The organism is Citrobacter sp. Cpo032 (assembly GCF_030332975.1).
In the GTDB taxonomy this organism is placed as follows: domain Bacteria; phylum Pseudomonadota; class Gammaproteobacteria; order Enterobacterales; family Enterobacteriaceae; genus Citrobacter; species Citrobacter portucalensis.
The window spans coordinates 229,079-459,764 of sequence record NZ_JAOWGU010000036.1 but is presented as its reverse complement, the minus strand read 5'-3'; the positions used below and the strand labels follow the sequence as shown (position 1 = coordinate 459,764).

The window sequence follows — 230,686 nt, the reverse complement described above, 5'->3', positions numbered from 1 at the left end:
CGACGTACCCTAATCGCGTTTTTGGCGCATCTCCGTTCAAAATTGTGTCACTGGTTTACACTTAACAATCAGACACCTTTTGGACGGAGGTCTTATGAAGCGTTTGAGTTTGGCCATTATCACTCTACTTGTCTGTGCAGGTGCGCAGGCTGCCAGTGAAGAAAAAGTGACGATGAATCTGGTCACGTCGCAAGGCGTCGGCCAGGCGATTGGTACGGTCACTATTGCTGAAACCGCAAAGGGGCTGGAGTTTACGCCCGATCTGAAAGCGTTGCCGCCAGGTGAACATGGCTTCCATGTGCATATGAACGGCAGCTGCCAACCCGCGATTAAAGAAGGGAAAGCCTCAGCCGCAGAATCGGCTGGTGGCCATTATGATCCGCATCAAACCGGCAAACATGAAGGCCCGGAAGGTGCAGGTCATATGGGCGACCTGCCGCTATTGGTGGTGAATAACGACGGTAACGCCACAACGCCGGTCGTTGCGCCGCGGCTTAAAACGCTCGATGAGGTTAAAGGTAAGGCGCTGATGATCCATGTGGGCGGCGATAATATGTCCGATCAACCGAAACCGCTTGGCGGTGGCGGAGCGCGCTACGCCTGTGGTGTTATCAAATAATCAACGACTGAGAGTGCCCGGCGGCGGCGCCTGTTCGAGTTGTGAAAGCGAGCAGTGTAGCCGCCAGACCAGTGCCGACAGTTCCTGCGCAGCGGGTTGATGATGGTGGGCAAGCGTATCGCAGATGCGCTGTAGCTCATTCAGCGTGGCATTCAGTGGTCGTTGCTGGACGCCACGTTCGCTCATTACATCGCGTAGCAGCGAGATACACACGTCCCTGACGCGAGCCAGCGGATCGGAACGCGCCTCCCAGGTGCGCAGTTGCCACACCACATGCGAGCAGTTCAGTAAAACGACCCCCCAACGTAATAACCAGCGTCGCGCCAGCGCATCCTGACTGTTGCTGAGCTGGCTGACGTGATGATAGGTCAGCGATTCAAATTCGTTTTCACTGAGTGATGGATGTCGGCTGAGCTGATCGACAAAATCCCGGCGCAGGGCGCGAATATGGCGGCGACTTTTCCGTGCATCCGATCCGGGGCGCAGAATGGCGAAGGCCAGCCATGACAGCGCCACGCCGGTGATTTTCGCCATATTGTCATTCAGGAAATCAGCAAAATCATATACCGGCGGATTGGTCACCGCGATAAACGAACCCATAAATACAATCAGCTGCCCCCAAAGACCTGCCAGGGCAGGCATTTGTAGCTTCAACAGTTGCATGGTGGCGAGTAGTGGGAAGAGAAAGAGAATAAACTGCCAGAGGTCGGAAATTTGCACCATCAGGCCAAACTTAACCACAAAGCTAAATAGCGACAGTAGAACCAGCGTACGCATCAGCAAAGAAAGCGACTTGAACGGTGTGGCAACGGCGGAATACAGCACACTGCTGATCGCGGCGAGCGTGAGTGCGCCAGAGCCTGATTCCCATTGTGCACCAATGCTCCATGCGCCGATAAGCATCAAAGTGCAGAACGTACGCAACCCGCTCCAGATAGCTTCCGCATTATCGGTATGACGGGCAAGTCCCGGCGTGCGGGCGATATTAATACGCTCGGCGGTAACACCATTTTCCAGTAAATGCAGATAATGACTGCTGCGCAGGTAGAGCCGGCAAAAATAACGCAGTCGTTGCCAGAAGGCGACGTGTCGATAGTCGCGGGCATCGACGGGCCGCAGCGGGGCAATAATACATGCGACGGTGTAGCTATTCGCATTGGATTTTATTAGTTCACTGAGCAACTGCTCGATGATTTCCCGGGTGTTGGACGGGGGATTAGGCCAGTTCAGCAGCATCCTGCGCAGGCTGGAAATCACGCTGGTCATCCGTAACTGCTGGTGCAACAGCGAATTGAGCAAAGCATTCTGGCGACGAAAGCGGTAATGACTCCAGAATGCCTGAATACGCAGCAGGTTCATGGTCAGAATCTGCCCGATAACACCTTCATGGGCTGTGCGAATGGCATCCGTGGTTTCTGGTTGCCAGAGTAGACTGGCATGTTCCAGTAAACGTGAATGCATGTTTTTCAATGCAGTCAGTAACGTGGTGCCATCGGAGGTGCTGGGCAGGATCATCATCATCACGCCGCCACACAGGATACCGACGATGACTTCACACACGCGTGCCTGCGCGATATCCCATAACTGCGTAATTTCCACGGTATTGACCATGGGAAACGCAATGATCGCCGCCGTATAACCCGCCAGTTGAAAGGCGTAGGCAACGTTATTGGTGAAGTGCGCGCATGCCCAGGTACAAAAACCGATCCACACTGACATGCTCAGCAAAAACAGCCACGGCTCATTGAGAGTATGACCGGCAATAATCAATGCGGCGGTGGCTCCCAGTAGGCTACCCGCCACGCGACCCAGACTTTTGCTGATAACCCCGCCAACGGTGGGAAAACTAACCACCGCCGCCGAGGTCATCGCCCAGTAGGGCTCGTCCAGATTCAGATAATAAGCAAAAGTTAACGCCAGACACATCGCAATGGTGTTACGCAGCGCATAACGCCACTGTGCCGCTGTGGCTTTAAACCACGGCAAATTGCCTGGTGTCAGGCGGGGCAGTTTCATTTACGCTGGCCGATGGATACGCTGCAGGTTGTACCTGACACAAGCGTGACCTCCCGCGGCAAGGCGTCGAATTCGATGCGTACCGGGACACGCTGCGCCAGACGCACCCACGGCACGTTAGGTTTGATGTCGGGAATCAGGCCGGAATCACTTTCCACACTTTGATCGTAGATGGCACGGCCAATGCTGGATACGTGACCCTGTAACTTTATATTGCCGCTGTAGAGCGTAATCGTCGCCGGTGCGCCTTCTCGAATATGGCGCAATTTGGTTTCTTCAAAATACCCCATCACATAAAAAGAGTGACTGTCGACAAGGGCAAACAGGGGCTTACCGGTTGAAGCGTAATCACCGGTACGGGTAGACAGGTTTGTGACCCAGCCCGCCACGGGGGATTTGACCACCGTTTGCGTCAGTTGCCACTGGACCTGACGCAGACTGGCTTCTGCTGCTTCAACGCTTGCCTGCATGGCTTTCACGTTGAGATTTGCGGTATCCAGATCCTCGGCTGAGATGTAATTTTGCGATAAATGACGGCGGCGGTTGGCTTCGTTATTGGCTTTCGCCAGGTCAGACTGCGCTTTTGCCAGTTGCGCTTGCGCATTCAGTTCAGCAATGTGAAATGGCGTCTTGTCGATAATAAAAAGGACATCGCCTTTATTCACAAACTGGTTATCTTTTACATAGAGTTCGCTAATGCTGCCTGACACCTGCGGCGTGATGCTGACCTGCTCAGCGCGTACTTTGCCATCACGTGTCCAGGGCGACTGCATATAGTAATTCCACATCCACCATCCGGCGAAAACTGCGATTGCAGCGACTATAATAGTGGAGAAGTATTTAACGGTTTTAAGCGACATAATCACCACGCTATCAGCATAACAAAGGCCAGACATACGCAAAGCGTAAAGAGTGACAGATCCATTAGCAGGGGATGCCAGATTTCGCCGGAGTAAATCCAGTCGCGCAGCAGGCGATGAACAACCAGCCAGAGAATAAATCCTGCTACAATCGCCTTGAAAACAGGAGGAAAGTAGACAGATGCGCCGATCATTAAATCTTGTAGGGGCAATCCTGTTGCATTAAACATAAACTTCACGGGCAAAATCCTTGGCGGAAGAGAGCATTGCTATAGGTTTAGCAAAAAAGGGACAATGAGTCTCCGTAACGCATAATGTCTGAAAAAATGTCAGCCGGTAAGCAAATTTGGCAATACATTTGTTTTGGGAATACAAATGCTGCACACTATTCTAAAATCAGCACAATAACTTAGCAAGCTAATTATAAGGAGATGAAATTGGAATCGCCATTAGGTTCTGATCTGGCACGGTTGGTGCGCATTTGGCGTGCTCTGATTGACCATCGCCTGAAACCTCTGGAGTTGACGCAGACGCATTGGGTTACGCTGCACAACATTCATCAGTTGCCGCCGGATCAATCGCAGATTCAGTTGGCTAAAGCGATTGGCATCGAGCAGCCTTCGTTGGTACGTACGCTTGACCAGTTGGAAGAAAAGGGACTCATTTCACGACAGACTTGCGCCAGCGATCGTCGAGCTAAGAGAATTAAACTGACAGAGAAGGCTGAGCCGCTGATCGCTGATATGGAAGCGGTGATCAACAAAACACGTGGAGAAATTCTGGAAGGGATTTCAGCTGAGGAAATTGATCTGCTGATTAAGCTGGTTGCCAAACTCGAACACAATATTATTGAACTGCAGTCACAGGGTTGAAACGATAAGTTACGTGTGGCCAGAGCCTGACCACACGTGAATTCGATTAGCGTGGAGACACGGTAACCTGGCTGCCGTTGTTAGCCATAACAACGCGCTGGCCGGCTGAAAACTTGGTCGCACCCTGTTTCTGAACCACCATGATGGTATTACCATCATCCTTACGGATTTCCAGTTCCACACCCTGGGTTTTATTCATCGCACCTTGTACGCCCTGACCCGCTACGCCACCGGCAACTGCGCCTGCAGCCGTCGCTAATGAACGACCAGTACCGCCGCCGACGGTGTTACCAAGGAACCCGCCGAGTACCGCACCACCAATAGCACCAATCACGTTTGCGTCATCGCCACCCTGGATTTGCACCGGACGAACATGAACAATCGTACCGTAGGTAACGTTCTGAACTTGTTTCGCTTCGGATGCGGTATATACGTCGCCTGAAAGGCTGTCATTGTTAACGCAACCCGCTAAAGATACGCCCATTAATGAAACAATCAGCACACGTTTAATCATTTACAAATCTCCTTTGTCACCACGAAACGCTAATAAAGCACCCTTCATGGCTAAATTATATGGCATTTGTGAGCCTGAGGTCACATGTTCTACTGGAACAATATGAAAATCTTAACCGAAATCGGATCAACCGAGTATAAACGAATCATTCATGTAATTGATGTAATTAAACGATCATTGTAATGATTAGCCACCAAAAATCATTAAGGAAGCATGGCATTAGTCGACACTTTATGGTTGAGTGTCAAGGCTAATTTGCTTAAAAGGATGACCTATGAAATCGGGCCGTTTTATCGGTGTAATGTCTGGAACCAGCCTTGATGGCGTCGATGTTGTGCTGGCGACAATAGATGAAACGATGGTTGCGCAGCAGGCGAGTCTGACCTGGCCCATCCCCATTCATGTTAAACAAGCGATTCTGGATATCTGTCAGGGGCAGCAGCTTACACTTTCTCAGTTTGGTCAGTTAGATGCACAGCTCGGTTATCTATTTGCTGAGGCGGTGAATGCGCTGTTGGCGCAAGAAAAATTGAAACCGCAGGATATCGTTGCGATTGGTTGCCACGGGCAAACCGTGTGGCATGAACCGAACGGTGCTGCGCCGCACACGCTGCAAATTGGTGATAACAACCAGATTGTCGCGCGTACCGGGATAACCGTAGTCGGCGATTTTCGTCGACGTGATATCGCCCTTGGCGGGCAGGGTGCACCGCTCGTTCCCGCGTTTCATCAGGCACTGCTGGCACATCCAACGGAACGGCGAATGGTGTTAAACATCGGCGGGATTGCCAATCTGTCTCTGCTTATTCCGCAACAACCCGTTCGCGGATACGACACCGGGCCGGGCAATATGCTGATGGATGCATGGATCTGGCGGCAATGTGGCCAGCCCTACGACAAAGATGCGCAGTGGGCTATTTCAGGCACGGTGATCCTGCCGTTGCTGCAGAATATGCTTAACGATCCTTATTTTTCCGCGTCTGCGCCGAAAAGCACCGGCCGTGAGTATTTTAATTACGGCTGGATAGAGCGTCATCTGGCGCAGTTTCCGGGAATTAGCCCACGAGATGTGCAGGCGACGCTTGCCGAACTGACGGCAGTAACCATTTCAGAGCAGGTCTTATTAAGCGGCGGCTGTGATCGACTCATGGTATGTGGTGGTGGCAGTCGTAATCCGCTGCTGATGATGCGTCTGGCGGCATTATTACCGGGTACAGAGGTTACCTCTACCGATGAAGCCGGGATCAGCGGTGATGATATGGAGGCGTTAGCCTTTGCCTGGCTGGCGTGGCGAACGCTGGCCGGATTACCGGGAAATTTACCTTCTGTGACGGGGGCGTCAGAGCCGAGTGTTTTAGGGGCAATTTATCCTGCCAATCCACGAACTCAGAGTTAACTGAAATTATTCAGCGCGGTATGCCGGTAAACTAAGGATATTAGGGAGGGTGCCATTACCCTCCAGGACCAGGAAAGTCTTCAGGATATGGCTATGAAAAAACTGTTGTTAGTGTGTCTGCCCGTACTGCTTAGCGGTTGTAGTGTGTACAACCAATTTGTCGAGCGTATGCAAACGGATACGCTTGAATACCGCTGCGACGAAAAACCGCTGACCGTGAAGCTGAACAATACCCGCCAGACGGCAAGCTTTGTTTATGATAATCAGCTATTGAACCTCAAACAGGGCGTGTCGGCATCAGGTGCACGTTATACCGATGGTATCTACGTATTTTGGTCTAAAGGCGACGAGGCAACGGTCTATAAACGAGACAGAATTGTGCTAAATAACTGTCAGTTACAGAACCCGAAGCGTTGAGATTTTCACCTGGGCGGCGCACAATAGCGTCACCCACTGACAATCCGTAGCCCAACATCATGTCTGATAACGACGAATTGCAGCAAATCGCGCATCTGCGCCGTGAATACACGAAAGGCGGTCTTCGCCGCCGCGATCTTCCCGCCGAACCCCTTGCGCTGTTTGAGCGCTGGCTGGGGCAAGCCTGTGATGCCAAACTGGCCGATCCCACCGCAATGGTCGTTGCGACCGTCGATGAAAATGGTCAGCCGTATCAGCGTATCGTGTTACTCAAGCATTATGATGACAAAGGGCTGGTGTTCTATACCAACCTTGGTAGCCGTAAGGCGCATCAGATCGAGAAAAATCCACGCATCAGCCTTTTATTTCCCTGGCATACGCTGGAACGGCAGGTGATGGTGATCGGCAAGGCAGAGCGTCTTTCCACACTCGAAGTGGTGAAATACTTCCACAGTCGCCCACGCGATAGTCAGATTGGCGCCTGGGTCTCAAAACAATCCAGTCGAATCTCCGCGCGCGGTATTCTCGAAAGCAAATTCCTCGAACTGAAGCAGAAGTTTCAGCAAGGGGAAGTTCCTCTGCCCAGTTTCTGGGGCGGCTTTCGCGTGAGTATTGAACAAATGGAGTTCTGGCAGGGCGGTGAAAACCGTCTGCACGATCGTTTTTTATACCAACGCGAAGATAACGCGTGGAAAATTGATCGCCTGGCCCCCTAAAGATGCAAATTTCTTGTTTTAAGCGCTGGTGCTGATCAATCCGGCGCTTTATTCTATGTTTCTTTCGCATCAGGCGAAAAGTCGTGTACCGGCAAAGGTGCAGTCGTTTTATACATGGAGATTTTGATGGCAAGCAGTAACTTGATTAAACAATTGCAAGAGCGGGGGCTGGTGGCCCAGGTGACGGACGAGGAAGCGTTAGCAGAGCGACTGGCGCAAGGCCCGATCGCGCTCTATTGCGGCTTCGATCCTACCGCTGACAGCTTGCATTTGGGGCATCTGGTTCCATTGTTATGCCTGAAACGCTTCCAGCAGGCAGGCCATAAGCCTGTTGCACTGGTAGGTGGCGCAACCGGTCTGATTGGTGACCCGAGCTTTAAAGCCGCCGAGCGTAAACTGAATACCGAAGACACCGTGCAGGAGTGGGTGGATAAAATCCGCAAACAGGTTGCACCGTTCCTCGATTTCGACTGTGGCGACAACTCGGCGATTGCTGCGAACAACTACGACTGGTTTGGCGGTATGAACGTACTGACTTTCCTGCGTGATATCGGCAAACACTTCTCCGTTAACCAGATGATCAACAAAGAAGCGGTTAAGCAGCGTCTGAACCGTGACGATCAGGGGATCTCCTTTACCGAGTTTTCTTACAACCTGCTGCAGGGTTATGACTTTGCCTGCCTGAACAAACTGCACGGCGTGGCACTGCAGATTGGTGGTTCTGACCAGTGGGGTAACATTACTTCGGGTATCGATTTAACCCGTCGTTTGCACCAGAATCAGGTGTTTGGTCTGACCGTTCCGCTGATCACTAAAGCTGATGGCACCAAATTCGGTAAGACGGAAGGCGGCGCAGTGTGGCTGGATCCGAAGAAAACCAGTCCGTACAAATTCTACCAGTTCTGGATCAACACCGCCGATGCGGACGTTTATCGCTTCCTGAAATTCTTCACTTTCATGGACATTGAAGAAATCAATGCGCTGGAAGAAGAAGATAAAAACAGCGGTAAAGCGCCGCGTGCCCAGTATGTTCTGGCCGAACAGGTTACGCGTCTGGTTCACGGTGAAGAAGGTCTGGTCGCGGCAAAACGCATTACCGAAAGCTTGTTCAACGGCAATCTCAGCGATTTGAGTGAAGCAGATTTCGAACAGCTGGCGCAGGATGGTGTGCCGATGATCGAGATGGACAAAGGTGCCGATTTGATGCAGGCGCTGGTGGACTCCGAGCTGCAACCTTCTCGCGGTCAGGCACGTAAGACCATTGCGTCAAACGCGGTAACCATCAACGGTGAGAAGCAGTCTGATCCGGAATATTTCTTCCAGGATAGTGATATCCTGTTCGGACGCTATACCTTACTGCGTCGTGGCAAGAAGAACTATTGTCTGATTTGCTGGAAGTAAGATTGAGTTAGCAGGGGCGTGGGAAACTACGCCCCTTTATTTTTTCAGGGTTGTGGTAAGTAAAATGAAGAATATCCTCGCCATCCAGTCCCACGTTGTTTTTGGTCATGCGGGCAACAGTGCAGCAGAATTTCCGATGCGTCGTCTTGGCGCAAATGTCTGGCCGCTGAATACCGTTCAGTTTTCAAACCACACGCAGTATGGCAAATGGACCGGTTGCGTTATGCCGCCGAGCCACCTGACTGAAATTGTTCAGGGCATTGCCGATATTGATAAACTCCAGACCTGTGACGCAGTACTGAGCGGCTATCTTGGCTCAGCAGAACAGGGCGAGCATATTTTGGGTATTGTTCGCAAAGTAAAAGCGGCAAACCCGCAGGCAAAATACTTTTGTGATCCGGTGATGGGACACCCTGAAAAGGGGTGTATTGTCGCACCCGGAGTGGCGGAATTTCATGTACGCCATGCGCTCCCGGCTAGTGACATTATTGCCCCGAATCTGGTTGAGCTCGAAATTCTGTGCGAGCATGCGGTGAACAATGTCGACGAGGCTGTTGCAGCAGCGCGTGAACTGATCGCTCAGGGACCTGACATTGTACTGGTGAAGCATCTGGCACGCGCAGGTATCAGCACCGACCGTTTCGAGATGCTGCTGGTCACCGCTGAACAGGCGTGGCATATCAGTCGTCCGTTAGTCGATTTTGGCGCACGTCAACCGGTTGGTGTGGGTGATGTGACGAGTGGCTTGTTGCTGGTAAAACTGCTGCAGGGCGCATCTTTACAGCAGGCGCTTGAGCATGTGACTGCGGCGGTGTACGAAGTGATGATTGCCACTAAAAATATGCACGAGTATGAGCTGCAGGTTGTGGCCGCACAGGATCGTATCGCCAAGCCTGAACACTACTTTAGTGCAACTCAGCTGTAATTAATGCCCGATGGCGCTCACGCTTATCGGGCATATTTTAGCTGTAGGCCGGGTAAGTGCCACCCGGCAACAACACCCGGCAACAACTATTAATTTAACCCTTCTGCTTTCAGCGCTGCGGCAACCGCCGGGCGTTCAGCCATTCGCGCCATATAGGCGTCAATATTACTTAATCCTGCCATATTCAGCTTAACCGCATAGGCCCAACGCAGTACGGTAAACAGATATGCGTCGGCGATGCTGAAGCGCGGGCCGCAGATCCATTGGTTATCTTTCAGCGAGTCGTTCACATACTGCATTTTTTTCTCCAGCAGCGCGCGAACGGTTGGCTTGAAGTCTTCCGGCGTATCGGGACGGAACAGTGGCGTAAAGCCTTTATGCAGTTCAGTCGCAATGTAGTTAAGCCATTCGATGGTTTTGTAACGGGAGAGGCTGCTGGTAGGGGCAAGGAGCTGGCGGTCTGGCACACTGTCCGCCAGGTATTGCATGATGGCAACACCTTCGGTAAGTAGCGTACCGTCATCCAGCAGCAGTGCGGGAACTTGCCCTTTTGGGTTTACCGCGAAAAAATCATCGCCATTTTCCAGACGTTTCTTCATCAGATCAACACCATCCAGCGTGAAATCTTTACCGCTCTCACGAAGTGTGATGTGGGAAGCGAGAGAACAAGCGCCCGGTTTGTAGAACAGTTTCATCGGTAACTCCTTTTGGCTGAGGTATATCGTATGGTAGTGCTACCTCAGGCAAAAAAAAAGCCGCTAACAACAGTTAGCGGCCTGAAAATGAGTTTCCCTGAGAATTACGCTGTCGCGGCCTTAGAGGCTTTCTCATTGACGTCATCGTCCTGAGTCATACGGTTCAGTTTCGGAGCCGTCAGCAGCATCAGAACAGCGATAACAGCCGTCGCAACACCAATCTGCAGGAACACACGACCGTAGACTTCAAGGGACATCAGCGGGTCAGTCACGTTCTCTGGTACAGCCATCATGTTAGCGACGTAGCCACCGATGATGTTTGCACCGGCAGTGGTCAGGAACCAGCTACCCATGATGAAGCCCATCAGGCGCTGCGGAACCAACTGTGCCACCATTGCCAGACCCAGACCGGAGATCATCAGCTCACCGATACTTTGCAGACCGTAGCAGATAATCAACCAGTTAACGGAAACGATGCCCGCATCGGTAGCGAATTTCGCGCCCAGCGGCAGGATCAGGAATGCACCGGAACACAGCACCATACCAATCGCAAACTTGGTCGGCATCGGCAGGGTATCGCCCATTTTGTTATAGATAGCGGCGAGGATTGGGCTACCAATGATGATCCAGAACGGGTTCAGTGCCTGGTACTGTTCAGGTTCGAAAGCAATGCCAAGAATAGAGTGCTCAACGTTACGAATCGCAAAGAAGTTCAGTGAGGTCGGCATCTGGCTGTACAGCACGAAGAAGATAATCGCTTCCAGCATCAGGATGAAGGCGACGATCATTTTACGACGCGCAGCACCGTGCATGGTGAAGGCTTCTTTACCGAAGATGAACACGATACCCAGCGCAATGACGCCCAGAACCATACGAGCGATCTGCTGGTTGTGCAGCAACCAGGTTGCAATCGCGATCAGTACCACAACACCAGCAATGGTCAGCAGCAGGTTACGGAAGTTGATCGGTTCAAAGTCCGGTTTAGAACCGTACTGTTTAACCCAACGCTGGCAGAATGCGAAGTTAACAACGGTAATCAGCATACCCACGACGCTCAGAGCGAACGCGGTGCTCCAGCCGTAACGCGCAGCCAACCACGGTGTTGCCAGCATAGAGAAGAATGAACCGATGTTGACGGACATGTAGTACATGGTAAATGCACCATCAAGACGCGGGTCATCTTTGGCATAGCAGGTAGAGAGCAGGGAGGATGGGTTTGCTTTAAACAGGCCGTTACCGACCGCGATGGCCGCCATGCCCATATAAACGATACCCGCATCGTGACCGGACCATGCTACCAACGCATAACCGATGGCCAGCACAACGGCACCCAGCATAATGACACGTTTTGTTCCCAGAACTTTATCACCTAACCAGCCGCCAATGGCAACCAGACCGTACACCAGGGCGCTAAAGGACGAGAAAAGGGTGATGGAATCCGCTTCTGACATACCCAGCTGTTTAACCAGGTAGACGGCCATAATCCCTTGCAGGCCGTAATAACCAAAACGTTCCCACAGCTCAATAGAGAAAATGAGATAGAACGCTTTTGGTTGTTTGAAGGCGTTTAAACTTACGCTTTCTGTTGGTTTATTGTTTGCAGTAGACACTTTTACCTCTTTTTTTACATCCCATATCAACGGGGGTGTTCAGGTACGTGATGAGTCAAGTTCATCCGTCCGATTGTTATAGTGGGAGGGGAAACGGCAAGTAATGTTCACTATCTTGACCATTCAGACAAGTGGTTTGTAATAATCTGTTACATATATCATGACTGGTTAAATCGTCGGGGCTGTGAAATGTTATCTAGCGTTAAATTTCTTCATTTCTAAAATGGCAGATTTTTACACTGTTTAATCACCGCCAGAACCGCAATGTGGCGATATGTTCTGCTATTTAAGGTTGAATCCAGTGATATAGGCCATTATCTGAAAAATAGGCAGTGTAATGTTTTGTTTAGAAACTGTGCAGTTGGGGCATCTAATTGTCACCTTAACTAAAAAATAAAAATTTATTAACATTGTGTTGGCTGGATGATCTGGATCACGTATAGATAGAAATTTCTTTTGCTAAAAAAACGATTAACCTGCTCAGGTGTTAATTAACAAGAATATTGCATTAGATATGAGCAATTGGATGGCATCATTGTCGGGAAAATAAACGCTGGGGAGTGCATAACTAATCGTTATGTATGTAAGGGGCGAGGAGGATGCCCCGGCAGCATTAGATATCGACTTTCTCTTTGAATTCGCAGAGATCTTCAATAATACAGGAACCACAGCGCGGCTTTCTGGCGATGCAGGTGTAGCGGCCATGAAGAATTAACCAGTGATGGCAATCGACTTTAAATTCACTGAGTACGACTTTCAGCAGCTTCTCTTCAACCTGCTCGACGTTTTTACCCGGGGCGAATTGCGTGCGATTACAGACGCGAAAAATGTGGGTATCTACGGCGATAGTGGGCCAGCCAAAGGCGGTATTTAACACTACATTAGCCGTCTTTCGCCCAACTCCAGGGAGAGCTTCTAACGCAGCACGGTCTTCAGGCACTTCACCATTATGTTGTTCCAGCAGAATGCGGCAGGTTTTAATTACGTTTTCCGCTTTGCTGTTAAACAAACCGATTGTCTTGATGTAGGACTTAACACCTTCAACACCGAGCTCCAGCATCGCAGCAGGCGTATTGGCGACGGGGTATAGCTTAGCCGTCGCTTTATTGACGCTGACATCGGTCGCTTGTGCGGAGAGCAAGACCGAAATCAACAGTTCAAACGGCGATGTAAAATTAAGCTCGGTTGTTGGATGCGGGTTGTTATCCCGCAGGCGCGTCAGTATTTCCAGACGTTTTGCTTTGTTCATTACGCATTCCCTGTTTCACCCGCGGGACTGTCCACGACAGCCGCCTCGGCACGACGTTTCTTCATTTTCTCATCAATCAGATACTTCACTGCCAGCATCAGACCCAGGCCAATAAACGCGCCCGGTGGTAGCATGGCCAGCAGAAACGGTGTATCAGTATGGAAGATCTCAACGCGCAAGACTTTGGCCCAGCTACCCAATAAACCGTCTGCACCATCAAACAGTGTACCGTTACCAATTATTTCACGCAGCGAGCCCAGAACAAACATGGCACCTGTTGCGCCCATGCCGATGGAGAAACCATCAAGTGCGGATAGTGCAGGGCCCTTTTTGGCGGCGAAGGCTTCTGCACGGCCAACAACAATACAGTTGGTTACAATCAGCGGGATGAAGATGCCCAGAGACTGATACAGGCCGAAGGCGTAGGCATTGATCAACATCTGTACCGCACTCACCACGGAGGCGATAATCATGACATAAATCGGGATACGGATTTCAGGTGGTGTCCAGCGGCGAAGGGCTGAAATTGTCAGGTTGGTCAGCGTCAGGACGAGCGTAGTCGCAAGTCCAAGACCCAGCGCGTTAGTGGCGGTAGAGGTGACGGCCAACAGCGGACACATCCCGAGTAGTTGCACAAGCGCGGAGTTATTTTTCCATAACCCCTGGACAATCACGTCTTTAATTTCGCTCATGGTTATTCTCCACAGGCGCTAAGTTGAGGGAGTTGCGCAGGCAGCGTCTGCGCATACAGGCCGGCACGTTTAACCGCGTTAACCACCGCACGAGGTGTAATGGTTGCGCCAGTAAACTGGTCAAAGTCGCCGCCATCTTTTTTCACTGCCCAGTGAGAGGTGTTATCCGCAGAAATTGTTTTACCGCTAAAATGGGTGATCCAGTCGGACAGTCGCAGTTCGATTTTATCGCCCAGCCCAGGCGTTTCATGGTGTTCGGTAACCCGCGTACCCAACACGGTACCCGTGAAATCGACACCCACCAGCAGTTGAATCGCCCCGGAATAACCATCTGGCGCCGTAGCTTCAAGAATCGCAGCAACAGGACGATCGTCCTGGCGGGCAATATATACACGGTGCGTACCTTTGCCTAACGCCGGCGCATTGACCAGATAACAACTTTCAGACAAGTTATTATTGTAGCGATCGCCAGGCAGAACCTGATCGAACAGCGTTTTTTGCTGTATCGCGGCCTGTTCATCAATGGTTGACTTGGTTAATTGATTGATTGCTGCGGTTAACCCCGTTGAGCCCGCAGCAAACAGCGCCAGTGTAATACCGTGTTTACGAATCGTTTTCAGCATATCTAGTCCTTAGCGATGTCCGTACACGCGAGGGCGGGTGTAATAATCAATCAGGGGAACCGTGATATTTGCCAGCAACACGGCAAAAGCCACGCCATCAGGATAACCACCAAAACTGCGTATCAACCACACTAACAGGCCCGCAAGCGCGCCAAAAATCAGACGACCACGGTTGGTTGTTGATGCTGTAACGGGATCGGTAAGAATAAAGAACGCACCTAACATCGTCGCGCCGGAAAGCAAGTGCAACTGAGGCGATGCCAGTGAGTCTGGCGAAAAAATCCAACCTAAAGTGGCACAAACAGCGAGCGACAGCAGGAAGCTAACCGGGATATGCCAGCGAATCGCTTTTTGCCATAACAGCACGATACCACCAACCAGCCAGGCAAGGTTCACCCACTGCCAGCCAGCGCCTGCCAGCATGCCGCTGTAGATCGGGTATTGCATCACCTGCTCAACGGTACGTCCGGCATGCAGGGATGTCTTAAAGGTATCAAGAGGTGTTGCCTGACTGATACCATCGATACCCATACGCAGCGAATTCATATCCCCGCCGCTGGCGGTATGTCCGTTAAAAATAACGTTCAGGGCGTCAAAGAAACCAGGCACCGTGGCCGCAATTTCATGCGGCGGCAGCCAACTGGTCATCTGTACCGGAAATGAGATGAGCAGCACGACATAGCCAATCATGGCAGGGTTAAACGGGTTCTGCCCGAGTCCGCCATACAGCTGTTTCGCAATGATAACCGCAAATACCGTGCCTAATACCACCATCCACCATGGCGCGAGGGGCGGAATACTGACGGCCAAAAGCAACCCAGTGAGTAACGCAGAGTTGTCTTTTAAAATTGCCACAATGGGTTGTTTACGCAGTTTAAGCACACCCGCTTCGGCAGCAATAGCGCTGATGGCAGCGAGAACGATCTGGAACAACGTGCCCCAGCCGAAGAACCACAGCTGAGCGGCAATCCCCGGCAATGCAGCAAGTAATACCAGCATCATGATACGCGATGTCTGGCGCTGGTTATGGGTATAAGGGGAGCTTGCTATTCTGAATACCATTTATTCCTCGTTTACAACCTGCTGCTGTGCGGCTTTCTTTGCCTGAGCGCGTGCGATGGCGGCCGCGACGGCGGCTTTACGTGGATCAACCGGCTCGGCTGTTTCGGCTACCGCCTGCTGCTCTAGCTTGCGGGCTTTGGCGCGGGCGATTGCCGCTTCGACGGCAGCTTTACGCGGATCAATCGGTTCGACTGTTTCTGTTACCGCTTCTTGTTTAAGTTTGCGGGCTTTGGCGCGAGCGATTGCCGCTTCCACGGCAGCTTTACGCGGATCAACGGGCTCGGTTGTTTCTGTTACCGCCTGCTGCTCGAGCTTGCGAGCTTTAGTGCGGGCGATTGCCGCTTCCACGGCAGCCTTACGCGGATCAACCGGTTCGGCCGTTTCTGTTACCGCTTCTTGCTCAAGCTTGCGGGCTTTGGCGCGGGCAATTGCCGCTTCCACGGCAGCTTTACGCGGGTCTGTACCCGTGCTGCTGCCTTCACTTTGCGGCGGGTTTTCCTTACGGGAAGCACGAGCTTGCGCCTTACGCGCCTCGCGTGCGGCAATCACGGCGCTATTGTCAGGTTTTTCACCTGCCTGAATGACCACCGGTTGCAGCGCCTGAGCCTGCTTTTCTTTTACGCGAGCCAGCGCGGCGGCAATGGCATCATGATCTTTGGCCGCCGGCTGAGCAGCGGCGCTCTTATGGCGTTCAAGACGTGCTGCTTTTTCACGTTCAAGGCGCGCCTGTCGGGCTTCAAACCGAGCTTTTGCTTCTGCGGCGCGCTTTTCTTCCTGACTAATGGCGTAAATCTCGGCTTTTTCCTGACGGAAATACTGTACCAGTGGAATATTGCTTGGGCATACCCAGGCGCAGGCACCGCATTCAATACAGTCGGCGATATTGTGGGCCGTCGCTTTGTCGTGCTGTTGCCCTTTACTGAACCAGTAAAGCTGTTGTGGCAGGAGATCGGCCGGACAGGCATCGGCGCATGCGCTACAGCGAATGCAGCCTTTCTCTTCTGGCGTTTCACCCATTTCACTGGCAGAGGGGGCCAGAAGACAGTTGGTTATCTTCACCACCGGGACATCCAGCCACGGCAGCGTAAAGCCCATCAGCGGCCCGCCCATAATCACCATCTGGTCGGCGGAAGGGCAGAAGCCCGCATCGTTGAGCAGATGACGAACCGGCGTACCTAAACGCGCCCAGACGTTGCCCGGACGACTGACTGCTTCACCTGTTAGCGTCACGACACGTTCGGTGATCGGCTCTCCGTCGATTACTGCACGTTTAATTGCGTAGGCGGTTCCGACGTTTTGCATCAATACGCCGATATCAGAGGAGCGTCCGCCGTGGGGAACCTGCTTGCCGGTCAGGATTTGTGTTAACTGCTTGGCCCCGCCGGACGGGTACTTGGTGGGGATCACGCGTAGGCTAATGTCGTGTGAATCAGCCAGCACCGCGCGCAGCATAGATATTGCCTGCGGTTTGTTATCTTCGATACCCAGGAGGATCTCGCGTGGCTGAAGAATGTGCGCCAGGATGCGGATACCTTCGACGACCTGAGCGGCACAGTCCTGCATCAGGCGGTCATCTGCCGTAATGTACGGCTCGCATTCGGCGGCGTTAATGATCAGCGTTTCAATTTTATCTCCGCCGCCCTGCAGTTTAACGCCGGTGGGAAAACCTGCGCCACCCAGCCCGGCGACGCCGTACTGATGAATACGCGCAATCAGCTCTTCCCGGCTGTGGGAGCGATAATCGGTCCAGCCGTCTCGCTCAATCCAGCGATCTTCGCCATCGGCGTCTATGATGACGCTCAACTCAGCCAGTGCCGAAGGATGCGCGGTGGAGTGCGGGGCAATGGCAACAACGGTGCCTGATGTTGGCGCATGGACTGGAAGCATTTTGCCTCGTCCGCGGGTTAAGGGCTGACCACGCAGCACGGTGTCACCCACGTTTACGCACAGTTCACCCTCCGCACCAATATGTTGTTTCAGCGGAATAACGAAACGCGGCGCCAGCGGAACCTGTCGCAACGGCGTTCCGTTTGACTGGGTTTTCATTTCTGGTGGATGAATGCCGCCATCAAAGTCCCAGATTTTATTTTTTCTGAATGCAGAGAATAACTTAAACATGTTGTTCCACGGGAATGATGCGCACAGGGATGGTGTTTAAATCCCATTTCCAGCTATCGGGTGTCTCGGCTACCGGGCGTAATTCAATACATTGCGTCGGGCACGGGTCAACGCACAGGTTGCATCCAGTGCAGAGATCGCTCATTACCGTGTGCATGGCGCGGGTCGCGCCCACGATGGCATCGACCGGGCAGGCCTGAATACACTTAGTGCACCCAATACAGTTGTTTTCATCAATGACCGCCAGCATTCGCACCGGCGTAACGTCTTGTTCATCGCCATCAATAGGCTGCGGATCGACATTCAGCAGGGCGGCAATTTTTAACATCACCGCTTCGCCGCCGGGGGCGCAACGGTTAATTTTTTCACCCTGAGAGCCGATCGCCTCAGCATAAGGATGACAGCCCGGATAGCCGCACTGGCCACACTGGCTTTGCGGGAGAATTTCATCAATTTTCTCCACGACCGGATCATCTTCAACGGCAAAACGTCGTGAGGCGTACCCCAAAATAGCGCCGAACGCCAGACCCAGTAGACTCACTGCGGCAACGGCAATCCAGATAGCATTCATTACAACTTCACCAAACCACTAAAGCCCATAAAGGCCAATGACATTAAACCAGCGGTAATCAGCGCAATCGCATTGCCGCGAAACGGCGCTGGGACGTCCGCCACGGCGAGGCGTTCGCGGATCGCGGCGAACAGTACCATCACCAGCGAGAAGCCGACGGCGGCGGAAAAACCGTATAGCGCCGACTGTAAAAAGTTATGGCCGAGGTTGATGTTCAGTAGCGCCACACCTAACACTGCGCAGTTAGTGGTGATCAGCGGTAGGAAGATCCCCAGCAGGCGGTACAGCGCAGGGCTGGTTTTGCGCACAACCATTTCGGTAAACTGCACGACGACGGCGATAACCAGAATAAAAGCCAGCGTGCGCAGATAGATGAGATTGAGCGGAATTAGGATCCAGTTATCAATCAGCCAAGCGCAGATGGATGCCAGTGTCATGACAAACGTCGTGGCAAGGCCCATACCCATTGCGGTTTCCAGTTTTTTGGAAACGCCCATAAACGGGCAAAGGCCCAGAAACTTCACCAGTACAAAGTTATTGACCAGTACAGTTCCGACAAACAGCAGCAGGTAATCAGTCATTTTTCGGCCTGAAATAAAAAGCCGCCTATTATCTGACAATCTTCAACAGGCGACAACAGGTTAACTGTAGGGTTATTACGGGTTCACAAACGTCGATTTAACGCGCTGCGATCGTTTGAAGTAGGGCACCAACAGTGCTGCAGCCAGTAATGGGAACAGCAGTTGGCGCACGGCAAAAGCGTCTGGGACGGGTGAAAACGCAAACGCTTTAATCGCCAGCAACACGGAGATCAGCAGCCACAGAATGTAATGCTTAGGCACACAGGCTCTGCGTTTGAAAAACGCAATCGTCAGCCACAGTGTGTAATACCACATGGCGATCGCGGTAATAAAGGAGACGCCCCATAACAGCAAATTGGCCGTACTTTGCTCACCCAGCGTTTTGAAGGTTTGCGGTGTAGCCAGCGCAGTGACATAAAGTAATAACGCCAGCGAAGCGCTCAACAACGCGACTAACAGCCAGGCCAGTGGCCCAAGTAGCCAGCCTCCGATACGTTGTGCCGGTGTTGTAGTCATCTCTTCTCCAGGTTTACGCGCGCAATCAATCATGCCATTCATTTTGGGGCAATTATTATAAAGCTTTTAACGTTGAGCGCTACTTTCTTCTTTATTGCACGTAATGCCAGACTGATTTAGGTACCTGACCAACATCAAACAGACGACCTCCGGAGATAAGCTCCGCACGGCGATGGTCTGCGGCACGGTACATATTGATAATGTCGTTATCGTCGGTGAGCGTGTAGTTAAGATGGTCGAACAGTTTTTCCAGACTTTCGAGCGAACTGATTTTGCGGAATTTTAATAAGTAATCCTGAACGGTCATAAATGCAGATCCATATTAATAAAATAATACCAACGGAGTAGAAAATATAAAAATAAACAACGAGCACAGGTAAAAGCGCATTTACGTGCAAATGTAAGAAGAGTGTTCATACCTGTGAAAAATCAGGCGCTATGCGCGTCTTGAGCAAGGGTAACGCGCTTAGCGATCGCTGGCAATATGCAGCGGAGCGGGACGCGGCGTAATTCGCTTTTTTTGACAGAAAGCGATCTTTTACCGGCAGACCCTGCAACTACCAATGTTAATTGCCGGGCAATAAAAGGCTGCTGATGCTTATTTCTTCTGCACTGCCGCAACGGGCTCTGGTGGCTGGTAATTGTCAATATGATTGGCAACACCCAGCAGGATCACGGAGACGGCGAGAACAATCCAACCTGTTAATTCAATAAGACGATTCATTACTGATGACATTTGCTTTGATTTATCCATAAACACAGGCTGCAAATGTTACTAATCTCTCATTAATACAGCAAGATGATTGGGAACGATTTCTACCTCTTTTTCGCTGCAAGTTAAGCATAAGTGGCATATGTTTGACTTAAGTTAAAAAACAACCTTTGTAGCGCAAAGGTTATTAAACTATTGAGACGTTGCAAGGTATGGTGTGAAATAGGTCAGTCCTGAATTGAGAGGCAATAACATGAGTGACAACATCCGCGTTGGGCTAATTGGCTACGGTTATGCCAGCAAAACCTTCCATGCCCCACTGATTGTGGGCACGCCGGGTCTGGAACTGGCTGCAGTGTCCAGTAGTGATGAAGAAAAAGTGAAAGCAGACTGGCCTACGGTGGCGGTTGTTGCTGAGCCTAAGCATCTTTTTAACGATCCAAATATCGACCTGATTGTGATCCCCACGCCAAACGACACGCACTTTCCGTTAGCGAAAGCAGCGTTGGAAGCGGGCAAGCATGTGGTTGTTGATAAGCCCTTTACCGTGACACTGTCACAAGCACGTGAGTTGGATGCGCTGGCACGTAGCCTGGGGCGTGTGTTGTCTGTATTCCATAACCGTCGCTGGGACAGTGATTTTCTGACGCTGAAAGCTCTGCTGGCGGATGGTGTTTTGGGTGAGGTAGCGTATTTCGAATCCCATTTCGATCGTTTCCGCCCACAGGTTCGTGACCGTTGGCGTGAACAGGGCGGTCCGGGAAGCGGTATCTGGTACGATTTAGCACCGCATCTTTTGGATCAGGCGATTAACCTGTTTGGTTTACCTGTCAGCCTGACGGTAGACCTGGCCCAGTTGCGTCCGGGCGCGCAGGCGACGGATTACTTCCATGCCATCCTGACGTATCCGCAGCGTCGTGTGATCCTGCATGGCACCATGCTTGCTGCTGCAGAATCGGCCCGTTATATTGTGCACGGATCGCGTGGTAGCTATGTGAAGTATGGCCTTGACCCACAGGAAGAGCGTCTGAAAAATGGCGAGCGCCTGCCTCAGGAAGACTGGGGATATGATATGCGCGATGGCATATTGACCCGAGTAGAAGGCGAAGAGCAGGTTGAAGAAACCTGGCTGACCGTACCGGGCAACTATCCGGCGTATTATGCTGGCATTCGTGATGCGCTAAACGGCAACGGTGAAAACCCGGTACCGGCGAGACAGGCTATCCAAATTATGGAGCTGATTGAGCTGGGTATAGAATCTGCGAAACATCGTTCGACGCTGTGCCTTGCCTGATTAGGTAAATGGCGCAAGGCGATACCTTCCTGGCATCGTATCCGGCCTACAATGAAAACCAACGTAGGCCGGATAAGCGTTAGCGCCATCCGGCACTTTACCTGTTACGCTGCGGCGACTTTCTCGCGCAAGGCTCGTTTTTCCTCGTTACTCAGGAATGCCATTTCCAGACCGTTGATTTGCGCCTGGCGGATCTGTTCGCGCGTTAGGCCTGCAGCTGGTGCGGCAATGGTGTACTCGTGAATAATATCCACACCCTGAACAGCCGGGTCGTCCGTATTCAAACTGGCGATAACGCCATGTTCAAGGAACGTTTTCAGCGGATGGTTCGCTAGTGAGGCAACGGTGCTGGTCTGAATGTTTGATGTCAGGCAGGATTCGATGCCGATACGGTGCTCGGCGAGGTAATCCATCAACGCACGATCTTCAACGGCTTTAACGCCGTGGCCAATACGCTCAGCGCCTAGCTCTTTAATGGCCTGCCAGATGCTTTCTGGTCCCGCGGCTTCGCCCGCATGCACGGTAATACGCCAGCCGGCGTCGCGTGCCTGGTTGAAGTGAGACAGGAACAGGCTGCCCGGGAACCCCAGTTCGTCACCGGCCAGATCCAGTGCCGTAATATGGTCTCGGTGGGCTAACAGCGCATCCAGTTCCTGCAGACAGGCGGCTTCGCCGAAAGTACGACTCATAATGCCAATTAAGCGAGCTTCGACGCCAAAGGTCTTGCAGCCCTCGCGTACGCCTGCGATGACGGCTTCAACCACACCTGCAACCGGGAGCTGATGCGCCATCGCCATGTAGCCAGGGGAAAAACGCAGTTCAACATAGTGCAGACCGTTACGTGCTGCATCCTCAATATTCTCAAACGCCACGCGACGACACGCATCCAGCGAGGCCAGTACCTTCACGCCCCAGTCGAGCTTGGATAAAAAGCTCACTAAATCTGGCTCAGTTGATGTGACTTGCACATGAGGGATCAGCGTTTCCAACGTTTGTGCCGGAAGCGTTAAGTTGAACTGACGACCCAGATCCAGGATCGTTTGTGCACGGATGTTACCATCAAGGTGGCGATGGACGTCGGTCAGGGGGAGAGAAGTATCAATCATGGTCGCACTCGTGTATTTAGGTAAAGTGCAGGCCATTATACAACAGAAAAATGTTCCTCTAAAAACTTTAAAAAAAGCAGTGCAGAGTTCGGGGTTATGGGGAAGCAAGTATCGCCAAATTGTTGACCATGCTGTTAGCGCACCAACAGAGTAGTGTTCCGACTCCCTGATCCTTGAGACCGTATCACGATGCTTATGCCTTGCGGTGGTAAGACGGGCGTAAAATAAGCAATAACGCATTTCCTGCAACATGTGTGTAATGAAGGGATTTTATTTTAAGATTATTTACCTCGTTTTTATTTAATTCCTGCCTGTCAGTGTTATTTTATTCAGACATTTATTGAATAACATTGCTAATAGCGAAAAATGGACACTTTCCAGTTTATGAATGTGCTGCGAGGTATGTTATAAAAACACAATAACGACTGAGGGTATTAATAAAGTGAAAAGTGTAAAGCTAATTGTCAGTACAATGTTCTGTGGAAGTTTCCTGCTGGCAACTGCGCCTGCGCATGCGGCGTATAAAGCGGATGAAACGCATGTAATCCAGTTTAAGAAAGGTACAAGTGGTGCAGATATCAAGGGGACAATTACGGGTGATAAAACAAAAGATTATACGTTTGTCGCCAAAAAAGGGCAGACCATGCAAGCAGTTCTGAAAAGCGCCTGGCCTCATCCTTTCATGAGTATTATTGCACCGGGCGAACAATTCATTTTTGATGGCATGATGAGTGGTGATACTTATAAAAATACGCTGCCTGCCAGCGGTAAGTATACCATCAGAATATATCAAAAAGGCGCGGCGAAGGATGAGGGGAAAACCAACGCATTCCAGCTGCACATGAAAATTACCAACTGATCATGAGGAAAAGATCGCCCAGGTGGTGATCTTTTCCTTTGCTATTAAACTTCTTCGCCAGAATAAGCCACAACGCAATTACGGCCTCGGTTTTTTGCCATATACAGGGCGCGGTCTGCGCAATCAGCTAGTTGTTCGGGGGCTGAACGGTTGTCAACCGAGGTTACGATACCCAGGCTGATGGTGATGATGCGTGGAAAATCACCTTTAGTCGTGGCCTGAGTTTGTTGTTCTACGTGTTTTCTGATTCGCTCTGCGATGTTAAATGCTGCATCAGCGTTAGTTTCAGGTAGCAAAATAGCAAACTCTTCTCCGCCAATACGCGCCACGATGTCGTTACGCCGACTCAGTCGCTGCATAATTTCTGACAGTTTAATTATCACTCTGTCACCCTGCAAATGTCCCCAGGTGTCATTGACCGACTTAAAGAAATCAATGTCGCAAAAGATAATGCTCAGGGGGTTATGGGTCGCTGTCATTTTAATCTCATTGCTGAGTGCGTTATAAAAATAGCCACGGTTGAAAAGTCGAGTCATCGGGTCGCGGACTGAATTTTCATAGGATAATTCATAGGCCTGACGTGAGGCTTTGTAGCGCTTGAAAATATCAGACATGAGCACGATCATCACGGCCATTGCGCTAAGGCACTCCAGGCCTCTGGCGAGATACCATCCAGCGGAGTCTATATGCGTGTACTTCAGCATAATGATGACACTTAACAGATTGCTCAGGGCAACCAGTGACATACTTACCCAAAACTGTGTTTTTAGCCGGGTTAATTTTGCCCCTAATAAAACGATACAGGTCCACAAGATAATGAGGACATAAATAAAACTCCCACGCCAGGGTCTAAGCCATTCAAACGTTTCTGTGTCGACCAACTGAAACGATATTGGCGTAATACGGATGGAGTAGAGGATAGCCATTACCAGATGCAACATGCACCATAAATAAGTGGCGTAAATGACTGTTTTACCATGCTTTTCTTTTTTATTTTTAAACGTATATAAATAGTATGTTGCAAAAAACAACCCCGTAATTAACATGTTCCTCATAAAGTATAAAACAGCAATGTCATTGTAGATGACACCAGGAAGGCCGTTTTTATAAAAATAAATATAGAGCGCAAGAAATAAGAAAACCCCCGAGAAATAAAATGCGCAGGCCAGGGGTAAAAGATATTTTTTGCGCCGATAACTCATGTAATTCATCGTCATAAAGCACCCCGTCTGAATGTGCAATACACCAGCAAAGGTTGCAATAACCGGGTAAAAAGAGAGGCTATAACGCTGATTACTAAAAGGGATATACCAAAGAAAAATGGATGTCGTTAGGGACAGGAGTAAAAAAAAAGTTAAATTCTTTCTGTGAATGTTTATTTGTGTTGTATTCATGATTTTTATGTATATAAAACAGCGCTATATTTCGGCTATCTTCTCAGCTTTGTATTTTGTCTTTTTGATTTTTATTGCTGTTGATTTTGACTGGCAGGAAAAGTCAGGGAGGAATTGGTATTAAAAAAACGATAAAAAACAGATTTGTTTTTTATATAAGGAGTTGCGCAATGAGTTCTTCATTGCGCAAGACTATTTAACGTATTGTGCGGATGGCGTTAATCAACCCCTTAACGCCTTTTTCAAGTTTGGAACGTGGACATCCGGCATTGAGGCGCACAAAACCGCGTCCTTCTTCTCCGTATGTGTATCCGGGCATGATGGCGACTTTCTGCTGATGGATGAGTGCTTCCTGCAGTGCGTGGTCATCAAGGTTGAGTGGACGCAAGTCAATCCATGCCAGATAGGTGGATTGCGGAACCTGCCAGTTCAGTTCGGGGAATGCGTCATTCAGTTCGTGCGCGATGTAATGCAGGTTACTGGCAAGATAATCCCGCAGCGCATCAAGCCAGCTAGCGCCCTGTTGGTAGGCTGCGATATGTGCGCTAAGCGCGAGCACTGCAGGTGAGGAAAGACCATCCCGACCCTTTAACGCACTGAGGTAATCGTTGCGACTTTGCTCATCCTCAATAATCCCGTAAGCCCCGGTTAATGCCGGAATATTGAAGCTCTTTGAACCGGAGGTGAACAGCGCCCAACTGTCGCGTGCGACGTTACTCCACGGGATGTGCGGCTGGTCTGCCCATACCATATCCATATGGATCTCATCAGAAATGACTTTTACACCGTGGCGCTGACACAGTTCCGCCATGGTTTCCAGTTCATCGCGCGTCCATACCTTACCGGTTGGGTTGTGCGGGCTGCAAAGCAGGAGAATTTTGCTTTCAGGCCGGGACAGGGCTTTCTCTAGTGCAACCATGTCGCAAAACCAGCCGTCAGCGCGTTTTTCAAGTCCGACAGCGCATACCTGGCGCTGATTACCTTTAATCGCTTTGTAAAACGCGTCGTAAGCTGGCGTATGAATGACCACCGCATCCCCTGCTGAGGACCACTGGCGGATCAGCTCCGACACCATATAGATGACCGAGGGGCCATAAACCAGCGATTGAGGATCAATTTGGGTATTATGACGCGAGAGAAACCAGTGGCTAATCGCCGCCAGAAATTCATCATTTTTCCAGCGACTGTAACCTAACACGCCATGTGACAGGCGCTGAGTCAGCGCCTCCAGAATGCAGGGGGCGGTGGCAAAATCCATATCGGAGATGGTGAACGGCAGCAGGTCGGCTGAACCAAAACGGTCGGCAACGTAATCCCACTGGGTACACCAGGTACCATGCCTGTCCACAACTTTTGAAAAATCAAACATATTATTGTCCTTAAGCCTGTACGGTGTTCATCAGAACTGCGATCTCGTCTTTCACTGACTGGACCTGCGGACCAATAACAACCTGAAGATTATGCTGATTGAGTTGCACTACGCCAATGGCGCGATTGTCCTTCAGTGCCTGTACGTTCACAAGCGACATATCCTTCACTGACAAGCGCAGACGGGTAATGCAGTTATCAAGGCTGACAATGTTTTCCGCACCGCCCAGCGCCGCCAGAATGGCAGGGACGTTGTAACCGGATTTACTCGGTGCTCCCGCCATGACTTTTTCGATATTGCTGGCAATTTCGACGTCCCGACCCGGGGTCTTGAGATTGAAGCGTGTGATGGCGAAACGGAAGATCACGTAGTACACCGCGAACCAGATCGCAGCTACGACAGGGACCAGATACCACTTGGTAGAGAGTCCGTGCAGGATGCCGAATACCACAAAGTCAATCAGGTTACCGTCCGTGTTACCGATGGTGACGCCTAGCACAGCCATCACGGTGAAACCAAGACCGGTCAGCAGGGCGTGGATTACATACAAAACAGGGGCAACGAACAGGAATAAGAACTCGAGTGGTTCGGTTGTACCGCCGATCACGCAGGCAATGAGACCAGAAATTAACAGCCCTTTAATTTTATGACGATTTTCAGGGCGAGCACAGTGGTACATAGCGAGCGCTGCCCCCGGCAAACCCCCGAGGAACGCCGGCATTTTACCCTGCGACAGGAAGCGGGTTGCGCTTTCAGAGAAACCTTGTGTTGTCGGGCAGCTCAGTTGAGCCTGGAAAATAGTCAGTGCGCCGCTCACGCTGTGACCGCAGACTTCCTGCGTGCCGCCAGCTTCGGTGAAGCGAATGAGCGCCACCAGAATATGATGCAGACCAAACGGCAGCAGCAGACGTTCACCGGTACCAAACAGCATTGGACCAAATTCGCCCGCGCTGTTGATGATGTGGCCGAGCCCGTTAATGCCCATGGCGAAAACCGGCCAAACCAGGGGAATGACCAGGCCGACCAGTCCCATCACCACCGAAGAGATAATTGGTACAAAGCGGGTACCGCCGAAGAACGCCAGTGCATCCGGCAGGCGAATGTTGTGGAAACGTTCATGCAGCATCCAGACGATGATCCCGGCAATAACAGCGCCGAGGATCCCTGTGTCGATCGACTGGATCCCCAGGATATTCTGCACGTTGTTGGCCTTCAGGATCGCGGCATCGGTGGTAGGCAAGATACCTTTCGCGGTTAACCAGAAGTTGACGGCAAGGTTCATCACCGCATAACCAACAAAACCGGCAAATGCCGCTACGCCTTTGTTCTCGCGGGCCAGGCCGAGAGGTATGGCAATACAGAACATCACCGGTAAGAAGCTAAACGCAAATGAGCCTACTTTGCTCATCCAGGTAAAAATAGCCTGCAGTACCGGATTACCCAATGCCGGAATCAGCGTTAAGACATCATGACTACTTAACGAGCTGCCGATCCCTAACATGATCCCGCAGAATGAGAGCAGAGCCACGGGCAGCATAAAGGTTTTGCCCAACTGCTGGAAAAATTCCCATAACGTAATTTTTGGTGTGGTTCTCGTCGTCATCAAACGACTCCTCGTAAAAGCTAGCTGACTAATGATGGCGAGAAGATAAAACGTTTTACCTAATTTTAGTGCGGTATAAATCACATTATCGAACGATAATAGGGCGTATAAATATAAGTGATTGATAAAACGTTTTATCCGTCACGTTATCAGGGAGTTTTCCGTTTTTATGGCTATAGCCAAAAAAATAACCATCCATGATGTTGCGCTGGCCGCGGGCGTTTCGGTTAGTACCGTCTCATTGGTGCTCAGTGGAAAAGGCCGTATTTCATCCGCGACCGGCGAACGGGTGAATGCCGCTATTGAGCAACTGGGGTTTGTGCGTAATCGCCAGGCATCAGCGCTGCGTGGCGGCCAGAGCGGGGTAATTGGTTTGATCGTGCGCGACCTTTCCACCCCGTTTTACGCCGAGTTGACAGCGGGTCTGACGGAAGCATTAGAAGCGCAGGGGCGCATGGTTTTTTTATTACATGGTGGCAGAGATGGCGAACAGCTGGCGCAGCGTTTCGCTATGCTGCTTAATCAAGGGGTTGATGGTGTGGTGATCGCCGGGGCAGCCGGCAGTAGCGACGACCTTCAACAACTGGCCGCCGATAAGGGGATTCCGGTAGTGTTTGCGTCTCGGGCCAGCTACCTGGATGACGTTGACACCGTCAGGCCTGACAACATGCAGGCAGCGCAATTGCTGGTTGAACATCTGATAAGCCATGGGCATCAGCGCATCGCGTGGTTGGGGGGGCAGAGTTCTTCATTGACCCGCGCAGAGCGTGTCGGCGGCTATTGTACGACGTTGCTAAAGTATGGTTTACCGTTTCATAGCGACTGGGTGCTGGAGTGCTCATCCAGCCAAAAGCAGGCCGCAGAGGTGGTGACTGCGCTGTTACGTCGTAACCCAACGATCAGCGCAGTGGTGTGCTACAACGAAACCATAGCCGTTGGCGCCTGGTTTGGCCTGATGAGAGCAGGGCGTCAGAGTGGTGAAATTGGCGTAGATCGCTACTTCGAACAGCAGATCTCGTTAGCCGGGTTTGCCGATGTAGCGGAAAATGCACTGGACGATATCCCCATTATTTGGGCCTGCACGCCCGCGCGTGAAATGGGTTATACCCTTGCTGAGCGCATGCTACAGCGCATTGGGCACGATGATGGTCATTCACGTAACTTAACGCTTTCCGCCCGGCTGGTGGTGGCAAAATAAAAAAGGCCCGATAAACACACGGTTATCGGGCCGGTTGTCACGCGTATTTACTGTTGCGGAATAGCCGGGACATCCGGCTCGCCGAGAGAAGGCATACCGAACATACCAACAAACTCATCCAGCGACATTTTTTGTCCGTTTAACGTAACCTGGCCGTTTGCATATTGCAGGCTGGAGCCGATGACGTTGTCCTGCATCGTTGTAATACGGAACATCTGACCCATTGCCGCCAGGCCATTCACCTGTTGCTTCGCCAGATCGGCCGCTTGCTCCTGCTGATAGCCTTCAATTTTGGCAATCTGCGTCATGAACTCAGTCGCCATATCAACCGGAATCGTCAGCTTAGCATCCAGTGATTTGACCGAACGATCCACTTCCTGAGCCAGCGTTTGTGGTTCCTCAGTATTTGCTGTCGGATCTTTTAGCAGCAGTGACAGATTAAATGCGGTTTCACCTTTTGCATTTTTCCAGCTCAGCGGGGCAATGGTGATAGCCGGCTCGCCTTTCATCAGAATCGGCAGCGCATTGAAGAAGGCTTCAGTGACTTTTTGCTGATAAAGCTCAGGATTTTGTACCACATCAATCTGCGCCATCAGTGCCTTGGTTTGGGCACTATATTGCTGACTGAACTGGTGTAGTGCTTCACCGTCAATCTGGCCAACTTTCAGCGTCAGTTTACCGCTACCCATATCCTGACCCTGCAATTTCAGACTGTTCAGCGTGTAATCCAACTGGCTGTTGACAGTTTTACCGTCGTTGATCAGATCGGATTTACCATCAATACCCATGCCTTCCAGAACCGCCAACTCTTTACCTTCGACGGAAATCGACAGTTTATCGAGTGACAATTTCTGGTCGCCGATGCGCTCACCAAAGCTGGCAATACTGCTGGAACCCTCAGTTTTCAGGTTATTGAAAGTCATTTGTACTTTCTGGTCATACTCGTTGACCGCATTGACCACACCGCTTTGCGCATTGCCTGTCAGCGAGACAGCATTACCTTCTTTGTCTGCTGTAAACTGGAATTCCCCGCCGCTGAAGGCTACTTTTTCGTCGCCTTTCTCATAGTTCAGTGGTTTGAGGGAGAGATCGGAACGGGTATCGCCGCTGTAGCTGATACGGGAGTTAATGACAAATGGCGACTCACCTTTGGCAATATCAAACAGCGGTTTGGTAACGTCGTTATTGACCAGCGTCGTTTTCACGGAGGCCATAGCCGGGACCAGATTCAGTGATTTCAGTTGCGCCAGCGGGAATGGACCGTGATCGACGGTTTCATTCAGGACGATACTTTGCCCCGGTTTTAGCCAGGAATCTGCCTGCCCGGCGATTGGTTTCACCACCAATTGCAGTTGGCTATTGAACACCCCGCGCTGGTAGTTTTGATAACTCAGTTCAATGCCCGCCTCAGGGGAGAAACGTTTTAACTGATCGTTTGCCTGTGTCACCATCTCGGCGAGATGCGTTTCAAGTTTCTTACCTGTGTACCAGGCGCCGCCCGTCCAGACGATACCCAGCGCAACCACCACACCCGCAGCTACCAGCGATTTTTTCATTTCGATATCCATAAAATAAAACCAGGCGTTTGAAGACGCCTGGAGGAGTGACATGTCTTTAACTCACTACAGCTTAGCAAGAGTTGTTAAAAATATCAGTATCTTGCTATAGCTTGTTATAAACCCGGGCTAAACGACCTGCGCCACTGATGTTAACTGGCGATTCATTCGCGCCAATAAAGGCCGATTCACCCGGTCGCAGAACCAGACGTTGCTCGCCTTTGCTCAGCACGGCTTCACCCTCGATGCAGAACAAAATGGCCGCACTTTGCTGGCTGATATCTGCGCCACTGGTAGTAAGCTCATGCAGGGAGAACGCAAAATCGTCAACCGGGATCGGGAAGTCCAGTTCGCCATCAGATTCAACCGGCGTGGTCAGTAACTGGTTTGCTGGCTTGGCGACAAACTTCACGTTGGCGACCAGTTCCGGGATATCAATATATTTTGGCGTCAGTCCGGCGCGCAGCACGTTGTCCGAGTTAGCCATCACCTCAAGCGCCACACCTTGCAGGTAAGCGTGCGGGGTTTCGGCAAATAAGAACATAGCCTCGCCTGGATTGAGTTTCACCACATTGAGCAGCAGCGGGGAGAAAAGCCCACTGTCGTTCGGGTAGACGTCAGCGATCAGACGGATGGTTTGCCAGGGTTCACCCTGCTGGCTGTTCAGCGCCGATTTCAGGATCGCTAACGCATGGGATTTCTCCTCATCCTGCATATTCAACAAGCTGGCGAAAAGATAGCTCAGACGTTCCGCACTCGGTTCTTCCAGGAAATGTGCAATAGCTGGATGTGCGGCGGAAACGGGTTGTAACAATGCAACAATGTCAGAGAACTCGCGGAATGCGTTCATCGCCAGGAAAGGCGTCAAAGCAAATACCAGTTCTGGTTTGTGGTTAGGATCTTTGTAGTTGCGCTCGGCGGCATCCATCGGGATCCCCGCGGCGTTTTCTTTGGCAAATCCAATTTCAGAATTGTGCTTTTTAGGATGAACCTGAATCGAAAGTGGTTGAGCAGCGCAGAGTACTTTAAACAGGAAGGGCAGTTCACCAAAACGTTGCGCTACGGCTTCGCCTAGCAGTGCGGATTTATCGTGCTCGATAACGTCGCGCAGAGCAACCGTCTGACCGTCAGCGCCCAGAACATGCGAACTGCTTTTCGGATGCGCGCCCATCCACAACTCAGCCATCGGTTGCTGAGTGGGGTTGGCAATGCCATAGAGTTCCGTTAACGCCGTTTTACTTCCCCAGGCGTAGTTCTGCACTGAGTTGATGAGTTTTTGCATTATCAAGCCCTGTTTCAATGTTGAATTTTCTACGGCTATTAAACCAAGAAACCCTGAGGGAAGTAACCTGCACATGTAAAAAGTCGTACTTGTCTCAGTTTTTGTTAAAAAAATGTGTAGGATATGGTGACTCGCTTTTAATACCCTGAGTAATTCCGGTTGCAGAAAGCTCTTCCTTCTACAACCGGATCTGCGGCAGGGAAGCAGGGCAATGGAACATCTGCCCAGAGAATAACCAGACCGAGCAGTAAGTGAGAGCACAATGTCAAACAAACCCTTTCATTATCAGCATCCTTTCCCCCTCAAAAAGGATGATACCGAATACTATCTGCTGACCAGCGACTATGTCTCTGTTGCCGAATTTGAAGGGCAGGAGATTGTTAAAGTTGCACCGCAAGCCTTAACCCTGCTGGCTCGTCAGGCCTTTCATGATGCGTCGTTTATGCTGCGTCCCGCACATCAACAGCAGGTAGCTGATATTCTGCGCGACCCGGAGGCCAGCGAAAACGACAAATATGTGGCCCTGCAATTCCTGCGTAACTCTGACATCGCGGCAAAAGGCATTTTGCCGACCTGTCAGGACACAGGAACTGCGATTATCGTGGGTAAAAAAGGTCAGCGTGTCTGGACCGGTGGGGGTGATGAGGAGGCGCTGGCACGAGGCGTCTATAACACCTACATCGAAGACAACCTGCGCTATTCACAAAACGCCGCGCTGGATATGTATAAAGAGGTGAACACCGGTACCAACCTGCCAGCACAAATCGATTTGTATACCGTCGACGGAGATGAATACAAATTCCTGTGTATTGCCAAAGGTGGTGGTTCGGCGAATAAAACCTATCTGTACCAGGAAACCAAAGCGCTGCTAACACCGGGCAAATTAAAAGATTACCTGGTTGAGAAAATGCGTACGTTGGGCACTGCGGCCTGTCCGCCGTATCACATCGCGTTCGTAATCGGTGGAACATCGGCAGAAGCCACGCTGAAAACGGTCAAACTGGCTTCTGCAAAATACTACGACGAATTGCCGACAGAAGGTAACGAACATGGTCAGGCATTCCGCGATGTAGAGCTGGAAAAAGAGCTGCTGATTGAGGCGCAGAATTTGGGGCTTGGCGCGCAGTTTGGTGGGAAGTACTTCGCGCATGATATCCGCGTGATCCGCCTGCCGCGTCACGGCGCGTCGTGTCCGGTTGGCATGGGTGTTTCTTGCTCAGCCGATCGAAATATCAAAGCCAAGATCAACCGTGAAGGTATCTGGATCGAAAAACTGGAACATAATCCTGGCAAATTTATACCGGAAGAGCTGCGCCAGGCGGGAGAGGGCGAAGCGGTACGTGTTGACCTCAATCGTCCGATGAAAGAGATTCTGGCTCAGCTTTCCCAGTATCCGGTTTCCACACGTCTGTCGCTCAACGGTACAATTATCGTTGGCCGTGATATTGCGCATGCGAAACTGAAAGAACGTCTGGATAACGGCGAAAGTTTGCCGCAGTATGTTAAAGATCACCCGATCTATTACGCAGGTCCGGCAAAAACGCCGGAAGGTTATGCCTCTGGTTCGCTGGGTCCAACCACTGCCGGACGTATGGACTCGTATGTTGACCAGCTTCAGGCCGCTGGTGGGAGCATGATTATGCTGGCGAAAGGCAATCGCAGCCAGCAGGTGACCGATGCTTGCCATAAACATGGCGGCTTCTATTTGGGTAGTATTGGCGGCCCCGCCGCGGTACTGGCTCAGGGCAGTATCAAGAGCCTGGAGTGCGTGGAATACCCGGAACTCGGGATGGAAGCCATCTGGAAAATTGAAGTAGAAGATTTCCCGGCATTTATTCTGGTAGATGACAAAGGCAACGATTTCTTCAAGCAAATTCAGACGTCGCAGTGCGCACGCTGCGTTAAGTAACGTCAGCCGCCCTTCGGGGCGGTTTTTTTTACCGCACGAACCACCAAACGACAGTTTTATCCTCGTTAATACTCATAAGACCAATGCAAATGGGCAATGTCGAAACATAACCTAATCAACTGTTAATGTAAGGAGCAGGTAATGGTAACGGTACGCCGCGAGAATGATTCAATGGGGGCGATTGATGTTCCTGCCGATAAGCTTTGGGGCGCGCAAACCCAACGTTCGCTGGAGCATTTTCGTATCTCTACGGAGAAAATGCCGGTCTCGCTGATCCATGCGCTGGCGCTGACGAAACGCGCCGCGGCAAAGGTTAACCAGGATCTGGGCCTGCTGGCGGAGGATAAAGCCAGGGCTATTATGCAGGCTGCAGATGAGGTGTTGGCAGATAAACACCGCGATGAGTTTCCACTGGCCATCTGGCAAACCGGCTCAGGCACGCAAAGCAATATGAACATGAACGAGGTGCTGGCAAACCGGGCCAGCGAATTGCTGGGCGGCGTGCGGGGGATGGAGCGAAAAGTACACCCCAACGATGATGTCAATAAAAGCCAAAGCTCGAACGATGTCTTCCCGACCGCAATGCACGTTGCCGCACTGCTGGCGCTGCGTAAATCTTTGATCCCAAAATTAAATGTGTTGACTAAAACGCTCAGTGATAAGTCCCACGCTTTCGCCGATATCGTTAAAATTGGTCGTACACATCTGCAAGATGCAACTCCACTTACGCTTGGCCAGGAGATTTCCGGCTGGGTAGCAATGCTTGAACATAACCTCAGACACATTGAAAACAGTTTACCGCATGTAGCAGAACTGGCGTTGGGGGGAACCGCGGTAGGTACCGGACTGAACACTCATCCCGAATACGCCCGCCGGGTCGCGGATGAATTGCGGGTCATTACCTGCGCGCCGTTCGTTACCGCTCCGAATAAATTTGAAGCGCTGGCCACCTGCGATGCCCTGGTTCATGCCCACGGAGCGCTAAAAGGACTGGCAGCGTCGCTGATGAAAATCGCCAACGATGTACGCTGGCTGGCATCTGGCCCGCGCTGTGGTATTGGCGAAATTTCAATTCCGGAAAATGAACCGGGCAGCTCGATCATGCCGGGTAAAGTCAATCCTACCCAGTGTGAAGCGCTGACCATGCTTTGCTGCCAGGTGATGGGTAACGATGTCGCCATCAATATGGGCGGGGCGTCAGGTAACTTTGAGCTCAACGTCTATCGACCGATGGTCATCCACAACTTCCTGCAGTCGGTACGCCTGCTGGCGGACGGTATGGAAAGCTTCAATGAACATTGCGCGATGGGAATCGAGCCCAACCGTGAACGAATAGATCAACTGCTCAATGAGTCGCTGATGCTGGTGACCGCGCTCAACACCCATATCGGTTACGATAAAGCGGCTGAAATTGCCAAAAAAGCGCATAAAGAAGGGCTGACGCTAAAAGCCTCCGCTCTGGCGCTGGGATATCTAACCGAAGCGGAGTTCGACAGCTGGGTACGTCCGGAACTGATGGTTGGCAGCATGCGGCCAGGCAGTTAATCCGCAACGTACAGGTGCAGCCGGGGAATAATCAATCTCAACGGCTGCGCCTGAGGTTTAAAACGATGTTGAACGTTATCGGCATCGTAATTCAGTAACTCGCCGATATCCGGTACGGTCATACCGTTGTCGTTATTAAGCAGTGCAATTAGTGGCGTTGGGCAGGCATATTGCACCTGTTTTTGCTCTCCTTTGTACCAGACTCGGGCAATAGGCTGCACTTTTACCGGTCTTTTAATTTTCAGGCGGGCCTGCTGCGGTAAGGCGGCGATATCCTGATATTCGCGTTCAAGCTTCGCCTGCCATTCTTCACGTGTCCAGGGATGTACGCTGCGCGGTGAGGTCAGGCTTTTTTCCAGTTGCTGCAGTACTTCATCGCGTTTCAGGTTTTTAATAATGTGCTTGTTAGCCCAGCCGAATCGGAGGGTGGCAGGATCTCTGACAACGGTGAGCGTGCGATAGGCATTCAGTGTAATCAGCCCCGGCAGGTGGCGATGCACCCATTCGAAACGTGCTGCCGGCGCCAGCCCTGATTCTACTGTAACAATGCGCTCGAAGGTGGTTTTCAACTGGTTTATACGCTGGACTTGTTCTTCCAGAGCACATTGCCCCGCATTATCAACCTGGTAGCACAATACACCCGGTAGGCGGACGGCCGCTTTGCTGCTGCGGTTTTCGGACTGCTGTTGAATAAACAGGTGACGGTAATGACGCAGTGCCAGCGCTTCAGCCTCTTTGCCTAAATGCTGCTTAACATCAATGTTTTGCAGAGGGGCATGCTCTGCCTCTTTGACCACTTCCGGTAACGAGAATACGCGGGCAATAAGCAGCGTCTGCTGCAACAGGTTTTCGTTCAGAAGCGCCAGTTCTTGTTCCATCTGGCGAAAGGTGCCGTTCAGGCGGTCAACGAGATCGTAACGGGCCATAGATTTACCATTTTAGTTACAACATACTTTTTTTATAACACAACATCCACCACGTGGCCACCGAGCAGAATAGGTCAGGCAGCCGAAATTTCAGGAATGTTATGCCAGACGGGCCAACGGAAAGTAAACCGGGCACCGCCAAGTTCACTTTTATCACAGACGACCGTCCCTCCCATAGCCAACGCTATTGAGTGGACGATGGCTAACCCAAGCCCACAACCCCCGGTCGCCCGATCACGGCTGGGGTCAAGGCGTACAAACGGTTCAAAAATCTGTTCGCGAGCGTCTGGTGCAATGCCGGGGCCGTCGTCTTCCACTACCAGCGTGGCTTGATTGCCGTTCAGCAGCAGACTGGCTTGCACTGTAGACTGGCAATAGCGCAGGGCATTGTTCAGCAAATTATCCAGGACCCGCTCCATCAGGCGCATATCCAACGCGCCGTAGTCGCCAGTTTCGAGATGACGTAAGTGCACCTCACGGTCAGGATTCACGCTTTGCACATCCTCCAGATGGGTGGTTAACCAAGCAGGCAAGTCCGGTACACTGAGCTTCAGTTCATTTTGCGGGCGATCCAGGCGGGCGTAGGTCAGTAACTCTTCGATCAACGCTTCCAGTTGGCCAATATCACGATTCAGAGCCTGAGATTCCTGCTCGGTGAGGTTATCACTCATTTCCAGCCGGTAACGTAAACGTACCAGCGGGGTACGAAGCTCATGGGCAATACCATCGATGAGCTGTTTTTTACTGGCGATCAGCGCATTGATATTGTCGGCCATTTGGTTAAACGCTACGCCCAGGCGCTCAAAGCTGGAACCGCTGTCAAAATGAAGGCGTTCACTCAGATGACCTTCACCAAAACGTTGTGCGGCGGATTCGAGTCTGAGCATTTCCTGCCAGTGCGGGCGCATCCAGATCAGTACCGGGAAGGCCAGTGAGATAGCAATAAACGCCATCAGCGCGATGTCCAGCAAGCGCATTTGATGGAGAAAATAGAGGTAGGGAACCGGACCGACGGCCAGCACATAATGGCTGCGAGGAATGCGTTGAATAAAGGTGTATTGATCGTCAAGTGCCACAATATCGCCTTCGCGCAAACGCTGCATGGTTGGGGCATCCAGTGTGTACTTATTCAGCGGTTCAACGCGCAGGTCAAATGAGAGGTTTAAATCCATCTCCTTCAGCGTCTTACCCCAGTCGCGTGGCGGGATTTCACGTAGTTCACTGCGCATCAGGTACAACGAGCTTTTCATCAAATCGTCGAGCGACTGTCTGCCTGCGCGTTCTGCGGTGAATTTGTATACCAAACCGACCAACAGGGTCATCACCAAAAAGCAGACAAACAGCAGGAGGTAAAACTGCACAAACAGTTTCTTCATAAAAAATCACCGAACGCTCAATAAGTTAGCGAGTGCACGTGTCCCTCAGGGGAAAAAAGTGGGCACAGCGGTAACCGCCGATGCGTGGGTTCAGAAAGGTTCTCCGATCACCATCCGGCGTGCTTGTCCACGCAGAGTACACTGTATATCTCTTTTCTGCATTCTTATGGCTCCTACGGGCGCGGAATGACCTTTCGCTGGATCACGCATTGCTTTCTACGCTGTAAGTTAATCAAAATCGGGATGGGGTTGTTCTGGCGTATGTCACGACCGCACCTAAAAGGTTACTTCGTTTCTCAACGTAGATGGTGTTGTTATATTCGTAGTTCCCTTCGGGATAGCAAATTCTGATGTTAGTCCCGAGATCCGGATCGTCAACATCAGCCCCCGAACAGCTTTTAGAACTTCCTGTAGCATAGACGTATGTGGCGGTATAGGACGAGGGGACACCCGGAATGAACCAGGTTATCGCCATAACCATGATCACTGAAAACAGCACCATGGCAATGCTGATGCCACCAAATAATTTCAGATAGGTTTGGAAGGGACTTTTTTTCATTATCCCATTACCTACCAGAAATAAGGTAATTAACAATGACACTGCCAGAGAAATAAGCATGAGGTATTTGGATGTGAGCGGGTAGAGAAATGTCACTCTGTATATCGTTACCTTCCACCAATAAAAGAGAAAAATTGCGCCGAGAGATGAGACGGTAACAAAAAACAAATATGGATATGAGTATTTTCTCATCCTTGTGGCTCCAGAACAATTTCTCCATTTGGGTTTAATAAATTACCATTTGTTTTGAATAATGAAAACGGTTCTCTTGTTTGAATTGTTAGGTACGCCGCAGACCAGAGAATTTGCGCTATCTTTGGGGATATAGGCATAATAAAAAAATGGATATTCTCACCCGTGGCAGGGATGACTGACCTTGCGTATAATGCGTGCCTATACTTCCTGAAAAGTGCTGTGACTGAAAATATGAATCTCAATCGCTGCTGTTATTCGCTACTCATTTTCGCAGCGGTCGGCTGCATTTTCACCGCTTATCCTCTTGTTATATGGTTTCTACTCGCCAACGTTTTGACGTTGCTGTTATACGGCGTGGACAAAATGGCGGCACGCAAGGACTGGCGCAGAGTGCCGGAATCCACATTGCTGGTGTTTGGCGTTGTGGGCGGGTGGGGCGGCGCGATAGCGGGTCAACAAATCTTTCGCCATAAAACACAAAAGCAGCCTTTCAAAACCTACTTCATTATCAGTGTGATAGTCAGTATTTCTGTGATGGGCGTGATTTATAAGCTATATCCATTTTTACTCTCCTGAGCATGGTTGGTGAATAAACTGCCGGTTTATTGGAGGCAGGAAATATATTTTTCACCTGAACGGCGCACAATTTCATCGGCATTTTGCGTAATATCTTTTCCTTCAAATGCGCCGTAAAGTTGCTTAAATTTCACTGTTCTCAGGCGTTGGATGATGTCGCTGACGGTGGCGGCTGGCAACGGTAGCATATTGGGGTAGCTCCACATAAATGAGACTGCATGGGCACCTGGTGTAACTTGAACGATGTCGCCAGAAAGCACGACGCCTTCGTCACGCGCCCAGTGCAGGACGCAGCCGCCAGCAAAGTGCCCGCCGAGACGTATCATCGTGACGTCACGGGTTAACTCAATGGTGTCGCCATCCCAGAATCTAATCCACGGGCTGTCACGCATTACCCACCTTCTGTCGCTGGTATGAAGGTAAATCGGCGCGTTAAATTCCGCAGCCCAGTCCTGCATGGTGGTGTAGTAATGAGGATGCGAAATCGCGATAGCCTTAAGGCCGCCAAGGGACGTTATTAGCGTTTTTGTGGCATCGTCGAGCGTGGCAATGCAGTCCCACAGAATATTTCCTTCTGGGGTACGCACAAGAAACGCGCGCTGATCAATTGCAAAATCAGGAACGGTGCGGATGCTGAGGAGAGTACTGTCGTGTTGCTTCCACTTATTTGTATGCGATGCACACAGGGTGTCAAAATCGATCCATTTCTGCCCGCTTGTGGGGACATATTGACGTTCATCCAGGCAGATATCGCAATGTTCCGGATGGGCGCCAGTTACCTCATAGGATGTTCCACAGGTTTTGCATAACGTGATCATCGTGTCCTCCTCATATACCGAACACAGTCAGCATGGCACACAGATACACAAGGATGTGCCTGTTAGTGCTCTACCCGATAAGTCAGTGATGATGGAAGTGGGGGTTGTGGCTCAACCAAAAGAAAACAGGAATAATGCCGACACGGATCCTTTTGATTACCATCTTCCAGAGAAAAATGAGGATATTGTTTGGAAAATCGTCTGTTCAACACCTGGCTCAACCGTTGGGGGCTCACTCCAGATGGTGAACCGTTTGAAACTCACACATCGCAGCTTTTGCCTGTGGTGGTGGTCAAGAACGGTCAGAAAGCCATACTAAAGATCACCGACGATGACAGTGAACGGATCGGCTGTGAACTCATGGTCTGGTGGAACGGAAATGGCGCAGCGAAAGTACTTGCTCATGCAGTAGGGGCGATTCTGCTGGAACGTGCGACAGGGACAGGGTCTTTAGCGGACATGTCCTGGACTGGCAACGATGCGCAGGCCTGTCGCATTATTTGCCATGCTGCCAGTAGACTCCATCTCTCCCGAAATGCGTCTACGCCTGCGTTAACACCTCTGCACCATTGGTTTCGCGATCTGGCGCCTGCCGCGAAAAAGCATGGCGGTATCCTGACGCGTTGTGATTCGGTGGCAAACGTACTGCTATCTTCACCCCATGATGAAGTCGTATTACATGGCGATCTACACCACGGCAATATTCTTGATTTCGGAACGAGAGGATGGCTGGCTATCGATCCCAAAGGGCTGGTGGGCGAGCGTGGCTTTGATTATGCCAATATCTTTACTAACCCCGATCTTGCCGAACCTACCAGACCTGTCGCCATTGAGCCGGAAAGATTCACGCAACGAGTCAACATTGTGTCTGAAATCGCCAGAATTGAACGGCAGCGTTTACTGATGTGGATTGTTGCCTGGTGTGGGTTGTCGTCCGTCTGGTTTCTGCAAGAGGGTGACAGCGCAACGGTACCTCTGCGTATTGCGGAGCTAGCGATGGCAGAACTTGCTTCAGGTGGTAATCAATTTTGATCTACGACACTGGGTTAGTAATTCTTAAGAGTTATCATTAGCCTGGTAAACGTTGTATTAATCAATCAATGAACGGCGGTGTGGTGTGTTGTTGAGCGAAAATTTGACAGGCCGGAAACAATGAACGCATTGTTTTCATTATTAAAAAAACGCCCGAATATTCTTTTGTTGATGGTCTTACTCATCGGGGCAAACATCGTAGCGTGGCTGTGGGCTTTCACCGCGTTTCGCAACAACACTTCCTTACTGGCACTGAGTCTGATTGCGTGGTGCTATGGTTTGCGCCATGCCGTTGATGCCGATCATATCGCCGCGATAGACAGCGCGACGCGTAAACTCATGCAGCAAAAAAAACGTGCTCTGACAACGGGGGCCTGGTTTTCTCTGGGACACTCTACCATTGTGGTGCTGGCCAGCATTGGCATTGCGTTAACTACCAGCGTGTTTAAGCAACATATGGCATGGTTTCAGAATGTCGGTGGTCTGATAGGAACTACGGTCTCTGCCGCATTTTTGCTGATTCTGGCTACCATCAATCTCATTATTTTCTGCCAGGTCTGGAAGGCATTCCGCCATCTTAAACGCACCGGTACTTACGATGGCACCACGGAAGACATTACAGTTTCAGGCCCTCTGAACTGGCTTTTCCGCTCAGCGTTTCGGCTGGTAGGTAAAGACTGGCATATGTATTTTGTCGGCTTTCTGTTTGGTCTGGGTTTTGATACCGCCACTGAAATTTCTCTGCTGGGAATTTCTGCTTCAAGCGCGTCCAGCGGCATGTCAGTTTGGTCAATTCTCGTATTCCCGGCACTGTTTACCTGCGGTATGGCGTTAATTGATTGTCTCGACAGTATTCTGATGGTTGAGGCCTACGGATGGGCGTTCAATAAGCCGCAACGTAAGCTCTATTACAATATGACTATTACCGGGACTTCCGTGATTGTTGCGCTATTTATTGGCGGGCTGGAGGCGCTGGGACTTCTCTCTGACGCGTTTTCGCTTCAGGGGGGGGTGTGGGATACCGTCAGCAATTTGAGTGACCATATGGGGAATGTCGGTTTTGCGATTATTGGCGTCTTTATCGGCTGCTGGATTATCTCCGCCGTAAACTACCGTTGGAAAAAATACGACGGACTGACGTCTAGTTAGTTGGCTATCAATAATAGGGTTAAATAATATTAAGTGACAGTGTAACGCCAGATAATTAATAGGGCCGAACAAAGTGACCGACCCGGTTGGATTACTTCTGCGGCTCGTCGTCCCAGGCGTGAGGTGCGAACAGATAACCTTTGTTGCGTACCGTTTTGATTCGATAGGGTTCAGTCGCGTTATCGAGCAGTTTTTTGCGTAACCGGGAAATCGCGACATCGACGCTGCGATCCATACCGTCATAACTTACGCCGCGCAGGTTCTTTAGCAACGCATCACGGTCCATAATCTGCCCGGCATGGGTTGCCAACTCCCACAGTAATTCAAAATCAGCGGTGGAAAGAGAGATTTGCTCGCCGCCGAGCAGCACGGAGCGGTTGGTGGGATCGATAGTGAGTGTGCCAAAGCGCAGCGTTGTGTGCGGTGTGATGGTTGCCGCTTGAATGCCTTTAGACAGTGCTGAGTGTTCATTCTGGCGCAGGTGCAGGCGCAGACGAGCCAGCAGCACAGCTGGCGGCGTTGTCTTCAGAATGTAGTCACAGGCGCCCATTTCCAGCGCCAGGATATGGTTCATGTCGCTGTCCAGCGAGGTGAGCAGGACAATCGGGCCTTGCCAGCGTCCGCGTAAATCGCGGCAGATAGTCATCCCGTCTTTGCCCGGCAGCATGATATCTAATAACACCAGATCGGGTTGAACATGCAGGATTTTCTCCTCGGCCAAATCACCACGAGGCTCAAGGATAACCTCAATATCATGCCGGGCCAGATAGGCTGCAATCAGTGAGCCAACTTCGGGATCATCTTCAACAAATACGATGGTGTTCATATCATTCATTTTGAATATAAAACGCCAACATACACCGCCCCGGTTTTTCCTTCCATTAATCTTTTCTAAACAAGAACGCTTCCGTTATGCTAGAGGCTGATGTTATTGATGTGTTAAGGCAGAGTGATGGGACTCGTTATAAAAGCGGCGCTCGGTGCGCTGGTGGTGGTGTTGATTGGTTTGCTGGCGAAAACAAAGAATTACTATATTGCAGGATTAATTCCACTGTTCCCGACGTTTGCGTTGATTGCCCACTACATCGTGGCCAGTGAGCGTGGGATCGAGGCGTTACGAACAACCATTGTATTCAGTATGTGGTCGATTATTCCCTATTTTGTCTACCTTGTTTCACTGTGGTATTTCACCGGGTTTATGCGCTTACCCATCGCGCTCGGCGGTGCAGTAGTGTGCTGGAGCCTGAGCGCGTGGTTGCTGATCTTTTGTTGGATCAAACTGCACTAACGCAGATGACGCCCGCCATCAAGGGCAAAACTACGTCCGGTGACAAAACAACTGGTTAGTAGGTAGTCAATTAAATCAATGACCTCTTTTTCACCAGGCGCGGTTTTCATCAGTGATTTGTTTAGTGCCTGCTGGCGATACTCTGCATCGTCGCCCTCGTTAAACAGGATAAGTGAGGGGGCAATCGCGTTCACTTTCACTTCCGGTGCCAGTTTGCGCGCGAACGAGCGGGTCATATTATCCAGCGCCGCTTTGCTGGCAGCATAAGCAATGTGTTTGTCGCTGCCACGCTCCACAACATAATCCGTAAAATGGATGATGTCGCTGGCTGCGTGCCCATGACCGCGTAGCAATCCTTCCAGCGCGTGGTTGAGCAGGTAGGGCGTATTGACGTGGATCTGCATCATGCGTGACAGTACTTCGCTGAGCGGAGTGCCGGGTTTTTCGGCGACCCAGGCGCTGGCATTGTGCACAATGGCGCGCAAGCCATACGTCTGTGCTTTGACCTCATCAGCAAAGGCCAGCACGCCTTCATCCGTGGAAAAGTCAGCCGGGATACAAATCGCGCCCGCTTCTCGCAGGCCGTCAATGGCAGGATAGTGAGTTCGGTAGCTGACGATAACTGGCTGTTTTTGGTTCAGAAAGTGCCATGCGACGGCGAGGCCGATACGACGACCACCTCCGGTGATAAGAATTGGCAAAGGAGGTTTTTTACCCATTGTTATACTCAGGCTCCATTAAAAACAGCATTTTACAAGAGAAAGGGTGTAAGTGGTGTATGAAACATTGGTGAGCAGTGCAAACTCATTTGTACACAGTAGCACACAGGAATAAAGTTGTTGGGGTTTGTTACAGCATCCTGATTTAGCGGTGAGCACATTTTAGTCGGGCTATAGTTGAAGGAGTAATAGAGAGAGGGGGATTAACGTAATAGAATGATTAGTCATTAAAAAAGGGAACCAGAAAACAGGCTCCCCATTGTAGCTACGTTTTCCTAAGCTCTCTCAGTTTATCCATTATTTTATTGAATTCTTCTGTGAACTTTCTGCGATCTCTTTCTTCTGCTTCTTGTAGAATACGTTCTGCTTCAATCCTTCTTGCTTCAATCAATCTTTGTTCTCGTTCTTTAATCTGAATCTTCAATCTCTGTTCAAATTCTGATATGTCGATAGAAGCAACAATCACCGGATTCTCTAGGAGTTGGTAGAGTGGGGAAAATAAATCTGAATACTGATCTACAGCGTCTTCTGGCGGTGGTGAACGATAGAAGGTTAAACCTTTTCTCCATCGTGATAGTTGTGCATAGTTCAGCTTAGGTTTCTTGCCTGTGTCTTCATACGCCTCTTTCACAGCATCTAACACAGCGGCAGGTTTTACGTCCTTGCTTATCTTTAACGCTTCTTTCATTCGGCGTTCTTGTGGCTGTGTGCTGTCTCCGAGTAAGATCAGATTTACGTTCTTCATTGTCTACCCTTAAATGATTAAGGAAGCATGATAATACACACAGCCTCTTGTGTTCAATCTGATGGCTTCCAATTAGGAAAGATAGCTATCATCATCTCTATTGCTTTCTGTTTTGCCCGTGTTGCGGCCTTCTCTGCAAAAGCTTTTAGTTCAGCTTGTGATTCTTCTTCGATACGTTCGACGATACCCGCAAAAATGGCTTTCTGATTGTCCTCAGAAGCGATAGAAGCAATAACCTGATTTTGTTGCTGTGACGCTCTCAGTTCCGCTGTGAGACGGGCAACTTCTTCCTTTAGCTTTTCTTCTGTGCTCTTACTGGGGGACTGCTGAAATCGTGCGGGAATTTCTCCGAGATCATCGGCGAAAAACTTGTTTAACCATCGCTCTTGTAAACGGCAGCCAGCAGATGCATTTAACCATTTGAGGAAAAAACGGAGATTTACATGACCTTCTTTTACAGCAAGGCGTAGCTTTTCTAATTCAATACCACGCTGAACAGAGACACCTGCTTCATTGTTTGGCTTCTTGAATGGTTCAAGATCAATAAGTTTTAGAAAATCTGCTGCTGTTAAAACTGACATAATTATTTCCTCTAAAAAGGCTGGATTGCTCCAGCCTCATTTAGTTTAGATATTCCAATACAAGATGACACTATCACCGAGTTTATCGTTATACACGGTAGTCGCTGGAGTGGCTGGGGTAATCGTTGATGCTGGAACAACGTGAACCACGACAGGAGGATTTACAGGCGTCGCAGGAGTCAGAGGAGTTACGGGTACAACGTGTACGACAACAGGAGTTGGTTGTGGCGGAGTGATATCGGTGATTGTTTTCACTTCACCCGTTTTCAGATTTTCTGCCTTCTCTGCATAGTGACTAGGGCCATATGCCCCAACAGTTGCTATGCCAAGTGAGTTGACTGAAGTTTCGATTGCATAACCATCTTCTTTAGCTACGCCCTTAGAGAAACCATACCCAACAGTCTCATTTCCAACATAACCACGAAGGTGAGTGATTGTGAGATCACCTTCTTTCACCATAACGTTATGAGTACGCATGGTTGGTGCAATCACTGTTGATGCTACACGAGTCAGGTCAGCATTTTTGAGCGCGTGGGTAGTTTTCACTGCGTTGGATACATCGTTGTATGCAGTGACTGTACCAATAGCCTCATCACCTTCTTTAGTGCCGTGAATCGACAGGCCGCCAACGCCTTCAACATAGCTATGATCGGAGGAATGCGTTACATCACCGTTCGTCACGTCAACGGTGTGGGAACGCATTTCAGGCGACACAACAGTTGATGCTGTTTTGGTCACACCATCACGAGTAACTGTTGAGGTACGAACCACACCTGTTTCTTGACTGATTGTGGTTGTCGCAGAATATTGTTCATTAACACCGTTGTAGGCAATGTTTTTAGTGACGACACCATCTTTCACACTGATGGAACGAGTCGTGTTATCTGCAATGGGGTGATCGCTCATATTGATGGAGCCTTTAGAGAATCCTGTGAAGCCACCACCTGCATTCATGCGCTCCGCAAAGTGACCACCAAACGAATGACCACTAAAAGCATGACCAATGTTACCACCATGGCCATGGCCACCAAAATTGTGACCGCCCATACCTCCATGGCCACCGTGACCATGAGCAAAAGCAGACATAGGAAGAACGATTAATACTGCAACCACTGATTTCTTAAACATTTTAAAACTCCATTTAGGATTAATAGGGGGTGTCATCATTAATTCTTTGTTTATCATTTTGTTTGTCCCTCAATGACTAAATACTGCCGATTACATAATTAATCGATGCAGTAACAGCTATTAATAAACCTTTTTTATTTCCGACATAATTGACGAGGGGAGTGTAGCTGGTGGGACCAGCGCACGGGTTGCATTATCATCAAACACAAATATCAACACAACTGCATGATAAACTCAACACAACATAAAGCACAAATAGTTAATTGTGTGATGATTAATTGTTCTTTTGTTTGTCCATGTATTATGATGTATGTGTGTTCGTGAGGTATTTCTTTTTTATCTTTTATCAATATGAAAAGTGAACAAAAAATTGAGAAGGTTATGATGTGTTTCTGTATGTTATGTTGTGATTCATAAGAAGATAAAGCAGGTGATTGTGACTGACTGTTGCGCCGTAAAGCAGTTTGCGATTGTGAAGTGTAGAAAGAATAACTCGAACTCAATAGGGGGGGATCACACCTTGTGATGAATCATCATCTGGAGAGCCGTGATAAGCGCTTCACACGCAACAACAAATAGTGTGGGGGCAAGCATGAAGGGAGAGCGAGAGCGATTATTTTCGATTAATCAGCGTTAACCATGATATCCCGATAATCCTTTATCAGGATATTCATAGTCTGATATTTTCCGAAGCCAGCGATGGGTATAACGTTAGCCTATCAGCATCCAGGTAGCTGGCACAGCAGCAACAAGCAACAGGCCGATCAGCGCCATCTCCTGGCGTTTTAATACGTTTTCATGCGTGTGCGTTTTACGGGCATAAAGGAAAACCAGCAGCCCTGGCGCATACAACACTACAGACAGCAGCAGATGCATCGGACCTGACGCATACAATAACCAGATGCCATAAATACTCGCGCCGATACCGACAGCCTTATGAATCGGACGGGTGGCAATTTTTAACAGAAATGCGCCGACCAGCAAATAGGGCACCAGAATCATCTCTGAGGCGATTGTCAGTAACGTATTGTAGTCGGAGCCTGTGAGCCAGATTAGCACAAGGCAGATTTGTACACAGATGTTGGTTAGCCACAGCGATGCCGATGGCGCACCCTGTGTATTCTGTCGTGCAAAAATACGCGGAAACGCTTTGTGCGTGGAGGCGAGGAACGGCACTTCTGCAGCCATAATCGTCCAGCTTAAATAGGCACCGCACACGGAAACAATCAGACCCGCGGCAATAATAATTTCGCCCCATGGCCCCATCATTTTAACCATCAGACCGGCCATTGATGGATTGCGGATCTCTGCCAGTTCTGGCCGCGCGACAACGCCGAGGGATAGCAGGGTGACTAACAGGTAAACGCCCAGTGCGGCGAGTACAGCTAACAGCGTGGCGCGCCCAACATCGCGTTTATTTCTGGCGCGGGCAGATACCACCACCGCGCCTTCCACACCAATGAAAACCCACAGGGTGATGAGCATGGTGTTTTTGACCTGCTCCCAGACAGGCACGCCCAACGCGACGCCGGTAAAATCGAGAGTAAAGGTGTCGAGCTTAAACAGCATGAACGCCAGCACGATAAAGAGGCCTAGCGGCAGTAGTTTTGCCAGAGTAGCGACCAGGTTAATGCTGGCCGCGGTTTGTACTCCCCGCAACACCAGAAAATGGACTATCCATAACAGTACCGATGCGCCGACAATCGACTGCCAGGTATTACCGTCGCCGAACAGACGTAATTCCGGTGTGTCGGTAAAGAAACTGAGCGCAGAGAAGACGATGACCAGATACGAAACGTTAGCGATAACAGCGCACAGCCAGTATCCCCACGCAGAGCAGAAGCCAATCAACTCGCCGAAACCTTCACGTGCATAGGTGAAGATACCGCCGTCCAGTTCAGGACGGATACGCGTCAGGATCAGCATGGCAAAGGCGAGCAAAAGAATACCCGCACCGGTAATCGCCCAACCAATCAGTAATGCAGCCGGGCTGGCTACTGCCGCCATATTTTGTGGCAGGCTGAAAACGCCAGCGCCGAGCATTGAGCTTAAAACCAGCGCGGTCAGTGCGCTCAGACCCAATTTCTTTTCCATTTGTATCCAGTTACAAAAACGAGAGTGAGAGAATAATTATTTTGGCAAACCGCATAAAAATGGTGAAAGCCACTAAGGCGCGGGATTTTACGGAGAGAAGAGAACGCATGCAATGGGGATAGAGAGATTTGTGACTAATAGTGTGAAAAGTTGTCTTAATACTGCTGTTTTTGTTTTGTCTGGAAACAGAACTGCGCGAAATTATCAGGTCTACAAGGACTGTAGACCTGATAAGGCATTGGGTATTACTTATACAGATCGGCGCTGATCGTCACGTTGTTACCACGTTCTGACCACTGGCGGGTAATGTGATAGTACTTCGCGCCTTTCTTCGCTGCGCGTTTTGCTACCTGATAAGAGACTTCCGTCATGTTGCCGTAGTTACCGGTGAACTTGATGCTGTCGAACGGTACCATCATGGCGGCGGTCGCTTTGTTCAGCTCTTCAACCTTGGTTCCGTCCGGCAACGTGACAGTGTAACGTCCGCCTTTGGTGGATTGCGTTTCGAAGAAGCGGCCAACTTCAGCACTCGGAGAAGCGGTAGTTGCTACGCCCGGGATCTCAACTTTCTTCGCGGCTTCGCCACCTGCTGCTAATGCGGCACGACCAGCATCTGAATCTGCTGGGATCGCATCAGGGCTTTGTACAATGCGTTTTTTAGCATCAGCTTTATAGATGAATGCAGTAATACGCTGGTTGCCGCCCTGGTTGGCATCGACCTGACGCACGATATAGAAGGAGTAAGCACCTTTCTCTTTCGCTGCTTTGGTGATGGCATCGTTTACTTCAGGCTGGCTACGGTAGAAACCTTGCACTGTAACGGTGTCGTAAGGTTCTATCAGAACGGCCTGATCTTTTGGCAATTCCATAACGCCGTTAATGACACGGTTTTTTGACGCTTCCGCTTTTTCAGCGTCGGCTTTATAGACGTCGGCAACAACGCGCCAGTTACCGCCGCTGCCAAAATCTGAGGTATCAACAACATAAAAGGAGGCTGCACCGTCTTTATCTGCACGGCGCGAAACGGCAGCAACCGCATCACCGATAGCATTAAAACGACCGGTGACCACAATGCGGTCATAGGGTTTCAGGGCAGCCGCTTGCTCCGGCGTCAATTCTGTCGCTGCATTTACAGAAAAAGCAGTCGCAGAAATTAGTGCGGACGCCAGGAGAGTGTTCTTAAGCTTCATAAAAATAATCCTTCGCCTTGCGCAAACCAGGTACTGGTATTGTTATTGACTAGAAACGTCGCTGATTATTGCATTTAAATTGTGTCAGTGTCTGCGTCATTTTTCACTCATCGTGTCACGTTAGGTAACAACAGCGATAACATTTTGTGATATGCCGAAAATTTCGGCGTTTGGTGACTAAAACTGATAAAGCAGTTGAATTTCATAAGTTAATTTAATGTTAATCAATTGTTTTTGGCAGGTAGGTAATCATGTTTTGCCGCTTCGCTTGAGCGAATTATCAGCCTTTGCGGGTTATTTTTAGGGCATTTTATCTGTCTGAGGTTCGATTCATCTCTATTTTGCGAATTTCATAATAAATACTGTTTTTTGGCGCTAGATCACAGGCGTCATTTTCAGTAGGTTATACAGAGTTTGTTACTGTTTTATTTTATTGAGGTAACACTGACCTCTCTCGAGAGTGCGCGCATGCCTCGTGCGAACATTGATAAACCATCATCATAATTACAGATGGAAGGGAACATTATGCGAATTGGCATACCAAGAGAACGGTTAACCAATGAAACCCGCGTTGCAGCCACGCCGAAGACGGTTGAGCAGCTGCTGAAGCTGGGTTTTAGCGTCGCGGTTGAAAGCGGCGCAGGTCAACTGGCGAGTTTTGACGATAAGGCGTTTGTACAAGCAGGCGCAGAAATTGTGGACGGGAATGATGTCTGGCAGTCAGAGATTATTCTGAAGGTCAATGCGCCGGAAGAGGCGGAAATTCCGTTACTCAATCCGGGCACGACGCTGGTGAGTTTTCTTTGGCCCGCGCAAAACCCTGAGCTGCTGCAAAAACTTGCAGAGCGTAACGTGACCGTTATGGCGATGGACTCCGTGCCGCGTATTTCGCGCGCACAGTCGCTGGATGCCTTAAGCTCGATGGCGAACATCGCCGGGTATCGCGCTATTGTTGAAGCTGCACATGAATTCGGTCGCTTCTTCACCGGCCAGATCACCGCCGCAGGCAAGGTTCCACCTGCCAAGGTCATGGTGATTGGTGCGGGTGTGGCAGGTCTTGCGGCGATCGGTGCGGCAAACAGCCTGGGTGCTATTGTGCGCGCTTTTGATACCCGTCCGGAAGTGAAGGAACAAGTGCAGAGTATGGGCGCAGAGTTCCTTGAACTGGACTTTAAAGAAGAAGCGGGCAGCGGCGATGGCTATGCCAAAGTGATGTCCGAAGCGTTCATCAAAGCCGAAATGGAACTCTTCGCTGCGCAGGCGAAAGACGTCGACATTATCGTTACCACAGCGCTGATTCCGGGCAAACCGGCCCCGAAACTGATCACCCGTGAAATGGTCGATTCGATGAAAGCGGGCAGCGTAATTGTCGATCTTGCCGCGCAAAACGGCGGAAACTGCGAATATACCGTGCCTAATCAGGTGACCACCACCGAGAACGGGGTGAAGGTTATCGGCTATACCGATCTGCCTGGCCGTTTGCCAACGCAATCTTCCCAGCTGTACGGCACGAACCTCGTCAACCTGCTCAAACTGTTGTGCAAAGAGAAAGACGGCAATATCACTGTCGATTTTGACGACGTGGTTGTGCGTGGTGTCACGGTGGTTCGCGAGGGTGAAATCACCTGGCCTGCGCCGCCGATCCAGGTTTCTGCTCAGCCGCAGGCTGCGCCAAAAGCTGCACCTGCGCCGAAAGAAGAGAAAAAGCCTGTCTCTCCGTGGCGCAAATATGCGCTGATGGCGCTGGTAGTGATTTTGTTTGGCTGGCTCGCCGACGTCGCGCCGAAAGAGTTCCTTGGTCACTTTACGGTGTTCGCGCTTTCCTGCGTGGTGGGTTACTACGTGGTCTGGAATGTGTCACATGCGTTGCATACTCCGCTGATGTCTGTGACTAACGCCATCTCGGGGATTATCGTGGTTGGGGCGTTATTGCAAATTGGCCAGGGTGGCTGGGTGAGTTTCCTGAGCTTTATCGCGGTGCTTATTGCCAGCATTAATATTTTCGGTGGCTTCACCGTGACTCAGCGAATGCTGAAAATGTTCCGGAAAAACTAAGGGGTAACATATGTCTGGAGGATTAGTTACAGCTGCATACATTGTTGCCGCGATCCTGTTTATTTTTAGTCTGGCGGGGCTTTCGAAACACGAAACCTCTCAGCAGGGTAACAACTACGGCATCGCCGGGATGGCGATTGCGCTGATTGCTACGATTTTTGGCCCGGATACCGGCAACGTTGCGTGGATCCTGGTAGCGATGATCATCGGCGGCGCGATTGGTATTCGTCTGGCGAAGAAAGTCGAAATGACCGAGATGCCGGAGCTGGTGGCGATTCTGCACAGCTTCGTCGGTCTGGCTGCGGTACTGGTGGGTTTCAACAGCTACCTGTATCACGATACGGGCCTGGAGCCGATTCTGGTGAACATTCACCTGACGGAAGTGTTCCTGGGTATCTTCATCGGTGCGGTGACCTTTACCGGTTCTGTGGTGGCTTTTGGCAAACTGCGCGGCAAGATCTCCTCTAAACCGCTGATGCTGCCGAATCGTCACAAAATGAACCTGGCGGCGCTGGTTGTTTCTTTCCTGCTGCTGGTGGTGTTTGTTCGTACCGAAAGCGTGGGCCTGCAGGTTCTGGCGCTGCTGGTGATGACCATTATTGCACTGGCTTTTGGCTGGCATCTGGTGGCGTCCATCGGCGGTGCGGATATGCCGGTTGTCGTTTCAATGCTTAACTCCTATTCAGGTTGGGCGGCGGCAGCGGCGGGCTTTATGCTGAGCAACGATCTGCTGATCGTTACCGGTGCGCTGGTAGGTTCGAGCGGTGCGATCCTGTCTTACATTATGTGTAAGGCAATGAACCGTTCGTTCATCAGCGTTATTGCGGGCGGCTTCGGTTCTGACGGTTCTTCTACCGGGTCTGATGAAGAAGTTGGCGAACATCGTGAGATTACTGCGGAAGACACAGCAGAAATGCTGAAGAACTCGCACTCCGTGATCATCACCCCAGGCTACGGCATGGCAGTGGCTCAGGCACAGTATCCGGTCGCGGAAATCACTGAGAAACTGCGCGCGCGCGGCATCAAAGTGCGTTTTGGTATTCACCCGGTAGCAGGGCGCTTGCCAGGTCATATGAACGTGCTGCTGGCGGAAGCCAAAGTCCCTTATGACATCGTGCTGGAAATGGATGAGATCAACGATGATTTCGCCGATACTGATACCGTGCTGGTCATTGGTGCCAACGACACGGTAAACCCAGCAGCGCAGGATGACCCGCGCAGCCCGATCGCCGGCATGCCGGTGCTGGAAGTGTGGAAAGCGCAGAACGTAATTGTGTTCAAACGTTCAATGAACACCGGCTATGCAGGTGTGCAGAACCCGCTGTTCTTTAAAGATAACACCCATATGCTGTTTGGCGATGCCAAAGCCAGCGTGGATGCGATCCTGAAAGCGTTGTAATTGCCAGTAAAAGTAAGACGGCCTCTGCGGAGGCCGTTTTTTTAAACATCCAGTTTACGCTGGGTGATCCATTCCACACGAGCCGGATCGCGATGCGAGAAGAACGCACTGGTTCCGCTGTCCATCGCGGCAATTTGCGTCATATCTTCCGCCGTTAGGGCAAAGTCCAGCACCTGAATATTCTCGGCCATCCGCGTTTTACGCACGGTTTTCGCCAGCGAAATAATCCCACGTTGATAAATCCAACGCAGCACGACTTGACCAACGCTTTTGCCATATTTTTCACCAATAGCCGCTAAGACTGGGTTCTGAAACAGGTCATTGCGTCCTTCTGCGAACGGTGCCCAGGCTTGCGGTTGAATATTCCGGCTCTGCATCCAGGCCACGGCATGCGGCTGCTGATGAAAAGGATTCACCTCAATCTGGTTAACGGCTGGAATAATGCGATTGAAAGCGATTAAATCCGCCAGACGATCCGGATGAAAGTTACTCACGCCAATCGCGCGGATTTTCCCTTCTTCATATAATTCTTCCATCGCGCGCCAGGCACCGTGTACATCGCCATAGGGCTGATGAATCAAATAAAGGTCAATATAATCCAGTTGAAGCCGTTGCAGAGAACGTGCGAATTGCGCCTTTGCGCCTGCATAGTTGGTATCCTGTAACCACAGTTTGGTAGTCACAAAAAGCGCCTCGCGGGGGACTCCGCTTTGCTTAAGAGCATTGCCGACCTGAGTTTCATTCTGGTAGGAGGCAGCGGTATCAATCAGGCGATATCCTGTATCAATGGCATCCCGTACGGCTTGCTCACATTCGCTGGCATCAGTCATTTGATAAACGCCAAATCCGAGCAGGGGCATCTCAACACCGTTATTCAGAACTGTTGTATTCATTGGGTTCTCCTGAGCATCATCGTTGCATTGGCTGCAGATTAGCAAATCTGTGTTGATACGATTAGTCTGTGAAATTCGCATGGACCTATGAGTAGAATTCATTTCTGAAAGGTAATTGTTGGAACTCAGTCACAAAATATGACGCATATGATTTCACCATTCATGATCTCAGTTCATAAACTCAAGCGGTTTTAACCGTCTAATCACGGCAATACGTTGTCTATATACTGCGACCTGACTTTTTAGAACATGACAGGGCACTATGCGTACACGTGAACATGCCTCACCGGTAACTACCGCAAGCCAGACCGGTCTTACTTTTATTCTGATCCTCAGTGGCCTGATGGCCTTTACATCGCTTTCTACCGATATTTATCTTCCAGCAATGCCGACGATGGCCAAGGATTTACATGGCAATGTTGAGCTGACGATTACTGGTTTCTTAATTGGTTTTACTATCGCACAGTTGATTTGGGGGCCGATTAGCGATCATATGGGGCGGCGTAAGCCGCTGTTTATCGGCATGGTGCTATTTATCATTGGTTCCGCAGGGTGTGCGCTGTCTACAAGTATCACGCAAATTGTTTTCTGGCGGGTATTTCAGGCGCTTGGAGCCTGTACCGGACCTATGCTGGCGCGAGCGATGATCCGCGATCTCTTTGCACGTACTCGTGCGGCGCAAATGCTCTCGACCCTGGTGTTGGTGATGGCGATTGCGCCAATCGCCGGACCGTTGATTGGCGGACAAATTATTCGCCTGAGCACCTGGCACTCAATTTTTTGGCTGCTGGTGGTGATTGGTGCGCTGATGTTTATCTCCCTAAACTGGCTGCCCGAAACATTGCCGGAAGATAAACGGGTGAAAGCCTCTTTGGCTGGCGCATTTCGTAATTACCGCTCGTTGTTAACGAATGGGCGTTTTATGCGCTATACCCTGAGCCTGACGTTTTATTACGTCGGTGCGTACGCGTTTATTACCGGGTCACCGTTTGTTTATATTAGCTATTACCATGTTGATCCACAGCATTACGGCTGGTTGTTTGCGCTAAACATTATCGGTGTTATGGCGATGAGCGTGGTTAACCGTCGTCTGGTTCAACGACATGCTCTGGAACAACTGCTGAAATATGCGACGATGCTGGCGGCGCTGGCCGCAGTGGCGCTTGCACTGCTGGTTAAACTGGAGTCAGGCGGAATTGTTGCCATTATCGTTTCCATTTTTCTGCTGTTCTCGATGAATGGCATTATTGCCGCGACGTCGACTGCCGCGGCGTTGGACGCGGTACCGAACATTGCGGGTTCAGCTTCGGCGCTGATTGGCGCGTTGCAATATGGCAGCGGTATTATCTCATCGTTGCTGCTGGCCGCCTTCAGTGATGGCACGCCCTGGACCATGGCGTGGATAATAGCGCTATTTACGCTGTTAAGCGCCGTTTTGGCTTTCCGCGTGAAACGATAAAGGAAATGCCCCGTAATGGCGGGGCGAAAACTCATTCTTTGTTCAGATCGCTAAGCAGCACGGCAATGCTTTGACCGCCGTTGGTTTGCTCAAGCGCGATTTTCACGATGATGGTCAGCGGCACAGAAAGCAGCATCCCCACGGGACCGAGCAACCAGCCCCAGAAGATTAACGACAGAAATACTACCAACGTGGACAGCCCCAGCCCGCGGCCCATGATCCGCGGCTCGAGGATATTCCCGAATACCAGGTTGATGACCAGATAGCCTGCCAGAACCACCAGCGCATCGTAAAGACCGCTGAATGCCAGCACCTGAGCGATAGGGGGAATGGCTGCCAATACAGAACCGATATTAGGGATGTAGTTCAGGGCGAAGGCCAGTAATCCCCAGACAAAGGCAAAGCGCACATCCAATGCAGCAAGCATGCCCCAGGCGACCAACCCGGTCACAATGCTGATTGCCGTTTTAAGCACCAGATAGTGGGAGACGCTGTCGATGGCGCGTTGAATCGCCGCCATACCTTCAATGGGGCGACTCATCATTTGTTTGAGTTTGTTGGGCAGTTGCGGTACTTCCAGCAGCATAAAAACTACCGTCAGTAGCAGTAAAAATATCGATGACATAGCATTTGAAAGCTGCGTCAGTAAATTGGTCACCAGCGTCATTGCCGCGTTCGGATCGATATATTTGACGAGCTCGTCCACGGAAACGCCGATCCCTGCGCGTTGTAACCATGGTTCAAGATTTTTCAGTGGGATAACCAGTGAAGAGCGATATTGCGGTAGCGTTCGCGCAAGTTCATTTAAGGATGTACCTAAATACGCCAACAGCAGCACCATTAACATTACAATAATAACGATAAGCAATGACACCGCAATTACGCGCGGTATGCGAAGCTTGACCATCCGCTGCACCACGGGATTGAGCACAACGGCTATAAATAACGCCAGAATAAAGGGGACGATGATATCTGCGGCAAAGCGAATACCGCTCAGGATGATAACCAGCATGCCCAGCATAATGACTATTTTTAGACCGTTAAGCGTGATGATCGGTTTCGCCATGTGTATTCCCGCATTTTTCATTTTTGAATCTGCATAATAATGTGATTTGCGTCGAGCCGTTATAACAAAAATCAAACGGGGCAGGTAAAGAAGTGAAAAGACTTTGAGTTCGTCTTGAAGCTATGATACAAATCATCTGTGTTTAACTACCGAGGACAATTATCATCCGCGATGATGAGAAGCAACACTGCGGATAATTGTAATATTATGGACAATATGTTCAGGATGTTTTTGCGTTTACCTACACTTCTTCGTACCTCCTCCACTTTATTGCTTGCGGGTGAGCAACACTGGCGCAACGCGCTTTAGTCCCTTCTTCTGCCTGAGCTGGCGCTGTGCGCTGAGCTAACTAATTTTATTTTTTGGTTTACTGCATGCAGTAGGCCTAAAGGACTATATTCTCAAGCAGGAGAAGTATCATGTTTTACTGGATATTATTAGGTCTGGCCATCGCGGCTGAAATTACTGGTACGCTGTCAATGAAATGGGCAAGCGTTGGCCATGGTAATTCAGGCTTTATTTTAATGCTGGTAATGATCGCCTTATCATATATTTTTCTTAGTTTTGCTGTTAAAAAAATTGCCCTTGGTGTGGCCTATGCCTTGTGGGAAGGTATCGGTATTTTATTTATTACGCTGTTTAGTGTGTTGTTATTTGACGAAACCTTGTCCACGATGAAAGTGGCTGGACTGGTCTCGCTGGTATTAGGCATTGTGCTGATCAAGTCTGGTACTCGAAAACCTGCCAAAACGAGCAAAGAGGTGACCCATGCAGCAGTTTGAGTGGGGTCATGGTGCCTGGCTTGGCATGGCCATCGTGCTGGAAATTGTCGCTAACGTCTTTTTGAAGTTTTCTGATGGATTTCGCCGCAAGATTTATGGCGTGCTGTCGCTGGCTGCCGTGTTAGCGGCCTTTAGTGCGCTGTCGCAGGCGGTAAAAGGTATTGACCTTTCTGTTGCCTACGCCTTGTGGGGCGGGTTTGGGATTGCCGCGACGTTAGCGGCTGGTTGGGTGTTGTTTGGTCAGCGCCTGAATAATAAAGGCTGGATTGGCGTGGCGCTGCTGCTGGCCGGAATGGTGATGATTAAACTTGCCTGATATCCGTGCTGCCCGTTAATGCGGGCAGCATATGTTACTCCTGCGCCAACTCTTCCAGCTTATCGCGAAAACCGGTCACGGATATGGCGCGATTATCGGCTCGCCAGCGATCTTTTGCCGCCGGAGCGGAGCTTTGTACGCCAATCAACTGCCAGCCTGAATCTGTCTTAAGCATCAATGGTGAACCGCTGTCGCCCGGTAGCGTGTCGCACTGGTGCGACAAGACGGTATTCTGCGCCCAGCCGGTCACCACGCAATCCTGATGGGTGTACAAATCGTCCAGATGATCTTCCGGATAGCCCGACTGTGTGACTTTACGATCGGCGGTTTTCAACGCCGCGGTTAACGCCGCTTTATCACCTTCAAATAATGGTAGGGGCGTGATTCCGGAAGGCGGGTAACGCAGCACCACCAGACCAAAATCCCACGGGGCTGCTGATGGCGGCACAATCCAGCCATCGCCATCGGCTTTCAAACGCTTACCGAGTGAGGGATCAACCCGTCCTTCGATTCCATGGATTTCATAGCGCCAGACACCCTTTCTCGACACAAAGCGTAACGCGACGGCTTTATCCGGTTTGCCTTTCGGTGGAGCGAGCAAGCAGTGTCCGGCAGTCAGGGCCAGATGCGGTGAAATGAGCGTGGCGGTACACAGATTACCACTGGCGGTTTCCAGTTGTCCGATAGCGTCCCACGGTGATTGCGTTGGGTCCGTTACTTTCGTGCGATCGTCATGACCAAAAAACAGCGTTTTTATGTTTTCTGCTTCAGCGGTGGTCGTTGCTGGCTGATCCGCATGCGCAACAACAGGAAAAAAACAAATTGAGCCCAGTAATACAGCAATGGTTTTATGCATATCACACTCTGGTAGGGAATTATGATTATAAACAGCAAACCCTCAGTTAATACTATAGACGGGACGGCGAGAAAGTGGGAGTAAAATCAGATAACTACACTCAGGAAAGATAAAAATGCATGGCAATGAGGGCGCAAATTATCAGAGTAATAAGAATGAACTCAAAGCGGTAATGTGACACCATTTTACCCTCCGAAAGGCGGCGCTACATCAGGTTGATCTAGCGCCGTATGCTATGGCGTGGGGGACGCCATAGTGACTACAAATGCATTATGCTGCAGGTTGAGCTGCTGGTTTAGCGGTGTCGTGTTTTACGGCTTTTTTGGTGTGTTTTTTAGCGGCCTGAGCTTTCTGCTCTGGTGCTTTTTGTTCTGCTGCTGGCTTGGTTGCTGCTTTTTTGGTGTGTTTTTTAGCAGCCTGAGCTTTCTGCTCTGGCGCTTTTTGTTCTACAGCCGGTTTAGTGGTGGATTTTTTAGCGTGTTTCTTGGCAGCCTGCGCTTTCTGCGGCGCTGCTTTGTGCTGTTTTTTATGATGCGTGGTTTTTGCCGGCGCTGCTTTGGTGGTTGCAGCAGCAGTCGGAGCGGTAGTAGCAGTTGTTTCAGCAGCAAAAGCAGCAGAAGACAGACCCATAGCAGCGGCAACAACCAGAGCTAATACTTTTTTCATTCTCATACCCTCGATTTGGTTTTTCATTCAACCCCACTGCGGGGCCGTTGAAATAACTATATCGCTGTAAACACAGGGCTTCCGTGAGTCATTGGTTTCGGCGTGTAACGATATGTACAATGACTCACGGTATGAGATTACAAATAGCGGGATTCCAGATGAGAACGGAAATAACGGCTGCTGAGCGGCTCCCCGGTCGCCTGGGTAATAAGCTGTTCAGTAGTAAAGCGGCTGCCATGCTGCCAGATGTTCTGACGTAACCACTCAAACAGAGCACCGAACTCACCTTGGGCAATAGACTGATTCAAATCAGGCAATGCGCGGTTAGCGGCACTGAACAACTGCGCTGCATACATGGCGCCTAATGTATAGGAAGGGAAGTAGCCAAAGCCGCCGTCAGTCCAGTGAATATCCTGCATACAACCGTTACGGTAGTTTCCGATCGTTGACAGCCCCAACCAGGCCTGCATTTTCTCGTTCCACAATGCCGGGATATCATCCACTTCAATATCGCCATTAATAAGCGCACGTTCGATTTCATAACGCAGGATCACGTGAGCGGGATAGCTTACCTCGTCGGCATCAACACGGATAAACCCGGGTTTGACCTGCTGGTTCCAGGCGATGAAATTGCTTTCTTCAAACGCTGCCTGATCGCCAAAGTGGCGCGTTACAGCCGGAATCAACCGCATCAGAAAGGCTTTACTGCGTCCCAGTTGCATCTCAAAGAACAGACTCTGGGACTCATGAATGGCGGTTGAGCGTGCCAGAGCAATAGGTTGCCCAGACCAGCTGCGTGGCAGGTTTTGCTCATAGCGCGCATGACCGGTTTCATGGATCACGCCAAACAGCGCGCTGAGTAATTCGTTTTCATCATAGCGGGTGGTAATGCGAACATCTTCTGGTACGCCGCCACAGAAAGGATGTGCACTGATATCCAGCCGACCAGCGGTAAAGTCGAAACCTAGCTGTGCCATTGTTTCAAGACCCAGCTCTCGCTGTACAGCTGTTGGGAAGGGACCTACCGGGGCGATGAGCGATTGCTGAGACTGCTTTGCCACCACCTTGTTTAGCAGATCGGGCAGCCAGCTTTTAACGTCTGCGAAAAGGACATCCAACTGAGCGCTGGTCATTCCTGGTTCAAAGATGTCCAGTAGCGCGTCATACGGCGAACAACCTTTAGCTTCTGCGCGCAGAAGGGCTTCTTCGCGGCTGTACTTCACAACTTCTTTCAGGTTATCGGAAAATCCTTCCCAGTCATTAGCTGGTCGCTGGCTACGCCAGGCATGCTCACAGCGGCTTCCCGCAAGAGATTTTGCTTCTACCAACGATTCGGGCAACAAGGATGCCTGGTGATGCAATCGCGACATTTCGCGCAGGTTCGCCTGTTCTACATCGTTGAGATCTTCCTGTTGCGCTGCGGCGATCCACATTGCCACTTTCGGATCGGTTAACAGTTGGTGCTCAAGCACGCTCAGCTCGGCCAGCGCTTCGCCTCGGGCTTTACTGCCTCCTGGCGGCATCATGGTAAACATGTCCCAACTGGCGATTGCCGAGAGGTGGGAGAAGCGAGAGAGCCGCTGGAACGTGCGGGTGAGCTGATGGTAATTATCATTGTTACTCATTTTTTGTTCTCGTTCTGTTTAGGTGTGGTTAAGAAGTTTACCGTGATTCACTCACTTTTCATAAACACACCTTTGTACCCGGTTTTCCGTAACAGCTTTTTATAGCGAAAAGCCAGCAGAACCACAAAACAGATGGCGTAGATAATAGGGAGCGGTGATAACACTTTTACCGACCACAGATAATGCAGCGGTAGCAAAATGGCGGCCAGGTAGACGTAGTTGTGCAATGTTTGCCAGCGTTTGCCCATTTTACGCTGAGCGGCTTGTGTCGAGGTCAACGTCAACAGGAATAAGATAATCCAACCGGCCATACCCAGCATTAGCCATGGGCGTGAAACCAGTTCACGACCCAACAATCCCAGGTTTTGTATACCCAGTTCCAGCAGAGCATAGCTGGTTATATGCAGTGTGGCCCATGCAAAGCACCATAAACCTAACAACCGCCGGGTACGAAGCAACAAAGGCTGCTTTGCATAGCGCGCAAGCGGCGATACCAGCAGGGTAGCCAGCAAAAACTTCAGCGCGGTAATGCCCGTAAAGTGCTGGATATCTTTTCCCGGGTCGGCACCCAACCCGCCATGCTGCGCGGCCCAGAAGAGCCATAGCAGGGGTAAAAAACCGGCGAGATGCAGCAGCACTTTCAGGCCGGTTATCTGTTTTGCAGTCAACCTCACTTAAAAATACTCCCGAAGATCCATGCCCTGATATAACGATGCCACCTCATCGGCATAACCATTAAAAGGTAACGTGGGCTGTCGCTGTACATCGAGAATGCCACCCGAACCGATAAAACGCTCAGTAGCCTGAGACCAGCGAGGGTGATCAACCTGCGGATTTACGTTGGCGTAAAATCCGTATTCATTCGGTGCTGACATATTCCAGGTCGTCGGCGGCTGCTCGCGCGTCAGCTTGATACTGACTATCGATTTAATGCCCTTGAAGCCGTATTTCCAGGGCACGGTCAGGCGTATCGGCGCCCCGTTTTGCGGCGGCAATGCTTTGCCATATACGCCTACGGTGAGAAGTGTGAGCGGGTGCATAGCCTCATCCAAACGAAGACCTTCGACATAGGGATATTTCAACCCACCGCCAATAAAGCGGTCTTTCTGACCCGGCATTTCATCAGGGGCGTAGCGTGTTTCAAAAGCGACGTATCTGGCGTGACTAGTTGGCTCAACCAGCGCCAGTAATTTATGCAACGGAAAACCCACCCACGGCACAACCATCGACCAGGCCTCAACGCAACGCATCCGATAAATACGTTCTTCTAATAGAAAGCGTGTGGTCAGCGCATCATGATCCAAGGTTAAAGGTTTGTTGACCTCACCGCTGATGGTTAACGTCCAAGGATCGGTTTTCAGGCTACCGGCATTGGCGGCAGGATCGGCTTTATCCAGACCAAATTCGTAGAAATTGTTGTAGCCCGTCACCTTGTCTTCTGGCGTCAGTGACAGGCTGTTTTGCCAGCGTTCGGGCTTTGTGAACTCAAGCGCTTTGCCTGCGGGTGCGGGTGGACGATCGTTGCCTTTAAACCAATCCAGCAAATTAGCCTGTGTAGGGGAGGACAGCGTGGCCGCAGCAGCACCTATCCCAAGTGCTTTGAGGATCTGTCGTCGTTGCATAAAAAATACTGACTCGGCTGTAACATCTGCTTCCCGAAGTGGACGTTTTTTTAGCATGACTTTTCCTTCTTATTTTCATGTTAAGGAAAACAAAGCGACGTTTCCCTGTTGATGTCTGACGTGTCTGTAACGACATACTGCTCGCATGCGTATCCCTGGATCCTCACGAAAAGTTAAAAATTTTGTGATAACTTCCGCCCCTTGCCTGAGGTAAGCTTTCAGCACGACGAGAGGGGGATGACACTGATGGCAGGCGCGAAAAAGATATTTTTGGTTGAAGATGACAGCGATATTGCCTCACTTTTGCAGCTTAGCCTAAAGGATGAGGGTTACGAGATTGTTCATGAGGCAGATGGAGCTCGTGCGCTTGAACAACTGGAGAAACACGTTTGGGATGCCGTTATCCTCGATCTGATGCTGCCGGGTGTCGACGGGCTGGAGATTTGTCGTCGCATTCGCCAAATGAGTTTTTATTTGCCCGTCATTATCATCAGCGCCCGCACCAGCGAAACGCACCGTGTATTGGGGCTGGAAATGGGTGCCGATGATTATCTGGCCAAACCTTTCTCGGTGCTGGAGTTGATGGCCCGGGTAAAGGCATTGTTTCGTCGTCAGGAAGCGATGAGTCAGAACCTACGTATGGAGGCGGGGATTATCACCGTTCATGGCGTAGAGATTGACCCATTAGCCCGGGAAGTCCGGCTGCATGGTAAATCCCTCGATTTAACGCCGCGCGAATTCGATCTGCTCTATTTTTTCGCCCGTCATCCAGGCGAGGTCTTTTCGCGTCAGGCGCTGTTAGATCAGGTGTGGGGCTACCAGCATGAAGGGTATGAGCATACGGTGAACAGTCATATTAATCGCCTGCGGACCAAAATTGAAAAGGATGCTGCCGAGCCGGAAATTATTCTCACGGTTTGGGGACGAGGCTATAAGCTTGCTGCGGTTAACGCGGAGCATCAGCCATGATTTATCGCCTGTCGCTGAGCCAGCGTCTGACCCTCGTCTTTACCGCCATTATGCTGATTTGTGCGGTTACCGTCAGTGTTGTCCAGATCCGCAGCAGTAAACAGTATGGCGACGCCATGGTGCAAAGGCTCTCGCTGGAGCTGGCGAGCAAGATTGTCAAAAGTGAGTCGCTTATTGATACCAGCGGGCAGATTAATCGCCAGGCGTTAAAAGGATTGTTTAATCACCTGATGACGCTTAACCCCAGCGTGGAGCTGTATCTGATTTCACCGTCAGGTGAAATACTTGCTGATGCCGCACCGCCGGGGCATATCCAGCGGCAGAAAATTAGCGTACAGCCGATACAGGATTTCCTTAACTCAGCTGCGTTGCCCGTCTATGGCAACGATCCGCGTAGCAGCCAGCAAAAGGTATTGAGCGCCGCGCCAGTTTTATATAACGGTGAGCTACATGGCTATTTGTACATTATTCTGCAGGGCGAAGATCTGAATATGCTGGCGAATACCGCCTGGCAAAAAACGCTCTGGAATACCGTTGCCTGGACGTTAATACTGGTTTTATTAGCCGGTGGAATTGCAGGTTTTCTGGTGTGGCGATGGGTGACTAATCCAGTAAAAAGGCTAACCGAACAGGTGGTAAAACTGGAGAAGGACAGCATTGCCGTCATCAAACAATTGGCACAAAAAAATCCCGAACCGGCACCGGAGAATGAAATAGCGCTGCTGAACAATGCGTTTATCGAGTTGGCGCAGAAAATTGCCCAGCAGTGGGATTTATTAGCAGACAGCGATCGTCAGCGCAGAGAGTTTATTGCCAATATTTCGCACGACCTACGCACGCCGTTGACTTCGCTGTTGGGGTATCTGGAAATGCTGTCGCTGAAAGCCGATACGATGACGCCTGAGGAAAACCGGCATTATCTTAGCATCGCGCTGCGCCAGGGGCATAGAGTTCGCCATCTGTCACAACAGCTGTTTGAGCTGGCAAGGCTGGAGCATGGCGGTATAAAACCGCAGCGTGAACGTTTTGCTATTGGTGAATTGATCCAGGACGTGGCACAGAAATTTGATCTCCCTGTTGCCACGCGTCATTTGCAGTTGCACCTTGACGTAACGGGGCCGTTACCGCTGGTGAATGCCGATTTATCGATGATAGAAAGAGTCGTGACGAATTTGCTGGATAACGCTATCCGTCATACGCCTGACGGAGGCGAAGTGCGGCTAAAAGTCTGGCGTGATGAAGACCGTTTGTTAGCCGAAGTGCAGGACAGCGGGCCAGGGGTAGAAGAAGCTGTGCGAGAAGTATTGTTTCAGCGCCCGACCGCGTTAATTCCCCGTGAGCAGCGGGCCGAGCGCGGCGGTCTGGGCTTACTGATCGTGCGTAGAATGCTCGAACTGCATGGAGGAGATATACATCTGGTTAGCTCAACTGCAGGGGCCTGCTTCCGTTTCTCGTTGCCGCTGGCGGATTCTCCTCTGTGTAGTTGACGGTGAAGTTCCGGAGTAAAGAGGGTTTTGGTATTGTACTCATGGGCATTGCGTAAAAGTTGGTAGGTTGTCAGTGATAATGAGAATTTTTATCATGCATAGGTAATTCATCAACTTATCTTCGATGAGCGCAAGGAGATCGTATGTCACAGGATGCCGACAACCTGTATATCGCCAGGACTAAAGCAGTTGCTGGCTGCTTTTCAATGTTTTTACTGATGTTTGGCCTCACGTTTACCCCGTTGTTTTTCCCCGCGAGTCAGGACCTGCTTGCCAAAGGGTTACTTTTTCCGCTGCTGTTTGCGCTGGAATTTATTGTGCTGGTTCCGCTGTATTATTTCTTCTTTAGAAAAAGAGAGGGACTGGGCAAAGGCATTTTCAACGCCAGGTGGTTTGCCATTTTGTTCGCGGCGCTGCTGTTTATTCAGCTTAACCTGCCATTGATTTTGGGTCTCAGACAAACCGAAGCGTGGGTGACCAGCCAAATATCCTTAAGTAGTTATGCGTTGTGGTTATCTACGTTGACCCTGATATTTATCGCGCCAGTTTATGAAGAAATTGTTTTCAGAGGCTGTTTATTCAACGCGTTCCAGTACTGGTTCAATAATAAAACCTGGCTGTCGTCAGTGGTGGTATCGGTCATTTTTGCCATCATGCATACGCAGTATGTGGATCTACGTACGTTGCTGATGTTGTTTCTTGTGTCGCAGGTGTTGATCCTGGCCAGACTGAAAAGCAACGGTCTGTTGATGCCAATTTTGCTGCATATAGTGATGAACGGGACGGTTATTGCTCTGCAGATGGCGGCTCAGACGTTACAGCCAGGGTGATGAAGGTGATGCCCGGAACCCGGGCATCGTGGATTATACGTGCAGTCGATGGTGCAAACGCGCACCGACCAGCAACGCCAACACCAGCATCAGGGCGATAAATCCGCCCACGCCGTTCCAGCCATAGCTGTGCCAGAACACACCGCCCAGCGTACCGGCAATACTGGATCCCAGATAATAGCTGAACAGATACAGAGAAGAAGCCTGGCCTTTAGCGCGTTTTGCTCGTGGTCCAATCCAACTGCTTGCTACGGAGTGCGCGGCAAAGAACCCGGCTGAAAAGAGCAGCATCCCGGCGAAGATCAGCCATAGCGATGTGAACAGAGTCATCAAAAGTCCAACCAACATCACGCCTGTTGAAAAGAGCATTACCGGGCCACGGCCATAACGAGTGGTCATAGAACCCGCCTTTGGCGAACTCCAGGTCCCGGTCAGATACGCCACAGATAACAAACCTACAACCGCCTGGCTGAGCTCCCACGGGGAGAGCATCAGGCGGTAGCCGATGTAATTAAACAGCGTGACAAACGATCCCATCAGTAAAAAACCTTCCGCAAACAGCAGCGGCAAACCTTTGTCGCGCCAGTGCAAGCGGAAGTTGATAAACAACGTTTTCGGGCGCAGCGACGTAGGTCTGAAATGACGGGATTCCGGTAAGATTTTCCAGAACATCAGTGCAGAGGCAAGGGCAAAACAGCCGATCGCCGCCAGCGCGATACGCCAGTTAAAAAAGTCGGTAAACACACCGCTGATCAAGCGACCACTCATACCGCCAATCGAGTTACCGCTGATATACAAGCCCATTGAGAAGGCGACGAAACTGGGATGAATTTCTTCACTCAGATAGGTCATCCCTACCGCCGCGACGCCGCTCAGTGAAAGTCCTATCAGAGCACGCATGATTAAAATACCGTGCCAGCTGGTCATCATCGTTGAAAGCAGCGTACAACAAGAGGCGAGCAGCAGCGCGGTAACCATCACCGGCTTGCGGCCAATAGCATCTGAAAGTGGGCCGGTAAACAGTAACCCTATCGCCAGCATCGCCGTCGAGATGGAAAGCGAGATACTGCTGCTTGCGGGAGAGACCCCAAACTCGTGCGAGAGCACTGGTAGTATGGGTTGTACGCAATAGAGGAGGGCAAAAGTCGCCAGTCCGGCGGAAAACAGCGCCAGCGTGACGCGCATAAATGGGGATGTTCCGCGTTTGATAAATCCATCCGGCGGGGTAACTATCTGTTCATCAACATCGCTTGTTGGCGCGGTATCGACAGTTGTTGTACGGCTCACTTGAAATCCTTGCTCATTCAATTACGTCTACAGGACCAGCCTTAAGAGTATGAAAATCACAATATTCTGTCTAATATATTAATAATCTCAAATAATATTTTAAAAATATGAATATCGAACTGCGTCATTTACGTTACTTTGTGGCCGTTGCCGAAGAGTTGCATTTTGGTCGGGCGGCGGCGCGGTTAAACATTTCGCAACCGCCGCTAAGTCAGCAGATCCAGATCCTTGAACAGCAGGTTGGCGCCCGGTTACTTGCCCGAACTAACCGTAGCGTGGCGCTGACCTCTGCCGGAAAGCAGTTTCTGGCGGACAGTCGGCAGATCCTCGGGCTGGTTAATGAAGCCGCCGCCAGGGCTGAGCGTTTGCATCTGGGAGAAGCAGGGGAATTGCGTATCGGCTTTACGTCGTCCGCGCCGTTTATCAAAGCGGTTTCAGATACGTTATCGCTGTTTCGCCAAAGCTACCCGGCAGTGCATATGCAAACCCGTGAAATGAACACGCGTGAGCAAATTGCCCCGCTCAATGAAGGAACGCTGGATTTGGGACTTCTGCGTAATACGCAGCTTCCGGAAACGCTGGAGCGTGAAATCATTCTGCATGAACCACTGATGGCGATGATCCCACGCGCGCATCCGTTGGCGCAAAAACCCGTGGTCACGTTGGCCGAGCTGGCGAATGAGCCATTTGTCTTTTTTGACCCCCATGTGGGGACAGGGTTGTATGACGATATTCTGGGCCTGATGCGTCGCTATGGACTGAAGCCGACGATTGCGCAGGAGGTTGGCGAGGCGATGACTATCATCGGGCTGGTGGCCGCAGGATTAGGGGTTTCTATACTTCCTGCTTCTTTTAAACGGGTGCAGCTGTATGAAATGTGTTGGATCCCGATAGCGGAAGAAGATGCTGTCTCGGAAATGTGGTTAGTGTGGCCAAAGCATCATGAGCAAAGTCACGCCGCGCAACGCTTTCGCGAGCAGCTTCTGGCGGCCGTTCAGAGCGGTTAATTTAGTTTAAAAATGGGCGAAAATGTGCAGTAAATCACAAGGCTAAGTAAAAAGTTGACGGAAGCCATTGAAGTGCTTCACCATAGCCCGCAGATTATTTCGGAGCGCGAAAATAAAGGGAGTAAGTGGTGGTTGCTGATAGTCAGCCTGGGCATATCGATCAAATTAAGCAGACCAATGCGGGTGCGGTTTATCGCCTGATTGATCAGCTGGGTCCGGTATCGCGTATTGATCTCTCCCGCCTGGCACAATTGGCGCCTGCCAGCATTACCAAAATTGTCCGCGAAATGCTCGAAGCGCATCTGGTGCAAGAGCTGGAAATTAAGGAAGCGGGTAGCCGTGGTCGTCCGGCCGTTGGGCTGGTTGTCGAAACGGAGGCCTGGCACTACTTATCCATTCGTATCAGTCGTGGCGAGATTTTTCTGGCGCTACGCGATCTGAGCAGCAAGCTGGTGGTTGAAGATTGTCTTGAAATGGCGCTGGTCAGCGAAACACCGTTGCTGGATCGTGTGATAACCCAGGTCGATCAGTTTTTCATCCGCCACCAGCAAAAGCTGGAGCGCTTAACCTCCATCGCCATCACCTTACCCGGTATTATCGATACTGAAAACGGTATCGTTCATCGCATGCCATTTTACGAAGATGTCAAAGAGATGCCGTTGGGCGAAGCGCTTGAGAACCATACCGGCGTGCCGGTGTATATTCAGCACGATATCAGCGCCTGGACGATGGCCGAGGCGCTTTTTGGCGCATCGCGCGGTGCGCGCGACGTCATTCAGGTGGTGATCGATCATAACGTGGGTGCAGGGGTGATCACTGACGGCCATTTGCTGCATGCAGGCAGCAGTAGCCTGGTGGAGATTGGTCATACGCAGGTCGATCCCTACGGTAAACGCTGCTATTGCGGCAACCATGGTTGTCTGGAAACAATCGCCAGCGTCGATAGCGTGCTCGAATTGGCGCAGGTGCGCCTGAAGCAGTCAATGAGTTCTTCTCTACATGGGCAACCGTTAACGGTAGACGCGCTGTGTCTGGCGGCCATGCAGGGTGATTTATTGGCGAAAGATATCATTAGCGGCGTTGGGACCCACGTCGGTCGAATTCTTGCCATCATGGTGAATTTGTTCAATCCGCAAAAGATATTGATTGGGTCTCCGCTCAGTAAAGCGGCAGATATCTTGTTCCCAACCATCGCTGACAGCATGCGTCAGCAGGCGCTTCCGGCTTACAGTCAGCATATTGTCGTTGAAAGTACGCAGTTTACCAATCAGGGGACGATGGCGGGTGCGGCACTCGTGAAGGACGCGATGTATAACGGTTCTTTGTTGATTCGTCTATTACAGGGTTAACATTTTTTAACTGTTGTACGAAAAATTGCGCTATCTCAAGCTGATCCTGGTCGTCATACCTTAGACTTTCTCCACTGTTTTATTTTCCTGACTTATATTTTCAAAGCATAACGGTGGAGTTAGTGATGCTGAAGCGTTTCTTTATTACAGGTACAGACACTTCTGTTGGGAAGACCGTAGTTTCCCGCGCATTACTACAAGCGTTAGCGTCAGGGGGTAAAAGCGTTGCGGGTTACAAACCTGTAGCCAAAGGCAGCAAAGAGACGCCTGAAGGTCTGCGCAACAAAGATGCACTGGTACTGCAAAGTGTGTCATCTATCGAGCTGCCCTATGAGGCGATTAACCCAATTGCGTTGAGCGAAGATGAAAGTAGCGTGGCGCATAGTGGTCCGGTCAATTACACCCTGTTATCCAACGGTCTCGCAAGCCTCAGCGAAAAAGTCGATCACGTTGTCGTGGAAGGCACCGGAGGCTGGCGGAGCTTGATGAACGATCTGCGTCCGTTATCGGAGTGGGTGGTGCAGGAACAACTGCCGGTGCTGATGGTAGTGGGTATCCAGGAAGGCTGTATTAATCATGCGATCCTCACCGCGCAGGCGATAGCCAGCGACGGACTGCCGTTGATTGGCTGGGTTGCGAATCGCATTAACCCGGGGCTGGCGCATTATGCGGAAATCATTGATGTGCTGGGTAAAAAATTACCTGCACCGCTGATCGGTGAACTGCCTTATCTGCCTCGTGCAGAGCAGCGTGAGTTGTCGCAGTACATCCGCCTGTCAATGCTCGGCAGCGTGCTGTCGGTAGATAGAGTCGTGGCGTAACGTACGCGAGAGCACCGACGCCAGGACACAGGCGATCAGTAATCCGGGGAGCAGGCGATACTCCCCGGTCATTTCACAAACCATCAACGTCGACATTATTGGTGCATGCGTGGTAGCCGCCAGCAGCGTGGCCATCCCCGTTAATCCCAGCAAAATGGCAATTTCATCCGAGCCCGGAAGCCATAATCCCCATACCTGACCCAGCAACATGCCCACCGACAAGCCGACAAACAGCGTTGGCGTAAACACGCCACCCGGGGCACCGGATCCACTGCTGGCAAGCACCGCCAGTAATTTGCAGATAAAAATCCCGCTAACCACGGCCAGCAGCGGTGGTGAAAGTAAATATGACTGCACCACGCTGTAGCCATTACCCCAGACCGTAGGCGTGAGCAATGAAAGCAGGCCAACGATCAACCCGCCAAGCGCCAGTTGCCACGGTGGCGAGAGTTTTAAGCGCAAAAAAACAGTATGGCTGGCGGTCATCAACCACATGAAGAGCGGTCCGCAGATGCCAGCAGCCAGACCGGTGCTGACAATCATAACGTATTCCAGAGCATGTAATTCCCGCGACAGGTGCACGGTATACAGCAGCGCATTGCTGTCGCTAAGCAGATTGGTGGTGAGTAATGCGACTACGGCGGACACCACTACCGGTCCCAGTGAGGCGAGGATCAGCGTGCCAAACAATACTTCGGCAATAAATAAACTGCCCGCCAGCGGGGCATGATAGGCTCCAGCCATACCTGCAGCGGCGCCGCAGGCAATCCATAACTTCCATTCTGTACGCGGGGTAAAGCGTTGAGCAAAGCAGGAGGCCGCCAGCGCCGCCAGTAAAATCATGGCACCTTCACGTCCGATGGCACTCCCGCTGGCGACGACCAGTAACGAGGCCAGCGATTTCACCAGGCTTGCACTGACGTCAAATTGTCCGTCGGTTTGCAGGGCTTCCATATAATCAGTGGGAGCCTGCGGACGTAAACGGTTAAATTTTTGCCAACCCCACAGTAGTAATCCAGCCGCCAGGCCGCCGAGTGCAGGTGTCAGCATACGCCTTAAAGGCGAAAGGTTTGTCGCTGCGTTGACCAGACTTCCCGTGTTGTTGCTCAGAAACAACCATTCGAGAAGCAGCATGGCATGACGAAATCCTGCGACGGCCAGCGCAGCAAGGACGCCAATCAACGCGGCGATCAGCAGGCGGCGGAACATGGCACGCAGGTCAGGGTAAGCATGTAAATGATGCATGAGTGGCCAGACTGGAAAATTCAGACGCTCTATTTTGCGGCTATTAGGCAACAGAAGCAAAAGCTCAGCGTGCGCAACAGGATGCACCACAGGCAGGACAATTCCTGCCTGTGACGAAATTAACGGAACAAAGGCTTATCGGCTACCGGGATCAGTAACTGTGATTGCCACTGTGCCAGCGTCAGACGCGCCAGCTCACCCAGCGCCTGGTAGAACGGATGGTCGGCTTTTTCGATAAACACATTAAGGAAGCGCGATGACCATGGGAACAGATGCCAGGCCAGCAGTTGCTCGCACTCGGTGTGGCGTTCGTTCTCGGCAAGCCAGGCCGTCAGCAACAGCAGCGAACCAAAGTGATCTTCTGGCTCATTTTGCTGCATGGCAAACTGGATGCCGTTGTCCCGCATCCACTGGCGTAATGCCAGCGTGGAGTCGCCAAACAACACGTTTTCACGATCCAGCCAGACGGATCCCCATGGCGGAGAAGGGAGCGCATAAGGCCCAACAAACAGACGTTGCCAGGCCTGCGGGAGAGACTCATCGGCATCAGCCTGAAACTGATCGACTAACGGCGAAAGCGTTGTCTTTTCAAGCGGCCACTGCGACTGCCAGCCATCGGTTCTTAATGCACTGACCAGTGCCGAAGCTTCCGCACTGTCTGGGGCATAATAAAACAGCGCGCCGAGCACACGCGCTGCAGTAGAAAAGTTGTCTCGTTGTGAAAAATGGGTCATGCAAACAATCCTGAACAGTGCGGGTTGCCCCGCACCCGAAAGTTAACCTGCAACAGCCATTCCGACTGTCATATGTAAACCGTAAAACAATCCGCGGCCAATGATTTCACCGACAAGCACCAGAATTAACCCGAGCGCCAACCCGCCAACGGACGGTCGTTTGCGACGGATCAACGGACATATCCAGCAACCCAGACCCGCAGCCAACAGCAGGACTCGCCAGACCTGTAAACTGCCGTAGTCGGGAACCAGCGCGCTGGCGGATTGTACCGAACTGTGGATCTCGCCGAGTGACAGTCCCTGCAGCACAATAACGGCCACCGTAACCAGCAGAGCCAATACGCTGATACCGGCGAATCTGACGACGTTAAAAGAAACACCTGCAGCACGCAGCAGCAGAGCGGCAAATAGCGGTCCACTGAGCAGCATCGTCATGAAAAACGCCAGTGTAGTATAGCCGTTATACCAGGTTGGGACGGTGTCTATCTGGTAGACGTTGGTCATCGCAAAGACAAATACCAGGCCCAGCAACATGCTCAATAGCATCCAGATTTTACCTAACGCTGCGGGCATTTTACCGAGAAACGCCACCAGCCACCACAAGCCCCCGACGGCGAAAAACAGTGAACCACCGGCGATTTCGTTACTCAGCGCCGATGCGCCAATTCTGTTCAGTGAGTTAAACGCGCGCAGCGGCGAACCTAAATGCATGACCGAGGCGAGAAAGGCGATGCCCATCACCAGCCAGAGAAAAAACATACTGCGAACGAAACGTCGTTTTACCTGCCCATCCTTAGCGGTCAGCCAGCCGTAACCACTTACGATCAGCGCCCCGGCTACGCACTGTCCCAGCACCGTGAACAGTACCAGCGGCCATTCATGCCATCCATTTCCCATTTTACACCTCTTTTGGATTAGCCAGAAAACCCGTGGTATCCCCGGTCGGGCGGCAATTGGCGTTTGGTTTGATCACAATACTCGGTTTGGTGAAGTGCGCACCCGGTAGCGGGGCGACGGCAGCCAGTTCACCATGTTTTTTGCGCAGTTCGTCGATGGGGCCAAAATCCAGCGCACGCAGCGGACAGGACTCGACGCAGATGGGCTTTTTGCCGTCTGCCGCGCGTTCATGGCAGCCATCACACTTGGTCATATGTCCTTTCGCAGCATTGTACTGTGGCGCACCGTACGGGCAGGCCATATGACAGTAGCGACAGCCAATGCACACGTCTTCATCGACCACCACAAAACCATCCTCACGCTTATGCATCGCACCACTTGGACAAACCTTGGTGCAGGCCGGATCCTCGCAGTGGTTACATGAGATGGAGAGATAGTAGGCAAAAACGTTCTGGTGCCAGACGCCGTTGTCTTCCTGCCAGTCACCACCTGCGTATTCGTAAATCCGCCGGAAACTGACGTCAGGAGTGAGGTCTTTGTAGTCTTTGCAGGCCAGCTCGCAGGTTTTGCACCCGGTGCAACGACTGGAATCAATAAAAAATCCATACTGAGTTGTCATGGGTTAGTCCTTAAACCTTCTCGATCTCGACCAGATTAGTATGCTGTGGGTTGCCTTTTGCCAGCGGTGAAGGGCGCTGTGTTGTCAGCGTATTGACGCAGGCGCCATGGTCAATCTTGTCGCCGGCCATATCTGCATCGTGCCATGCACCCTGGCCCATTGCGCTGACGCCAGGCAGGATCCGTGGCGTCACTTTGGCCGGAATACGTACTTCCCCGCGATCGTTAAAGACCCGCACCATATCGCCATTTGCAATACCACGCTTTTGGGCATCGACGGGATTGATCCACACTTCCTGACGACAGGACGCCTGCAGAACATCGATATTGCCGTAGCTGGAGTGCGTACGGGATTTGTAATGAAAGCCAAACAACTGCAGCGGAAATGCGCTGCGTTTGGGATCGTCCCACCCTTCAAACGTGGAGGCGTAGACGGGAAGCGGGCTAATTACTTCATCCTTCTGCAACTCCCAGGTGTTGGCAATTTTCGCCAGTCGGCTGGAGTAAATTTCAATCTTTCCAGACGGTGTTTTGAGTGGATTGGCCTGCGGATCGTCGCGGAATTTTTTATAAGCGACAAAATGCCCGTTAGGATCTTTGCGTTTATAGATCCCCATTTTTTTCAGCTCGTCATAAGAAGGGAGCGCGGGGTCCTTGGCCAGCATTTTTGCATACAGATACTGGAGCCACTGTTCCTGAGTACGGCCTTCCGTAAACCGTTGATAGATATCATTGCCAAGGCGTTTGGCGACTTCGCTCATTATCCAGTAGATCGGTTTGCGTTCGAACTTCGGTGACGTCGCGGGTTGAATAAAAATGAGGTATCCCATGTTGCCTGCATAGTCGTTAGGAATGATGTCTTCCTGTTCGACGGTCATTAGGTCCGGCAGCGGCATGCGTTCAATCGTGATGGTGTAGGTTGATTCTCGTGCACCGCTATTGCCGCCGTTGATGCCAACGTTGCCGGTCAGGATTGGCAGCATCGCGATCGCGCGCGAAGTCAGTTCGCCGTTAGCCTGACGTTGTGGACCCCAACCCTGACAAATATACACCGGTTTTGTACTACCGATTTCCCGTGCCAGTTTAATGATGCGCTCGGCCGGGATCCCTGTGACATGCGAGGCCCATTGGGGCGTTTTAGCGACACCGTCATCGCCATTGCCAAGTATATAGGCCTTGTAATGTCCGTTAGCGGGGGCGTCAGCGGGTAGGGTTTTCTCGTCATAACCGACGCAATATGTGTCGAGGAACGCCTGGTCGACCAGATCTTCGTTAATCAGGACCCAGGCGATTCCCGCCACCAGTGCGGCATCGGTTCCCGGACGAATAGGGATCCACTCATCTTCACGACCCGCAGCGGTATCGGTATAACGCGGGTCGATGACGATCATGCGGGCGTTAGAACGCTCCCGGGCCTGCTCAAGGAAGTATGTTATGCCACCGCCGCTCATGCGCGTTTCGGCAGGGTTATTGCCGAACATCACCACCAGCTTCGTGTTTTCAATGTCGGAGGTACTGTTGCCGTCATTTGAGCCGTAGGTGTAAGGCATTGCCGCCGCGATTTGTGCGGTACTGTATGTGCCGTAATGGCTCAGGAATCCGCCATAGCAGTTCATCAATCGAGCGACCAGCGAGGCATAAGGGGAGGATCGAGTAATATTGCCGCCGACAATGCCAGAGGTGTAGTTGATATACACGGCCTCATTACCGTATTTCTGTACGGTATTTTTTAAACTGGTGCTGATGGTATCCAGCGCTTCCTGCCAGGTTATGCGTTCGAATTTGCCCTCACCGCGTTTGCCCACGCGCTTCATAGGATAATTGAGGCGGTCCGGATGATTGATCCGTCGACGGATTGAGCGTCCACGCAAACAAGCACGCACCTGGTGCTGACCATAAATATCGTCTCCGGTCGTATCAGACTCCACCCATACGACCTCGTCATCTTTGACGTGGAGTTGCAGGGCACAACGACTGCCGCAGTTCACGGAACAAGCGCCCCAAACCACTTTCTCTTCAGCCGGTTGCATTGCCTGTTGTACCGCAGCAGCTGCGGTGCGCATCCCAAAAGGTAACGATAACCCGCCAGCGGCAAGCGCCAACGAACCTATAGCCGAGGATTTCACTAACATCCTGCGGCTAATGCCTCCATATTGCTCAGTATCAGACATAACTCACTCCATTATAGTTATCGCTATATATTAATCTCTACAGCGAAATTAATAGCATGCTAATAATAGAGTGAGTTTACCCATTTATGAGTATGGCATCTTAATGCATATCAAACTGGAGTAACCCTCCGCGTACGGAGGGTATGATTTATTGCGGTTCCGCGACGTGCCCGTCCTGTGCAGGCGAGCTGTTGGCAGGGGCGTTTCCACTGTTAGTCCGGGTGTAGAGAATTTTGTGCGTATCGTTTGCACAATGTCCTACCACCAGTGAATCAGGTTGATCGGCCTGATCGTTGGGGACAATGTTCAGCGTAAAGCTGGACTCTGCGACGCCATTATTGATGATGCGCTGCTCGATATCGCTTTTCACGCGTTCACATGACGCAGGTGCCGCCAGAACCTGTGGGGATGCAACTGCCAGTAAGATCGCGGCAATTCCTGTTACGTATTTCATCATCAGCTCCTTTATGATCGACATAGACTAAGATTAGCATTTCTGGTGTAAATAACTGTATTTGCTAATATGATTGAGAATTATCTTCTTATCCCGGTGAAAAATGTGAAGAAACAGACCCTGTTAGGTTTCCTGTGTGTCGTGCTGGTTGGGTGTGATAACGCCAAAGGGCTGGTTTCCTTTACGCCGGAAATGGCCAGTTTTTCCAATGAATTTGATTTCGATCCGCTGCGCGGGCCGGTGAAAGATTTCAGTCAGACGCTGCTCAACGACAAAGGTGAGGTCACTAAGCGCGTTGCTGGTACCCTGTCACAGGAAGGGTGTTTCGATACACTTGAACTGCACGATATCGAAAACAATACCGGTATGGCGCTGGTCCTGGATGCTAACTACTATCGGGATGCCGAAACGCTGGAAAAAAAGATCCGCTTACAAGGTAAATGCCAGCTAGCGGAACTGCCTGCTGCCGGTGTGGTGTGGGATACCGACGATAACGGCTTTGTCGTTTCCGCCACGGGGAAAGAGATGAAGGTGCAGTATCGATATGATGCCGAAGGCTACCCGCTGGGCAAAACAACCGTCAGTAAGGACAGCACTTTGCAGGTTGATGCTAAACCGTCGGTTGACCCATTGAAGAAGTTAGATTACACCGCGGTGAGCATGCTCAACAATCATCCGTTAGGCAATGTCAAACAAACGTGCAAATACGATGAATACGCAAATCCGATCAACTGCCAGCTTGTTATCGTTGATGAGAGCGTGAAGCCGGCAGTTGAACATCATTACTCGATTGAAAACACGATCGACTACTACTAGTCGTGTTTACTGAGCGGTAGGCGGCAGCAGATTAGGGCCTGCCGTTTTGTGCTCTGCCAGATACTGCTGCTGGAAGATACACATACGAATCGTGTTGCGGTATTGACCGTTGATAAAGAACTCATGGATCAGCTCGCCTTCCACCATAAAACCGAGTTTACGGTAGATGTGGATAGCCTTTTCGTTCTCTTTATCGACGATCAGATACAGCTTATAGAGGTTGAGCACGGTAAAGCCATAGTCCATTGCCAGCTTTGCTGCCCGTGAGGCCAGACCCTTCCCCTGATATTCCGGCGAAATAATAATCTGGAACTCGGCCCGGCGGTGTACATGGTTAATTTCAACCAATTCCACCAGCCCGGCTTTTTCACCGTCGCACTCCACCACGAAGCGGCGTTCGCTTTGGTCGTGGATGTGTTTGTCATACAGGTCTGACAGCTCAACAAACGCTTCGTAAGGCTCTTCGAACCAGTAGCGCATTACGCTGGCATTATTATCAAGCTGATGGACGAATCGTAAATCTTCACGCTCCAGCGGGCGCAACTTAACACTGAGGGCGCTAGTCATATCGTATCCTTTCAATATCCTTCAAAGTGCAATGATTATGGGGCAACGGTGCGGCCAGTACGGCGGTCGAGGCAGCGCAGGGTGTTAGGTTCCCAGTACGCATTAATATTAGCGCTCTGCTCGCACTTATCACGGCTATCAAAGGCCGTATCGGCTTTGTCCCACTCTTTCTCTGCACGTTTATTGACTTTCTGGCGAAGCTGACGCGTATCGTTCCATTGTTCCTTTTCCATTGCGGCTTGTTGACGACTTTGCGCACTATCTCCGGATTCAATGACCAGTTTACTGGTTTCAGCAAATGCGGAAGAGGTGTACACAGCCGCAGCCAGCGTCAGCATAGCCGTCAGGCACAGGCGTTTGGTCAGTGTAATTTTCATGGTGAATTCCTTTTATGGGAAAGGGTAAAAACGATAAAACAGGGTTAAATTCTACACTATTCCAGTTTGCGGGCATACCCACCCGGTGGATATGGATACGCTAACGAGATTCTGTCGTATCATGGTTAAACCGAAGGTAACTGAATAACATCAATGCTTAAGACCACATTTCTTTTTTTCATCACCGCGTTATGCGAAATTATTGGCTGCTTTTTACCCTGGCTTTGGCTTAAGCGAGGAGCTACAGCCTGGTTGCTGATACCCGCCGGGGTGTCACTGGCTTTATTCGTCTGGTTGCTGACACTGCATCCGGCAGCCAGCGGGCGTGTATACGCAGCCTATGGCGGTGTTTACGTGGTGACCGCGCTGCTATGGCTACGTATTGTCGATGGTGTAAAACTCAGTTTATATGACTGGTCTGGCGCGCTGGTGGCGTTGTGCGGCATGCTGATCATTGTGGCTGGATGGGGGCGCGCATAGCGCCTTTTTTGTGATCAAACAGCGTTTTTTTGATCTTTATACTTGTATGGTAGTAGCTCAGTTGAGTAAATTTCCTGCATCACAAGAACAGATGTAGGGAATAAGAAATGAAGATTGTTGGGGCTGAAGTGTTTGTCACCTGTCCTGGGCGTAATTTTGTAACGTTGAAAATTACGACAGAAGATGGGATCACCGGGCTGGGAGATGCCACGTTAAATGGACGCGAGCTGTCCGTGGCGTCCTATCTGAAAGATCACGTGTGTCCGCAGCTTATTGGTCGCGATGCGCATCGTATTGAGGACATCTGGCAGTTTTTTTACAAAGGCGCGTACTGGCGTCGTGGGCCGGTCACCATGTCGGCGATTTCCGCCGTGGATATGGCTCTCTGGGACATCAAAGCGAAAGCGGCGAATATGCCGTTGTACCAGTTGCTCGGCGGTGCTTCTCGTGAAGGGGTTATGGTCTACTGCCACACCACAGGCCATACCGTTGATGATGTACTCGAAGATTATGCGCGTCATAAAGAGATGGGCTTTAAAGCGATTCGCGTGCAGTGCGGCGTGCCAGGCATGAAAACCACTTACGGTATGTCTAAGGGCAAAGGACTGGCCTACGAACCCGCCACCAAAGGGCAATGGCCGGAAGAACAGTTGTGGTCAACGGAGAAATACCTGGATTTCACGCCAAAACTGTTTGCCGCCGTGCGTGACAAGTTTGGTTTCAACGAACATCTTTTACACGATATGCACCACCGTCTGACGCCAATTGAAGCGGCCCGTTTCGGCAAAAGCATTGAACAGTACCGTTTGTTCTGGATGGAAGATCCAACACCAGCTGAAAACCAGGAGTGCTTCCGCCTGATCCGCCAGCATACCGTCACGCCGATTGCGGTAGGGGAAGTGTTCAACAGCATCTGGGACTGTAAACAGCTTATTGAAGAACAACTGATCGACTATATCCGCACCACCATCACCCATGCGGGTGGTATCACCGGTATGCGCCGGATTGCTGATTTCGCGTCGCTGTATCAGGTTCGTACCGGTTCACATGGACCTTCCGATCTGTCGCCTGTGTGCATGGCCGCCGCGCTGCATTTTGATCTGTGGGTGCCGAACTTCGGCGTACAGGAATATATGGGCTATTCCGAGCAAATGCTGGAAGTGTTCCCACATAACTGGACCTTTGATAACGGCTATATGCATCCAGGAGACAAACCTGGTCTTGGGATCGAGTTTGACGAAAAACTGGCGGCGAAATATCCGTATGACCCTGCATATCTGCCCGTTGCTCGCCTGGAAGATGGCACGCTGTGGAACTGGTAAGGAGTGATTTGCTATGAAAAGTATCGTGATTGAAAAACCGAATACGCTGGTTATCGCCGAACGACCGGTGCCAGAACCCTTAGCAGGTGAGGTGAGGGTAAAAGTGAAACTGGCGGGGATTTGTGGTTCCGACAGTCATATTTATCGCGGTCATAATCCATTTGCACAATACCCGCGCGTGATTGGCCATGAGTTTTATGGCGTGATCGAGGCGGTAGGTGACGGTGTTGACCATTCGAGAATAGGTGAACGGGTGTCCGTTGATCCGGTCATCAGCTGCGGACATTGTTATCCCTGTTCAATTGGTAAACCTAACGTTTGTACATCGCTGGTGGTGCTGGGCGTGCATCGCGATGGCGGTTTCAGCGAGTACGCTGTTGTGCCAGCGAAAAATGCCTGGACGATCCCCGATACAGTGCCTGATGAGCATGCCGTTATGGTGGAACCTTTCACTATCGCCGCAAACGTGACCGGGCAAATTAAACCAACAGAAAACGATATTGCGCTAATTTATGGCGCAGGGCCTATGGGATTGACCACTGTACAGGCGCTTAAGCGTGTCTATAAGGTCAAAACTGTAGTGATTGCTGACAGAATCGATGAGCGCCTGGCCATGGCGAAGCAGTGCGGTGCAGACTGGGCAATCAATAATAGTCAGCACTCGTTGCAAGAGTTCCTTGCGGAAAACGGACTAAAACCGACCATTATCGTGGATGCAGCTTGCCATCCATCCATTTTACAGGAGGCAATCACGCTGGCATCGCCGGCCGCGCGAATTGTTCTGATGGGCTTCTCCAGCGATCCTTGTCAGATTATTCAACAAGGCATTACCGGGAAAGAACTGTCCATTTATTCCTCAAGATTAAATGCGAACAAATTCCCGATTGTGATTGATTGGTTGGTCAACGGACTTATCGATCCTAATCAACTTATTACTCACACTTTTGACTATCACCACGTTACCGACGCAATTGAATTGTTTGAGAAAGATCAGCAGCACTGCTGCAAAGTCTTACTTACATTCAGTGAATAATATAAATAACTGCGAGTAAGTGGTACGCATCTTACCTCTTAGAGATAGCCAATATGAATCAAGAAAAACACGAAAGATCCACGAAAGATCTGGTTAGAGCTGCCGTATCCGGATGGTTGGGTACTGCGCTCGAATTTATGGATTTTCAGTTATATTCTTTGGGTGCCGCACTGGTATTCCATGAAATATTTTTCCCGGAACAGTCTGCCGCCATGGCGCTTATTTTAGCGATGGGTACATACGGTGCAGGATATATTGCTCGTATTGTTGGGGCATTTATATTTGGCAAAATGGGAGACAGCATCGGCCGTAAAAAAGTACTGTTTATTACCATTACGATGATGGGAATTTGTACGACCTTAATTGGCGTGCTGCCAACATATGCACAAATTGGTATCTTTGCGCCTGTGCTGCTGGTGACGCTGCGTATCGTGCAAGGGCTTGGTGCGGGGGCTGAAATTTCGGGTGCGGGCACGATGCTTGCCGAGTACGCGCCAAAAGGTAAACGTGGCATTATTTCCTCACTTGTTGCCATGGGGACCAACTGTGGAACCCTTAGCGCAACGGCCATCTGGGCGGTGATGTTCTTTGCGCTCGACCGTGAGGAGTTATTAGCCTGGGGTTGGCGCATTCCGTTCCTGGCGAGTGTCGTGGTGATGATCTTTGCCATCTGGTTGCGTATGAATCTCAAAGAAAGCCCGGTATTTGAGAAAGTGAATGATGAAGAAAACGCTCCGGCATTAAATAATTCGTCAGAAAATACGCTGGGGGCGATGTTTACCAGTAAATCTTTCTGGCTGGCAACCGGCCTACGTTTTGGACAGGCGGGTAATTCAGGATTAATCCAAACCTTCCTTGCCGGTTATTTAGTGCAGACGCTGTTATTTGATAAATCTATACCCACTGATGCCTTAATGATCAGTTCGGTGTTGGGCTTTATTACAATACCGTTGCTTGGCTGGTTGTCTGATAAGTTTGGTCGTCGTTTGCCTTATATTATCCTGAATATTTCGGCAATTATTTTGGCTTACCCGATGCTGTCAATTGTAGTGGATAAAACGTATAGCCCGGGTGTCATCATGACGGCACTGATTGTTATTCATAATTTTGCTGTATTGGGGTTATTTGCTCTCGAAAATATTACCATGGCGGAAATGTTCGGTGCGCGTAACCGGTTTACGCGAATGGCGATTTCAAAAGAAGCAGGCGGGTTGGTTGCTGTTGGTTTTGGTCCGGTTCTGGCGGGTATTTTCTGCAACATGACTAATTCCTGGTGGCCAATTCTGGTGATGGTCATCGCTTACTCACTGATTGGTTTGATTTCCGCGTTGCTGATGCCAGAAGTGAAAGATCGCGACCTGAGCGTACTTGAGGATGCTGCCGAGGTGAATAAAGCCGCGAAGGTTCGTTGCTCGGTGACTCAGACAAGCTGATACCAGACAGTAGCATGGGCGGATGTACTCGTACGCTGCCCATGCTATTACACAGCTTTACATGATGTCATACCAATCCAAAAAAGCTTAATGCAAATCAAAACATACAACCATACAGGCGTTACTCTGGAACAGTCCTGATTTCATTTATAAGTAGGCCATACCATGCAAAACAAGCTTTTAGCGGCAAAGGCTGCACTTCCTGACTACGATCGTACAAAACTGGTTCCGCGTATTGTTCATCTGGGGTTTGGCGCGTTTCACCGCGCACATCAGGGTGTTTACGCTGACATTCTGGCCGCCGATCACGGCAGTGACTGGGGCTACTGCGAAGTGAACCTGATTGGCGGCGAGCAGCAGATTTTCGATCTGAAACAGCAAGATAATCTGTATACCGTTGCAGAGATGTCTGCTGATGCCTGGACTGCGAGAGTCGTGGGCGTGGTGAAAAATGCATTGCATGCGCAGGTTGATGGTCTGGAAAGCGTACTGGCAGCGATGTGTGAACCGCAGGTTGCGATCGTTTCCCTGACCATCACCGAGAAAGGATACTGCCATTCTCCGGCGACCGGCCAACTGATGTTAGACAACCCGATGATTGCAGCCGATCTGCAAAACCCTAAACAACCAAAAACTGCGCCGGGCGTGGTGGTTGAAGCCCTGGCGCGTCGCAAAGCTGCGGGTTTAGTCGCCTTTACCGTGATGTCCTGCGATAACATGCCAGAAAACGGTCATGTGATGCGCAATGTTGTCACTGCATATGCCCGAGCGGTGGATATGGAACTGGCCGCGTGGATTGAACAACATGTTACATTCCCATCAACAATGGTTGACCGCATTGTCCCGGCGGTTACGCAGGAGACACTAGACAAAATTGAACATATCACCGGTGTACGCGACCCGGCAGGCGTGGCATGCGAACCGTTCCGCCAGTGGGTAATTGAAGATAACTTTGTTGCCGGCCGTCCTGAATGGGAAAAGGCCGGGGCGGAACTGGTGGCTGATGTCATTCCGTTTGAAGAGATGAAACTGCGTATGCTCAACGGCAGCCACTCTTTCCTTGCGTATCTTGGATATCTGGCGGGATATCAACACATTAACGATTGCATGGGCGATGAAAACTATCGTCTTGCTGCACGTGCGCTGATGTTGCAGGAACAAGCACCTACGCTGAAAGTAAAAGGTGTTGACCTACAGCGTTACGCCGATCTGTTAATTGAACGCTACAGCAATCCGGCGCTGCGTCATCGTACCTGGCAGATCGCCATGGACGGTAGCCAAAAACTGCCGCAGCGTATGCTTGATCCCATTCGTTGGCACATTGTGCACGGTAGTGACTTTGCGCTGCTGGCACTGGGTGTCGCTGGTTGGATGCGTTACGTCGGTGGTGTGGATGAACAGGGCCAGGCGATTGAAATTAGCGATCCACTGTTGCCGGTGATCCAGAATGCAGTGCGTAGCAGTAACGAGGGCGAAGAGCGCGTTCAGGCGCTGCTGGCAATCGATGCTATTTTTGGTCACGAACTGCCACAGGTTGAACTGTTCAACCGTCAGGTCACACAAGCGTATCTTACTTTACTGGCTGAAGGGGCGAAGGCGACGGTTGCGAAGTATGCAGCAAAACTGAAATAACGAAGATTATGCTCTATGTCGCCATCTGGCTTGCAACGGCCAGATGGCGCTGTGTTTTCTGGCATTCACACCAATTAGTTCATGCCTAAACGAATCAGCTCGAGGGGGGCGTATTTGCCTTCACATCCTTCGATTTCCACTGTTTTCCCGCGGCGAATCTGCTCAGCGGTCAGGCCATCGGTATCTATCGCTGTAATGCGGCCTGTGAGTCCGGTGTCGCTGATCATGACGCGGCTGCCAGTGGTGATTGCGTTACGGTTACGATCGTATGTTTTCATGGTGTTTTCTCCTTTCCAACTTACCGTCAAAGCCCGTGGGCTTTTAGTCCCACGTAACGGGCGCAATATAAATACGCTTCTCGTTAATGATTTTTTTTGTTTTCGATCAAAATCACAGCTTTTTTTATGCAGTTATGCGGGAGAGGGGAAAACGCAGGAGAAACTCACCCCGGAGTGAGGTGAGCGTAGTGTTAATCTTCGCTGAACCAGTCGCTATTTTCCTGACGAATAAGCTGAACGGACTCACCAATTTCCTGAAGATGGAGCATCATTGCGCGCTCGACCGCATCGCCATCATGCTTCTCAAGGGCGGCAAAGATATCGTGATGCTGGCGTAGCAGCATTTCAGGCGGGGAAATATGATCCAGGCTCATATAACGAACGCGGTCAATTGTAGCCTTTATATTCTCAACGGTATCCCAGGCGAGTTGGCACTCGGCGATTAAAGCCAGTTTCTGATGAAACTCATCATCAAGCTGGAAGAAATCATTAATCTGTTTTCGGTCAATTGCGATGCGCTGCTGATGCAAATTCTGTTCAAGCTGATAGCACTGTTGATCGTTGATCAGCGATGCGGCACGGCGTACCACGGCACATTCAATTGCCTGGCGAACAAAACAGCCGTTTTGCACCTGCGACAGCGAAATTTTATTCACGTAGCTGCCACGCTGCGGGCGGATCTGAATCAGACCGTTCTCGGCCAGTTTGATGAATGCTTCTCGTACCGGCTGGCGTGACACATTAAAACGTACGGAAACCTCTTTCTCCGACAGCGGTGTACCGGGTGCAATCAGACAATGCACGATATCACGGCGAAGAATACGGTAAATCTGTTGATTTACTGGCTGTGTAGGGTTGAGCTGCGTTTCTACGGTCATTCATTCTTACTTTTTAGAGAGTTAACCCGGATATTTTATCACTTCTTTCAGGCTATCTATACCCGGCGCAAGGCCGGGCAGAGAAATTAGCTCCGGTGGATACTCAGCCCGGCAAAAGACTGTGTGACAGGCATCATTTCAAGGGTGTTGATATTGACATGAGCCGGTAAAGAAGCCACCCACCATACCGCTTCTGTAACATCTTGCGGAGTCAGCGCCGTGGTATTTTCGTAGGCTTTTTCAGCTTTGGCGTCATCACCTTTAAAACGGACATTAGAGAACTCCGTACCGCCAACCAGACCCGGCTCGATGTCGGTAACGCGAATTGCAGTGCCGTGTAAATCAGTACGTAAATTCAAGCTAAACTGGCGAACAAACGCTTTGGTCGCACCGTAGACGTTACCGCCAGCGTATGGCCAACTGCCCGCGGTAGAACCGATATTGATAATATGACCGCGGTTGCGTTCAACCATGCCTGGCAGAACGGCACGGGTCATATAAACCAGCCCTTTGTTGTTGGTGTCGATCATATTCTCCCAGTCTTCAATGCTGGCCTTGTGAGCAGGTTCAAGGCCCAGCGCCAGACCCGCGTTGTTGACCAGAACATCAATACTGCGCCATTCAGCAGGAAGGGCGTCCAGCATCTCTTCAATCGATGCACGATTACGTACGTCCAGCTGCGCGGTATAGAGGCGGTCACCCAATTCCTCTTTCAGTTCCTGCAGGCGCTCCTGGCGGCGTCCGGTGGCAATAACTTTATGCCCATTCTCAATAAAACGACGCGTAATACACTCACCAAAACCTGCGGTTGCTCCGGTTACTAAAACGATCATCTCACTGTTCCTCAACGCTTTTTATGTAGTACTACCATAGCACGTCATTTCCGTTCAGAGCTATTCCTGCGTAACGCGATTGCGGTTGATTCCTGGGAAGTCTACTCTGGTAAACAAATCGTTTTCAGGAGTGAAAGATGTCGTTAACGAATCCTTTTTTACGTCACAGCACGTTGCCGTACCAGGCACCGCAGTTTGATCAGATAGAGGTGCAGCACTATCGCCCAGCGTTCGATGAAGGCGTGCGGCAAAAACGTGCAGAGATCGAGGCGATTGTGCAAAACCCGCAGGCCCCTGATTTTGCCAATACGTTGCTGGCGCTTGAACAAAGCGGCACGCTGCTCACACGTGTAACCAGCGTTTTCTTCGCGATGACGGCGGCACACACCAACGATGAACTACAGCGCCTTGACGAAGAATTTTCCGCTGAACTGGCGAGCCTTGCCAATGATATTTATCTCAATGGCGCGCTTTTTTCGCGCGTTGAAGCGGTCTGGCAACAGCGAGGTTCGCTGGGGCTGGATAACGAATCATTACGCTTGCTGGAGGTCATCCACCAGCGTTTTGTATTAGCCGGCGCGCGTCTGAATGAGGTCGATAAAGCGAACCTTAAAGCGCTCAATACAGAGTCCGCCACGTTGACCAGCCAGTTTAATCAACGGCTGCTGGCGGCGAACAAGTCCGGTGCTCTGGTGGTGGATGATGCACATTACCTGGACGGACTTAGCGCAGAGGAAATTGCTGTTGCCGCCGAAGCTGCAAAGGAGAAAGGGCTTGAAGCGCGTTGGGTTATCCCGCTCTTGAATACGACTCAGCAACCGGCGCTTGCGGCGTTACGCGATCGCCAGACCCGTGAGAATCTGTTCAACCGCGCATGGACGAGAGCAGAAAACAATGACGCTAACGATACTCGGGCGATTATTCAGCGACTGGTCGAGATCCGGATGCAGCAGGCGAAACTACTCGGTTTTGCCAATTACGCTGCATGGAAAATTGCCGATCAGATGGCAAAAACACCGGAAGTGGCACTGAATTTCATGCGGGCTATTGTTCCTGCTGCGCGAGCCAGGGCATTGGATGAACAGGCCGAAATCCAGAATGTTATCAATAACGAACAGGGGAAATTTAACGTCGAGGCCTGGGACTGGGCATTTTATGCCGAGCAGGTTCGTCGTGAGAAATATGCTCTTGATGAGGCGCAGCTCAAACCTTACTTTGCCCTTGATACGGTGCTGAACGAGGGCGTTTTCTGGACAGCTAATCAACTCTTTGGCATAAAATTTATAGAACGGTTCGACATTCCTGTTTATCACCCGGATGTTCGGGTATGGGAAATATTCGATCAAGATGGCGTAGGGCTGGCGTTATTTTACGGCGATTTCTTTGCCCGGGAATCGAAAAGCGGTGGTGCCTGGATGGGCAATTTTGTTGAGCAATCGCAACTCAATGAAACCCGGCCGGTTATTTACAACGTGTGTAATTATCAAAAACCGGCAAAGGGTCAGCCTGCATTGTTATTGTGGGATGATGTTATTACGTTATTTCATGAGTTTGGGCACACGTTGCACGGCCTGTTCGCCACTCAGCGTTATGCCACGCTTTCAGGGACCAACACTCCGCGTGATTTTGTTGAATTTCCTTCGCAGATCAACGAACACTGGGCGAGTCATCCGCAGGTCTTTGCTCATTTTGCTCGTCATGTTGATACCGGGGAGCAAATGCCGCAGGCGTTGCAGGATAAGATGCAGCGGGCCAGCCTGTTCAACAAAGGTTACGACATGACCGAACTGCTCAGTGCCGCATTGTTGGATATGCGTTGGCACAGTCTGGAAAAGAGCGCGTTATCTCTTTCGGTCGATCAATTTGAACAGCAGGCGCTGGCAGCTGAAGGTTTGGATCTCAAGGCCGTGCCGCCTCGTTATCGCAGCAGCTATTTTGCCCATATCTTCGGCGGCGGCTATGCCGCAGGGTATTACGCCTATTTATGGACGCAAATGCTGGCCGATGACGGCTATCAGTGGTTTGTAGAGCAGGGCGGATTAACTCGTGAAAACGGGCAAAAGTTCCGTGAAGCTATTTTGTCCCGCGGTAACAGTACTGATTTAACTGAACTTTACCGCCTGTGGAGTGGGCGCGATCCCCGAATGGAGCCGATGCTGGAGCATCGAGGTTTGAGCGTCTAAGAGATTATTAGCCAGAATATTGAGCCGGGCGTGATGCCCGGTTTTTTATTATTTTAAAAGATGGCAATTTTTATGGTTTTATATGAAAGCTGACAATAATAGTTATCAACAAATGATGATGAAATATATTCAGGAATGCTGGTTTAATAATGATGATGCCTTTGAATGTTTGATAAGATTAGCGTTCATGTACGGGCAGGTTTCTCAGGTAATTGTTAATGAAAATAGGGGTTCTAATAGCTGTGCTTGTTATGTCCGGATGTGCAGATAGTACAATTGTGCAATCCAGCGTCACTCCGTTTACGCCACATGTTTCACGCTCAAATGCTGAAATCATCGTACGGTATAAAGAAGCGCGTGAATCCGGGTTTTCCCATGGTTCTGCGTATCAATATGCCAGAGGCGACAAAACCTACACATCCGATCAATTAGAGGTGATTGGGCTTAATGAAATGCTGAATGAACCGTTATTGGTTTGACCGCTTTAGTGACAACGCTATGCCACAACAGATGGTATAGCGTAATATCCTGTTAATTATGATTTATTAATTACTATTAAAAAATTTACATAAATTTTCTTTTTTATCGTTAAGATAATTCCATCAGAAACGCTCGAACAGGGAGGGAGAACGTGATGATGAGAAATACGAAGGAAATAGATGCAATTTTGATTGAGTTGAACAAGTCCATTGATGCCCACTACAAATGGTTAGTGACAATGTTCCGCTGCGTGGTGTCTTCAGATGTTACACAGCCGGATATTATGGGTGAAAACTCGCATTTTGTTTGTCGATTTGGACAGTGGCTTAATAATCAATCACGGTACAATGAGGATGATTGTAGTTACGTAAGCAAGATAAGCGCCACCCACGAAAAGATGCATTTATCAGGCAAGAAATTGCTAATGGCTATCGTGGAGAATCGTAGCCATTCATGGCATTTCGACAGCTTCCAGGATGCGCTGCTGGCATTTACCTCATCTGTAATGGACTACAAAATATATTTATTGAGTATCCGCAGTAATATCGACGCATTAACAGGTTTACCTGGCAGAAGAATGCTTGATGAGTCTTTTGATCGGCAGTTGCTCGACGCCGAACCGCTTAATCTTTATATATTGTTGTTAGATATTGATCGTTTTAAATACGTTAACGATACCTACGGCCATTTGGTTGGTGACGTGGTATTGCGGGCTCTGGCATCAAATTTATTGTCATGGACGCGATATGATGAGGCGGCGTACCGCTACGGTGGAGAAGAGTTCATTATCATCATCAGAACAAAAACGGACGAGCAGGCATGCCAGGCGGGTTTGCGACTTTGTCGTCTGATTGGTCAGAAAAAAATTCCCTACACTGAGGGAGAGATCGGTATCACGGTGACGGCAGGCATAACCCGGGTTCAACAGGGTGAAACGCTGGATACCGCGCTTGGTCGGGCCGACAGGGCGATGTATCAGGGGAAACAGACCGGCAGGAATCGCTGCATGTTTATAGATGAAAATGAGCAAATTGCGTTGGTGGACACCAATGACGGAACCTCGTATCCCCTCAGTGCGTGAGTTTTCGAAAAACGCTTTGAGGTAGTTGCGTTTCGTTTAACTTTCATTGGGGTTGTCGGTGATAGGTTAGCTGACTATCCGTTATCTTCGCAGGGAATTGCCAGATAGCGTATAAAAGCAAAACACAAATCTATCCATGCAAGCATTTACCGCTGGTTTATCCGGCGGTTTTTTTTATCTGTAAATCAGGAAAAAGGCACAGCGAGTGCGATTCAGGTAAAAAAATGGCCCCTTGTGCAGTTACGCTAGCAAGGGGCCGGGTCGGTGCAGGACTATCTCCGTTCATCAATCATCCCATCTGTGGCTAAAATACGCGGCCAAGAAACCGGAAAATAAAATAATTCCCAGAACAGCCATAAAAATATTCATATTACCCAGCATAGTAAATGCTCCTTTATCTGTGAGTTTCCTCTCTTACCTTAAGTTCACCTCGCTTATGACTATAGTAGCAATTCAATCTTAAACAAAGGCTGAACTGTGTGATTATTTCGACTGAAAAGTAAATTTTTGACATGATCACGTCGAATAAAATAAATAATAGTGACGAGACACATTTATCTGCGCACAAATAACCCTGTTTTTAAACCCTGAGACGCTGTTATGACGGTGTGCTGCTGATACAGATTGTTGCACGTTTATAATGCAGAGTTGTCTCATGGTGGTTCAATTTTTCGTGTGATTAATCCTTTTTGCGGGAAAATGTAATACTGATCTATGTGCGCGAGATGCTAATTTGTTGATTTTATATGAGGTTTTAATATCTGGCATCGTTTTTGCCTTATCACTTCTGAACACCCTTAATTTGCACCGTTTTGTCTGCCCGGCTGCACCGGAGCTTTCAGCAAGTCTAATTTCAGGAGTGAAACTATGCAGCGTCGTACATTTTTAAAAGCTTTTGCACTTTCTGCCTCTGTTGTCGCAATGGGCGTGAGTTTTAGCGTTCAGGCAGCCGACACCATTAAGGTTGGCATTATGCATTCGTTATCCGGCACGATGGCCATATCCGAAACGCCGCTAAAAGATGTGGCGTTGATGACCATCGATGAAATAAATGCTCAGGGCGGTGTGTTGGGTAAAAAGCTGGAACCGGTGGTGGTTGACCCGGCCTCGAACTGGCCGTTATTTGCTGAAAAAGCAAGACAACTGCTGAGTCAGGACAAGGTGGCGGCAGTTTTCGGCTGCTGGACATCGGTGTCGCGTAAATCGGTTCTACCGGTATTTGAAGAGTTAAACGGTCTGCTGTTTTACCCGGTGCAATACGAAGGTGAGGAGATGTCGCCTAACGTCTTCTATACCGGCGCAGCTCCCAATCAGCAGGCGATCCCTGCGGTTGAGTATCTGATGAGTGAGGACGGCGGTAGCGCGAAACGCTTCTTCCTGCTGGGCACGGATTATGTTTATCCGCGCACGACCAACAAAATTTTACGCGCCTTTTTGCACTCAAAAGGGGTCGCCGATAAAGACATCGAAGAGGTGTACACCCCATTCGGACACAGCGATTACCAGACCATTGTCGCCAGTATTAAAAAATTCGCCGCAGGGGGAAAAACGGCGGTGGTATCAACCATCAATGGGGATTCTAACGTACCGTTCTATAAAGAGTTAGCGAATCAGGGGCTGAAAGCCACCGATGTGCCGGTGGTGGCTTTTTCCGTGGGTGAGGAGGAGCTACGCGGTATTGATACCAAACCGCTGGTGGGCAACCTTGCCGCCTGGAACTACTTTGAGTCCGTCGATAATGCGGCCAACAAAAAGTTTGTCGCTGATTACCGGGCGTATGCCAAAGCGCACAAATTACCGAATGCTGATTCGGTGGTGACGAACGACCCAATGGAAGCCACATATGTTGGCCTGCATATGTGGGCGCAGGCGGTAGAAAAAGCCGGAACCACCGATGTGGATAAAGTTCGTGCTGCTATGGCCGGGCAATCCTTCGCTGCGCCATCAGGTTTTACCCTGACCATGGATGCGACCAACCATCACCTGCATAAACCCGTCATGATTGGCGAGATTGAAGGCAACGGCCAGTTTAACGTGGTGTGGCAAACCGACGAGCCAGTCCGCGCCCAGCCGTGGAGTCCGTACATCGCTGGTAATGATAAAAAATCTGAACAGCCTGTGAAAACCGCCAGCAACTGATCTAACGCCCTCCTGCGGGAGGGTAATGCTTTGGAGAACGCTCATGAAAGCTATGCGCTTTATTCGTGGTGTGTTGTTGCTGATGTGGTTTTTGCCGTGGATAGCCCAGGCCGCAGATGCTGATACCTTTACCGCCGCCAACCGTGCTCAGCAGGCCGCCTTGCTTGAACAATGGGCGGTGAATCCCGACGTTCAGCGCATCCCGCTGCTCAGCGCGCTGCGAGATGAGAACCTGCTGACCGATAACACGAAAAATGCCTTCATCATGAACGGCTCGCACGTACAGCCGTTAGGAACAGCGACAGCCCCAAACGGCGAGCTAAAAAAAATTCGCCTGACTAACCGCCTGCGTAATCTGGTAGCCGGAGCGTTGGCTGTCCATCAGCTTTTAAGTGACAGTGTCACGGCAAGGCTAAAGGCAGCTCGTACATTACAGCGTGAGGCGCAGCCGGGCATGCTGCCGTTTTTACAGCAACGACTGGCTCAGGAGTCAGATGGTGATGTGAAATCCGCACTCGCTATTGCACTGGCAAATCTGCAACTGAGCAGCACCTCGCCGGAGGTCAGGCTTCAGGCAATCGAACTATTAGGGGCGTCAAATGATCCTGAAACTCAGGCGCGCCTGCAGCCATTCACCCGAGCTGAACATGAACCTGATGCCCGCGTGCGTGCTGCCGCTGACGAAAGTCTCAATTCCATCTCGCATCGTATGAAGGTTGGGGATCTTCTTGGGCAGGCTTTCATGGGACTGTCACTGGGTTCTATTTTGCTGCTGGCGGCATTGGGTCTGGCGATAACCTATGGATTACTCGGCGTCATCAATATGGCGCATGGCGAAATGTTAATGCTCGGGGCGTACTGTACCTGGATGGTGCAACAGCTGATGGGCCAGTTTTTTCCGCAATGGTTGGTCTGGTATCCGGTTATTGCTCTCCCTGTTGCCTTTTTGCTGACTGCGGCAGTAGGAATGCTTCTGGAGCGTGGGGTGATACGCCATTTATACGGCCGCCCGCTCGAAACGCTGCTGGCGACCTGGGGTATCAGCCTGATGCTCATCCAACTGGTGCGTATGGCTTTCGGCGCGCAAAACCTGGAAGTCGCCAATCCCGCATGGCTTTCCGGCGGCATTCAGGTTTATGCCAATCTGATATTGCCGTGGAACCGAATAGTGGTGCTTGGCTTTGCCATGCTGGTGCTGTTCTTCACCTGGCTGCTGTTGAATAAAACGCGCCTCGGGCTGCGCGTGCGTGCCGTGACGCAAAATCGCAATATGGCGGCCTGCTGCGGCGTACCTACCGGACGAGTCGATATGCTGGCCTTTGGCCTTGGTTCAGGAATTGCCGGACTGGGAGGCGTGGCGCTCTCGCAACTAGGTAACGTAGGACCGGAGCTGGGGCAAAGCTACATTATCGATTCGTTTTTGGTGGTGGTACTGGGCGGTGTTGGACAGCTTGCCGGGAGCGTGGCTGCGGCATTTGGGCTGGGGATCTTCAATAAAATTCTGGAGCCTCAGGTGGGGGCGGTTCTCGGCAAAATCATGATCCTGGTGTTGATCATTCTGTTTATTCAGAAACGACCTCAGGGACTGTTCGCGCTGAAAGGGAGGGTTATTGACTGATGACGATGCCAATGACAATAACGCTGGCGCGTAAAGCGCCGCGTACAACACGCGTGCTGGGTCTGGGCTTACTGCTGGCGTTGATTATTCTGCCGTTTCTTGCGTTGTTACCTGCGGAGCATCCGCTGGCCATATCGGTGTGGACGTTGACGCTGGCCGGGAAAATTCTCTGCTATGCCATTGTGGCCGTTGCGCTGGATCTGGTGTGGGGCTATGCCGGAATGCTCTCGCTGGGACACGGTATCTTCTTCGCGCTGGGGGGATATGCGATGGGAATGTACCTGATGCGCCAGGCTTCCGGCGAAGGATTACCGGCCTTTATGTCGTTCCTGTCGTGGAGCGAGCTGCCCTGGTTTTGGTGGGGGACGCAACATTTTCTCTGGGCAATGCTGCTGGTTGTTCTGGTGCCAGGCCTGCTGGCGCTGGTATTTGGTTGGTTTGCCTTCCGTTCAAAAATCAAAGGTGTCTATTTCTCCATCATGACCCAGGCCCTGACTTTCGCCGGAATGCTGCTGTTTTTCCGCAATGAAACCGGCTTTGGTGGAAATAACGGTTTTACCGGTTTTACCACCATTCTGGGGTTTCCGGTGACCGCGACGTCCACCAGGATCGCGCTGTTTCTGGCGACGGTTATGCTGCTGGTGCTGGCAATATGGATGGGACTTGCGCTGGGCCGCAGTAAGTTTGGTCGTATTCTGACCGCCGTGCGCGATGCCGAGAACCGTTTGATGTTCTGTGGTTACGATCCGAAAGGTTTCAAGTTACTGGTGTGGACGCTTTCCGCTGTACTGTGCGGCCTGGCCGGGGCGCTTTATGTCCCGCAGGTAGGGATTATCAACCCCAGCGAAATGTCGCCGACCAACTCGATTGAAGCGGCGATTTGGGTTGCTCTCGGCGGACGTGGAACCCTGATCGGCCCGGTATTTGGCGCTGTACTGGTGAACGGTGCTAAAAGCCTGTTTACCGTCATTATGCCGGAATACTGGCAGCTGTTTCTTGGCCTGATCTTTATTGGCGTTACGCTTTTTTTACCTCGTGGTGTGATTGGCCTGTTTCGCAAAGGAGACAAATAATGCAGCCGGATGAAGGACTTTTTACTCGCCAGATGCCGGGCGATCGGTTTCGCGAACAAACGGACCCGGTACTCCAACTGGAAAAAATTAACGTTAATTTCGACGGATTCCAGGCGTTAACGGATCTCTCGCTCAATATTGGCGTCGGGGAGCTGCGCTGTATTATTGGCCCCAACGGCGCCGGGAAGACGACGTTAATGGATGTCATAACCGGTAAAACCAGACCGCAAAGTGGTCGTGCGATATACGATCAGTCGACCGATTTAACAACGCTGGATCCCATTGCCATCGCGCGTCAGGGGATTGGACGGAAATTTCAAAAGCCCACGGTATTTGAAGCATTAACGGTGGAAGAGAACCTGGAGCTGGCGCTGAAAAATGATAAATCTGTCTGGGGGGCTCTACGGGCACGACTCTCAGGCGAACAACGGGATCGTATTGATGAAGTACTGGCGCTGTTGCGGCTGGGTAATGAGCGGGCCCGCCGCGCCGGTCTGCTTTCGCATGGGCAAAAACAGTTTCTCGAAATTGGCATGCTGCTGGTGCAGGAGCCGCATTTACTGCTACTGGATGAACCCGCGGCGGGGATGACGGATGCGGAAACGGAATACACGGCGGAGCTGTTTCGCCAGCTTGCCGGAAAGCACTCTCTGATGGTTGTTGAGCACGATATGGGATTTGTTGAAACCATTGCCGATCGCGTCACAGTATTACATCAGGGACGTGTCCTCGCTCAGGGGAGTCTTCGCGATGTGCAGGCCAACGAGCAGGTTATTGAAGTCTATCTCGGGCGTTAAGGAGTTCATATGCTGCAGGTGAAAGAACTGAATCAATATTATGGTGGCAGCCATATTCTGCGCGGGGTGAGCTTTGAAGCGCGTATCGGTGAGGTGACATGCCTGCTGGGGCGTAACGGCGTGGGGAAAACAACACTACTAAAGTGTCTGATGGGACTTATTCCGGCCCGTAGCGGAAGCGTGCTCTGGCAGGATAAAAATGTCACTCACTGGAAGCCGCATCAGCGGGTCAGGGCCGGTGTGGCGTATGTCCCACAGGGGCGTGATATTTTTCCGCGTTTGACGGTCGAAGAGAATCTGCTGCTCGGTCTTTCCCGTTTTTCAGCACCGGAGGCCAGGCATGTGCCGGATGATATTTACGCGCTCTTTCCGGTTTTACAGGAGATGAAGCATCGGCGTGGCGGAGATTTGTCCGGCGGGCAACAGCAGCAACTGGCCATAGGACGAGCGCTGGCAAGTCGCCCACAGTTGTTGATTCTTGATGAGCCAACGGAAGGGATCCAGCCGTCGGTGATTAAAGAGATTGGTCAGGTGATTTCTCAACTGGCGCACCGGGGGGATATGGCTATTTTGCTGGTGGAGCAGTTCTACGATTTTGCGCAGCAGCTGGCCGACAAATACCTGCTCATGTCGCGGGGCAGCATTATTCAAAGCGGCGATGGTAAAAATATGGAGGCCGAGGGCGTTCGGGGACTGGTTGCAATCTGAGGTATGCGACAGAGCGGCTTCGGCTCTGTCGCTATACTCATCAACAGACCACCGTCTGCCCCCAGGGCCTGGCGCGCATGCCTTTTATCATGAGCGCCCAGGCAAGAACGATCGCCACTATCAGCGCGACAAACAGCGACCATGGCGGCAATGTGGTTAAAATGACGCCGCTGACTAATGGGTTAACCGCTGCGCCAAGCCAGCCCAACGACTGGGCGGAAAAATAGCTGGCTTTCATGCCTGCTGGCGCGATGTTGTCGATAAGCATGTATTCACCCGGCGCGTAAATGACTTCGCCGATAGTGAAAAAGGCAGCAGAAATTCCCCATAACAACAGGCTGTTGCCGGAGAAAGCGAAACCGACCAGGCCAACGACAAAGAAGACTGTACCCACTGTCATCAGCGGGCGGATATTCGTGGCGGTGAGCCTGCGGCCAAGTGCGTATTGCAGTGATACTACGATGGCGGCGTTAACGGGCAGGACGACTGCTACCACTTTCTCGGCAAAATCGCCATCGGCGACCACCATAACGTACTGCGAAATACAGGACGCAAAAGCACCGCCAACAAACGATGCCAGAAAGGCCGACAACGTAAACCAAAATAATGCCCGGTCGCGCAGGAGTACCGAAGGGGACCACACCGCGGCGTTTAAACCTTCTGATGGTGCTGTCGAACGTTTTACCCAGGTCTGGATAAACACCAGTGGCAATGCTGAACAGGCGGCAGCCAGCCAGAATGGCAGGTTAATGCTTTGCATCACCAGCAGCGTGCCCAGCGGTGGACCAACGGTCCAGCCAATATTCAGCACGGTATAGTTAAGCGAGAAAATTTTAGTCTTGTTGGTGGCAGACAGATTATCGGCAAACCAGGCCTTCAGCACCGTGGCAAAGACGGAGTAGGCACAGTTGATCAGGGCAAAGAGTAAAACCACTACCACCACGTTATGCACCAGCGGGATTGCAATAAAGCCGGAAGCAAAGCCACAAATTGCCAGCAGCATATAGCGTTTTTTATCGAACTTGTCGGCCAGAATACCAAAGCCAAGGCTGAACACCACGCCAATGGTCAGCGCGACCGTCATCGCATAGCCGATCAGGTCAACGCTCAGATGATACTGCCGACTGAGGTAAATCGTCATAAATGGCAGAGTGGCGCCACGGCCAATTGTTAATAATAATGATGACGCGAGTAACGCGAGAGTGGACCTTCTCAGAGAGATATTCATTTTCCTGCCCGACAATGCATGTTGTTATGTTTTTTTTAGATATAAGAAACAAATAGCATGTCAAAACTGTGATGTACACTCAATAAGTTGTCCGAAAATGCCTTGCGTGGCCTACCTGAAATAATGATCTGTTACGGCACAACGATTTCCGTTACTTTAACTTGTTTACAAAAATTTAATATTTGCAGGGGCGGTGGTATGTCGCGTAAAGACGGGTTGTTAGCGTTACTGGTTGTCGTGGTTTGGGGACTGAACTTTGTCGTTATTAAAGTGGGTCTGCACAATATGCCACCGCTAATGTTGGCGGGATTACGTTTTTTACTGGTTGCGTTTCCGGCAATACTCTTTGTTGCCAGGCCGAAAATCCCACTTTCGCTGTTGCTCGGCTATGGCCTGACCATCAGTTTTGGGCAGTTCGCATTTCTCTTTAGCGCTATCAAATTCGGTATGCCTGCAGGGTTAGCTTCTCTGGTATTGCAGGCTCAGGCGTTTTTTACCATTGTTCTGGGCGCATTTGCTTTCGGTGAGCGCCTGCAGGGTAAACAATTGGTAGGGATTGCGCTGGCGGTATTTGGCGTGCTGGTACTGATTGAGGCCAGTCTGAACGGTCAGCATGTTGGCATGCTCGGTTTTATGCTGACGCTAGCGGCGGCGCTAAGCTGGGCCTGCGGCAATATCTTTAACAAAAAAATCATGCAGCATACCTCGCGCCCAGCCGTTATGTCGTTGGTGGTATGGAGCGCGTTAATCCCTATTGCTCCGTTCTTCCTTGCTTCATTAATTCTCGATGGTCCAACGCAAATGATCCACAGTCTGGTGGAGATAGATATGACCACCATTCTTTCACTGGTTTATCTGGCGTTTGTGGCGACCATTGTGGGTTATGGTATCTGGGGTTCGTTACTCGGACGCTATGAAACCTGGCGTGTCGCGCCGTTGTCGCTGTTGGTGCCGGTCGTTGGACTGGCGAGTGCGGTCGTGCTGCTGGATGAAACGCTGACCGGATTGCAACTGCTCGGTGCGCTACTGATCATGGCAGGGTTGTATATCAATGTGTTTGGCTTTCGGTTGCGTAAGGTTGCGTCGGTGAGGGGCTAAAAAAAGCCCCGCAGTGGCGGGGCTATATAATTACAGGTTGCGCATATTGTAATAAGGCACACCTAATTCGTCGGACTTGTCGCTGCCTGCACCCATATGATTAAAATCGAACGGGGACTGATCGTGCGCAGGGGGCATAATCATCGCGTCGCGACTGTTCTGGGTGGCAGGTTGCGCGGTCTGTTCCGCCATGCTCTGGCCCGAAATAACAAACATCAGGGCCAGCATTGCATAAGACAGAAGTTTCATGATTTCCTCGGTTACGTCGTTAACTGGCGATTAGCAATTACATTGATTGAGTGGAAGCAAATAGCGTGATTCGCCGTGCATATTCGTCATACGGTACTTATGCGGCGGAACATCAAAATAGTTTTTGAATGTCCGGGTCAGCGTCTGCTGAGACTCAAAACCGTAACGCTCTGCCAGATAAAGAATGGGCTCGTTACTCTCTTTTAATTTTTGCGCTATTTCAGTCATTTTACGGCTGCGAATGTATTGACCCAGTGAATGACCGGTTTCTTTTTTAAACATCCGTTGCAGGTGCCATTTGGAGTAACCTGAACGCTCAGACACTTTTTCCAGCGAGAGCGGCGATTCAAGGTTATTTTCGATCCAGTCCAAAATGCTATGAATAGTGATTGTGTCAGTATTGCGTCTGGACATCGTCATACCTCTTTCTGTTTACGGCAGGATTCTCTTAAGCAAGTGCTCAAGTGTGGCTACTTCATCCGCCGTTAAGTTTTTTGTTAGTTCCTGGTGCAGGTCTTGCCCTACTAATTGATGACACTGCTCGCAAATTGCTGCGCCATGTTCGGTGAGTTTCACCAGCACGCCACGCTTGTCATGTGGATTCGGAAGCCTTTCGATCCAGCCTTTACAGGCCAGTCTGTCCAGCATCCGCGTCAGGGCGCCAAGGTCGACAGACAGCACTTTTTTCAATTCGACAGGGGTGATGCACACCGCGCAACGGATGGAGCAGAGCACCTTGAACTGCGATGCCGTGATATCCAGCGGTGACAGATAGTCGTTTAACAAACGATCTTTTTTCTGATTAACCATATAGATCAAACGACCCAGTGGGATGATTTCGTTAAACAGATCACTGGTGTTTTTCACAATGATTGCCCTGGCAAGTAGTTAGTCACGGCTGATATTATTGCTTAGGCAAATATAAGTCAAACGAATGGATTGGCAAATGCCACGTTTTGCTAAATCATCAGACTTAATACCTGGCGAGTGGAATTTTAACGGTTTGATAATTATGGTTTATACGTGCTGATGAAAAATGAATCCTTACATCGCGAAAATGGCTTATCTCGCGGATTTCACCGTATACTTGCCGTTGACGATTAACGCACAGGAAAGATGACATTATGATGGACTTGTTTAAAGCAATAGGACTGGGGCTGGTAGTCCTGTTACCGTTGGCAAACCCGTTAACCACCGTAGCGTTGTTCCTTGGCCTTGCCGGCAATATGAACAGCGCAGAGCGTAACCGTCAGTCACTCATGGCGTCCGTTTACGTGTTTGCCATCATGATGGTGGCGTATTATGCCGGGCAACTGGTGATGAATACCTTCGGGATTTCGATTCCCGGACTACGTATTGCGGGTGGGTTAATCGTTGCGTTTATCGGCTTCCGAATGCTGTTTCCGCAGCAGAAGGCGCATGATTCTCCGGAAGCAAGAAGCAAGTCAGAAGAGCTGGAAGACGAGCCGACTGCCAATATCGCCTTTGTACCGCTGGCTATGCCAAGCACTGCCGGTCCGGGGACGATTGCGATGATCATCAGTTCCGCGTCAACCGTGCGTCATGGTTCCGAATTTCCGGACTGGGTGATCATGGTCGCACCGCCGATTATTTTTGCGGTTGTTGGGATTATCCTGTGGGGCTGTTTGCGCAGTTCCGGGGGGATCATGCGCCTGGTCGGCAAAGGTGGTATCGAAGCGATTTCTCGTTTGATGGGCTTCTTACTGGTGTGTATGGGCGTGCAGTTTATTATTAACGGCGTGCTGGAAATTATCAAAACCTACGCTTAAAACACTGTGCCCGGTAATCGTTAATGTCTACCGGGCACATTTTTCACGAATGCTGAGGCTGTTCTTCCAACGATACCGGCCATTTACGAAAGATAATCACCGACCATATCAACGCGGCAACGGCAGGCACTGCGCCGACGTAACCAATCGTAGACATCGACCAGTGCAAACTCACCTGATTGCCTACCAGCGCACCAGCGCCAATACCGATATTAAAGATACCTGAGAACAGCGCCATTGCGACGTCGGTCGCATCCGGAGCAAGTGCCAGCACTTTCACCTGCATACCCAGACCTATCAGCATGATGGCGACGCCCCAGAAAATACTCAGGACAGCAAGGTGCATTTCGCTGTCAGCAGCGGGAAGTAACAGCACCAGACATACCGTCAACAGGGCAATGGCACTGCTAATCAGCACGGATGCATGCAGATTCCCCAGCTTACCGAAAATGACGCTACCGACAATTCCCGCGCCACCCAGAACCAGCAACAGCACGGTAGCAAAGTTTGCGCTCAGACCCGCGACGGTCTGCACAAACGGCTCGATATAGCTGTAGGCCGTGTAATGTGCGGTGACCACAATCACCGTCAGTAGATACAGACTCATCAATGCCGGACGATGAAATAACACCGGCAGGCTTTTTAAAGAGCCGGAGTGCTCACTGGGTAGTTTGGGCAGGAGCTTAATCAGGCAAAGCAGGGTAACTAACGCCCCCATACCGATGGCGAAGAAGGTCGTACGCCAGCCAAAATACTGACCGACGATACGTCCGATTGGCAGGCCAAGCACCATCGCCAGCGCGGTGCCGGTGGCAATCAGGCTGAGAGCCTGTGCACGTTTACCGGCAGGGGCCAGGCGGATCGCCAGCGATGCGGTAATCGACCAGAAAATAGCGTGCGCAAAAGCAATACCAATACGGCTAATTACCAGCACGGTAAAATTCCATGCCAGGAAAGAGAGCACATGGCTGGCGATAAACACAACAAACAGACAGATCAGCAGTTTTCGGCGCTCCACCTGACTGGTAAGTAACATAAAAGGGAGCGACATCAGGGCGACAACCCAGGCGTAGATCGTCAGCATGATCCCGACCTGAGCGGTCTGCATATTGAAGCTTTGTGCGATGTCGGACAGCAAGCCGACAGGGACAAACTCGGTGGTATTGAAAATAAAACCGGCAATGGCAAGCGTAACTACCCGTAGCCACGCGACCTTGCGGGAAACAGTGTCTGTTGTCATATCAAAAAAGAGGATTAGCTGCGAAAAGGTAAGGCCACGATCTTAAAACGTTTGCTGGCGAAAATACAATCATTTTGTGATATGGATCTCATTTCATTGGTAGGGCGCTACAATTTGTTGCCGAACATTCCTCGTATTTTTAAGTATTTCAATAATAATGAAATTCCGGGCGTATGACTTCACCCGGATTTACAGGTATTCATGTTTTTTGAGGATCGCCAGTTACTCCGGGTCGTGTGATAACTGAGGGTTCAACACCTCAATAAACGCTTCCAGTTGACGTGTCATTGCACCTCTGCGCCAGACCAGCCATGTATTCAGCCAGCGCCAGTTCTCGCTTAGTGGCCAGGCGTTGACCTGATGATGCCCTGGCATGCTCTCCAGCATCGATCGCGGGATCAGTGCGATACCCGCACCGGCAATGACGCAGGCCAGCATGCCGTGATATGACTCCATTTCATGAATGGTGCCGGGCATGGCGCGATCGGCATGAAACCAGCTTTCAAAATGGCGGCGATAGGAACAGTTGGCGCGAAAGGCGTAAATACTGCAACCGTTGACGTCGCTGGCCCGCTGAATGGGGGGATGGCCGTGCGGCGTCACGATCATCATCTCTTCACGGTAGACCGGCATTCCTTCAAGTCCCGGATGGGTAATTGGGCCATCGACAAAGGCCGCGTTCAATGTTCCGTCGAGTACGCCGTCCAGCATTGTGCCTGAAGGACCTGTCGCCAGCGCGAACTGAATTTTGGGGTAACGCTGATTATATTCAGCCAGCGTAGCGGGGATGCGAACTGCTGCTGTACTTTCAAGCGAGCCGAGAGAGAAGAGTCCTTGTGGCTCATCCCCGGCGACGACCATCCTGGCTTCCTCAACCAGTGCCAGGATCCGCTGGCTGTAGCGCAAAAAGTTGTGCCCGGATGGGGAAAGCCGCAGGCGCTGGTTTTCACGAATAAACAGATCAACGCCCAGGTCGGCTTCAAGCTGACGTATACGGGTGGTGAGATTGGATGGCACGCGATGCACCTTCGCGGCGGCCTGCGTAATACTGCCAGTCTCCGCGACGGCATTGAACATTTCCAGCTGCGTCAGATCCATAATCTTCTCTATTCGTGAATGGTATGGTTAATATTATTCATTTTTCAGAAAGAGTAAATATGCTCATGATATAACCATACCCTGCGATAAAGAGAGGCACTTATGACTATCACAGCAGCAACACATGCGATTTCCATTGACCCTGCCAGCGGTGAAAGGCTGGCGGCGACGCCGTGGGCCAGCGCGGAAGAGATTGATCATGCGCTGAACCTTGCCGCGAATGGTTATAGCGAATGGAAACATACTTCCGTTGAGCACCGTGCGCAAACGCTGCGCCAGATCGGGCAAGCACTGCGCCATCGTGCGGAAGAGATGGCGCAGTGTATCTCACGTGAAATGGGTAAACCCATTAAGCAGGCGCGTGCTGAAGTCGCCAAGTCAGCTGCATTGTGTGACTGGTACGCCGAGCATGGACCGGCGATGCTCAATCCGGAACCTACGCTGGTGGAGAATAATCAGGCGGTGATTGAATATCGTCCGGTAGGAACCATTCTGGCGATCATGCCGTGGAACTTCCCGCTCTGGCAGGTAATGCGAGGTGCCGTCCCGATACTGTTGGCTGGAAATGGCTACTTGTTAAAGCATGCGCCTAACGTAACCGGCTGTGCTGCAATTATTGCGCAGGTTTTCGCTGATGCTGGTGTACCCGCGGGGGTTTACGGTTGGGTTAATGCCGATAACGCTGGGGTCAGTCAGATGATCAATGACCCGCGTATTACGGCGGTAACGGTGACAGGCAGTGTACGTGCTGGGGCGGCGATTGGCGCCCAGGCGGGTGCCGCGCTGAAAAAATGTGTGCTTGAACTGGGCGGCTCCGATCCGTTTATTGTCCTCAATGATGCTGACCTCGATCTGGCCGTTAAGGCGGCGGTCGCTGGGCGTTATCAGAACACCGGGCAGGTTTGTGCGGCAGCCAAGCGCTTTATTATCGAAGAAGGGATTGCGGCAGAATTTACTTCACGCTTTGTGGCCGCTGCGAGCGCGCTCAAAATGGGCGATCCGCTGAACGAAGAAAACGATCTGGGGCCGATGGCGCGATTTGATCTGCGTGATGAGCTGCACCAGCAGGTAGAAGCTACCCTTGCCGAAGGGGCACGGTTACTTCTCGGCGGGGAAAAAATTGCTGGTCAGGGAAATTACTATGCCGTGACGGTACTGGGCGATGTCACTCCAGAGATGACGGCGTTCCGCCAGGAGCTGTTTGGTCCAGTTGCGGCAATTACCGTGGCGAAGAATGCTGAACATGCCTTAGCGCTGGCGAATGACAGTGATTTCGGCTTATCCGCCACGGTGTTCGCTGCGGATGAAGCGCTGGCGCAGAAGATGGCGTCACGCCTGGAGTGTGGTGGCGTATTTATCAATGGTTACAGCGCCAGCGATGCCCGCGTTGCGTTTGGTGGTGTGAAGAAAAGTGGCTTTGGCCGCGAACTTTCGCACTTTGGCCTGCATGAGTTTTGTAACGTGCAGACCGTCTGGAAAAACCGCCTTTGATGGTGTGGGTGCCTCCACTGGGGGCACCTGTCTTATTTCTGCAATTTTTCTGTCATTTACTCTCCGTACACTCGCGGCTAACGCTTTGATACAGAAGAGTAATATGAACATAACGCAAATTTTCCATCGTTTAATACCCCGTCAGTTCGGTCTGTTAACCGGCATTTTTTGCATTATTGCGCTGTTCTCTGTTTTGCAGGTCGTGTCCTCCTTGATGCTCTCGGCCTCAGTCAGTGACGCACAGCATAATGAAGGGCGTAATCAACTCGCGCTTTTGCAGCAGGCAAAGGTCGATGAAGCGCGGGTGGCGTTATTATCTGCCAGCGATTTACTTAACCGTGCGGGGATTTATTTTATGCAGGATGCCGCCACCGGTTCGGACGGGAGTTGGCGGCCGTTAATGGAAGAGGCGTACCGGGCACTGGCGCAGTCAAAAAGTGCATGGGATGCCTGGCGGGATATGAAGCCGCAGTCGGATCCAGAACTAACTGAGAGCTATCAGCGTTTTTATAGCGGTATTCAGGAGCAGGCGGATGGGCTGATGCAGTCAGGTTCCATTGATGCGTTTTTTGCCGTACCCGTGCAGGCCTTTCAGACAGACTTTAACGCTAATTACGCGCGCTTTCAGCAGGACAGTGGGCGACATGCGGAAGCTGGGCGTCAGCAGCTGTTGACCAGTCTTGAGCGTTTACAGAATCTATTTTTGTTTATTCCTCTGGTGCTGGTGGTTATCGCCTTTCTGGTCTGGCGTAGTATGTTCCGTTGGGTGATTATGCCGCTGCGACGGCTGATCGATCATATCGATATTTTAGCGGCGGGGGATCTTTCTCGGCCAGCCCCGCAGGTGAGTCAGTTTAATCGGGAAGTGACGCAATTAAGTTCGCGTATTGCTGCAATGCAGCAGGGGCTCTGCGCGCTGGTGCGGCAGGTGAATGATGCCACCACCGCAATGGTAGGAAATATCAACGAACTTGCGCAGAACAATAAACAGCTATACCAGCAGTCGGCAAAACAAAGTGAAGAGTTGAGCACTGTGACATCGCATATTTCGGTTCTGGAAACGCATGTTGAGGATAACAGTGGCTTTGCTGAACTGGCGAATCAACGCGCAGTGCAGGCGCGTGATATTGCGGCAGGTGGAGACCGAATGATGGCGACGGTAAATGCGTCAATGCAGGCGATTGTGACTCGCTCGTCTGAAATGCGAGGGATTACAACGCTTATCGACAACATTGCATTTCAGACAAATATCCTGGCTCTCAACGCCGCAATTGAGGCAGCACATGCCGGGGAGCAAGGGCGCGGGTTTGCCGTGGTTGCGAAAGAAGTTGGGCTGCTGGCGCGAAAAAGCGGTCAGTCTACGCAAAACATTCAGACACTGATTAAACACTCGTTACAGGGCATTGAAGAGGGCTTTCACGCGGTTAACGGACTCGATAAGAATTTGCAGCAGGTTATCGCACTGGTGGAAAACCTCGGCGCGTTACTGAACGATATTTCGACTGCAACGTTAAATCAGGGGAACAGTATTCACCAGTTAACCCGTCAGCTTCATGTCCTGAACGGCGAAGCCCGACAAACCAGTGATCTGGTGAATGCTGCATCTGATTCTTCCTTACAGCTTCACCATGAATCTAACCAGCTTTTGCAGGCCGTGGCCAGATTCCGCCTTCCGGCCTGACGCTGCGTATTCAGCTCTGTTATACTCGCAGGCCTTTCATACCTGCGAGCAAGGAGCATGTTGTGGCCAGGGCCATGGACAATTCAATTTTAGAGACCATTGTGCAGCAGGTTCGTCCGCTGATTGGTCAGGGTAAAGTCGCTGATTACATTCCGGCATTAGCCTCCGTCGACGGTTCAAAACTGGGTATTGCTATCTGTACCGTTGATGGGCAGCACTATCAGGCGGGAGATGCGCAAGAACGTTTTTCTATTCAGTCGATTTCAAAGGTGCTCAGTCTGGTCGTGGCGATGCGTCACTATCAGGAAGAGGAGATCTGGCAGCGCGTCGGCAAAGATCCTTCCGGTCATCCTTTTAACTCCCTGGTGCAGCTGGAAATGGAGCAGGGTATCCCTCGCAATCCCTTTATTAATGCCGGGGCGCTGGTGGTTTGCGATATGCTGCAAGGGCGTCTAAGCGCACCGCGTCAACGGATGCTGGAAGTGGTGCGGGCATTAAGCGGCGTTTCGGATATCGCCTATGATGCGACGGTCGCGCGATCGGAGTTTGAGCACTCGGCGCGTAACGCCGCTATTGCATGGTTGATGAAATCCTTCGGCAATTTTCACCATGACGTGCCCACCGTTTTGCAGAACTATTTTCACTACTGCGCGCTGAAAATGAGCTGTGTGGAACTAGCGCGGACTTTTGTCTTTTTGGCAAATCAAGGGCATGCCTTTCATCTTGCTGAGCCTGTGGTCACTCCTATGCAGGCCCGGCAGATCAATGCGCTGATGGCGACCAGCGGCATGTATCAGAACGCAGGGGAATTTGCCTGGCGGGTCGGGCTTCCGGCGAAATCAGGTGTGGGTGGCGGCATCGTGGCGATCGTGCCACACGAGATGGCGATTGCTGTCTGGAGTCCGGAACTGGATCCGGCGGGAAATTCACTGGCCGGTATCGCCGTGCTGGAGCAATTAACACAACAGCTGGGGCGCTCGGTTTACTGATGAAAACGCTCGATCCTCTTTTTGCCCGGCTGGCGAAATCAACGTTTCGCTCGCGGTTTCGTCTTGGCCAGAAAGAAAGGCAGTATTGTCTGGATAAAGGGGCGCCAGTTATCGAGCAACATGCTGCGGATTTTATAGCTAAACGACTGGCACCTGCGTTTCCCGCCAATGATGGAAAACAGACTCCTATGCGTGGTCACCCGGTATTTATTGCTCAACATGCTACGGCGACGTGCTGTCGAGGGTGTCTGGCGAAATGGCATGATATACCTCAGGGTGTAGCGCTAAACGATGAACAGCAACGTTACGTTGTCACGGTTATTTACCACTGGTTAGTGCTCCAAATGAACAAGCCATAGATAACATTATCCTATGATATCCCCCCTTGTGTTGTGTAATTGTTAAAAGCAGTATGAAGGGGTCAATCTAAGGAGAAACCATGGCTTCCGGCAAACCCTGCTTTGTGCTGAGCGCGGCACAGATTCTGTCGCGAATCGACGAGCTCAGCGATGTTCTTGAACAGTGCGTCAATGACGGCGCCTCCATCAGTTTTATGCTGCCCTTTAATCGCGAAAAATCAGAGGCTTTCTGGATGAAGGTCGCGCAAAGTGTTTCTCGCGGAGAACGGATCGTTCTTGGTACGCAGAATGCGCTGGGGGTGCTTGTCGGTACCGTCCAACTCATTATCGATCAACCCGAAAATCAACCTCATCGTGCTGATGTCGCCAAACTGCTGGTTCACCCCTCAGCGCGACGCAGTGGTCTGGCCCGTGAATTGATGAACGAACTGGAAAGTTGCGCGCGTCAACAAGGTAAAACGCTGCTGGTGCTTGATACGGCGACGGGCAGTGGTGCGGAGTTGTTCTACCACAATTGTGGGTGGAAAAAGGTAGGGGTGATACCTGACTATGCCCAAATGCCCGATGGGATGCTGACCGGAACCACACTTTTCTATAAAACGCTCTAATTTGTCGCCGGGGATTGATCAAAACAGGGTTTCAATGTATTAAAGTTTGCTAACCTATTGGACCAATTCAATTAAGTTGTATGACTAATCATAAAGGGAACCCATTGTGCAAACACTAAATCGTCGCGATTTCCCCGGTGCTCAGTATCCTGAACGTATTATTCAGTTTGGTGAAGGAAACTTCCTGCGCGCCTTTGTAGACTGGCAGGTAGATCTGCTGAACGAACATACCGATCTGAACGCTGGTGTGGTCATTGTTCGTCCTATCGAAAGTTCCTTCCCGCCATCGCTGAGTACGCAGGATGGCCTCTATACCACTATCATTCGTGGTTTGAATGAGAAGGGCGAGGCCGTCAGTGATGCCCGTCTAATTCGTTCAATTAACCGTGAAATCAGCGTCTATAGCGAATACGATGAGTTCCTGAAGCTGGCGCATAATCCTGATATGCGTTTTGTGTTCTCTAACACCACGGAAGCAGGTATCAGTTACCACGCGGGCGATAAGTTTGACGACGCGCCAGCAGTTAGTTATCCGGCTAAACTGACGCGTCTGCTGTTCGAACGCTTCAGCTATTTTAACGGCGCATTGGATAAAGGCTGGATTATCATCCCTTGCGAACTGATTGATTATAACGGTGATGCACTGCGTGAACTGGTTCTGCGCTACGCTCAGGAATGGGCGCTGCCGGAAGCGTTTATTCAGTGGCTGGATCAGGCCAATGCATTTTGCTCCACGCTGGTGGACCGTATTGTTACCGGCTATCCGCGTGATGAGGTTGCTAAGCTCGAAGCAGAACTGGGCTATCATGATGCTTTCCTCGATACCGCAGAACACTTCTATCTGTTTGTCATTCAGGGGCCAAAGTCATTAGCCGCAGAACTACGTCTGGATAAGTATCCGCTGAATGTCCTGATCGTGGATGACATCAAACCGTACAAAGAGCGCAAAGTGGCGATTCTCAACGGTGCTCACACCGCGCTGGTCCCTGTTGCCTGGCAGGCAGGGTTGGACACCGTGGGCGAGGCGATGAATGACGCTGAGATTTGTGCTTTCGTGGAGAAAGCGATCTATGAAGAGATCATTCCGGTACTGGATTTACCACGTGATGAGTTAGCTTCTTTCGCCAGCGCGGTAACCGGTCGATTCTGCAACCCGTATATAAAACATCAGCTGCTGTCGATTGCCCTGAATGGCATGACCAAGTTCCGCACCCGTATATTGCCGCAACTGCTGGCAGGGCAACAGGCCAGCGGTAAGCTGCCGGCGCGTTTGACGTTTGCACTTGCCGCGTTAATTGCTTTTTATCGTGGAGAGCGCAACGGTGAGTCTTATCCGGTTCAGGATGATGCGCACTGGATAGAACGTTTTCAACAGCTGTGGTCCCAGCATCGCGATCGCCAGATAAGTACCGAAGCGTTGGTCAAATCTGTACTGGGTGTCAAAGAACACTGGGAACAAGATCTGACGCAGGTTTCTGGACTGGTGGAACAGGTCTCTGCCGATCTGGATACCATTCTGGCAAAAGGTATGCGTGAAGCCGTTAAGCCACTGTGCTAAGACGACTACCGATAACCCGGCTCAGGCCGGGTTTTTTCTGGATATACATTAGTTACAACATACTATGTGGTTTATATCATAAACCCGGTCTGTGACTTAGGTGCGGCTTCATTTTAAGCAGGGCCAAAGTTGTTGGGATAATGTTGCGATTAACTTGCAACATTGATCGCTATCGCGTCTAATGTGACGGATTTCACATTTTCCCGAAGATAACCATGATCGTTCGTCCCCAACAACACTGGCTGCGCCTGATATTCGTCTGGCATGGTTCCGTATTATCTAAAATATTTTCACGACTGCTGCTGAACTTCCTGCTCTCCATCGCCGTTATCATCATGTTGCCCTGGTATACGATGTTGGGTATCAAATTTACCCTGGCACCGTTCAGTATTCTGGGCGTGGCGATTGCTATCTTTTTAGGTTTTCGCAATAACGCCTGCTATTCACGTTATGTCGAAGCCCGACACCTGTGGGGGCAGTTGATGATTGCTTCCCGGTCACTACTTCGCGAGGTGAAAACCACCTTACCGGATGACGCCGAACTGGGGCAGTTTGTTCGTCTGCAAATCGCATTTGCCCACTGTTTACGCATGACATTACGTCGAAACCCACAGGCAGAGCCGTTGGCGAAATATCTCAGCGAGAAAGATCTGCAGACGGTATTTGCCGCACAATCGCCAGCAAACCGCATTTTGTTGCTGATGGGGGAGTGGTTGGCCGTGCGCAGACGTGATGGGCAGCTGTCCGATATATTATTTCATAGTTTAAACAACAGATTAAATGATATGTCGGCAGTACTGGCAGGTTGTGAGCGAATCGCGAATACACCCGTTCCGTTTGCTTATACTTTGATCCTTCATCGCACTGTTTATCTGTTTTGTATCATGCTGCCATTCGCGTTGGTGGTGGATCTTCACTACATGACGCCGTTTATTTCAGTGCTGATTTCCTATACTTTTATCTCGCTTGATGCGCTTGCGGAAGAGCTTGAAGATCCGTTTGGTACTGAGAACAATGACCTGCCGCTGGATGCGATTTGCAATGCAATCGAAATCGATTTACTGCAAATGAACGATGAAACCAATGTGCCAGCAAAACATATGCCGGATAAACATTACCAACTAACTTAGTTTCGTTCTGTTTCCCACCATGCTGGCCGCATATCAGAAAACGAATGAAACTCCGGCGCCAGATCTTCATCATTAGGATCGTCAAAAGCGCCGGCTAAAAGCGCAATGACCGGAGCGTCATCGATGGCGCCCACGGAACTACCGCACTGAGGGCAAAAAGCCCGACTGGTGGTTTCAGATGAGCGCCAGGTTGTCGGTTTTCCGGCTTTTCCTGTCCATTCTACATTTTCTGCATCAAACTCAATCCAGACGACGGTCGGGGCACCCGTATGTTTCCGGCATATATCGCATGAGCAGGTATGGGAATTATTAGGACTGCTGGCTGTGAAGCGGATCGAGCCACACAGACACCCACCAATGTAGACTTTAGACATAACAACCCCCGTCAGTAACATGTGGCAAGACACTAGCAGATGCCTGACATAGCCACTAGATCCTTATGATAAAAAGGCGAGGGCGCGCATACTCGGTAGCCCTGTCCTGTGATCTGTCTGATGATAAACGCTTAACTATTGCGTCTGGCAACAATAAACAACCGCGGAAAGGCCAGCAAAATATTGCCGTTTTCCTGCAACGGATATTGATCCTGAAGCAGTTCATGGTAGCGAGCCAGGTAATGACGCTGCTCGCTTTCGCTCAAATCCTGTAACCAGGGGCGTAGTCCCGTTGAGCTTACCCAGTCGATAATCGCCTGATGCGAATCCATAATGTGATAATACGTTGTACGCCAGATATCTACATCACAACCCGCTTCGGTCAAAATATCATAGTAGGCGTGAACGCCAGGAAGCGGAGCACGCCCCCGGTCGGGGTAATCTTGTTCATAAGCCACTTCGCGCATCAGTACATGCGTGGGCTCCAGCCAGTTATCCGGCATTTGCACGGCCAGAACACCGTTGTGACTCAGTTGTGAGACCAAATGTGGGAATAATTCATAGTGATCGGGCACCCACTGTAACGACGCATTTGCATAAAGCAGATCCACGGGATGCTCGGGCTGAAACTGGCTAATATCCGCTTCGATAAAATGGCAGTCAGGTAATGCGTTGCGCGCTTCATTCAGCATAGCAGGTGAAGAATCGACACCTGTTGTCTTTGCCGTGGGCCAGCGCTGATGCAGCAATGCCGTACTGTTTCCCGGACCACAACCAAGATCAACAACTGAGCGGACATTTTCTAACGCCACACGGCTGAGTAATTCTGCTGCGGGTCTTGAACGTTCAGTTGCATATTGCAGATAAAGCGAAGGGTTCCAGTCGGCCATGTATAAATCTCCAGTATGAGAGGAAAAGTCGGAAAAGGGCGGTATAAGACCTTGCCGATGAGCCACTTATTTTAGAAGATTATATGAAAATGAATGATAAGGGCAGGAATATGCTGGAAACATCAAGGTTGATATTGCGACAGTGGGAGGCTAAAGACCGAGCCCCTTTTGCTGCACTCAATGCCGATTCTGACGTGATGCGTTTTTTCCCCGCGCCGCTACAGAAAGCTGAAAGCGATAACCTGGCCGATAGATTTAGTGAAGGTATTGCAGAACGCGGCTGGGGATTTTGGGCCGTAGAGCTAAAAGAAACACACCAGTTTGTGGGCTGTGTGGGGTTGCATCCACAACCTGATAAATTTCATTTTTCACCCTGTACCGAAATTGGCTGGCGGCTTGCTAAAGCATACTGGCACCAGGGTCTGGCGTTAGAAGCCGCACAAGCGAGTCTTGCATTTGCTTTTGACGTACTGGCGCTAAATGAAGTCGTTTCATTTACTTCTGTGCTGAATAAACCGTCAGAGAATCTGATGATACGACTTGGTATGAATAAAACAGAAGAGTTTACGCATCCCGCGTTGCCGCCAGATCATCGATTGGCACAACATGTTCTGTATCGTCTTTGCCGATAATTAATCAGTCTATTTTGCTCCTTTTCTCATATCAGAGAAAATAACTAAGCCAATTCCAGCCAAAATAATGATGCTTGCGAGAAGGATTCTGACGGTGAGCGTTTCGCCCAAAAATATGATCCCACCGAGAGTGGCCAGACAAGGTACGCTGAGTTGAATAGTACTGGCCGTTGTGGACCTGAGTAAGGGGAGCAATGAATACCAGAGCAGATATGCACCTCCCGATGTAATTGCACCAGAAAGCACGCCCAGAACTAATCCATATATATCAATATGAAGATGAGAGCGGAAGAACAGAGGAATAATCAATGCGACCGGGATTGCCAGGATGAAATTCCCCCCGGTAGAGGCAGCAGCATCCGTGATTTTTTTCCCTGTGATACTGTAGAACGCCCAGGCTAACCCAGCAATAACCATCATTATTGCAGCATACAGGGAAGGGCGTTCTGCACCAGGAAGCAGCAATATGGCTATTCCAGCCAATGCTCCGAGTATTCCTGTTATTTTTAAAATTACGAGCTTTTCTCCCTGAGCTATCCCCCATACTGTCATGACGAGCTGAACGGTACCAAAGAGCAGCAGGGCACCAGCGCCGGTGCTGAGAGAAACATAGGCAATGGAGAATGAAAAAACATAGATGCAAAGTAGCAGGGCATTTAACCACTTGAATTCAAATTTTCTGCTGTCAGATGTTATCGCAATAAATAAAAAAAGGGCAATTGCGCCACTTATCAACCGGAGGCTGCTGAATGAAATAGCATCAGCATGCATCCCCTTCAACGCGAGTCGGCAAAGTACGGAGTTGCCGGCAAATGCGACCATTGCGATGATGATTCTGATGAGCAAGATAACGTCCTTTAGTCGATACGATAATTAGTAAAAGATGCAGGTGTTGTCTTTAAAAACAGGTGTGTTGATTAACATAATTGCCAACATCAACGACTCTATTCGTGTTGGGATCGACATTAAGAACGACAAAACGCATTTGTGGGCAGAACAGCTCTGCACTTTTCTTGCTGCATTCAGTTTGTAGCCATAGATGCTCACCCTGTTCGGTTACAACCGTGTTCACGTTTCCGTATTCGCTGCACACAAAACCTTTTTCAGTTGCTCTTTGCCTTGCTGCCTCCAGGCTCAGACCAATAACATTCAGCTCATCGACCTCTTTGGCATGTGTGCTGTCGGAAACACGGGTTAATGTGCAGCTCGACAGCGTAGAGGTAAATAGTAGCAAGAGCATGAAGCGTAGGATGGTTTTGCTTTTTTTGTTTCGCATTGTCCGATATGTACTCAATTTTATTATCGTATTTCTGAAAGTAAGTGAAGTCACCGGGTTCAGTATATAACGAACGATTACATACCATTGCTAAAAAATCACAGATGTGCGGCTTTATATTTTTAAATGAAAGCTTCCAAAGCCAAAATCTCATGACGTAATAATTGAGACTATGTACTTTTGGTCAGAGGTATGTGCGTTTCAAATTAGCGACGATGAAGATAAGAGCCTTCCCAGAGACATATCATCTTTCACATCAAATGAAGATCTCATTCTCACTAACATTGCGTAAGTGAAAGGCTGGTCTATGCTAAAAAAAGCAATCAAATTTGCGTTGGCTTTTTGAATAATAACGATAATTCTCGCGTTTTCGGTGGCGAATATGAACAGGATTGTGATCGCTTTTTTAATGTGCTTTCTTTCCTCTTTGGTTGTTAACACATATGCGGCGGAACCTCGTCAGGAACCCACCGAAAAGGAACGCGCGCGAACGGTTTATATTTTTCATCAACCGATTGTCATGCTCCAGGCGAAATTCGGCCTTACCACGCCAGAAGAGCGGGTGCTGCGCATCCGCAATACGCTACGAAATTTCACTGAAGCCGATGTTCGCGAACCGTTACAGGTTGTGTCGGTCACGCGTTATAACCAGCCGGGAAGGCTTATCGTGATGAACGGTAAACCGGTGATGTTGCTGACACAAGGCGATCTCGACGAAGGAGACGATCTTACGCTCGACCAGGCGGCGCAGCGCGTACTGGCGCGCATGGAGGCGCAGCGGTCTGCATTGAGCGATCAGTATAACAGCGGCTGGCTGGCGCTGTCGGCGGTGAAAACGATGGCTGGTCTGGTGGGACTGGTGCTGTTTTGGTTCGGTGCATACCGTTCCTGGCGTTGGGTCAGACGCGTTTATCGTCGTCGCATTTTTGAGAACAAAAGCTGGATCCCCCAGAGTTGGCGGCGTTTTATCGGCGCTATCGAGACACGCCTGTACGCACTGTTGATGATCCTGCTGGGTATCGTTGCACTTTACGTTTGGCTGAGTTGGGCCTTTAGCCTGTTTCCCTGGACGCGCGTCTGGGGAGAGTCCCTTGGTGACTGGTCTGTACACGTAGTGCGTGATATTGCATTGTCGATTGTCTCAGCGTTACCTGGCTTGATGATCGTCCTGATCATTTTTCTCATCACGGCGTTCATCCTGAAGTTGCTTAAGGTGGTTCTCAACCAGGTGGAGGCAGGGCGTTTGCAGTTGCCTGGAATTCATCCAGAAACCGTGGGCGCAACCCGTAAGTTAATCTCTGTGGTGGTGTGGCTCTTTGCGCTATCTGCAGCCTATCCCTTTTTGCCCGGTGCCAATTCACTGGCGTTTAAAGGTATCAGCGTTTTCTTTGGCCTGATGCTCACGCTGGGGTCGGCCGGGGTGATGAACCACGCAATGAGCGGACTGGTTTTGATCTATTCGCGCGCGCTGCGCAAAGGCGACATGATTCGGGTAGCGGACAACGAGGGATTGGTAAGCGAAATTGGTATGCTCGCGACCAAAATTATCACTCGTGAAAATTACGTGGTCACAGTGCCAAATGCGGTAGTGGTTAGTGGAAAAATTACTAACCTTAGCGCGCAGAGCACCAACGGCGGCGTCAACCTGACGGTCGGCGTTACCATTGGCTACGACACGCCCTGGCGCCAGGTCCACGCAATGCTGGAGTTGGCAGCCAAGCGGGCCAAAGGAATCGATCTTTCACAGCCGCCGTTGGTGCGTCAGCTGAGTCTGATGGACTGGTATATTTCCTATGAATTGCAGGTGCGCCTGCTGCCGGATGTATCACTGGCAGATGCCCGTAATGAACTGCATAGCAATATTCAGGACGTCTTCAACGAATTTAACGTGCAGATTATGTCTCCGAATTTTGTGCTACAGCCAGAAAACAGCGTGATGGTGGCCAAAGAGAATTGGTATACCGCACCCGCAACACCGCCAGAAGGCGGGAAATAATGCGTTGGCTTTTTCTGCTTCTCGCTATCGCTATCAGGGGGATGACGTAAGTACCGTTCAGACGCAGCTAGCATTCGCAAAGCGATGTGGCGCTGACGATGCCGACCGGTGATGAATGGCGATTTGCTACCGGAGCGCAATATCAAATTACACCACAAAGCAATATCGGTGCTGCCGTGTCGTATCTGCATATGCAGTCGTCCCACGTACAGTCACCATCAATTTATCAGGGGAGTTACGATAATCCGTATCTGTGGTTTGCCAGTGTGAACTACAGTTATCAGTTCTAATGTTCAGTGAAGTGAGAGTCGCGGTGGAATTGTAGAAGACATAAAACAGCTATTTGCATAACCAGTTGCAGTCGAGAGCCATCATCCAGAACTGTTAGCGCTGTTGAGGTAACTGCGCTTGAAAGGGTTTTGAGGCGTCATTATTGAGCAGCACAAGGATGACCATAAAACATCAGATTCAGCCTTTATTTACTTTAGTGCGCATAATGTATATTATGTTAAATGCAATTTGATACGTACTCAGTTGAATCCCCATGTGGCCCACGTTTGGCCATTGACCTCCTCTGCTCATTACAATCATGAAAGCCCAAGGAACAGAGTTCGCTCCTGCAGTTGAGATGCTTTGAATCCGTGGTGAAGATAAAAACGTTTAGCTTCGTCTGTGAGCACATGCACCATAACGGCACGCACGCCAATATTTTCTGCCACTTTGTAACACCGCAGTACCGCATCGTGAAGCAGATCGGCCCCTAACCCTTTTCCACGAACAGAAAGATCTACGGCCAATCTGGCAAGGATAATTACGGGGATTGGATCTGGCATGTTACGCCGAAGATTGCCTGTTGCTTCTGTGTGGTTGACGCTACCAGTGGCCAGTGAATAAAAGCCAGCGACTTGTCGCGTGTCTGTTTTGCAGACAACAAACGTCCTGGTTGCACCGAGAGCCTGATTTTTCAACCCTTTTTGCTTTAACCAATCATCGAGAACAATTTCTCCGCTGACAAATTCCGCCAATTGATGAATGTGAGTTAGCGGCTCTGGTGCGGTTACAAATCCCACTGTGGTTTCCTTGCCAGTAGCTTCCTGATAGCGGGATCTTCGGCAACCGGAGCATCAAGCATCTCGATAAACTCAGCGTATTGTTCATCATTAAAATTAAACACTCGGCGATCGAGAATAACGTTCTCTGCCGCCTGGCAGGCCATTTCCAGAATAAAGTCTGTACGCGATTTATGTAGAATCTCTGCGGCCGCATCAATAAGCGCGCGTTGGGATTCTTTAGCTCTAAGGTTGAGCTGGACATCTGATTTCATTATTAAGCCTCTTGTATAGCAATTGCTTTACAAGCATACCATAAGGCTTATGTATAGCAACTGCTATACAGTCTCGTACAACTCAATACTCTGATAAGCAACAATAAAAAACCCGCCAGTGCTGGCGGGTTATGGCATAGTTTGTCTCTACAATTAAGGCGTTACCATGTTAAACCAGAAATCAAAGCTATCTAAATACCCGAGGAACTCATCAAGCTTGGCATGATTGCCGGAAATTTGTACATCACCCTTCTCTTCTGCCTGTTTCAGCGATTCTTCCTTGAGAATAATTTTGTTCAACGTTGCACGGTTAAGCGTAATGGAGGCATCAGCATTGCTGGCCTGAGCATCAGCGCTATGGTTAAGAACACCGTTTTCCAGTTCCAGTTTGTATTTACCGCCGTCAGCACCTAAATCGACGTTGAAGACTGCCTGCGCATTTGCCGCTTTTTCTCCGTTAATATGTACCGCGAGATAATCAAAGAACATCTCCGGCGACATGGCCTTAACGGTATCCGGGCTGGCGGTATTTGGCGTCGCGCCTTTTACCACACCGTTGCGTAATTCTTGTGCACCTGTCAGATAAAAATTACGCCATGGACCGGACTCAGCCTGGTAACCCATTTGTTCAAGGGCATCGGCTTCCAGATTACGGGCTTCTTTATTGCTCGGATCAGCAAAGACGATATTGTTAGTGACTTGCGCCACCCAACGGTAATTGCCCTGGGCGTAATCCGTTTTCGCTTTTTGCATGATTGCATCAGCGCCGCCCATATAATCGACATATTTCTTCGCGGCATCAACGGGCGGTAATTCATTCAGTGTTGCCGGATTACCGTTGAACCAGCCGAGGTAAAAGACATACGTTGCTTTCACATCATGGCTGACAGAACCATAGTATCCACGGCTGGCCCATGATTTTTCCAGACCAGACGGCAGTTTGAAGTTAGCGGCGATTTCGTCACGGGTCAGCCCCTGGTTAGCCATACGCAGCGTCTGATCGTTGATGTAACGGTACATATCACGCTGACTTTTCATTAACTTCACCACATTTTCATTACCCCAGGTCGGCCAGTGATGCTGAGCAATAATAATGTTTGCCTTTCCACCCCAGCGGCCAATAACGTCATTGATATATTTTGACCATGCCAGCGGATCGCGGATCTTCGCGCCACGTAATGAATAAGTGTTATGTAGCGTATGGGTGACATCCTCTGCAGCTTCGATCATTCCCTTCTCTTCTACATACCACAGCATTTCAGAAGGTGCTTCCGATCCCGGTGCCATCATGAAGTCATAGGTTAGACCGTCGATAACTTCTTTCTGCCCGGTGTGGGTAATATAGTTAGTGGGTTCAATCAGCGTCACCGTACCGGCGGAGGTTGTCGTCCCCAGACCCGCACCGACCTGACCTTTTGCATCCGGTTTCAGCAGATTGCCGTACATGTAACTGGCTCGGCGACTCATGGCGTTACCTGCCATAATATTTTCAGATACAGCTTCCTTCATAAAACCAGCCGGTGCATATACCTTCACTTTCCCGGATTTCACATCAGCGTCATCAATCACGCCGCGGACGCCACCGTAGTGATCAACATGGCTGTGTGTATAAATGACGGCAACAACGGGTCTTTTACCGCGATTCTTATAATAAAGGTCCATTCCTACTTTCGCGGTTTCTGCCGAGACAAGCGGATCAATGACCGTAATGCCCTCTTTCCCTTCCATAATTGTCATATTCGAGAGATCAAGATTACGGATTTGATACACGCCATCAGTGACCTGGAACAAGCCGCCAATATTGATCAACTGCGACTGACGCCACAGGCTTGGATTAACCGTGTCGGGGGCTTTTTCGCCCTCTTTGATAAAGGCATATTGCTGAGGGTCCCAAACAACATTTCCCTGCTTACCTTTAATCAATTCACTGGGAAGCGGAGCAATAAAACCTTTATGAGCGTTCATAAAATCGGTTTTATCAGTGAATGGCAATTGACCATATAAGGCGTCATTCGCACTTTTGGTCTGAGCAGTCGCATCTTTTGCCCCTTCCTGTGCCAATACAGGTAGTGATATTAATGATGTTGAACACACGCCAGCTAATGCCAGATAACTCACTAGTTTATTAAGTTTCATAAATCCTCACTAATAATATATTAGAAACCCTGCTGCTCTGATTGTTGAGAAGCTTCCGTAATACTGTGTTTATCAGGTTTCTATGATCTAATGCTCGTAGGCTAACATGATCTTATGAAACAATATAATGCAATGACATTTAATTTTAAATTTCATTTTGTTTTTATTTAAACAAAATAGCTGTAGACACCTGACTGTATAAAAAGATAATGGCTGGCATCCATTGTCTTTAGAACACTATATATGCGCACTCTCTATCTACTTCTCATCACTGGGATACTTTCTGGCTGTAATACTTCTCCCCCAAAGAAAGTTGTTAAAATCAATAAAATGGTGATCCCTGTTGTTCAGGCACAACCCGAGTCAAAATCAAGTAGTGACTCGGCATCCCTGTCCTTATACCAGGATAATAAACAGCAAATTGAAAACGTCGTGAGTTCGTTAAAAAATGAATATCTTCATGAGGTTAAGCCAAGAGAGATGTTTGACGTTCATAGCCAGGCATACCAGGTTTATGCTTCTTTAACCAAGCTCGAACAAATGCAGCAAATGAACAATTTTTATTATAAGGAGCATAATCAAACAGGACTGTTAAGCATTAATCAGTCCGTGAACTCTCTTATTGAATAACAAGAAATCCTCCTCAGAGAATGATGAGGAGGATTTTTTTGCGATTGATATATAGCATGCCACTATAATAGAATATTAAATTTAGAAAATCGATTTGTAACTTGTTTGTGGGTTTATTTAAAAGCGCTCAGGTAATTTATTGATGGAAGTAAGATACCCTCCGCGTTCAAAATCAATATACCCTCCTTTTTTTAACGCAGATACAACATTTAAAACACTGCTGCGCGATAAGTGGGTCCGATCCTGAATATAATCCAAAATAGAAACTCGCTTGCGCGTCTCTTCCGGCAACAAAATCATCTCTTCGAGGTGGTTACGTATCACTGAATAAGTACGCTGCTGTACGACTAAATCATCACGATAAAAGAGATAACCCGTATGATATGAAAGCACTGCCGCCGCATCTTCCCACAAGCCTTGTTGATGAAAGAGTTCTCGTGCTTTATCGGCATCAACGCGTAATAAGGTTGATTCAGCTTCAGCGCGCAATAAATGGCCGTGTACCGGTTGGATCATTTCGGCAATACCGAACAGATGGGGTTCATAGACGGTCACGATTAACAGACCATCAGAAGAACGTAAAATGGACAGCTCCCCTTGCAAAAAAAGGTAGAGTTGAGGCTTATTCTTGTATTTCCACATGATACGACGCCGCGGCACAACCTTCATCTTTTCTGCAATCGGTTCAAGTGCTTGCATTAAGCGTTGTATGCTTTGTTCTGGGCGTACCGGAGGTGAAATTTGCATAATCAAACCTGTATTATTTTGATCGAGAAAACAATATGCTTTTACCTATATTCCATGAAGGTAGTACAGATTCATATTAAAACCATAAATTGCTCAATAATAAAAGTACAAATTTATTTTTATTTAAACGAGCGTGAGTGATAAGACCACCAGCAGATGGTCGCCAGACACCGCCGGATAGATAATCCGCTATGGTGACTATTAACAATTCGTGAGATATTTAATCGGGAATAACGGCGCTAGAATTGATAGCTGTAGTTGACACTGGCAAACCATAACCACGGGTTCTTATATTGGCCTGCAAAGATATCAGATTTGACGTTGGACGACTGCATGTGCAAATACTCAACGGCAACGCCAATATTGCTGGCTGGCGTAATCTGGTACTGTGCACCGGTGGCAAGTCGCCATTCATCGCCGGTTGGCATCGAAAGCGCTACATCACTTTGCGATTTGTACGGTGAACTGTCATATGCAATACCGGCATTAATGCGCCACTGCTCATCGGGATGATATTGCACGCCCAGCGCTGTATGCCATGTATCTTTCAGACGATTATCACGATCGCTTTGCTGACCATTTATTGTAATCTGCGGGCTGCCAAACTGACTCCAGTCCTGCCAGCCAAGATCGCCCATCACTGACCACTGCCTGTTGATATCGTGAACCAGACTAAACATCACCTGCTGCGGAGCACGGACCTGTGTGGAGATCGGCAGATCATATCCAATATTAGGTATATTGGGAAAACGCGCTGTCCCGTCTATATTAAAATGATAATCAGTCTTGCTGGTCCAGGTTACACCCGCCCGAGTATTGTCAGTTATGTCCATTAATAACCCAAGGTGGTAATTCATCGCCCAGTCATGATCGCTTTGTTTCTCATCGTGGCCATCGACATCTCTGCTTAGCGACAGAAAACCATAGTTTAGCCCTGCAGCTGCGCCAACCGACACCTTATCACTTAGTTTCCATGCAACGGCGGGACTCAGCGTCATCGCAACCATGGTACTTTGTTTAATTAACCGAGCCCCTGCCCAGTTGCCGAAGTCGATACCTAACCCATAGTTGCCGTACAAACCCAAACCGGCAGAAACGGTATCACTCAGCCGTTGCGTATAAAACATGCTGGCATTGGGGAAAAGCGTCATTACATTACCGGGGCTTTGTCTGCCATCTGTCGTATTATTCAGCGTATAGGGAATATCTCCGCCCATCGCCTGTAATCCTCCGGTGACCATATGGTCAGGTAAACGAGTCATCCCCGCAGGGTTTGTTAACAGCGTAGAGGCATCCTGAGCACGAGCGGCCTGCCCTGCACCAGCCAGTGCGGTATCCTCCGTTCCGATTTCATAGAAATAGAGCGCACTGGCGTGATCGACCGATGAAAAGATCATCCCGGAGAGAAAAATTATATTTTTTTTCATTGTATTACCTGTTTGGAGAGGTCGTTCTTTACTAAACGTAGGGTCAGCTATCACACGGTATTGATTTATGCTAATAGCATAATCAGGCATCAGGAATGATGTCGTGTTAAATTTTATCCAATATTAAATTTTATAATTCAACACAACGACATCTTAAAAGTCGACTTAATGAGAACTCTTCTTAATAAGTGATTTGACATAAATTCTAATGTAAAGAAATGAAAATTTAATCTTTTCATAAAAAAGTATGAGTGAAGTCGCCAACGGAAAAACCATAGTTATGATCATCACATAACTGTAATATGTGGTTTAAAAAGTAAAACCTTTACAGCCTTGAGGAGACCTTGTCTTCTCAAAACTTCGTGTCTCAAATATGTCTTTGATTTCAATGGGGCACGATGATCGTTAACCTCTAAAACCTAATATATAAGTGAGGTGAATATCTTATTGTGCTAACTAATCCTCAGGAGAATAACGCTAATCTGGTCATGGATACATCATTTTTAAAATATGGATTTTTAATCATGCAATAACAATCAGGTATCTGATACGACTCATTCTTCTGTCATTTTTTGTAAGCGGAAGAAAAGAGTGATGATAGCTAATACAGGTAAAGATAGGGGTAATGACTTATGGCCTCACAATATGACTTTACTGTCACCCTGCACGATCTTGCTTTTATTCTTAAGCAAATCAAAATATCCGAAGCGGCAACTAACCCAGATGGTAGCGTTAATGCTGAATTGCTTAGAGAATTAGTTTCCAGCCCGCTATTACCTTATGGACTTCGCACGGTAGATGGTTCATGGAATAATCTTCTACCGGGTCAGGAGTTATATGGCTCTGCCGACCAGACAATGCCGAGATTAACCGCGTTAAACTGGCAAGATGCGGACCAAATGACCAGTTATATCCAAATTGGTGGCACCGTTATTGATGCCGACCCACGTATTATTAGTAACTTAATTTCCGATCAAACGGCATCTAACCCAGCCGCACTGGAGGTATTTAACGCGTTAAAAGATGCTCCCGGCGGGGGGACTATTACAGGAGACGGAGAAACGTTATCCATTCCTAACCAGTCTCCCGATATCGGTCTCTCCCCTGCTTTTAACGGCTGGATGACCTTCTTTGGCCAGTTTTTTGACCACGGTCTGGATTTGATTCCCAAAGGAGGCAACGGTATCGTTTTCATTCCGCTACAGCCGGATGACCCTTTATATGTTGAAGGGTCGTCGACAAACTTTATGCTATTAACCCGGGCAACGGTGGATGAAAACCGAGAGACAGTAAACCTGACTACCCCCTTCATCGACCAAAACCAAACCTACACCTCCCATCCTTCACATCAGATTTTCATCCGCGAATACGTCATTATTGATGGGAAACCTGAGCCTACCGGGAATTTATTAGGCGGTGCGAACGGTGGACTGGCGACCTGGGCCGACGTTAAAAACCAGGCTGAAACTCTGCTTGGCATTAAACTCACCGATCAGGATGTGTTTAATGTTCCCCTGCTGGCTACGGATCGCTATGGTAATTTGATTTTAAGTGAAAATGGAAAGGTACAGATTGTTACCACCGGGGGACTGGTTGAAGCCAACGGCGGTCTGTTGCCTGAGGGAACATTCCGCACCGGCCATGCGTTTCTTGATGATATTGCGCATACTGCCGCGCCAAAAGCGGGTCTGCTGGCAGATGATGACACTGCGATTGGGGGCGAAGGAGCGCAACCGGCAGGAACCTATGATAACGAACTGCTCGATCGTCACTTTATTACCGGTGACGGGCGTGGGAACGAAAATATAGGTTTAACCGCGGTGCACGCCGTTTTTCACAGCGAGCATAACCGTCTGGTTGAGCAATATAAAACAACACTGCTGGAAACCGGTGATATCGACCTCATTAATCAGTGGTTGATGCCCAATCATCAAATCACGGAATTACCTGCCGATACCAGTACGCTGGTATGGAACGGTGAGTACCTATTCCAGGCAGGTCGTTTCTCCACGGAAATGCAATATCAGCACCTCGTATTCGAGGAGTTTGCCCGTACCGTACAACCCGCCGTCGATCCGTTTGTTTTCTCCAACACGGCGGATATAAACCCGATGATCTTTGCCGAGTTTGCGCATGTGGTTTACCGTTTTGGGCATTCAATGCTGACAGAAACCGTGGCGCGCACCGACATTGATATGCAAAGCGGCGATATTGACCTAATTTCAGCATTCCTGAATCCGGTAGCATTTAATCAAATCAACGGGGCCACCGTCACGGACGATCAGGCTATTGGCGCAATTGTGCGTGGTATGACGCGTCAGGTGGGTAACGAAATTGATGAATTTATTACCGATGCTCTGCGTAATAATCTCATCGGCCTGCCCCTCGATTTAGGCGCGCTTAATATAGCCCGTGGCCGTGACACCGCAATGCCGACGCTGAACCAGGCCCGCGAGCAGTTTTTTGCATTAAGCGGTGATAGTCAACTGAAGCCTTATACCAGTTGGGCTGACTTCACTACCTACCTGAAAAATCCCGCTTCAATCATTAACTTTATGGCCGCCTATGGTCAGCATGAGCTGATCCTCAATGCCACCAGCCTTGAAGGTAAGCGTGCAGCGGTAAACTTCCTGTTGTTTGGTGATGCTAACAATGCCCCGCCTGCGGATGCGATGGATTTCTTTAACAGTACCGGAGCGTGGGCAACCAAAGAGACCGGCCTGAATATGGTCGATTTCTGGATTGGCGGGCTGGCAGAGCGCAAAAATGAATTTGGCGGCATGCTCGGCTCAACCTTCAACTTCGTCTTTGAAACACAAATGGAAATGCTTCAGGACGGCGATCGTTTCTACTATCTGAGCCGCGTTCAGGGGCTGAACTTACTCAATGAACTGGAGGCCAACTCGTTTTCCGCGCTGGTAATGCGTAACAGCGATCTTGGCGATGAGGGATCCTCCCACCTGCCCGCAAATCTGTTCCAGACACCGGACCATATTTTTGAAGTGAACCGCGTGCTGCAAACGGAAATCGACCCGAAATGGGGAAATCCACTGAAGGATCTGCTCTCACCGTTGTTGGTGCGTCGTGACCCAGGTGCGGATGTTGACGGCGATAGTTTTGGCCGATGGCGGGTATCTGAAATATACCGGCGATGGGCATGTGGTGCTTGGAGGGACGGCAGGCAATGATACGTTAATCGGCGGTAAAGGGATCGACAGTCTGTGGGGTGATGGCGGAGATGACCGACTGGACGGCGGCGACGAAGCAGACGTGGTCCATGGTGGTGACGGTGATGACATTATTACCGATACCGGTACGCCTGTAGGTGATGCGGACTTCCTGCACGGTGATGCCGGACATGACGTTATCTTCTCCGGTAACGGAAACGATCTGGTCTTTGGTGGCAGCGGTAGCGACTTCGTGGTGGTCGGCGAAGATGCACAGGAGGTCTTCTCGGGTCAGGATAACGACTTTGCGCTTGGCGGCTCGGGTGGTGATTTCCTGATGGGCAACGAAGGCGATGACTGGCTGGAAGGTGGCGACGGGTTTGACACGCTGGCGGGTGACAACTCTGAGTTGTTCTTCAACAGTACCATTATCGGTCACGATGTTCTTAACGGTCAGGGTAACGACACCGACTACGATGGCGAAGCCGGTGACGACATCATGGTTCAGGGCGCGGGGATCCAGCGCAATAATGGCATGGCCGGTTTCGACTGGGCTATCCATAAAGGCGACCCAAATGGCGCTAACTCTGACCTTGGGATCCCTATTTTTGTCAACCAGCAGGAGTTTATTCTACGCGACCGTTTTGATCTTGTTGAAGGGCTGTCGGGCTGGAAATACGACGATATCCTGACCGGGACAGAACAGCCGATAGGTACTGCGCCTGTTCAGGGCGTTCCCCTCTCTAACAACCTGACCCAGGAAGGTGCGGACCGGATCACCGGTTTACAGGCTATTCTCGGCGTAGAGCGTTCTACAAATCCGGACGCGGTGCTCCTGAACCCTGATGATGGTAGCGATATTTTACTCGGCGGTGGTGGTAGCGACCGCATTATGGGTAAAGCTGGTAACGATATCATTGATGGTGATGCATGGCTCAACGTGCGTATTGCCGTTACGGGTATGGCAGGACTCACCAGCGCCGAAGGAATGGCCGAACTGAAATCGTACATGCTGGCCGGCACGCTGAAACCGAATCAGCTGTCGATTGTGCGAGAAATCCTGCATGAAGGTAACGGCACGGAAACTGACGTCGCGGTGTACCGTGATGTTAGCAGCAACTATGTCTTTACCCGTATGGCAGACGGTAGCCTGCGCGTCGATCACGCCACGCCGGATGCCGCGCTGAACCTGAATGATGGCATCGATCGTCTGTTGAACATCGAAAAACTGGAGTTTGGCGATGGGAAGCAGCTGTGGGTGACGGCGCAGCAAGCGACGGGCGATCTTACCATCAGCAATCCTAACCCTTCGGTGGGCGACCTGCTGCGCGTCAACGTGGCGAACTTGCTGGATGGTAACGGCCTGGCGGCGGATGTGGCCATTACCATGACCTGGCAGGCATTCGTCAACGGCCAATGGCGAGATCAGGCAACCGGCGTTGAGTTCAGAGTGCCAGGCGCTATTCAGGGCGCACCGCTGCGTGTGGTAGCCAGTTTTAACGATCGCATGGGTGACGCTGAAACACTGGTGTCGGCACAAACTCAGGCGATCCTACCGCGAAATCAGGCCACGACTGGTGTGCCGGTAATTAACGACCTCACCCCAACTGAAAGCCTGACGCTGACCGCGGTGGTTTCAGGCATTGCTGACGCCGATGGTCTGAGCGGCGGTAATTTCACTTATCAATGGAGAATGAGTTCGCCAACCGGATTCGTCAACATTAACGGCGCGACTTCCGCCACCTATACGCCGGGTCAGGCTATGGTTGGCAGAACGTTGCAGGTGGTCGTTACCGTCGTCGACGATGAAGGCAACCCCCCTGTTGTTCTGACGTCGACCACCACACAACCTGTGGGCGATCTGATTGTGGGTACCAACGGGGCTAACACCCTCGTCGGTACTGCCTGGAGCGATATCCTACGCGGTGAAGGCGGTAATGACACCTTACTCGGCGGTGCAGGTGACGATCTGCTCATTGGCGGTGCGGGAAACGACAACCTCTCTGGTCAGGCGGGGCAAGATATTCTGCAAGGTGATGCCGGTAATGACACGCTTGATGGCGGGCTTGGTGCCGACAGTATGACCGGCGGCGCGGGCGATGATACCTACATCGTTGATGATTTCGGTGATGTAGTTATCGAAGGTGTGAATGGCGGCACGGACGTTGTCCGAACCAACCTCAGCAGCTACGACCTCACCGATAACGTGGAAGAACTGGTATTTACCGGCAGCGGTAGTTTTATCGGTACCGGTAATGCCATTGCGAACACCATTACGGGAGGGACCGGTAACGACTATCTGTTCGGCATGGGCGGTAACGACCAGTTGTTTGGTGGTATCGGGAATGACTTCCTCGATGGCGGAGATGGCGCTGATAACCTGCAAGGCGGAGTTGGTAACGACGTCATGATTGGCGGTGCGGGCGCGGATACCCTCTCCGGCGGTAGCGGGGACGATATTCTCAATGGTCAGGAAGGTAACGACATTCTGGACGGTGGTGCCGGTAGCGATATCTTTGCCTTTGGCGCCAACTTTGGGCAGGACCGAATTACCGGTTTTGACAGTAACCCCAACGGCGGGCAGGACTTCCTTGATCTCGTCTTGTTAGGTATCAACGCGGGTAATTTTGCCAGCAGCGTGTCTATCACCGGAAACAATGGCAACACCATTGTGACTATCGGTACAGATACCATCACATTGGTGGGCGTCAACTCAACCACCGTGAATATTGGTGACTTTTATCTGGAAATGCCCACCACCCTTGCCAGCAACAATGGCAATAGTTCATTGATCGTATAAGGAGAAGACTATGTCGCGCCAGCATACGCCAACAGAACTGAATGATGCATTAAAAGGAACGAAACCCACTTTTCTGATGCTGTTGTTTTTTAGTTGTGTGATTAATATGCTTATGCTGGCGCCGGCAATTTATATGCTACAAGTATACGACCGCGTGCTGGTGAGTAAAAATACCACCACGCTGTTAATGCTAACCTTATTGATTGTCGGCTTGTACATCGTTATAGCCATGATTGAATCCGCCCGCGCGCAGGTCATGGTCAGGCTTGGCAACCGGCTGGATATAAAGCTAAGCCAGTTAGTCTTTAACGCGGCATTTAAAAGAAAGATGGTTACCGGCGATAACAACCCGGCGCAATCTTTAGCCGAACTGGATCAGCTCCGTCAGTTTCTTTCCGGGAATAGTCTGTTCGCTCTGCTGGATATTCCCTGGACGCCGATATATCTGTTCATCGCTTTTTTGGTCCATCCCCTGCTGGGATACCTTTCTCTCGGCGGAATAACGTTATTATTTATTCTGGCGCTGGTCTCGGAAATCTCTACCAAACGCCCGATTCAGCAAGCGCACGCCTTAACCATTAACAATGCCAGCAAACTGAATAAACAGCTGCAAAACGCCGATGCCATTGAGGCGATGGGAATGCTCTCGACCCTGAAGTCCAACTGGCAGGAGCAGCATAACAAAGTGCTGGCGCTACAAACGCAGATTGCTGACAAAACGGCCGGGTTGAGCAGCCTCAGCCGCTTTGTGCGGGTGTTGCTGCAATCTATTGCGCTGGGTGCCGGGGCTTTACTGGTGATCGGTGGCCATATTACTCCGGGCTTGATGATCGCCGCCTCGATCATTCTTGGCCGCGTCCTCAACCCGGTAGAACAAGTTATTGGCAGCTGGAAGCAGTTCGTGCAGTTTCGTAGCGCGTGGCATCAGCTCTCAACCTTGCTGAAGGAGTATCCGGCACCGAAAGAGGTACTGACCCTGCCGCGTCCGAACGGCAACATCAGCGTCGAAAGCGTCTTCGCCGCAGCTCCCGGCCAGCCTTCCCCGCTACTGCGTAATATCGCATTCCAGCTGGAGCAAGGTGAAGTCCTGGGGATTATCGGCCCCTCAGCCTCAGGGAAAACCTCGCTGGCAAAGGTTCTGGTTGGTGTCTGGAAACCGTTATCAGGGAAAGTCAGATTAGACGGCGCAGATATTTGTCAGTGGGATAAAGCGCTGCTAGGCCCGTCTATTGGCTATCTGCCGCAGGATGTAGAACTGTTTGACGGTACCATCGCGCAAAACATTGCCCGTTTCGCGCAGAATGACAGTGAGCTTATCGTCGCCGCCGCCTTACTGGCAGGCGTTCATGAGATGATCCTGCGCTTGCCACAAGGTTATGACACGCTGTTGGGCGCAGGCGGATACCAGCTCTCTGGCGGGCAGCGACAGCGTATCGGGCTGGCTCGCGCCGTTTACAACAACCCTGCGTTTATCGTGCTTGATGAACCGAATGCCAATCTTGACGACGCGGGGGAATTCGCACTCGTTAAAGCCATCAATACCCTTCGTACACAGGGACAAACTACCGTCATTATCTCACACCGCCCGACGCTGCTCGGCGTGGTCAATAAGGTTTTGCTGCTTAACGATGGCGCCATACAGGAGTTTGGTACCCGCGATCAGGTTTTTGCCCATTTGCGTCAGGCCAACGTACTGAAACCGGTGGCTACGCCTTCTCCATCCACGACTGAACAGCAACGTGAGGCCTGATGATGAAAAAGAATCCCCACAATACGGCATCTGCTGGCGTAGATACCAATATCTGGTCGCCGATTATCCGGGGCGTGATCGTCATTGTGCTTGGTGTCGGTAGTTTTATCCTCTGGGCAGTGCAAGCTCCGTTAGATGCGGGCGTGGTCGCTGATGGTACGGTAACCGTATCGAGTAACCGCAAAACCATTCAGCATCTGAGCGGCGGTCGGGTAACGGATATCTTTATCAAAGAAGGCGACTTCGTGAAGAAAAATCAGGTTCTCGTCCGGTTGGATAAAATGCAGCTCGAAATGCGTTTTAGCGCGTTAAATGCCCAGTATATTTCTGCAAAAAGTATCGAAGATCGTCTGTTGGCAGAACGCGATGGCCTGGAAGCGATCCGCTTTAATACGACGCTGACGCAGCAATTCTCTGGCAATAAACGGCTGACAGAAGTCAGAAATCTGCAGGCCAAGCTTTTCGATACGCGTCGCAAAACGATTCAGGACGAACTGTCGATGATTGAGGAGACGCTCGATGGTCTGGTTGGGCAAACGGATAATCTCAATAAAATAAAAGGCTATCGCGACCACCAGTTTTCTCTGATTAACCGGGAGTTGGGGGCTATTCGCGCGCTGAGCGAAAAGAATTATTACCCCAAAGCGCAATTACTGGTGCTGGAGCGCGAGGCGGCTGAAATATCTGGCAGCGTTTCAGAAGATATTCTTAACATTGCCAAACTGAAATCGCAGCAAAACGAATTAAAAATTAAAGCCTACCAGGTGCGTCATCAATATTTACGTGAAGTTGAGTCTGAACTGACGGAAAACCAAAAAGAAGTGGCGATGCTGGAGGATGAACTGGTGTCCATCCGTCACGAGCTGGATAACACCGAGATCCGCTCACCGATTAACGGTATCGTGCTGGATGTTAAAGTCAGTACCGTGGGCGGCGTCATTCAACCCGGCGAACATCTTATGGATATTGTCGCCGCCGGACAACCCATGCAAATTGATGCCAAAATACCCGTGCATGCCATTGATAAACTAGTCCCCGGCTTAACCGTTGATGTGCTTTTCCCTGCCCTTAACCATGCCCTGTTGCCGTCGGTTCCGGCCCGGGTTCTGACTATCTCGGCGGACCGCTTAATTGATGAAGCCACTCAGCAGCCTTACTACCTTGCGGAAGTACAGGTTTCAGCAGAGGGCGCGCGTTTGCTGGGCGATTACAAAATTAAAGCGGGAATGCCTGCCAGCGTGACGATCAAGACCGGTGAGCGAACCCTGATGAGTTACCTGTTTAAACCGTTGATTGCCCGTCTGGAACTGGCTTTTAAAGAGTATTGAGCCATCCATTGCCGGTATGGCGTACGGCTTGTCGCGCCATACCGTTTTCTGCCGTTGCTGGCAGCTTTGCTTTCTTGTAACCTTCTTTCCGTCTCACTACTGACAAAATCTGGAACCACTGAACTGGACTTCATATGAATGCTCATATTTCTAAAGACCCTTTACATGGCGTAACGCTTGAAATGCAGGTCAATGCCCTGGTTGAACGTTATGGTTGGGCTGAACTGGCGCAACGCATTAATATCAACTGCTTTAAAAATGAACCGAGCGTTAAATCCAGTCTGAAGTTTCTGCGCCGTACGCCGTGGGCGCGGGCAGAAGTTGAAGCGCTGTACCTTGATTCGCTGCATGACCTGGCCTCAAACAACACCCCCGAACCGGCCTTCGATCCCTGGGCTAACAGCCGCAATAAAAAGAAATAAGAGCAAAATCAGATGGCAGCATCCGGTTTCTTTTCAGGAAATTATCAGAAAAAACTGGCGAAGATTCTCGCCCGTTCTCGTGCCAGACTACCGCTGACCAACATGAAATGGTTTGCTGTACTCGTAGGCAGTATGTTGTTACTGGGCAGCTGTTCTTCACAACCGCCTGGCCCCAAAACCACTCCGCTACCTCCGGTGAGCAAACCACAGCAGAGCAAGGAGCCAGTGCGCGGGATCTGGCTGGCGACAGTTTCACGTCTAGACTGGCCACCTATCTCATCCGTGAACATCAGTTCGCCTGCCGTACGCATCAGCCTGCAGCAAAAAGCGCTGACGGATAAGCTGGACAACCTGAAACGGCTTGGTATTAACACCGTTTTTTTCCAGGTTAAGCCCGATGGGACCGCATTGTGGAAGTCAAAGATTCTACCGTGGTCAGATACCCTGACCGGTACGATTGGCCAGGATCCGGGTTACGATCCGCTGCAGTTTATGCTCGATGAAGCGCATAAACGCGGAATGAAAGTTCATGCCTGGCTTAACCCCTACCGTGTTTCCGTGAACACCAAACCTTCGACGGTCACTGAATTAAACAGCACGCTGTCACAGACGCCGTCCAGCGTATACGTCCTGCATCGGGACTGGATCCGCACTGCGGGCGAGCGTTTTGTGTTAGACCCCGGTATTCCCGACGTGCGCGACTGGATCACCAGCATCGTGGCGGAAGTGGTTGAGAATTACCCGGTTGATGGCGTGCAGTTTGATGATTACTTCTATACCGAATCTCCCGGCTCTGCGCTCAACGACAGCCAGACCTTCAGAAGATACGGCCAGGGATTCGCTTCCAAGGCTGACTGGCGTCGCGATAACACGCAACGGCTGATTGCCCAGGTATCGCGGACCATCAAGAAACTCAAGCCTGAGGTTGAATTCGGCGTCAGTCCTGCGGGCGTGTGGCGCAACCGTTCGCACGATCCAGCGGGCTCCGACACGCGCGGCGCGGCAGCGTATGATGAGTCGTATGCAGACACCCGCCGTTGGGTGCAACTAGGTTTGCTGGATTACATTGCACCGCAACTCTACTGGCCTTTTGCCCGCGACGCAGCGCGTTACGATGTACTGGCAAAATGGTGGGCAGATGTCGTGAAATCAACCAACACCCGCCTCTACATTGGTGTAGCGCTGTATAAAGTTGGTGAACCATCGAGAAAAGAGCCAGACTGGACGGTAAAAGGCGGTGTGCCGGAACTGAAAAAGCAGCTCGATTTAAACGAATCCGAACCGTACATCAACGGCACGATCCTGTTTCGCGAAGATTATCTTAATCAACCTCAAACGCAGGAAGCCGTGACCTATCTTCGTAATCGTTGGGGACGTTAATAGTTGTCCTCTGGTCAGTTTAGCGAGGAAATGTAGCGGGGAAACATTGCCCCGCTCAGCTTTAATTTTCCGGGAAGTGTTGCGGCCGTATCTGCGTCACCGGGACATTAGCCGGCGGACATTATCATTAATTTGTTTCTGTATCGTATTCAGCGTAGATAGCGTTATCTGATCGGGGTATTTGTCCCTGGCGATAGCGCTCAATGCAGTGGCAAAGTGACAGACTTTTTCGATTATGCCGTTCACATGGTCAGCAGATAACTCAGCTTCCTGAACGCCAAGCGACTGAAGGTGCTTTCTTTCGATATCCAGCGCCTCTCCCAGCACGTCCATTTGGTGATACCCTCCAGGCCCTTCGCACCAGGTGACATCGTAAGCCGGAGCCAGAGTCCAGTTTCCATCGGCTGACATTAAATAGGCAAAATTCTTCGGATGATCGTCGCGATTGTTAAAAGCCACGTTGAAAACCACACGTTCAAACGCTTTTGCCTTTTCTCTGACATCATTGGTACAAATCTGCGTGGCGCGCAGAAAATCCCGGTAGTCTAAAGCGCCGGGTATCTGGTAATTTGCCCCGGTAAGTGCAGCCAGGCTCTGCATAGGAATTCGTGTCGACTGGTCACGGTCGAAACGGCGAGTGGCAAATGCCGCCTGTCCGCCGGGCAGATTGAAATACGCCGTATCAGGCGTGGTTATCCCACATTGGCGCAAGCATTCAGCATAAACCGCTTCGATGGCACATACCTCAGCATGCTCATGCCTGGCGGGAAATTTAATCAGCCAGCTTTCGCTCCCGGGTAGCGGCGCCGTGGTGAATTTTGACGTGACAGTGTCACGATAAAGTAGCGCCTTAGGCCTTGCTCCCTGTGGCGAACCGCCCATCTGGAGCAGTTTTTGCAAAAATTCCCCGCCTTCGCCGCTCAGGACTTCCTGAACCTCAGCGGCCAGTTGTTCGAGAGGAACATCCTCTTTTGACAGCATCTCGACATCTGACTGAACGGGCTGGAATGTCATGGCGCCCATCGCGTTGTTGCCGACCCAGGTTAAGCGCTCCAATGGACCAATGCGTGCTGCGTTGAGCCCGCGGCGTTTAAATAGTCGGTCCATCAACAGCATACCCCAGCCGTCAGGTAGCGAATCATAGACTGGCCCAGGTAATCCCAGCTGATGAGCCGGGAAATCCCTGCGTAAACGGGGACCGTTCAGCGGTAACATCAGTCGGGACAGTTCCAGCCCCTTACGTAAGGCCTCTTCACTGTATTCAAAGGCGATCAACGGACGTCCGGTCAGGGCTGTGGAAGACACCAGTTTGCCCCACAGCCATTTCTCACCCCAGCCTTCATAGAAGACATCAACTTGCTCAGGCATCAGAATTTTTCCTTTTGATCCGCTGACGTGCCGCGCTCTTTTCGTAACGCAAAATATCATCCAGACTATCAATCCTGGGTTTGAATAACCCCTCCAGCGCATCGCCATAGCCTAACACCATCGCGACTTTGACCAGATTCTCAAATCCTACATTCTTACCGGTTTCCAGATTTGAAACGGTATTCACACCGACACCTGAACGCGCGGCAACATCAGCTTGCGTCATTTGCTGCGCGAGTCGTTCTTTACGCAATCTGTCGCAAAGCAGTTTGACGATATCAGCTGCAGTATTTAGCGTTAAATCCATAATATTGGCTCTTATTGGGATAAAAACGACTTTACACACAATATTATAGAGTTAAGTGGGGAATGATTCAAAGTATAATAAGACACAATAAAAAGGAGTTAAACCGGAAAATCTTGCTTAAGGACCATTATACTGGAGTTATCCGGGCACATTGTCTGTACCCGGATATGGTGTGGTTATCCGGCAACGCCAGGCTCAGGTAACCTGAAGGAAGAGACCAGCAACGCCAGTTGTTCCGCCTCCTCTTTCAGCGCCTGCGTCCGTGCTGCGGCATCATCAATTAATGAGGCGTTTTGCTGAACGGTGCTGTCCATTTCGGTAACGGCCAGCGTAACTTCGGAAACGCCCTTACGTTGTTCTTCACCCGCAACGCGTATTTCCCCCATCAACTGGCGCACCTGACGCACATTGTTGACCAGTTCTCCCAGACGCTCACCGGCATTGTGAATTTGCTGACTTCCGCTACCAACATGAGAAACGGATTCATCAATCAATGTTTTAATTTCCTGCGCGGCGGTGGCACTGCGCTGAGCCAGCGTGCGCACTTCGGAGGCCACGACGGCAAACCCTCTGCCTGCATCGCCCGCTCTGGCGGCTTCAACCGCGGCATTCAGGGCGAGAATATTGGTCTGGAACGCAATGCTGTCGATGACCGCGACAATTTCCACCATTCTGCCGGATGAGGCGCTGACGTTATCCATCGTAGAGATAACGCCCTGCATCACATCGCCGCAGCGGTTGGCCGTTTGCGCGGTGCTATCGGATAGCTCATCCGCCAGTTGTGTATTGCTGGCGTTTTGATGAACGGTCGCATTTAGCTGTTCCATAGCCGCCGAACTCTCTTCCAGCGCAGCGGCCTGCTGCGTTACGCGAGATGAAAGCTCCATATTACTGTCAGCCAGGCTAACGGCGTTATTCGCTACCACTGTGCTACTGCTTCTGACGGTGATCAGGATGGCCGAGATTTTATCGACGAACAGGTTAAACGCCTCGGCGATAGCCGAAATCTCGTCTTTGCCACGAACATCCAGACGACGGGTAAGATCGCCTTCTCCCTGCGCGATATCATCAAGTGCCTGACGGGTATCATCAAGACGTGAAATCAGTCGACGAACCACCAGCCATGATCCCACCAGCAACAGCGTCATGATAGGGATCAATACTTCCAGAACGTCCTGCATCATCACTTTGGCAAGACCGACAATACGAGATTCCGGGGTTGCAAGTCCTACGACCCAGCCGGTATCTGGCATCGGGAACAGCATTACTTGTGACGCGGTATTCAGGACGTTGTCGTTTGCCAGCGTGATAGTCTTCACCCCATCTGTCGGGCGCAAAGATTTCAGACCGTTTTGCACCGGGATAAGCCACTGCACGCTTTGCGCCAAATCGTTAATGGTTTTATATTTTGCAAGGTCGGCCTGCGGGAAATAGAGAATTTGTCCCTGCTTGTCTACCACAAATGCGTAACCACCGGTGCTGTTTCCCTGCTGCTGCATGAAAGTGGCGACGTTATCCAGACGGATATCGGTGGTAGCGACACCGGCAAACTTGCCCGCCTGTTGATAAGGCACGCTGCATGTCACCATGTTGACGCCTGAACTGGCATCCCGGTAAACGTCAGACCATAAACAGCTGTTTTGTGAATGGCCTTTGGCCAGTTGATACCAGCTTTCATTGTGGTATCCACTCGATCCTTCGACGTTATAATCATTGGAATACACCAGCTTTCCTTCAGCATTACGCGCCCAGAAAAAGCTTCTTTTCTCCACACCTGGGGTGAAGGCGTCTGGTTCTGGCCAGATGCCGCCGCCGGTAATAATCGAGTCTTTACCTTCACCAATAAGATGCGGAACAACGCTTTGGTACAGAGATTCATCGTTAGGTAACACTTCAGCCAGTCGCGACAGGCTGACGGTCTCACCTTCAATTCGGGACAATACGGTACTCAACTGACGGGTTAAACCTTGCCCTGTTTCTTCGATCAGGGCGGTGTTGATTTCAACGACGCGCGGCTGACCGCGCCAGAGCATAATCACCACGATAACAAGGGTCGTTACTGCAAGCAGCAGAATGCCGCCGATGGTTAAACGCGTTGAAATACGAGTAGGATACCAGGCCATACAAACTCCTTCTGCAAAAGGCTAACTTTTATCCAGTATCGGCACAGGCGTTTATATCTTTATAAAGTTTTCTTAAGTATCACAAAACAAATTAGTGACAGCGTCACAAATAACAAAACCCAGCACTTTGGCTGGGTTTTAATAACGGTTTAATCTTATTTAGATAATTCTTTTTTGATTTCGTCTTTTATTTTACTTAATTCACTCTGCGGATGTTTCTTACAAAGTTCAACGGTCAGAGGAACTGCAGTCGTAACGGTTTCGTTATAGTCGACGTAGTCACCACCTTTGAAGTCTTCGTCTTCATTGAGCACCCAGAAGGCCACCGGAGCCATAGTTTGTGGGTTTAAATCAATAAACTCCTGGCAGTTCATGCCTTTCGGAGTCACTTCAGTTTTAGCGTTATCTGTTGCTGCATTGACGCTGACACTGGTTAACAGCGCTGCGACCAGAATACCTGCTGTAGAAAGGGAGAATTTATTCATTGTAGTACTCCATTTATAATATAAATAATATCTACACTTGCGCTTAACACCGTTAATGTAGCTCGCGAAAAATAATACCCCTACAGTCATAAGAATAAAGATTGCTGTTATTGATATGGCTGAAATTTATATTTCCCATTACTGATTCTTATGTCTGAGGGATAAATGTTGCCCACAATGTGATCGTTCCGACGAAATCAGCAGATTCATACCCTGCCTCCTCTGCCGTTGCACCAAAACTGAACTACGCTGCACAAATGTTGATCATTGGTTAATAAATATCGGTTTATTTTTAACAAAAACAGCCGACGTGCCGCTGTTACTGACGTGGCACGCGTCCTGCATTGTTAATTCGCTAACAGAGATACGGAATCTGACAGACAACTAACAGCGAGAAGGTAATGACAGCCAAACCAGAGTTATTTACCCGCATAGAGCAAACCTTTAGCCAGCTAACGCCCAGCGAAAAGCGCGTGGCCGGGTGGCTGTTAGCCCATGCTGTGCAGATCCCATTTGAAACCGCGGATGGCATCGCCAAAGCAACCGGAACCAGTGGCATTACCGTCGGACGTTATCTGCGTAAACTGGGCTTTCGTAACCTGGAGGATGCCAAAGCCAGTCTGCGTGAGCTTCCCGTTGTTCCGTATCAGCCCTGGGGAATGAATGAACGACTGGACTCCTGGCACCAGCAACAAAGCCTGCCGGATCGGGCACAGCAGTCGCTGTTGCTGGAGATCGACGCTATTACCCACGTCTACCAGCTCGCACAAGGCGAAACGTTTTTACGCATTGCACAGCAGTTGGCGCATGCGGAAGCCGTGTACATCCTCGGGATCCAGTCCACCCGCGGGATCGCCAACGCCTTTTTTAGTCACCTGGAATACCTGCGACCTAAAGTCAGCTACTCCGAAGGCCTGTCCGGCAGTTGGGTTGAGTCGCTGAACTCGGGATTCAGCCAGCCTTACGTGGTTATTACCGATATGCGCGCCTACTCCGCTATTTCGCGACAATATTGCCGTGTCGCCACAGAGCGCTGCATTCCGCTGGCGCTCATTACCGATGTGTGGTGCCCATGGGCCAGGGATTATTCCATTGATTTACTTCAGGTAAAAACTGACACCGGACATTTCTGGGACTCACTGGCACCGGTGAGCTGTCTGTTCAACTTATTACTTTCTGCGGTGGTAGCGCAACTGGGTGACACCCTCGCAGGACGCCTGCAAACCAATCGCCAGTTACAACAACAATTTGGTCAATTCGAACAATAAACAGGAAACGTGCTATGTCAGAACTCCCAGAACTGGTCGATCTGTCGGTGATATTTCCGTCGCTGCATATCGATCTTAAATACGCTACTGCCGACAACATTACCGGCGCACCAATCTACCGGGAAGCGCGTTGTCTGTTGCACACTGAGGCGGTTACCGCGCTGGCTAAAAGCATCAGTATTGCGCAACTGGCCGGCCTGCAGCTTGTGGTGTACGACGCGTATCGCCCCCAGCAGGCGCAGGCGATACTGTGGAATGCCTGTCCCGACCCGCAGTATGTTGTCGATGTCGCGATTGGTTCCAATCACAGTCGGGGTACGGCCATTGACGTCACGTTGATGGACGATCGCGGCCATCTCCTTGATATGGGGGCCGGTTTTGATGAAATGCACGACCGTTCCCACGCCTGGCACCCATCTGTACCTCCGGCAGCGCAGCGTAACCGCCTGCTGCTCAATGCCATTATGTTTGGCGGTGGTTTTGTCGGTATTAACAGTGAATGGTGGCATTTTGAATTACCTGATGCCGCCCGTTACCCGCTGCTTGACGATCAAATAGATTGTTACACTGTCACGCCCATAACAACACAACATCCCCTTTAATTCTGGAGCCTGGTTATGAAGACTACACCTGCGTTAAACACGTTTTTCCGCCCCGCTCTGATAGCCGTTGCGTTAGCATTTGCCCTGCCCGCCGCACAGGCTGCCGTTCCCAAAGATATGTTGGTGATTGGTAAAGCCGCCGATCCGCAGACGCTCGACCCCGCCGTGACCATCGATAACAATGACTGGACGGTCACCTATCCCTCCTACCAGCGGTTGGTTCAATACAAAACCGACGGAGGCAAAGGCTCCACGGAAGTTGAAGGTGATTTAGCCAGCGGCTGGAAAGCCTCTGACGATCAGAAAGAGTGGACGTTTACCCTGAAAAACGATGCCAAATTCGCCGACGGAACGCCGGTAACGGCAGATGCGGTAAAGCAATCCTTTGAACGTTTGCTCAAGATTGGTCAGGGACCTGCGGAGGCTTTCCCAAAAGATCTGAAGGTCGACGTCATTGATAACAACACGGTGAAATTTACCCTCAGCCAGCCGTTTGCCCCGTTTCTGTATACGCTGGCAAATGACGGTGCCTCAATCATTAACCCGGCCATCTTAAAAGAGCATGCCGCAGACGATGCCCGCGGATTCCTGGCGCAGAACACGGCTGGATCTGGTCCCTTCATGCTGAAGAGCTGGCAAAAGGGACAACAACTGGTGCTGGTGCCTAACCCGCATTATCCCGGTACAAAACCGACATTTAAGCGTGTCTCAGTCAAAATCATTGGTGAAAGCGCCTCCCGTCGCCTGCAATTGTCGCGTGGCGATATCGACATTGCCGATGCGCTGCCTGTTGACCAGCTTGCCGCTTTGAAACAGGAAGGCAAAGTGAACGTGGCGGATTATCCCTCGCTGCGCGTGACCTATCTGTATCTCAACAACAGTAAAGCCCCGCTCAATCAGGTGGATTTACGCCGTGCCATCTCGTGGGCCACTGATTATAAAGGCATGGTTAACGGGATCCTGAGCGGCAATGGAAAGCAAATGCGTGGCCCGATCCCTGAAGGCATGTGGGGTTTTGACGATAAGGCCATGCAGTACAGCTTCGATGAAGCCAAAGCCAAAGCCGCGTGGGACAAAGTTGCTAGCAAACCTGAAAGCCTGAGCTTCCTGTACTCTGATAATGACCCTAACTGGGAACCTATCGCTCTCGCCACCCAGGCAAGCCTTGGCAAACTGGGCATTAAGGTGAAATTGGAAAAACTGGCAAACGCCACCATGCGCGACCGCGTGGGCAAAGGCGATTACGACATTGCCATTGGCAACTGGAGTCCGGATTTTGCCGACCCGTACATGTTTATGAACTACTGGTTTGAGTCAGATAAGAAGGGTTTGCCCGGTAACCGTTCGTTCTATGAAAACGGTGAGGTCGATAAGCTGCTGCGCAGCGCGCTGGCCACAACCGATCAGGTGGCCAGAACCAATGACTACCAGCAGGCGCAAACCATCGTGATTGATGAAGCGGCCTACGTCTATTTATTCCAGAAAAACTATCAGCTGGCGATGAATAAAGACGTCAAAGGATTTGTATTCAACCCCATGCTGGAACAGGTCTTCAATATCTCCACCATGAGTAAATAAGCCACGTTTATGCGGAGCCGCTCTGGCTCCGCAAGGGGAAGCTAATGACGTTCTGGAGTATTTTACGCCAGCGATGCTGGGGACTTATTCTGGTGATTATCGGTGTTTGCGTAATCACCTTTATTATTTCACACCTGATACCTGGCGACCCCGCGCGGCTGCTGGCGGGCGATCGCGCCAGCGATGAAATTGTCGAAAATATTCGCCAACAGTTGGGGCTGAATCAACCGCTGTATGTCCAGTTTTTTCGCTATGTCAGCGATATTTTTCACGGCGATTTAGGCACTTCCATTCGCACCGGACGTCCGGTACTGGATGAGCTGCGCATTTTCTTCCCCGCGACCCTTGAATTGGCTTTCTGCTCTTTGTTGCTGGCGCTGGTGATAGGTATCCCGCTGGGTATTTTATCTGCGGTCTGGCGTAACCGCTGGCTTGATCACCTTGTTCGGCTAATGGCAATTACCGGTATCTCCACGCCTGCATTCTGGCTGGGGCTGGGGGTTATCGTGCTGTTTTACGGTCATCTGCAAATTTTACCCGGCGGTGGGCGTTTAGACGACTGGCTGGATCCACCTGCTCACGTCACCGGTTTCTACCTGATTGATGCTCTGCTGGAAGGCAACGGCGAAGTCTTTTTCAATGCGCTTCAGCACCTGATTTTGCCATCGCTGACATTGGCTTTTGTACATCTTGGGATCGTTGCCCGTCAGATTCGTTCCGCCATGCTGGAGCAACTGAGTGAAGATTACATACGTACCGCCCGCGCCAGCGGGCTCCCGGGCTGGTACATCGTGCTGTGCTATGCATTGCCTAACGCACTTATCCCATCAATCACCGTCCTCGGCCTGGCGCTGGGCGATCTGCTCTACGGTGCGGTATTGACCGAAACGGTCTTTGCCTGGCCTGGCATGGGTGCCTGGGTGGTGACCTCTATTCAGGCACTCGACTTCCCGGCGGTAATGGGATTTGCGGTGGTGGTCTCGTTCGCCTATGTGCTGGTCAACCTGGTGGTGGATTTACTTTATCTGTGGGTAGACCCTCGAATTGGACGTGGAGGTGCTGAATGATGCTCACACAAGAAACACCGACCACCCCTCAGACAGCACGTCGCCGCACGGACTGGGCCAAACTGTTCTGGATGATGAAAAGTAGCCCGCTGACTCTGGTTGGCGGGGTCATCATCGTATTGATACTGCTGCTGATGGTGCTGTCGCCGTGGATAACACCCCACGATCCGAATGCCATCAATTTGAGTGCGCGCCTGCTGCCCCCGTCAGCCGCTCACTGGTTTGGAACCGATGAAGTCGGTCGCGATCTGTTCAGCCGCGTTCTGGTAGGAAGTCAGCAATCTGTCGTTGCGGGTCTGGTGGTAGTGGGTATCGCCGGGGGATTGGGTTCACTGCTGGGTTGCTTGTCGGGTGTCATGGGCGGGCGTGCCGACGCGATAATTATGCGGATGATGGACATTATGCTGTCCATTCCTTCGCTGGTGCTGACGATGGCGTTGGCCGCCGCGTTGGGCCCCAGCCTGTTTAACGCCATGCTGGCGATTGCAATCGTCCGTATCCCATTCTATGTACGCCTCGCCCGCGGTCAGACGTTAGTGGTGCGCCAGTTTACTTATGTACAGGCTGCCCGGACCTACGGCGCTTCACGCTGGCATCTGATTAGCTGGCACATTTTACGCAATTCTCTGCCGCCGCTCATTGTTCAGGCGTCGCTGGATATCGGCAGTGCGATCCTGATGGCCGCCACGCTCGGGTTTATCGGTCTGGGCGCGCAGCAGCCCAGCGCTGAATGGGGTGCGATGGTCGCAATTGGCCGCAATTACGTGCTTGACCAGTGGTGGTATTGTGCTTTTCCCGGCGCCGCCATTCTGATTACCGCCGTGGGCTTTAATCTCTTTGGCGATGGTATTCGCGATCTGCTGGATCCGAAAGCCGGAGGAAAACAGTCATGACACAACCCGTACTGGAAATCGAAGATTTGCATCTGAGTTTCCCCGGCTATCAAGCTGACGTGCATGCGCTGAACCATGTATCACTGCACATCAACCGCGGAGAAATCGTTGGTGTGGTGGGTGAATCCGGTTCCGGTAAGTCCGTGACCGCCATGCTCACCATGCGTCTGCTACCGGAGGGAAGCTATCGTATTCACCAGGGACGCGTTTCGCTGCTGGGTGAAGATGTGCTCAACGCCAGTGAGAAACAAATGCGCCAATGGCGTGGCGCACGTGTCGCGATGATCTTTCAGGAGCCCATGACGGCACTTAATCCGACCCGGCGTATCGGCCAGCAAATGGTGGAGGTGATCCGCCATCATCAGGCGTTAAGCCGCACGGATGCCCGCCAGAAAGCCGTCGCTCTACTGGAAGAGATGCAAATTCCGGACGCGCCGGAGGTCATGAAACGTTTTCCGTTTGAGCTTTCAGGCGGGATGCGCCAACGCGTGATGATTGCGCTGGCCTTTTCGTGCGAGCCGGAGCTTATCATTGCCGATGAACCGACCACCGCACTGGACGTCACGGTGCAGCTGCAGGTGCTGCGTTTACTGAAGCTAAAAGCACGCGCCAGCGGAGCAGCCGTATTATTTATCAGCCATGATATGGCGGTGGTTTCACAGTTATGCGACCGGTTGTACGTCATGTATGCCGGGAGCGTGATTGAGAGTGGCCCGACGCAAACCGTTATTCAACGCCCGACGCACCCCTATTCCATCGGCTTGCTGAAATGTGCGCCGGAACACGGCGAACCGCGCACATTGCTGCCCGCCATTCCCGGCACCGTGCCGAACCTAACCTGCTTACCTGCCGGATGCGCGTTTCGCGACCGCTGCTTTGCCGCTGGTCCTCGTTGTGAAGAAACGCCGGTGTTAAGTAGTCAGGGAGGTGCAGATCAACAATCTGCCTGCTGGTATCCGCAACTGGAGACAACACATGTCTGATTTTTTACTGGCGCTGCAGGATGTACATGTCAACTTTCCTGCGCGTAAAAACTGGCTTGGCAAGGTTACGGAACGGGTGCATGCGCTCAACGGTCTGGATTTACAGATTCGCCAGGGTGAAACGCTGGGGATTGTTGGCGAATCCGGCTGTGGAAAAAGTACGCTGGCGCAACTGTTGATGGGCATGTTGAAACCCAGTCAGGGAAGCTATTCTCGCCGTGGTGATAAGCAGCATAACGGTATGCAAATGGTCTTTCAGGACCCGCTTTCATCACTGGATCCGCGCTTACCGGTGTGGCGGATAATTACCGAACCGGTGTGGATCCAAAAACGGAGCCCGGAGCGTGAACGACGCTTGCTTGCCGAGGATTTGGCACGACAGGTGGGGATTCGTCCTGAATATCTCGACCGCTTGCCGCACGCGTTTTCCGGTGGACAGCGCCAACGTATTGCTATTGCCCGGGCGCTATCGTCAGAGCCGGATGTTATCGTCCTCGATGAGCCCACTTCAGCGCTGGATATCTCCGTGCAGGCGCAAATTCTCAACCTGCTGGTGTCGCTACAGGCGCGCAGAAACCTGACCTACGTATTGATATCGCATAACGTGTCGGTGGTCCGCCATATGAGCGACCGTGTGGCGGTGATGTACCTCGGGCAAATTGTTGAGCTGGGCGATGCCCAACAGGTTCTCACTCACCCCGCCCATCCGTACACACGATTATTACTGGACTCGGTCCCTAAAACGGGCGCACCGCTGGCGGAAGATTTGGTGTTACGTAAAACCGAGCTACCGGGAAACCGAACGTTGCCCCAGGGCTGCTTTTTCCGTGACAGATGTCCATTGGCAACCCAAGGTTGTGAGAAGAAACAGGCATTGCTGAAGAGTGATACCGGATGTGACGTTCGCTGCTGGCGGGCGGTTACATGACCTGAGCCGTTGAGAAAAGTCAGGTGCGATACGCCTTTTTCAGTGAATCCACCAGCACCTCGGAAGCGGTAGATAATTTATGATGCGCCGAACGCAAAACCCCGATCCGACGCTGGATCACCGGCGTATCCAGATCGATACAGGTTGCGCCTAACTCTGTCATTTGCGTGCGGCATAGTGCAGGTACGGCGCTACCGCCCAGACCGTTAGCCACCAGACGGCCAACGGTCACCAGTTGGTGGCTCTCCAGCGCTACTTCCAGCGTATGTCCGCTTTGCACCAGTTGTTCTTCCAGCATCAGCCGCACGGCGGACGGGCGTTGCAGGGTGATAAAATCCAGCGTCAGCAGTTCGCGCCACGCAATACGATCCCTGTCTGCCAGCCGACAGGTTGGCGGCACAATTGCGATAAAACGATCCACGCCGAGCGGCGTGAAATGCAGATGTCCCGAATAGTCCGGCTCGAAGGCTATGCCCATCTCGACCCGGCCTTCACTGACCATTTCAATCACGTGTTCATTGATCACATCGTGAACCGTTACGTTGATACCGGAATAAGAATCACGAAATGTTTTCAGTACCGATGGCAGGACGTTAGCGGCAAATGAGGGCATGGCGGCGATCGATATTTTACCGCGCTGCAGCGTAAAGCGCTGGCGCATGGCTTCTTCCGTATTCTCCCAGTCCGCCAGCAGCTGTCGCCCCATATTCAGCAGCGTTTCTCCCTCCTGCGTCAGGGTCACTTTGCGAGTTGTTCTTAACAGTAACGCCCCGCCCAGCGAATCTTCCAGTCCTTTAATCGCCAGGCTTAACGCGGGTTGCGACATATTCAGTCTTTCGCTGGCATGAGCAAAATTCAGAGTGTGAGCTACCGCTAAAAACGCGCGTAACTGTTTGATGCTCATTCCCATTTCGCATTCCTTTAACTTGTTGAATACCTTTAATTAACATTAAATTGATAAAAAAACCCAATGAGTGAGTCACAAATTTAAAATTAACAAATCATTTTTCACCCCCAATGATGTCGGCAAGGACAACTGGGGAGGCAAGTGTATGGCTGGACTGGATAAACGTGTTGCCACTTATCAAGAGGCGCTGGAAGGGCTGACCGACAACATGACGCTGCTGGCGGGCGGTTTTGGTTTATGTGGGATCCCTGAAAACCTGATTACCGAAGTACGCCGTCGTGAGGTTCAGGGACTTACCGTTGTATCAAACAACTGTGGCGTGGATGGCTTTGGCCTTGGCGTGCTGCTGGAAACGCGTCAGGTGCGCAAAGTGGTCGCGTCCTATGTGGGGGAAAACGCCCTGTTTGAGAAACAGGTGCTTAGCGGCGAACTGGAAGCCATCCTGACGCCACAGGGTACGCTGGCAGAGCAGTTGCGCGCGGGCGGCGCGGGGATCCCGGCATTTTTTACCGCGACCGGATATGGAACCCCCGTGGCGGAAGGGAAAGAGGTTCGCGAGTTTGCCGGACGCCCTTACATCCTTGAGCAGGCGATAACCGGTGATTTTGCGTTGGTTAAAGGCTGGAAAGCCGACTGGTACGGCAACGTCATCTATCGCCACACCGCACAGAATTTTAATCCGCTGATGGCCGCCGCCGGGCGCATTACCGTCGTGGAAGTCGAAGAAATTGTCCCTCCCGGAGAACTGGACCCTGCTGCGATTCACACTCCCGGAATTTTCGTTAACCGCATTATTCAGGGGCAGTTTGAAAAACGTATTGAACAACGCACCCTGCGCCAGAAAGGAGCCTGACATGTTAACGCGTGAACAAATGGCGATGCGCGTCGCCCGCGAGCTGCGCGACGGTTATTACGTCAACCTTGGGATCGGTATTCCCACGCTGGTGGCAAATTACATCCCTGATGGCATGGATGTGATGCTGCAATCAGAAAACGGTTTGCTGGGTATGGGCCCGTTTCCCACAGAAGACGAAATTGATGCCGACATGATCAACGCCGGGAAACAGACTGTGACGGCGCGCAAAGGCGCGGCGATTTTCGACTCGGCGCAATCCTTCGCCATGATCCGCGGCGGCCACGTTGATCTGACGGTGCTCGGTGCGTTTGAAGTCGATGTTAACGGCAATATCGCCTCATGGATGATCCCCGGAAAAATGGTGAAAGGCATGGGCGGCGCGATGGACCTGGTTGCCGGAGCCGACAATATCATTGTGGTAATGACCCATGCTTCCAAAAGCGGTGAGTCCAAACTGCTTCCCGCCTGCACCCTGCCGCTAACCGGCGTGGCCTGCATCAAACGTGTGCTTACCGACCTGGCTCTGCTGGAAATTGCCGACGGTGCGTTCATTCTGCGTGAACGCGCACCGGGCATTAGCGTGGATGAGATTGTCGCCAGAACCGCAGGCAAGCTGATCGTTCCCGAAACTGTCCCCGAAATGCACTTTAGCTGAGGAGCTGACCATGCAGGATGTTGTCATTGTCGCGGCAACGCGCACCCCGATTGGCAGTTTTCATGGCGCGCTGGCACCACTTTCCGCGGTTGAGCTTGGTTCAGTGGTGATCCGTTCGCTGCTGGAAAAAACGGCTGTGGTGCCTGAGCAAATTGATGAGGTGATTTTAGGTCAGGTTCTGACTGCGGGCTGCGGTCAGAATCCGGCCAGACAAACGGCGTTACGGGCAGGACTGCCGGTCACCACGCCCGCGTTAACTATCAACTTGGTGTGTGGTTCGGGTCTGAAGGCGGTGCATCAGGCGGTACAGGCGATTCGCTGTGGCGATGCGCAAATCGTGATTGCCGGGGGCCAGGAGAGCATGAGCAATGCGCCCTATTATCTCGACGGCGCGCGGGCCGGTCTGCGGTTGGGTCATGCCAGTATGAAAGACAGCGTGGTGCATGACGGCCTGTGGGATGCGTTCAACGACTATCACATGGGTATTACTGCCGAAAATCTGGCGGATAAGTTCGTAATCAGTCGTGAGCAGCAGGACGCTTTTGCCCTGCACTCCCAGCAAAAAGCTGCCGCCGCCATTGAAGCGGGTCGTTTTAACGCGGAAATCACGCCGGTCAGCGTCCCACAGGGCAAAAAGCCGCCACGTGTGGTGGACCGTGACGAACAACCTCGCCCGGATACTCAGGCCGACAAGCTGGCGCAACTTAAACCGGCGTTTCGTCCGGGTAACGGCACGGTGACCGCCGGAAATGCATCATCCATCAATGATGGTGCCGCCGCGGTGATGTTGATGAGCGCCGCCAAAGCGGCGGAACTCAATCTGCCAGTGCTTGCCCAGGTGGCGGGCTACGCGGTTTCTGGCGTCGATCCCGCCATTATGGGCATTGGGCCGGTAGAAGCGTCACTCCAGTGCCTGAAGCGTGCTGGCTGGACGCTAAATGACGTGGATCTTATCGAAGCCAACGAAGCCTTTGCTGCGCAAGCGCTGGCGGTTGGCGAATCCCTGAACTGGGACAGCAACCGGGTAAACGTGAACGGCGGTGCGATTGCGCTGGGGCACCCGATTGGCGCATCAGGTTGCCGAATTTTGGTAACACTGCTGCACGAAATGGCTCGCAGCAATGCAGCTAAAGGGCTGGCTACGTTGTGCGTAGGTGGCGGTCAAGGTGTGGCGCTGGCGGTAGAACGTCCGCAGGGGGTAGCTCATGCAAAGTAAGCCTATCTGCATTCTGGGCGCGGGGTTAATGGGTGTCGGCATTGCTACCCACTTCGCCCGTTTTGGTTACGATGTCTGGTTATACGATACCGATAGCAGCCGAATTGCAGAAATAAGCGGAGTTGCTGGCGGTATCCTGGATGAGCTGATTGTCACCGATCAATTTGCAATTGGTGAAAAAGCGACGGTCGTGGCTCGCCTGCACGGCACAACCTCGCTACAGGATATTGCCGCATGCCGGTTACTGATTGAAGCGATCCCGGAGCGGCTCGAACTCAAACACGCACTGTATGCGCAACTGGAAGAGCTGATCGCGCCGGAGGCCGTTATTGCCAGTAATACCAGCGGCCTGCCGCCGGATGCGCTGGCAGAAAAACTCACCCATCCCGAACGGTTGCTGATCGCCCATTTCTGGCACCCGCCACATTTTATTCCGCTGGTCGAAATTGTACCTGGCACCGCAACGAAGCCGGAATATCTCCATGAATTGCAACAACAACTGATCGCGATGCAACTTGAGGCGGTGGTGCTCGACCGCGCCGCTCTAGGGTTTGTTGGCAATCGACTGCAGTTTGCCCTGCTGCGCGAAGCGCTACATATCGTTAAAAGCGGCATCGCCAGCGCAGAAGTGGTTGATCAGGTGATGCGCGCCTCGCTCGGACGTCGCTATGCAATGGTCGGTCCGCTGGAGGCTGCTGATATGACCGGACTTTCTACGGTGCAGGACATTTGTCGGCATCTGCTTCCGGAACTGGCAACCGGCAGCGACATGATGACGCTGGTCGCTGACAAGGTCGCCAACGGTAATACCGGTGTACGCAGTGGTCAGGGTTTTTATCACTGGGATGATTCGCGCAAGGAATACATCCAGCAACGCAGAGAGCATCAGCTGCGCTTTGCCCTGAAGCCATAACGTCTCTTTCTGTACCCCAATATAATAATAAGGAGTCATGATGAGTGTATTAATCGCCCTGGCAGCGTTGGGCCTGCTGATGCTGGCAGCCTATCGCGGATATAGCGTTATCCTGTTTGCCCCCATCGCGGCATTAGGTGCTGTATTGCTTACCGAACCTAGCGCCGTCGGCCCTGCTTTCACCGGCCTGTTTATGGAAAAAATGGTCGGTTTTGTGAAGCTTTACTTCCCGGTGTTCTTGCTGGGGGCAGTGTTTGGCAAGTTAATCGAGTTATCTGGGTTTTCACGTTCCATTGTTGCCGCCGCTATCAACATTCTCGGCCGTCGCCATGCCATTCCGGTTATTGTGCTGGTATGTGCGCTGTTGACCTACGGCGGCGTATCGCTGTTCGTCGTGGCGTTTGCGGTGTATCCGTTCGCGGCCGAACTGTTCCGTCAGAGCAATATCCCGAAGCGGCTGATCCCGGCCACCGTCGCGCTGGGCGCGTTCTCCTTCACCATGGATGCCCTGCCAGGCACACCGCAGATCCAGAACATTATTCCGACCAGTTTCTTCGGTACCAACGCCTGGGCCGCGCCGTGGCTGGGTCTGATAGGTTCCGTGTTTATCATCGTTGTTGGTCTGGTTTATCTCGAACGTCAGCGTCGTAAAGCGCAGGCAAAGAATGAAGGCTATGGGACTGAACTGTTAAACGAGCCGGAAACGCCGGATAACATTAATCTGCCGAACCCGATCATCGCGATCTCTCCGCTGATCCTGGTTGGGGTATTTAACCTGCTGTTTACCCGCTGGATCCCGCAATGGTATGGCGCCACGCATCAACTGGAGCTTCCGGGTCTCGCCAAACCGATTACCACCGAAGTCGGTAAAATCACTGCTATCTGGGCAGTGGAAGCGGCGCTGATTTCTGGGATCCTGCTGGTGGTGCTCTTCGGCTATCGCAACATTAAAGGTCGCCTGGCGGAAGGCAGCAGAACGGCGGTTGGCGGCGCGATCCTCGCGGCGATGAACACCGCGTCAGAGTACGGTTTTGGCGCAGTGATCGCCGCCCTGCCAGGTTTCCTTGTACTGTCAAAAGCACTGGCGGCTATTCCTGACCCGCTGCTCAATGAAGCTATCAGTATCACTACGCTCGCCGGGATCACCGGTTCGGCGTCTGGCGGGATGAGTATTGCCCTTGCCGCCATGTCTGACACCTTTATCGCGGCCGCTCACGCTGCCAATATCCCACTTGAAGTCTTTCACCGCGTGGCGTCTATGGCCAGCGGCGGTATGGACACCCTGCCGCATAACGGCGCAGTCATTACCTTATTAGCTATCACCGGTCTCAGCCACCGTCAGGCGTATGGCGGAATTTTTGCTATTACCGTCATTAAAAGTCTGGCCGTACTGTTTGTCATCGGCGTCTTCTACACCACCGGAATTGTTTAAGGAGAATCATCATGAACTTAACGGGAAAAACCGCCCTGGTTACCGGCTCGACCAGCGGTATCGGATTAGGTATCGCACAGGTGCTGGCGCAATCGGGCGCCACCCTGATCCTCAACGGGTTTGGTGATGTGGATGCCGCCAAAGACGCTGTTGCGCAATATGGCAAAACGCCAGGTTATCATGGCGCGGATCTGAGCGATGAAGCGCAAATTGCCGACATGATGCGCTATGCCGAGAGCGAATTCGGCGGTGTTGATATTCTGGTCAACAATGCGGGGATCCAGCATGTATCCCCGGTGGAAACCTTCCCGGTTGATAAATGGAACGCGATTATCGCTATTAATCTCTCTTCCGTTTTTCACACCACGCGTCTGGCGCTTCCTGGTATGCGCGCGCGAAACTGGGGGCGCATCATTAATATCGCTTCTGTTCACGGCCTGGTGGCCTCAAAAGAGAAATCTGCCTACGTAGCGGCGAAGCACGGCGTGGTGGGATTCACCAAGACCATCGCACTGGAAACCGCGCAGACGGGTGTCACCTGCAATGCGCTGTGTCCCGGCTGGGTGCTCACGCCGCTGGTCCAGCAGCAGATCGATAAGCGTATTGCCGAAGGCGCAGAGCCTGAGGCTGCGCGTGACGCCCTGCTGTCGGAAAAGCAGCCGTCGCGCGAATTCGTCACGCCGGAACAGTTAGGTGAGCTGGCACTATTTCTGTGTTCAAACGGTGCGGCGCAGGTGCGCGGCGTGGCGTGGAATATGGATGGCGGTTGGGTAGCGCAATAACATCATCAGGTGCCGGATAAGACTGACTTACATCCGGCGCAATCGTAGGCCGGATAAGACGCAGTCGCATCCGGCACGCCACGATTAAGACTTCAGCTGATAATCCAGCGTAATTTCCGCGTTCAGTACCTGCGATACCGGGCATCCGGCTTTTGCTTTCTGGATGATGCCGTCAAACGTGGCGGCGTCTATCCCCGGCACGCTCACCTGGCTATGCAACGCGACTTTAGTGATCGCAAACCCGGCATCTACTTTATCCAGAGAAACATCGGCAGTGGTATCAATGGCATCTGGGGTAAACCCCGCTTCACCCAGCATCAGCGAAAGCGCCATCGAGAAGCAGGCTGCATGGGCCGCGCCAATCAACTCTTCAGGATTGGTGCCTTTCTCACCTTCAAATCGTGTATTAAACCCATACGGTTGCTGATTCAACACGCCACTTTCGGTCGACACAGTGCCTTTGCCGCGCTTAATGTCGCCTTCCCAGTGTGCCTGACCTTTCTTATGGATAGTCATTACCGCTCTCCTGTGTTGTCGTCGGAGTTACTAGTATAGGACGGCTGAGAAAAAGCATGTTACATACGGGATAGTTCTCATTTGCCGCTTAAGCATTGACCTTTCAGATAAAATGACCGACCATCCAGAAAGCCGTTATGTTGAACATCGGCTTTAGATCAGGTTGTATTTCGTCCGTTCTCATACGGGCTCGCCCTTGAAACCAGTAACAGGATTAAGGAGTTAGAATGAAATCGAACCGTCAGGCCCGTCATATTCTCGGACTGGACCACAAAATCTCAAATCAACGTAAAATCGTGACCGAAGGTGACAAAACCAACGTGGTCAATAATCCTACTGGAAGAAAGCGCCGCACTGACGGCAAGTAGCCTTTCGCACGTCTGACTGAGTAACGAGATAAACACCATTGCAACCGCAGTGGTGTTTTTGCTTATAAAACCCCTTAACCCATTCACAATGCTTTATACTTCGCCCGTTTCCCTGGCGGACAGGCTACATACGATCATAAAGAGCGCCAGGGACGGTTATTCAAAAAAGAGTGAGTGACATGGAAAACGAAACCAAAAAATTGCGTTCCCTTTACATCCCCTACGCTGGCCCGGTACTGCTGGAATTCCCTTTACTGAATAAAGGGAGCGCCTTCAGTGTGGAAGAACGCCGTAACTTCAACCTGCTGGGGTTACTGCCGGAAGTGGTCGAGACGATTGAGGAACAGGCTGAACGCGCCTGGATCCAATATCAGGGATTCAAAACCGAAATCGACAAACATATTTACCTGCGCAACATCCAGGACACCAACGAAACCCTGTTTTACCGACTGGTGCATAATCACCTGGATGAGATGATGCCAGTTATCTATACCCCAACGGTCGGCGCGGCCTGTGAGCGTTTCTCTGAGATCTATCGTCGCGCACGCGGCGTGTTTATCTCTTATCAGAACCGCCACAATATGGACGATATCCTGCAAAACGTCCCTAACCACAATATCAAGGTCATCGTTGTCACCGATGGCGAACGTATTTTAGGTCTTGGCGATCAGGGGATCGGCGGGATGGGTATTCCAATCGGTAAACTGTCGCTGTATACCGCATGTGGCGGAATTAGCCCGGCCTATACTCTTCCGGTGGTACTGGATGTGGGGACCAACAACCAGCAACTGCTGAACGATCCGCTGTATATGGGCTGGCGCAATCCGCGTATCACTGATGATGAATACTACGAATTCGTTGATGAATTCATCCAGGCCGTGAAGCATCGCTGGCCGGACGTGCTGTTGCAGTTTGAAGATTTCGCCCAGAAAAACGCTATGCCACTGCTGACCCGTTATCGTGATGAAATTTGCTCGTTTAACGACGATATTCAGGGCACCGCGGCGGTTACTGTCGGTACGCTGATTGCGGCTAGCCGCGCGGCCGGTAGCCAGTTGAGCGAACAGAACATCGTCTTCCTCGGCGCAGGTTCCGCCGGTTGCGGGATCGCCGAGCAGATCATTGCGCAGATCCAGCGTGAAGGTTTAAGTGAAGAAGCGGCGCGTCAACGCGTATTCATGGTCGACCGCTTCGGCCTGTTAACAGATAAAATGCCGAACCTGCTCTCCTTCCAGACCAAACTGGTGCAAAAACGCGAAAATCTCCAGCATTGGGATACCCAAGAAGATGTGCTGTCGTTGCTCGATGTGGTCCGCAACGTTAAGCCGGATATCCTGATCGGCGTTTCCGGACAAACCGGCCTGTTTACCGAAGAGATCATCCGCGAAATGCACAAGCATTGTCCGCGTCCGATCGTCATGCCGTTGTCCAACCCCACTTCCCGTGTTGAAGCTACACCACAGGATATTATCGCCTGGACCGAAGGTAACGCGCTGGTTGCGACCGGTAGTCCGTTCGCACCGGTACTGTGGAAAGATAAAATTTACCCAATCGCCCAGTGTAACAACGCCTATATCTTCCCGGGTATCGGCCTGGGTGTGATTGCGTCTGGTGCGTCGCGCATCACTGATGAAATGCTGATGTCGGCGAGTGAAACGCTGGCGCAGTATTCACCGCTGGTGCTCAACGGTGAAGGTCTGGTGCTACCGGAACTGAAAGATATTCAGACCGTTTCTCGCGCCATTGCCTTTGCCGTCGGTAAAATGGCTCAGCAGCAAGGTGTGGCAGTGAAAACCTCCGCCGAAGCGCTGCAACAGGCAATTGACGATAATTTCTGGCAGGCAGAATATCGCGACTACCGTCGTACCTCTATTTGACGGTTTGCCCGGCGGCACACTGCTGCCGGGCGTTCAACAGTTGCGCTTTTGCGTAACTTACGATTACACTTTCACCACCGATTAACATTCTGAAAAACAAAAGGAGGATACTTATGCTGTACTGTGAACGTTTTATCGTTTCACATGCTTTTGGCGATCGCCAGTGCTCAAGCGTTATCGGTATCGTGCTGCGATAACTTCTGCTTGAGCGAAGCTAACTTCTAAATCCCCTTCTCTCGGGCTTACCGGGTTATCGTCAGCGATGTTTGACGAGGCGTTTTCACGCCTGTAACTCTTGAGTAAGCAACAATGAGCACATTACTAACCGCACAATCCTTACACGTTGATACGGCATTCGGCACGCTATTCGACGATCTTTCCTTTACCCTGAAAAAAGGCGACCGCATCGGGCTTATCGGTTACAACGGCTGCGGCAAAAGCACGCTGTTAAAACTGCTCGATGGCACGATCTCGCCCACCAGTGGGGCAATCGCGCAGGCGAATCACTGCCATCTCGCGCGTGTAGAACAACATCTACCTGACGATATACTGCCGCTTACGCTACAGGAAGCCGTTCTCGCTCAACTTCCCGAGCATGAACGCGCAGCTCAGCAGTGGCGAGTTGAAGCACTGCTTGCCGAAATGGGTTTTACGCCAGAGAATTTATCTCTGACTGCGCAAACGTTGAGCGGTGGCCAGCACACGCGCTTGCTATTAGCGCGGGCGCTGATGCGTAATCCTGACCTGCTGCTGCTGGATGAACCGGGTAACCACCTGGATTTGCCAACATTACTGTGGCTGGAGCAGTTCTTACAGAACTGGTCTGGCAGTTTTGTGGTGGTTTCCCACGACCCGCAGCTGCTGGACGCGGTGACTCACGGAACCTGGATCTTGCGCGATCGCACCCTGCATGCCTTCGATCTACCCTGTAGCGCGGCGCGTCAGGCTCTGGCAGAAAGAGACGCCAGCGATGCCTTGCGCCACAAGGCTGAGCAAAAAGAGATAGACCGGGTGACTGCCAGCGCCAAACGGCTGGCAACCTGGGGGCGGGTCTACGACAACGAAGATCTCTCCCGCAAGGCCAAGCAGATGGAAAAACAGGTACAGCGCCTGAAAGAGGTGCAAACAGAAGTGACGTCAGGAAGTCAGTGGACACTAACATTGCAGGGTGATGCCCTGCGTGCAGATCGTTTGCTGGAGATGACCAATCTGTCTGTAGCCCCTGCTCCCGATGCAGATACACTGTTTTCCATTGCCGGTATCCGGTTAAAAAGCGGCGATCGCGTGGCGATTGTCGGGCGTAACGGTTGCGGGAAATCATCGCTATTAAGGCTTATCTGGCAACAGTTTCAGTCACAGCTGGCATCGCCTTCACTGGTGTTACACCCGCGCGTTACCCTGGGTTATTACGACCAGACGCTGCATCAGCTTGCCGATAACGATTCATTGTTTGACGCGCTGGAAGCGTTTGCCCCGCAGCCAGAGATTCGCAAGATGGCATTGATTAGCGCGGGATTTCCGTGGGTTCGTCATGCGCAGCGAGTCAGCACGTTAAGCGGCGGTGAGCGCTCCCGGTTACTGTTTGTTGGGTTGACGCTTGCGCGCTACAGTCTGCTGATGCTCGATGAACCGACCAACCATCTGGATATGGAAGGCAAAGAGGCGCTGGCAGAAACGCTACAAAGCTATAACGGCGGCGTGTTGCTGGTCAGTCACGACCGGCAGCTTATCAGCCAAAGCTGCAACCGGTTCTGGTTAATCGACAATGGCGAACTCAGTGAATGGCACGATCTGGAGGCGGTCAATGCGCGTATTCGGGAAACGTCCGCGGAGATAACCGTTCCCAAAACGGTGGCCGAAGAGAAAACTGAAATAAGCGGTGACAGCGATAGATTGCTGGAACAACTTCTCGATCTTGAGCAGCGTCTGGCCGACGATCTCGCCCGCAAGCCGAAACATCAAAAACCGTTGTTACAGGCGCAATGGCGCAAGGAGATTGAACGTCTGAACGCACAACTTGAGTAATCTTTATTGCCGGATGGCGCAAGCTTATCCGGCCTACATCAGCAAAATGCGCGTGTAGGCCAGGCATCCGGCAATTCTTGCGTGACGCTTTCCAGTTATTCCCCTTCCCCCTTTTTCTTTTTGCACATTCGCCGCACAATTTTAAATATCGCAATCTTGGTGTTGCGTTGAACGGAACATTGATGGTAGTGTTCCTCTTGAAGGAACAAGGATGATACGGATGATCATGAACTTCAGGCACAAGGGATTGCGCGATTTGTTTCTTCATGGACGAACATCAGGCGTTATGGCGAAACATGTCCGACGATTACGACACAGACTTGCCGTTATTGATGCGGCAAGCAAGGTTACAGAGATCAATATGCCCGGTTATAAGCTACATCCTCTGGTGGGGGAACGCGACGGCATATGGGCAATTTCTGTTTCAGGTAACTGCCGTATTACGTTTGAATTCGTCAATGGCGACGCGTACATACTGGATTACGAGGACTATCATTGATGAAGATGGCAAATCATCCCCGTCCTGGGGATATCATTCAGGAAGCGCTGGAAGAACTCAATGTCAGCCTGCGCGAGTTTGCCAGAGCTATGGAGATTGCACCTTCAACGGCAAGTCGACTATTAACCGGGAAAGCGGCTCTGACGCCTGAGATGGCGATTAAACTCTCCGTAGTGATTGGCAGTTCACCCGAAATGTGGTTAAACCTGCAAAATACCTGGAGTCTGGCAGAGGCCCAAAAAAGCGTGGATATTTCACGTCTGCGTAAGCTGGCGGTACAGTGATATAAATGCCGGATAAACTTTTGTCATCCGGCATACCATTTATTGCTGAGGTTTTTTCTCTTTCCAGGCATCCCAGGCCTGTTTGATCTCTTGCTTTGCCGTAGCGGCGTCATTGAAACCGTTTAATTCGACCTTCTTGCGCCCTTCCGGCAGATCTTTGTACACGCGGAAGAAAGATTCCAGACGTTGAACTTCAATCTTGGGCAGATCGCTTAACTCTTTGATGTCGTCATAAGTGGGGTCAATTTTACTGGCCGGAACGGCGACAATTTTGTCGTCCTTTTCACCGCCGTCGATCATCTTCAGTACGCCAATAGCGCGCAGCTTAATCAACGTTCCCGGAGCAAGCGGCGCACGGGTATAAAAAATGACGTCCAGCGGGTCACCGTCACCGGCTAAAGACTGGGTGAGTGAACCGTAGTTGGCGGGATAGGCAACCGGCATTGACTGGAAGCGATCGGCAACGATAAAACCGGTTTTGGCGTCGGTTTCATATTTAATCATTCCACCTGCCGGAATTTCGGTTACGGCATAAAACTCTTCCGGGTTGTTCTCCGGCTGAGGAAATTCGAGGATGTTCTGCGCCTGAGCTGAAGCACAAAGAAACACGCTGACTGCGAGTAATTTTTTCACCAGATGCATTGTCTTTTAACTCTTCTATTATCGGAAAGACAACACCTTACGTTCAGCAGATGACAGAAACATGACGTTTTTTTGGCAAAAAAATGGCGCTACCGATGTAGCGCCATTGCGTAGAGGGAACATCAGAGATTAGTTAACCCCTTCCTCGCTCTCTTTTTTCGCTTCTTGTCTTTCAACTTCGCGATACCAACGTGGGTGATGTTTCTTCGCCCAGCGACGGCTCACTTTCCCTTCAACCATGCCTTTAATCGATCCTTTCACCCAGAATGCCATATACATATGGATGAGGATGGCGTGCATCAGAATAATCCCCGCCGCCGCATGGATCAGCAGGCTATAGCGCACGACCTGCATCGGGAAGAACTGCGCAAAGTACGGACGCCAGATAATGATACCGGTAATCAGCAGCACGAAAATCATGCTCATAATCGACCAGAACATCATTTTCTGCCCGGCGTTGTATTTGCCCACATCTGCCACTTTGTGTTCATTGCCTTTCAGTACTTCCACAATGTTTTTCAGCCACGGAATATCTTTCTTATCCGGGATGTTGTGGTGCACAAAGCGTACAAACATGAACATCAGCGCCACGAAGATCAGTATGCCGAAGAACGGGTGCAAAATGCGTCCCATCTGCGGCGTACCGAAGGTTTGCGTCAGCCATTGCAGAGTCGGGAAGAAAAATGAAATCCCCGACAGCGCTACCAGGAAGAAGCAGATCACCACCGTCCAGTGACAGGCGCGGTCGATAAACTTCGTGCGCACAATCATTTTCGACTTACTCATGATGATCCTCCTCGTCGTCGTCCACTTCCTTATTCGGACCAATACCAATGTAGTGGTAAATCAGTCCGGCGAAGGTGGCGATAAATCCGGCAGCGGCCAGCGGCTTCAGCGCCCCTTTCCACAGATTGATAGAGGTATCTATCTGCGGGTCTTTTGGCAGACCGTGATACAGTTCAGGCTGGTTGGCATGATGCAGAACGTACATGACGTGCGTGCCGCCCACACCTTCCGGGTTGTAGAGACCGGCATGTTCAAAACCGCGAGCTTTCAGTTTTGCCACACGCTGTTCGCCCATTTCCAGCATTTCCTGCTTGGTGCCGAAATGTATTGCCCCGGTCGGACACGTTTTCACGCAGGCAGGTTCCTGCCCGACGCTGACGCGGTCCACACACAGCGTACATTTATACACCCGGTTATCCTCTTTATTGAGGCGCGGAATATTAAATGGACACCCGGCAATACAGTAGCCGCAGCCAATGCAGTGCTCTGACTGGAAATCGACAATCCCGTTGGCGTACTGGATGATGGCCCCGGCAGACGGGCACGCCTTCAGGCAGCCCGGATCTTCACAGTGCATACAGCCGTCTTTACGAATCAACCACTCCAGCTTGCCGTTCTGTTCGGTTTCGGTAAATCGCATCACCGTCCAGGACTTGGCGCTGAGATCGGCGGGGTTGTCATAAACCCCGACGCAGTGGCCAACTTCATCGCGGATATCGTTCCACTCTGAGCATGCCACCTGACAGGCCTTACAGCCTATACAGGTGGAAACGTCGATCAGCTTCGCGACTTCTGCTTTGTAATCACGGGCCTGAGGCGGCGGCGTGATGGAGTTTGTTGCGGACCGTTTGATGATGTCCTGCGTTTCCATAGACATATGTTCGCCTCCCTTACGCCTTCTCGATGTTAACTAAAAACGCTTTGTATTCCGGCGTTTGCGAGTTTGCATCACCGACATTCGGCGTCAGGGTGTTGGCGATAAAGCCTTTACGCGCGACTCCTTCAAAGCCCCAGTGGATTGGGATCCCAACCGTTTCTACCTGCTGACCGTTGACGTTCAGGGTACGCAGACGACGAGTGACCACGGCAACTGCGCGAATAAATCCACGTTTGCTGCTGACTTTCACGTGATCGCCGTTGTTGATCCCCTTCGCTGCCGCCAGCGTTTCGCTGATTTCAACAAACTGCTCTGGCTGGGCAATCGCATTCAACAATGCGTGCTTGGTCCAGGTATGGAAATGTTCGGTCAGACGATAGGTCGTCCCGACGTACGGGAAGTCCTGTTTCGTGCCCATACGGAGTTTATCCGCTTCGTACAGACGCGCTGCCGGGTTGGAGATCACATTCGGGTGCAGCGGGTTAGTGCCCAGCGGCGTTTCCATCGGCTCGTAGTGTTCCGGGAACGGACCTTCCGCCATCTTATCGATAGCAAACAGACGCCCCAGCCCTTCCGGCTGCATGATAAACGGATTGGTGCCACTGCCCGGTGCCGCGGTATTGAAATCCGGGATATCGTTCCCCGTCCACTTCGTACCGTTCCACTGGATAAGCATGCGTTTTGGATCCCACGGTTTACCCTGCGGATCCGCCGAAGCGCGGTTATACAGCACGCGACGGTTTAGCGGCCATGCCCAGGCCCAGCCCAGCGTATTCCCGAGACCTGACGGGTCGGCGTTATCGCGATTGGCCATCTGGTTGCCCTGCTCGGTCCAGCTACCGGTATAAATCCAGCAGGATGATGACGTAGAACCATCATCGCGCAGCAGCGCAAAGCTGTTGAGCAACTGACCTTTCTTCGCAACCAGCACGCCGTTGGCATCATAGAGATCTTCCAGCGCATAGCCGTTGTTCTCTTTCGCCACTTCTTCGGAGTGCGGTTCGTCCGGCTGCTTATAGTTCCAGCTCATTTTCAGAACGGGTTCTACAGCTTTACCGCCTTCAGTGCGATACATGTCGCGCAGACGGTGGTAAATACCGGCAAGGATTTCGCCGTCGTTGCGTGCTTCTCCAGGGGCATCCTGACCTTTCCAGTGCCACTGCAGCCAGCGGCCGGAGTTGGCGATGGAACCGTCTTCTTCTGCAAAGCAGGTAGAAGGCAAACGGAAGACTTCGGTCTGAATCGACGCCGGATCAACGTCGTTTGATTCACCGTGGTTCTGCCAGAACGTTGAGGTTTCGGTCACCAGCGGATCGATAACTACCAGATACTTCAGTTTGCTGAGGCTCTGCACCACTTTGTTTTTGTCCGGGAAGGACGCAACCGGGTTAAAGCCCTGACAGATGTAGCCGGTGACTTTCCCGCTATCCATCATGTTGAAGTATTTGATGACGTCGTAGGACTGATCCCACTTCGGCAGCCACTCAAAGCCCCAATCGTTTTCTTTCTGCGCTGCATTGCCATAGAAAGATTTCATCAGGCTGACGAAGAACTTCGGATAGTTGCCCCAGTAGTTAACCTGATCGGCCAATGTCGCTTTTGGCGTGTTTGCGGCCAGATAGGTTTGCAGGTCTGTCTGTTTCTCTGACGGCAGCGTCAGGTAGCCCGGCAGGCTGGTAGAGAGCAGACCTAAGTCGGTTAACCCTTGAATGTTGGAGTGGCCGCGCAAGGCGTTGACACCGCCACCTGCCATCCCCATGTTGCCGAGCAGCAACTGGATCATCGCCATGGTGCGGATGTTCTGTGCCCCGACGGTATGCTGAGTCCAACCCAGCGCGTACAGGAACGTGGTGGTGCGATCGGCTGCGCTGGTGGAAGCCAGCACTTCGCAGACTTTCAGGAAGTCTTTTTTCGGCGTACCACAAATGTTTTCCACCACATCCGGCGTGTAGCGGGAAACGTGCTGTTTTAGCAGGTTCCAGACACAGCGAGGATGGCTTAACGTTTCATCGCGTTTCGCGTAGCCGTTTTCATCGAACTGGTAGTTCCAGGACGATTTATCGTATTGGCGTTTTTTCGCGTCATACCCGCTGAACAGACCGTCTTCAAAAGCATAGTCATCCCGCACCAGCAGGCTGGCGTTGGTGTAATGCTTAACGTATTCAGCGTTAATTTTGTTGTTTTCAATCAGGTACAGCAAGACGCCGGACAGGAACGTAATGTCCGTGCCGGAACGAATTGGCGCATAGATATCCGCCACCGAAGCTGTACGTGTAAAACGAGGGTCAACAACAATCAGCGTGGCATCATTGTTGTTTTTGGCTTCCATCGCCCAGCGGAATCCCACCGGATGTGCTTCAGCGGCGTTACCGCCCATCACCATCACGACGTTAGCGTTTTTAATATCAACCCAGTGGTTGGTCATCGCACCGCGACCAAATGTTGGAGCAAGACTTGCTACCGTTGGTCCGTGTCAGACGCGCGCCTGGTTGTCTACTGCCAGCATGCCGAGTGAGCGCACAAATTTTTGCGTCAGCATACCGGTTTCATTACTTGCCGCAGATGCACACAGCATCCCGGTTGAAAGCCAGCGGTTTACCGTTACGCCCTGCTCATTCTTCTCAATAAAGTTGGCGTCACGGTCAGTTTTCATCAGCTTCGCGATACGGGTGAATGCTTCATCCCAGCTGATACGCTGCCATTTGTCGGAACCTGGTGCACGGTATTCCGGGTAACGCAGACGGTTTTCACTGTGCACGTAATCCAGTAATCCTGCGCCCTTAGGGCATAATGCCCCACGGCTCACCGGATGATCCGGATCCCCTTCAATATGGTAAATCGACTCTTTGGCGTTTTTTGCTCCATCTCCCAGGCTATACATTAATAGCCCGCAACCTACGGAACAGTATGTGCAGGTGTTTCGGATCTCTTTGGCGCGTAACAGCTTATAGTTTCGCGCCTGAGCCAGTGCCATTTTGGGTGCAAAACCCAGAGCAGCTACTGTTGTTCCCGCCATACCGCCCGCGCAGATTTTAAAAAATTGTCTGCGGCTGACGTCCATTGCTTTCCTCTTTTTTGCAGGGATTCGTACAGGACATCTCTCAAATCGCGCCAGCGCGGCATAATTGAAAGATGACATGTACAACTTCGCGACGAAACTATCAGCTATATCCATATTTTTTTTGCGTCAAATCAATAACGAAACGGTTCCGCTACTAAATAGTGCACTTTGTTTAACCTTTGTACCCATAAGGGGGTAGGTGAAAGGTAATTAGTTAGCGCGCTACGGTGTAAAAGTGCTATAAATTTCAGCTTGAATTTTTGCCAGCACCATGGACAGACAATCAGAATGACAAAACAAAAAGCGACGTTAATTGGGCTCATTGCCATCGTGCTCTGGAGCACGATGGTCGGGCTAATGCGTGGGGTAAGTGAAGGACTGGGTCCTGCGGGTGGCGCAGCAATGATTTTTTCGTTAAGTGGCCTGTTGCTGATTTTTACCGTTGGCTTTCCGAATATCAGAAAAATTCCTGTGCGTTATTTAATCGCGGGTAGCGTGCTTTTTGTTACCTATGAAATATGTTTAGCGCTGGCTCTCGGTTATGCGGCTACTCGTCACCAGGCTATTGAAGTCGGTATGGTCAATTATCTCTGGCCGAGTCTGACAATATTGTTTGCTATTTTATTTAATGGTCAAAAAACAACCTGGCTGGTAATCCCTGGATTAATTATCGCATTGACCGGGGTTTGTTGGGTATTGGGTGGCGAAAATGGCCTTAATCCTGGTGAAATTATAAACAACGTTGCCAGCAGCCCGCTGAGCTATTTCCTCGCCTTTCTTGGCGCATTTATCTGGGCAACGTATTGCACGGTGACCAATAAATACGCAAAAGGCTTTAACGGTATTACCGTATTCGTTTTACTAACGGCTGCAAGTTTGTGGGTTTACTATTTTATGACTCCGCAACCAGAAATGAATTTCAGCACTTCGGTGACTATTAAAATGTTCTCAGCGGCATTAACGTTAGGATTTGCCTATGCGGCGTGGAATATTGGCATTTTGCATGGCAACGTGACCATCATGGCCGTAGGTTCCTATTTTACCCCAGTGCTATCCTCCGCTCTGGCTGCTGTGTTACTCAGCGCCCCGTTGTCGCTGTCTTTCTGGCAGGGTGCATTGATGGTTTGTGCGGGTTCGTTACTTTGCTGGTTGGCAACACGCCGCGCCTGAAAAAAAATCCGGGTTTTATCGCGCAAATCTAAAACCCGGCTACACTGTAATCAAATTAATGAATAATAAATGTTCATTCCACTTGTGGTTTATGTTTATTTTTGTTTAATTTAATGTTAAATAATTGGTAATTAATTAACTCCCGAAAATATTGCATGCTTATCTATATTCCTCAGTATGTATATATTATACCTGCGTGACTAACGCCATTTAAACCATAGACGGCACAATAGTCCCCTACGTAAATATACCCATTCATATTTGTCACATATAAAGATTAATACAATCAGCTATATTATGTAGATCTGGATCACACAAATTCAAATATTTCGCAATATTATGAAACTTATTATTGAACTTATACCACTGCGTCATTTAAAAATAGTTTGCCATTGACGAACCCCTTCGTTTAGCAATGGTTTAGGAAACACACCAAGAAAAAATTATAAGGATTATTTAGAATGAAACTTAAATTAGTTGCAGTGGCAGTGACTAGCCTGTTGGCGGCAGGTGCGGTAAACGCAGCTGAGGTATATAACAAAGACGCAAACAAACTGGATATCTACGGTAAAGTTCACGCTCAGCATTACTTCTCTGACGACAACGGCAGCGATGGCGACAAAACCTACGCGCGTCTGGGCTTCAAAGGCGAAACTCAGATCAATGACCAGCTGGTTGGTTTTGGTCAGTGGGAATATGAATTCAAAGGTAACCGTACTGAATCCACCGGTGGTTCCAACAGCGACAAAACTCGTCTGGCATTCGCTGGTCTGAAATTCGCTGAATACGGTTCTTTCGACTACGGTCGTAACTACGGCGTAGCATACGACATCGGCGCATGGACCGACGTCCTGCCTGAGTTCGGTGGTGATACCTGGACCCAGACTGACGTATTCATGACTGGCCGTACTACTGGCGTTGCAACCTACCGTAACACCGACTTCTTCGGTCTGGTTGAAGGTCTGAACTTTGCTGCTCAGTACCAGGGCAAAAATGACCGTGACAACCTGAAAGAAGCTAACGGTGACGGCTTCGGTCTGTCTACTACTTATGAGTACGAAGGCTTCGGCGTAGGTGCTACCTATGCGAAATCTGACCGTACCGACAAACAGTCTGTAGGTAACGGCGGTTTCATGGCTTCCGGTAAAAACGCTGAAGTATGGGCTGCTGGTCTGAAATATGATGCGAACAACATCTACCTGGCAACCACCTACTCCGAAACCCGCAACATGACCACCTATGGTGGCTCCGGTGTTACTGGTATTGCAGATAAAGCACAGAACTTTGAAGCTGTTGCTCAGTACCAGTTCGACTTCGGTCTGCGTCCGTCCATCGCTTACCTGAAATCCAAAGGTAAAGACATCAACGGTTACGGCGACCAGGATCTGGTTGAATACGTAGACCTGGGTGCTACTTACTACTTCAACAAAAATATGTCCACCTTCGTTGATTACAAAATCAACCTGCTGGATGACAACAACTTCACCAATGCAGCGAAAGTGTCAACTGACAACATCGTGGCTGTTGGTCTGAACTACCAGTTCTAATTTTGTTGTAGTCTGAATACAAAGCCAGTCCTCCAAGGGCTGGCTTTTTCTCTTAATGTAGACTCGGTCATAAGGAGTATGCCGTGCAGACATTCACTGGTCGTTGTCTTTGCGGACAGAGTCATTTTACCGTTGACGTCGAAATGCTGGATGTCTATGCCTGCCACTGTACGCTGTGTCAGAAATGGTCAGGCGGCATCGCCATGTATCTGGAAGCCAGCGCTCACCCGCTGATGTCGCCAGAATCGGCAGAACCTTCGCACTTTCCTTCTTCAAACCGTGGTGAACGGTTCTTCTGTTCCGGCTGCGGATGCCCACTGTGGTTTACGTTGACGGACAGCGATCGCTACTTTATTCCGTGGACACTTCTGGAACTTAATGAGGTAGATCGCCGCCGCCTGATATTAGCGGCAGAGATCTATACGGAAACACAGCCTGCGTTCTGGAGACTGACGGGGCAATACGCTCGACTCAGTGGGAAAGAAGTCGAAGAGATGGATTACCCCTGTCATTTAGCTCACTAGTTATTAACGTTGTACCTTTGCCAGACTGAACCACATTCCTATCGCTAATATGATAAGCATGCTGCCGGCGCTGCTTAAGGCCACGCTATGTGACCAGGTGAACGCTTCTCTGGCAGCCGTCAGCAATGCCTCACTCAGTGACGACGGGAGCGAGTGCGCCAGTTGTACCGCCTCCCCCATTGACGATGTGGCTCGTTCTACTTCCTGCTGATTAAGTCCGGCTGGCGGCAGAATCGATGCAGAAAAGCTACGGCTCAGCAGTAAGCCAAAGATAGCGATCCCAAGTCCTGCCCCCAGTTCATAAGCCATTGTCTCGATGGCGCCAGCGGCCGCGGCTTTTTCCGCCGGCGCTGCTGCCATGATGGCCGCCGTTGAAGCCAGGAGCGCACTGGCGGCGCTGAAGCCGAGCAAAGCCATCAACATCCAGGCTTGTATCTGTTGGTTACTGAAATCCGTCATCGCCAGGCCGTAAAAACTGACGGCGCTCAGTGCCATGCCTGCCGTTGCGACACAACGTAATCCCAGGCGTGAAACCAACATACCGGCAATCGGTCCGCTGAAACCACTTGCCAGCATCACAGGCAGCATGAACAATCCAGCCTGATACGGTGTTAAACCGTGAACAAACTGTAGTTCCTGAGCCATCAGCAACTCAAAACCCACCAGCGTTATCATCGCGGTCATCGCCATCACTACACCGCTCAAGATAATGCGATGCGTGAACAGACGCATATCAATCATCGGGCGAGCTGCCGCAAGCTGGATACGGACAAACTGCCACAACAGTAAAGCGCCGGTTAACAGCGTCAGGGCGATGGCAACGGTCGCCGTATGCCCTTTCAGCGCGGTTTTAGCGCTGTAAACCAACAGCAGAATGGCAACAATCAGCATTATCGCATGACCAAAATTTAACGATTGATCGCGACGTCCAGCCTGGCGCGGCACTAAGCGTGCGGTTAAAGCCATTACCACCAGGACAATCGGCACATTAATTAAGAATACGGACCCCCAGTAGAAGTGCTCCAGCAGCATCCCGCCAACCAGTGGGCCAAACGCCGCACCGCCGGAACCGACCGCCGCCCAGACGCCGAGCGCCATATTTCGATGCCGTTGCTCAGAGAACGTGGCGCGAATACCCGCCAGCGTTGCCGGAACAATCATCGCCGCGCCAATCGCCAATACCGCCCGGGTGGCAATCAGCCAGCTTGCGCTATGAGCAAAAGCGGCCGCCAGCGATGCGAGACCAAATAATCCACCGCCTAACAGCAGCAGACGTTTAAAGCCGATGCGATCGCCCAGCGCACCCATTGGCAATACCATACCGGCCATTACCAGGGAATAAATATCAATGATCCACAGCAGCTCGTTGCCACTGGCACCCAGCGTCATACTCAGCGTGGGCGCGGCAACGTGCAGCACCGTTGCATCAATCGCAACAGGGATGTAGACCAGCACAATAATGACTAACGTTAACCACTGACGAAACATAAAACTCCCTAACGAAACCAAAACTGGACACATGTCCAGCTTTAGCGATCCTACGGAAAATTGAACATATGTCCAACTTTTTGTTAGACTGCGATCTATACGGGTACAGGAGGAATGATGAGCTATCTAAATCGGGATGAACGTCGGGAAGTGATTCTGCAAGCAGCAATGCATGTCGCACTTGAAGAAGGATTTTCCGCCATGACGGTTCGACGCATTGCTGCAGAAGCTCACGTCGCGACGGGCCAGGTACATCACCATTTCGCCTCTGCCGGCGAACTCAAATCCCAGGCATTTGTGCGCCTTATCCGCACTCTACTTGATGCCGAACTGGTCAGCGAAGACGCCAGTTTCCGTGAGCGACTGCATGCGATGCTAGGCAGTGAAGATGGTGGTCTGGAACCCTATATTAAGCTATGGCGTGAAGCACAGGTTGTTGCGGGTAAAGATCCGGAAATTAAAAGCGCCTACCTGTTGACCATGCGAATGTGGCACGAAGAAACCGCCAACATCATTACACAAGGACAGAAAGCCGGTGAGTTCTCATCCGCGCCTGATGCCGCCGACGTCGCATGGCGCTTAATCGCATTAGTCTGCGGCCTGGATGGTATGTACATATTAGGTATTGAGGAAATGGCCGATCCTGCATTCGATCGTCATCTTGATCGTATGATAACGCAGGAGTTATTTATTTGATGTAATAGATGGATTAACAATACATCTTTTATGTTTACAATTAGTAACACTTAAGCAACGTGTAATTCTCCCATCACGCCGCGTTATTGCGCTTTTTTATCTATTCTTTCAGTCAATATTCCTAAAACTTTTCAATAGTTTCTAAAAAGAAGCCGCGCGGCGCTGCATGCGTTTATTTCTTTTTCATGAACGGCATGTGCATGGAGAATAATATGTCATCATCAAATGAGAAAAATAATCGTTATCTTTTAACGGACTGGAAACCAGAGAACCCCGGTTTTTGGGAAAATAAAGGCAAGCACATTGCGCGCAGAAACCTCTGGATATCAGTGAGTTGCCTGCTTCTTGCGTTTTGCGTTTGGATGCTGTTCAGTGCCGTAGCCGTCAATCTGAATAAAATTGGTTTTAATTTCACCACCGACCAACTGTTTTTATTAACGGCATTGCCATCTCTTTCTGGTGCAATATTACGCGTACCCTACTCCTTTATGGTACCTATATTTGGTGGTCGTCGCTGGACCATTTTTAGCACGATTATTCTGGTTATTCCCTGCGTCTGGCTCGGATTTGCCGTGCAAAATACCGCTACTCCGTTTGGAGTATTTATAATCATTGCGCTGATGTGTGGTTTTGCTGGCGCTAACTTTGCCTCCAGCATGGGCAATATCAGCTTTTTCTTCCCCAAAGCGAAGCAAGGTAGCGCATTAGGCGTTAACGGTGGTCTCGGCAACCTCGGCGTCAGCGTGATGCAGTTGATCGCGCCACTGGTGATCTTTCTGCCCATATTTACCTTTTTGGGCGTACAGGGCGTACCGCAAGCTGACGGCTCGTTATTGTCGCTGGCCAATGCAGCATGGATATGGGTGCCGTTACTGCTGATAGCCACTGTGGCAGCGGGCATGGGAATGAACGACATTGCCAGCTCGAAGGCCTCAATTGCCTCCCAGTTACCGGTACTCAAGCGTTTTCATCTGTGGTTATTAAGTCTGCTGTATCTCGCCACCTTCGGTTCATTTATCGGTTTTTCGGCAGGCTTTGCCATGCTGGCGAAAACCCAGTTCCCCGACGTGAATATCCTGCAACTGGCGTTCTTCGGCCCCTTCATCGGCGCGCTTGCACGATCGGCGGGTGGTGTTATCTCTGACAAGTTTGGTGGTGTGCGTGTCACCCTAATTAACTTCATCTTTATGGCACTGTTCAGCGCCCTGCTGTTTCTCACTTTGCCCGGCTCGGGCGAAGGTAGCTTTATCGCGTTTTACCTGGTGTTTATGGGCTTGTTCCTGACCGCGGGTCTGGGCAGCGGTTCAACCTTCCAGATGATTGCGGTGATCTTTCGCAAAATCACAATTTATCGGGTGAAGCTGCATGGTGGTACCGAAGAACAGGCTCAGCGGGAAGCGGTAACCGATACCGCAGCCGCCCTGGGATTTATTTCCGCTATTGGCGCAGTGGGGGGCTTCTTCATTCCTAAAGCGTTCGGCTCATCGCTGGCGTTGACCGGCTCGCCAGTAGGCGCAATGAAAATATTCCTCGTGTTTTACATCGTCTGCGTGCTGGTGACCTGGTTGGTCTATGGCCGTAAATCACAAAAAAAATAACAAAATGGATACCGCAGGATCGGACATTTAGGTTGGCCGGATTAGGCCTGGAGTTCGATTCACCGTCGGCAATATTATCGAAGCAGGAGTTATGTCATGAGTAAACTGTTAGACCGCTTTCGCTACTTTAAACAAAAGGGCGATACGTTTGCCGAGGGGCATGGGCAAGTGATGCACACCAACCGGGACTGGGAAGACAGCTATCGTCAGCGCTGGCAGTTCGACAAAATTGTGCGTTCTACCCACGGCGTTAACTGTACCGGCTCATGCAGCTGGAAGATCTACGTTAAAAACGGGCTTGTGACCTGGGAAACGCAGCAAACCGACTACCCGCGTACTCGTCCTGACCTGCCAAATCATGAGCCCCGTGGCTGTCCACGCGGCGCCAGCTACTCGTGGTATCTCTATAGCGCTAACCGCCTGAAATATCCGCTGGTGCGTAAACGCTTAATCGAATTGTGGCGCGACGCCCTCTCCCGCCAGCCCGATCCGGTGCTGGCCTGGGAATCCATTATGAACGACCCGCAAAAATGCCAGAGCTACAAGCAGGTACGCGGGCGCGGTGGATTTATCCGTTCCAACTGGAAAGAGCTTAATCAGCTGATTGCTGCCGCCAACGTCTGGACGGTGAAAACCTACGGCCCGGATCGCGTGGTCGGCTTCTCCCCGATCCCGGCGATGTCGATGGTTTCCTATGCCGCCGGCACACGCTATCTCTCGCTAATCGGCGGAACCTGTCTGAGTTTCTATGACTGGTACTGCGACTTACCGCCCGCGTCACCGATGACTTGGGGCGAGCAGACCGACGTTCCTGAATCCGCCGACTGGTATAACTCCAGCTATATCATCGCCTGGGGCTCTAACGTGCCGCAGACCCGTACCCCGGATGCGCACTTTTTCACAGAAGTACGCTACAAAGGCACCAAGACGATTGCCATTACGCCGGATTACTCGGAAGTCGCTAAACTGTGCGATCAGTGGCTGGCACCCAAACAAGGGACAGACAGCGCGCTGGCAATGGCGATGGGCCACGTCATCCTGAAAGAGTTCCACCTCGACAATCCCAGCGATTATTTCCTCAATTACTGTCGTCGCTATACCGACATGCCGATGCTGGTTTTACTGGATGCCCGGGAAGATGGCAGCTACGTGCCTGGACGTATGATGCGCGCCTCAGACCTTGTCGATGGTCTCGGCGAAAGCAACAATCCAGAGTGGAAAACAGTGGCCTTTAACAGTGAAGGTGAGCTGGTCGTGCCGAACGGATCTATCGGTTTTCGCTGGGGGGAAAAAGGCAAATGGAACCTCGAGTCGTTGGCCGCTGGGGCAGAAACAGAACTTTCCCTCTCGTTGCTGGGTCAACATGATGAAGTGGCTGGGGTAGCATTCCCCTACTTTGGCGGCAACGAAAACCCTCATTTTCGCAGTGTAAAACAAGAACCGGTGCTGGTACGGCAACTTCCGGTAAAACGTCTCACCCTCGCCGATGGCAGCAACTGTCCGGTAGTGAGCGTTTATGATCTGGTGCTGGCGAATTATGGCCTCGATCGTGGTCTGGATGACGTTCATAGCGCACAAGATTACAGCGAAGTGAAAGCCTACACCCCGGCCTGGGGCGAGCAAATTACCGGCGTGCCACGCCGTCATATCGAACAAATCGCCCGTGAGTTTGCCGATACGGCGCACAAAACGCATGGCCGTTCGATGATCATTCTCGGGGCTGGCGTCAACCACTGGTATCACATGGATATGAACTACCGTGGGATGATTAATATCCTGGTGTTCTGTGGTTGTGTGGGACAAAGCGGCGGCGGCTGGGCGCACTATGTGGGTCAGGAGAAATTACGACCGCAAACCGGTTGGTTGCCGCTGGCCTTTGCGCTGGACTGGAACCGACCACCGCGTCAGATGAACAGCACTTCGTTTTTCTATAACCACTCCAGCCAGTGGCGTTATGAAAAACTCACCGCGCAGGAACTCCTCTCTCCGCTGGCCGACGCGTCGAAGTTTAGCGGACATTTGATTGACTTTAACGTACGTGCAGAAAGGATGGGCTGGCTGCCGTCTGCACCGCAGCTTAACCTCAACCCTTTGACCGTTAAAGCAAAAGCCGAACAAGCAGGGCTATCTCCTGCGCAATACACCGCACAGGCGCTGAAGTCAGGTGATATTCGTTTTGCCTGCGAACAGCCAGATAACGGCCACAACCATCCGCGCAACCTCTTCGTCTGGCGCTCTAACCTGCTCGGCTCCTCCGGTAAAGGGCATGAATACATGCTCAAATATTTGCTGGGTACCGAAAGCGGGATCCAGGGGGAAGCGCTCGGTTCAAGCGAGGGTATTAAACCTGAAGAGGTTGAATGGCAGGCCGCGGCGATAGAGGGCAAGCTCGATCTGCTGGTCACGCTCGATTTCCGTATGTCCAGCACCTGTTTGTTCTCCGATATCGTTCTGCCAACCGCTACCTGGTATGAAAAAGACGATATGAATACCTCGGATATGCATCCGTTTATTCACCCGTTGTCTGCGGCGGTCGACCCGGCATGGGAATCGAAGAGCGACTGGGAAATTTATAAAGGCATCGCCAAAGTATTTTCTGAGGTTTGCGTCGGACACCTTGGACAAGAAACGGATGTGGTGTTGCAACCACTGCAACACGACTCTCCGGCAGAGCTGGCGCAGCCGTTTGACATTCAGGACTGGCGCAAAGGCGAATGCGATCTCCTCCCGGGCAAAACGGCACCGAATATCGCCGTTGTGGAGCGTGACTACCCCGCCACCTACGAACGCTTTACTTCACTTGGCCCGCTCATGGACAAACTCGGTAACGGCGGGAAAGGCATTGCGTGGAATACCCAGGCGGAAGTCGATTTCCTCGGCAAGCTGAACTACACCAAGCGCGAAGGCCCGGCAAAAGGCCGACCGCTGATTGACACCGCGCTGGATGCCTCTGAGGTGATCCTCGCCCTGGCACCGGAAACAAACGGTCAGGTGGCGGTGAAAGCCTGGGAAGCGCTGGGGGCGATGACCGGACGCGACCATACGCATCTGGCGTTGAACAAAGAAGACGAGAAGATCCGTTTTCGCGATATCCAGGCGCAGCCGCGCAAAATCATCTCCAGCCCCACCTGGTCCGGGTTGGAAAGTGAACATGTTTCCTATAACGCAGGCTATACCAACGTCCACGAGCTGATCCCATGGCGTACCCTGTCCGGTCGCCAGCAGCTGTATCAGGATCATGCGTGGATGCGAGCGTTTGGTGAAAGTCTGGTGGCGTATCGTCCACCTATCGATACCCGCAGCGTCAGTGAAATGCGCGAGGTTCCGCCTAACGGCTTCCCGGAAAAAGCGCTCAACTTCCTGACGCCGCACCAGAAATGGGGGATCCATTCCACCTATAGCGAAAACCTGCTGATGCTGACGCTGTCGCGCGGCGGACCGATTGTCTGGATCAGTGAAACCGATGCCAAAGAGCTGGGCATTGAGGATAACGACTGGATTGAAGCCTTCAACGCCAACGGTGCGCTCACCGCGCGTGCAGTGGTGAGTCAACGCGTGCCACCGGGAATGACCATGATGTATCACGCTCAGGAGCGAATCATGAATATCCCTGGCTCAGAGGTGACCGGGATGCGCGGCGGGATCCATAACTCGGTGACCCGCGTCTGCCCGAAACCCACGCACATGATAGGTGGCTATGCGCAGCTGGCATACAGCTTCAACTATTACGGTACGGTCGGCTCTAACCGCGATGAGTTCATCATGATTAGAAAAATGAAAAATATTAACTGGCTGGATGATGAAAGTCGCGATCAGGTACAGGAGGCGAAAAAATGAAAATACGCTCACAGGTAGGCATGGTTCTTAATCTGGATAAGTGCATCGGCTGCCACACCTGCTCCGTCACCTGTAAAAACGTCTGGACCGGGCGTGAAGGGATGGAATATGCGTGGTTTAACAACGTCGAGACTAAACCGGGGATTGGCTATCCAAAGAACTGGGAAGATCAGGAAGAGTGGCAAGGCGGCTGGGTTCGCGATGTTAACGGCAAGATAAGACCGCGTCTGGGCGGTAAGATGGGCGTCATCACCAAAATTTTCGCCAACCCGGTGATCCCGCAAATCGATGATTACTATGAGCCGTTTACCTACGATTATCAGCATCTGCATAGCGCGCCGGAAAGCAAGAATCAGCCCACCGCGCGTCCGCGTTCGCTGATCGATGGTAAGCGGATGGACAAGATTATCTGGGGTCCAAACTGGGAAGAACTGCTTGGCGGCGAATTTTCAAAACGTGCCCGCGACCGTAACTTCGAGAAGATGCAAAAGGAGATGTACGGCCAGTTCGAAAACACCTTCATGATGTATTTACCGCGCCTGTGCGAGCACTGCCTGAATCCAAGCTGTGTCGCCACCTGCCCAAGCGGTGCTATCTATAAGCGTGAAGAAGACGGCATTGTGCTGATCGACCAGGACAAATGTCGAGGCTGGCGCTTGTGTATCAGCGGCTGTCCGTACAAAAAAATCTACTTTAACTGGAAGAGCGGTAAGTCAGAGAAGTGCATTTTCTGCTATCCGCGTATTGAGTCCGGCCAGCCGACGGTATGTTCGGAAACCTGCGTTGGACGTATCCGTTATCTCGGCGTATTGCTGTACGACGCCGACCGCATCGAAGAAGCGGCCAGCACCGAGCATGAAACCGATCTCTATGAGCGTCAGTGCGATGTGTTCCTCAATCCGCACGATCCGGCGGTCATTGAAGAGGCGTTAAAACAAGGTATTCCGCACAACGTCATCGAAGCGGCCCAACGTTCGCCAGTCTACAAAATGGCGATGGACTGGAAGCTAGCGCTGCCGCTGCACCCGGAATATCGCACCCTGCCGATGGTCTGGTATGTACCGCCATTGTCACCGATTCAGTCGGTCGCCGACGCGGGCGGACTGCCGCACAATGGCAACATTTTGCCTGCGGTTGAGTCGCTGCGAATTCCGGTTCAGTACCTCGCCAACATGCTCAGTGCGGGTGATACCGGTCCGGTGCTGCGCGCGCTGAAACGTATGATGGCCATGCGCCACTATATGCGTGCGCAAACAGTGGAAGGCGTGACGGACACCCGCGCGATTGAGGAAGTAGGTTTGACCGTTGAGCAGGTTGAAGAGATGTATCGCTATCTGGCCATCGCCAACTATGAGGACCGCTTTGTGATCCCGACCAGCCACCGTGAAATGGCGCGTGATGCCTTCCCGGAGAAAAACGGCTGCGGATTTACCTTCGGTGACGGCTGCCATGGCTCAGATACCAAATTCAACCTCTTTAACAGTAGCCGTATCGATGCTATCGACATCACCGAAGTGCGCGATAAAGCGGAGGGTGAATAATGCAAATCCTGAAGGTTATCGGCCTGCTGATGGAATATCCCGACGAGCTGCTGTGGGAGTATAAAGACGACGCGCTGGCGCTTGTGGCCAGCGATGCCCCCATGCTTACCGAATTTAGCCAGGGATTGCTCAATGCGCCACTGCTGGATAAACAAGCGGAATGGTGCGAAATCTTTGACCGGGGCCGGGCCACCTCTCTGCTGCTGTTTGAGCACGTGCACGCCGAGTCCCGTGACCGGGGTCAGGCGATGGTTGATCTACTGGCACAGTATGAAAAGGTCGGGCTACAGCTCGACTGCCGCGAACTACCGGATCACCTGCCGTTGTATCTGGAGTATTTGAGCGTGTTGCCGGAGGACCAGGCCAAAGAAGGACTGCAGAACGTTGCCCCCATTCTGGCTCTGTTGGGCGGGCGCTTAAAACAGCGCGATACGCCGTGGTATCAACTGTTTGACGCACTGCTGCTGCTTGCCGGAAGCCCTCTTTCAAGTGACAGTGTCACTAAGCAGGTTGGTGCTGAAACCCGCGATGATACTCGTCAGGCGCTGGATGCGGTGTGGGAAGAGGAACAGGTGAAGTTTATCGAGGATAACGCCACCGCCTGCGACAGTTCACCGTTACAAAACTATCAACGACGCTTTAGCCAGGACGTTGCGCCGCAGTATGTCGACGTCAGCGCGGGAGGCCCGAAATGATACAGTACCTGAACGTCTTTTTTTACGATATCTACCCGTACCTGTGCGGTACGGTATTTATCCTCGGCAGTTGGCTACGCTATGACTACGGGCAATACACCTGGCGCGCCTCTTCCAGCCAGATGCTGGACAAACGCGGCATGGTGCTGTGGTCAAACCTGTTCCACATCGGCATTCTGGGGATCTTTTTCGGTCACCTGTTCGGCATGCTAACGCCGCACTGGATGTATGCCTGGTTCCTGCCGATTGCGGTGAAACAACAGATGGCGATGATTGCCGGTGGGCTTTGTGGCGTACTGACGCTGGTTGGTGGCGCAGGTTTGCTGGTGCGGCGTCTGACCAACCCGCGCATTCGTGCAACGTCTTCCACCGCTGATATTCTGATCCTTTGCGTTCTGCTGATTCAGTGTATCCTCGGCTTAACCACCATCCCGTTCTCCGCACAGCATCCTGACGGCAGTGAAATGCTGAAACTGGTTGGTTGGGCGCAGTCAGTGGTGACCTTCCAGGGCGGTGCATCTGCACATCTGGATGGCGTGGCGTTGATTTTCCGTGTGCACCTGGTTCTGGGGATGACTATCTTCCTGCTATTCCCGTTCACCCGTCTGGTCCACGTATGGAGTGCGCCGTTTGAGTACTTCACTCGCCGCTATCAGATAGTGCGTTCCCGCCGATAATTGAACTCTGATGCCCGGTAGCGCTTGCGCTTACCGGGCCTGCATCGCTATCCCGCTTTTGTACGTTATGATGCTTCTCCATTTCAGGGAGAACACTAATGAAACCACAGGTTTACCACGTCGATGCCTTTACCTCGGTCCCTTTTCGCGGCAACTCAGCAGGTGTGGTTTTACATGCTGATGGACTGAGTGACGCGCAGATGCAGCTCATCGCTCGCGAGCTGCGTCATTCAGAAACCGCATTTCTGCTGACCAGTGACGACAGCGATGTTCGCATCCGCTATTTCACCCCGACGGTCGAAGTTCCTATCTGTGGGCATGCTACCGTCGCAGCGCATTATGTGCGGGCCAAGGTGCTGGGTCTGGGCAACTGCACGGTCTGGCAAACCTCGCTGGCCGGACGTCATCGGGTGGATATTGACGATACCGGGAACGACTATCGCATTAGCCTTGAGCAAGGTGAACCGGGTTTTGAACCTCCGCTGGAGGGTGCTGTTCGTATTGCGATTCTCGATGCGCTGCACCTGAGCGAAGACGATATGCTGGCAGGCTTACCCATTCAGGTTGCCACGACCGGACATTCGAAAGTGATGATTCCACTGAAACCCGAGGTGGACCTTGACGCCCTTTCCCCTGATTTACCGGCTTTGACCGCCATCAGCCAGCAAATTGGCTGTAACGGCTTTTTCCCTTTTCAAATCCGCGAGGGCGAAAACGCCACTGATGGCCGCATGTTTTCACCTGCTATTGGTATTGTGGAAGACCCGGTTACCGGCAATGCCAACGGTCCAATGGGCGCGTGGCTGGTCCACCATGGGCTGATGGCGCATGATGGGAAAACGTTACGTGTTCAGGGGCATCAGGGCCGTGCGCTCGGGCGCGACGGGATTGTTGATGTGACGGTAACTATCCGTGAAAACCAGCCGGAAAAAGTCACCATTACCGGTTCGGCGGTGATCCTGTTTCACGCAGAATGGGCGATAGATTTTTAATTGTTCCTGTAGGCCGGATAAGGCGATGACGTTAATTCCGATGCCCCTATTTCCCCGCCTCCGGATGCGTTTCAAACGCCGCCATGACCGTCGCCAGCTCATCTTCGGTAAATCCATGCTTCACGTCATCCACACCCAGTCCAAATCGTTCTTGCAACAACGCATACAAACTGGCGACGTCAGGCAAATTAATCTGCTCTACCGCATGTCCATCCTGATAATGGGTAAAGTGAAAATTGGTTAACGTTAATTTCCCGCCGTCGGGCAGATGACGGCACATCAGCAGATGATGGCGAAAATGTGATTGCGGCCAGTGTGCGGACCAGAAGTTGCCCATCAGATAATCGCTCTGATGCTGCACGACCAGATCGAAACGGTACATTGACTGCCAGTGTTCGTGATGACGGAACTGGAGGATCCAATCTTCACCTTCCTGAATCAGCCGATATTCGCCGTGTGGCGTCTTCTGCTCAGTGTTGGCCTGCAGACGAATCGGCGCCGTCAGCGTTTGTCCGCCGAAACCAACGTCGGCGATCCACTGCTCTCCCTGCAATTCAACCAGCAACAGACGATGCGTGCGCGGCGGCAGGCTTGACGGATTTGCCAGTACCACGCGACCGAGAAGGCTACGTACGTTAAAACCGATTTCGCGTAGCGCGCGTTCAAACACGCCGTTCTGTTCAAAGCAATAACCGCCACGACGCGCCGTTACCAGCTTCTCTTCCAGCGACAAATCGTCAAGCTGCATCTCTCTTGGCAGTAATACATCCAGGTTTTCAAATGGAATTGCGCTGTTGTGCAGTAGATGTAGCGCTTGCAAGGTTTCAAGGTTGACGTTGGCCGAACCTGACCAGCAAATACGGGCAAAATAAGCGGTTAAAAAAGGCGTCATACGGAGTTCCTGTTCGATTAATGCAGTACTTATAACGTATTTTTCGTTTTACGCTGTCGATTTTGTGCGTTGTTAATTCCTGTGAGGCGACAAAATCGCTAATACCGTTAATATCTATGTTTATTGTGGTGTGTTATCTCTCAGCCAAGGAGCATCCATGAGCCATTTTCGTCCGATCGAATTAAAACATGCCAGTCGGCTACTCAATCATGGCCCAACGATATTGATAACCAGCCGGGATGAGCATACCGAGCGGCGAAATGTGATGGCTGCGGCGTGGTCAATGCCCGTGGAATTTGAGCCGCCGCGGGTAGCAATTGTTGTTGATAAGACCGCCTGGTCGCGGGATCTCATTGAACGTAGCGGTAAATTCGGCATCGTTATTCCGGGTATCGCCGCCGTCAACTGGACCTGGGCCGTAGGCAGCGTTTCCGGTCGCGTGGAAGATAAATTCAACTGTTACGGCATTCCCGTGGTGCAAGGACCCGTGCTAGGTTTACCGCTGATAGAAGCGAAATGTCTGGCCTGGATGGAGTGTCGCCTGTTGCCAGCCACGGCGGCACAGGAGAAGTATGACACCCTGTTTGGGGAAGTGGTCTCTGCCGCCGCTGATGAGCGAGCCTTCGTGGAAGGACGCTGGCAGTTTGATGATGGCAAGCTCAATACTCTGCATCACCTTGGGGCCGGAACATTTGTCTCCAGCGGGAAAATTATTACTGCTGGTGAATGATAGTATGCTAACGGATGGCGGCTCTGCTCTGTCATCCGCAACTTTTTTCTTAAAACTTCTGGAAAACCAGTTAGATAAGTTACTCGCCCTTCCTTGCTGAATTATTTATGTGAATTATAGTTAATCTTGCACTAACGCAAATACCTAATCAAAACGCTATCCGTCAAAGCAGCATCCCCCAACTGTACTTTTGAAGTGTCAGAGAGGTTTTACGATGCAACTTAATAGAATCGCACAAAGTTTTATACTTGCTGGGTTACTCACATCGTTTTCTGTTCCCCTTATGGCGGCTGAAGCCCCCAAAGACGCTACAGCCGCCACGCAACAAGCCAACAACGCGCTTTACAATCAACTGCCCTTCTCCGATAACACCGACTTTACCGACGCCCACAAAGGCTTTATCGCTCCACTCCCGCAGGAAGTGATCAAAGGCGAACAGGGAAATGTTATCTGGAATCCGCAGCAATACGCGTTTATCAAAGAAGGCGATAAAGCCCCGGATACGGTAAACCCGAGCCTGTGGCGTCAATCTCAGTTGATCAACATCAGCGGGCTGTTTGAAGTAACGGATGGTGTTTACCAGATTCGTAACCTCGATCTGTCAAACATGACCATTATTGAAGGTAAAGAAGGCATCACCGTTGTTGACCCGCTGGTCTCGGCAGAAACGGCCAAAGTCGGGATGGATCTTTACTTTAAAAACCGCGGTCAAAAACCGGTTGTCGCGGTAATTTATACCCACAGCCACGTTGACCATTACGGCGGCGTACGCGGTGTTGTCGATGAAGCCGACGTGAAAGCAGGCAAAGTGAAAGTTTATGCGCCAGCCGGCTTTATGGAAGCCGCGGTCGCTGAGAATATCATGGCCGGTAACGTCATGAGCCGCCGCGCGAGCTACATGTACGGCAACCTACTCAAACCTGATGCCAAAGGCCAGGTCGGCGCGGGACTGGGAACCACGACCTCCGCGGGAACCGTTACCCTGATTGCGCCAACAAATATCATTGAGAAAGATGGACAAAAAGAGGTCATCGACGGCCTGACCTATGACTTCATGCTGGCCCCAGGTTCCGAAGCACCGTCGGAAATGCTGTGGTACATCGAAGAGAAGAAACTGATTGAATCCGCAGAAGATGTTACCCACACCCTGCACAACACCTACTCCCTGCGCGGAGCCAAAATTCGTGAGCCGCTGCCGTGGTCCAAATACATCAACGAAGCGATTGTGCGCTGGGGTGATAAAGCCGAAGTGCTGATGGCGCAGCACCACTGGCCAACCTGGGGTAATGACAAGGTGGTCAGCCTGCTGAAAAGTCAGCGCGATCTGTATCGTTACATCAACGACCAGACGCTACGCATGGCTAACGAAGGTCTGACCCGCGATGAAATCGCTGCCAACTTTAAGCTGCCGGACTCACTGGCACATACCTGGGCTAACCGCGGTTACTATGGTTCCGTGAGCCATGACGTAAAAGCGACCTATGTGCTCTATCTCGGCTGGTTTGACGGCAACCCGGCAACGTTGGATGAGCTGCCGCCGGAAGAGTCTGCGAAGAAATTTGTCGACTACATGGGTGGTGCGGACGCCATTTTGCAGAAAGCAAAAGCCGACTATGACCAGGGCAACTACCGCTGGGTGGCACAGGTGGTAAGCAAAGTGGTGTTTGCCGATCCGAATAACCAGGCAGCACGTAATCTGGAAGCAGATGCGCTTGAGCAACTGGGTTATCAGGCTGAATCCGGCCCGTGGCGTAACTTCTACCTGACAGGCGCGCAAGAGCTGCGTAACGGCGTGGTCAAAGGCCCAACCCCGAATACCGCCAGCCCGGATACTGTTCGTGCTATGACGCCGGAAATGTTCTTCGATTATCTGGCAGTGCATATTAATGGACAAAAAGCGGGTGATGCGAAGTCAGTGTTTAACATCGATCTTGGTAGTGATGGCGGTAAATATAAGCTTGAACTGGAGAATGGCGTCCTGAACCATACCGCCAATGCCGAAGCGAAAGATGCCGACGCCACTATCACGCTAAATCGCGATACGCTGAACAAAATCATCCTTAAGGAAGTGACGCTGAAACAGGCACAAGACAGCGGTGACGTGAAGATAACCGGTGACGGCGCCAAGCTTGATGCCATGCTTGGCTATATGGATAAATTCGAATTCTGGTTCAACATCGTTACGCCATAAGCACAACGAAAACGGGCGGAAATCCGCCCGTTTTTTCTTACATACTGTAGCCAGGTTTTTTAATTAATCTCGCCATCTGCGGCACAATTTCCTTATCCCACACGGCCTGCCACGCCTCTGGCTCAACTTCATTGAGCGCCACGCTGACTGAACTGTCTTTGCTTTGCAAATGACGAATAATAACCTCGGTAATATCCGCCGCCAGGGCGGTTTTCTGTTCGTCGGTAAGAGAGCGAGGAAAACATTTAATATCAACGTGCGGCATAGCAGATTCCTTATTGTTTTGGGTTGCAGGTAACTTATGCGGACTCTCGTTCTACCAGATGAAAACCGACATCAATAATATCGTCTTCACGCGGAATTTGTTCGATACGATCGGCAAGCAGTGAGGCAGCACGTTGCCCGATGGCCCGTCTGTCGACGCTGACGGTGGTGATGGCGGGCCGATTGCTGGCAGCAAAATCCAGATCGCCAAAACCGATTACCGCCAACTCTTGCGGCACGCGTATACCGCGACTTTCGGCCTCCATGATCGCCCCCTGGGCTAGCGTATCAGAGCTACAGACAATGACATCAAACTCGCGATCCGCCAATAGCTGCGTTAATCCAGAGCGTCCCAATGCCAGAGAGGCCGGAAGTGGGACGTCCACCTGTGCGTCAGCAGCAATACCATGACGACTCAACGCATCGCAAAGTCCTTGTTTACGCTGGCCTGCCCGGCGATCGGCAGTCCATAACAACCCCGGACGTCGATAGCCTTTATTCAGCAGATAGTCTGCCACCGCTTGCCCGACCTTTTCATGCGAAAAACCGACCAGCATATCGATGGGTGTTGGGGTTAAATCCCAGATTTCCACGACCGGGATGGCCGCATTAAGAATCACTTTTTTCAGCTCAGCGGTATGATGAATACCGGTGAGTACTACACCATCCGGACGACGAGAAAGCAGCGTCGCCACCAGCTCCGCCTCTGTTTGCGGCGTATAACCCGACACGCAGAGCAAAATGTGGTATCCGCGTTCTGCCAGTTCATCACTTAATGACTGGATGGTATCGACAAACATATTGTTGTTAATTTGCGGAATAACCACGGCGATAAGCTTGCTGCGACGCGACGCCAGTCCCCCAGCCAGTGCGTTGGGAATATAGCCGGTGGCGCGCACCGCCTGCATCACTTTTTCAACCGTTTTCGGGCGCACCAGCTGCGGGGTATTCAACGCCCTGCTCACCGTCATGGGTGACAATCCCGCGGTACGGGCAACATCTTCCAGCGTGGGTGCGCGCGGAGGTCTGGAGTTTTTCACTGTCGATGCCCTTGTCAAAAATCGCTGATTTATCCTGGCATTATTCATCATGATTTTGGCTATTGCCAGCGTTGCTCAGTGATAACGCAGGGAAAACAGCAGCTTAGTTAATTATCGCCACTCAAAATGATAGCGCAATCACAATGATTTGTGCATTTCTCCATAAAGTACTGGAATGTGACGTCGTTTATAATTTACCACCCTTCTCTCTCTGAATTTGTGAGCAATTGTTCAAATCGCAGTCAATTCGCTGGCACAGTGATTGCGCTAACATTAAAAATGATAGCGCAATCATTTGTTATCACCAGGAGAGAACAATATGTCTTTAAGTGCCAATTCCGATTCCGTGACTTATGCCAAATCGGCCAACGCGAAAACCGCAGCAGAAACCGGTGATCGTATTGAATGGGTAAAACTGTCTCTGGCTTTCCTTCCGCTGGCAACACCCGTGAGCGATGCCAAAGTGCTCACCGGTCGCCAGAAACCGCTAACTGAAGTCGCCATAATTATCGCCGAGATCCGCAGCCGCGACGGGTTTGAAGGCGTGGGATTTAGTTACTCCAAGCGGGCTGGCGGCCAGGGAATATATGCGCATGCCAAAGAAATTGCCGATAACCTGTTAGGCGAAGATCCAAACGACATTGACAAGATCTACACCAAGCTGCTGTGGGCTGGCGCTTCCGTGGGGCGCAGCGGCATGGCGGTACAAGCCATCTCCCCTATCGATATCGCATTATGGGATATGAAAGCCAAGCGTGCAGGATTGCCGCTGGCAAAACTGCTTGGCGCGCATCGGGACTCCGTGCAGTGCTACAACACCTCCGGCGGATTCCTGCATACGCCGCTGGATCAGGTGCTAAAAAACGTGGTTATTTCCCGTGAAAACGGCATTGGTGGTATCAAACTCAAGGTTGGTCAGCCAAACTGCGCTGAGGATATTCGCCGCTTGACCGCGGTGCGTGAAGCGCTGGGGGATGACTTCCCGCTAATGGTCGATGCCAATCAGCAGTGGGATCGGGAAACCGCCATCCGTATGGGACGTAAAATGGAGCAGTTCAATCTAATCTGGATTGAAGAGCCGCTGGACGCCTACGATGTTGAAGGCCACGCCCAACTGGCCGCCGCGCTTGATACCCCGATTGCCACCGGTGAAATGCTGACCAGCTTCCGCGAACATGAACAGCTGATCCTCGGCAATGCCAGCGATTTTGTGCAGCCCGATGCACCGCGTGTGGGAGGGATTTCACCGTTCCTGAAAATTATGGACCTGGCGGCTAAACATGGTCGCAAGTTGGCTCCGCACTTCGCTATGGAAGTTCACCTGCATCTGTCCGCCGCTTATCCACTTGAACCATGGCTGGAGCATTTCGAATGGCTGAACCCGTTATTTAACGAACAACTTGAGCTGCGCGATGGCCGGATGTGGGTTTCCGATCGTCACGGCCTGGGCTTCAGCATCAGCGAGCAGGCGCGCCGCTGGACGCAATTAACCTGCGAGTTTGGCAAACGTCCTTAATTAATTTGGCGGGTAAGCAATACCCGCCATCCTCCCCTACAAAAACGCTCTCAACCTTATGAAAGGAGTGGGTGATGAACACAATAATAAAGCGTACAAAAGTGCGTTACGGCATTCTGATATTTCTGTTTCTTGCGACCGTATTTAATTACGCCGATCGCGCGACGTTATCCGTCGTGGCGCCGATTATGAGCAAAGAATTAGGTTTTGATCCTGAAGCAATGGGGCTGGCCTTTTCTGCCTTCGGTATTTCTTATGTCATTATGCAACTACCCGGCGGCTGGCTGCTGGATCGCTATGGCTCACGTCTGGTATACGGCTGCGCACTGATTGGCTGGTCGCTGGTGACTATGTTTCAGGGCACCATTTATCTGTACGCCAGCCCGCTTGTCGTATTGATTATCTTACGATTACTGATGGGTGCGATTGAAGCTCCGGCCTTTCCGGCCAACAGCCGATTAAGCGTGCAGTGGTTTCCTAATAACGAACGGGGCTTTGTTACCTCTGTCTATCAGGCCGCGCAATATATCTCGTTAGGGATTATTACACCGCTAATGACGATTATTTTGCATAATCTCAGTTGGCACTTTGTGTTTTATTACATTGGGGCAATAGGCGTTATTCTTGGCATCTTCTGGTTGGTCAAAGTAAGAGACCCTATGCATCATCCAAAGGTGAACCAGCAGGAAATTGACTATATTCGGGAAGGCGGTGGTGAACCGTCGCTGGGTAATAAAAAAGAACCACAGAAGATTACCTTTGCGCAAATTAAAAGCGTCTGCGTCAACCGCATGATGATTGGCGTATATATCGGACAGTTCTGCGTGACATCCATTACCTGGTTCTTCCTGACCTGGTTCCCTACTTATCTGTATCAGGCGAAAGGCATGTCGATCCTCAAAGTGGGGTTTGTCGCCAGTATCCCTGCCATTGCCGGTTTTATCGGTGGATTATTAGGCGGTGTTTTCTCCGACTGGCTTTTAAAGCGCGGCTACAGCCTGACGATTGCCCGTAAGCTGCCGGTTATCTGCGGAATGCTGCTTTCCTGCGTCATCGTTATCGCCAACTACACCTCGTCAGAATTTGTGGTGATCGCGGCGATGAGTCTGGCGTTTTTCGCCAAAGGTTTTGGCAATCTGGGATGGTGCGTACTTAGCGATACCTCGCCAAAAGAAGTGCTCGGTATTGCAGGTGGCGTTTTCAATATGTGCGGCAATATGGCCAGTATCATCACGCCACTGGTGATCGGCATCATTCTGGCGAATACCCAGTCTTTTGATTACGCCATTCTGTACGTCGGTTCGATGGGGCTTATTGGCTTGATTTCTTATCTGTTTATCGTGGGTCCATTGGATCGTATTACGCTGACCCCTTCTGTCGCGTAATTTAAAACTTATGGCGATAGTTCGCCCGCTGTTCCGGGATTTGCACTCCTGCGGAACAGCGTTTTTTACTCAAATAATCTTATTGCTTTTCAGTACGGTACGCAGCCTCGGATGCTGACAAACCGCATCGGCGATGGCGCTAATATTCGGCGTGTTGTCCTGAAACCAGTCATGCCCTGGTCCCCAGGTGCGCATAACGGCAATGTAAATGTCCAGCAGTGTTAGCTGATCCCCCAATGCGTACGGCTCGGCGCTTAGCTGGTTGTTCAGCCACATATAGAGGGATTTACGGTACTCAATACAGTTCTTTTTCAACTGCGCCGGGGCGTCCGGTACCCATCGGTCAGGATAATCGGCATAGGTAAACGTGGGATAGACATTTGCCACCAACCATATCAGCAGACGCTGAAACTGCTGGCGTTCGGCGTGTCCAACGGGTGGTGAAAGTTCAGGGCGACGATCGAGGATCATCAGCGCGATCGCCGCCGTTTCCGTCATCACGCTGCCATTTTCCAGTACCAGCGTGGGCACCTGGCATAGCGGATTCATTGTTTTAAGCAACTCCCGCGAAGGACCATCGCTGTCAAAACCGTCCACATCAATAAAGCTGTAAGGGATCTCCGCCAGTGTGAGCATCACTTCACTGATGGCCGATCCCCAGCCCGGTACCCCATAGACCTTAATCATGCTGCAACCCCCAACGTTAAAACCCTAAGTGTAGAGCAGCATTCGGCAACCTATGCAGGCATGATTATTACTTTCATAATAACAATGGTCGAATACCGGGGGAGAATAAGCAATGCGTTCCAGTATGTTTGAATACATGAACATTTTTGTACAGGTTGTTGAGCAAGGTGGATTTGCCAGAGCCGCAGATGTGTTACACCTGCACCGCCCTGCGGTCACCAAAGCTATCCAACATCTTGAAGACGATCTGGGGGCAAAGTTGCTTAACCGCACGACTCGTAAAGTGAGTCTGACAGAAGAAGGTGATGCTTTTTACCAACGCACAAAAATACTGCTCAGTGACGTTGATGACATCATGGCTTCTTTCTCGCCAACTCGCCCGCCACGCGGAAAACTCAGGGTTAATGCACCTCTGTCGCTGGCGCACTCCGTGTTAGTTCCTGCGCTGAAAGATTTCCAGTCGCGGTATCCTGACATCGAGATGGTGCTCACCTCCACCGACCGTAGAATCGATATGCTTGCCGAAGGTATCGACTGCATGATCCGTATCGGCGAGTTACAAGACTCTTCCCAGATATCCAGGCGACTCGGTGAAGTAAAGATGGTGACCTGTGCGTCACCGGATTATTTGCAACAACATGGCGTACCGCAGACGCCAGAGGATTTATCCCGACACCAGGCACTTAACTTTTTCAGCGAGCGTCACCGCGAAGCGCTGGAGTGGACCTTCGTCAATAAAGGTAAAACCGAATCGTTCACCCCCGCAGGGCGGATAAGCGTTGATAACTCCGATATTCTGTTGACCGGCTGCTTATCTGGACTCGGCATTATACGTGGCGTTCATGCTGTCCTTGCCCCCTATCTTCAGTCAGGCCAGCTTGTTGAGGTGCTGGCCGATTATACCGGAGAATCAAAACCAGTTTCGGTGCTTTACCCGGACAGACGTCATCTCGCCCCTCGGGTTCGGGTATTCATTGACTGGTTATGCGAACTTTTTAGCCAACAAAAACCACGGATTCAGGGATTATTACAAAATAAGTAATAGTGAAGTTCCGCAACAGCGGTTTTTCACTCTCATCTGAGTCGTTAAATTGTGCAGACCCAATACAGAACAATTTACTGAGGTCTGCTATGTCTAAGGTCGTAGTTTTTAATCAAATTGGTGGCGCTGAAGTCCTGAAGATTCAGGAGATGCAGGTTCGCGCACCTGATGCAAACGAGGTTCAGATCCGCGTGCGGGCTATTGGTATCAACCGTGCGGAAGTTATGTACCGCACCGGACAGTATATTTACCAACCTAATTTCCCGGCGCGACTGGGTTATGAAGCTGCCGGAATCATTGAATCAGTGGGAGACAACGTACGTGAGTTTGCACCTGGCGATTACGTTAGCGTCATCCCGGCATTCAGCTTTCATCAATATGGAATGTATGGTGAAGTCGTTAATGCCCCCGCTCACGCGGTCGTAAAGCATCCACAAAACCTGAGCTTTACCGAGGCTGCTGCCAGCTGGATGATGTATGTGACCGCATTTGGTGCGCTGGTTGAATATGCGGATATTAAGCCCGGTGATAACGTGCTGATCAATGCTGCTTCCAGCAGCGTCGGACTGGCGGCAATTCAGATTGCTAACATGCGGGGAGCAAAACCGATTGCGATGACACGGACCAGTGAGAAACGTGATCAGTTGCTGCAACTGGGCGCGGCAGAGGTTATTGCAAGCCAGGAGCAGGATCTGGTGGCCGAGATTCAGCGGATTACTGAGGGTAAAGGAACCCGCGTGGTGTTCGATCCGGTCGGTGGCCCAGCGGTGGCAAAAATTGCCCAAGTGATGCCAGCCGGTGGGCTCTTTTTCCAGTATGGTTCGCTTGATTCACGTGACCTTTCTATCCCGGTCATTGAGATACTCGGTCGTCATCTGACCTTCCGCGGCTATGAGATTTTCGAAATCACCACGGACGCAGAAAAACTTGCGCGGGCGAAACGGTTTATCTTTGAAGGATTGCAGTCTGGCCAGCTCAAGCCGCTGATTGATAAAACCTTTGCCTTTGATGATATCGTCGAAGCACATCAATACATGGAAGCCAACGGCCAGGTAGGCAAAATCGTCGTCACTCTGTAACCTCTGTGCGGCACAGCCTTGTGCCGCAATGTGTCTCAAAGCACTTTCGACAAAAACTGCTGAGTGCGCGTGTGGCGTGGATGATTCAGCACTTGCTCGCTGCTGCCCTGCTCGACGATTTTGCCATCGACCATAAACACCACCTGATCAGCCACTTCCCGGGCGAAGCCAATCTCGTGTGTTACCACAACCAGCGTGGTTCCCGACTTCGCCAGCGCTTTAATGACATCCAGTACTTCACCGACCAGTTCAGGATCCAGTGCAGATGTAGGCTCATCAAACAGCATGACGCGCGGATTTAGCGCCAGCGCACGGGCAATAGCGATACGCTGCTGCTGACCTCCGGATAAGTGACGCGACCAGGCATCGGCTTTATTCCGTAACCCTACCGCATCAAGCAGAGTTAATGCCCGCTCGGTGGCTGCTTTACGCGTTGCCAGTCCGTGCGCAATGGGCGCTTCAATCAGATTCTCCAGAACCGTTAAGTGCGGGAACAGATTAAAGTTCTGGAACACATAGCCGACGTTAACGCGCTGGCGCAAAATTTCCGCCTCTTTCAGCTCATACAGCTTGTCTCCCTGCCGACGATAGCCAATGTAATCGCCATCGATTTGAATAAACCCCTCATCGACGCGTTCCAGATGGTTGATGGCCCGCAGGAGTGTGGATTTCCCTGAACCGGACGGGCCAAGAATAACCGTTACCGTACCGGGAGGGATCTCCAGCGACACATTATCCAGCGCTTTGTGGCGACCAAAGTATTTGCTGACGCCGGTAATAGAGATATGACCTTCAGGCGAGTGGGACATGGACGGCCTCCTGCTGTGGACGTTGACGACTGCGTTTTTCTGCACGACTCACCCGGGCTGTGTTGATCGCTGAACGTCGTTCGCTGCGTGCCAACGCACGTTCAACCAGGTGCTGAATTAACGACAGGACGCTGGTGATCACCAGATACCATACCGCACCCACCATCAGCAGCGGGATCACTTCCTGCGTGCGGTTATATATCATCTGGATGGTGTAGAACAGCTCCGGCATTGCCAGCACATATACCATCGCCGTCCCTTTCGCCAGGCTGATGATTTCATTGAATCCAGCAGGCAAAATGGTGCGCAGCGCCTGCGGCAGAATAATCCGCAGCGTACGTCGCCCTGCTGGTAAGCCCAGTGCTGCCGCTGCCTCGTACTGACCGTGATCGACCCCTAAAAATCCACCCCGAATAATTTCAGCGGTATAGGCGCTTTGCACCAGCGTCAGGCCAACCACCGCAGTGGAAAACTGACCGAGTACATTGATGGTCTCAAAACTTCCCCACTGAATGGGAGTAAACGGAATACCAATCGTCAACGTGTCGTACAGATAGGAGAAGTTGTACAAAACGATCAGCACCACAATCAGCGGTAACGAACGAAACAGCCAGATGTATCCCCATGCCAGACCGTTCAACAGCCAGGAAGATGAAAGCCGCGCCAACGCCAGCAGACCGCCGATGACAATACTCAACAGCGTCCCGATCAGCGTCAGTAACAGCGTTTGCCCGAGGCCGGACAAGATAACCGGATCAAAGAACCAGCGGGCAAACACGCTCCATTCCCAGCGCGGATTAAACGCCACGGACTGGAGAATTACCGCAAGGGCAAATAAGGCAATGACCGCGCCTACGGTACGCATGGGATAACGTGCCGGTACGACTCTAATGCTATCTGTCGTTTTCATTTTCTCTCCTCAGGCGATTCTGGCCTGACCGGCAATAGTCAGCAGTTTGGTAAAGCGCAGCCGTCCATCAAACGGCGGCAGGCTGTACTCTTCGGGATCGCGCGTCGTATCAAATTGCGGATCGTAGCCCTGGCTTAAATAAAGTCTGACGGCCTCCGGCTGGCGAAATCCCGTGGTCAGATAAATCCGGCTGTAGCCTGCGAGCAGCGCTCTACGTTCCAGTTCCTGCACCACGCGCGCCGCCAGCCCCTGCTGACGCAGGCTGCTTTTTGTCCAGATACGCTTAATCTCGGCGGTATCTTTATCGTAAGGTTTGTAAGCCCCGGTGGCGATAATTTCGCCGCGGCGCTCCAGTACCACAAAAAGTCCCTGCGGTGCCAGATACCATTCGGTCAGTTCCACTTCAGCGTCGCGAGAAAAGTAATCGCCATAGCGGGCGGCATATTCACCGAACAGACCGTTCAAAATGGGCTGCAGCTCGCTGGCTTCCGGTGAGAGCACGCGAAATTGATCGCTCACGATGACCTCCTTAGTCGCCTAAACCGGCCGGGTTGATTTCAGATTGTGGAATGCGTTCCACCCCTTCTCCCCAGCGATTCAGCACCTTGTCATAGTCGCCGTTGCCAATCACGCCGTTGAGGGCGGTTTGTACCGGCAGAACCAGGCCGCTGTCTTTTTTCAGCGTCACAGCGATATGTGCCGCTTTTGGCCAACCGCCATCAACGCTACCCACTAATTGCGTTTTACCGTTAAGTGCAGCTTTCCACGCGCCGATTACATTAGGACCGAAGTACGCATCGGCGCGGCCCGACTGTAGGGCCAGGGTTTGCGCGGCATCATCTTTGGTATACACCGGCGTAAACGGCTGTAACCCTTTCTTCACGTTCTCATCGTTCCAGGCCAACAGAATGGCTTCCTGGTTAGTCCCCGAACCGACGATAATGCGTAGTCCTGCGATATCTTCCGCCTGCTCGATTTTCTTCAGCTTGCTACCGGTTTTGACATAAAAGCCAAGAGAGTCCTTCCGATACGTCGCGAAATCGAATTTTTCTTTGCGTGCTTTGGTGACGGTAATATTGCTGATCGCGGCATCGTATTTGCCGGAAGTGACGCCCAGCGGCCAGTCTTCCCATGACGTAGGAACAACGTTGAGTTCCAGTCCCAGACTGTCAGCCACCAGACGCGCGATGTCCGCCTCGCTGCCGATCAACGTCTTATTGTCATCGGCAAAAACGGTCAGCGGTGGCTGGCTGAGCCCGGCAATCGCCACGGTGAATTTGCCCGGTACGGCCAGGTGCAAGTTTGCGGGCAACTGCGCGATCGCCTGCGGGTTTTTTGCTGTATTGATTGGCGCTTTATTGGCTTCCAGGCTTACGCCGGTGCCGTTAATCGTCACCTCATTTGCCCAAACGGTCGCGCTGAAAGCCAGTGACAGCGCGAGAAATACTGATTTTTTCTGCATAGCGTTTTTCTCTTATTGTGTGAATTGATTTGCAGGTGTCGCTAATCCCAGGCTTGCGCGCAGGGTCGTACCGGGATATTCATGGCGGAACAGGCCGCGCGCCTGAAGCACAGGGACAACCTGTTCGACAAAACGCGGGAAGGTATCCGGCGTGCCACCCTGGATGATAAAACCGTCTGCGGCTTTTTCGTCGAACCACTGCTGCAGGCCGTCGGCAACCTGTTGTGGCGTGCCGCTGAAACGCGGACGTGGACTGGCCGCTTCCAGAGCAACCTGACGAAGTGTTAAACCACGCTCGCGTGCGTTGCGTTTGATCTCATCAGTCGTACTGCGAAAGCTGTTTTGTCCGAGAGAGCCCAGATCCGGGAACGGTGCGTCCAGCGGATATTGGGCAAAATCATGATGTTCAAAGTAGCGGCCAAGATAGTTCAGCGCGTCAGTAACGGAGACCAGCGCAGCGGTAGTCTGATACTGCTGCTCAACGTCTTCTGCGCTGTCGCCAACAATAACGCTGACGCCCTGGAATATATGCAGTTGATCGGGATGTCGTCCGGCGACTTCCAGCTGGCTTTTTACATCCTGATAGAACGCTTTAGCCTCTGCCAGCGACTCCTGATGGGTAAAAATGGCATCAGCATGCTGCGCCGCTAATTTCTTGCCATCTGCTGAAGCGCCCGCCTGAAATATAATCGGACGGCCTTGTGGTGTACGCCCAATATTTAATGGCCCAGCGACCTGGAAATAATCTCCATGATGGTTAAGCGTATGCAGCTTTTGCGGATTAAAAAATTCTCCACTTGTTTTATTACGGGTGAAAGCATCTTCTTCCCAGGAATCCCACAGCCCTTTCACTACCTGTAAATATTCATCGGCAATACGATAACGCTGGGCATGCTCTGGATGCTGAGCGCGAGAATAGTTTTTTGCCGATCCTTCCAGAGGCGACGTCACCACGTTCCAACCCGCGCGTCCCTGGCTGAGATGGTCCAGGCTAGCGAACTGCCGTGCGGTCGTAAACGGCTCGCTGTATGATGTGGACACCGTGCCAACCAGCCCCAGATTCTGGGTGATACTGGCCAAAGCGGATAATACTGTCAGCGGCTCAAAACGATTTAAAAAGTGCGGGATTGATTTTTCATTAATATACAGACCATCGGCGACAAAAATAAAATCCAGCTTCCCTTTTTCCGCAATAAGCGCCGTCTCTTTGACAAAATCAAAATTAATACTGGCATCAGCCTGAGCCACCGGATGGCGCCATGCGGACATATTTCCCGATGCGCCATGTAGAATAGTGCCGAGCCGTAGTTGCCGATTTTCAGCCATAATAACCCCTACCCAACAGGTAAACTTAAAGGTGTGCGAATGCCGTTTTTGCTAACTGCGCAAAGTAGTGCGCGGCAGGTTCAATTAAACGCTCGTCCGGATTAAATCCCGGGTGATGTAATCCGTATTCACTGGCGCTGCCAATACTGACAAATGCGCCAGGTGTATTTTGCAGGTAGACGGCAAAATCCTCCCCGCCCATATGCAGGTCGGCATGGTGGGTGGTATAGCCTGACTGTTTCGCCACCGCGGTGGCAATATCGGCCCAACGATCATCATTTACCAACGCGGTTGGTCCCGCATGCCAGATTACGTCGATTTGTGCGCCAAAGGCGTGGGCAAATCCGGCGGCAATGTCATTAACCCGAGTCTTAACCTGCTGCTGTACCTGGGTTCGGTGCGTTCTGAGTGTCCCTTCCAGCTCAACGGACTCCGGCAGAACGTTCCATGTGTTTCCTCCCTGAATACGGGTCACACTGAGCACCACCGAATCCAGCGTGTTAACGTCGCGACTGGCAACGCTTTGCAGCACCGTTACCAGTTGGCTGGCGAGCAGGATGGCATCCTTACCTTCATGCGGACGCGCCGCATGTGCGCCCTTGCCATTAATGCGCAGCACGAAGCGATCGACATTGGCATAAAATGCGCCGCCGCGTGTGGCAAATTCGCCCACCGGCAAACCGGGCTCATTGTGCATACCGAAAATAGCCGCTACGTTTTGCAGCGCACCGGCGCGGATCAACGTTTTTGCGCCGCCGAAACTCTCTTCAGCTGGCTGGAACAAAATACGGACTCGCCCCGGTAAGGTTATTTCCTGCTGTTTTAGCAGCAGTGCTGCACCAAGCATGACGCTGGTATGGACGTCATGCCCGCAGGCATGCATCACGCCCGGCGTGAGGGAGCGAAACGGAACGTCGGCGCTTTCTTCTATCGGTAGCGCGTCGATATCCGCCCGCAGCGCGATGACATCTTCTCCCTGACCAATTTCAGCGACCAGACCGGTTTTCAGCTCGAACGGCAGAATGTCGACGTCCGCAGCGTGCAACCAGGCGTGAATGCGCGCCGTGGTTGCTTCCTCCTGCAGGGAAAGCTCCGGATGCTGATGTAGTTCACGACGCCAGTCGATAAGCGTTGAGCCGAGAGTCATCAGAGCACCTCCACGGCGTTATGGGCTTGCGCCAACAAACGCAGCGATGTCAGACGCGCATGCCCTTGCGCCACTGGCGTGTCGATAATGAACTCGTCAATGCCAAATTGCGTATGCAGAGCATTCAGCTTTGCCATCACCTCCTGAGCGGTGCCATGTAGCAACGCCTGCTCACGACGCGCGATTTTGCGTGGTGGGCTGCCAGATTGAGCGGCAAACGCCAGCGCCTGTTCTTCGCTGGCTACCGTGACACGTTGACCATCTTCCAGCTCCACGCCCCAGATTTGTACGTTTTCCGCCAGTTGCGCAGCGGAGTCGTAACTGTCAGCCACAATTACCTGCACGGCGACTATCGTCGGGCGTGCACTGTGGGTCTGCCAGAAGGACAAAACGTCATGCAATAACGCTTTGTCACCATTGAGGTGCGCTGCGAAGATGAAATCCCAGTCGGATTGCGCTGCTAACTGCGCGCTTTGCACACTGGCTCCCAGTACAAACTTTTCCGGTGAAATCGGTGGAATTGGCGTCGGGAATACCGTTTCCCCGCTTTCCGTTCCGCTCAGCGCCAGCCAATCGTTAAGCAAAGAAAGCTGGTCGGCAAAACTGCCTTTTTCTGCCTGATGCAGCCCATGCTGTAACGCCTGGGTCGACAGCGGTAAGCCGCCAGGGGCTTTCCCTACGCCGAGATCGACACGTCCAGGAGCCAGCGATGCCAGAAGATTGAAGTTTTCCGCCACTTTGTACGGGCTGTAATGTTGCAGCATTACGCCGCCGGAACCTACGCGGATATGCTGGGTTTGCCCGAGGATCCAGGCGATCACCAGCTCCGGCGATGGGCTGGCCAGCTGTGCCGTATTATGGTGTTCCGCGATCCAGAAACGATGGTACCCCCACTCTTCTGCCAGTTGCGCCAGGCGCAACGTACGGGAAAGCGCGGTCGCGGCAGTTTCACCTTCCCCGATGGGGCTTTTATCCAGAATACTCAGGCGATATGACATGTTACGAGCCTATGTTTGTTAACATGTCTTTATTATTAATTTATCAAATAGCCATACTGAAACATTTAATTCACATTTGCTCAGCTAAAAAGTAGATAACAACTCCTGTTGCTGCCAGGGTTAAAATTTGGATCGCCCAGTACAGGTCGTAACGCTCAACTGAAAAATACCCGCAATTAATAGCCTACAAAATATAATAGGGTCGTTGGCATCACGGTAATAACATCAAAATCATTTGATGCCAGTTTTCTTTTTACGAAAAGGTTTTTTAACGCGATTTACGTTAAGTCAGTTTAAACGACTTGTCACGTTATACGCTTGTATTAATTGTTTCACTTTTATGACACAGGATGAATGATGTTCATAGAAATTTTTATTTTAACTACTTCCACAGAATTGATGATTAGTAGAGAATGCAACGTTTCTTATTAAAACGGTTTAAAACAGATTTTAATATCCCCCGATTTTATTGCGGGGATTTTTGTATGGATTATACATAGCACCATGGGACCTCTATGAAAAGTAACATGCCCGTTACACAAATTGAGCACGCACTTAACGATAAAGCGACGCTGCTTTCTACGACGGATAAAGAAAGTCATATTACCTACGCCAACTCCGCGTTTATTGATGCCAGCGGATTTAACGAACAGCAGTTAATGGGCGAACCACATAATATTATTCGCCATCCCGATATGCCTCCCGCGGCGTTCGCCGATATGTGGTACACGATACAGCAGGGAGACAGCTGGACGGGGATGGTGAAAAACCGTCGACAAAATGGCGACCATTACTGGGTTCGCGCCAACGTTACGCCGGTCTGGCACAATGAAAAACTCACCGGCTACATCTCGGTGCGTACCGTTCCTTCGCGCGATGAAATAACTCAAAGCGAAAGCTTATATCAAAAAATTAATAATCAGCAGCTTAAAGGGTTTCGTCTTTTTAAAGGTATTTTCATTCGTCGCGGAATATTGTCATGGGCATCAATGTTTAAATGGCTGAGCATTAGCCAGCGCGTCAATTATTCTTTAGGGGTAATCGCCCTGCTCTCTGTGCTATTTCTCTTCACTCCTGTTAATCCATTTATTCAGGCGGGAGGGTTATTGTTCTTATTTCTGATGCTTGCTATTTACCTTAAGTATCAAATTTGTCAGCCAGTTAATACGCTACTGACGCAAATGAAGAAAGTGGTATCCGGGAGAAAACCTGATAACTGTCATTTAAATCGGGTGGATGAGATCGGAATGCTGATGCGTCTGGTTAATCAGTCCGGGCTTAATCTGAATTCCCTGGTCGATGATGTCAGTACGCAAATATCCGGTATTCGCGCCATCAGTCAGCGGGTATCAAAAGAAGGTACGGCGCTGCACAAGCGTTCAGAAGAAACCTCCGCCGACCTGCAACAAACCGCTGCCGCCATTGAAGAAATTGGTAGCGCGGTACAGCAAACTGCTGAGACTGCGGCTCATACTATGACCATGGCCGATAAAACCAGCGCCAATGCGGCAGAAGGCGGCGATATTATGAAACAAACTATCGCCATGATGCAGGCGATATCGCGTGACAACGGGCAGATAGTCGACATCATCGGCGTTATCGACAGCATTGCTTTTCAGACTAATATTCTGGCGCTCAATGCCGCGGTTGAAGCCGCGCGAGCCGGGGAGTCCGGGCGTGGTTTTGCCGTTGTGGCGGCAGAGGTCCGTAATCTGGCGCAGCACTCGGCGTCGGCAGCAAAAGAGATCAAACAGCTGATTGAGAAGAATGTCGCTAACGTTAACAGCGGCGTCAAAATGGTGGAGCAAACGGAAACGCATCTCACTGGGATGATTGGCGATGTCCTGCAGATGTCGATGATGATCAAAGATATTAGTCTGGCGACGCGTGAGCAAACCCAGGCGCTGGATCTGATTAACGATTCGATTTCACGCGTTGGCACCATGACACACAATAACGCTGAGATGGTGGAGCGTGTCACCGATGCTACCGCCGATCTGACTCAACGTTCATCGCGCTTACAGCAGGCCGTTCAGGTCTTTGGCGTATCAGCATAACCTTACAGCGCTTATCGGGTGAATGTCTCGATAAGCGCACACCTCTCCACGTATTTACGCCCTTCTCTTTTATTGGCTGAATCGAGGCCACACCGCGCCAGTGCTGGCTGTACAAAAATGCTGAATTCTTGTTATCGGGGCTTTGCGGAACCGAACAATTGAATGTAGGATGCTCGGCCGGCAGTTTTCCCCGTAACACAATGAAGGGTAACGCTGTTTTCGCCGCAACTGGTGCGGCAAAAAGGATTTTGTATTTTTGTCAGGTCAACAGGAAAAGTAATGAACACAAACAACACGCAAGCCGCGGAACAACATGCGGCGAAACGACGCTGGTTGAATGCCCACGAAGAGGGGTATCACAAAGCGATGGGTAATCGACAGGTACAAATGATCGCCATTGGCGGCGCAATTGGTACCGGGTTGTTTTTAGGGGCTGGCGCACGCTTGCAAATGGCGGGTCCTGCTTTGGCGCTGGTCTATCTGGTGTGCGGTATTTTTTCGTTCTTTATACTGCGTGCGCTTGGTGAACTGGTTTTACATCGCCCTTCCAGCGGCAGCTTTGTCTCCTACGCTCGCGAATTTTTAGGTGAGAAAGCCGCCTATGTGGCTGGCTGGATGTACTTCATCAACTGGGCGATGACCGGCATTGTCGATATCACCGCGGTGGCGCTGTATATGCATTACTGGGGCGCATTTGGTGATGTACCGCAGTGGGTGTTCGCCCTCGGCGCGCTGGCCATTGTTGGCACCATGAACATGATCGGCGTGAAGTGGTTCGCGGAGATGGAGTTTTTGTTTGCGCTGGTCAAAGTGCTGGCGATTGTGATTTTCCTGGTGGTGGGTACCGTCTTTTTAGGTACTGGAAAGCCGCTGGATGGTAACGCCACCGGTTTTCACCTGATCACCGACAACGGTGGATTCTTCCCACATGGTCTGCTGCCGGCGCTGGTACTGGTTCAGGGGGTAGTTTTTGCGTTTGCCTCCATTGAACTGGTGGGTACCGCTGCTGGAGAATGCAAAGATCCGCAAACCATGGTGCCAAAAGCGATCAATAGCGTTATCTGGCGTATTGGTCTGTTCTATGTGGGTTCTGTCGTGCTGCTGGTTCTGTTACTGCCGTGGAATGCCTATCAGGCGGGGCAAAGCCCGTTTGTTACCTTCTTCTCCAAACTGGGCGTGCCGTATATCGGCAGTATCATGAATATTGTGGTGCTAACCGCGGCGCTTTCCAGCCTTAACTCTGGGTTGTATTGCACCGGGCGTATTTTACGTTCCATGTCGATGGGCGGATCGGCGCCTAAATTCATGGCTAAAATGAGCCGTCAACAAGTACCCTGGGCGGGGATCCTCGCCACGCTGGTGGTGTATGTTGTTGGGGTATTTCTGAACTATCTGGTACCGTCGCAGGTGTTTGAGATCGTGTTGAACTTCGCGTCGTTGGGCATTATTGCATCGTGGGGATTTATCATGGTCTGTCAGATGCGTCTGCGCCGGGCCATAAAAGAAGGTAAAACGGCTGACGTCAGTTTTAAGCTGCCGGGCGCACCGTTTACCTCGTGGCTCACGCTGCTGTTCTTGCTGAGCGTGCTGGTGCTGATGGCGTTTGACTATCCAAACGGCACCTACACCATCGCGTCATTACCGTTGATTGCCATCCTGCTGGTTGCAGGCTGGTTCGGCGTGCGTAAACGCGTCGCGGAAATCCACCGCACCGCGCCATAACGGCAAAAGGCCTGACAGGTTACCCCTTCAGGCCTTCTTTTTTAGTTCGCTTCAATCAACTGCGCTACGTCGTTACTGTTAATTTCCCGCGCATTCCCATCCTGATCGGTATAGCTGGTCATTCCCGTGTCTTTATCCAGTTTTGGTTTACCCTGGGTGGTGATGGTTTGTCCACTTTTGGTCGTCATAACGTAATCGGTGGTGCATCCTGCAAGGGTAAAGAGCATTACGCCTGCACAAAGACAGATAAATGGCTTTTTCATGGTATTCCCGTGTTATTCAGTTAGCCGTTGAGGGCGTAGTGTAAGTCCCTGAAGTGGCTCGGGCTACTGGCGGGGTGTAACGAGGCGTATCGTGGGGTTTAGAGAAATGACAGGAGGGGTTTCCCCCTCCGGATGTTTTATAGCGCAATACGAATAACATCGTCCGGCTGAGTGGCTTCCTGCTCGCGGGTAGATTTCTGTTTCACGCTGACGTACAGGGTTTTACCATCGGCGGAGAGCGCCAGGCTATTCGGGAACGTTGGGGTCTCGAATGTTTTGACGACTTTATAGCTTTTCGCGTCGATCACACTCACTTTACCGGCCTGGCGATGAGTCACGTAGGCTTCATTACGCGTTGGGTTGAACAACACGGCCAGGGATTCCGGCGCGGCTACTTTTGCCAGTACATTGCCATTACGGGTATCGATTACCAGCACTTCCGCCGCTTTAGAGTCGGTGACAAAGGCGCGGTTGCCCGCTGTGTCCAGGCTCAGGTTGATAAAGAAATGCTCTTTCCCGTCATCCAGCAGTTTTTTGCGGCTGAGAATTTTGTTAGTGGCGGTGTCAATGGTAATGAATTCACCGTCGGCATTGGCGGTGTACAGGCGTTTAGCCTTGCTGTCGACAGCCAGAGCGGTGCTCATTTTGCCGGTATTCTGGATGGTGTCCTTCAGCTTGATCGTTTCACCGTCCACCACCCAAATCACGCTCTCTTTACCAATACCGCTAATGTATACCGTGTTGGTGGCATCATCGGCGACCAGCTCACGCGGCTGCAGCGGGCGAACGTCTTCAGAACGTTTACGCGCATCCAGCACCAGACGTCCTTTCACCGCACCGGTTTTGGCATCCATCGCCGTAACCGCGCTGTTTACCGTGTTGCCGAACCACAGCGTTTGCGTGGCGTTGTTGATGGTGGCACCAAATGGTTTGAGATCGTTATGAATCACCTGGGTCACTTCGAGGGTGACCGGGTCAAGACGATAAACCACCCCGCCGGTATCCAGTTTGCGGCTCTGTGAGGTCGCCAGCCACAGCGCGTTCTCTTGCTGGCTGTACGCCATTTCATAGGCGCCTTTGCCGACGGCTTTGCGCAGCAGTTCTTCTGCAGCCTGCGTAGTAAAAGATGATGCAACGAGCAGTGAACCTAACAGTAAAGAACCACGCAGACGCGGCGAAAACAGATGACGTAAAGACATGACGACTCCCTTTGATAAATTCGTTTGTTACTGCTTCACATAGCTTCAATGAGCAAAATCATGGTTCTGCCTTTTTAAGAATGAGAATAGTAATCATTATTTATCTCAATGTGGAGTGTTTATTCGCTTTCGGGTAGTAACCTTCTTATTTTCTCCATGAATACCAGATAACGACATTGGCATTTTACCAGGCCTACATTTTGTACGAAGCAGGCCTGGTTACAGGCATTCACCGTCTTCCACCTTTACGCATCAATCCTCAGCAAGACGAATCACTACCTTGCCGAAGTTTTTGCCGGTCAGCAGACCGATAAAGGTTTGTGGCGCATTTTCCAGACCGTCGGTCACCTGCTCGCGGTATTGGATTTTGCCCTCTTTAACCCAGCGCCCCATCTCCCGCTGAAACTCATGAATACGGTGTCCATAATCCTGACCAATGATAAAACCCTGCATGCGGATACGCTTTTTCAGCAGCGTTGCCATTAACAGCGGTAATCTGTCAGGTCCGGCCGGAAGCGACGTTGCGTTATAACCGCTGACCAGGCCACAAAGCGGAATCCGCGCTGAGGTATTGAGCAATGGCAGAACGGCATCAAATACTTTTCCACCGACGTTTTCGTAATAAATATCAATACCCTGCGGGCAGGCTTTTGCCAGTTGTTGCGCAAAATCTTGTGCGTGGTGATCGAGACAGACATCAAAACCCAAGACCTCGGTGGCATGTCGGCATTTCTCTGCCCCACCCGCCACACCTATCACCCGACAACCCTTAAGCTTACCGATCTGCCCGACCGTTGCGCCAACCGGCCCGGTTGCGGCAGCTACCACCAGCGTTTCCCCGGCTTTTGGCTGACCGATATCCAGCAGGCCCATATAAGCGGTAAACCCCGGCATACCCATAACTCCCAGCGCCCAGGAAGGATGCTCGGGATGATCGCCAAGCTTCACCAGCCCGTTACCGTCGGAGATGTCATAGTCCTGCCAACCGCTGTAGCTCAATACCCATTCGCCTGGCTGGTAGTCCGGATGGTGGGATGACACCACGCGACTTACGGTACCCCCCACCATAACACCACCAATCTCTACTGGTGGTGAGTAAGATGGCTCATCGCTCATGCGGCCACGCATGTAGGGATCAAGAGAAAGATAAACGGTGCGCAACAACATCTGGCCTTCGCCCGGTGTTGCGACTTCATCTTCTTCAAGACGGAAGTTCTCTGGGACTGGCGCGCCATGTGGGCGGGAAGCCAGTACCCAACGACGGTTACGATTAGTCTGTTGACCCATGATGTGCTCCTCTGCTTTTGGCATGAATCCATCAATAGTAGCAGCCCGTTCCTGCTATTTAGCTGACGACGTGATTTAACCGCACAACCAGGTAAACGCAGGGTTGCGCGGCTTCATTGATAAACCGACAGTCATTCGGCGGGCCAAGTTCCAGGCAATCACCTGCCTGCATTTCATGGCGTACGTCCCCTTCGACAAAGACTAATTCTCCCTGCTGTAACCAGATAAGTTGTCTGGCCTGCACATAGGAAGAGGCTGGCATCGGGATATCACTTCCGGCAGGTAATTCGATCTGCACCAGATCGATAGGCAGATCGCTGCGCGGTGAAACATGGCGGCGCAGATAGTGACTTTGTGGATCGTGCCAAACAGGCTGATCGACGAAGCGCAGCAGCTTGCCCTCTTGCATTTCAGCCCGCGCAATCAGGGTAGACATGCTAATGCCAAACGCGCCGGAAAGCCTGCCCAGCAGCGTAGCCGTTGGACTACTCTCGCCGCGTTCTATTTTATGGATCATGGCCCGCGACACACCCGCGCGCTCGGCAAGTTCCGTGAGTGACCAACCGCGAGATTCCCGCTCGATGCGAATTCTTGCACTGATCCGTTGATTTATGCTGTCTTCAATAGTATTCATATTGTAATACTATAGTGAACAAGCCCTGAGGTTCAACATGTCAATTCGATTTGCCAGCAAAGAAGACTGCGCCGCCATTGCAGAAATCTACAACCATGCGGTACTGCATACGGCGGCTATCTGGAACGATCAAACGGTCGATGCCGAAAACCGTATTTCCTGGTATGAAGCCCGCCAATTGATGGGGTATCCGGTGCTGGTGAGTGAAGAGAATGGCGTTGTTACAGGATACGCCTCCTTTGGCGACTGGCGTAACTTTGATGGCTTCCGTCATACCGTTGAACATTCGGTGTATGTTCATCCTGAACATCAGGGAAAAGGGCTAGGACGGGCACTGCTCAGCAGACTGATAGACGAAGCCCGCGCATGCGGCAAGCATGTGATGGTGGCAGGTATTGAGTCTCAGAATCAGGCATCACTGCATCTGCACAGCTTGCTGGGTTTTAAAACCACCGCGCAAATGCCGCAGGTTGGCACCAAGTTTGGCCGTTGGCTGGATCTGACCTTCATGCAGTTACAGCTAGACGATCGCCGCGATCCGGATGCCTGTAGATGAACCAGACGCTGACCCTCTCCTTTCTGATTGCCGCAGGTATTGGTCTGGTGGTGCAAAATACCTTGATGGTACGCATCACCCAGACGTCCTCGACGATCCTCATCGCCATGTTGCTTAACTCGCTGGTCGGGATCGTGCTGTTTGTCAGCATACTGTGGTTTAAGCAAGGAGCTGCGGGATTTGGAGAACTGGTTTCCAGCGTGCGCTGGTGGACGCTCATCCCCGGATTGCTTGGATCGTTCTTTGTTTTTGCCAGTATCAGTGGGTACCAAAATGTGGGGGCCGCTACCACTATCGCGGTGCTGGTGGCTAGCCAGTTAATCGGCGGACTGGTGCTGGATATTCTACGTAGTCACGGCGTGCCGCTGCGGGCGTTGGTAGGTCCGGTCTGTGGCGCGGTGCTGTTGGTCATCGGGGCGTGGCTGGTGGCGAGACGTTCATTTTAATTGCCTGATGGCGCTTCGCTTATCAGACCTACAGAACGTGCCTGTAGGTCGGATAAGTGAAATATCAGAGGATTGTGCCGCCTTTGGTCAACTGTTCGCGACGGGCTTCCATATCTTCTTTATGCTGACGACCATGATGTGCGATAGCCGTACGCAAACGCTGTTGCTGGGTATAGCGGTCTTCCCGGCTCAACGCGACATCATCGCTGAGCTCAATCAGCAATTCATTCATATGCGTAATGACGCTCTCTTCAATGGCGGCATCAACACGTGCGCTGACCTCATCCAGATGCGACATAACCTCTCCTTAACTCATTAATTTAATTTTGCTTTTGAAAAATCACTGCCCATCAGGCTGACGCTGTATCCGCTGACGTTGCTGCGCGTAGCGTAGAACGTTTTACCGTTTGCCAGAGCTATCCACGGAGCCTGCTGGTAGAAAATCTCCTGCGATTGCTGGTAAAGCGCGGCGCGCTCTTCCGGTTTACTCACCAGCTTCGCCTTTTGAACCAACGAATTATACTCTTTATCGCACCAGCGCGCGGCGTTAGATCCGGTTTTTATGCTGTCGCAGCCCAGCAGCACATCGGCGAAGTTATCCGGATCGCCGTTGTCTGACATCCAGCCAAACAACGCGGTGTCATGCTCACCTTTACGCATTCCGGAGAGATATTCCCCCCACTCGTACGACACAATTTTCGCCTTCACGCCCACCTTTGCCCAGTCGCTCTGGATCATCTCAGCAATCCGTCGGGAGTTCGGGTTGTAAGGGCGCTGAACCGGCATTGACCACAGCGTCGCTTCAAAGCCGTTTTCCAGCCCCGCCTGCTTCAGCAGATCTTTTGCCTTTTGCGGGTCGTAAGCGTAATCCTGCAGATCTTTATTGAAGCCCATCATATTCGGCGGAATCGGCGATTTTGCCACCGTACCGGAACCTAAAAAGACGGCGTTAATAATGGCCTTTTTATCGGTCGCGTAGTTTAGCGCCTGACGCACCAGTACGTTATCAAACGGTTTTTTCTCGGTATTAAACGCCAGATATCCGACGTTCAGCGCTTCAACCGAATGCAGCGTCAAATCTTTATTCTTTTTAATCTCGTCAAACTGTACGGGGGCTGGCGCCGGGATTATCTGGCACTCATTGGTTTGCAGTTTTGCCAGCCGCGTCTGGACGTTTGGCGTGATTGAGAAGATCAGGTGCTTCGTTGGAACGGCGCCATCCCAGTAGTTAGGGTTGGCAAGATAGCGGATTTGCGAGTCCTGCTTGTACTGTTGCAACACGTAAGGACCGGTGCCAATCGGCCAGTTATCGACGTTTTCCGGGGTGCCTTTTTTCAGCATCGCGTCGGCATATTCCGCAGAAAGGATGGAGGCAAAATCCATACCCCAGTCGGCAAGAAACGCGGCATTAGGTTCATTGAGGACAAACTGAACGTGATAATCATCGACCTTCTTCACTTCTTTAATCAGTTTATCCAGACCAACATCGTTAAAGTATTCGTAGCTTCCCTGAGAAACCTTGTGATACGGATGATCGGCATCTTTCTGCCGTAATACCGAGAAAATCACGTCATCAGCGTTGAAGTCGCGGGTCGGTTTAAAGAATTTATTACTGTTGAATTTCACGCCCTGACGCAGGGTAAACGTATAAGTCTTACCGTCCGGAGAAATCGTCCAGTCTGTTGCCAGAGACGGTATCGGGGTATTTTTTACCGGATCAAAGTTAATGAGTCGGTTGTAGAGCACCTGTGAACTGGCCACAAATGAAGGACCTGAACTGGCGATTTGCGGGTTAAATGACTCCGGAGATGCTTCAGAGCAATAGATGATGGTGTCAGTATTGGCCGCGAACGCAGCGCCTGACGGTAAGACAGCGCTGAGAGCCAGCGCGAGTAACGTTTTCCTTGCAATCATGGTTATAAGCCTTCTTATTTTATTATTAACAGGGATATCAGAGCATAGCTGACAAAAACTGACCAATAACAAATCACTATCAGGTTATTCTAATCCGGTGTATTTCGCTGAATAATTCATCACTCCAAGCGAATTAATTTCCCTTAAGTCTTTTTCAAAACGTCAAGATTTTTCCCGGCACTCTATGCCATGAAAATTAGCCCCTTTTTGCCTCTCTTTCGCCGTTTGCTCGTTTTTATAAAACGTAAAGTAGATACGTGAAGAAGTCTAAGGGGTAACAACGTGGCAAAAACTCTCTTGCGCAGCGGCAATTTGGATGACTATCAGGCCGTGGGCGGCGGTGGTCAGGCCGTGTTTGATTCAGCATTGCAAATTCGTGAAACGCTTCGTCTGCGTAAACAGCAGGCGATGGTGGATTGTCTGGCGATCCCACAAATTAACGACAACGGCGATCGGGTTGACTGGTATTCCCCGATAGAAGGGAAAGCCGTGGCGTGGAAAGCCGCTGATGAAGAAGCACGTTTTCGTGCGCTGCGCTATCTGGGGAGCACGCTGGAAAATGCGGCGACCCTGAGCCGTAAAAGCCTGCAATCGGGGAAAACCTCCCTACAGCTGTTTGGCTCACTGCTCGAAAAAGCCATCCAATTTCCCGGTGAAAATCACGTGTTTCTGGTTGATGGTAAACCCGTTATTACATTCTGGGGCTTCGTCAATCTGAATGAAAATCCTCGCGCCGATGTGCTCGACTGCCTGCGCATTGCCGATGTTCCTCCTGTGGTTACCGTAGCAGAGCCAGAACAGGAAGAAGAAATCGCACCGGAAATTACCTTTGCCGAGGCCGATGTCCCCTTACTGGCGCCGGTCATTGATCAGCCAAAACCGGCTGAACCTGAACCTCAACCCCCGGTTATTGTTAACGAACCTGAAGTCACTGCGCCGCCGGTACAGGAGAAGCCCATACGCCGCCTGCCGCTGTGGAGCCTCCCCGTTGTCGTAGTGATTATTGCAGCCATCGTTGGGCCGCTGCTGTGGAAGCAACAGACCACCCAGCCCGTACCCGCAGTAGCTGCTATTGAAGTCGCTAAGGTTGATATGGCACCGCTGCCAGCACTGACATCTGCACTGCCCCTGCATCGTGCTGAAGTGACCCCAACTGCGAAGAAAGAGAAACCTGTCGAAGGACCGGTGGTTATCGCCGCAATTCCAAAAGATGCGCTGGTGATGGATGCCAACCAGATGAAGGCAGGAACGACGCGTTTTCTCAACGGTAACTGGCGCGTCATGGTCGATGTTAAAGATCCGGTGAGCGGCAAAGCGCCGTCGCTGCGCTATCAGATCCAGGCCAATAAAGGCACTGCGCGCGTGGTGCATGGTGACAATATTGTTTGTCGTGCCGAGATTTTCTCCGGTTTGCACCAGTCGGGTGAATTAATGATTAAGAGTCGCGGCAATGCCCGTTGTACCGACGGTTCACGTTATCCGATGCCTGAAATTACCTGTAAAGCGGGAACCAATGACGTCGCCGCCTGTACCGCGCGTTATGACGATCACGCGGAAATCCCTCTGACGATCAAAAAGATAGGTGCCTGATTTTATGTTGGTGAATCTGTGTGATTACAAACAGAGCGTGACGCTCATCGCCAATAGCGGTGTGCAATTCCTGGATTTCGGCCTCACGCCGCAGGAATCTGCGCACCACGGACGCTTTGTGCGCAAAACGGCAAACGGTCCGCTACTGAGACTAGACTTCGATCTGACGTCAGGACGCTATACCCTACCGGGCAGCACCGGCGCGCAACCCGAAGTGGTGAAGCCGGAAAGTACTCAGACGCTGCACTATTCGCTGGACGTGCTCGACGGCGTCTGGCTGCCGCTGCCGTTTTTGCGCTTTAACCCGCCGCGTACGTTTGTTGAAGGTCCGGATAACTGGGCACGCGTGCAGGTGCGAAAGCTGCCGCAGCCGGACAGCGCGGGCAACACCCACCGTGTTACCGTAGCGCTGGACAGCCAGCTTACTGAAAATGCCCCTGCGGCGTTAACCCCCAACGAAAATGATCTGCTTAACGGTACACGGTTTGCGCTGGCCTGGCATGACAACGAAATTGCTGATTTCCTTGACCAGACCTGGATTGACGGCTGGTTGCGCGAATCTTTTATGCACCATGTCACCCAACATGAGAACCGCTCAGAACAAGAGATCCAGCAGGCGCTGCGTAACTTTGAATACCAGGCGCACTGGCTGAATGTGCTGACCCTGTTAGGTGAGCAGCTTTCCGTCCCGGAAGTGAAACTGGTTACGCACACCCTTAGCACACCCGCCATTCCCGTCGATCTTATTTTGGATATCGGTAATACCCATACCTGTGGTGTCCTGATTGAAGATCACGGGGATGCCAATGACGGGCTGCGTCAGACCGCTGAATTGCAGGTCCGTTCGTTAAGCGAGCCGCAGTTCCTCAACGATCCGCTATTCACCAGTCGGCTGGAGTTTTCCGAAGCGCGCTTTGGTAAGCAGCACTTTTCCGTTGAGAGCGGACGTGATGACGCCTTTATCTGGCCGTCGATTGTGCGTGTGGGTGATGAAGCCCGTAAGCTGGCGATGCAGCGTATGGGCACCGAGGGCAACAGTGGGATCTCAAGCCCGCGCCGCTATCTGTGGGATGAAACGCCGGTGTTACATGACTGGCGCTTTAGCCAGATGAATGGCAAAACCCAGCGCGAACCGCTGGCTACCGCCTTCCCGCTGATGAACCTGATGAACGATGACGGGCAACCGCTGTTCAGCCTGCCGCAGGACGATCGTCTACCAGTGTTCTCACCACAATACAGCCGCAGCACGCTGATGACGCATATGCTGTGCGAAATACTGGCCCAGGCGCTGGGGCAAATTAACAGCGTAGCGACGCGTTTGCGCCTCGGATTCCCGGCGTCTCCTCGTCAGTTGCGGACGCTGATCCTGACCCTACCGTCGGCGATGCCCAAACAGGAGCGCGAGATTTTCCGCCTGCGCATGTTTGAAGCTATTGCCCTGGTCTGGAAAGCGATGGGCTGGCACCCGCAGGATGAAGACTTCACCACCCGTAAGCAGCAGGAAAAAAGTGTGGTTCCCGTACCTGAAATTCAGATGGAATGGGATGAAGCCAGCTGCGGGCAACTGGTGTGGCTGTATAACGAGGCTATCTCACACTACGATGGCCACACCGAATCGTTCTTTAACGCCCTTGCCCGCCCGGACCGTTTGCCGGAGCCTGGTGAGACTAAAGGTCGAGCACTGCGCGTGGCATCGATCGATATTGGCGGCGGGACAACGGATATGGCTGTCGTTCATTACAAGCTTGATGACGGCGTTGGCGCGAATGTCAAAATTACCCCGCATCTGCTGTTCCGTGAAGGTTTTAAAGTTGCGGGCGATGACATGCTGCTGGACGTGATTCAGCGCTGCGTGTTGCCTGCGCTGCAAACCCGCTTACAACAGGCTGGCGTGACCGACGCCGCCGCATTGCTGGCCACGCTATTTGGCGATTCCGGGCGCATCGATACTCAAGCAATTCTGCGTCAACAAACGGCATTGCAGCTCTTTATGCCGCTTGGTCATGCGGTCCTCTCTGCCTGGGAACAAAGCGATATTAACGATCCGGTCGCCGGACTACATGCCACCTTTGGCGAACTCCTGAGTCAACAACCCACGCGCAACGTGATGAACTACATCCAACAGGCTATCGATCATGCGTTGCCAGCAGGGTCGCCAGCGTTTGATGTTCTGAGCGTGCCGTTACAGGTACAGTTCAGGCAGTTACAAGAAGCACTATTGGCGGGGCAATTTACCCTGACTTCCCCGCTGCACGCGGTTTGTGAGGCCATTTCACATTATCGCTGCGATATCTTATTAGTGACCGGCAGGCCCGCCTGTTTACCGGGTGTACAGGCGTTGATCCGCCATCTGCAACCTGTTCCGGTTAACCGTATGATCTGGATGGATAACTACCGCGTGCATGAGTGGTATCCGTTCAGCCAACAGGGGCGGATTGGTAACCCTAAATCCACCGCTGCTGTAGGCGCTATGCTGTGCAGCCTGGCGCTGGATTTGCGTTTGCCACGTTTTAACTTTAAAGCTGCCGATATCGGCGCTTACTCGACCGTACGCTTCCTCGGTGTGCTGGATAATACGGTCAATACCCTGCGTGATGAGAACATCTGGTATCACGATATTGATCTGGATAAACCCGGGGCGAAACTGGATGCCCGGTTGCATTTCCCGTTACGTGGCAACGTGACGTTAGGATTCCGGCAACTGGCAAACAGCCGCTGGCCTGCCACGCCGCTGTATACGCTCAGCATAAACTCTGCCGAACTGGCAAAAACTATCGCCGGAGATGGCGTGTTGAATGTTCGGCTGCAGCTACGCGGCGGCAGCAAAGAAAGTGGCCCGGAATTCTTCATCCTGAGTGATGCCTGGTTACAGGACGGCACCCCCGTTGCCGCCAATGCCTTAACGTTAAAACTGAATACGCTGGCAGACCGTCGCCATAGCGGAAGCCATTACTGGATTGATAGCGGGAGCGTGTACCTGAAATGAGTAAGATGTTAAATACCGCGCAGACCGCCATCGAGTGGGTCGCTGATACCCGTCAACGTGCGGTGCGTCTTGATGATGAAGCGGATGCCCTGCTGGCACAGCTTACGCTAGCCGCAGTGAGTGAATCTGCGCTGAAGACGACCTTTTCATCGCAAGGATGTATAGGGTTATACGGACACTCACAATCGGCAAAAGCACATCTGCTGGCGGCATTGTGCTGCAATGCCACTGGCAAAGTGAATATTGTTACCCCGGATCGCAGCTTTGATTATTTCTCGCATATTAATCCGGGCCATGCACCAACCAATATGGCGATCCGTTTTACGCGCGATGAAAATCCGCATGATAGCGAATGGCCGTTGCGTCTGCGGTTACTCAGTGAAGCCGAACTGGTACAGCTATTTATCGCCCAGTTCAGCGCGCTCCCGGACAACCGACAGGTCGAGAAATCGATTATTGAGGCGCGCCTGGAAAAATGGCAAACGCTGCGTCAGCGTCACCCGGTGCCGGGGATTACCGCACATGATGTTGCGGCAATTGGTCGTTTCTGGCGCTCCTGCGTACCGGCAAACCAGCAGCAAATTGACGATGCACTATGGTATCAGTTTGCCACGTTGCTGCCCGCACTGGATCTGACTACCCGGGCAAACGCCTGGGCGTTACTGTGGGGAGAACAACCAGAGCTGACGCAGCAGTGGCTGGCGCTGGCGCACACGTTGCAACAAACCGGACACGCGCAAGAATTAGCGGCCCCGCTGAGCCTGCTGGTTGATCATTTTGGTTTACCGGCCGAAAGTTTCCTGACCCAGGTGGCATTGACCGGCAATAATGAGGCGCAAAGCGATGTGGTGGTTCATCCGATTGAAAATCATCAGTTGCTCAATGCGGTCAGCCTTTCTTTGTCGTCACTGGCGCTGCTCACGCGCGAGCTGGTCCTGACGGTTGAAGACGCGGTGCTGGAGAATGTCGATCTGCTCGATATCCCCCTCGCCCCGGATGCTCATCCTCATCCACTGTGGCAGGCAAAATTAGGCTGGATGCTGGAACATTATCGCCAGCACCTGCAACCGGATGTGCTCTTAATCTGCAACGCGGTCTCTGCCCGCGCCCAGACGCCCGCCATCACCCGCAAGCTGTTGGGCTGGGTCAACGATACCCAACCTGTTCATGATGCCGCATTACCGGGCGTGGTTTGGGCCATTACCCCGCAGGATGCGCGTTTTAGTACCCAGCAAAACCTTGATGAATCCGTGCAGCAATTAATGGGCAAGCCCGGGCTGCATTGGGGTACGTTGCAGGCGCTGGATAAACATAGCTTACAACGTCTTGTCGAATGGCTGACTCAGGCAACCTCACCACAGCAGCGCCAGGCCAGGTTGACTTCTCTACGCGAGCAGCATCAACAGCGCATCCGCGAAACTCTGAAAAGCTGGATTAATCCCGCTCAAGCTGAATCGGATAGCCACGAGTCGGTGATCCGCCAGTTACAGGCGCAAGCGGCAAAACATGGCGAACTGCTGGATGGTTTGCTCCCGCCGATGCGCATTTTTGAGTCGCTGCTGCGTATTCAGCAACCTCGCGAGGAGCAGGTAAGCGGTTTATTTAATGAAGAGATTGACCTGTTTGCCGAGGTGCGTGACACACTACACTCGCCGGAAAGTCAGGAGACCGGATATCAGGCACACAAAATGTGGATTAACCACGTGCGCCAGTGGTGTCGCGATGAAAATAATGCCCGCCGTTTACGACTCGATCCCCGTACGTTAAGGCAGGTTGCCGACATTCTCGTCACCACCAGCTATCGCCTGGAGATGCCACAACGCTTACAGCGCATTATGCAGCGCGAAAATTTCTGTGCCGCGCAGTTACACGCCGATATTGGTGATTTTATTACCTGGCTTGGATTTGCCGACGTTGCTGAGGAACAGCGCCCTGCCAGCAGGATCCAAAAAGGATCGGCTATTTTTAGCGCGCCGAAGCAATCGCCGATGTTACGCCTGACGAAGCTGGATGAACAACCCTCGCATGGTGCAAGCCGTTACGTTTACGACTGGCTGGTTGCCTTGTACACCCGTGCGAATGAGAATGCGGGATATCAGCACCCACAGGATGTCTCTGAAACCGACAAAAAACGATTAAATGCCCTGCTTTTCTCCTGAAACGGCGAATACGCCGTCATCAGAAAAGAGAAAACATCAGCGCAACGGGAAAACTCATCGGCCAGGTCGCCCCGACTAATACCGCGCTAAGAAAGCGGATCCGCTTTTTATCGCGGGAAAGAAACCAGGTGATGATTGCCGTGATGACGGCCATCACCGCATAAAAAACCAACATTTTTTGGTATAGGGACATTTAAGGCATCCTGGCCAGAAGGGAAAATCGCGCGCAATATGCTCTTTTTCATGACTCACATCAAGTTTTATTAATTAATTTAAGAAAAACGGCTGTAAAACAACCCATTTTCATTATGTTCAGAATTCGTACTATTGCGGATAGTTATAAGCCGTACTATACCCATAAGGGTTAAAACGAAAGGTGGCAAAAATGAATGTTTCCAGTAAAACTGTGGTGCTGATAAATATATTTGCTGCTGTAGGACTTTTCAGTCTGATATCCGCAAGGTTCGGCTGGTTTGCTTGATGTAACTCTTCTTGATTAATTGCAGCGTCCGCTGGCAGAGAGGATCTTCTCTCTGCCATCAGTAAACGATCTTCCCACTCTGCTATTACTGGGTAAATTATCCTTAATATGTAATACCCCTAATCCTTCTGCGGCATTATATTGCCCGAATATCGGCCAGGTGTTGTGCCGGTATGTTGATGGAAGAACGCAATAAAAGCACTGTCGCTGACAAACTCCAGATATTGCGCGACCTGGCTGATATGGCCTCCGTCAGCCAACATCTCCATGGCTTTTAACAGCCTAAATTGCTGCCGCCAGTCCTGATAATTCATCCCGGTATCCCTGATAAATATTCGGCTGATCGTCCTCTCGCATGCCCCAACCTGTCGGGACAATTGATTCAGTCGTGGTGGCAATTCCCCCATGCGTAATCCCTTGAGCCACACGTTAAGCCGCGGATCTGAGGGATACTGCAATGTCCAGTTTTCAGTGCGGGCGGCACGCATTTCCTCACAAAAAACGGTAATGAGGCTGGACTGCTGTGCGGCAGGCATTTCCCATGGCCAGAAGGCCATACGTTCTATCACTTCAAAAAACAGCGGATTAACTTCGACTATCTGCAGCGGTAACTCAGATAACGGCAATGCGGTAGAAAAGTACAAAGAGCGATAAGCCATCACACCACGCATTATGGCACGATGTACCGTGCCTGCCGGGATCCAAACCGCACGACGTGGCGGTAGCAGACACAGGGCCTGCTCCAGCTCAATCGTAATACTTCCCGCTGCCGAAAAAAGTAGCTGATGACGAAGATGACTGTGCCGCCCGGAATCATGTACCCCCATATCGGCAGCAATACCGATTACCGGTTTATCAAAGCTATCCGCATCAAAAGCATCATCAGGGGCAATTTTCATTATCTGTCTGATATTTGATATTTAAAGTCCTGATAATGGTAATACGACATATCCCTTTCAGCAATAATGCCCGCCTGTTTTCTGTCTCTCTGGATATTGCTATGAACACACTTCGTCGCCCATCGCTGTGGCTTCTTACGCTACTGATTATGTTTCCACAACTGGTGGAAACCATTTACAGCCCGGCATTGCCGGGTATCGCTACCTCTTTTCACGTAAGCAGTGAGCGCGCGGCTCAAACACTCTCCGTTTATTTTGTTGCCTTTGCCGTCGGCGTAGCGATATGGGGTTGGCTAAGTGACTGCATCGGACGACGTTGGGCGATGTTGGCAGGGCTTATCTGCTATGGAACAGGTTGCGCATTGGCCGTTGTTGCCACCGACTTCAGCGTTTTGCTGCTGGCACGGATGATCTCCGCCGTCGGTGCGGCTGCGGGGTCGGTCGTGGTACAGACCATGCTAAGGGACAGTTATGAATCAACTGCGCTATCGCGCGTCTTTTCCGTGATGGGGGCCGCGCTGGCATTGAGTCCGGTTTTTGGCCTGCTAAGCGGAGGTTGGTTAGTGAGTCTGTACGGCCATACCGGTGTCTTTGTTGCCCTTGTGCTGTTGGCGTTGCTACTGCTAATACTGACAGCGACCATGCTGCCAGAAACCCGGCCCGAACATACGCTCAGCCCGAAGCTTGCCGCGCTATTTTCCCGCATGATGCGGGACAGTGAGTTGCGGAAAAACGCCATGCTGGTTGCCCTGCTGAACACCATGCTGTTTAGCTATTACAGCCTAGCACCGTTTCTTTTTGGGCAATTAGGATGGAGCTCCAGAGCCTTTGGCTGGACGGGGTTGCTACTTGCGTTTGCTTCTCTGTCAGGTAGCCTGCTGAACCGAAGACTGTTAACGACAGGTCTGACGCCGGAGCGACTGGTACGTTATGCCTGTGTGCTGGCAGTGTTGTCAGGTCTCGTCGCATGGTGTTTACAGCACTCCGCGTGGATCCTGATTCCGGTGTTCGGCGTGGTGATTGCCTATGGTATCGCCATTCCCAATGTGCTGAGTCAGGCGCTGCGTCACTACCGTGAACAGGTCGGGGCCGCCGGTGCTTTGTTCGGATTAAGCTATTACCTGTTACTTGGGATGATGCTGGGTTTAGCAGGCATGGTGCAGCAACTGGGGCTGGTTCTGAGCGTCTGTGCCCTACTCGCCTGGCTTTGCAGCCTGGGCCGCAGATAAACCCGATGGCGATCCTGAAAGCACAAAGCCCCGGCTATATGCTGGGGCTTTGTTGTATCAATTAGCCTGACCTCGCGGATATTTCCAACTTACCGCCGTCCGATGGCGACGAGGCCAGTGGCGCGAATAGTATAGACACACGTATGCCAATATTTAGCTATCCGTGCCCCATTCGCCGATCGCGCTTAAGATATTACTCATGCTTGATCATAACATGGCGAATAACCGTGTAATCCTCCAGCCCATAAACCGACATATCCTTTCCATAGCCGGACTGTTTTTGCCCACCGTGCGGCATCTCGCTAACCAGCGTGAAATGGGTATTGACCCAGGTGCAACCATATTGCAGGCGAGCGCTAAAGCGATGCGCTCGCCCAACATCCCGGGTCCAGACGGAGGATGCCAGGCCGTATTTCGAATCGTTGGCCCATGCCAGCACCTGATCTTCATCATCAAATACGGTCACGCTGACCACCGGACCGAAAACTTCCCGCTGTACGATGGCATCGTCCTGCTTCGCCCCAGCAAGCAGCGTCGGGGCAAAATAGTAGCCTGAACCATCCACTTTTTTACCGCCGGTGATGACCTTAATATGGCCCAACGCTTTAGCCTCATCGACCGCTTTAGTCACGCGATCGAGATGTGCCTGCGAGCTCACTGGTCCCAGCTCGGTCGATTCATCATTCGGCGGACCGATTTTCAGGCTGGCAACGGCGGCGCCAAGTTTTTCGACCAGTGCATCATAAATGCCTTTCTGGGCATAGATTCGGCAAGCGGCGGTACAGTCCTGCCCGGCGTTGTAATAACCAAAGGTCCGCACGCCGCTCACCACTGCATCCAGATCGGCATCATCAAAAATGATCACCGGAGCTTTTCCGCCCAGTTCCATATGCGTACGCTTAATTGACGGCGCGGTGTGCTGAATAATGTGTTCGCCGGTTGCAATGGAGCCGGTCAGCGAAACCATACGCACTTTTTCATGACCGGTCAGCGGATCGCCCACCGTTTTACCGCGACCAAACAGCACGTTAATCACGCCAGCCGGATAAATGTCTTTGGCGAATTCGGCTAATTTAAGCGCTGTCAGCGGAGTAATTTCTGACGGTTTAATCACCACGCAGTTCCCCGCCGCCAACGCTGGAGCCAGCTTCCACGCCGCCATCATCAGCGGATAGTTCCACGGCGCAATAGAAGCCACCACGCCCAGCGGATCACGGCGAATCATCGAGGTATGCCCTTCCAGATATTCACCGGCCGCCTGTCCTTGCAGGGTACGCGCCGCACCGGCAAAGAAGCGGAAAACATCGACAATAGCGGGAATTTCATCGTTGAGAACACAGTGCAGCGGTTTACCGCAGTTAAGTGATTCCAGCTCAGCGAAGGTTTGCGCGTTATCAGCAATAGCATCCGCCAGTTTCAGCAGCAGTTCAGAGCGGACTTTCGGCGTGGTTTGCCCCCAGGTGGCAAACGCGGCGTCTGCCGCACGTACAGCGGCATCAACCTGCATGGCTGACGCCTCAGCAATCTCCAGAATGAGTTCACCAGTGGCAGGGTTATAGACTGGCTGCTTTTCACCTTCACCGTTGACCAGCTCGCCATTAATCAGTAATTGATGTTGCATAGCAATTTCCCATATCGTCGTTTATTTACCGTTTCCGGCGAGAGTGTCGCCTTCACGCGTTAGCCACCAGGCCCCTAAAATTGGCAGTGTTGTCACCAGCATTACCAGCAATGCCACAACGTTGGTGACAGGCACATCCCGTGGACGGCCCAATTGATTGAGCAACCACAGAGGAAGTGTTCTTTCATGTCCGGCGGTGAACGTTGTCACGATGATTTCATCAAACGACAAGGCAAACGCCAGCATCCCCCCCGCCAGAAGTGCCGATGCCAGATTTGGCAGCACGACATAACGAAAGGTTTGCCAGCCATTGGCGCCAAGATCCATAGACGCTTCGACCAGACTCCATGAGGTACGGCGAAAACGCGCCACAACGTTGTTAAACACCACCACCACGCAAAATGTCGCATGGCCCACCACGATCGTGAGAAAACCCGGTTCCAGGTTGATGGTTTTAAACGCGGTCAACAGCGCAAGGCCGGTAATAATGCCCGGCAGCGCGATCGGCAACAGTAGCAACAGCGATATTGCACTTTTGCCAAAAAAGTCCCTACGCCACAGCGCGGCCGCGGCCAGCGTCCCCAGAACAAGGGCAATAGCTGTCGACAACGCAGCGATCTTAAGTGACAACGTCACAGATTCCAGGATATCGCTACGCTGCGCAGCAACGCTAAACCACTTCAGCGTTAATCCTTGGGGTGGAAAACTAAAAGCAGCCTCCTCAGTATTAAAAGCATAGGTGGCGATGATGAGGATGGGAAAGTGCAGGAAAATAACCCCGCCCCATGCCGCCAGTTTGAGTAGCCAGGGTGCGCGTTCAGAGTGCATCGAAAGCTCCCAGACGCTTCACGAACGCCAGATACAGTGCGATTAACACAATCGGCACCAGAGTAAATGCCGCCGCCATCGGCATATTGCCGATCGCCCCTTGTTGCGAATACACCATGTTGCCGATGAAATAACCCGGCGGTCCCACCAGTTGCGGCACAATAAAGTCACCCAACGTCAGAGAGAAGGTAAAGATCGAACCCGCTGCAATACCCGGTATCGCCAATGGAAGCACCACATAGCGGAAGGTTTGACGCGGACGCGCGCCCAAATCAGCAGAAGCCTGTAACAGCGACGGCGGAAGTCTCTCCAGCGCGGCCTGTACCGGCAGGATCATAAACGGCAGCCAGATATAGACGAACACCAGGAAACGCCCTAACCCTGAAGTCGACAGCGTATTGCCGCCTACCGCAGGCAATGTCAGGAACGAAAGCAGCAACGGCTCCAGCCCAAGGTGGGTTAAAAACCACTGCGCCACGCCGTCTTTAGCCAACAGCAGCGTCCACGCATAGGCTTTAACGATGTAGCTGGCCCACATTGGCAACATTACGGCAATGTAAAAAAAAGCCTTCATTTTGCCGCTGGTATAGCGAGCCATATACCACGCCATCGGAAACGCCAGAATCGCGCTGGCGATGGTGACCGCTACCGCCATCGTCAGAGTGCGCAAAATGATGTCGTAGTTAGCGGGATTAAACAGCGCCTGCAAATTCGCCAGCGTCAGGTCTGGTGTGACCGACATGGTGAAATCGTCGAAGGTATAAAAACCTTGCCACAACAGCGTCAGTAATGAGCCAAAGTAGACGATGCCAAACCACATCAGCGGTCCGAGGAGCAGCAAAAACAGCCCCAGCCCCGGATTACGCCAGAAGTAACCTGAGATCCGATTCAGGTTGGTCGACTGTGGAGGCGAATGTAAGACGTTCATAGCCATTCACCTCTCCTCAACCAGCGGTACCATCACGTCGCGTGACCAGGATGCCATCACCTGCTGACCTGGCGACAACGTTGACGGTAGCATTTCGCCCGTCAGATTCGCCTGGCTAACCAGCAATTTTTCCCCTCCGGCGAGTTTTAGTTCAAACCGCGTCGCCGCCCCCTGATACTGCACCGCCTGGATAACTCCCGTAGCCTGGACTTCTCCCCCGGCATCATTCAAACGAATATGTTCCGGACGCAGGGAGAACATCCCCTGTAGCCCGCAAACGTTCGCCGACATCGTCGCATCGAAGACATTTGACGTCCCGACGAAACTTGCCACAAACGGCGTACGTGGACGCATATACAGTTCACGCGGAGAATCTACCTGTTCAATGCGACCGTTATTAAACACCGCCACACGATCGGACATCGACAGGGCTTCACCCTGATCGTGAGTAACAAAAATGAACGTGATGCCAAGAGATTGCTGTAATTTTTTCAGTTCCAGCTGCATCTGTTCACGCAATTTAAGATCCAATGCCCCGAGCGGCTCATCCAACAGCAGGACGCGCGGCTCATTGACCAGTGCCCGGGCAATCGCCACGCGCTGACGTTGCCCACCGGAAAGCTGCGACGGTTTACGTTCATAAACAAAACCGAGCGCAACTTTATCCAACGCCTCTCGCGCTTTGGCGTGGCGCTGTTTTTTATCGATGCCTTTGACCATCAGCCCGTAAGCGACGTTGTCGAGAATCGACATGTGCGGGAATAACGCGTAATCCTGAAATACCGTATTGACGTCCCGTTCCCAGGGCGGTAATTCGCTGGCCTGCTTACCAAAAATGGTAATTGCGCCGCCTGACAGCTGCTCAAACCCGGCAATCAGGCGCAGACAAGTGGTCTTGCCGGAGCCGGATGGCCCCAGCATAGAGAAAAACTCACCGTCGTTAATCGCAATACTTACCCCATCAACTGCACGAACATCCCCATACAAACGCGAGACGTTATGAAACTCCACTGCGTACGTCATAAAACCCCCAGCGGAATTAACGACCGCCCATGATGGCGATGTAATCCTGCGTCCAGCGACTGTAAGGAACGAATTTTCCACCTTCGGCAATCGGCGTTTTCCAGAAGGCAATTTTGTCAAAGTAGCTATAGCCGTTGGTTTCACAACCCTTTTCACCCAGTAACGGGCTGGCTTTACAACCTTCAGGCACCACTGGCAGAGAACCAAACCAGGCCGCTACGTCGCCCTGTACTTTCGGGGTTAATGACCAGTTCATCCATTTGTAAGCACAAACCGGGTGTTTCGCTTCACTGTGCAGCATGGTGGTATCAGCCCATCCGGTAACCCCTTCTTTTGGGAAGACCGTGGCAATTGGCTGACCTTCGCCTTTCAAGGCGTTAGCCTGATAAGGCCAGGCGCTTGACGCTACCACGCCTTCGTTTTTGAAATCGCTCATTTGCACGGTGGTATCGTGCCAATAGCGATGGATCAGCGCGTGCTGATCGCTCAGGACTTTGATCACCGCCTGATACTGTTTTTCAGTGAGCTGATAGGGATCGGTAATACCCAACTGCGGCTGAGTGGCTTTAACGAATAACGCGGCATCGGCAATATAGATCGGGCCATCGTAGGCCTGAACGCGACCTTTATTGCTTTTCCCATCCTCAAGTTTTTGCTCAACAAACACCACGCTCCAGCTATCCGGCGGCGTTGGGAAAATTTTGGTGTTATACATCAGCAGGTTTGGTCCCCACTGGTACGGTGTGCCGTAAACTTTTCCGCCAACGTTAAACCATTCGCCTTTTACCACGCGTGGATCGATGGTTTTCCAGTTAGGGATCAGCGCGGTATTAATTGGCTGAACGCGTTTTCCCATAATCAGGCGCAGTGAGGCATCACCAGAAGCGGTAACCAGGTCGTAGCCGCCTTTTGCCATCAGGCTGACCATTTCATCAGATGTGGCTGCCGTTTTTACATTAACCGCGCAGCCGGTATCTTTCTCAAACTGTGAGACCCAGTCATATTGTTTATCGGTTTGCCCACGTTCGATATAACCCGGCCAGGCAATAATATCCAGGCGGCCTTCCGGTTTATCTAATGATGTGGGGGGTTCGGCTGCCTGCGCAGTCATCAGCGTCATACTGAGTGCGCACAGGCTACTGAGGGCAAACTGCTTGCTCATAACGTCTTACTCCTGTCTAAAAAATATTGAGCGGCAGCCTTGCCGTAAATATATGTCCTTTTCTAAAAATAGTCGGGGTGTTGTAAGCGTTCCTGTTGGCGCAAGGAAATTTAATCAGGTTGTGAGCTAACGCTCATTACGCTACAGACTCTGACCAGGGGGTAATCTTCCGGAGTATAGACAAGGAGTTAGACGCAGAGGTGGCAATAGTATTAACTATTGATATTTTGTATGGACGCACCCGATATAAATAATACCGTGGTTCAGCATTCACTATTTCGAAAATAAGAACACGCTATTCATTTATATTGAATAGCGCGTTATGGTTTATTTCATCATTTCACGAATTAATTTACCAAGCTGTTTTACGGCCTGCTCTTCGCGATCTCCCCAGTGCCATGCAGTATTAAAACGAAAAAAACGTGTCCAGCTTCCCGAGGTCGAGAACATTTTCCCCGGCGCAATACTGATGTGGTGCGCCAGCGCATGGGTACTGAGCACACCGGCATCAAGCGGTTCCGGCAGCTCCAGCCACAGAAAATAACCACTGTCGTTGTGGTGAATGTTGACTTCCGCCGGAAGATGACGCAGCAGCGTTTGCCAGGCCTGTTGTTTACGTTCCGCCAGTTGCCGACGCAAGCGCCGTAAATGCGCGTCATAGCGCCGGGTTGAAAGATAATCAACAAGGGCAAGCTGCATGGGCGAACTGGTAGATAAGGTGCTCATTAGCTGGAGTCGCTGAATACGCCGGGCATGTTTCCCTGCTGCCACCCAGCCAATACGAAATCCTGGTACCAGACACTTCGAGAAGGACGAACAATGCAGAACGCTGTCGGCGCGATCCCAGGCTTTGGCGGGCAACGGTTTTTCGCGGCCAAAGTACAGCTCGCTGTAAACATCATCTTCAATCAGTATTACGTGGTATTTTTCCAGCAAGGCAACCAGACGCGCCTTTTTCTCTGCGCTGAGCGTAAAACCCAGTGGATTTTGGCTGTTGGTCATTAGCCAGCAAGCTTTTACCGAGTACTCCTGCAACGCCTGCTCCAGCGCGGTGAGATCGATCCCCTCTTTTACGTCGGTGGCAATCGAAAGCGCCTTCAGACGTAATCGCTCCAGGGCCTGCAACGCCCCGTAAAAACAGGGGTTTTCGACAATTACCCAATCACCCGGTTCGGTGACTGCCTGTAGGCTCAGATTAAGGGCTTCCAGCGCGCCGGTGGTGATGACGATTTCGTCAGGTGAAATGGTCATCCCCTGTTGAGCATAGCGACGGGCAATGGCATGACGCAGGTCAGCATTCCCCGGCGGCAGGTTTTCAATCACGCTCATGGCGGTGGCGGTTTTACTCACCTGCGCCAACGAGCGGTTCAACTGCTGAAGTGGAAACAGACGCGGGTCGGGGAATGCGGAGGCAAAGGGCATCACTGACGCATCCCGGCTGGCCTGCAACATATCAAAAATGTAGGTATTGATATCCACCGCTTCATCGCGCATGACCTGCACCTGCGGCGCAGCAAATTCACGTTCGGGGCGCGCGGCGACATAATAGCCAGACTGCGGTCGGGCAATAATCCGCCCCTGGCTTTCCAGCAACTGGTATGCGTGTCCGACGGTCATAAAACTCATTCCGCTGCTGACCACCTGCTCACGCAAGGATGGCAAGCGATCGCCTGGCTGCCATACGCCAGACGCAATTTGATCGCGAATTTGCTCTGCCAGTCGCTGGTACTTTTTCATTTTTCGTCCTGATTACCGGTGTCGGTGACAACCACTGTGTATATCAGTTTACATAATCAGGGTATTTTATTTAACTGTTATAGTTAACAGTTTTACAACATCGGTAATGACAGTTCTTTGCCTACGGCGCGCACAGCTATCTGCACTGCATCAATTTTTGTCGCGAGATTTAAATCGAATAAGCGAGTAATTTCCTGCTTAGACCTGCCGATCCTGTTTGCCAACTCCTGCTGGGTGATATTGGATTCAAGAAAGGCATTTAACAACAGAACCTTAGACGCAACGCTCAGTGGTATTTCCACATAGTCAGTTTCAGTACCTACTGCAGAAGGTAAAGGAATCGGTTCGTTATCGTCGAAGTGACCAATGCGGCTTGCGCAGCCTGCGCCATTTGACACCATAGGGATTCCTACCGGAGTTTTTGCTTTCTATAACGTAACCTGCTTTCGCTTTTGTGGTTTTCGCAGTAACCGGAACAAAGCAACTGCAATTTCTTCAAATCCCACAGGGAGTATTTAACGACACACCGAAAGTGAGAGGTTGCCGATGGAGTTTGCGGAAAAATATCCACAGATAACCAGAGAGTTACCAGCATGAAAATTCAATTAATTAGGCTAAATGAATTTGTTACATCTAATTATTTACTCATTAGTTTCGATTCAGTACACTGCCAGATGAAAATGTCTGGCAACCGATAAGAGATTAGTAAATGAAACAAGTATTATCTTTCTTAATCTGGGTTGGGATCGCTTTAGCAGCATTCTTAGCAATAACATCAACATTATCAAATGTAATACTAATGTTTAGTGCTTATCCTGATTCTATCGGGGATAAATATGCTCACATGTTTATATTTGGACGTTGGACATTTACTGTGGCAATGATTCTTACTTGCTGGTTGCTTTATCGCCTGTCAAAAAATTGATGAGCTACACCCCCTTGAAAAAAATACTCTACCGCCTGTTTGAACAAAGCCGGATTTTCTTTTGATAATCTGGTTGCTTTCTCAAATGGCTCAACCCGCTCCTGAATAGCAAAATAGAGAAGATCTAAATCTCCCAAGTCCTTAAGCTTCCGATAAACTTCATAGTTTGATATTTTTAGGTATCTCGAAGCATGTATAGCACTTGATACTCCACCACCAATCATTAACAATGTGCTGACCGACATACTAAAAGCAATAGACACGGTGATCCGTGAAGAGATTAAGGCTCCAATTTTTAAACCAGAAAGTTCACCGAAAGTATAACTACCCAATGCAGAAGCTACAGTGTCTTTTGCTACATTTGTTACGATATCAGATAAATTAACGTGCTGCATGAAACCATCAATGAATACATTGACCGCTTTTTCCACAATGTTAATATTTTTCGTTGATGTTGCCCGCTTCACTAGTCCCGCAATCCTCATATTATCATCCATATTTTGCCGCCTGTCATCGGTATGGATAAAATCGGATGCGAGAGAATACAAGTCTACAGGAAAGTGAATCAAGCCTTTAATGTATGCAACCAGCATCCCTTCATTTTCTAAATTCAGAGCTGAGAGCATTTCCTTTGCCAAATCTTTTGCGTATCCCATCCCTTAAGGTCCATGTGGTATTATTTTAAATACAATCATAGAGATCATCTTATGTATATTCCATAATTAGACAGCTCGTGACTGTCCATTTTAAGAATAATGCTCACCAGCGATAAAAATTCCAGGCAGGTACCGGCGGTTCCGCTGTTGGTCGCGGATCACCATGTTCATTTCAGTCTGATTGACACGATAACCGGATGTCACCCGAAGCTCAGTGATGCCATTCGCCCTCTTTCCCTCACTACACCGTCATGAGAACTCAACCGTATGAATGCCGTCGTCGCTATGCCAGCTAGCTGGCGGTAATGCAAGGACAACGCGGCACGCAGGACTGCTGGGTCATAAATCGGCCAAAATGACCGAGAAATATCACGATGAAAGGAATGACAGTTGGGTGATTCTGGCAATTTAATTTTAGCCATTATTGGGGAGGAGTTTTGGGGAAGGCCCATAACAGTCGGGTAACTGTTATGGTTAAAAAGAACTGTTCTGTTTCTGCCTTCCATTGCTCCTCAGACTTAGAATTGCGCCAAATCAATTTTGCCTGCGGAGTTAAGCATGTTCGGTCTTGACGCGTTTCACCTGGCAAGGATCCAGTTCGCGTTTACGGTATCCTTTCACATCATCTTTCCGGCTATTACTATCGGGCTCGCCAGTTATCTGGCTGTGCTGGAAGGGCTATGGCTAAAAACGAAAAATCCCACCTGGCGATCGCTTTACCATTTCTGGTCGAAAATATTCGCCGTAAATTTTGGTATGGGTGTAGTTTCCGGGCTGGTGATGGCTTATCAGTTCGGCACCAACTGGAGTGGTTTTTCCGAGTTCGCCGGGAGTATCACTGGGCCGTTACTGACCTATGAAGTATTAACCGCCTTCTTCCTCGAAGCTGGTTTCCTTGGGGTGATGTTGTTTGGCTGGAATCGGGTTGGTCCAGGGCTTCATTTCTTTGCCACCTGCATGGTCGCACTGGGTACCATTATTTCAACCTTCTGGATCCTCGCCTCCAACAGCTGGATGCAGACACCGCAAGGCTATGAAATAGTTAACGGCCAGGTCGTTCCCGTCGACTGGTTCGCCGTTATTTTCAATCCTTCGTTCCCCTATCGTCTGCTGCATATGTCGGTTGCCGCCTTCCTGAGTAGCGCGTTGTTTGTTGCTGCCTCTGGGGCATGGCATTTGCTGCGCGGGAATAACACACCAGCAATTCGAGCGATGTTTTCGATGGCGCTGTGGATGACATTAATCGTCGCTCCATTGCAGGCCTTGATTGGCGATATGCACGGTTTGAATACGCTGAAGCATCAGCCGGCAAAAATTGCTGCGATTGAAGGACACTGGGAAAATCGCCCCGGTGAACCGACTCCGCTGCTGCTGTTCGGCTGGCCGGATATGGAGCAGGAACGCACCCGCTATGGGCTGGAAATCCCGGCGCTGGGCAGTCTGATCCTGACCCATAGTCTGGACAAACAGGTCCCGGCCCTAAAAGAGTTTCCTAAAGAAGACAGGCCCAACTCCACCATGGTGTTCTGGTCGTTTCGCATAATGGCCGGGCTAGGCATGCTGATGATCCTGTTGGGCGCGTTTGCCCTGTGGCTGCGCTATAAGCAGCGTTTATACACCTCGCGCCCTTTTCTGCGCTTTGCCTTGTGGATGGGTCCTTCCGGTCTGATTGCCATCCTTGCCGGTTGGGTGACCACTGAAGTTGGCCGTCAGCCTTGGGTGGTTTACGGTCTGCAACGTACGGCGGATGCGGTTTCTGCACATGGCGATTTACATATGAGCATCAGCCTGCTGTCCTTCTTTGTGGTGTACAGCTCAGTGTTTGGCGTGGGTTACAGCTACATGATCCGCCTGATCCGTAAAGGGCCACAGGAAGATGACCCGACCATTCCGCCGACAGGCACGCCTGCCCGGCCGCTTTCAGCCGCCGTCCTCGATTCTCAACCGGAGGCACATCGCTAATGGGTATCGATTTATCAGTTATCTGGTTTGTGATTATCGTCTTCGCCACGCTGATGTATATCGTGATGGACGGTTTTGATCTCGGGATTGGCATTTTATTCCCAGCGATTCAGGACGCTGACGACCGCGATGTTATGGTCAACAGCGTCGCCCCAGTATGGGACGGCAATGAAACCTGGCTGGTGTTGGGCGGAGCCGGATTATTCGGCGCTTTCCCCCTGGCCTATGCGGTGATTGTCGATGCGCTGACGATCCCGTTGACCCTGATGCTAATCGGCCTGATTTTTCGCGGCGTCGCGTTCGAGTTTCGCTTCAAAGCCACACCGGCTCACCGACCATTCTGGGATAAAGCCTTTCTCGGCGGTTCAATCCTCGCGACATTCACGCAAGGTGTCGTGGTGGGTGCCGTACTCAACGGATTTTCCGTTACCGGACGCAGCTACAGCGGCGGTCCTTTCGACTGGTTGACCCCGTTCACGTTGTTCTGCGGTGTTGGTCTGGTCGTGGCTTACGCCCTGCTGGGGGCGACATGGCTGGTGATGAAAAGCGAAAATCCGTTGCAGGATAAAATGCGCAGTGTGGCCAAACAACTGCTGCTGGCAATGTTGGTTGTGATTGCCATTATCAGCCTGTGGACACCACTGGCACATAGCGCGATTGCCGAGCGTTGGTTTAGCCTGCCCAACCTGTGGTTCCTGATGCCTGTTCCGCTGCTGGTTGCGCTTATCAGTCTCTGGCTGTGGCGTTCGCTGGGGCAACATAACTGCCATACACTGCCTTTTGTATTAACGCTGGGGCTGATTTTTCTCGGGTTTAGCGGGCTGGGGATCAGTATCTGGCCACATATCATTCCACCGTCTATTACGCTCTGGCAGGCGGCGGCTCCGGCACAAAGTCAGGGCTTTATGTTGGTTGGCGCACTGCTGATTATCCCGATAATCCTGGTGTACACCTTCTGGAGCTACTACGTTTTCCGCGGGAAAGTTCAACATGGTGAGGGGTATCATTGATGCAACAAACAATCTGGAAACGCCTGATGTGGCTGGTGATCCTCTGGGGAGGCAGCGTGCTGGCCCTGGCCGCCGTTGGTATGTTCTTTCGTCTCCTGATGACAGCCGCCGGATTTAAGTCCTGATACTCTCCTTGCAAACAACCGGGCAGCACTGTATTGCCCGGTTGTGACAAATCCCAACACTGGCTAAACAAATATGTAAAAAACATCGAAATGGCAAAACAGAGATTGTCATTAACCCGATTAAAATATTGAATAGTCACCAGGCGAAATTATCGCCAATTCCGCAGCTAACGTACCAGAGGGTGCATGATGTTTAAGAAAGGGTTAACGGTGTTATTGCTGGCCAGCGCGCTTTTTTCCGGTCAACTTTTCGCTACTAATCAGGGACATGAATATCTTCAGGTGCAGGATGCCGATCACTTACTACGACACACGGCCGACAGCGATGAGCTGCGAGTGACGGCGGAAGAATCCGCCGCCGATCTTCGTGAACACCATCACTGGCAAAAATCACGCAAACCTGATACACATCTGAGTTAACGATTAACCTTTGCGCTTCGGCAGTGTCTTCATCAGTTCTTCTGGACTGACCGAAGCCACGACGCTGCCCGGCAACGGCATCTTCAGAATGTGGTGCTTCATCTTGCCGATTACGTGCATTTCGCACGGTCGGCAATCAAATTTCAGCGTCAGGACTTCATCGCCGTTAACCAGTTGCATCGGTGTTGCTTTCCAGCTTTTGATGTTACCTTTCGCCTGTTTCGGACACAGGTTAAAGGCGAAACGCAGGCAATGTTTGGTGATCATCACCGGCACTTCGCCCTTTTCTTCATGTGCTTCATAGGCTGCATCAATCAACTGAACGCCATAACGGTGATAAAACTCACGCGCTTTTTGGTTGTAGACGTTAGCCAGGAAACTCAAGTGCGTTTGTGGATAAACCGGCGCTGGCTGAGATACCGGTTTGCGGCTACCGCGCTGATAGCTTTGCAGGCGCGCTGCATCCAGCATATCAACGGCTTCACGCCGGAACTGATTTAGTTGACCGTTTGGCACAAACAGTGCGCCCGGCAGATTCATCTGAATATTACGGGCGTAGTACATCGTCTGACCAAGTTTTGCCAGTCCGTCCTGTAGGTTACTCAACGCTTTTTCCGCATTGTTCGCTTCCTCAAACTGGCCGTCCAACGTATGGGTGATACTCACGCCCTCTTCACTGGTGAGCGTCAGAATCAACTGCTCCTGCCAGCCGCCGAGCTCAATATCGATCGCAACACGGCGTTCGCTGGAAGTTTTTGTTAACGCTTGCTGCCAGTTATGATCGAGGTTGCGATTCAGCGGATGATGCGGACGCACTTTGTGCAGGTCGGCGGGCATTTCATTCGGCCATACCCGATAACGATTGTTCCCCGTTTTTTCCACGATGTTGGCGCGAAATCCAACAACCTCACGTTTGATTAACACGTTCAGGCCATCCCCGTTTGCCAGCGGTTCGGTCACTTCAACATCGAGATGATCTTTCGCCACCTTCAGGACTTCGCCGACCGGCAAACCGATAAATTTTGGTGAGTCGAATGCGCCGATATCCCCTTTACGGGCATTCACAAAATAATCGGTGCTGCCGCGATGGAAGGTTTTCTCTGTGGATGGAGTAAAGAAATGTTCGGTACGTCCCGCTGATGAACGGGCCAGATCGCCGCGCTCTTCAATAATGGCGTCGAGCATCTGGCGATAATGCGCGGTAATATTCTTCACATAACTCATGTCCTTATAGCGCCCTTCAATTTTGAAGGAACGCACACCTGCGTCAATCAACGCGCCCAGGTTGGCGGTCTGATCGTTATCTTTCATCGACAACAGATGTTTTTCATAGGACACCACGCGTCCCTGATCGTCTTTCAGGGTATACGGCAGACGGCAAGCCTGGGAACAGTCGCCGCGGTTAGCGCTGCGTCCGGTTTGCGCATGTGAAATATAACACTGCCCTGAATAGGCAACGCACAGCGCACCGTGAATGAAAAACTCAATGGTCGCATCAGTAGCCTGATGGATAGCGCTAATCTGCTCAAGGCTCAGTTCGCGCGCCAGCACAATCTGGGTGAATCCCACATCGGATAGAAATTTCGCCTTCTCAACGCTGCGAATATCGCACTGGGTGCTGGCGTGCAGTTCAATCGGGGGAATATCCAGTTCCAGAATCCCCATATCCTGCACGATCAGGGCATCAACGCCGGTCTGATACAGATCGGTAATTAACCGTTGTGCGGGCTCCAGCTCATCATCATGCAAGATCGTGTTTAGCGTCACAAAGATTTTTGCCCCGTAACGATGGGCAAAAGGCACTAATTCGGCTATATCTTTCAGGCTATTACTGGCGTTATGACGCGCGCCAAAACCTGGTCCACCAATGTAAACGGCGTCTGCGCCGTGCAAAATGGCTTCGCGCGCAATGGCGGTATCCCGAGCCGGGCTTAACAATTCAAGGTGATGAGGCTGCTGGCGCATACAGTTGTTACCATCCACAAGCGGTAAAAATGGCGGTTATTGTAGTCACAAGCGCGGCGTTTCGAAATAGTTTTCCCGATTAACCGCGTGGGTAATGGATCAGCGAGTGAAAATGAACCGTTTGCTCGCTACTGTTACGGTAGCTATGTGCCGTATCTCCGGCGAAACGGACACCTTCACCGGATTTAAGGGTGCGCCACTGCCCCTCAATACACATATCCAGCAGACCACTAATCACCACCACGTGCTCAATTACGCCGGTTTCATGCGGAGTAGATTCACTGAGCGCGCCGGGTGCCAGCAGTATCGAAAAATGATCGAAGCACAGTTGCGGATCCCACGGGAACAACGGTGTGACGACCATCGCCTGCTGCTGGGGATCGAATGTTAGCGTGCCGTCTGACTCTGGTGGTGAAATAAACGTTGAAAACGGGACGTTCAGTCCGGTGGCTATTTTCCACAATGTTGCCACCGTTGGACTGGATTCGTTGCGCTCAATCTGCCCCAGCATCGCTTTTGACACGCCAGTTTCCTCCGCCAGACGCGAAAGGCTCCATTCACGCTGGTGACGTAGCGTCTTGAGCGTTGTGGCCAGATAGTGGGTTAAGTTGTCCATTTTTCTCCTTCGTCGCTCTCCTTTCTCGGGGCTACAGCTTAGCACTTGTACGCTATAACGCACAGTGCTACAGTGACTGACCGTTATAACGCACGCGGAGTTGCTATGCGCACATTTTCCATCCCCTTGCCTACAGTTTTGTCGGGTTTTGTGGCTGTCCTGGTCGGCTACGCCAGTTCAGCGGCCATTATCTGGCAAGCGGCGCTGGCCGCAGGTGCGACGACTGGGCAAATTGCGGGTTGGATGACCGCGCTGGGAATAGCGATGGGCGTTAGCACGCTGGCGCTGACATTATGGTATCGCGCCCCTGTTCTCACCGCATGGTCAACGCCCGGCGCCGCACTGCTGGTTACGGGCCTGCAAGGAGTAACGATTCAGGATGCGATCGGTATTTTTATCGTGGCTAACGCCTTAATTGTGCTGTGTGGCGTAACCGGACTCTTTGCCCGACTGATGAAAATAATCCCTCACTCGCTGGCGTCAGCAATGCTGGCCGGGATCCTGCTACGCTTTGGCCTGCAGGCGTTCAATAGCCTTAACAGTGAGCTTATCTTGTGCGGTAGCATGCTGGTGGCATGGTTAGCGTTTAAAGTCATTGCCTCACGGTATGCGACGATCGCCGCGATGCTGGTAGGTATAATCATCGCGCTGATAAAAGGTGACATTGTCACTAATGAGGTAAGTTTATCTCCAGTGTTACCCGAGTTTATTGCCCCGCATTTTTCATTTGCCCACAGCATTAGCATCGCACTGCCGCTGTTTCTGGTCACCATGGCCTCGCAAAATGCTCCCGGTATCGCCACCATGAAGGCGTCAGGTTATGCGTTACCCGTTTCACCGTTGATTGTCTTTACCGGTCTGCTGGCGCTGCTGTTTTCCCCTTTTGGTGTCTATTCCATTTGCATTGCCGCTATAACCGCGGCAATTTGCCAAAGTCCCGAAGCGCATCCTGATGCCAAACGACGTTGGCTAGCCGCGGCAGCGGCGGGTGTCTTCTATCTTCTGGCTGGGGTGTTTGGCGGTTCGGTCACCGGGCTGATGGCAGCCTTGCCCGTAAGCTGGATCCAAATGCTGGCGGGTTTGGCGTTGCTTGGCACGATTAGCGGCAGCTTGTACCAGGCATTGCATCATGAAGCCGAGCGTGATGCGGCTATCATTACTTTTCTGGTCACTGCCAGTGGTCTGACGGTATTTGGTGTTGGGTCTGCATTCTGGGGGCTGATCGTCGGCGGTATCTGCTACTCAGTGTTGACGTTATTTCGCCGCGCGTAACTGCGTTGGCGTTTTACCCGTCACTTGTTTAAACCGGTTACTGAAATGGCTCGCCGAACTGAACCCACAGGCCATTGCAATATCCGACAGGCTGCGTGATGAACAACAGACCAGTTGCTGCGCCAGCGCCATACGGCGTTGCATGACGTACTGATGAGGCGCCATATTCATCGACTGGCGAAACATTCTGGCAAAATGGAATTCACTTAGCGCTGCTTCACCTGCCAGATCGCTCAACGTTATGGGATACGCCAGATGTGCTTCAATATAGGCCAGCACGTTGCGCAATGTGGCAGGCGCAAGCCCTCCGGTGACAACGGGAAGTCGCCATTGCACATTGCTGTAATGCTGGATCAGATGCGTTAACAGTAGTGAAGATGCTGCGCTAAGCGTGAGGTGATTGGCCGGTTGCTGCCAGTCATTACCAAGCAAAAACTGACGGTAAACCGCCGTGATCCCCGGGTCACTGCCAAACGTATGCTCGTCCAGCGTGAAACTATAGGGGCTTTTGTCCCAGACTTTTTCACCCACTTCGCGCAAATGGGCGTCTGTACAATAGAGATGAACAAAGGAAAGATCGTCACGAATATCCCAACTGGACTCACTCTCCTTCGGCATCAGGCAAAAACGGTCTGGTCCCCCGCCATTCTTCCAGCCTCCCGCCGTCTTGTGGTAACTCTCGT

The 230,686-nt window shown here is 51.3% G+C and carries 215 protein-coding genes and 4 pseudogenes (2 of these 219 cut by a window edge); 109 read left to right on the top strand and 110 right to left on the bottom strand.

Going from position 1 to position 230,686, the window contains the following annotated elements; genetic code table 11:
- Window positions 1–13, top strand: partial view of an aldo/keto reductase gene (locus OGY33_RS08455; RefSeq protein WP_048214269.1) — the 3' end only. 884 nt of this gene lie to the left of the window's left edge; 13 of the gene's 897 nt are visible here — the last part of the coding sequence; its start codon lies beyond the left edge, outside the window; its stop codon occupies window positions 11–13.
- A gap of 81 nt (window positions 14–94) precedes the next feature.
- Window positions 95–619: a superoxide dismutase [Cu-Zn] SodC gene (sodC, locus tag OGY33_RS08450; RefSeq protein WP_103014922.1), complete on the top strand. Its 525-nt coding sequence runs from the start codon at window positions 95–97 to the stop codon at window positions 617–619.
- On the opposite strand, the pseudogene OGY33_RS08445 reads toward sodC, so the two are convergent.
- The 3 genes and pseudogenes from OGY33_RS08445 to OGY33_RS08435 form a co-directional block, all read right to left on the bottom strand.
- A pseudogene (locus OGY33_RS08445) lies at window positions 595–2,635 on the bottom strand (FUSC family protein). The gene sodC and the pseudogene OGY33_RS08445 sit on opposite strands and share 25 nt — an antisense overlap.
- Window positions 2,632–3,495 (bottom strand): efflux RND transporter periplasmic adaptor subunit, encoded by an 864-nt coding sequence (locus OGY33_RS08440; protein ID WP_223123738.1) that lies wholly within the window; start codon window positions 3,493–3,495, stop codon window positions 2,632–2,634. Before OGY33_RS08440 ends, OGY33_RS08445 begins: the two are co-directional and overlap by 4 nt.
- A gap of 2 nt (window positions 3,496–3,497) precedes the next feature.
- The gene (locus OGY33_RS08435; RefSeq protein ID WP_003029180.1) at window positions 3,498–3,734 is read right to left on the bottom strand and encodes a DUF1656 domain-containing protein; all 237 of its coding nucleotides are present in this window, start codon (window positions 3,732–3,734) and stop codon (window positions 3,498–3,500) included.
- A gap of 192 nt (window positions 3,735–3,926) precedes the next feature.
- Here OGY33_RS08435 and slyA point away from each other — a divergent pair, with 192 nt between their 5' ends.
- Window positions 3,927–4,367, top strand: a complete 441-nt coding sequence (slyA, locus tag OGY33_RS08430; RefSeq protein WP_008784672.1) for a transcriptional regulator SlyA — start codon at window positions 3,927–3,929, stop codon at window positions 4,365–4,367.
- A 46-nt stretch (window positions 4,368–4,413) separates the two neighbouring features.
- On the opposite strand, the gene slyB is transcribed toward slyA, so the two are convergent.
- Window positions 4,414–4,881 carry an outer membrane lipoprotein SlyB gene (gene slyB, locus OGY33_RS08425; protein WP_003029175.1) on the bottom strand — a complete coding sequence of 156 codons (468 nt, stop codon included), beginning with the start codon at window positions 4,879–4,881 and terminating at the stop codon, window positions 4,414–4,416.
- Window positions 4,882–5,155: 274 nt separating this feature from the next.
- Between slyB and anmK the strand changes: the two genes are divergently transcribed.
- The 5 genes from anmK to pdxY all read left to right on the top strand — a co-directional run bounded on the left by anmK (window position 5,156) and on the right by pdxY (window position 9,736).
- Window positions 5,156–6,277 carry an anhydro-N-acetylmuramic acid kinase gene (anmK, locus tag OGY33_RS08420; RefSeq protein ID WP_048226609.1) on the top strand — a complete coding sequence of 374 codons (1,122 nt, stop codon included), beginning with the start codon at window positions 5,156–5,158 and terminating at the stop codon, window positions 6,275–6,277.
- 87 nt (window positions 6,278–6,364) lie between these two features.
- On the top strand, window positions 6,365–6,694 hold the full coding sequence (gene mliC / locus OGY33_RS08415; protein ID WP_003029170.1) for a C-type lysozyme inhibitor: 330 nt from the start codon (window positions 6,365–6,367) through the stop codon (window positions 6,692–6,694).
- A gap of 59 nt (window positions 6,695–6,753) precedes the next feature.
- Entirely contained in the window at window positions 6,754–7,410 is a 657-nt protein-coding gene (gene pdxH, locus OGY33_RS08410; protein ID WP_003029169.1) for a pyridoxamine 5'-phosphate oxidase, read from the top strand.
- 126 nt (window positions 7,411–7,536) lie between these two features.
- On the top strand, window positions 7,537–8,811 hold the full coding sequence (gene tyrS, locus OGY33_RS08405; protein ID WP_020996426.1) for a tyrosine--tRNA ligase: 1,275 nt from the start codon (window positions 7,537–7,539) through the stop codon (window positions 8,809–8,811).
- A 64-nt stretch (window positions 8,812–8,875) separates the two neighbouring features.
- Window positions 8,876–9,736, top strand: a complete 861-nt coding sequence (pdxY, locus tag OGY33_RS08400) for a pyridoxal kinase PdxY (protein ID WP_191238538.1) — start codon at window positions 8,876–8,878, stop codon at window positions 9,734–9,736.
- An 89-nt stretch (window positions 9,737–9,825) separates the two neighbouring features.
- On the opposite strand, the gene gstA is transcribed toward pdxY, so the two are convergent.
- The 12 genes from gstA to blr all read right to left on the bottom strand — a co-directional run bounded on the left by gstA (window position 9,826) and on the right by blr (window position 20,177).
- The gene (gene gstA / locus OGY33_RS08395; protein ID WP_003832787.1) at window positions 9,826–10,431 is read right to left on the bottom strand and encodes a glutathione transferase GstA; all 606 of its coding nucleotides are present in this window, start codon (window positions 10,429–10,431) and stop codon (window positions 9,826–9,828) included.
- A gap of 104 nt (window positions 10,432–10,535) precedes the next feature.
- The gene (dtpA, locus tag OGY33_RS08390) at window positions 10,536–12,041 is read right to left on the bottom strand and encodes a dipeptide/tripeptide permease DtpA (RefSeq protein ID WP_020996425.1); all 1,506 of its coding nucleotides are present in this window, start codon (window positions 12,039–12,041) and stop codon (window positions 10,536–10,538) included.
- Window positions 12,042–12,654: 613 nt separating this feature from the next.
- Window positions 12,655–13,290: an endonuclease III gene (nth, locus tag OGY33_RS08385; protein WP_191238537.1), complete on the bottom strand. Its 636-nt coding sequence runs from the start codon at window positions 13,288–13,290 to the stop codon at window positions 12,655–12,657.
- Entirely contained in the window at window positions 13,290–13,982 is a 693-nt protein-coding gene (locus tag OGY33_RS08380; protein WP_008784678.1) for an electron transport complex subunit E, read from the bottom strand. Before OGY33_RS08380 ends, nth begins: the two co-directional genes overlap by 1 nt.
- A 2-nt stretch (window positions 13,983–13,984) precedes the next feature.
- Window positions 13,985–14,605 carry an electron transport complex subunit RsxG gene (rsxG, locus tag OGY33_RS08375; protein ID WP_032943336.1) on the bottom strand — a complete coding sequence of 207 codons (621 nt, stop codon included), beginning with the start codon at window positions 14,603–14,605 and terminating at the stop codon, window positions 13,985–13,987.
- A 9-nt stretch (window positions 14,606–14,614) separates the two neighbouring features.
- Entirely contained in the window at window positions 14,615–15,667 is a 1,053-nt protein-coding gene (rsxD, locus tag OGY33_RS08370) for an electron transport complex subunit RsxD (RefSeq protein ID WP_008784680.1), read from the bottom strand.
- A complete protein-coding gene (gene rsxC / locus OGY33_RS08365; RefSeq protein ID WP_191238536.1) occupies window positions 15,668–17,785 on the bottom strand; it encodes an electron transport complex subunit RsxC in 2,118 nt (705 codons plus the stop codon).
- Window positions 17,778–18,356 carry an electron transport complex subunit RsxB gene (gene rsxB, locus OGY33_RS08360; RefSeq protein WP_032943340.1) on the bottom strand — a complete coding sequence of 193 codons (579 nt, stop codon included), beginning with the start codon at window positions 18,354–18,356 and terminating at the stop codon, window positions 17,778–17,780. The genes rsxC and rsxB overlap by 8 nt, the downstream gene beginning before the upstream one ends.
- Window positions 18,356–18,937: an electron transport complex subunit RsxA gene (gene rsxA, locus OGY33_RS08355; protein WP_048214262.1), complete on the bottom strand. Its 582-nt coding sequence runs from the start codon at window positions 18,935–18,937 to the stop codon at window positions 18,356–18,358. Before rsxA ends, rsxB begins: the two co-directional genes overlap by 1 nt.
- Before the next feature lie 75 nt (window positions 18,938–19,012).
- On the bottom strand, window positions 19,013–19,453 hold the full coding sequence (locus tag OGY33_RS08350; RefSeq protein WP_020996422.1) for a DUF2569 domain-containing protein: 441 nt from the start codon (window positions 19,451–19,453) through the stop codon (window positions 19,013–19,015).
- Between the two features lie 91 nt (window positions 19,454–19,544).
- Entirely contained in the window at window positions 19,545–19,760 is a 216-nt protein-coding gene (ydgT, locus tag OGY33_RS08345; protein ID WP_008784684.1) for a transcription modulator YdgT, read from the bottom strand.
- A 291-nt stretch (window positions 19,761–20,051) separates the two neighbouring features.
- Window positions 20,052–20,177, bottom strand: coding sequence for a division septum protein Blr (gene blr, locus OGY33_RS08340; RefSeq protein WP_003029134.1), 126 nt, complete (start codon window positions 20,175–20,177; stop codon window positions 20,052–20,054).
- A gap of 241 nt (window positions 20,178–20,418) precedes the next feature.
- On the opposite strand from blr, the gene OGY33_RS08335 reads away from it, so the two are divergent.
- Complete coding sequence (locus OGY33_RS08335) at window positions 20,419–21,459, top strand: oxidoreductase (RefSeq protein WP_191238535.1); 1,041 nt, start codon at window positions 20,419–20,421, stop codon at window positions 21,457–21,459.
- 104 nt (window positions 21,460–21,563) lie between these two features.
- Here OGY33_RS08335 and add read toward each other — a convergent pair whose 3' ends face one another.
- Window positions 21,564–22,565, bottom strand: a complete 1,002-nt coding sequence (add, locus tag OGY33_RS08330) for an adenosine deaminase (protein ID WP_079934112.1) — start codon at window positions 22,563–22,565, stop codon at window positions 21,564–21,566.
- 442 nt (window positions 22,566–23,007) lie between these two features.
- Here add and OGY33_RS08325 point away from each other — a divergent pair, with 442 nt between their 5' ends.
- Window positions 23,008–23,424 carry a DNA breaking-rejoining protein gene (locus OGY33_RS08325; RefSeq protein ID WP_239484186.1) on the top strand — a complete coding sequence of 139 codons (417 nt, stop codon included), beginning with the start codon at window positions 23,008–23,010 and terminating at the stop codon, window positions 23,422–23,424.
- Window positions 23,425–23,468: 44 nt separating this feature from the next.
- On the opposite strand, the gene OGY33_RS08320 is transcribed toward OGY33_RS08325, so the two are convergent.
- The 3 genes from OGY33_RS08320 to malX all read right to left on the bottom strand — a co-directional run bounded on the left by OGY33_RS08320 (window position 23,469) and on the right by malX (window position 27,790).
- The gene (locus tag OGY33_RS08320; RefSeq protein ID WP_191238534.1) at window positions 23,469–24,818 is read right to left on the bottom strand and encodes a sensor domain-containing diguanylate cyclase; all 1,350 of its coding nucleotides are present in this window, start codon (window positions 24,816–24,818) and stop codon (window positions 23,469–23,471) included.
- Between the two features lie 196 nt (window positions 24,819–25,014).
- Window positions 25,015–26,187: a MalY/PatB family protein gene (locus tag OGY33_RS08315; protein ID WP_149607200.1), complete on the bottom strand. Its 1,173-nt coding sequence runs from the start codon at window positions 26,185–26,187 to the stop codon at window positions 25,015–25,017.
- 10 nt (window positions 26,188–26,197) lie between these two features.
- Window positions 26,198–27,790 carry a maltose/glucose-specific PTS transporter subunit IIBC gene (gene malX / locus OGY33_RS08310; RefSeq protein WP_149607201.1) on the bottom strand — a complete coding sequence of 531 codons (1,593 nt, stop codon included), beginning with the start codon at window positions 27,788–27,790 and terminating at the stop codon, window positions 26,198–26,200.
- A gap of 169 nt (window positions 27,791–27,959) precedes the next feature.
- Between malX and OGY33_RS08305 the strand changes: the two genes are divergently transcribed.
- Window positions 27,960–28,988, top strand: coding sequence for a Mal regulon transcriptional regulator MalI (locus OGY33_RS08305; RefSeq protein WP_191238533.1), 1,029 nt, complete (start codon window positions 27,960–27,962; stop codon window positions 28,986–28,988).
- Between the two features lie 47 nt (window positions 28,989–29,035).
- On the opposite strand, the gene OGY33_RS08300 is transcribed toward OGY33_RS08305, so the two are convergent.
- Together OGY33_RS08300 and manA are read right to left on the bottom strand one after the other, a co-directional pair.
- The gene (locus OGY33_RS08300) at window positions 29,036–30,544 is read right to left on the bottom strand and encodes a YdgA family protein (RefSeq protein ID WP_100272901.1); all 1,509 of its coding nucleotides are present in this window, start codon (window positions 30,542–30,544) and stop codon (window positions 29,036–29,038) included.
- Between the two features lie 106 nt (window positions 30,545–30,650).
- On the bottom strand, window positions 30,651–31,826 hold the full coding sequence (gene manA / locus OGY33_RS08295; RefSeq protein ID WP_191238532.1) for a mannose-6-phosphate isomerase: 1,176 nt from the start codon (window positions 31,824–31,826) through the stop codon (window positions 30,651–30,653).
- A gap of 262 nt (window positions 31,827–32,088) precedes the next feature.
- Between manA and fumB the strand changes: the two genes are divergently transcribed.
- On the top strand, window positions 32,089–33,735 hold the full coding sequence (fumB, locus tag OGY33_RS08290) for a class I fumarate hydratase (RefSeq protein ID WP_008784695.1): 1,647 nt from the start codon (window positions 32,089–32,091) through the stop codon (window positions 33,733–33,735).
- A gap of 141 nt (window positions 33,736–33,876) precedes the next feature.
- Window positions 33,877–35,280, top strand: a complete 1,404-nt coding sequence (gene fumC, locus OGY33_RS08285) for a class II fumarate hydratase (RefSeq protein WP_048214253.1) — start codon at window positions 33,877–33,879, stop codon at window positions 35,278–35,280.
- On the opposite strand, the gene tus is transcribed toward fumC, so the two are convergent.
- The 3 genes from tus to OGY33_RS08270 all read right to left on the bottom strand — a co-directional run bounded on the left by tus (window position 35,277) and on the right by OGY33_RS08270 (window position 38,333).
- Window positions 35,277–36,206, bottom strand: coding sequence for a DNA replication terminus site-binding protein (gene tus / locus OGY33_RS08280; RefSeq protein ID WP_103014910.1), 930 nt, complete (start codon window positions 36,204–36,206; stop codon window positions 35,277–35,279). The two genes, fumC and tus, sit on opposite strands and share 4 nt — an antisense overlap.
- A 74-nt stretch (window positions 36,207–36,280) precedes the next feature.
- Window positions 36,281–37,582 carry a two-component system sensor histidine kinase RstB gene (gene rstB / locus OGY33_RS08275; protein ID WP_032943359.1) on the bottom strand — a complete coding sequence of 434 codons (1,302 nt, stop codon included), beginning with the start codon at window positions 37,580–37,582 and terminating at the stop codon, window positions 36,281–36,283.
- Window positions 37,583–37,814: 232 nt separating this feature from the next.
- Window positions 37,815–38,333, bottom strand: coding sequence for a hypothetical protein (locus OGY33_RS08270; protein ID WP_048214250.1), 519 nt, complete (start codon window positions 38,331–38,333; stop codon window positions 37,815–37,817).
- Between the two features lie 234 nt (window positions 38,334–38,567).
- On the opposite strand from OGY33_RS08270, the gene OGY33_RS08265 reads away from it, so the two are divergent.
- Window positions 38,568–38,912 carry a DUF1294 domain-containing protein gene (locus OGY33_RS08265; protein ID WP_008784700.1) on the top strand — a complete coding sequence of 115 codons (345 nt, stop codon included), beginning with the start codon at window positions 38,568–38,570 and terminating at the stop codon, window positions 38,910–38,912.
- Between the two features lie 26 nt (window positions 38,913–38,938).
- Here the strand turns inward: OGY33_RS08265 and OGY33_RS08260 are convergent, their stop codons facing one another.
- Window positions 38,939–39,730 carry an MBL fold metallo-hydrolase gene (locus tag OGY33_RS08260; RefSeq protein ID WP_191238531.1) on the bottom strand — a complete coding sequence of 264 codons (792 nt, stop codon included), beginning with the start codon at window positions 39,728–39,730 and terminating at the stop codon, window positions 38,939–38,941.
- Window positions 39,731–39,919: 189 nt separating this feature from the next.
- On the opposite strand from OGY33_RS08260, the gene OGY33_RS08255 reads away from it, so the two are divergent.
- Both OGY33_RS08255 and OGY33_RS08250 read left to right on the top strand, forming a co-directional pair.
- Window positions 39,920–40,762, top strand: coding sequence for an aminoglycoside phosphotransferase family protein (locus OGY33_RS08255; RefSeq protein ID WP_020996415.1), 843 nt, complete (start codon window positions 39,920–39,922; stop codon window positions 40,760–40,762).
- A 120-nt stretch (window positions 40,763–40,882) separates the two neighbouring features.
- Entirely contained in the window at window positions 40,883–41,911 is a 1,029-nt protein-coding gene (locus OGY33_RS08250) for a HoxN/HupN/NixA family nickel/cobalt transporter (protein ID WP_191238530.1), read from the top strand.
- 91 nt (window positions 41,912–42,002) lie between these two features.
- Here the strand turns inward: OGY33_RS08250 and rstA are convergent, their stop codons facing one another.
- A complete protein-coding gene (rstA, locus tag OGY33_RS08245) occupies window positions 42,003–42,746 on the bottom strand; it encodes a two-component system response regulator RstA (protein WP_191238529.1) in 744 nt (247 codons plus the stop codon).
- 117 nt (window positions 42,747–42,863) lie between these two features.
- On the opposite strand from rstA, the gene OGY33_RS08240 reads away from it, so the two are divergent.
- Window positions 42,864–43,199 (top strand): GlpM family protein, encoded by a 336-nt coding sequence (locus tag OGY33_RS08240; protein ID WP_008784705.1) that lies wholly within the window; start codon window positions 42,864–42,866, stop codon window positions 43,197–43,199.
- Here OGY33_RS08240 and folM read toward each other — a convergent pair.
- From folM to ydgH, 6 genes are all read right to left on the bottom strand, one after another.
- Window positions 43,196–43,918 carry a dihydromonapterin reductase gene (gene folM / locus OGY33_RS08235; RefSeq protein WP_191238528.1) on the bottom strand — a complete coding sequence of 241 codons (723 nt, stop codon included), beginning with the start codon at window positions 43,916–43,918 and terminating at the stop codon, window positions 43,196–43,198. The genes OGY33_RS08240 and folM overlap by 4 nt on opposite strands.
- A gap of 265 nt (window positions 43,919–44,183) precedes the next feature.
- Window positions 44,184–44,663: a hypothetical protein gene (locus tag OGY33_RS08230; RefSeq protein ID WP_048214243.1), complete on the bottom strand. Its 480-nt coding sequence runs from the start codon at window positions 44,661–44,663 to the stop codon at window positions 44,184–44,186.
- A gap of 53 nt (window positions 44,664–44,716) precedes the next feature.
- A complete protein-coding gene (locus OGY33_RS08225) occupies window positions 44,717–45,244 on the bottom strand; it encodes a hypothetical protein (RefSeq protein ID WP_048214242.1) in 528 nt (175 codons plus the stop codon).
- Window positions 45,245–45,289: 45 nt separating this feature from the next.
- Window positions 45,290–46,429 (bottom strand): hypothetical protein, encoded by a 1,140-nt coding sequence (locus tag OGY33_RS08220; protein ID WP_191238527.1) that lies wholly within the window; start codon window positions 46,427–46,429, stop codon window positions 45,290–45,292.
- A gap of 654 nt (window positions 46,430–47,083) precedes the next feature.
- Entirely contained in the window at window positions 47,084–48,466 is a 1,383-nt protein-coding gene (locus tag OGY33_RS08215; protein ID WP_149607207.1) for an amino acid permease, read from the bottom strand.
- A 245-nt stretch (window positions 48,467–48,711) separates the two neighbouring features.
- Window positions 48,712–49,656 carry a DUF1471 family protein YdgH gene (gene ydgH, locus OGY33_RS08210; RefSeq protein WP_003832856.1) on the bottom strand — a complete coding sequence of 315 codons (945 nt, stop codon included), beginning with the start codon at window positions 49,654–49,656 and terminating at the stop codon, window positions 48,712–48,714.
- Between the two features lie 525 nt (window positions 49,657–50,181).
- On the opposite strand from ydgH, the gene pntA reads away from it, so the two are divergent.
- Window positions 50,182–51,711: a Re/Si-specific NAD(P)(+) transhydrogenase subunit alpha gene (pntA, locus tag OGY33_RS08205; RefSeq protein WP_048214239.1), complete on the top strand. Its 1,530-nt coding sequence runs from the start codon at window positions 50,182–50,184 to the stop codon at window positions 51,709–51,711.
- A 10-nt stretch (window positions 51,712–51,721) separates the two neighbouring features.
- Window positions 51,722–53,110, top strand: coding sequence for a Re/Si-specific NAD(P)(+) transhydrogenase subunit beta (gene pntB / locus OGY33_RS08200; protein WP_071446485.1), 1,389 nt, complete (start codon window positions 51,722–51,724; stop codon window positions 53,108–53,110).
- A gap of 41 nt (window positions 53,111–53,151) precedes the next feature.
- On the opposite strand, the gene OGY33_RS08195 is transcribed toward pntB, so the two are convergent.
- Window positions 53,152–54,003: an aldo/keto reductase gene (locus OGY33_RS08195; protein ID WP_149607209.1), complete on the bottom strand. Its 852-nt coding sequence runs from the start codon at window positions 54,001–54,003 to the stop codon at window positions 53,152–53,154.
- Between the two features lie 262 nt (window positions 54,004–54,265).
- Here OGY33_RS08195 and OGY33_RS08190 point away from each other — a divergent pair, with 262 nt between their 5' ends.
- The gene (locus tag OGY33_RS08190) at window positions 54,266–55,462 is read left to right on the top strand and encodes a multidrug effflux MFS transporter (RefSeq protein WP_191238526.1); all 1,197 of its coding nucleotides are present in this window, start codon (window positions 54,266–54,268) and stop codon (window positions 55,460–55,462) included.
- A 31-nt stretch (window positions 55,463–55,493) separates the two neighbouring features.
- Here OGY33_RS08190 and OGY33_RS08185 read toward each other — a convergent pair whose 3' ends face one another.
- Complete coding sequence (locus tag OGY33_RS08185; RefSeq protein WP_103014905.1) at window positions 55,494–56,528, bottom strand: AI-2E family transporter; 1,035 nt, start codon at window positions 56,526–56,528, stop codon at window positions 55,494–55,496.
- 138 nt (window positions 56,529–56,666) lie between these two features.
- Between OGY33_RS08185 and OGY33_RS24575 the strand changes: the two genes are divergently transcribed.
- From OGY33_RS24575 to mdtI, 3 genes are all read left to right on the top strand, one after another.
- Window positions 56,667–56,837, top strand: coding sequence for a protein YdgV (locus OGY33_RS24575; RefSeq protein WP_103014904.1), 171 nt, complete (start codon window positions 56,667–56,669; stop codon window positions 56,835–56,837).
- Window positions 56,838–56,944: 107 nt separating this feature from the next.
- Window positions 56,945–57,310, top strand: a complete 366-nt coding sequence (gene mdtJ / locus OGY33_RS08180; protein WP_162623449.1) for a multidrug/spermidine efflux SMR transporter subunit MdtJ — start codon at window positions 56,945–56,947, stop codon at window positions 57,308–57,310.
- Complete coding sequence (mdtI, locus tag OGY33_RS08175) at window positions 57,297–57,626, top strand: multidrug/spermidine efflux SMR transporter subunit MdtI (RefSeq protein WP_191238525.1); 330 nt, start codon at window positions 57,297–57,299, stop codon at window positions 57,624–57,626. Before mdtJ ends, mdtI begins: the two co-directional genes overlap by 14 nt.
- Before the next feature lie 34 nt (window positions 57,627–57,660).
- Here the strand turns inward: mdtI and OGY33_RS08170 are convergent, their stop codons facing one another.
- The 6 genes from OGY33_RS08170 to msrP all read right to left on the bottom strand — a co-directional run bounded on the left by OGY33_RS08170 (window position 57,661) and on the right by msrP (window position 62,452).
- Window positions 57,661–58,482, bottom strand: coding sequence for a trypsin-like serine peptidase (locus OGY33_RS08170; RefSeq protein WP_149607211.1), 822 nt, complete (start codon window positions 58,480–58,482; stop codon window positions 57,661–57,663).
- A 100-nt stretch (window positions 58,483–58,582) separates the two neighbouring features.
- Complete coding sequence (ydgU, locus tag OGY33_RS24570; RefSeq protein WP_049259791.1) at window positions 58,583–58,666, bottom strand: small membrane protein YdgU; 84 nt, start codon at window positions 58,664–58,666, stop codon at window positions 58,583–58,585.
- 86 nt (window positions 58,667–58,752) lie between these two features.
- Entirely contained in the window at window positions 58,753–59,148 is a 396-nt protein-coding gene (asr, locus tag OGY33_RS08165; RefSeq protein ID WP_048214236.1) for an acid resistance repetitive basic protein Asr, read from the bottom strand.
- Between the two features lie 137 nt (window positions 59,149–59,285).
- Window positions 59,286–60,773, bottom strand: a complete 1,488-nt coding sequence (locus tag OGY33_RS08160; protein WP_191238524.1) for a carboxypeptidase M32 — start codon at window positions 60,771–60,773, stop codon at window positions 59,286–59,288.
- Between the two features lie 47 nt (window positions 60,774–60,820).
- On the bottom strand, window positions 60,821–61,447 hold the full coding sequence (gene msrQ / locus OGY33_RS08155) for a protein-methionine-sulfoxide reductase heme-binding subunit MsrQ (RefSeq protein WP_048214227.1): 627 nt from the start codon (window positions 61,445–61,447) through the stop codon (window positions 60,821–60,823).
- Entirely contained in the window at window positions 61,448–62,452 is a 1,005-nt protein-coding gene (msrP, locus tag OGY33_RS08150) for a protein-methionine-sulfoxide reductase catalytic subunit MsrP (RefSeq protein WP_191238523.1), read from the bottom strand. It lies immediately after the preceding gene.
- A 189-nt stretch (window positions 62,453–62,641) separates the two neighbouring features.
- On the opposite strand from msrP, the gene OGY33_RS08145 reads away from it, so the two are divergent.
- The 3 genes from OGY33_RS08145 to OGY33_RS08135 all read left to right on the top strand — a co-directional run bounded on the left by OGY33_RS08145 (window position 62,642) and on the right by OGY33_RS08135 (window position 65,681).
- A complete protein-coding gene (locus OGY33_RS08145) occupies window positions 62,642–63,364 on the top strand; it encodes a winged helix-turn-helix domain-containing protein (RefSeq protein ID WP_008784719.1) in 723 nt (240 codons plus the stop codon).
- The gene (locus OGY33_RS08140; RefSeq protein ID WP_286571428.1) at window positions 63,361–64,851 is read left to right on the top strand and encodes a sensor histidine kinase; all 1,491 of its coding nucleotides are present in this window, start codon (window positions 63,361–63,363) and stop codon (window positions 64,849–64,851) included. The genes OGY33_RS08145 and OGY33_RS08140 overlap by 4 nt, the downstream gene beginning before the upstream one ends.
- Before the next feature lie 143 nt (window positions 64,852–64,994).
- Complete coding sequence (locus OGY33_RS08135) at window positions 64,995–65,681, top strand: CPBP family intramembrane glutamic endopeptidase (RefSeq protein WP_191238521.1); 687 nt, start codon at window positions 64,995–64,997, stop codon at window positions 65,679–65,681.
- A 33-nt stretch (window positions 65,682–65,714) separates the two neighbouring features.
- Here OGY33_RS08135 and ynfM read toward each other — a convergent pair whose 3' ends face one another.
- The gene (gene ynfM / locus OGY33_RS08130; RefSeq protein ID WP_003832886.1) at window positions 65,715–66,968 is read right to left on the bottom strand and encodes a multidrug efflux MFS transporter YnfM/SxtP(Kp); all 1,254 of its coding nucleotides are present in this window, start codon (window positions 66,966–66,968) and stop codon (window positions 65,715–65,717) included.
- Between the two features lie 107 nt (window positions 66,969–67,075).
- On the opposite strand from ynfM, the gene ynfL reads away from it, so the two are divergent.
- The 3 genes from ynfL (at window position 67,076) to bioD (ending at window position 70,145) form a co-directional block, all read left to right on the top strand.
- The gene (gene ynfL, locus OGY33_RS08125; RefSeq protein WP_032943386.1) at window positions 67,076–67,975 is read left to right on the top strand and encodes a multidrug efflux transcriptional activator YnfL/SxtR(Kp); all 900 of its coding nucleotides are present in this window, start codon (window positions 67,076–67,078) and stop codon (window positions 67,973–67,975) included.
- 128 nt (window positions 67,976–68,103) lie between these two features.
- Window positions 68,104–69,324 carry a sugar metabolism global transcriptional regulator Mlc gene (mlc, locus tag OGY33_RS08120; RefSeq protein ID WP_191238520.1) on the top strand — a complete coding sequence of 407 codons (1,221 nt, stop codon included), beginning with the start codon at window positions 68,104–68,106 and terminating at the stop codon, window positions 69,322–69,324.
- A 125-nt stretch (window positions 69,325–69,449) separates the two neighbouring features.
- Window positions 69,450–70,145: a dethiobiotin synthase gene (bioD, locus tag OGY33_RS08115; RefSeq protein WP_020996409.1), complete on the top strand. Its 696-nt coding sequence runs from the start codon at window positions 69,450–69,452 to the stop codon at window positions 70,143–70,145.
- Here the strand turns inward: bioD and clcB are convergent.
- From clcB to OGY33_RS08085, 6 genes are all read right to left on the bottom strand, one after another.
- Window positions 70,101–71,390, bottom strand: coding sequence for a voltage-gated ClC-type chloride channel ClcB (gene clcB / locus OGY33_RS08110; protein ID WP_100272493.1), 1,290 nt, complete (start codon window positions 71,388–71,390; stop codon window positions 70,101–70,103). The two genes, bioD and clcB, sit on opposite strands and share 45 nt — an antisense overlap.
- Before the next feature lie 119 nt (window positions 71,391–71,509).
- A complete protein-coding gene (gene dmsD / locus OGY33_RS08105; protein ID WP_048226540.1) occupies window positions 71,510–72,124 on the bottom strand; it encodes a Tat proofreading chaperone DmsD in 615 nt (204 codons plus the stop codon).
- Between the two features lie 42 nt (window positions 72,125–72,166).
- Complete coding sequence (locus tag OGY33_RS08100) at window positions 72,167–73,021, bottom strand: dimethyl sulfoxide reductase anchor subunit family protein (protein WP_191238519.1); 855 nt, start codon at window positions 73,019–73,021, stop codon at window positions 72,167–72,169.
- Window position 73,022: 1 nt separating this feature from the next.
- Entirely contained in the window at window positions 73,023–73,640 is a 618-nt protein-coding gene (locus OGY33_RS08095) for a DMSO/selenate family reductase complex B subunit (RefSeq protein WP_003832893.1), read from the bottom strand.
- Window positions 73,641–73,650: 10 nt separating this feature from the next.
- Window positions 73,651–75,810, bottom strand: coding sequence for a molybdopterin-dependent oxidoreductase (locus tag OGY33_RS08090; RefSeq protein WP_191238518.1), 2,160 nt, complete (start codon window positions 75,808–75,810; stop codon window positions 73,651–73,653).
- A gap of 148 nt (window positions 75,811–75,958) precedes the next feature.
- A complete protein-coding gene (locus tag OGY33_RS08085; RefSeq protein WP_008784729.1) occupies window positions 75,959–76,267 on the bottom strand; it encodes a DUF1161 domain-containing protein in 309 nt (102 codons plus the stop codon).
- 102 nt (window positions 76,268–76,369) lie between these two features.
- Between OGY33_RS08085 and OGY33_RS08080 the strand changes: the two genes are divergently transcribed.
- Window positions 76,370–77,080 carry a YnfC family lipoprotein gene (locus OGY33_RS08080; RefSeq protein ID WP_081365290.1) on the top strand — a complete coding sequence of 237 codons (711 nt, stop codon included), beginning with the start codon at window positions 76,370–76,372 and terminating at the stop codon, window positions 77,078–77,080.
- 6 nt (window positions 77,081–77,086) lie between these two features.
- On the opposite strand, the gene speG is transcribed toward OGY33_RS08080, so the two are convergent.
- Window positions 77,087–77,647 (bottom strand): spermidine N1-acetyltransferase, encoded by a 561-nt coding sequence (speG, locus tag OGY33_RS08075; RefSeq protein WP_008784731.1) that lies wholly within the window; start codon window positions 77,645–77,647, stop codon window positions 77,087–77,089.
- A gap of 35 nt (window positions 77,648–77,682) precedes the next feature.
- Window positions 77,683–78,024: a DUF1283 family protein gene (locus tag OGY33_RS08070; protein WP_003032382.1), complete on the bottom strand. Its 342-nt coding sequence runs from the start codon at window positions 78,022–78,024 to the stop codon at window positions 77,683–77,685.
- 153 nt (window positions 78,025–78,177) lie between these two features.
- On the opposite strand from OGY33_RS08070, the gene OGY33_RS08065 reads away from it, so the two are divergent.
- From OGY33_RS08065 to OGY33_RS08045, 5 genes are all read left to right on the top strand, one after another.
- On the top strand, window positions 78,178–78,504 hold the full coding sequence (locus OGY33_RS08065) for a YnfA family protein (RefSeq protein WP_008784733.1): 327 nt from the start codon (window positions 78,178–78,180) through the stop codon (window positions 78,502–78,504).
- Between the two features lie 107 nt (window positions 78,505–78,611).
- Window positions 78,612–79,826 carry a starvation-sensing protein RspA gene (gene rspA, locus OGY33_RS08060; RefSeq protein ID WP_003832907.1) on the top strand — a complete coding sequence of 405 codons (1,215 nt, stop codon included), beginning with the start codon at window positions 78,612–78,614 and terminating at the stop codon, window positions 79,824–79,826.
- 13 nt (window positions 79,827–79,839) lie between these two features.
- Complete coding sequence (locus OGY33_RS08055) at window positions 79,840–80,859, top strand: Zn-dependent oxidoreductase (RefSeq protein ID WP_048214216.1); 1,020 nt, start codon at window positions 79,840–79,842, stop codon at window positions 80,857–80,859.
- Between the two features lie 53 nt (window positions 80,860–80,912).
- Entirely contained in the window at window positions 80,913–82,292 is a 1,380-nt protein-coding gene (locus OGY33_RS08050) for an MFS transporter (RefSeq protein ID WP_111465661.1), read from the top strand.
- Between the two features lie 165 nt (window positions 82,293–82,457).
- Window positions 82,458–83,924, top strand: coding sequence for a mannitol dehydrogenase family protein (locus tag OGY33_RS08045; RefSeq protein ID WP_191238517.1), 1,467 nt, complete (start codon window positions 82,458–82,460; stop codon window positions 83,922–83,924).
- 74 nt (window positions 83,925–83,998) lie between these two features.
- Here the strand turns inward: OGY33_RS08045 and ydfZ are convergent, their stop codons facing one another.
- The 3 genes from ydfZ to ydfG form a co-directional block, all read right to left on the bottom strand.
- Window positions 83,999–84,202 carry a putative selenium delivery protein YdfZ gene (gene ydfZ, locus OGY33_RS08040; RefSeq protein WP_003032393.1) on the bottom strand — a complete coding sequence of 68 codons (204 nt, stop codon included), beginning with the start codon at window positions 84,200–84,202 and terminating at the stop codon, window positions 83,999–84,001.
- Window positions 84,203–84,393: 191 nt separating this feature from the next.
- A complete protein-coding gene (locus tag OGY33_RS08035) occupies window positions 84,394–85,080 on the bottom strand; it encodes a GntR family transcriptional regulator (protein ID WP_003032396.1) in 687 nt (228 codons plus the stop codon).
- Between the two features lie 86 nt (window positions 85,081–85,166).
- Complete coding sequence (ydfG, locus tag OGY33_RS08030) at window positions 85,167–85,913, bottom strand: bifunctional NADP-dependent 3-hydroxy acid dehydrogenase/3-hydroxypropionate dehydrogenase YdfG (protein ID WP_048214214.1); 747 nt, start codon at window positions 85,911–85,913, stop codon at window positions 85,167–85,169.
- Between the two features lie 137 nt (window positions 85,914–86,050).
- Between ydfG and dcp the strand changes: the two genes are divergently transcribed.
- The 3 genes from dcp to OGY33_RS08015 all read left to right on the top strand — a co-directional run bounded on the left by dcp (window position 86,051) and on the right by OGY33_RS08015 (window position 89,657).
- A complete protein-coding gene (gene dcp / locus OGY33_RS08025; protein WP_191238516.1) occupies window positions 86,051–88,096 on the top strand; it encodes a peptidyl-dipeptidase Dcp in 2,046 nt (681 codons plus the stop codon).
- Window positions 88,097–88,314: 218 nt separating this feature from the next.
- A complete protein-coding gene (locus OGY33_RS08020; RefSeq protein WP_191238515.1) occupies window positions 88,315–88,575 on the top strand; it encodes a hypothetical protein in 261 nt (86 codons plus the stop codon).
- A gap of 155 nt (window positions 88,576–88,730) precedes the next feature.
- Window positions 88,731–89,657, top strand: coding sequence for a diguanylate cyclase (locus tag OGY33_RS08015; protein WP_191238514.1), 927 nt, complete (start codon window positions 88,731–88,733; stop codon window positions 89,655–89,657).
- 285 nt (window positions 89,658–89,942) lie between these two features.
- Here OGY33_RS08015 and mgtS read toward each other — a convergent pair whose 3' ends face one another.
- Window positions 89,943–90,038 (bottom strand): protein MgtS, encoded by a 96-nt coding sequence (gene mgtS, locus OGY33_RS08010; RefSeq protein WP_003032406.1) that lies wholly within the window; start codon window positions 90,036–90,038, stop codon window positions 89,943–89,945.
- A 486-nt stretch (window positions 90,039–90,524) separates the two neighbouring features.
- On the opposite strand from mgtS, the gene urtA reads away from it, so the two are divergent.
- From urtA to urtE, 5 genes are read left to right on the top strand one after another with little or no spacing between them, the layout of a single operon-like run.
- Window positions 90,525–91,796 (top strand): urea ABC transporter substrate-binding protein, encoded by a 1,272-nt coding sequence (urtA, locus tag OGY33_RS08005; RefSeq protein WP_003832925.1) that lies wholly within the window; start codon window positions 90,525–90,527, stop codon window positions 91,794–91,796.
- Window positions 91,797–91,839: 43 nt separating this feature from the next.
- Complete coding sequence (urtB, locus tag OGY33_RS08000; RefSeq protein ID WP_191238513.1) at window positions 91,840–93,414, top strand: urea ABC transporter permease subunit UrtB; 1,575 nt, start codon at window positions 91,840–91,842, stop codon at window positions 93,412–93,414.
- Window positions 93,414–94,487, top strand: coding sequence for an urea ABC transporter permease subunit UrtC (gene urtC, locus OGY33_RS07995; RefSeq protein ID WP_191238512.1), 1,074 nt, complete (start codon window positions 93,414–93,416; stop codon window positions 94,485–94,487). The genes urtB and urtC overlap by 1 nt, the downstream gene beginning before the upstream one ends.
- Entirely contained in the window at window positions 94,487–95,284 is a 798-nt protein-coding gene (gene urtD / locus OGY33_RS07990; RefSeq protein WP_008784743.1) for an urea ABC transporter ATP-binding protein UrtD, read from the top strand. The genes urtC and urtD overlap by 1 nt, the downstream gene beginning before the upstream one ends.
- Window positions 95,285–95,293: 9 nt before the next feature.
- Window positions 95,294–95,992: an urea ABC transporter ATP-binding subunit UrtE gene (gene urtE, locus OGY33_RS07985; RefSeq protein ID WP_048214207.1), complete on the top strand. Its 699-nt coding sequence runs from the start codon at window positions 95,294–95,296 to the stop codon at window positions 95,990–95,992.
- A 40-nt stretch (window positions 95,993–96,032) separates the two neighbouring features.
- On the opposite strand, the gene ydeE is transcribed toward urtE, so the two are convergent.
- Window positions 96,033–97,220 carry an efflux MFS transporter YdeE gene (ydeE, locus tag OGY33_RS07980; RefSeq protein ID WP_008784745.1) on the bottom strand — a complete coding sequence of 396 codons (1,188 nt, stop codon included), beginning with the start codon at window positions 97,218–97,220 and terminating at the stop codon, window positions 96,033–96,035.
- A gap of 198 nt (window positions 97,221–97,418) precedes the next feature.
- Between ydeE and eamA the strand changes: the two genes are divergently transcribed.
- Window positions 97,419–98,318 carry an O-acetylserine/cysteine exporter gene (eamA, locus tag OGY33_RS07975; RefSeq protein ID WP_174770274.1) on the top strand — a complete coding sequence of 300 codons (900 nt, stop codon included), beginning with the start codon at window positions 97,419–97,421 and terminating at the stop codon, window positions 98,316–98,318.
- A 30-nt stretch (window positions 98,319–98,348) separates the two neighbouring features.
- Here eamA and marB read toward each other — a convergent pair whose 3' ends face one another.
- The 3 genes from marB to marR are packed head-to-tail and all read right to left on the bottom strand — an operon-like array spanning window position 98,349 to window position 99,434.
- Window positions 98,349–98,567 (bottom strand): multiple antibiotic resistance protein MarB, encoded by a 219-nt coding sequence (marB, locus tag OGY33_RS07970; RefSeq protein WP_008784747.1) that lies wholly within the window; start codon window positions 98,565–98,567, stop codon window positions 98,349–98,351.
- A gap of 30 nt (window positions 98,568–98,597) precedes the next feature.
- Entirely contained in the window at window positions 98,598–98,981 is a 384-nt protein-coding gene (marA, locus tag OGY33_RS07965) for an MDR efflux pump AcrAB transcriptional activator MarA (protein WP_003032424.1), read from the bottom strand.
- Between the two features lie 18 nt (window positions 98,982–98,999).
- Window positions 99,000–99,434, bottom strand: coding sequence for a multiple antibiotic resistance transcriptional regulator MarR (marR, locus tag OGY33_RS07960; protein ID WP_003832935.1), 435 nt, complete (start codon window positions 99,432–99,434; stop codon window positions 99,000–99,002).
- A gap of 257 nt (window positions 99,435–99,691) precedes the next feature.
- On the opposite strand from marR, the gene OGY33_RS07955 reads away from it, so the two are divergent.
- Window positions 99,692–100,357 carry a MarC family NAAT transporter gene (locus OGY33_RS07955; protein WP_003832936.1) on the top strand — a complete coding sequence of 222 codons (666 nt, stop codon included), beginning with the start codon at window positions 99,692–99,694 and terminating at the stop codon, window positions 100,355–100,357.
- Between the two features lie 43 nt (window positions 100,358–100,400).
- On the opposite strand, the gene OGY33_RS07950 is transcribed toward OGY33_RS07955, so the two are convergent.
- Window positions 100,401–101,597: a sugar transporter gene (locus tag OGY33_RS07950; protein WP_032943422.1), complete on the bottom strand. Its 1,197-nt coding sequence runs from the start codon at window positions 101,595–101,597 to the stop codon at window positions 100,401–100,403.
- A 222-nt stretch (window positions 101,598–101,819) separates the two neighbouring features.
- Complete coding sequence (ptrR, locus tag OGY33_RS07945) at window positions 101,820–102,695, bottom strand: putrescine utilization regulator PtrR (protein ID WP_008784750.1); 876 nt, start codon at window positions 102,693–102,695, stop codon at window positions 101,820–101,822.
- 102 nt (window positions 102,696–102,797) lie between these two features.
- On the opposite strand from ptrR, the gene sad reads away from it, so the two are divergent.
- From sad to OGY33_RS07910, 7 genes are all read left to right on the top strand, one after another.
- Complete coding sequence (gene sad / locus OGY33_RS07940; protein WP_149607222.1) at window positions 102,798–104,186, top strand: succinate-semialdehyde dehydrogenase; 1,389 nt, start codon at window positions 102,798–102,800, stop codon at window positions 104,184–104,186.
- Window positions 104,187–104,289: 103 nt separating this feature from the next.
- On the top strand, window positions 104,290–105,867 hold the full coding sequence (locus OGY33_RS07935; RefSeq protein ID WP_149607223.1) for a methyl-accepting chemotaxis protein: 1,578 nt from the start codon (window positions 104,290–104,292) through the stop codon (window positions 105,865–105,867).
- A gap of 62 nt (window positions 105,868–105,929) precedes the next feature.
- Complete coding sequence (gene glsB / locus OGY33_RS07930) at window positions 105,930–106,856, top strand: glutaminase B (protein WP_003832944.1); 927 nt, start codon at window positions 105,930–105,932, stop codon at window positions 106,854–106,856.
- A complete protein-coding gene (locus tag OGY33_RS07925) occupies window positions 106,856–107,215 on the top strand; it encodes a DUF4186 domain-containing protein (RefSeq protein ID WP_008784753.1) in 360 nt (119 codons plus the stop codon). Before glsB ends, OGY33_RS07925 begins: the two co-directional genes overlap by 1 nt.
- Before the next feature lie 80 nt (window positions 107,216–107,295).
- Window positions 107,296–107,823: a GNAT family N-acetyltransferase gene (locus tag OGY33_RS07920; protein WP_149607224.1), complete on the top strand. Its 528-nt coding sequence runs from the start codon at window positions 107,296–107,298 to the stop codon at window positions 107,821–107,823.
- Between the two features lie 106 nt (window positions 107,824–107,929).
- Window positions 107,930–109,381: a tagaturonate reductase gene (locus OGY33_RS07915; protein ID WP_191238511.1), complete on the top strand. Its 1,452-nt coding sequence runs from the start codon at window positions 107,930–107,932 to the stop codon at window positions 109,379–109,381.
- A 215-nt stretch (window positions 109,382–109,596) separates the two neighbouring features.
- Window positions 109,597–110,511, top strand: coding sequence for a bestrophin family protein (locus tag OGY33_RS07910; protein WP_032943428.1), 915 nt, complete (start codon window positions 109,597–109,599; stop codon window positions 110,509–110,511).
- Here OGY33_RS07910 and OGY33_RS07905 read toward each other — a convergent pair.
- Both OGY33_RS07905 and tam read right to left on the bottom strand, forming a co-directional pair.
- Complete coding sequence (locus OGY33_RS07905; protein WP_003832953.1) at window positions 110,508–110,885, bottom strand: GFA family protein; 378 nt, start codon at window positions 110,883–110,885, stop codon at window positions 110,508–110,510. The genes OGY33_RS07910 and OGY33_RS07905 overlap by 4 nt on opposite strands.
- 131 nt (window positions 110,886–111,016) lie before the next feature.
- Complete coding sequence (gene tam / locus OGY33_RS07900; RefSeq protein WP_032943429.1) at window positions 111,017–111,775, bottom strand: trans-aconitate 2-methyltransferase; 759 nt, start codon at window positions 111,773–111,775, stop codon at window positions 111,017–111,019.
- 110 nt (window positions 111,776–111,885) lie between these two features.
- Here tam and OGY33_RS07895 point away from each other — a divergent pair, with 110 nt between their 5' ends.
- Complete coding sequence (locus OGY33_RS07895) at window positions 111,886–112,407, top strand: GNAT family N-acetyltransferase (RefSeq protein ID WP_048226507.1); 522 nt, start codon at window positions 111,886–111,888, stop codon at window positions 112,405–112,407.
- A gap of 9 nt (window positions 112,408–112,416) precedes the next feature.
- On the opposite strand, the gene OGY33_RS07890 is transcribed toward OGY33_RS07895, so the two are convergent.
- Complete coding sequence (locus OGY33_RS07890) at window positions 112,417–113,253, bottom strand: DMT family transporter (protein WP_125363450.1); 837 nt, start codon at window positions 113,251–113,253, stop codon at window positions 112,417–112,419.
- A gap of 52 nt (window positions 113,254–113,305) precedes the next feature.
- The gene (locus OGY33_RS07885; protein WP_149607225.1) at window positions 113,306–113,683 is read right to left on the bottom strand and encodes a hypothetical protein; all 378 of its coding nucleotides are present in this window, start codon (window positions 113,681–113,683) and stop codon (window positions 113,306–113,308) included.
- A gap of 382 nt (window positions 113,684–114,065) precedes the next feature.
- Between OGY33_RS07885 and OGY33_RS07880 the strand changes: the two genes are divergently transcribed.
- Window positions 114,066–115,679, top strand: coding sequence for a mechanosensitive ion channel family protein (locus tag OGY33_RS07880; protein WP_103014885.1), 1,614 nt, complete (start codon window positions 114,066–114,068; stop codon window positions 115,677–115,679).
- Window positions 115,680–115,753: 74 nt separating this feature from the next.
- Window positions 115,754–115,969, top strand: a pseudogene (locus OGY33_RS07875) (fatty acid transporter); the annotation flags it as partial.
- A gap of 297 nt (window positions 115,970–116,266) precedes the next feature.
- Here the strand turns inward: OGY33_RS07875 and OGY33_RS07870 are convergent.
- From OGY33_RS07870 to OGY33_RS07860, 3 genes are all read right to left on the bottom strand, one after another.
- Window positions 116,267–116,749 carry a GNAT family N-acetyltransferase gene (locus tag OGY33_RS07870; RefSeq protein ID WP_048214201.1) on the bottom strand — a complete coding sequence of 161 codons (483 nt, stop codon included), beginning with the start codon at window positions 116,747–116,749 and terminating at the stop codon, window positions 116,267–116,269.
- Window positions 116,737–117,003, bottom strand: a complete 267-nt coding sequence (locus tag OGY33_RS07865; protein ID WP_008784769.1) for a type II toxin-antitoxin system TacA family antitoxin — start codon at window positions 117,001–117,003, stop codon at window positions 116,737–116,739. The genes OGY33_RS07870 and OGY33_RS07865 overlap by 13 nt, the downstream gene beginning before the upstream one ends.
- 153 nt (window positions 117,004–117,156) lie before the next feature.
- Window positions 117,157–119,139, bottom strand: coding sequence for an alkyl/aryl-sulfatase (locus OGY33_RS07860; RefSeq protein WP_071692396.1), 1,983 nt, complete (start codon window positions 119,137–119,139; stop codon window positions 117,157–117,159).
- A gap of 243 nt (window positions 119,140–119,382) precedes the next feature.
- On the opposite strand from OGY33_RS07860, the gene OGY33_RS07855 reads away from it, so the two are divergent.
- Entirely contained in the window at window positions 119,383–119,769 is a 387-nt protein-coding gene (locus OGY33_RS07855; protein WP_149607226.1) for a KPN_03583 family lipoprotein, read from the top strand.
- Between the two features lie 117 nt (window positions 119,770–119,886).
- Here OGY33_RS07855 and OGY33_RS07850 read toward each other — a convergent pair whose 3' ends face one another.
- Both OGY33_RS07850 and OGY33_RS07845 read right to left on the bottom strand, forming a co-directional pair.
- Window positions 119,887–120,516: a winged helix-turn-helix transcriptional regulator gene (locus OGY33_RS07850; RefSeq protein ID WP_008784772.1), complete on the bottom strand. Its 630-nt coding sequence runs from the start codon at window positions 120,514–120,516 to the stop codon at window positions 119,887–119,889.
- 239 nt (window positions 120,517–120,755) lie between these two features.
- On the bottom strand, window positions 120,756–121,943 hold the full coding sequence (locus OGY33_RS07845) for an OmpP1/FadL family transporter (RefSeq protein WP_149607227.1): 1,188 nt from the start codon (window positions 121,941–121,943) through the stop codon (window positions 120,756–120,758).
- Window positions 121,944–122,575: 632 nt separating this feature from the next.
- Here OGY33_RS07845 and OGY33_RS24460 point away from each other — a divergent pair.
- From OGY33_RS24460 to OGY33_RS07815, 5 genes and pseudogenes are all read left to right on the top strand, one after another.
- Window positions 122,576–127,910: pseudogene (locus tag OGY33_RS24460) on the top strand (peroxidase family protein).
- 10 nt (window positions 127,911–127,920) lie between these two features.
- Window positions 127,921–129,660 carry a type I secretion system permease/ATPase gene (locus OGY33_RS07830; protein WP_149607229.1) on the top strand — a complete coding sequence of 580 codons (1,740 nt, stop codon included), beginning with the start codon at window positions 127,921–127,923 and terminating at the stop codon, window positions 129,658–129,660.
- Window positions 129,660–130,988 (top strand): HlyD family type I secretion periplasmic adaptor subunit, encoded by a 1,329-nt coding sequence (locus OGY33_RS07825; protein WP_188110081.1) that lies wholly within the window; start codon window positions 129,660–129,662, stop codon window positions 130,986–130,988. Before OGY33_RS07830 ends, OGY33_RS07825 begins: the two co-directional genes overlap by 1 nt.
- Before the next feature lie 134 nt (window positions 130,989–131,122).
- Window positions 131,123–131,410: a VF530 family protein gene (locus OGY33_RS07820; RefSeq protein ID WP_032943454.1), complete on the top strand. Its 288-nt coding sequence runs from the start codon at window positions 131,123–131,125 to the stop codon at window positions 131,408–131,410.
- A gap of 12 nt (window positions 131,411–131,422) precedes the next feature.
- Window positions 131,423–132,790, top strand: a complete 1,368-nt coding sequence (locus OGY33_RS07815) for a glycoside hydrolase family 10-like protein (RefSeq protein ID WP_191238510.1) — start codon at window positions 131,423–131,425, stop codon at window positions 132,788–132,790.
- A 96-nt stretch (window positions 132,791–132,886) separates the two neighbouring features.
- On the opposite strand, the gene OGY33_RS07810 is transcribed toward OGY33_RS07815, so the two are convergent.
- The 4 genes from OGY33_RS07810 to hdeB form a co-directional block, all read right to left on the bottom strand.
- The gene (locus tag OGY33_RS07810) at window positions 132,887–134,158 is read right to left on the bottom strand and encodes a type II toxin-antitoxin system HipA family toxin (protein WP_191238509.1); all 1,272 of its coding nucleotides are present in this window, start codon (window positions 134,156–134,158) and stop codon (window positions 132,887–132,889) included.
- A complete protein-coding gene (locus tag OGY33_RS07805) occupies window positions 134,151–134,465 on the bottom strand; it encodes a helix-turn-helix domain-containing protein (protein WP_048214194.1) in 315 nt (104 codons plus the stop codon). Before OGY33_RS07805 ends, OGY33_RS07810 begins: the two co-directional genes overlap by 8 nt.
- Before the next feature lie 176 nt (window positions 134,466–134,641).
- Complete coding sequence (locus OGY33_RS07800; protein ID WP_191238508.1) at window positions 134,642–136,588, bottom strand: methyl-accepting chemotaxis protein; 1,947 nt, start codon at window positions 136,586–136,588, stop codon at window positions 134,642–134,644.
- Window positions 136,589–136,743: 155 nt separating this feature from the next.
- A complete protein-coding gene (gene hdeB, locus OGY33_RS07795) occupies window positions 136,744–137,073 on the bottom strand; it encodes an acid-activated periplasmic chaperone HdeB (protein ID WP_003019999.1) in 330 nt (109 codons plus the stop codon).
- Window positions 137,074–137,474: 401 nt separating this feature from the next.
- On the opposite strand from hdeB, the gene OGY33_RS07790 reads away from it, so the two are divergent.
- The 7 genes from OGY33_RS07790 to OGY33_RS07760 are packed head-to-tail and all read left to right on the top strand — an operon-like array spanning window position 137,475 to window position 144,392.
- Window positions 137,475–138,341, top strand: a complete 867-nt coding sequence (locus OGY33_RS07790) for a MurR/RpiR family transcriptional regulator (protein WP_048226494.1) — start codon at window positions 137,475–137,477, stop codon at window positions 138,339–138,341.
- 14 nt (window positions 138,342–138,355) lie between these two features.
- A complete protein-coding gene (ddpX, locus tag OGY33_RS07785) occupies window positions 138,356–138,943 on the top strand; it encodes a D-alanyl-D-alanine dipeptidase (RefSeq protein WP_003832991.1) in 588 nt (195 codons plus the stop codon).
- Between the two features lie 15 nt (window positions 138,944–138,958).
- Complete coding sequence (locus OGY33_RS07780) at window positions 138,959–140,521, top strand: ABC transporter substrate-binding protein (RefSeq protein WP_048214191.1); 1,563 nt, start codon at window positions 138,959–138,961, stop codon at window positions 140,519–140,521.
- 44 nt (window positions 140,522–140,565) lie between these two features.
- On the top strand, window positions 140,566–141,588 hold the full coding sequence (locus tag OGY33_RS07775) for an ABC transporter permease (protein WP_048214190.1): 1,023 nt from the start codon (window positions 140,566–140,568) through the stop codon (window positions 141,586–141,588).
- Entirely contained in the window at window positions 141,585–142,481 is an 897-nt protein-coding gene (ddpC, locus tag OGY33_RS07770) for a D,D-dipeptide ABC transporter permease (protein ID WP_048214189.1), read from the top strand. Before OGY33_RS07775 ends, ddpC begins: the two co-directional genes overlap by 4 nt.
- Complete coding sequence (locus OGY33_RS07765; protein ID WP_191238507.1) at window positions 142,478–143,464, top strand: ABC transporter ATP-binding protein; 987 nt, start codon at window positions 142,478–142,480, stop codon at window positions 143,462–143,464. Before ddpC ends, OGY33_RS07765 begins: the two co-directional genes overlap by 4 nt.
- Window positions 143,457–144,392: an ABC transporter ATP-binding protein gene (locus OGY33_RS07760; RefSeq protein ID WP_149607232.1), complete on the top strand. Its 936-nt coding sequence runs from the start codon at window positions 143,457–143,459 to the stop codon at window positions 144,390–144,392. The genes OGY33_RS07765 and OGY33_RS07760 overlap by 8 nt, the downstream gene beginning before the upstream one ends.
- 19 nt (window positions 144,393–144,411) lie before the next feature.
- Here OGY33_RS07760 and OGY33_RS07755 read toward each other — a convergent pair whose 3' ends face one another.
- Window positions 144,412–145,302, bottom strand: a complete 891-nt coding sequence (locus OGY33_RS07755) for a LysR family transcriptional regulator (protein WP_003020016.1) — start codon at window positions 145,300–145,302, stop codon at window positions 144,412–144,414.
- Window positions 145,303–145,444: 142 nt separating this feature from the next.
- On the opposite strand from OGY33_RS07755, the gene OGY33_RS07750 reads away from it, so the two are divergent.
- Genes OGY33_RS07750 through OGY33_RS07725 form a run of 6 tightly spaced genes read left to right on the top strand, consistent with a single transcriptional unit; the run spans window position 145,445 to window position 151,153 of the window.
- Complete coding sequence (locus OGY33_RS07750; RefSeq protein WP_003020020.1) at window positions 145,445–146,152, top strand: CoA transferase subunit A; 708 nt, start codon at window positions 145,445–145,447, stop codon at window positions 146,150–146,152.
- 1 nt (window position 146,153) lies between these two features.
- A complete protein-coding gene (locus OGY33_RS07745) occupies window positions 146,154–146,810 on the top strand; it encodes a CoA transferase subunit B (RefSeq protein ID WP_032943469.1) in 657 nt (218 codons plus the stop codon).
- A gap of 10 nt (window positions 146,811–146,820) precedes the next feature.
- The gene (locus OGY33_RS07740) at window positions 146,821–148,026 is read left to right on the top strand and encodes an acetyl-CoA C-acetyltransferase (RefSeq protein ID WP_060682196.1); all 1,206 of its coding nucleotides are present in this window, start codon (window positions 146,821–146,823) and stop codon (window positions 148,024–148,026) included.
- Window positions 148,016–148,939, top strand: a complete 924-nt coding sequence (locus OGY33_RS07735; RefSeq protein WP_191238506.1) for a 3-hydroxyacyl-CoA dehydrogenase family protein — start codon at window positions 148,016–148,018, stop codon at window positions 148,937–148,939. The genes OGY33_RS07740 and OGY33_RS07735 overlap by 11 nt, the downstream gene beginning before the upstream one ends.
- Before the next feature lie 37 nt (window positions 148,940–148,976).
- The gene (locus OGY33_RS07730; RefSeq protein ID WP_196776256.1) at window positions 148,977–150,371 is read left to right on the top strand and encodes a GntP family permease; all 1,395 of its coding nucleotides are present in this window, start codon (window positions 148,977–148,979) and stop codon (window positions 150,369–150,371) included.
- A gap of 11 nt (window positions 150,372–150,382) precedes the next feature.
- Window positions 150,383–151,153 carry a 3-hydroxybutyrate dehydrogenase gene (locus tag OGY33_RS07725; protein WP_191238505.1) on the top strand — a complete coding sequence of 257 codons (771 nt, stop codon included), beginning with the start codon at window positions 150,383–150,385 and terminating at the stop codon, window positions 151,151–151,153.
- An 84-nt stretch (window positions 151,154–151,237) separates the two neighbouring features.
- On the opposite strand, the gene osmC is transcribed toward OGY33_RS07725, so the two are convergent.
- Window positions 151,238–151,669 carry a peroxiredoxin OsmC gene (osmC, locus tag OGY33_RS07720; protein ID WP_003833007.1) on the bottom strand — a complete coding sequence of 144 codons (432 nt, stop codon included), beginning with the start codon at window positions 151,667–151,669 and terminating at the stop codon, window positions 151,238–151,240.
- A 227-nt stretch (window positions 151,670–151,896) separates the two neighbouring features.
- On the opposite strand from osmC, the gene sra reads away from it, so the two are divergent.
- From sra to OGY33_RS07695, 5 genes are all read left to right on the top strand, one after another.
- On the top strand, window positions 151,897–152,037 hold the full coding sequence (gene sra, locus OGY33_RS07715) for a stationary-phase-induced ribosome-associated protein (protein WP_003833009.1): 141 nt from the start codon (window positions 151,897–151,899) through the stop codon (window positions 152,035–152,037).
- A 179-nt stretch (window positions 152,038–152,216) separates the two neighbouring features.
- The gene (gene maeA / locus OGY33_RS07710; protein WP_003833011.1) at window positions 152,217–153,914 is read left to right on the top strand and encodes a malate dehydrogenase; all 1,698 of its coding nucleotides are present in this window, start codon (window positions 152,217–152,219) and stop codon (window positions 153,912–153,914) included.
- A gap of 309 nt (window positions 153,915–154,223) precedes the next feature.
- On the top strand, window positions 154,224–155,939 hold the full coding sequence (locus OGY33_RS07705; protein WP_191238504.1) for an ABC-F family ATP-binding cassette domain-containing protein: 1,716 nt from the start codon (window positions 154,224–154,226) through the stop codon (window positions 155,937–155,939).
- 220 nt (window positions 155,940–156,159) lie between these two features.
- Window positions 156,160–156,438: a type II toxin-antitoxin system RelE/ParE family toxin gene (locus OGY33_RS07700; protein WP_048236430.1), complete on the top strand. Its 279-nt coding sequence runs from the start codon at window positions 156,160–156,162 to the stop codon at window positions 156,436–156,438.
- Entirely contained in the window at window positions 156,438–156,722 is a 285-nt protein-coding gene (locus OGY33_RS07695) for a HigA family addiction module antitoxin (RefSeq protein WP_003833018.1), read from the top strand. Before OGY33_RS07700 ends, OGY33_RS07695 begins: the two co-directional genes overlap by 1 nt.
- Before the next feature lie 39 nt (window positions 156,723–156,761).
- On the opposite strand, the gene OGY33_RS07690 is transcribed toward OGY33_RS07695, so the two are convergent.
- From OGY33_RS07690 to fdnG, 4 genes are all read right to left on the bottom strand, one after another.
- Window positions 156,762–157,364, bottom strand: a complete 603-nt coding sequence (locus OGY33_RS07690) for an inorganic diphosphatase (RefSeq protein ID WP_003833020.1) — start codon at window positions 157,362–157,364, stop codon at window positions 156,762–156,764.
- A gap of 129 nt (window positions 157,365–157,493) precedes the next feature.
- Entirely contained in the window at window positions 157,494–158,150 is a 657-nt protein-coding gene (gene fdnI, locus OGY33_RS07685; protein ID WP_003020054.1) for a formate dehydrogenase-N subunit gamma, read from the bottom strand.
- Window positions 158,143–159,027, bottom strand: coding sequence for a formate dehydrogenase N subunit beta (gene fdnH / locus OGY33_RS07680; RefSeq protein WP_003833024.1), 885 nt, complete (start codon window positions 159,025–159,027; stop codon window positions 158,143–158,145). Before fdnH ends, fdnI begins: the two co-directional genes overlap by 8 nt.
- A 13-nt stretch (window positions 159,028–159,040) precedes the next feature.
- Entirely contained in the window at window positions 159,041–162,088 is a 3,048-nt protein-coding gene (fdnG, locus tag OGY33_RS07675) for a formate dehydrogenase-N subunit alpha (RefSeq protein ID WP_191238503.1), read from the bottom strand.
- 288 nt (window positions 162,089–162,376) lie between these two features.
- Between fdnG and yddG the strand changes: the two genes are divergently transcribed.
- The 3 genes from yddG to OGY33_RS07660 all read left to right on the top strand — a co-directional run bounded on the left by yddG (window position 162,377) and on the right by OGY33_RS07660 (window position 165,329).
- Entirely contained in the window at window positions 162,377–163,258 is an 882-nt protein-coding gene (gene yddG / locus OGY33_RS07670) for an aromatic amino acid efflux DMT transporter YddG (RefSeq protein ID WP_048214181.1), read from the top strand.
- Between the two features lie 461 nt (window positions 163,259–163,719).
- On the top strand, window positions 163,720–164,805 hold the full coding sequence (gene ompD, locus OGY33_RS07665) for a porin OmpD (protein WP_048214180.1): 1,086 nt from the start codon (window positions 163,720–163,722) through the stop codon (window positions 164,803–164,805).
- An 83-nt stretch (window positions 164,806–164,888) separates the two neighbouring features.
- Window positions 164,889–165,329 (top strand): GFA family protein, encoded by a 441-nt coding sequence (locus OGY33_RS07660; protein WP_003833032.1) that lies wholly within the window; start codon window positions 164,889–164,891, stop codon window positions 165,327–165,329.
- Between the two features lie 3 nt (window positions 165,330–165,332).
- Here OGY33_RS07660 and OGY33_RS07655 read toward each other — a convergent pair whose 3' ends face one another.
- Window positions 165,333–166,817 (bottom strand): MFS transporter, encoded by a 1,485-nt coding sequence (locus OGY33_RS07655; protein WP_191238502.1) that lies wholly within the window; start codon window positions 166,815–166,817, stop codon window positions 165,333–165,335.
- Window positions 166,818–166,934: 117 nt separating this feature from the next.
- Between OGY33_RS07655 and OGY33_RS07650 the strand changes: the two genes are divergently transcribed.
- The 7 genes from OGY33_RS07650 to OGY33_RS07620 all read left to right on the top strand — a co-directional run bounded on the left by OGY33_RS07650 (window position 166,935) and on the right by OGY33_RS07620 (window position 176,853).
- Window positions 166,935–167,513 (top strand): TetR family transcriptional regulator, encoded by a 579-nt coding sequence (locus tag OGY33_RS07650; protein ID WP_048214178.1) that lies wholly within the window; start codon window positions 166,935–166,937, stop codon window positions 167,511–167,513.
- Window positions 167,514–167,725: 212 nt separating this feature from the next.
- Entirely contained in the window at window positions 167,726–169,111 is a 1,386-nt protein-coding gene (locus tag OGY33_RS07645) for a NarK family nitrate/nitrite MFS transporter (protein WP_008784805.1), read from the top strand.
- A gap of 96 nt (window positions 169,112–169,207) precedes the next feature.
- Entirely contained in the window at window positions 169,208–172,948 is a 3,741-nt protein-coding gene (locus tag OGY33_RS07640) for a nitrate reductase subunit alpha (protein ID WP_191238501.1), read from the top strand.
- The gene (gene narH, locus OGY33_RS07635) at window positions 172,945–174,489 is read left to right on the top strand and encodes a nitrate reductase subunit beta (protein ID WP_008784807.1); all 1,545 of its coding nucleotides are present in this window, start codon (window positions 172,945–172,947) and stop codon (window positions 174,487–174,489) included. Before OGY33_RS07640 ends, narH begins: the two co-directional genes overlap by 4 nt.
- Complete coding sequence (gene narW, locus OGY33_RS07630; protein WP_048214176.1) at window positions 174,489–175,184, top strand: nitrate reductase molybdenum cofactor assembly chaperone; 696 nt, start codon at window positions 174,489–174,491, stop codon at window positions 175,182–175,184. The genes narH and narW overlap by 1 nt, the downstream gene beginning before the upstream one ends.
- On the top strand, window positions 175,181–175,861 hold the full coding sequence (narI, locus tag OGY33_RS07625) for a respiratory nitrate reductase subunit gamma (RefSeq protein ID WP_003833047.1): 681 nt from the start codon (window positions 175,181–175,183) through the stop codon (window positions 175,859–175,861). Before narW ends, narI begins: the two co-directional genes overlap by 4 nt.
- 98 nt (window positions 175,862–175,959) lie before the next feature.
- A complete protein-coding gene (locus OGY33_RS07620) occupies window positions 175,960–176,853 on the top strand; it encodes a PhzF family isomerase (RefSeq protein ID WP_191238500.1) in 894 nt (297 codons plus the stop codon).
- A gap of 46 nt (window positions 176,854–176,899) precedes the next feature.
- Here OGY33_RS07620 and nhoA read toward each other — a convergent pair whose 3' ends face one another.
- Complete coding sequence (nhoA, locus tag OGY33_RS07615; RefSeq protein ID WP_191238499.1) at window positions 176,900–177,745, bottom strand: N-hydroxyarylamine O-acetyltransferase; 846 nt, start codon at window positions 177,743–177,745, stop codon at window positions 176,900–176,902.
- 157 nt (window positions 177,746–177,902) lie between these two features.
- Here nhoA and OGY33_RS07610 point away from each other — a divergent pair, with 157 nt between their 5' ends.
- Together OGY33_RS07610 and OGY33_RS07605 are read left to right on the top strand one after the other, a co-directional pair.
- A complete protein-coding gene (locus OGY33_RS07610; protein ID WP_048214173.1) occupies window positions 177,903–178,475 on the top strand; it encodes a flavin reductase family protein in 573 nt (190 codons plus the stop codon).
- Between the two features lie 214 nt (window positions 178,476–178,689).
- Entirely contained in the window at window positions 178,690–180,666 is a 1,977-nt protein-coding gene (locus OGY33_RS07605; RefSeq protein ID WP_048214172.1) for an alkyl/aryl-sulfatase, read from the top strand.
- A gap of 37 nt (window positions 180,667–180,703) precedes the next feature.
- On the opposite strand, the gene pptA is transcribed toward OGY33_RS07605, so the two are convergent.
- Together pptA and OGY33_RS07595 are read right to left on the bottom strand one after the other, a co-directional pair.
- Entirely contained in the window at window positions 180,704–180,931 is a 228-nt protein-coding gene (gene pptA / locus OGY33_RS07600) for a tautomerase PptA (protein ID WP_032943490.1), read from the bottom strand.
- A 34-nt stretch (window positions 180,932–180,965) separates the two neighbouring features.
- A complete protein-coding gene (locus OGY33_RS07595; RefSeq protein ID WP_410739360.1) occupies window positions 180,966–182,018 on the bottom strand; it encodes a LacI family DNA-binding transcriptional regulator in 1,053 nt (350 codons plus the stop codon).
- Window positions 182,019–182,289: 271 nt separating this feature from the next.
- Between OGY33_RS07595 and OGY33_RS07590 the strand changes: the two genes are divergently transcribed.
- Together OGY33_RS07590 and OGY33_RS07585 are read left to right on the top strand one after the other, a co-directional pair.
- Window positions 182,290–183,486, top strand: coding sequence for an L-talarate/galactarate dehydratase (locus tag OGY33_RS07590; protein ID WP_100272445.1), 1,197 nt, complete (start codon window positions 182,290–182,292; stop codon window positions 183,484–183,486).
- A gap of 74 nt (window positions 183,487–183,560) precedes the next feature.
- Complete coding sequence (locus OGY33_RS07585; protein ID WP_008784815.1) at window positions 183,561–184,871, top strand: MFS transporter; 1,311 nt, start codon at window positions 183,561–183,563, stop codon at window positions 184,869–184,871.
- Window positions 184,872–184,940: 69 nt separating this feature from the next.
- Here the strand turns inward: OGY33_RS07585 and OGY33_RS07580 are convergent, their stop codons facing one another.
- The gene (locus OGY33_RS07580; RefSeq protein ID WP_191238497.1) at window positions 184,941–185,558 is read right to left on the bottom strand and encodes a glutathione S-transferase family protein; all 618 of its coding nucleotides are present in this window, start codon (window positions 185,556–185,558) and stop codon (window positions 184,941–184,943) included.
- Between the two features lie 112 nt (window positions 185,559–185,670).
- Between OGY33_RS07580 and OGY33_RS07575 the strand changes: the two genes are divergently transcribed.
- Window positions 185,671–186,600 (top strand): LysR family transcriptional regulator, encoded by a 930-nt coding sequence (locus OGY33_RS07575; protein ID WP_191238496.1) that lies wholly within the window; start codon window positions 185,671–185,673, stop codon window positions 186,598–186,600.
- Between the two features lie 89 nt (window positions 186,601–186,689).
- On the top strand, window positions 186,690–187,679 hold the full coding sequence (locus OGY33_RS07570) for a zinc-dependent alcohol dehydrogenase family protein (RefSeq protein WP_191238495.1): 990 nt from the start codon (window positions 186,690–186,692) through the stop codon (window positions 187,677–187,679).
- A gap of 35 nt (window positions 187,680–187,714) precedes the next feature.
- Here OGY33_RS07570 and OGY33_RS07565 read toward each other — a convergent pair whose 3' ends face one another.
- From OGY33_RS07565 to OGY33_RS07540, 7 genes are read right to left on the bottom strand one after another with little or no spacing between them, the layout of a single operon-like run.
- Entirely contained in the window at window positions 187,715–188,488 is a 774-nt protein-coding gene (locus OGY33_RS07565; RefSeq protein WP_191238494.1) for an amino acid ABC transporter ATP-binding protein, read from the bottom strand.
- Window positions 188,472–189,398 (bottom strand): amino acid ABC transporter permease, encoded by a 927-nt coding sequence (locus tag OGY33_RS07560; RefSeq protein ID WP_008784820.1) that lies wholly within the window; start codon window positions 189,396–189,398, stop codon window positions 188,472–188,474. The genes OGY33_RS07565 and OGY33_RS07560 overlap by 17 nt, the downstream gene beginning before the upstream one ends.
- 9 nt (window positions 189,399–189,407) lie before the next feature.
- Window positions 189,408–189,917, bottom strand: a complete 510-nt coding sequence (locus tag OGY33_RS07555) for a GNAT family N-acetyltransferase (protein WP_003833076.1) — start codon at window positions 189,915–189,917, stop codon at window positions 189,408–189,410.
- Between the two features lie 10 nt (window positions 189,918–189,927).
- Window positions 189,928–190,860, bottom strand: a complete 933-nt coding sequence (locus OGY33_RS24565) for an ABC transporter substrate-binding protein (RefSeq protein WP_032943502.1) — start codon at window positions 190,858–190,860, stop codon at window positions 189,928–189,930.
- Between the two features lie 12 nt (window positions 190,861–190,872).
- The gene (locus OGY33_RS24560) at window positions 190,873–192,186 is read right to left on the bottom strand and encodes an LLM class flavin-dependent oxidoreductase (RefSeq protein ID WP_149607247.1); all 1,314 of its coding nucleotides are present in this window, start codon (window positions 192,184–192,186) and stop codon (window positions 190,873–190,875) included.
- A 25-nt stretch (window positions 192,187–192,211) separates the two neighbouring features.
- Entirely contained in the window at window positions 192,212–193,333 is a 1,122-nt protein-coding gene (locus tag OGY33_RS07545; RefSeq protein WP_048214163.1) for an amidohydrolase, read from the bottom strand.
- Window positions 193,333–194,331, bottom strand: a complete 999-nt coding sequence (locus OGY33_RS07540) for an LLM class flavin-dependent oxidoreductase (RefSeq protein WP_048214162.1) — start codon at window positions 194,329–194,331, stop codon at window positions 193,333–193,335. Before OGY33_RS07540 ends, OGY33_RS07545 begins: the two co-directional genes overlap by 1 nt.
- A 515-nt stretch (window positions 194,332–194,846) precedes the next feature.
- Between OGY33_RS07540 and OGY33_RS07535 the strand changes: the two genes are divergently transcribed.
- Window positions 194,847–196,388 (top strand): methyl-accepting chemotaxis protein, encoded by a 1,542-nt coding sequence (locus tag OGY33_RS07535; protein WP_048214161.1) that lies wholly within the window; start codon window positions 194,847–194,849, stop codon window positions 196,386–196,388.
- 279 nt (window positions 196,389–196,667) lie between these two features.
- Window positions 196,668–198,110, top strand: a complete 1,443-nt coding sequence (gene ansP / locus OGY33_RS07530) for an L-asparagine permease (protein WP_191238493.1) — start codon at window positions 196,668–196,670, stop codon at window positions 198,108–198,110.
- A gap of 41 nt (window positions 198,111–198,151) precedes the next feature.
- Here ansP and OGY33_RS07525 read toward each other — a convergent pair whose 3' ends face one another.
- The 4 genes from OGY33_RS07525 to OGY33_RS07510 form a co-directional block, all read right to left on the bottom strand.
- A complete protein-coding gene (locus OGY33_RS07525) occupies window positions 198,152–198,373 on the bottom strand; it encodes a YgdI/YgdR family lipoprotein (RefSeq protein ID WP_003020157.1) in 222 nt (73 codons plus the stop codon).
- Between the two features lie 137 nt (window positions 198,374–198,510).
- Window positions 198,511–199,572 carry a 7-bladed beta-propeller protein YncE gene (yncE, locus tag OGY33_RS07520; protein WP_003833093.1) on the bottom strand — a complete coding sequence of 354 codons (1,062 nt, stop codon included), beginning with the start codon at window positions 199,570–199,572 and terminating at the stop codon, window positions 198,511–198,513.
- Between the two features lie 252 nt (window positions 199,573–199,824).
- The gene (curA, locus tag OGY33_RS07515; protein ID WP_191238492.1) at window positions 199,825–200,859 is read right to left on the bottom strand and encodes an NADPH-dependent curcumin/dihydrocurcumin reductase; all 1,035 of its coding nucleotides are present in this window, start codon (window positions 200,857–200,859) and stop codon (window positions 199,825–199,827) included.
- A gap of 58 nt (window positions 200,860–200,917) precedes the next feature.
- Window positions 200,918–201,493: a helix-turn-helix domain-containing protein gene (locus tag OGY33_RS07510; protein WP_048214159.1), complete on the bottom strand. Its 576-nt coding sequence runs from the start codon at window positions 201,491–201,493 to the stop codon at window positions 200,918–200,920.
- A gap of 37 nt (window positions 201,494–201,530) precedes the next feature.
- On the opposite strand from OGY33_RS07510, the gene OGY33_RS07505 reads away from it, so the two are divergent.
- Both OGY33_RS07505 and OGY33_RS07500 read left to right on the top strand, forming a co-directional pair.
- On the top strand, window positions 201,531–202,049 hold the full coding sequence (locus tag OGY33_RS07505; protein ID WP_048214158.1) for a GNAT family N-acetyltransferase: 519 nt from the start codon (window positions 201,531–201,533) through the stop codon (window positions 202,047–202,049).
- On the top strand, window positions 202,046–202,495 hold the full coding sequence (locus OGY33_RS07500) for a DMT family transporter (RefSeq protein WP_048227592.1): 450 nt from the start codon (window positions 202,046–202,048) through the stop codon (window positions 202,493–202,495). Before OGY33_RS07505 ends, OGY33_RS07500 begins: the two co-directional genes overlap by 4 nt.
- Before the next feature lie 64 nt (window positions 202,496–202,559).
- On the opposite strand, the gene OGY33_RS07495 is transcribed toward OGY33_RS07500, so the two are convergent.
- Together OGY33_RS07495 and OGY33_RS07490 are read right to left on the bottom strand one after the other, a co-directional pair.
- Window positions 202,560–202,793 (bottom strand): YdcY family protein, encoded by a 234-nt coding sequence (locus tag OGY33_RS07495; RefSeq protein ID WP_003020183.1) that lies wholly within the window; start codon window positions 202,791–202,793, stop codon window positions 202,560–202,562.
- Window positions 202,794–202,810: 17 nt separating this feature from the next.
- Window positions 202,811–204,409, bottom strand: a complete 1,599-nt coding sequence (locus tag OGY33_RS07490) for an ABC transporter substrate-binding protein (RefSeq protein WP_048227591.1) — start codon at window positions 204,407–204,409, stop codon at window positions 202,811–202,813.
- Between the two features lie 282 nt (window positions 204,410–204,691).
- Here OGY33_RS07490 and OGY33_RS07485 point away from each other — a divergent pair, with 282 nt between their 5' ends.
- From OGY33_RS07485 to OGY33_RS07475, 3 genes are read left to right on the top strand one after another with little or no spacing between them, the layout of a single operon-like run.
- Window positions 204,692–205,999, top strand: coding sequence for an SrfA family protein (locus tag OGY33_RS07485; RefSeq protein ID WP_191238491.1), 1,308 nt, complete (start codon window positions 204,692–204,694; stop codon window positions 205,997–205,999).
- A gap of 4 nt (window positions 206,000–206,003) precedes the next feature.
- A complete protein-coding gene (locus OGY33_RS07480) occupies window positions 206,004–208,985 on the top strand; it encodes a virulence factor SrfB (RefSeq protein WP_191238490.1) in 2,982 nt (993 codons plus the stop codon).
- Entirely contained in the window at window positions 208,982–211,144 is a 2,163-nt protein-coding gene (locus tag OGY33_RS07475) for a virulence factor SrfC family protein (protein ID WP_191238489.1), read from the top strand. The genes OGY33_RS07480 and OGY33_RS07475 overlap by 4 nt, the downstream gene beginning before the upstream one ends.
- 19 nt (window positions 211,145–211,163) lie before the next feature.
- Here OGY33_RS07475 and OGY33_RS07470 read toward each other — a convergent pair whose 3' ends face one another.
- Entirely contained in the window at window positions 211,164–211,337 is a 174-nt protein-coding gene (locus OGY33_RS07470) for a GhoT/OrtT family toxin (RefSeq protein WP_003020198.1), read from the bottom strand.
- A 192-nt stretch (window positions 211,338–211,529) separates the two neighbouring features.
- On the opposite strand from OGY33_RS07470, the gene yncL reads away from it, so the two are divergent.
- On the top strand, window positions 211,530–211,625 hold the full coding sequence (yncL, locus tag OGY33_RS07465; protein ID WP_071524268.1) for a stress response membrane protein YncL: 96 nt from the start codon (window positions 211,530–211,532) through the stop codon (window positions 211,623–211,625).
- A 119-nt stretch (window positions 211,626–211,744) separates the two neighbouring features.
- Here yncL and OGY33_RS07460 read toward each other — a convergent pair whose 3' ends face one another.
- Entirely contained in the window at window positions 211,745–212,524 is a 780-nt protein-coding gene (locus OGY33_RS07460; RefSeq protein WP_048214153.1) for an AraC family transcriptional regulator, read from the bottom strand.
- Between the two features lie 101 nt (window positions 212,525–212,625).
- On the opposite strand from OGY33_RS07460, the gene OGY33_RS07455 reads away from it, so the two are divergent.
- Window positions 212,626–213,753: a multidrug effflux MFS transporter gene (locus OGY33_RS07455; RefSeq protein WP_048214152.1), complete on the top strand. Its 1,128-nt coding sequence runs from the start codon at window positions 212,626–212,628 to the stop codon at window positions 213,751–213,753.
- Between the two features lie 193 nt (window positions 213,754–213,946).
- Here the strand turns inward: OGY33_RS07455 and patD are convergent, their stop codons facing one another.
- The 8 genes and pseudogenes from patD to OGY33_RS07415 form a co-directional block, all read right to left on the bottom strand.
- Window positions 213,947–215,374, bottom strand: coding sequence for an aminobutyraldehyde dehydrogenase (gene patD, locus OGY33_RS07450; protein WP_003833127.1), 1,428 nt, complete (start codon window positions 215,372–215,374; stop codon window positions 213,947–213,949).
- Window positions 215,375–215,395: 21 nt separating this feature from the next.
- Window positions 215,396–216,202 carry an ABC transporter permease gene (locus OGY33_RS07445; protein WP_003020204.1) on the bottom strand — a complete coding sequence of 269 codons (807 nt, stop codon included), beginning with the start codon at window positions 216,200–216,202 and terminating at the stop codon, window positions 215,396–215,398.
- Window positions 216,192–217,136 (bottom strand): ABC transporter permease, encoded by a 945-nt coding sequence (locus OGY33_RS07440; RefSeq protein ID WP_003833133.1) that lies wholly within the window; start codon window positions 217,134–217,136, stop codon window positions 216,192–216,194. Before OGY33_RS07440 ends, OGY33_RS07445 begins: the two co-directional genes overlap by 11 nt.
- Window positions 217,137–218,153, bottom strand: coding sequence for an ABC transporter ATP-binding protein (locus OGY33_RS07435; RefSeq protein WP_003833135.1), 1,017 nt, complete (start codon window positions 218,151–218,153; stop codon window positions 217,137–217,139). It abuts the gene before it with no gap.
- 16 nt (window positions 218,154–218,169) lie between these two features.
- The gene (ydcS, locus tag OGY33_RS07430; RefSeq protein ID WP_008784842.1) at window positions 218,170–219,315 is read right to left on the bottom strand and encodes a putative ABC transporter substrate-binding protein YdcS; all 1,146 of its coding nucleotides are present in this window, start codon (window positions 219,313–219,315) and stop codon (window positions 218,170–218,172) included.
- Between the two features lie 327 nt (window positions 219,316–219,642).
- The gene (locus tag OGY33_RS07425; protein WP_149607257.1) at window positions 219,643–221,052 is read right to left on the bottom strand and encodes an aminotransferase-like domain-containing protein; all 1,410 of its coding nucleotides are present in this window, start codon (window positions 221,050–221,052) and stop codon (window positions 219,643–219,645) included.
- 92 nt (window positions 221,053–221,144) lie between these two features.
- Window positions 221,145–221,414 (bottom strand): annotated as a pseudogene (locus OGY33_RS07420) (type II toxin-antitoxin system HicB family antitoxin); the annotation flags it as partial.
- A 541-nt stretch (window positions 221,415–221,955) separates the two neighbouring features.
- On the bottom strand, window positions 221,956–222,633 hold the full coding sequence (locus OGY33_RS07415; RefSeq protein ID WP_191238488.1) for an Ssp6 family T6SS pore-forming effector: 678 nt from the start codon (window positions 222,631–222,633) through the stop codon (window positions 221,956–221,958).
- Window positions 222,634–223,191: 558 nt separating this feature from the next.
- Between OGY33_RS07415 and OGY33_RS07410 the strand changes: the two genes are divergently transcribed.
- From OGY33_RS07410 to OGY33_RS07395, 4 genes are all read left to right on the top strand, one after another.
- The gene (locus tag OGY33_RS07410) at window positions 223,192–224,595 is read left to right on the top strand and encodes a cytochrome ubiquinol oxidase subunit I (RefSeq protein WP_060682173.1); all 1,404 of its coding nucleotides are present in this window, start codon (window positions 223,192–223,194) and stop codon (window positions 224,593–224,595) included.
- Window positions 224,595–225,605, top strand: a complete 1,011-nt coding sequence (cydB, locus tag OGY33_RS07405; RefSeq protein WP_048214147.1) for a cytochrome d ubiquinol oxidase subunit II — start codon at window positions 224,595–224,597, stop codon at window positions 225,603–225,605. The genes OGY33_RS07410 and cydB overlap by 1 nt, the downstream gene beginning before the upstream one ends.
- A complete protein-coding gene (locus OGY33_RS07400) occupies window positions 225,605–225,730 on the top strand; it encodes a DUF2474 domain-containing protein (RefSeq protein ID WP_003020230.1) in 126 nt (41 codons plus the stop codon). The genes cydB and OGY33_RS07400 overlap by 1 nt, the downstream gene beginning before the upstream one ends.
- 189 nt (window positions 225,731–225,919) lie before the next feature.
- Window positions 225,920–226,150, top strand: a complete 231-nt coding sequence (locus OGY33_RS07395; RefSeq protein ID WP_003020233.1) for a DUF2554 family protein — start codon at window positions 225,920–225,922, stop codon at window positions 226,148–226,150.
- A 3-nt stretch (window positions 226,151–226,153) separates the two neighbouring features.
- Here the strand turns inward: OGY33_RS07395 and rlhA are convergent, their stop codons facing one another.
- Together rlhA and OGY33_RS07385 are read right to left on the bottom strand one after the other, a co-directional pair.
- Window positions 226,154–228,115: a 23S rRNA 5-hydroxycytidine C2501 synthase gene (gene rlhA, locus OGY33_RS07390; protein WP_191238487.1), complete on the bottom strand. Its 1,962-nt coding sequence runs from the start codon at window positions 228,113–228,115 to the stop codon at window positions 226,154–226,156.
- 79 nt (window positions 228,116–228,194) lie between these two features.
- On the bottom strand, window positions 228,195–228,731 hold the full coding sequence (locus OGY33_RS07385) for a helix-turn-helix domain-containing protein (RefSeq protein ID WP_048227578.1): 537 nt from the start codon (window positions 228,729–228,731) through the stop codon (window positions 228,195–228,197).
- 105 nt (window positions 228,732–228,836) lie between these two features.
- Here OGY33_RS07385 and OGY33_RS07380 point away from each other — a divergent pair, with 105 nt between their 5' ends.
- Window positions 228,837–230,003 (top strand): benzoate/H(+) symporter BenE family transporter, encoded by a 1,167-nt coding sequence (locus OGY33_RS07380; RefSeq protein ID WP_191238486.1) that lies wholly within the window; start codon window positions 228,837–228,839, stop codon window positions 230,001–230,003.
- Here the strand turns inward: OGY33_RS07380 and OGY33_RS07375 are convergent.
- Window positions 229,986–230,686, bottom strand: the 3' portion of a protein-coding gene (locus OGY33_RS07375; RefSeq protein WP_191239019.1) for an AraC family transcriptional regulator. It continues 169 nt past the right edge of the window; only the last 701 of its 870 coding nucleotides appear in the window; its start codon lies off the right edge, out of view; its stop codon occupies window positions 229,986–229,988. The two genes, OGY33_RS07380 and OGY33_RS07375, sit on opposite strands and share 18 nt — an antisense overlap.

Excerpts from the sequence above, each read along its gene's own strand:
- ydcS (WP_008784842.1), bottom strand. The coding sequence starts at position 219,315 with ATGAGCAAGCAGTTTGCCCTCAGTAGCCTGTGCGCACTCAGTATGACG.
- OGY33_RS07790 (WP_048226494.1), top strand. The coding sequence starts at position 137,475 with ATGACAGCCAAACCAGAGTTATTTACCCGCATAGAGCAAACCTTTAGC.
- OGY33_RS08215 (WP_149607207.1), bottom strand. The coding sequence starts at position 48,466 with ATGGAAAAGAAATTGGGTCTGAGCGCACTGACCGCGCTGGTTTTAAGC.
- OGY33_RS07705 (WP_191238504.1), top strand. The coding sequence starts at position 154,224 with ATGAGCACATTACTAACCGCACAATCCTTACACGTTGATACGGCATTC.
- bioD (WP_020996409.1), top strand. The coding sequence starts at position 69,450 with ATGCTGAAGCGTTTCTTTATTACAGGTACAGACACTTCTGTTGGGAAG.
- OGY33_RS08265 (WP_008784700.1), top strand. The coding sequence starts at position 38,568 with ATGAATCTCAATCGCTGCTGTTATTCGCTACTCATTTTCGCAGCGGTC.
- OGY33_RS08350 (WP_020996422.1), bottom strand. The coding sequence starts at position 19,453 with ATGACTACAACACCGGCACAACGTATCGGAGGCTGGCTACTTGGGCCA.
- OGY33_RS07830 (WP_149607229.1), top strand. The coding sequence starts at position 127,921 with ATGTCGCGCCAGCATACGCCAACAGAACTGAATGATGCATTAAAAGGA.
- nth (WP_191238537.1), bottom strand. The coding sequence starts at position 13,290 with ATGAACAAAGCAAAACGTCTGGAAATACTGACGCGCCTGCGGGATAAC.
- asr (WP_048214236.1), bottom strand. The coding sequence starts at position 59,148 with ATGAAAAAAGTATTAGCTCTGGTTGTTGCCGCTGCTATGGGTCTGTCT.
- OGY33_RS07415 (WP_191238488.1), bottom strand. The coding sequence starts at position 222,633 with ATGGGATACGCAAAAGATTTGGCAAAGGAAATGCTCTCAGCTCTGAAT.
- OGY33_RS07445 (WP_003020204.1), bottom strand. The coding sequence starts at position 216,202 with ATGCACTCTGAACGCGCACCCTGGCTACTCAAACTGGCGGCATGGGGC.
- OGY33_RS07655 (WP_191238502.1), bottom strand. The coding sequence starts at position 166,817 with ATGTTTCGTCAGTGGTTAACGTTAGTCATTATTGTGCTGGTCTACATC.
- OGY33_RS07545 (WP_048214163.1), bottom strand. The coding sequence starts at position 193,333 with ATGACTCTCGGCTCAACGCTTATCGACTGGCGTCGTGAACTACATCAG.
- OGY33_RS07955 (WP_003832936.1), top strand. The coding sequence starts at position 99,692 with ATGATGGACTTGTTTAAAGCAATAGGACTGGGGCTGGTAGTCCTGTTA.
- maeA (WP_003833011.1), top strand. The coding sequence starts at position 152,217 with ATGGAAAACGAAACCAAAAAATTGCGTTCCCTTTACATCCCCTACGCT.
- OGY33_RS07645 (WP_008784805.1), top strand. The coding sequence starts at position 167,726 with ATGTCATCATCAAATGAGAAAAATAATCGTTATCTTTTAACGGACTGG.
- ydgH (WP_003832856.1), bottom strand. The coding sequence starts at position 49,656 with ATGAAGCTTAAGAACACTCTCCTGGCGTCCGCACTAATTTCTGCGACT.
- OGY33_RS07535 (WP_048214161.1), top strand. The coding sequence starts at position 194,847 with ATGAAAAGTAACATGCCCGTTACACAAATTGAGCACGCACTTAACGAT.
- OGY33_RS07820 (WP_032943454.1), top strand. The coding sequence starts at position 131,123 with ATGAATGCTCATATTTCTAAAGACCCTTTACATGGCGTAACGCTTGAA.
- OGY33_RS07735 (WP_191238506.1), top strand. The coding sequence starts at position 148,016 with ATGCAAAGTAAGCCTATCTGCATTCTGGGCGCGGGGTTAATGGGTGTC.
- pdxH (WP_003029169.1), top strand. The coding sequence starts at position 6,754 with ATGTCTGATAACGACGAATTGCAGCAAATCGCGCATCTGCGCCGTGAA.
- OGY33_RS07475 (WP_191238489.1), top strand. The coding sequence starts at position 208,982 with ATGAGTAAGATGTTAAATACCGCGCAGACCGCCATCGAGTGGGTCGCT.
- narW (WP_048214176.1), top strand. The coding sequence starts at position 174,489 with ATGCAAATCCTGAAGGTTATCGGCCTGCTGATGGAATATCCCGACGAG.
- OGY33_RS07410 (WP_060682173.1), top strand. The coding sequence starts at position 223,192 with ATGTTCGGTCTTGACGCGTTTCACCTGGCAAGGATCCAGTTCGCGTTT.
- patD (WP_003833127.1), bottom strand. The coding sequence starts at position 215,374 with ATGCAACATCAATTACTGATTAATGGCGAGCTGGTCAACGGTGAAGGT.
- osmC (WP_003833007.1), bottom strand. The coding sequence starts at position 151,669 with ATGACTATCCATAAGAAAGGTCAGGCACACTGGGAAGGCGACATTAAG.
- ydgU (WP_049259791.1), bottom strand. The coding sequence starts at position 58,666 with ATGGTGTCACATTACCGCTTTGAGTTCATTCTTATTACTCTGATAATT.
- rstB (WP_032943359.1), bottom strand. The coding sequence starts at position 37,582 with ATGAAGAAACTGTTTGTGCAGTTTTACCTCCTGCTGTTTGTCTGCTTT.
- OGY33_RS08335 (WP_191238535.1), top strand. The coding sequence starts at position 20,419 with ATGAGTGACAACATCCGCGTTGGGCTAATTGGCTACGGTTATGCCAGC.
- OGY33_RS07845 (WP_149607227.1), bottom strand. The coding sequence starts at position 121,943 with ATGAAAAAAAATATAATTTTTCTCTCCGGGATGATCTTTTCATCGGTC.
- OGY33_RS08190 (WP_191238526.1), top strand. The coding sequence starts at position 54,266 with ATGCGTACACGTGAACATGCCTCACCGGTAACTACCGCAAGCCAGACC.
- OGY33_RS07760 (WP_149607232.1), top strand. The coding sequence starts at position 143,457 with ATGTCTGATTTTTTACTGGCGCTGCAGGATGTACATGTCAACTTTCCT.
- OGY33_RS08035 (WP_003032396.1), bottom strand. The coding sequence starts at position 85,080 with ATGACCGTAGAAACGCAGCTCAACCCTACACAGCCAGTAAATCAACAG.
- OGY33_RS07590 (WP_100272445.1), top strand. The coding sequence starts at position 182,290 with ATGTCTTTAAGTGCCAATTCCGATTCCGTGACTTATGCCAAATCGGCC.
- ydfG (WP_048214214.1), bottom strand. The coding sequence starts at position 85,913 with ATGATCGTTTTAGTAACCGGAGCAACCGCAGGTTTTGGTGAGTGTATT.
- pntB (WP_071446485.1), top strand. The coding sequence starts at position 51,722 with ATGTCTGGAGGATTAGTTACAGCTGCATACATTGTTGCCGCGATCCTG.
- OGY33_RS08250 (WP_191238530.1), top strand. The coding sequence starts at position 40,883 with ATGAACGCATTGTTTTCATTATTAAAAAAACGCCCGAATATTCTTTTG.
- rsxD (WP_008784680.1), bottom strand. The coding sequence starts at position 15,667 with ATGGTATTCAGAATAGCAAGCTCCCCTTATACCCATAACCAGCGCCAG.
- OGY33_RS07860 (WP_071692396.1), bottom strand. The coding sequence starts at position 119,139 with ATGAAACTTAATAAACTAGTGAGTTATCTGGCATTAGCTGGCGTGTGT.
- OGY33_RS07560 (WP_008784820.1), bottom strand. The coding sequence starts at position 189,398 with ATGAAAACGACAGATAGCATTAGAGTCGTACCGGCACGTTATCCCATG.
- OGY33_RS07745 (WP_032943469.1), top strand. The coding sequence starts at position 146,154 with ATGTTAACGCGTGAACAAATGGCGATGCGCGTCGCCCGCGAGCTGCGC.
- OGY33_RS07455 (WP_048214152.1), top strand. The coding sequence starts at position 212,626 with ATGAACACACTTCGTCGCCCATCGCTGTGGCTTCTTACGCTACTGATT.
- rspA (WP_003832907.1), top strand. The coding sequence starts at position 78,612 with ATGAAGATTGTTGGGGCTGAAGTGTTTGTCACCTGTCCTGGGCGTAAT.
- OGY33_RS08065 (WP_008784733.1), top strand. The coding sequence starts at position 78,178 with ATGCTTAAGACCACATTTCTTTTTTTCATCACCGCGTTATGCGAAATT.
- cydB (WP_048214147.1), top strand. The coding sequence starts at position 224,595 with ATGGGTATCGATTTATCAGTTATCTGGTTTGTGATTATCGTCTTCGCC.
- OGY33_RS07850 (WP_008784772.1), bottom strand. The coding sequence starts at position 120,516 with ATGCAAATTTCACCTCCGGTACGCCCAGAACAAAGCATACAACGCTTA.
- OGY33_RS08020 (WP_191238515.1), top strand. The coding sequence starts at position 88,315 with ATGAAAATAGGGGTTCTAATAGCTGTGCTTGTTATGTCCGGATGTGCA.
- clcB (WP_100272493.1), bottom strand. The coding sequence starts at position 71,390 with ATGCATCATTTACATGCTTACCCTGACCTGCGTGCCATGTTCCGCCGC.
- OGY33_RS07640 (WP_191238501.1), top strand. The coding sequence starts at position 169,208 with ATGAGTAAACTGTTAGACCGCTTTCGCTACTTTAAACAAAAGGGCGAT.
- marA (WP_003032424.1), bottom strand. The coding sequence starts at position 98,981 with ATGTCCAGACGCAATACTGACACAATCACTATTCATAGCATTTTGGAC.
- rsxG (WP_032943336.1), bottom strand. The coding sequence starts at position 14,605 with ATGCTGAAAACGATTCGTAAACACGGTATTACACTGGCGCTGTTTGCT.
- OGY33_RS08220 (WP_191238527.1), bottom strand. The coding sequence starts at position 46,429 with ATGATAAACAAAGAATTAATGATGACACCCCCTATTAATCCTAAATGG.
- OGY33_RS08140 (WP_286571428.1), top strand. The coding sequence starts at position 63,361 with ATGATTTATCGCCTGTCGCTGAGCCAGCGTCTGACCCTCGTCTTTACC.
- OGY33_RS07490 (WP_048227591.1), bottom strand. The coding sequence starts at position 204,409 with ATGATTGCAAGGAAAACGTTACTCGCGCTGGCTCTCAGCGCTGTCTTA.
- OGY33_RS08170 (WP_149607211.1), bottom strand. The coding sequence starts at position 58,482 with ATGCATAAAACCATTGCTGTATTACTGGGCTCAATTTGTTTTTTTCCT.
- urtD (WP_008784743.1), top strand. The coding sequence starts at position 94,487 with ATGCAGCCGGATGAAGGACTTTTTACTCGCCAGATGCCGGGCGATCGG.
- narH (WP_008784807.1), top strand. The coding sequence starts at position 172,945 with ATGAAAATACGCTCACAGGTAGGCATGGTTCTTAATCTGGATAAGTGC.
- rlhA (WP_191238487.1), bottom strand. The coding sequence starts at position 228,115 with ATGCGCCAGCAGCCTCATCACCTTGAATTGTTAAGCCCGGCTCGGGAT.
- OGY33_RS07800 (WP_191238508.1), bottom strand. The coding sequence starts at position 136,588 with ATGGCCTGGTATCCTACTCGTATTTCAACGCGTTTAACCATCGGCGGC.
- slyB (WP_003029175.1), bottom strand. The coding sequence starts at position 4,881 with ATGATTAAACGTGTGCTGATTGTTTCATTAATGGGCGTATCTTTAGCG.
- OGY33_RS24560 (WP_149607247.1), bottom strand. The coding sequence starts at position 192,186 with ATGGCTGAAAATCGGCAACTACGGCTCGGCACTATTCTACATGGCGCA.
- OGY33_RS07690 (WP_003833020.1), bottom strand. The coding sequence starts at position 157,364 with ATGCATCTGGTGAAAAAATTACTCGCAGTCAGCGTGTTTCTTTGTGCT.
- narI (WP_003833047.1), top strand. The coding sequence starts at position 175,181 with ATGATACAGTACCTGAACGTCTTTTTTTACGATATCTACCCGTACCTG.
- OGY33_RS07385 (WP_048227578.1), bottom strand. The coding sequence starts at position 228,731 with ATGGACAACTTAACCCACTATCTGGCCACAACGCTCAAGACGCTACGT.
- OGY33_RS07460 (WP_048214153.1), bottom strand. The coding sequence starts at position 212,524 with ATGAAAATTGCCCCTGATGATGCTTTTGATGCGGATAGCTTTGATAAA.
- OGY33_RS07920 (WP_149607224.1), top strand. The coding sequence starts at position 107,296 with ATGGCTTCCGGCAAACCCTGCTTTGTGCTGAGCGCGGCACAGATTCTG.
- mgtS (WP_003032406.1), bottom strand. The coding sequence starts at position 90,038 with ATGCTGGGTAATATGAATATTTTTATGGCTGTTCTGGGAATTATTTTA.
- OGY33_RS07805 (WP_048214194.1), bottom strand. The coding sequence starts at position 134,465 with ATGGATTTAACGCTAAATACTGCAGCTGATATCGTCAAACTGCTTTGC.
- OGY33_RS08090 (WP_191238518.1), bottom strand. The coding sequence starts at position 75,810 with ATGTCTGATACTGAGCAATATGGAGGCATTAGCCGCAGGATGTTAGTG.
- sad (WP_149607222.1), top strand. The coding sequence starts at position 102,798 with ATGACTATCACAGCAGCAACACATGCGATTTCCATTGACCCTGCCAGC.
- OGY33_RS07725 (WP_191238505.1), top strand. The coding sequence starts at position 150,383 with ATGAACTTAACGGGAAAAACCGCCCTGGTTACCGGCTCGACCAGCGGT.
- urtA (WP_003832925.1), top strand. The coding sequence starts at position 90,525 with ATGCAGCGTCGTACATTTTTAAAAGCTTTTGCACTTTCTGCCTCTGTT.
- OGY33_RS07610 (WP_048214173.1), top strand. The coding sequence starts at position 177,903 with ATGAGCCATTTTCGTCCGATCGAATTAAAACATGCCAGTCGGCTACTC.
- sra (WP_003833009.1), top strand. The coding sequence starts at position 151,897 with ATGAAATCGAACCGTCAGGCCCGTCATATTCTCGGACTGGACCACAAA.
- OGY33_RS08100 (WP_191238519.1), bottom strand. The coding sequence starts at position 73,021 with ATGGGAAATGGATGGCATGAATGGCCGCTGGTACTGTTCACGGTGCTG.
- OGY33_RS07480 (WP_191238490.1), top strand. The coding sequence starts at position 206,004 with ATGTTGGTGAATCTGTGTGATTACAAACAGAGCGTGACGCTCATCGCC.
- OGY33_RS07775 (WP_048214190.1), top strand. The coding sequence starts at position 140,566 with ATGACGTTCTGGAGTATTTTACGCCAGCGATGCTGGGGACTTATTCTG.
- OGY33_RS08160 (WP_191238524.1), bottom strand. The coding sequence starts at position 60,773 with ATGAGTAACAATGATAATTACCATCAGCTCACCCGCACGTTCCAGCGG.
- speG (WP_008784731.1), bottom strand. The coding sequence starts at position 77,647 with ATGACTAGCGCCCTCAGTGTTAAGTTGCGCCCGCTGGAGCGTGAAGAT.
- OGY33_RS07435 (WP_003833135.1), bottom strand. The coding sequence starts at position 218,153 with ATGACGTACGCAGTGGAGTTTCATAACGTCTCGCGTTTGTATGGGGAT.
- OGY33_RS07880 (WP_103014885.1), top strand. The coding sequence starts at position 114,066 with ATGAACAGGATTGTGATCGCTTTTTTAATGTGCTTTCTTTCCTCTTTG.
- OGY33_RS08305 (WP_191238533.1), top strand. The coding sequence starts at position 27,960 with ATGGCTATAGCCAAAAAAATAACCATCCATGATGTTGCGCTGGCCGCG.
- OGY33_RS07780 (WP_048214191.1), top strand. The coding sequence starts at position 138,959 with ATGAAGACTACACCTGCGTTAAACACGTTTTTCCGCCCCGCTCTGATA.
- sodC (WP_103014922.1), top strand. The coding sequence starts at position 95 with ATGAAGCGTTTGAGTTTGGCCATTATCACTCTACTTGTCTGTGCAGGT.
- fumC (WP_048214253.1), top strand. The coding sequence starts at position 33,877 with ATGGTAACGGTACGCCGCGAGAATGATTCAATGGGGGCGATTGATGTT.
- OGY33_RS07395 (WP_003020233.1), top strand. The coding sequence starts at position 225,920 with ATGTTTAAGAAAGGGTTAACGGTGTTATTGCTGGCCAGCGCGCTTTTT.
- yddG (WP_048214181.1), top strand. The coding sequence starts at position 162,377 with ATGACAAAACAAAAAGCGACGTTAATTGGGCTCATTGCCATCGTGCTC.
- rsxC (WP_191238536.1), bottom strand. The coding sequence starts at position 17,785 with ATGTTTAAGTTATTCTCTGCATTCAGAAAAAATAAAATCTGGGACTTT.
- OGY33_RS07950 (WP_032943422.1), bottom strand. The coding sequence starts at position 101,597 with ATGACAACAGACACTGTTTCCCGCAAGGTCGCGTGGCTACGGGTAGTT.
- OGY33_RS07750 (WP_003020020.1), top strand. The coding sequence starts at position 145,445 with ATGGCTGGACTGGATAAACGTGTTGCCACTTATCAAGAGGCGCTGGAA.
- ddpX (WP_003832991.1), top strand. The coding sequence starts at position 138,356 with ATGTCAGAACTCCCAGAACTGGTCGATCTGTCGGTGATATTTCCGTCG.
- anmK (WP_048226609.1), top strand. The coding sequence starts at position 5,156 with ATGAAATCGGGCCGTTTTATCGGTGTAATGTCTGGAACCAGCCTTGAT.
- gstA (WP_003832787.1), bottom strand. The coding sequence starts at position 10,431 with ATGAAACTGTTCTACAAACCGGGCGCTTGTTCTCTCGCTTCCCACATC.
- OGY33_RS08070 (WP_003032382.1), bottom strand. The coding sequence starts at position 78,024 with ATGAAAATTACACTGACCAAACGCCTGTGCCTGACGGCTATGCTGACG.
- OGY33_RS07865 (WP_008784769.1), bottom strand. The coding sequence starts at position 117,003 with ATGAAATCAGATGTCCAGCTCAACCTTAGAGCTAAAGAATCCCAACGC.
- OGY33_RS07580 (WP_191238497.1), bottom strand. The coding sequence starts at position 185,558 with ATGATTAAGGTCTATGGGGTACCGGGCTGGGGATCGGCCATCAGTGAA.
- pdxY (WP_191238538.1), top strand. The coding sequence starts at position 8,876 with ATGAAGAATATCCTCGCCATCCAGTCCCACGTTGTTTTTGGTCATGCG.
- mdtI (WP_191238525.1), top strand. The coding sequence starts at position 57,297 with ATGCAGCAGTTTGAGTGGGGTCATGGTGCCTGGCTTGGCATGGCCATC.
- OGY33_RS07400 (WP_003020230.1), top strand. The coding sequence starts at position 225,605 with ATGCAACAAACAATCTGGAAACGCCTGATGTGGCTGGTGATCCTCTGG.
- OGY33_RS07815 (WP_191238510.1), top strand. The coding sequence starts at position 131,423 with ATGGCAGCATCCGGTTTCTTTTCAGGAAATTATCAGAAAAAACTGGCG.
- OGY33_RS08135 (WP_191238521.1), top strand. The coding sequence starts at position 64,995 with ATGTCACAGGATGCCGACAACCTGTATATCGCCAGGACTAAAGCAGTT.
- dcp (WP_191238516.1), top strand. The coding sequence starts at position 86,051 with ATGTCGTTAACGAATCCTTTTTTACGTCACAGCACGTTGCCGTACCAG.
- eamA (WP_174770274.1), top strand. The coding sequence starts at position 97,419 with ATGTCGCGTAAAGACGGGTTGTTAGCGTTACTGGTTGTCGTGGTTTGG.
- nhoA (WP_191238499.1), bottom strand. The coding sequence starts at position 177,745 with ATGACGCCTTTTTTAACCGCTTATTTTGCCCGTATTTGCTGGTCAGGT.
- OGY33_RS07585 (WP_008784815.1), top strand. The coding sequence starts at position 183,561 with ATGAACACAATAATAAAGCGTACAAAAGTGCGTTACGGCATTCTGATA.
- blr (WP_003029134.1), bottom strand. The coding sequence starts at position 20,177 with ATGAATCGTCTTATTGAATTAACAGGTTGGATTGTTCTCGCCGTCTCC.
- ydfZ (WP_003032393.1), bottom strand. The coding sequence starts at position 84,202 with ATGAAAACATACGATCGTAACCGTAACGCAATCACCACTGGCAGCCGC.
- slyA (WP_008784672.1), top strand. The coding sequence starts at position 3,927 with ATGAAATTGGAATCGCCATTAGGTTCTGATCTGGCACGGTTGGTGCGC.
- OGY33_RS07695 (WP_003833018.1), top strand. The coding sequence starts at position 156,438 with ATGAAGATGGCAAATCATCCCCGTCCTGGGGATATCATTCAGGAAGCG.
- OGY33_RS07755 (WP_003020016.1), bottom strand. The coding sequence starts at position 145,302 with ATGGGAATGAGCATCAAACAGTTACGCGCGTTTTTAGCGGTAGCTCAC.
- OGY33_RS07470 (WP_003020198.1), bottom strand. The coding sequence starts at position 211,337 with ATGTCCCTATACCAAAAAATGTTGGTTTTTTATGCGGTGATGGCCGTC.
- dmsD (WP_048226540.1), bottom strand. The coding sequence starts at position 72,124 with ATGACCCATTTTTCACAACGAGACAACTTTTCTACTGCAGCGCGTGTG.
- OGY33_RS07570 (WP_191238495.1), top strand. The coding sequence starts at position 186,690 with ATGTCTAAGGTCGTAGTTTTTAATCAAATTGGTGGCGCTGAAGTCCTG.
- OGY33_RS07595 (WP_410739360.1), bottom strand. The coding sequence starts at position 182,018 with ATGAATAATGCCAGGATAAATCAGCGATTTTTGACAAGGGCATCGACA.
- OGY33_RS08145 (WP_008784719.1), top strand. The coding sequence starts at position 62,642 with ATGGCAGGCGCGAAAAAGATATTTTTGGTTGAAGATGACAGCGATATT.
- fumB (WP_008784695.1), top strand. The coding sequence starts at position 32,089 with ATGTCAAACAAACCCTTTCATTATCAGCATCCTTTCCCCCTCAAAAAG.
- OGY33_RS08315 (WP_149607200.1), bottom strand. The coding sequence starts at position 26,187 with ATGTTTGATTTTTCAAAAGTTGTGGACAGGCATGGTACCTGGTGTACC.
- malX (WP_149607201.1), bottom strand. The coding sequence starts at position 27,790 with ATGACGACGAGAACCACACCAAAAATTACGTTATGGGAATTTTTCCAG.
- OGY33_RS07885 (WP_149607225.1), bottom strand. The coding sequence starts at position 113,683 with ATGCGAAACAAAAAAAGCAAAACCATCCTACGCTTCATGCTCTTGCTA.
- OGY33_RS08045 (WP_191238517.1), top strand. The coding sequence starts at position 82,458 with ATGCAAAACAAGCTTTTAGCGGCAAAGGCTGCACTTCCTGACTACGAT.
- OGY33_RS24565 (WP_032943502.1), bottom strand. The coding sequence starts at position 190,860 with ATGCAGAAAAAATCAGTATTTCTCGCGCTGTCACTGGCTTTCAGCGCG.
- OGY33_RS08085 (WP_008784729.1), bottom strand. The coding sequence starts at position 76,267 with ATGATGAAATACGTAACAGGAATTGCCGCGATCTTACTGGCAGTTGCA.
- urtB (WP_191238513.1), top strand. The coding sequence starts at position 91,840 with ATGAAAGCTATGCGCTTTATTCGTGGTGTGTTGTTGCTGATGTGGTTT.
- ompD (WP_048214180.1), top strand. The coding sequence starts at position 163,720 with ATGAAACTTAAATTAGTTGCAGTGGCAGTGACTAGCCTGTTGGCGGCA.
- msrP (WP_191238523.1), bottom strand. The coding sequence starts at position 62,452 with ATGCTAAAAAAACGTCCACTTCGGGAAGCAGATGTTACAGCCGAGTCA.
- OGY33_RS08260 (WP_191238531.1), bottom strand. The coding sequence starts at position 39,730 with ATGATCACGTTATGCAAAACCTGTGGAACATCCTATGAGGTAACTGGC.
- OGY33_RS08055 (WP_048214216.1), top strand. The coding sequence starts at position 79,840 with ATGAAAAGTATCGTGATTGAAAAACCGAATACGCTGGTTATCGCCGAA.
- OGY33_RS08195 (WP_149607209.1), bottom strand. The coding sequence starts at position 54,003 with ATGAATACAACAGTTCTGAATAACGGTGTTGAGATGCCCCTGCTCGGA.
- OGY33_RS07910 (WP_032943428.1), top strand. The coding sequence starts at position 109,597 with ATGATCGTTCGTCCCCAACAACACTGGCTGCGCCTGATATTCGTCTGG.
- urtE (WP_048214207.1), top strand. The coding sequence starts at position 95,294 with ATGCTGCAGGTGAAAGAACTGAATCAATATTATGGTGGCAGCCATATT.
- ddpC (WP_048214189.1), top strand. The coding sequence starts at position 141,585 with ATGATGCTCACACAAGAAACACCGACCACCCCTCAGACAGCACGTCGC.
- ydgT (WP_008784684.1), bottom strand. The coding sequence starts at position 19,760 with ATGACCGTTCAGGATTACTTATTAAAATTCCGCAAAATCAGTTCGCTC.
- manA (WP_191238532.1), bottom strand. The coding sequence starts at position 31,826 with ATGCAAAAACTCATCAACTCAGTGCAGAACTACGCCTGGGGAAGTAAA.
- OGY33_RS07730 (WP_196776256.1), top strand. The coding sequence starts at position 148,977 with ATGATGAGTGTATTAATCGCCCTGGCAGCGTTGGGCCTGCTGATGCTG.
- OGY33_RS07505 (WP_048214158.1), top strand. The coding sequence starts at position 201,531 with ATGTCAATTCGATTTGCCAGCAAAGAAGACTGCGCCGCCATTGCAGAA.
- OGY33_RS07620 (WP_191238500.1), top strand. The coding sequence starts at position 175,960 with ATGAAACCACAGGTTTACCACGTCGATGCCTTTACCTCGGTCCCTTTT.
- OGY33_RS08320 (WP_191238534.1), bottom strand. The coding sequence starts at position 24,818 with ATGAATACAACACAAATAAACATTCACAGAAAGAATTTAACTTTTTTT.
- ydeE (WP_008784745.1), bottom strand. The coding sequence starts at position 97,220 with ATGAATATCTCTCTGAGAAGGTCCACTCTCGCGTTACTCGCGTCATCA.
- OGY33_RS08380 (WP_008784678.1), bottom strand. The coding sequence starts at position 13,982 with ATGAGCGAAATTAAAGACGTGATTGTCCAGGGGTTATGGAAAAATAAC.
- rsxB (WP_032943340.1), bottom strand. The coding sequence starts at position 18,356 with ATGAATGCTATCTGGATTGCCGTTGCCGCAGTGAGTCTACTGGGTCTG.
- add (WP_079934112.1), bottom strand. The coding sequence starts at position 22,565 with ATGATTGATACTTCTCTCCCCCTGACCGACGTCCATCGCCACCTTGAT.
- OGY33_RS07905 (WP_003832953.1), bottom strand. The coding sequence starts at position 110,885 with ATGTCTAAAGTCTACATTGGTGGGTGTCTGTGTGGCTCGATCCGCTTC.
- curA (WP_191238492.1), bottom strand. The coding sequence starts at position 200,859 with ATGGGTCAACAGACTAATCGTAACCGTCGTTGGGTACTGGCTTCCCGC.
- folM (WP_191238528.1), bottom strand. The coding sequence starts at position 43,918 with ATGGGTAAAAAACCTCCTTTGCCAATTCTTATCACCGGAGGTGGTCGT.
- OGY33_RS07425 (WP_149607257.1), bottom strand. The coding sequence starts at position 221,052 with ATGAAAAAGTACCAGCGACTGGCAGAGCAAATTCGCGATCAAATTGCG.
- mliC (WP_003029170.1), top strand. The coding sequence starts at position 6,365 with ATGGCTATGAAAAAACTGTTGTTAGTGTGTCTGCCCGTACTGCTTAGC.
- OGY33_RS08240 (WP_008784705.1), top strand. The coding sequence starts at position 42,864 with ATGGGACTCGTTATAAAAGCGGCGCTCGGTGCGCTGGTGGTGGTGTTG.
- OGY33_RS07895 (WP_048226507.1), top strand. The coding sequence starts at position 111,886 with ATGCTGGAAACATCAAGGTTGATATTGCGACAGTGGGAGGCTAAAGAC.
- tam (WP_032943429.1), bottom strand. The coding sequence starts at position 111,775 with ATGGCCGACTGGAACCCTTCGCTTTATCTGCAATATGCAACTGAACGT.
- urtC (WP_191238512.1), top strand. The coding sequence starts at position 93,414 with ATGACGATGCCAATGACAATAACGCTGGCGCGTAAAGCGCCGCGTACA.
- fdnH (WP_003833024.1), bottom strand. The coding sequence starts at position 159,027 with ATGTCTATGGAAACGCAGGACATCATCAAACGGTCCGCAACAAACTCC.
- marB (WP_008784747.1), bottom strand. The coding sequence starts at position 98,567 with ATGAAACTTCTGTCTTATGCAATGCTGGCCCTGATGTTTGTTATTTCG.
- OGY33_RS08300 (WP_100272901.1), bottom strand. The coding sequence starts at position 30,544 with ATGAAAAAATCGCTGGTAGCTGCGGGTGTGGTGGTTGCGCTGGGTATC.
- OGY33_RS07380 (WP_191238486.1), top strand. The coding sequence starts at position 228,837 with ATGCGCACATTTTCCATCCCCTTGCCTACAGTTTTGTCGGGTTTTGTG.
- OGY33_RS08440 (WP_223123738.1), bottom strand. The coding sequence starts at position 3,495 with ATGTCGCTTAAAACCGTTAAATACTTCTCCACTATTATAGTCGCTGCA.
- fdnI (WP_003020054.1), bottom strand. The coding sequence starts at position 158,150 with ATGAGTAAGTCGAAAATGATTGTGCGCACGAAGTTTATCGACCGCGCC.
- OGY33_RS07935 (WP_149607223.1), top strand. The coding sequence starts at position 104,290 with ATGAACATAACGCAAATTTTCCATCGTTTAATACCCCGTCAGTTCGGT.
- OGY33_RS07525 (WP_003020157.1), bottom strand. The coding sequence starts at position 198,373 with ATGAAAAAGCCATTTATCTGTCTTTGTGCAGGCGTAATGCTCTTTACC.
- OGY33_RS08050 (WP_111465661.1), top strand. The coding sequence starts at position 80,913 with ATGAATCAAGAAAAACACGAAAGATCCACGAAAGATCTGGTTAGAGCT.
- OGY33_RS07855 (WP_149607226.1), top strand. The coding sequence starts at position 119,383 with ATGCGCACTCTCTATCTACTTCTCATCACTGGGATACTTTCTGGCTGT.
- OGY33_RS07810 (WP_191238509.1), bottom strand. The coding sequence starts at position 134,158 with ATGCCTGAGCAAGTTGATGTCTTCTATGAAGGCTGGGGTGAGAAATGG.
- OGY33_RS07825 (WP_188110081.1), top strand. The coding sequence starts at position 129,660 with ATGATGAAAAAGAATCCCCACAATACGGCATCTGCTGGCGTAGATACC.
- OGY33_RS07575 (WP_191238496.1), top strand. The coding sequence starts at position 185,671 with ATGCGTTCCAGTATGTTTGAATACATGAACATTTTTGTACAGGTTGTT.
- tus (WP_103014910.1), bottom strand. The coding sequence starts at position 36,206 with ATGGCCCGTTACGATCTCGTTGACCGCCTGAACGGCACCTTTCGCCAG.
- yncL (WP_071524268.1), top strand. The coding sequence starts at position 211,530 with ATGAATGTTTCCAGTAAAACTGTGGTGCTGATAAATATATTTGCTGCT.
- tyrS (WP_020996426.1), top strand. The coding sequence starts at position 7,537 with ATGGCAAGCAGTAACTTGATTAAACAATTGCAAGAGCGGGGGCTGGTG.
- OGY33_RS08185 (WP_103014905.1), bottom strand. The coding sequence starts at position 56,528 with ATGGCGAAACCGATCATCACGCTTAACGGTCTAAAAATAGTCATTATG.
- OGY33_RS07765 (WP_191238507.1), top strand. The coding sequence starts at position 142,478 with ATGACACAACCCGTACTGGAAATCGAAGATTTGCATCTGAGTTTCCCC.
- OGY33_RS07500 (WP_048227592.1), top strand. The coding sequence starts at position 202,046 with ATGAACCAGACGCTGACCCTCTCCTTTCTGATTGCCGCAGGTATTGGT.
- OGY33_RS07540 (WP_048214162.1), bottom strand. The coding sequence starts at position 194,331 with ATGTCATATCGCCTGAGTATTCTGGATAAAAGCCCCATCGGGGAAGGT.
- OGY33_RS08015 (WP_191238514.1), top strand. The coding sequence starts at position 88,731 with ATGATGAGAAATACGAAGGAAATAGATGCAATTTTGATTGAGTTGAAC.
- ansP (WP_191238493.1), top strand. The coding sequence starts at position 196,668 with ATGAACACAAACAACACGCAAGCCGCGGAACAACATGCGGCGAAACGA.
- OGY33_RS07740 (WP_060682196.1), top strand. The coding sequence starts at position 146,821 with ATGCAGGATGTTGTCATTGTCGCGGCAACGCGCACCCCGATTGGCAGT.
- OGY33_RS07650 (WP_048214178.1), top strand. The coding sequence starts at position 166,935 with ATGAGCTATCTAAATCGGGATGAACGTCGGGAAGTGATTCTGCAAGCA.
- OGY33_RS08225 (WP_048214242.1), bottom strand. The coding sequence starts at position 45,244 with ATGTCAGTTTTAACAGCAGCAGATTTTCTAAAACTTATTGATCTTGAA.
- ptrR (WP_008784750.1), bottom strand. The coding sequence starts at position 102,695 with ATGGATCTGACGCAGCTGGAAATGTTCAATGCCGTCGCGGAGACTGGC.
- OGY33_RS07495 (WP_003020183.1), bottom strand. The coding sequence starts at position 202,793 with ATGTCGCATCTGGATGAGGTCAGCGCACGTGTTGATGCCGCCATTGAA.
- yncE (WP_003833093.1), bottom strand. The coding sequence starts at position 199,572 with ATGTCTTTACGTCATCTGTTTTCGCCGCGTCTGCGTGGTTCTTTACTG.
- rstA (WP_191238529.1), bottom strand. The coding sequence starts at position 42,746 with ATGAATGATATGAACACCATCGTATTTGTTGAAGATGATCCCGAAGTT.
- rsxA (WP_048214262.1), bottom strand. The coding sequence starts at position 18,937 with ATGACTGATTACCTGCTGCTGTTTGTCGGAACTGTACTGGTCAATAAC.
- ynfL (WP_032943386.1), top strand. The coding sequence starts at position 67,076 with ATGAATATCGAACTGCGTCATTTACGTTACTTTGTGGCCGTTGCCGAA.
- OGY33_RS08270 (WP_048214250.1), bottom strand. The coding sequence starts at position 38,333 with ATGAGAAAATACTCATATCCATATTTGTTTTTTGTTACCGTCTCATCT.
- OGY33_RS07565 (WP_191238494.1), bottom strand. The coding sequence starts at position 188,488 with ATGTCCCACTCGCCTGAAGGTCATATCTCTATTACCGGCGTCAGCAAA.
- hdeB (WP_003019999.1), bottom strand. The coding sequence starts at position 137,073 with ATGAATAAATTCTCCCTTTCTACAGCAGGTATTCTGGTCGCAGCGCTG.
- pntA (WP_048214239.1), top strand. The coding sequence starts at position 50,182 with ATGCGAATTGGCATACCAAGAGAACGGTTAACCAATGAAACCCGCGTT.
- OGY33_RS07925 (WP_008784753.1), top strand. The coding sequence starts at position 106,856 with ATGAAAACGCTCGATCCTCTTTTTGCCCGGCTGGCGAAATCAACGTTT.
- OGY33_RS07510 (WP_048214159.1), bottom strand. The coding sequence starts at position 201,493 with ATGAATACTATTGAAGACAGCATAAATCAACGGATCAGTGCAAGAATT.
- pptA (WP_032943490.1), bottom strand. The coding sequence starts at position 180,931 with ATGCCGCACGTTGATATTAAATGTTTTCCTCGCTCTCTTACCGACGAA.
- OGY33_RS07605 (WP_048214172.1), top strand. The coding sequence starts at position 178,690 with ATGCAACTTAATAGAATCGCACAAAGTTTTATACTTGCTGGGTTACTC.
- OGY33_RS07440 (WP_003833133.1), bottom strand. The coding sequence starts at position 217,136 with ATGGCTATGAACGTCTTACATTCGCCTCCACAGTCGACCAACCTGAAT.
- OGY33_RS07700 (WP_048236430.1), top strand. The coding sequence starts at position 156,160 with ATGATCATGAACTTCAGGCACAAGGGATTGCGCGATTTGTTTCTTCAT.
- OGY33_RS08095 (WP_003832893.1), bottom strand. The coding sequence starts at position 73,640 with ATGACAACTCAGTATGGATTTTTTATTGATTCCAGTCGTTGCACCGGG.
- OGY33_RS08230 (WP_048214243.1), bottom strand. The coding sequence starts at position 44,663 with ATGAAGAACGTAAATCTGATCTTACTCGGAGACAGCACACAGCCACAA.